The sequence below is a fragment of the Sphingomonas sp. NIBR02145 genome (assembly GCF_027359115.1).
Taxonomy (GTDB): Bacteria; Pseudomonadota; Alphaproteobacteria; order Sphingomonadales; family Sphingomonadaceae; genus Sphingomonas; species Sphingomonas kyeonggiensis_A.
Genome location: NZ_CP114791.1, coordinates 1,793,173 through 2,023,858, shown reverse-complemented (window position 1 = coordinate 2,023,858; position 230,686 = coordinate 1,793,173). Strand labels below are relative to the sequence as shown.

Sequence of the window (230,686 nt, the reverse complement as noted above, 5' to 3'; positions counted from 1 at the left end):
CCTCGTCGGGCTACAGCCGCGGCGACACCGATGGTGGCGCGGCGGCGGACTTCCCGGTCGGCGGCGTTGCGAACGGCTATGGCCAGTCGATGGGCCGCCTCGCGGACCTCGACCAGTGGACCCAGGAAGTGCGCCTCGCCAGCAACGGCGACGGTCCGTTCAAGTGGCAGATCGGCGGCATGTACTTCGATAGCCGCGACATCACCGAGTTCTACCAGCGCGCCTGGTTCCTCAACACCGCGGCCCGCAACCCCAACAACTGGGTGCGCCTGCACGACGTCAACACCAGCTGGGCGCTGTTCGGCCAGGCCAGCTACCAGGTGACCCCGAAGTTCCGCCTCACCGCCGGCGTGCGCGTGACCGAGGACACCAAGACCACCGACCTGCTCAAGACCGCCGACACCGCGGCCGGGGCCGTGACCTATCCGGGTCGCCGCCACGTCCGCATGTCGGACACCCAGCCCAGCTGGGACGTGAGCGCGCTCTATGAGGTCAGCGACGATCTGAGCCTCTATGCCCGTGTCGCCCGCGGCTTCCGCGGCCCGACCATCCAGGGTCGCTCGGCGGTTTTCAACTCGGACTTCACCACCGCGAACTCCGAAACGATCGTGTCGTATGAGGGCGGCTTCAAGTCGAGCCTGTTCGACAACCGGGTGCGGTTCAACCTGACCGGCTTCTACTACACCGTCGACGACATCCAGCTGAACGGCAATGACTCGAACGGCAACGGCGTCCTGTTCAACGCCGACAAGGCCGAAGCCTATGGCGTCGAAGCCGATCTGACGCTGCGCCCGGTGCGCAACTTCACGCTGACCGCCGGCGCAAGCTGGCTGCACAGCGAGATCAAGGACAAGCGCGTCTATGCCCAGGCCTGCGCCCTCAACGGCGTGCTGGTCTGCACGGTCAAGGATCCGTACGTGACCCGCACCGTGTTCGGCGCCAACGCCTATTTCGCGCAGATCGACGGCAACCCGCTGCCGAACGCGCCGGAGTATAACCTGAACCTCACCGCCCGCTACGACGTGCCGGTGAGCGACAGCGGCAAGTTCTTCATCTCGACCGACTGGAACCTGCAGGGCTACACCAACTACGTCCTCTACAAGACCGACGAGTTCTACTCGGACGGCAACTTCGAGGGCGGCCTGAAGCTCGGCTACCAGGGCGGCAACGGCACCTGGGAAATCGCTGCCTTCGCCCGCAACATCACGAACGAGAAGAACCTCAAGGGCGTGATCGAGAACTACATGGCCGCCGTGCTCAACGAGCCGCGCGTCATCGGCATCTCGCTGACCGGCCGGACCCGCTAAGCCCCCTTTGCTTTCGGCCAGTCAGTCGGGCCCGGTGGCGTCCTTCGCCACCGGGCCCTTCTATTTTGTATTTCGCGCGGGACTTCCGGCACTGGCCCGCGCCTGCTAACGCGCGCAACATCATGGCAACCGAACTTTCCAAGATCCGCAACTTTTCGATCATCGCGCATATCGACCACGGCAAGTCGACCCTGGCCGATCGTCTGATCCAGCGCACCGGCGGGCTCTCCGAGCGCGAGATGTCCGCGCAGGTCCTCGACAACATGGACATCGAGAAGGAGCGGGGCATCACGATCAAGGCGCAGACCGTGCGCCTGGAGTGGAAGGGCCATGTCCTCAACCTGATGGACACGCCGGGTCACGTCGACTTCGCCTATGAAGTGAGCCGCAGCCTGGCCGCCTGCGAAGGCGCGCTGCTGGTGGTGGACGCGGCGCAGGGCGTGGAAGCGCAGACGCTCGCGAACGTCTACCAGTCGATCGAGCATGATCACGAGATCATCCCGGTCATCAACAAGATCGATCTCCCCTCGGCCGAGCCCGAGAAGGTGAAGAACGAGATCGAGGAGATCATCGGCCTCGACGCGTCGAACGCGGTGCTCGCCAGCGCCAAGGCCGGCATCGGCATCGACGAGATCCTCGACGCCGTTGTCGAGCGCATCCCGGCGCCGAAGGGCGATCCGAATGCGCCGCTCAAGGCGATGCTGGTCGATAGCTGGTACGATCCGTATCTCGGCGTCGTCATCCTCGTCCGCGTGATCGACGGCACGCTGAAGAAGGGCCAGCAGGTCAAGTTCATGCAGACCGGCACGATGCACCTTATCGACCGCGTCGGCTGCTTCCGCCCGAAGATCGAGAACCTGCCGGATCTCGGCCCGGGCGAGATCGGCTTCATCACCGCGCAGATCAAGGAAGTCGCCCAGGCGCGCGTCGGCGACACGCTGACCGACGCCAAGAAGCCCGCCGCCGAAGCGCTGCCGGGCTTCAAGGAAGTCCAGCCGGTGGTGTTCTGCGGCCTGTTCCCGGTCGATGCCAACGACTTCGAGAAACTGCGCGAGAGCATCTCCAAGCTGCGCCTGAACGACGCTTCGTTCAGCTTCGAGATGGAGACCTCGGCGGCGCTCGGCTTCGGTTTCCGCTGCGGCTTCCTCGGCCTGCTCCACCTGGAGATCATCCAGGAGCGCCTGAGCCGCGAGTACGACCTCGACCTGATCACCACCGCCCCGTCGGTGGTCTACAAGCTCAAGCTGACCAAGGCGGCGGGCGAGGCGGAAGCGCGCGAGATCGAGCTGCACAACCCGGCCGACATGCCCGATCCCAACCGGATCGCTGAGATCGAGGAGCCGTGGATCAACGCGGTGATCTACGTGCCCGACGAGTATCTCGGCCCGATCCTCAAGCTCTGCCAGGATCGCCGCGGCATCCAGAAGAACCTCACCTATGTCGGCGGCCGCGCCCAGGTGACCTATGAACTGCCGCTCAACGAAGTGGTGTTCGATTTCTACGACCGCCTCAAGTCGATCAGCCGCGGCTATGCGAGCTTCGACTATGAGCAGATCGGCCACCGCGCCGGCGACCTCGTCAAGATGAGCATCCTCGTCAACAACGAGCCGGTCGATGCGCTGAGCATGATCGTCCACCGCTCGACCGCCGAGACGCGCGGCCGCGGCATGTGCGAGCGGCTCAAGGACCTGATCCCGCGCCATCTGTTCAAGATCCCGATCCAGGCGGCGATCGGCGGCAAGGTGGTCGCCCGCGAGACGATCGCGGCGCTGCGCAAGGACGTTACCGCCAAATGCTATGGTGGCGACATCACGCGTAAGCGCAAGCTTCTGGAAAAGCAGAAGGAAGGCAAGAAGCGGATGCGCGAGTACGGCTCGGTGCAGATCCCGCAGGAAGCCTTTATCGCCGCGCTGCGGATGGGCGAGGAATAACCCTCGCCCATTTACAGCGTGCGCAACAGCTTGCCGACCTTGTCGTCGGGCTCTGCCAGCACGGTCTGCATGAAGGCGATGCGCCCGTTGCATTGCTGCGCGTTGCTGCCCTGGTACCGCATCGCCTGGCCAAGCTGCTCGCGCGTCATCCCCGCGCGGGTGGATGCCTTCTCCATGATGAAGCCCGGGACGTTGAACGTCTTGGTCTGGCCGGCTGAGGGCTCCGGCGACGGCGTCGATTTGCCGTCGGGCCCGGCACGGGTGGCGAGGAGTATCCGCGCCATGATCGCACGGTTGCGTTCCGCCAGGTTCTTGGGAAGCTTGCTGCCGTCATAGTCCTTGCCGGCGAAATAATTGGCGCAGACGTCGGGGCTGACGGCGCGCAGCGCCAGGGCGCGGTCGAGCGCGAGGCGGTGATAGTCGCGCAGCAGCGGCAGGGGCGCGCCGGGAATGCCCGCCTGGACGCGCGCGTTCAGCAACGGGATCATGCCGTTGGTGAAGTTGACCCAGCTGTCCTTCCGCAGGAACGAATCCTTCCAGTACGTCATCAGCGCGACATAGAGTTCGGGGTTCTTGTCCTCGATCGTCGCAATGTCGAGATTGCGTTCGTACAGCGCCTCGAGTACGCGATCGATATCGACCCGCTCGTTGCCCAGCGTCTCGGGAATCACCGGCGCCTCGACGCCGGGGATCGGGGCGAAGCGGTTCTGTTCCTTGCACTGGCTGTTGGCGAAGTGGAGCAGCGAGATCAGGATCCAGACGACGATCATGCCGGTCCAGTTCCAGCCGCCGCTGCGGGATGTCGGCTCCCACATTTCGACGCGATAGGAGTCGAAATTGGCCTCCAGCTCTGGATAATGGGTGCGGACCGTGGCGAGCAGTTCGCGGACCCTCTTTCCGCGCACCCAGCCCCGACGGGACTTCTCGTGGGCTGGCCTGGTCAGTTCGCGCCATGCCGCGTGGAGTGGATGCGATGGCGCGCGGACCGCCTCGAAGAAGTCGAGCGACTGGCGGCGGCGCACGACATAGGCGATCGCGGGCGACTGGCTGATCTCGCCGGCGGCACTCATCCAGCCGAAATGGTCGGCCACCGATGCAACGAGCGGATCCGAGAAGGGGACGGCGCGGGCGATCAGGTCGGCGAACCAGTTCTCCGCGTCGGCATAGAAGGACATTTCCTGCATGCGCGGGTCGCGGGTGATGCGCTGCCAGTGGGCGAGCATCGCCTCGGTCTCTTCCGGGCTCGGCCATTGCTCCGCATGCTCGCCGAGCAACAGCCCGGCCAGAGCGCGGGCATGATCGTCATAGTCCTCCGGTGTAGGTGGCGCCCAGGGATTGGGCGCCGGTGGAGCGAAGGCGATCTCGGCGGCGAGTGGATCGCGTTCCCACGCGTCGAAGTTGATCTCGATGCCGGGCTCATCGTCCCATTCGTCGGGATCCTCTTCCGGCTCGGATAGCGCTTGGTCGGGACGACTGGCTTCGGCCTGGGCAGTTTCGGCCTCGGCCTCTTCGTCCTCCTCCTGCTCATATCGTAGCCACTGCGCTTCGCTCTGCGCCTGCTCGAACGCTTCGCGCAGCGCGATGAAGGCCTGAGGGTCACGATCGACATCGATCGCCTTGAGCTTCGCCGCATAGGCGCGGCGGATCGCGCGAGTGTCGTCCGTCGGCTCGATGCCGAGCGTGCGCCATGCCGGTCCGCCGCGGTTCACAGGAAGCGCTCGCCCTCGATCTCGTCCAGCGCCTCTACCAGCCGGGCGCGCGCTTCCTTGATGGTGCGCGGATCCTGGGTGGCCAGCGCATTCTCGAACACGCCGATCCAATGGCCAACGGCGTCGCGGCGGTCGCCGATAAAGCCCTCGTAGCAGCGGGCGGCGCGGGCAAGCACGGCCATGTTCTCGCTCTCGTCGCGCGGGTGCTGCTTGAGCGCTGCGAGCGCATCGCGGCGGGTGGCAAGCTGGGAGTCGGTCAGTGGATCGGCGTCGTCCATGATGACCAGGTTGCGGCTGGTGCTGGTGCCGGGGACGTTGACATCCACTTCCAGCAGACCGCTGGTATCATAGCTGAAGCGGCACTCGACGACGACCTCGCCCGCAGGTCTGGGCGGGATAGGCACGCGGACTTCGCCGAGCTTGACGTTGCCGGAGACCTCGCGGGCCTCTCCCTGATAGATGCCGAAGCGCAGCTCGCGCTGATTGTCCGAGACGGTGTTGTAGTAGTTCACCCGGCTCGCCGGGATCGCGGTGTTGCGATCGATGATCGGCGAGAACAGCCCGGTGCGCCAGCCGCCGCGCCCGTCCGGCTCGGCATGGTCGACGCCCAGGGTGAAGGGGCAGACGTCGGTGAGGCGCACTTCCTCCAGCGCTTCCGAGCGGGCGAGCAGCCCGGCCTGGACCGCGGCGCCTAGGGCCACGGCGTGATCCGGATGCACCGTCGCATTCGGGAAGCGGCCGAACATGCGGGTGATCGCGCGGCGGACCACCGGCATGCGAGTGGAGCCGCCGACCAGGACGATCTCGCTCAGCGCCTCGACCCGGATGCTGGAATCGCGCAGCGAGCGCAGCACCGGATCGCGCAGTCGCTTGAGCAGCGGCTCGGCGGCGGTTTCGAAATCGGCGGAGGTGACGTTGGTCGCGAACTGCTCGCCCTGCCAGACGATGGCGAACTCGGCCTCGTCGCCTTCGCTGAGCTTGCGGCGGGTGCGCTCGGCGGCGGCGCGGAGCAGTTCCTGCAACACCACCGGATCGGCGCCGGCGAGCTTGCCCGCCGGATCGAGCTTCGGGCGGACATGCTGGACGAGCAGCTCGTTGAAATCCTCGCCGCCCAGCCGGTTGTCGCCCGAAGATGCGCGGACCTCGACCACGCCCTCGAACACTTCGACGATCGATACGTCGAACGTGCCGCCGCCGAGGTCGAAGACCAGGAACGGCTCCTGCTCGCGCGTCTGGATGCCGAAGGCGAGCGCGGCCGCAGTCGGCTCGTTGACCAGCCGCTCGACCTTGAGTCCCGCCAGCTCGCCGGCGCGGCGGGTGGCCTTGCGCTGGCGATCGTTGAAATAGGCGGGGACGGTGACGACCGCGCCGGTCACCTTCTCGCCGGTAAAGGCTTCCGCATCGGCCTTGAGCTGGCGCAGGACGAGGGCCGACAGCTCCTCCGAATCGAACTTGCGCTTGCCCAGAGTCACCGTTTGCTGAGTGCCCATATAGCGCTTGAAGGCGGTGACGGTGTCGCGAGGATGGGTGGACTGGCGCTCGCGCGCGGCCATGCCGACCATCACCGCGCCGCTCTCGTCAACCGATACGGCGGAAGGAGTCAGCAGGTCACCGATCGCATTGGGAATGAGCACGGATTCCCCGTCGCGCCAAATCGCGACGGCACTGTTGGTGGTGCCAAGATCGATGCCGATGATCACGTGATTCGTTCCCCCTGACGTCGCAGCCTATCGAGGGGGCCGGGCGGGCGCCAGTCGCAACACCCTGGTCACGAAGTGTAACCCAAGCGTCTCAATCGCTTCATAAAGGCCCGAGCGGACTTGAAGGGGGATACCATGTTGCTTGCCACGCTGATGCTGCTTCAGACTGCGCCTGCCGCGCAGAACGTGCCGACCGCGCAGGTTCATGCGGTTGGCGAGACGGTGGCGGTGGCGAGCCTTGAGGATGCCGCGGACGATCCTGCGATCTGGCGCAATGCCCGCGATCCGCGGCAAAGCCTGATCGTCGCGACCGACAAGAAGGCGGGGCTCAACGTCTATGACCTGTCCGGCAAGCTCCGTTCGACCCTGCCGGCTGGCCGGGTCAACAATGTCGACCTGCGCAGCTGGCGCGGGCAGGTGATCGTCGCGGCCAGCGACCGCAACGACAAGGCGAACGCGAAGCTGGCGCTCTATACGCTCGATACCAAGGCGGCGAAGCTCACCGAGATCGGCCGTTTCGATGCCGGTGCCGGCGAAGCCTATGGCCTGTGCATGTACGCGCCGCGCGGCGGCAAGCTGTACGCCTTTGTCGTCCACAAGGCCGGCACGATCGTGCAGATGGAGATCCTGCCCGAGGGCGGGGCGATCAAGGCGGACCGGGTGCGCACGATGAAGCTTGCAACCCAGTCCGAAGGCTGTGTCGCGGACGATCGTACCGGCCTGCTCTACGTCGGCGAGGAGGATGTCGGCGTCTGGCGCTTCGGCGCGAACTCCCGTGATGCCCTTGGCGGCGAGAAGGTGATCGCAGCCGACGGCAAGACGCTGGTTGCCGATGTCGAAGGCGTGGCGATTGCCGTCCAGGGCACGCGGGGCGGCTATCTGGTCGTCTCGAGCCAAGGTGACAGCGCGTATGGCCTATGGCGGCTGCCTGACCTGGCCTATGCCGGGCGTTTCCGGATCACCGCCGGCAAATTCGGTGCGACCAGCGAGACCGATGGCATCGAAGTCTCCACCGCCGGCTTCGGTTCGGGTCTCCAGGGCGGGCTGATGCTTGCGCAGGACGGCGACAACGCCCCCGCCGCGCAGAATTTCAAGCTGGTACGCTGGGCCGATGTCCGCAAGGCGCTGCGTCTCAAGTGAGGGCCTTGCCTCCCCGCCCGGCGACTGTCAGGCAGGGGGCATGACGACCAACCCAGGGATCGACCGGCGGGCGCTGCTCGCCGGTATCGGAGCGGTGACGCTGGCCGGGCCGCCTACCGCACGGGCTGCGCAGGCGCCGTTGGTGCTGGCCGCCGCCAGCCTGCAGGAATCGATGACCGCCGCGGCCGATGCTTGGGCGCGCAAGGGCCATGTCCGGCCGGTCTGCTCCTTCGCGGCAAGCTCGGCGCTGGCCCGGCAGATCGCGGCCGGCGCCGCCGCCGATCTGTTCGCATCGGCCGACGAACCCTGGATGGACGATATCGAGAAGAGCGGGCTGATCGTGCCGGGCACCCGCACGCCGTTCCTCGGCAACCGGCTGGTGATCGTCGCCCCGGCCGGCGCGCCGCTCGCCCGGCCCCAGGACGAGCTGCGCGCGCTGGGCAAGACCCGCGTGGCGATTGCCGATCCCGATGCCGTGCCGGCAGGGCGCTATGCCAAGGCGGCGCTCGAGAGCGGCGGGCGCTGGGCGGCGGTCGAGCCCAATATCGTGCGTGCCGAGAGCGTGCGCGCCGCACTCGCGCTGGTCGAGAGGGGTGTCGTGCCGCGCGGGATCGTCTACGCGACCGACGCCCAGGCATCTGGCAAGGTCCGGATCGCCGCGATCTTCACCGAGCGTAGCCATCCGCCGATCCGCTACCCGCTGGCGCGGCTCAAGGCCTCGACCAGCCCGGACGCCGAGCCGTTCCGCCGCTTCCTGCTGAGCGGCGAGGGCAAGGCGATCTTCCGTCGCTTCGGGTTCCGGCCGCTTTAGAGGAAGGTCGCTCGGTTGACCCGGGGCCCTGGCTTCGCCTTTAGTGGCCCATTCGCGGCATGGAGCCGATCGCGGGGGCATTTGATGAGCAGAAACGGTTCGATCGGGTTCGCCGCGGGCGTGTTTGGCGGCATCATCCTGGGCGCGCTCATCGACAATATGGCGATCGGGCTGCTGATAGGGTTCGCCGTCGGCTTCGGCATCCTGAAGTTCCCGGTGAAGCGCGGGGATGCCTGATTCCCCGGCCCCAGGCGAGTTTACCCGATGACCCCCGAGCTCTGGGGCATTGTCTGGCTATCGCTGAAGGTGGGCGGGGTGGCGGTGCTCGCATGCCTGCCGGTGGCGTTCGCGCTGGCCTGGCTGCTGGCGCGTGGGCGGTTTCCGGGCAAGCTGCTGCTCGACGGGCTGGTACACCTGCCTCTGGTGGTGCCGCCTGTCGTCACAGGCTGGCTGCTGCTGCTCGCCTTCGCCCCCGCCGGGCCGATCGGGAGCTGGCTGGAGAGCTGGTTTGGTGTCTCGGTGCTGTTCCGATGGACCGGGGCGGCAATTGCGAGCGCGGTGATGGCGCTGCCGCTGATGGTGCGGGCGATGCGGCTGTCGATCGAGGCGGTCGACCGGCGGTTGGAGCAGGCCGCGGCGACGCTGGGTGCCGGGCGCTGGCGGGTGTTCACCAGCGTGACCCTGCCGCTCAGCCTGCCGGGCGTGCTGGCCGGCACGGTATTGGGCTTTGCGCGGGCGCTGGGCGAGTTCGGCGCGACGATCACCTTCGTGTCGAACGTGCCGGGGGAGACACAGACCCTTCCGCTCGCCATCTATGCCGCGCTCCAGGTGCCGGGCGGAGAGGCGATGGTGCTGCGGCTGGCGGGCATCTCGGTACTGCTCTCGCTGGCGGCCTTGCTTGCCTCGGAGCTGATCGCGCGGCGCGCGGGCAGGGGGCTGCATGTCCTTTGACATCGCGCTGACCAAGCGGATCGGCGAGGCCGAGATCGCCTGCCGGATCGAGGCGGGCGACGGGCTCACCGTGCTGTTCGGCCCCTCCGGCGCGGGCAAGACCAGCGTGCTCAACATGGTTGCCGGGCTGATCGAGCCTGATGCCGGGCATGTGCGGGTGGCGGGCGAAACGCTGTTCGATGCGACGGCTGCAATCGACGTACCGGTAGCCGAGCGCCGCGCCGGCTATGTCTTCCAGGAACCGCGGCTGTTCCCGCACCTGCGGGTACGGGCGAACCTGCTCTATGGCCGGCGCGACGAGGCCGGGCTGGACGTGGAAGAGACGATTGCGCTGCTCGGCATCGCCCACCTGCTCGACCGCTGGCCGCGTACGCTTTCGGGCGGCGAGGCGCGGCGTGTGGCGATCGGGCGGGCGCTGCTCTCCGATCCGCGCTTCCTGCTGCTCGACGAGCCCCTGTCCTCGCTCGATAGGGCGCGGCGCGAGGAGATCATGACGCTGATCGAGCGCCTGCGCGACGAAGTGCGGCTGCCGATCCTGATGGTGACGCACGACCGGGACGAGGCGGTGCGGCTGGGGACGCGGATCGTGGAGCTCTGAGAAGCCGGGCGCCGGCAGCAGGGTTCAGTTGCTCGAGGCGGTTCGGTTGATCTCGTCTATCCACCCGATCAGTTCGGACAGCTTCGAAAGCTGCCTGAAGCGGCCTTGCTCGCTCGGTCGATCCGCAACTTCATGGGCCCACGCACCCTCCTGGGGAATATAGGCGGCCCAGGCGCCAGCGTTCAGCGGTGCCAGAACATCGGATCGCATAGAGTCGCCCGCCATGATGCATTCGCCGGGCGCGACATCATATTTCGCGAAGAGCCTCTGGAAGGTCTGCTCGGTTTTGTCGCTGACGATCTCAACCCCGGTGAAAAGGTCGCCGAGGCCGGACGCGGCCAGTTTCGTTTCCTGGTGCAGCAGGTCGCCCTTGGTCACCAGGATCAGATCCCCGCGTTCCTTCAGCGCGCGCAATGTATGGTCGATGCCGTCGAACAACTCGACGGGATGGGTCAGCAGCATCCGCCCGGCGTCAAGGATATGGGCTACGAGGTCCCGGGAGAAAGCATCGCCCGCAACTTCCATCGCCGTCTCGATCATCGCCAGCGTGAAGCCTTTCGCGCCATAGCCATAGGCGTGGCGATTCCGGTTCTCCGCTTCATCCAGGGCGGCCTGCGTCACGGACGCTTCGGCGAATGGCAGGAGTAATGCCTGAAACGCCTGCAGCGCGGCGTTGAAGTGACGCATATTGTGCCACAGCGTGTCATCGGCATCGACGCAGATGATTCTGATCATGGGCGCAGCTCCATCGTTGCTGGCTGGCCCCTATCGCGCTTCGGCCAGCAAGTTCAACGGGCTGGGCAAGACTGCCCGGGCTGGAGCTATGGCTACGCCTCGAGCTCCGGCCCGTAGACCCGCCAGGGCACGCCTTCGCTGCGCTTGGCGGCGTAGAGGGCAAGGTCGGCGCGGCGGGTCAGTTCCGCCGGGCCGAGCTTCTCGGCGCGCGACAGGGCGATGCCGATGCCGGTGCCGACATGCAGCGTGCGCCCTTCGACGAAGACCGGGCGGGCAATGCTCTCCGCGAGCCGGCCCGCGATGACCCTGGCGATCTCGGGATTGGCGAGGCCGGGGGTGATGACCGCGAACTCGTCGCCGCCCAGCCGCGCGGCGGTGTCGCCCTCGCGTACCGCGCCGGCGATGCGATCGGCGACGACGCGCAGCAGGGCGTCACCGGCGCCGTGGCCATGGGTGTCGTTGATCGCCTTGAACCCGTTGAGGTCGAGCATCAGCACGGCATGGAGCCCGCTCGGCGTGAGCTTGCCGAGCGCTTCGTCGAAGGCGCGGCGATTGGGCATGCCGGTGAGCGCGTCGTGATAGCCTAGGTCGCGCGCGCTGCGCTCCGCCGCGATGCGGCGGTCTCGCTCGCGCCCACGCGCGCGGTGCTGGTTCAGTCCATAGCTGAAGAGCAACAGGATGAGTGCCGATGCGAAGAGCAGGAACTCGTCCAGCTCGATCCGCAGCTTGCGGTCGGTGACCGACGAGGTCTCGTCGCGGAAGATGTCGAACGCAAAGATGCCATACAGCCCGGCCATCGCCAGCAGGACGACGAACCAGACGCTCCGGTTAAGCAACAAGGCGCGAACTCCGGCTTCCATGGCCGGGTTCTGCCCCCGAAACGGTTAAGGACGGGTGGAAGCGGCGATCAGTATTGATGCGAGCGCCCGGTTCATCGGCGCGTCGATGCCGTGCTTCGCGCCGAGGCGGACGATGACCTGGTTGCGGGCATCGACTTCGGTCTGGCGGCCGGCTTCGAAATCGGCGTGGAGCGAGTTGACCGATTGCGGGTGGGCGAGCGTGGTCCACTTCACCACCTGGTCGGCGAGCTTGTCGGGCAGGTCGGCACCCTCGGCCCGGCCGACCGCGATGCACTCACGGACCAGCGCCCGCATCACTTCCGCCGCGCCTTCGTCATTGGCGACTTCGGCGGGGCGGTGGGTGATGGCACTGACGATGCCCGAGCAGTTGATCGCGAGCTTGCGCCAGGCGGCGGTGAGGAAGTCCGGCGTGGTCTGGGCGTCGATCGGCGTGTCGGTGAACAGCGCGACCAGCGCCTCGCCGGCTTCGCCCTCGGGCACATGGATGGTGCCCTCACGGCGCTGGATGATGCGGCCCGGCGCAGTGCGCTCGGCGGGCAGGTCGATGATGACCGGCACGGTGCGCTGGGCGGGGACCTGGGGGAAGCGCTCGCGCTGCTCGACGCCGTTCTGGATCACCGCCAGGCGGGTGGTGGGGCCCATCAGCCCGGGCAGCCAGGCGGCCGCGGCGGGGCAGTCATAGGTCTTTGTGGTGCAGAGCACCCAGTCGACTTGGGTCGCCTCCGCGGGATCGGTGAGGATGCGCGGGGTAGCCTGTATCACGCCTTCGAGCGTCTCGACCTCCAGGTCGGCGAGCGGCGAGCGGGCGCAGACCGTCACGTCATGGCTCTGGGCGAGCCAGGCGGCGAGGGTGCCGCCGATGGCGCCCGCGCCGATCACCGCGATCCGGACCATCAGATGCCGCCCAGGAAGTCCATCTTGCCGAGCGGCGCCCCCTTGTGGCGCAGGATCGCGTAGGCGGTGGTGATGTGGAAGTAGAAGTTCGGCAGCGCGAAGGTGGTGACGTAGGGCAGGCCCTTGAAGTGGAAGCTGCGGTTCGGCGTCTTCACTTCGATATCAGCGTCCTCGCGCCCGTCGACCGCTTCGCGCGGGACCGACTTGAGGAAGGCCACGGTCGCGGCGATGCGGGCCTGCAGCTCATCGAAGCTGGTCTCGGTATCCGCCATCGCCGGTGCCTCGAGCTGGCCGAGCCGGGCGAGGGCGAACTTGGCGCCGTCGCTGACGCGCTGGATCTGCGAGCTCAGCGGCGCCATGTCGTCGGCAAGGCGCGCTTCGAGCAGCTCGGCATGCGGGATGCTGTTCTCGTCCGCCCAGATGCGTGCCTTTTCGAGGAACGCCGACATGGCCTTGAAGCCACGCAGGAAGACGGGGACGGTGAGGTCGTAGAGTTCGGTCGACATGCGCGCGGAGATAAGGGGAGCGGGGCGGCTGTGCAACGGGCGTGACGCCGGCGAAATGTTTCCGGATCGCCTGATACTGTTGCGCCGCAACATTTCGCACAGGGGCGGGTGACGAAAAGAGTCTATGGAAATCAGATAGCTGGCCCTCATGTCATTGAAGTGTCGCCGAGACGCAATGTACCGTTCATGATCGGTTGCAACGCGGCCCCCGCATTCCTGATGGGGGTTGAATTCCGATGTCTCGCAAACCGTCCTTCCGCACGCGCCTGATGTTTGGCGCGGTGCTCTTCGCCGTGCCGGTATCCGCTTATGCCAATGACGTGACCGGCAACGTCTCGGAAGCGAGCGGAACCCGCAACCTCCAGGGTGCGCGCGTCACCATCGTCGAGCTGGGCCGGACCACCGAGGCTGACGCTTCGGGCAGCTTTCGCTTCTCCGATGTGCCGGCCGGCACCTATACGCTGCGCGCCGAGTTCGCCGGCGTGCCGGCCCGCGACGAGAAGATCGTCGTGCCCGAGAACGGCGTGGCCCAGCAGAATCTGGTGCTCGGCACCGACGGCAGCCAGATCCTCGTCATGGGCCAGCGCGCCAACCTGCTCGGTTCGCTATCGCGCCAGCGCGCCGCGGACGGCGTGGAGAGCGTGATCACCCGGGACTCGGTCGGCCAGTTCCCGGACCAGAATGTCGCGGAATCGCTGCGCCGCCTGCCCGGCGTCAACATCCTCAACGATCAGGGCGAGGGGCGCTTCGTCTCCGTTCGCGGCCTCGATCCGGAGCTTAACGCCACCTCCGTGAACGGTACCCGTCTGCCCTCGCCCGAATCCGACATCCGTTCGGTCGCGCTCGACGTGATCTCGAGCGACACGATCGAGTCGATCGAGGTCAAGAAGTCGCTGACGCCGGACATGGACGCCGATAGGATCGGTGCGTCGATCGAGATCAACACGGTGAGCGCCTTCGCTCGCAAGAAGGACCTGCTGACCGTCTCGGTCGAGGGCAGCTACAACAATCTGCGCGAGGCGGTGACGCCCAAGGTCGGTCTCGATTTCTCGACGCGGATCACCGACAATTTCGGTATCGCCGGCGGTGTCTCCTATTATCAGCGCAAGTTCGCGACGAACAACGAGGAAATGGATGGCTGGGACGAGGATGGTGGCAAGGCCTATGCCGACACCATGGAGTATCGCGACTATGACGTGGAGCGGCAGCGCTTCAGCTCGTCGCTGTCGCTCGACTTCAAGCCCAGCGACACCACGACGCTCTATGCCCGAGGCCTCTACTCGCGCTTCGACGATCAGGAATATCGCCGCCGCCTGACCTTCGAGATGGACGAGTCGCCGACCAGCGCGACCGCCACCGGCGCGACCTTCGACTCGCAGGATGGCGAAATCACCGTCACCCGCGACCTGAAGGACCGGTTCGAGCGCCAGGAGATCAAGTCGATCACGCTGGGCGGCGAGACCAAGGCCAATGGCTGGAAGCTCAACTATTCGGGCAGCTGGGCGCGTTCGAGCGAGCGCGAGAACGGCTCGATCGATCCGGCCGCGTTCGAGCGCAAGTTCGACGACGGTGACAATTTCATCGTGGCATTCGACTATGCCAACCCGATGAAGACCCGCTACAACATCCTGGCGGGCGCCAACGCCTTCTACAACGCCAGCGAATATGAGTTCGACAAGCTCGAGCGCACCACGCTGAGCGACTCGGTCGATACCGAATGGTCGGCCAAGGCGGACGTCGCCAGGACCTTCGCAACCGGCGGAGGCGAGTTCACCGTGCAGGGCGGCGCCAAGTTCCGCTGGCGCACCAAGCGCTACAACGCGAACATCGACGTCTATGAATATGACGGCCCGGGCGACCTGACGATGAAGGATCTGCTCGGTCCGCAGGACTATGACCTGGCGAACATCGAGCCGGCGTTGTCGAAGACCGCGTTCCGCAATTATTTCAAGAACAATAGCGGCCTGTTCGAGCTGGATGACGGCGACACGTTCGAAAGCTCGAACGACAGTGACTACAAGGTGAAGGAAGACGTCTCGGCCGGCTATCTGCTCGCACGCTGGGACAGTTCGAAGATCCGTCTGATCGCCGGCGTGCGTATGGAGCACACCTATAACGACATCCAGGGCCAGGAACTGAACCTGGATGACGAGACGGTCACGCCGATCCGCGTCACCCGCAGCTATACCGACTGGCTGCCCAGCCTGACCGCGCGTTTCGAGCCGACCAATGGCCTCGTCCTGCGCGCTGCCGGCTATCGCAGCCTGGTGCGCCCGAAATTCTCGAAGCTCGCCCCGCGCGTGGTGATCGAGGACAATGAGGGCGAGTTCGGAAACCCGAACCTCAAGCCTTATGAAGCCTGGAACTTCGATGCCGCGGCCGAATATTATTTCGGCAAGGGCGGCGGCATCTCGCTTGGCTATTTCCACAAGGATATCAAGAACTACATCGTCGATCGCGTGTATGAGGACTATGCCTATAACGGCGGCGTGCTCGACGAGGCGCAGGTGCCATACAACGGGCCGAGCGCACGTATCGACGGCATCGAGTTCAGCTACAGCCAGGTCTACAGCTTCCTGCCGGGCGTACTCAGCGGGCTGCTGACCCAGATCAACTACACCTTCACCGATGCCAAGGGCACGGTGCTGGAGGATGGCGATATCGGCGATCCGCGCCGAATCTCGCTGCCTTCGTCTTCGCGCAATACGTTCAACGTGGTGCTCGGCTATGAGAAGGGGGCGGTCTCGTTCCGCGTCGCCGGCACCTATCGCGACAAGTATCTGGACGAGCTGGGCGACGATGCGAGCGAGGACCGCTATGTCGACAACCACTTCCAGCTCGACATCAGCGCCAAATACTGGGTGACCAAGAACGTCCAGGTGTTCGGCGACCTGATCAACCTGACCAACGAGCCCTATTTCGCCTATCGCAACTTCCAGGGTGGCCAGCGGCTGCTGCAGTATGAAGACTACAGCTTCACCGGAAAGTTCGGCGTGAAGGTGAAGTTCTGATCGCCCGCTGAGCGCTGAAACGAAGAGAGCCGGCGTGGTGGATACCGCGCCGGCTCTTCTCATTTTCCGGTATGGCCTGAACCTAGTGCACGGTGGTGCCGTTCACGACCTGGCGCTGCGGCGCGGCGCGGTGGCCGTGCGGGGCGTCGATCGTGAAGTTCGCGGCACTGTCCGCCAGCGAGTCCACTTCCTGGGTGAGGTTGCGCGCGGCTGCCGAGGTTTCCTCGACCATCGCGGCGTTCTGCTGGGTGCCGCGATCCATGTCGCCGATCGCTTCGCTGACCTGGCTGATCGCATGGCTCTGGGCGTTGTTGTCCTCCGCCATCGTGCCGATCAGGGCATGGACCTGGCCGACATCGCCCGAGATATCGGCAAGCGCGCCATCGACCTTCATCACGGCGTCGACCGCGGTGACGACTTCGGCCTGGGTATGGGTGAGTTGGTCGCGGGCGCGGCCGGCTTCTTCCTCGGCGCGCATGGCGAGCGCGGAGACGAGATCGGCGACCACTGCGAAGCCGCGGCCTGCCTCACCGGCGCGGCCGGCTTCGACGGCGGCGTTCATCGCGAGAACGCGGGTCTGGAAGGCGATCTTGTCCAGCCCCTCGATAACCGAGTCGATGCCCTTGGCGCTTTCGCTGACCCGGGTCATCGCCTGCACCGCTTCGTCGGCGATCGCGCGGCCGGTACCGACCACGGCGATGGCGCCATCGGCGCGCGACAGCGTCTCGTTGGCCGAGAGCGCGATCGACTTGAGGCGGTGATCGATCGCATTGACCGCGGCATTGGTCTCTTCGAGCGTTGCGGCATTGCGTTCGGTACGGCGGGCGAGATCCTCGGAAGCGGAGGCGATCTCATTGGCGCCGGTGCGGATATTCTCGGTGCCGGTGACAACCGTGCCGATCAGCGATCGGAGGCCGTGCGCGGCATCGTTGAAGCTGCGCTTGAGCGCGGCGAACGGACCGGTGAGCTCGGCATCGATCTCGACGCTGAGGTCGCCCCGTGCCATCGCGTCGAGGCTGGTGCCGATCGTTTCGACGATCAGCTTGGTCTGTGCTTCCTTGGCTTCCTCGGCGGCCTTGAGCTTGTCGCGGAAGGCATCGATCGCCTGGGCCATGCCGCCCAGTTCGTCTTCGCGTGCGGCGTGCGGCACCTTGACCGACAGGTCTCCGCTGTCGAGCGCGCGCATGGTGTCGGCAAGGTCGAGCAGCGGGCGGACGAGCAAGCGGCGTGCGGCCTGGGCCAGCAGGAATGCGGCGGCCATGCCCGCCAGCAGCGTGAGGAACAGGACGATCATCGCCACCGTGCCGAGCGTGGCCGAGCTGGAGGCGACTTCCTTTGCATGGCCCTCGATCGCTTCCGAAGCGCTTTCCATCGATTTCTCGAGCGCGCGGAACTGGTCCATGAAGCCGGGCATCTGCGCGCGGGCGGCGAGGGGATCGCTGGCGGCGGTATCGACGATCTTCTGCGCGGCGGCGGCATAGGCGTCCATCGGCGCCTTGAGCTTGCTCGTCGCAGCTACGATGCTGTCGATGCCCTGGAAGGCGGCATCCTCGTTGATCGTCCGGGAAAGCGTGCCGAGATGATCCTTGAGATCATCGAGCGTCTGCTTGCGCGCGGCGTCGTCGCCGCCGACCAGCGCGGCGAGCACGTCCGCGCGGACCGCGTCGTGCATCATGTCCGCTTCCATATGGTTCTGGAGCAGGCCCGCGGCGGCCGCCTGCTGGGCGATCGCGTTGTTTTCCTTTGCAACGATGAACAGCCCGGTGCCGCCCGAAAGCGCGGTGATGCCGATAAGAACGGCGGCAGCCTGGGTCGTTGCCTTGTTGAGCGACGTGATCTTCACGAAAGTCTCCCGCGCGGTGCCTGTCGCGGCATCCGGTTTCAGCACGAATTATAGGTGGAAAGTCCGCTGCGGGTTCGAGCCCTCTACAAATGTTTCCGAGGGATGTCGGTAACTGGGGCTTGCTAAATGCGTGCGAATTTCGGTGCGGCGGTGTCCGTACTTTCTCTGCTGGTCATTCCTTCGGCATTTGCGCAGGACGCGCAGGAGCCGGCACTCGATATCGGTGCCACCTATCGCGCCGATCTCTCGGGCGTGGCGGCGGACCGGCGCAAGCTGCGCAGTTTCGGGCTGGACGACCTGAACATCGAAGCGAATGGCGATCTGGAGCGCCTGGTCGGCTGGAACGGCGCGAGCTTCCATGTCGACGTGCTCAACAATCTGGGCGGCCGCCCCAATGACGCGGCGGGTACGCTGCAGGGCGTCGATAATATCGAAGTCGCCAGTGCGAAGCTGCGCCTGTTCGAGATCTGGGTGGAGCAGAAGCTCGGCGCCGCAACCTCGCTGCGCGCCGGCCTGTATGACCTCAACAGCGAATTCTACGCCAATGATGCCGCCGGCCTGCTGATCGCCCCGGCCTTCGGCGTGGGCTCGGAAATCGCCTCGACCGGGCCCAACGGCCCTTCGATCTTCCCGACGACGGCGCTGGCCGTGCGGCTTGAGCAGCGTTTCGGCGGCGCGGGCTTCGCACGGGTCGCGCTGCTCAATGCCACCGCCGGCGCGCTCGGCGACGATCGCGGCCACGCATTCGACTTCCACCACGGTGTGCTGCTGATCGGCGAGGCGGGCGTGGAGAAGGATGGCAACAAGTTCGCGCTGGGTGCCTGGGGCTATAGCGAGCGCCAGGACGACATCGCCGAGACCGACAGCGCTGGGGATCCGATCCGCCGCCATGCGCGCGGCGCCTATGTGATCGCGCAGAAGGCGATTGGTGACCAGGACGGCCCCTTCGCCACCAGCCTGTTCGTCCGCGCCGGCATCTCGGACGGCAAGACCAGCCCGTTCAAGGGCGGCTGGCAGGCGGGCGTGCTCGCCACCCATGTCCTGCCCGGTCGCGACGATAGCCAGGTCTCCTTCGGCGTGAACCAGGCCTATCTTTCGAGGGGGTATCGCGACCTGTTGCGCGGCGACGGCGTGCATACCGCGCAGGCCGAGAATGCGGTGGAATTCACCTTCTCCGACAAGCTTACCGATTTCCTGACGCTGCAGCCCGACGTGCAGTTCATCTGGAATCGCGGCGGCGATGTCGATGCGGCACGGGTGACCGTGCTCACGCTCCGGGCGACATTGGAATTCTGACCGGGCGTTGCGCGTCGATTTTGGTAAATCGATGTGCAAAGTCCTGATAGTCAACGGTAATTCTCGTTTCAATTGTTTCAGGGAGTTACTGCAGTTTTACGGTATAGCACCGGGCTATAGCGCTCGTTTATCTTGATAACACTTGGCGTGATTTGAAAATTGACGCTGGTGTGTTGCAAGAATAAATCACTGGTCGCACCCCCTGAAGGACTGACGAGATGCCCGTGACCTTTGCGCCGGCTGCGAAGCCGGCGGCGTATCCGCGTAAGCTGCGTGAGCTGCACAACCACCATTTCGATTCGACCGTGTGGAACGACCTGTCGTTTCGCGCCGATGACGTGGTCGTCTCGACCTATGCCAAGGCCGGCACCACCTGGACGCAGCAGATCGTCGCCCAACTGATCTTCGGTGGCGATCCCGAGGTTTCGGTGGCCGAGATCTCGCCCTGGGTAGACCTGCGCGTGCCGCCGGTGCTGGTGAAGCTCGCCGCGCTCGAGGAGCAGGAGCATCGCCGGATCCTGAAGACACATCTGCCGGTGGACGCGCTGCGCTTCAGCCCCAGAGCCAAATATCTCTATGTCGCGCGTGACGGCCGCGACGTGGCGTGGAGCCTGCACAACCATCACTTCCACGCGACCGACGCCTGGTACGAGATCCTCAACAACACGCCCGGCCGGGTTGGCCCGCCGATCCCGCGCGCCAATCCCGATGTCGCCGAATATTTCCGCGAATGGCTCGACGGCGATGGCGCCCCGTTCTGGTCCTTCTGGGAGAATGTGCGCAGCTGGTGGGCGGTGCGCGACCTGCCCAACGTCCATCTCGTCCATTTCGAGGCGCTGAAGCGCGACCTGGCGGGCGAGATCCGCAAGATCGCGGCCTTCCTCGACATCGAGATCGAGGCGGAGAGCTTCCCGCGTATCCTGCGCCATTGCAGCTTCGACTGGATGAAGGCCAATGCCGCCAGGTCGGCGCCGCTGGGCGGCGTGTTCTGGGACGGCGGGGCGGAGACCTTCATCAACAAGGGCACCAATGGCCGCTGGCGCGAGGTGCTCACCGCTCAGGATGTCGCCAATTACGAGGCGATGGCGCTGGCCGAGCTCGGCCCGGAATGCGCCGCATGGCTTGCGAGCGGCGAAGCGGCGTAATTGCCCCGCTTGCAGATCGGGGTCCGTGCGCCGAAGTAGGGCACATGGACCTCGACGCACTGCTACTCCACTATTTCGACACCGACGAACCCGAGGCGCTCAGCGAAGCCGAGCGCGCGCGGGGCGAGGAACGGCTGCGCATCGATTTCGGTGTCGAGCAGGAGCCCTCGCGCAAGTTCGCCTTGTGGGTGGTGATGGAAGGGCTTGGCATCGCGCCTCTGCCGGCCGAAGCCTTTGACGAGGAGCCGGCGCTCAGGGTGGCGGCGGAGAAATATCTCGACGCCGCCTGGAAGCTCGAGCGCGACTAGCGCGCGGCGGTGGCGCTGCCGCCGGTGAACAGCGCCTGGGCAGCGCGCTTCTCGGGTGTGTCGTCGGCGCCGTAGAGCAGCGGCCAGACGACCTGGCGGGCGAGATCGGCATGGTTCTGCCGCACCAGCTCCTGCGCCATGTAAAGCCGCGGGGCAGGGGCTGCCGGCACCGCGCGGATCGCGATGGCCAGGCCACGCATCGCCGTATCGGACACGCGCTCGCCGAGGCGGGCATAGCTCTGGAAATAGGCGATCAGCGGCAGCGGCGCTTCGCCGTCGAGCTGGATCGTGCGCTCCAGCGTCTTGCGGGCGGCGGCGAGCAGGGCGGCGCGTTCCGCGGCCGGCGCCGCAACCGCCTGCGTCGTCAGCGCGACGCCCTTCCAGCTCAGCGCACGGATATCGTCCGGCGATTTCTCCAGCACGCGCTCGGCCATGGTGAGGCAGGTATCGGCGTGGCCGGCGCGGCATTCGGCCTCGGCCTCGACCAGCATCGCCTCGGGTTCATAGGGCAGGGTGGCGAGCCTGCCGCGCAACTGGCTGAGCCAGGGCTCCGCGGCGGCGGTATCGGTGGGGAAGGGGGCAAGGCGCGCGCCCAGCTGGAGACGGGCCTCGACCATCGCGCCACCGGTTAGCGACAGGCGGGTGACCAGCGGCTCCTCCTCGCGCGCCAGCGGCTTGGCGGTCCGGGCATAGGCGAGCACACTGCCGCGATAGGTGGTCAGATCGGCGCGCAGCTTGCCCAGATCGCCGAACACCTGCGCCGCCTCGGCCATCGGCCTGCCCCGGCCGATCGCGGCCAGATAGGCGCGGAACTGCTTGGATCGTTCGGCCTTCAGGTTCGAGAACAGGAAATAATGGGCGATCGCCCAGGCCTGATAGGGATTCCACTGGTTCTTCGGCGCATCGAGATAGCGGCCGGTCACCACATCTCCCACGTCGATCGGCTGATAGGCGCGGTAGAAGGCGCGATAGCCGTCAGGCGCGCGGGCATAGTCGATCACGCCGTTCTCGCGCACCAGCAATGTCGAGAAGATCGCGCCGACGCCGTCGATGTACCAGCGGGGGAACACGTCCGGCGTATGGGTGCGCAGGAAGTGCTGGGCGAAGGCCGAGTAGAGCACAGCATCCCAGCGCCGGACCAGCGGCGGGAAATAGGGAGGCGGGAAGGGGCAGTCCCACGCGCCTTCGGCCAGCGCGTCGGCGCAGTCGAGGTCCTCGGCCCGCTTGGTGTTCATGTCGAGCAGCTGGTCCTTGCGCGCGATGGCGATCACGTCGCCTTCCTCGCGCATGTCGTAATAGCGCTGCTCGGCGAAGCTGCCGGCATAGGGGCCTTCGATCCCGCGGACGTTGCGCAGACCCAGCTTGTCCTGGAAATTGCCGTCGCCGAATAGCGTGACCTGCAGCTTGGCGGTCTCGTCCGTCTTCGCCCCGCCACGATAGATGCGCGAAAGCAGACCGTGCAGCCGCTCAAGATTGGTGATGACGCGCTTGAGCTCGCTTTCGCTGCCGTCGCTGTAGACGATCAGGTGCGCGGTCTCGGCGCGGCGCCAGTCGCTCTTCTTCTCCTCGCCATTGCCCTGCACGACGATGTCGGACGAACCCGTCTGCGCCTGAGCCAGGGCCGGGGTGAGCAGGCAGAGCAGAAGCGCGCAGCAGCGACCGATCGACATGGCATCGTTCCCGGATTTCAACACGTTCGAAGACGAAGTGCGTCCATCATCCCCCGGAAGGCCCTAGGGATCAATCCCGCCTCGATCCCATGGCAGCGTAACGGCCCTGTGAAGCGAAATGGGATTGATCCATTCCGGTGCTTGTCGATCGTGGCGGTCAGCGGTTCTCGGTCTGCTCGCGCAGCCGGGCCTCGCGCTCGGCGATCTCGGGCGTGAGCTCCGCGCCGAAATCAGCCATCTCGTAAAAGGGCCGGATCTCGAGTTCGCTCGGGCCGGGCATCGGATTGGGGCAGCGCTTCGCCCAGGCGATCGCTTCGTCCATGTCCTTGACTTCCCACAGCCAATAGCCGGCGACCAGCTCGCGGGTTGCGGCAAAGGGGCCATCGATCACGGTGCGCCCCGCTCCGTCGAATGCGATCCGCACGCCTGCGGAGGAAGGCTTGAGCCCGTCGCCGCCGGTCATGATCCCGGCCTGCACCAGCTCCTCATTATACTTCATCATCGCGTCGAGCAGCTCGGTCGAGGGCATCAGGCCCGCTTCGCTGTCCTCGGTTGCCTTCACCAGCACCATTACCCGCATCGTTCCTCTCCTTCTGGTCCGCCGGAAGCGCCCTGTATTTCCCAAGTCTGACGACGAACGGGGTTCGGGGAAATCGCCTGCGCCGGATTATTTTCCGCCTGCGTCAGTCCTTGCAGACCTGCACCAGCGCCAATCGCATTGGCTCGCCGCCAAAGCCGGGGAATACCTGGTTCTCCACCGTGATGTTGCGGCACGGCTTGCCCTGTTTGTTGAGGATCACTTTTTTGCCGGCCGTGCGCGCGGGGGCGGGGCCCCTTGCGGCCTGGCGTGGCGCGGTGGCGCGGGTGGCCGGGCAGGAGCCTTGCGCCACGAGCTGCTGGTAGGTGGATTCCTCCTGCGACTTCGCCCAGGCATCGGCGCCGGCGCGGCCCTGGGTCTTGAGTCGCAGCTTGTAGCCCTCGATCAGCCGCCGCTTCTCCGGCTCTGGCAGGGAGTTCATCGAGCATTGCCCGGCGCGCTGGGCGGCGGGTGCGGGGTCGGCCCCGGCCATCGGGACCGGGCCGAGGATCAGCAGGAAGGCAGGCACGTGTCGAAGCATGTGTTTCTCCAACGTCCCGCCCGCGCGCATTCTCGCCGGAGCATGGTGACACAGGCAATCGCGCCACACCCGGACGGCCGCGCAAACTGCTCGGCTCGCCCCAAAAGAAAACCGCCGTCCGGTTGCCCGGACGGCGGTGTTTCTTGCGTCAGTTCCTAACGTCGCGAGGAGATCACTCCTCGGTCAGATAGTCCCCGGCGTCGGCATCGGTGCCATGGCCCGAGGGCACGACCGAGGCGAGCGGATCGCTGCCGGTGCCCTCGGCGTCGCGTGCCGAGCGCGCATGCTCGGCTTCACGCTCTTCCGCGGCCGAATTCGGCGCCACCAGCGCGGTCTGCAGCGCACGCTGCTGGACGCGGAGGGCGGCGTCGCGGCTCGTAGCGGCGACACGCAGACGGTTCATGCCCGCGCCGGTGCCGGCGGGGATGAGACGGCCGACGATCACGTTCTCCTTGAGGCCGATCAGCGTGTCCTGCTTGCCCTGGACCGCAGCCTCGGTGAGGACGCGGGTGGTCTCCTGGAACGACGCCGCCGAGATGAAGCTGCGGGTCTGCAGCGACGCCTTGGTGATGCCGAGCAGGATCGGCTTGCCCTGTGCGGGAGCCTGACCCGGAGCCAGCTTCTCGTTGGTCTCGTCCATCTCGGTACGATCCACCTGCTCGCCGGGGAGCAGGGTGGTGTCGCCGGCTTCGGTGATCTCAACCTTCTGCAGCATCTGGCGAACGATCACCTCGATGTGCTTGTCGTTGATCTTCACGCCCTGCAGTCGATAGACTTCCTGGATTTCCGACACGAGATATTCCGCCAGGGGCTCGATGCCGAGCACCTCGAGAATGTCGTGCGGATCGGGCGAGCCGCCGATCAGGTTGTCGCCACGCTTGACGTAGTCGCCTTCCTGAACGTCGATCACCTTCGACTTCGGAACCAGATACTCCACGACCTCGCCGCCGTCCTCGGGCTGGATGCCGATCTTGCGCTTGGCCTTGTAGTCCTTGCCGAACACGACACGGCCCGAGACCTTCGCGATGATCGCATTTTCCTTCGGCTTGCGGGCCTCGAAGAGCTCGGCGACGCGCGGCAGACCGCCGGTGATGTCGCGGGTCTTCGCGGATTCGCGAGCGACACGGGCGAGAACGTCACCGGCCTGCACGGTCGCACCATCCTCGACCGAGAGCACCGCGCCCGGCGCCAGCATGTAGCGGGCGGCTTCGGCGGCACCTTCGCCGGTCAGGGTCAGGCGAGGACGGAGGTCCTCCTTCGACTTGCTGGCCGCGCGATACTCGGTGACGACGCGCTGGGCGATGCCCGTCGCTTCGTCGACCTGCTCGGTCAGCGTCTTGTTGTCGAGCAGGTCCTGGTACTTCACGACACCGCCGGTTTCCGTGATCACCGGCATGGTGAACGGATCCCACTCGGCCATGCGATCACCCTTCGAGATGATATGGCCGTCGTCGAACATGACATACGCACCGTAGGGGATGCGATCGACCGCGAGCTCGCGGCCTTCCATGTCGAGGATGGCGATCTCACCCGAACGGCTCAGCACCACGCGGCGGCCGCGCTGATCCTCGATCAGGCGCAGGTCGCGGAACTCGACAGTGCCGTCGACAGCCGCCTCGAGGTTCGAGGTTTCGTTCAGCTGCGCCGCACCGCCGATGTGGAAGGTACGCATGGTCAGCTGCGTGCCCGGTTCACCGATCGACTGCGCCGCGATGACGCCGACGGCCTCGCCGATGTTCACCGGGGTACCGCGGGCGAGGTCACGCCCGTAGCACTTGCCGCAGACACCGATCTTGGCTTCGCAGACCAGCGGCGAGCGGATCTTCATGCCCGGAATGTTCAGGGCCTCGATCTTCGCCACGGCCGGCTCGTCGAGCAGGGTGCCGGTCGGGATGACCACGTTGCCGTCCTTGTCGACCACGTCTTCCGCGGTCGTGCGACCGAGGATGCGCTCGCCAAGCGAAGCGATGGTCGAGCCGCCCTGCACGATCGCGCGCATTTCCAGCGCACGCTCGGTGCCGCAGTCCAGCTCCATGATCACGCAGTCCTGCGACACGTCGACCAGACGGCGGGTCAGGTAACCCGAGTTCGCCGTCTTGAGCGCGGTGTCCGCCAGGCCCTTACGGGCGCCGTGGGTGGAGTTGAAGTACTCAAGGACGGTCAGGCCTTCCTTGAAGTTCGAGATGATCGGCGTCTCGATGATCTCGCCCGACGGCTTGGCCATCAGGCCGCGCATGCCGGCAAGCTGCTTGATCTGCGCCTGCGAACCACGCGCACCCGAGTGGGCCATCATGTAGATCGCGTTGATCGGCTTCTCACGACCCTTGTTGGGGCCGTCCTCGAAGCGCTTCACCGCCTTGATCTCGTCCATCATGGCGCCCGCCACCTGGTCGCCGCAACGGCTCCAGGCGTCGATCACCTTGTTGTACTTCTCCTGCTGCGTGATCAGGCCGTCCTGATACTGCTGCTCATAGTCCTTCACGAGGGCGCGGGTCTCGTCGACCATCGCTTCCTTGCTCGCCGGGATGATCATGTCGTCCTTGCCGAACGAGATGCCCGCGCGGAACGCGTGACGGAAGCCGAGCGCCATGATCGCGTCCGCGAACAGCACGGTCTCCTTCTGGCCGGTGTGGCGATACACCTCGTCGATCACGTCGCCCACGTCCTTCTTGGTGAGGAGGCGGTTGACGGTGTCGAACGGCACCTTGTGGCTCTTCGGGAGGCACTCGCCGAGCAGCATGCGGCCCGGGGTGGTCTCGAAGCGCTTGAGGTAGGTGTTGCCTTCCTCGTCGGTCTGCGGAACGCGGCTGATCACCTTGGTGTGCAGGGTGACGGCGCCGGCCTCGAGGGCCTGGTGCACTTCGGCCATGTCGCCGAGCAGCATGCCCTCGCCGGGCTCGCCTTCCTTGAGCATCGACAGGTAATAGAGACCCAGCACCATGTCCTGCGACGGCACGATGATCGGCTTGCCGTTCGCCGGCGACAGGATGTTGTTGGTCGACATCATCAGGACGCGCGCTTCCAGCTGGGCCTCGAGGCTCAGCGGAACGTGCACGGCCATCTGGTCGCCGTCGAAGTCGGCGTTGAAGGCCGAGCAGACCAGCGGGTGGAGCTGGATCGCCTTGCCCTCGATCAGCACCGGCTCGAACGCCTGGATGCCCAGACGGTGGAGCGTCGGAGCGCGGTTCAGCAGAACCGGGTGCTCGCGGATCACTTCGTCCAGGATGTCCCAGACTTCCTTGCGCTCCTTCTCGACCCACTTCTTCGCCTGCTTCAGGGTCATCGAGAGACCCTTGGCGTCCAGGCGGGCGTAGATGAAGGGCTTGAACAGCTCGAGCGCCATCTTCTTCGGCAGGCCGCACTGGTGCAGCTTGAGTTCCGGACCGGTCACGATGACCGAACGGCCCGAATAGTCGACGCGCTTGCCGAGCAGGTTCTGACGGAAGCGGCCCTGCTTGCCCTTGAGCATGTCGGACAGCGACTTGAGCGGACGCTTGTTGGCACCGGTGATCGTGCGGCCGCGGCGGCCGTTGTCGAACAGCGCGTCAACGGCTTCCTGCAGCATGCGCTTTTCGTTGCGGACGATGATGTCCGGCGCGCGCAGCTCCATCAGGCGCTTCAGGCGGTTGTTGCGGTTGATCACGCGGCGATACAGATCGTTGAGATCCGAGGTCGCGAAGCGGCCGCCGTCCAGCGGCACCAGCGGGCGCAGCTCGGGCGGGATGACCGGCACGACGTCGAGGATCATCCACTCGGGGCGGTTGCCCGAGTCGATGAAGCTCTCGACGACCTTCAGGCGCTTGATGATCTTCTTCGGCTTCAGTTCCGACTTGGTGACCGCCAGCTCCTCGAGGAGCTCCTTGCGCTCGCCTTCCAGGTCGAGATCCATGAGCATGATCTTGACCGCCTCGGCGCCGATGCCGGCCGAGAACGCGTCCTCGCCATATTCATCCTGCGCGTCGAGCAGTTCGTCCTCGGTGAGGAGCTGGAACTTCTCGAGCGGGGTGAGGCCCGGCTCGGTGACGATGTAGCTCTCGAAATAGAGCACGCGCTCGAGCTGCTTGAGCTGCATGTCGAGCAGCAGGCCGATGCGCGACGGCAGCGACTTGAGGAACCAGATGTGCGCGACCGGGGCGGCGAGCTCGATATGGCCCATGCGCTCGCGGCGGACCTTCGAAACGGTCACTTCCACGCCGCACTTTTCGCAGACGATGCCCTTGTACTTCATGCGCTTGTACTTGCCGCACAGGCACTCGTAATCCTTGATCGGACCGAAGATGCGCGCGCAGAACAGGCCGTCACGCTCGGGCTTGAACGTGCGATAGTTGATGGTTTCCGGCTTCTTGATCTCGCCGAACGACCACGAACGGATCCGATCCGGCGATGCGATGCCGATCTGGATCTGGTCGAAGGTTTCCGGCTTGGCGAGCGGGTTCGCGAAGTTGGTAAGTTCGTTCATTTTTCAGTCCCTCTGGAGGGTCAAATCTTCTGGGCGGGGAGGGGAAGGGCGACCCGCGGTTTCCTGAACCGCGGGCCGCCTTTCCTATTACTCCGCCGCCTCGGCCAGGCCGGCGTCGTCCTCGGTGCCGTCTTCCAGCGCCTTGAGTTCGACGTTGAGGCCCAGCGAGCGCATTTCCTTGACGAGCACGTTGAAGCTCTCGGGGATGCCGGCCTCGAAGGTGTCGTCGCCCTTGACGATCGCTTCGTAGACCTTGGTGCGGCCGACCACGTCGTCCGACTTCACCGTCAGCATTTCCTGCAGCGTGTAGGCAGCGCCGTACGCCTGCAGGGCCCAGACCTCCATTTCGCCGAAGCGCTGGCCACCGAACTGTGCCTTGCCGCCCAGCGGCTGCTGGGTGACGAGCGAGTACGGGCCGATCGAACGCGCGTGGATCTTGTCGTCCACAAGGTGGTGGAGCTTCAGCATGTAGATGATGCCCACGGTCACCTGGCGGTCGAACTTGTCGCCCGTGCGTCCGTCGAACAGGTCCGACTGGCCCGAGGTGTTGAGACCCGCGAGCTCCAGCATGTCCGAAACATCGGCCTCACGCGCACCGTCGAACACCGGAGTGCCCATCGGGATGCCCGTGCGGATGTTGTGGATCAGCTCGTTGACCTGCTCGGGGCTGCGCGCCTCGATCTCTTCGGCATAGTGGCCGCCATAGACGGTCTTGAGCCGGTCCTTGACGGCGTCGGGCATCTCGCCTGCAACCGCGTCCGGATTCTGCTCGCGCCACTCTTCGAGCTGCTTGGCGACCTGCATGCCCAGGTTGCGGGCAGCCCAGCCAAGATGCGTTTCGAAGATCTGACCGACGTTCATGCGCGAAGGCACGCCGAGCGGGTTCAGCACCAGGTCGACCGGGGTACCGTCCTCGAGGAACGGCATGTCTTCCTGCGGCAGGATCCGCGAGATGACGCCCTTGTTGCCGTGACGGCCGGCCATCTTGTCGCCCGGCTGCAGCTTGCGCTTCACCGCGACGAAGACCTTGACCATCTTGAGCACGCCCGGCGGCAGCTCGTCACCGCGCTCGAGCTTCTCGCGGCGGTCCTCGAACTTGTCCTTGATGCGCTTCACGGCCTCGTCATACTGGCCCTTCACCGCCTCGAGGTCGCCCTGGACCTTGTCGTCAGCGACGGCGAACTTCCACCATTCGTGACGATCCACGCTGTCGAGCAGATCGGCGTCGATCTCGGCGCCCTTCTTCAGGCCCTTCGGCGTCGCGGTCGCGACCTGGCCGAGCAGCATCTCGCGCAGACGCGACCAGGTCGCGCGGTTGAGGATGTTGCGCTCGTCGTCGCTGTCCTTCTTCAGGCGCTCGATTTCCTCGCGCTCGATCGCCAGGGCACGCTCGTCCTTGTCGATGCCGTGACGGTTGAACACGCGGACGTCGACGATGGTGCCGGCCACGCCCGGGGGCAGGCGGAGCGAGGTGTCGCGCACGTCGCTGGCCTTCTCGCCGAAGATGGCGCGGAGGAGCTTCTCTTCCGGCGTCATCGGCGATTCACCCTTCGGGGTGATCTTGCCGACCAGGATGTCGCCCGGCTCCACTTCGGCGCCGACATAGACGATGCCGGCCTCGTCGAGGTTGCGCAGCGCTTCCTCGCCGACGTTCGGGATGTCGCGGGTGATGTCCTCCGGCCCGAGCTTGGTGTCGCGGGCCATCACTTCGAACTCGTCGATATGGATCGACGTGAACACGTCGTCCTTCACGATCCGCTCGGAGATCAGGATCGAGTCCTCGTAGTTGTAGCCGTTCCAGGGCATGAACGCGACGAGCGCGTTGCGGCCCAGGGCCAGCTCGCCGAACTCGGTCGACGGGCCGTCGGCGATGATGTCGCCGGCGTTGACCGTCTCGCCCACCTTCACCAGCGGACGCTGGTTGATGCAGGTCGACTGGTTCGAGCGCTCGAACTTCATCAGCGTGTAGATGTCGACGCCGCTCTCTTCCGCCGAGACCTCGCCGGTCGCGCGGATGACGATACGGGTCGCGTCGACCTGATCGACGACGCCGCCGCGGCGAGCCGCGATCGCGGCGCCCGAGTCACGGGCGACGGTCTCTTCCATGCCGGTGCCGACGAAGGGCGCTTCCGCCTTCACCAGCGGCACGGCCTGACGCTGCATGTTCGAGCCCATCAGTGCGCGGTTCGCGTCGTCGTTTTCCAGGAACGGAATGAGCGACGCTGCGACCGAGACGAGCTGCTTCGGCGACACGTCCATCAGCGTCACCGTCTCCGGCAGCGCCATCAGGAATTCGCCGGCCTGGCGGGCCGAGATCAGCTCTTCGGTGAAGCGGTGATCGGCATCGACCTCGGCCGAGGCCTGCGCGATCGTGTGCTTCGCCTCTTCCATTGCCGACAGATAGACGACCTCGTTGGTCACCACGCCGTCGATCACCTTGCGGTACGGGGTCTCGATGAAGCCATACTTGTTGACGCGCGAGAAGCTCGCCAGCGAGTTGATCAGACCGATGTTCGGGCCTTCCGGCGTTTCGATCGGGCAGATACGGCCATAGTGGGTCGGGTGAACGTCGCGGACTTCGAAGCCTGCGCGCTCACGGGTGAGACCGCCCGGCCCGAGCGCCGAGACGCGACGCTTGTGCGTCACTTCGGAGAGCGGGTTGGTCTGGTCCATGAACTGCGAGAGCTGCGACGAGCCGAAGAACTCGCGAACCGCGGCAACCGCCGGCTTCGCGTTGATCAGGTCGTTCGGCATCACGGTCGACACGTCGACCGAGCTCATGCGCTCCTTCACGGCGCGCTCCATGCGGAGCAGGCCGACGCGGTACTGGTTCTCGAGCAGCTCGCCCACCGAACGCACGCGACGGTTGCCGAGGTTGTCGATGTCGTCGACTTCGCCCTTGCCGTCCTTCAGGTCGACGAGCGTCTTGACGACAGCGAGGATGTCCTCGGTGCGCAGCGTGGTGACGGTGTCCTCGGCGTCGAGGTCGAGGCGCATGTTGAGCTTCACGCGGCCGACGGCCGAGAGGTCATAGCGCTCCGGATCGAAGAACAGGCCGGCGAACAGCGACTCTGCCGTCTCGAGCGTCGGCGGTTCGCCGGGGCGCATGACGCGGTAGATGTCGGCAAGCGCCTGCTGACGCTCCTCGGCCTTGTCGGCGGCGAGGGTGTTGCGGATCCACGGACCGGTCGAGATGTGATCGATGTCGAGCAGCTCGACGCGATCGATGCCGGCCTTGTCCAGCTTCTCCAGGTTCTCGGCCGAGACTTCGTCGCCGGCTTCGATATAGATCTCGCCGGTCGCCTCGTTGATGAGGTCATAGGCCGAATAGCGGCCGAAGATCTCGTCGGTCGGGATCAGCAGGGTCTCGAGACCGTCCTTCTGCGCCTTGTTGGCGGCGCGCGGGCTGATCTTTTGGCCGGCCGGGAAGATCACTTCGCCCGACTTGGCGTCGACGATGTCGAACGACGGCTTGGCGCCGCGCCAGTTGGTCGGGTCGAACGGAATCTGCCAGCCGTTCGGGCCGCGGACGAAGGTCACGCGGTTGTAGAAATAGTTGAGGATGTCCTCGCCGCTCAGGCCCAGGGCATAGAGCAGCGACGTCACCGGCAGCTTGCGCTTGCGGTCGATGCGGACGTTGACGATGTCCTTGGCGTCGAACTCGAAGTCCAGCCACGAGCCGCGATACGGGATCACGCGCGCCGCGAAGAGATACTTGCCCGAGGCATGGGTCTTGCCGCGGTCATGGTCGAACAGAACGCCCGGCGAACGGTGCATCTGCGACACGATCACGCGCTCGGTGCCGTTGATGAAGAAGGTGCCGTTCTCGGTCATGAGCGGCATGTCGCCCATGTAGACGTCCTGCTCCTTGATATCGAGGACCGAACGGGCTTCCGTATCGGGATCGACCTCGAACACGATCAGGCGCAGCGTGACGCGCATCGGAGCGGCATAGGTGATGCCGCGCTGGCGGCACTCTTCCACGTCGAACTTCGGATTCTCGAGCTCGTAGTTCACGAAGTCGAGTTCGGCGGTGCCGGCGAAGTCGCGGATCGGGAAGACCGAGCGCAGGGTCTTCTCGAGGCCGGAGACGTAGCCGATCGAGGGATTGGACCGCAGGAACTGCTCGTAGGATTCGCGCTGAACCTCGATCAGGTTCGGCATCTGCACCACTTCGTGGATGTCGCCGAACACCTTGCGGATGCGGCGCTTGAACGTGCCGCCCTCGATTGCCTTGGTTGCCATGGGTGTTTTTGCCTCGTCAGCCGTAATTTCGGTGCCCCTGTCCGGGGCCGGGACGTGCGGAAAGACGCAGAAAAAGCCGCGCGACTCCCATTTCGGGTTTCGGCAGCTTTCAGCGTCTTATGAGACCGCGACCCCAATTCGCCCGATGCGTTGCGCGACGACGCATCATTTCCCGGAGCCGTGGTAGGAAGCGCGATATAGGTAGCGTGTTGGATTCTGTCAAACCGGTGCAAGCCGGGTTTGGCGGAAACGCTGCATCCGGCTAGCCTCATGGCGAAAGGAAGCGTGATGACGGAGCGCAGCTACAAGACGCCCGGCGTCTACGTCGATGAGATTCCTTCGCCGGTGCCGGAAGTGCAGGGCGTGATTACCGCGATGCCCGTCTTTATCGGCTTTACGGAGTTCGCGGCGTTCGGCGCCTATGGCGAGCCGGTGCGGATATCGTCGGCGCGGGAATTTGCGTTCCGGTTCGGCGGCATGCCGCCCGCGGGCGCCGCGTTCCAGCTCGCCGTCCAGATCGGGCTGTTCTTCGCCAATGGCGGTGCGAGCTGCCTGGTGATCTCCGCCGGAAGCTATTGGGAGGGGCGGGCGCCCGAGGCGGCGCCTGAAGCGACTGGGGACTGGCGGCTCGCCGCGCCTGCGGCGGACGCGCTGCTGGCCGCGCTCGCAGTGGCCGGGGAGGTTGCGGAGATCACGATGCTGGTCGTGCCCGAGGCCTGTCTGCTCTCCACGCCCGATCATGCGCGCCTGATCCAGGCGATGCTCCGCCAGGCCGGCACCTTGCGGAACCGGATGGCGATCCTCGATCTGCCCGGCTGCATTCAGGCAACCGACCTGCCGGCGCTCCGCCAGGGGCGAGCCGATCTCGCTGCCGCGCTGGCGGCGGTTGCGGAATTTGCAAGCTATGGCGCGGCCTATGCCCCGGCGCTGAAGCTGCAATATCCGGGCGGGCCGGGTGCCGACCTGGTCACCCCGCCCAGCGGCGCGGTTGCCGGGGTCTGGGCGCGGAGCGATCTTGCGAAAGGCGTCTGGGTCCCGCCCGCCGGCGTTCAGTTCGAGGTCGTCGCGGATCCGCAGTCCGGCGGCGTCGCGGATCTGGCTTTTCGAATGGGCAGCGACGAACAGGGGGATTTCAACGCGCCGCTGGACGGCGTGGCCGTCGACATCCTCCGTTTCATCCCCGGCTACAATCTCGTGGTCTGGGGTGCGCGCACGCTCGACGGGAACAGCGACGATTGGCGCTATCTCGCGGTCCGCCGTGCCTGCATCTATGTCGAGCAGTCGATTGGCCGGGCGATGCAGGCCTTCGCCTTCGAGCCCAACAACAGTTCGACCTGGGGCAGGGTGAAGGCCATGGTCGAGAACTTCCTTGTCACCTTGTGGCAAGCGGGCGCCTTGCAGGGTGCCAAGCCCTCCGACGCCTATTTCGTATCGGTCGGGCTGGGCACGACGATGACGGCGCAGGACGTGGTGGCGGGCAGGCTGCGTCTCGAGATCGGGGTGGCGATAGCGCATCCCGCCGAGTTCGTCCTTTTGGGGATCGAGCAGGAAATGCAGCCGGCCTGATCCTGCGTGAACGTTGAATTAACAGCGTTATTCATCGCTTCCCTCCCACTGTTCATCGCAGTTTCGAGCCTCCTTCGCGACGGAATCCGGGTTCCATTCATTGAACCTGCGACATGAAGGAGAGACCTGTAATGCGTACCACCCGTGCCGCGCTGTTTCTCGGCGCCGCTTTCCTCGCCGTTCCTGCGTTCGCGCAGGACGCTCCCCAGCAGGTGACGCCGCCGCCGATCATGACGACGCCGGCCCCGACGCCCGCCCCCGCGCCGGCGGCCCAGCCGCAGGTGGTCATCCAGCCCTCTGCCCCGGTCGTCCAGCAGGTGCCCTCGGTCGAGGAGCAGCAGCGCGGCGCCGCTGCCGCCGATGCGCCGGCCCCGGCCGAGCGCCGTGCGACCGCTACCCGCACCACTACGACGCGGACCACCACCACCACGCGCACCGCTCCGGCCCCCGCGCGCCAGGCCGCCCCGGCCCCGACCGCCGAGACCCCGGTCGCCCCGCCGTCGCCGCCGGTGCAGACCGCGCCCGAGCCGCTGCCGCCCCAGGTCGAGCCCGCGCCCGCGCCTGAAGCCGCTGCGCCGGTGACGGCGGACACCGCCACCACCACCGAGCAGACCAGCAGCACCAGCATCGCCTGGCCGTGGCTGCTCGGCGGCGTCGCGCTGCTGGTTGCCGGCCTCGCCGTGTTCCTGCTCGCCCGTCGCCGTCGCAACGACGAGACGACCACCACCGATCCGGTCTATGTCGAGCCGACCCCCGTCGCCGCCGCGCCGGTCGTGACCCGTGAGCCGATCGTCGAGCCGGTCGCAGCGCCCGACGCCGCCGTGATCGTCCCGCCGGCCGACGAGCGCATCGATCCGCGCATCGATCCGCGCGTCGTCCCGCCCGCGATCGAGCCGGTCGTCGCCGAGCAGGAGGCGGAACTCGCCGATGCCAGTAAGGACGACCTCGCCGGTGTCGCCGACGCCACCGCCCCGGTCGCGCACCGTCCCTGGATCGAGCTCGGCCTGCGCCCGGTGAGCGCCGGCACCACCGAGGAAGAGGCGATGGTCGATTTCGAGCTGACCGTCGGCAATTCGGGCGACACCGAGGCCCGCAACGTCCGCATCTCGAGCTTCATGCTCGCCGATGAGGCCGAGGGCAGCGAGATGGAGCGGATGCTCACCGAGCGCCGCGCCGACACGATCGTCCCGCCGGTCTCGATCGAGCCGGGCGACGGCACCCGCGTCGACGCGCACCTCGCGGTGCCGAAGGGCGACCTGGGCCGCGTCTTCAACCCGGTCGTCGTCGCCGAGGCCCGCTACACGCTCCCGGACGGCAGCGAAGCGCGCACCGCCGCCGCGTTCCGGATCGGCCGCCCGGCCTATGAAGGCGGCATCGGAGCGATCGGCGCGTCGCGCCCGCACGTGACCGACGACCTTGCCGCCGAGCTGTACGGCCAGCCCGAGCACGCCTGATCCCTGACATATCGGGGACACAAGAGCCCGCTTCTTCCGAAAGGGAGGAGCGGGCTCTTTCCTTGCGGATGGATTTGGGCCTACGAGAAGCCATTCCTCAGGGAGATAACATCACATGAACAAGAAGTCGTTGCTCGCACTGGCCGCGGGGACCGCGATCCTCACCGCCACGGCCGTCCAGGCCCAGGAAAGCCCCGCGCCGGCCCAGGCGCCCGCCGCGTTCAACGATATCCCGCCCAACTTCCAGCCGCCCGCGCTCCCGGCCGATTACATCAAGCGCGAAGTGATGATCCCGATGCGCGACGGGGTGAAGCTCTACACGGTGATGATCATCCCGAAGGGCGCGAAGAACGCCCCGATCCTGTTCACCCGCACGCCCTACAACGCCGCTGGCCGCGTCGTCCGCACCGAGAGCGGCAAGATGATCAACACGCTGCCCGAGGGCGACGAGGTGTTCGTCAAGGCGGGCTATATCCGCGTGTTCCAGGACATTCGCGGCAAGTACAAGTCGGAGGGCGATTACGTCATCACCCGCCCGCCGGTCGGTCCGCTCAACCCGACCAAGGTCGATCACATCACCGACGCCTATGATTCGATCGACTGGATGGTGAAGAACGTCCCGGAGACCAACGGCAAGGTCGGCATGCTCGGCTCGTCCTATGAGGGCTTCACCGTGGTGATGGCGCTGATGGGCCCGCACCCTGCGCTCAAGGTCGCCGCCCCCGAGAGCCCGATGATCGACGGCTGGATGGGCGATGACTGGTTCCACCACGGCGCCTTCCGCCTGGCGAACATCGGCTGGATCGGCGCGCAGACCGGCTACAAGGGCGCCGGCAAGGCCCCGCCGCGCCCCGATTGGGACGATTACGAGACCTTCCGCAAGGTCGGCTCCGCCGGCGACTGGGCCAAGCAGTTCGGCTATGACCAGCTGCCCGCCTGGAACAAGATGAGCCAGCACGTCTCCTACGACAAGTTCTGGCAGGGTCAGGCGCTCGACAAGCTGCTCGCCGCCAACCCCTCGAACATCCCGACGCTCTGGGAGCAGGGCATCTGGGATCACGAGGACATGTACGGCGCGATCCACGCCTGGGAGGAACTGCAGAAGACCCCGCAGGCCGACAAGAACTTCCTGCTGATGGGCCCGTGGCGCCATTCGGGCTTCAACTATAACGGCTCGACGCTCGGCCAGCTCAACTTCGAGGGCGACACCGCGCTCCAGGCGCGCCGCGACATCCTGCTGCCCTTCTTCAACGCCTATCTGAAGGATGGCGCGCCGCCCTTCACCCCGGCCAAGGCGAGCTTCTACAACACCGGCGAGAACCGCTGGGACTATCTCAACAAGTGGCCGCTCGCCTGCGAGGCCAATTGCGACGCCAAGCTGACTCCGATCTACCTCAAGCCGACCGAGGGGCTGGGCTTCGACAAGCCGGCCGCCGGATCGGACAGCTACGTCTCCGATCCCGCCAAGCCGGTGCCGCACCTGCCGCGCCCGGTGAACTTCCAGGACGGTCGCTGGTCGACCTATCTCGTCACCGACCAGCGCTTCGTCGATGGCCGGCCCGACGTGATGACCTATGTCACCGATCCGCTGACCGCCCCGGTCCGCGTCTCGGGCGCGCCGCTCGCGGACATCTTCGCCAAGACCACCGGCACCGACGGTGACTTCGTGGTCAAGGTGATCGACGTCTATCCGGACGACTATGTCACCAAGAAGGAGATGGGCGGGTTCCAGCTGCCGATCTCGATGGACATCTTCCGCGGCCGCTATCGCAACTCGTTCGAGCACCCGACCGCCATTCCGGCGAACAAGGTCCAGGAATACAAGTTCCGCCTGCCGACGGTGAACCACGTCTTCCAGCCGGGCCACCGGATCATGGTCCAGGTCCAGTCGAGCCTGTTCCCGGTCTATGACCGCAACCCGCAGAAGTTCGTGCCGAACATCTTCTTCGCCAAGCCCGAGGACTATCAGAAGGCGACGGTGACGCTGATGTATGGCGGCGCGAACTCCAGCAGCGTGCTGCTGCCGGTGGTGCCGCTCGACCAGTCGGCGAACGCGCAGAAGTAAGGCGAAACGGGGGAGGGGCCGTCACTGCATCCTCCCCCGCATCCCGCGTCATCTCATCGGCGCACTCTCTGGCCATCCCCATTCGTCATCCCGGCGAAAGCCGGGATCTCATGCGGCGGGGTTTCGGGTATCAACCATTCAGCTCTCTGTTCCCCGGCTTTCGCCGGGGAACCGCTGCACCAGCCGCTGAGCGTGAACGTGGAGACGCTCCGTGGAGCGACCCCCCTAAACCCCTTCCCATCGCGGTGTGCCGATGGAATAACTCACCTTCGACTCATCCTTCGGGGAGGAATTGATGCCTAAATGGAGCCTCGCGCTTGCCTTGGCCGCGACTGCGCTTCCCGCGCTCGCGCATGCCCAGGCGGCGCAGCCCGCCGCGGCGAGCAAGCTGCATGTCGACACGCAATATTTCACGCTGCCCAACGGCCTGCGCGTCGTCCTGACCAGGGATACGATCGCGCCGACGGTGACGGTCGGCGTCTATTACGGCATCGGCTTCCGCGTGGAGCCGCGGGACCGCACCGGCTTCGCCCATCTGTTCGAGCATCTGATGTTCCAGGGATCGAAGCACGCGCCCAAGGGCGTGTTCGACACCACGATCACCAATTCGGGCGGGGTCAACAACGGCTCCACCCGGTTCGATTTCACCAACTATTACGAGATCGTCCCCTCGGGTGCGCTCGAGCGGATGCTGTGGCTCGAGGCGGACCGGATGGAGAATCCGGTGATTGACGATGTCGTGCTCAAGAACCAGCAGGGCGTGGTCGGCAACGAGGTCAAGGTCAACGTCCTCAACCAGCCCTACAGCACCTGGCCGTGGATCGACCTGCCGATGCTGGCCAACACCAACTGGTACAACAGCCACAATTTCTACGGTGACCTGAAGGAGATCGAGGCGGCGACGGTTCCCGACGCCCAGGCCTTCTCCAAGGAGTTCTACCGGCCGAGCAATGCCGTGCTCGTGATCGCCGGCGACCTCGATTATGCCGCGACCCGCGCGATGGTGGAGAAATATTTCACCCCGATCCCCTCGGCCGCCCCGGTCAAGCAGCCCGACATTTCCGAGCCGCGCCAGACCGCCGAGAAGTTCAAGAGCCGTGTCGATGCGCTGGCGCCCAAGCCGGGCTATGCTGCGGGCTATCACGTGCCCGATCGCGGCACGCCCGAATGGTATGCGATGGGGCTGATCGACCAGATCCTGCTCCAGGGCGATGACAGCCGGCTGTTCCGCAAGCTGGTGACCGATACAGGTATCGCCGGCGAGCTTTCGGGCGGGATCAATGGCGATCTCGGCAACATGTTCAACTATCGCGGGCCGATGCTGTGGAGCTTCAGCTTCACCCACGACACGACCCACAGCACCGCGCAGATCACCAAGGCAGTGGACGAGGTGATCGAGGAGCTTCGTGCGAAGCCGGTCAGCGCGGCGGAGCTGCAGCGCGCCCGCACCAAGATGCGCTCGGACCTGTACGGCACGATCGATGGGGGCGGCCGGGTCGGCCTGGTCGATCTGCTCGCGGTCTATGCGCTGTTCGACAATGATCCCACCGCGGTGAACCGGATCGAGCAGGGCTTCGCGCAGGTGACGCCCGAGCTGATCCGGAAGACCGCCCAGGAATATCTCCGAAAGACCAACCGCTCGGTCTACGTCGTCGAGCCGGGCGCCCAGCCCAAGGGAGGCAAGTGATGAAGCGCATGCTCCTCGCATCGGTGGCGTTGCTCGCCGCCACGCCGGCCCTGGCCCAGGACAAGTTCCCGCCCGCGCCGCCGATCGCCGATCCCAAGCCGTTCAAGCTGCCGGCGACCGAGACCTACACGCTGCCCAACGGGCTTCAGGTCACGCTGATCCCCTATGGCATCGCGCCCAAGACCGTCGTGTCGCTGCGCGTGCGCGCCGGTGCGGTCAATGAAGGCGATGCGGTGTGGCTCTCCGAAGTCACCGGCGCGCTGATGAAGGAAGGCGCGGCGGGCAAGACCGCCTCCGATCTCGCCGCCGCTGCGGCGGGGATGGGCGGCCAGCTCAACGTCAGCGCCGGCATGCAGTCGACCACGGTGAGCACCAATGTGCTCTCCGAATATGCGCCGGATGCGATCCAGCTGCTCAGCGACGTGGCGGTCCGCCCGACGCTGCCGGCGAGCGAGCTCGCCCGGGTGAAGGCCAATCTCGGCCGCCAGCTCTCGGTCGCGCTGTCGCAGCCGGGCACGCTGGCGGACGTGGCGCTGGGCCGCACCGTCTACGGCACCAGCCATCCCTATGGCCGGATCATCCCGAGCGCGGCGCAGCTCCAGGGCTATACGATCGACCAGGTGAAGGCCTTCCATGCCGGCCAGTTCGGCGCGAAGCGCGCGCGGCTCTATGTTGCCGGCCGGTTCGACACGGCGACGGTGAAGGCGGCGATCGAGAAGGCGTTCGCCGGCTGGCAGGCCGGTCCCGATCCGGTGGTGCTGCAGAGCCCGCACCAGCCGGGCCCGAAGATCGTGCTGGTCGATCGCCCCGGTGCGCCGCAGGCGACCTTGCGCCTCGCCTTCGACGCCAGCCGTGCGGGGACCGATGCCGACATTCCCCAGCGCGTCACCAATGCGCTGCTCGGCGGCGCGTTCAGCTCGCGGATCACGACCAACATCCGCGAGGACAAGGGTTATACCTATTCGCCCTATTCGGACGTCGAGTTCACCCCCGAGCAGGCGCTCTGGGGCTTCCAGGCGGACGTGACCACCGAGCATACCGGCGATTCGCTGCACGAGGTGTTCAAGGAGATCCGCCGGATGCAGACCGAGCCGGTCCCGGCCGAGGAAGCCAGGGGCATCCGCACCTATATGGCCGGGCTGTTCGCGATCTCGAACTCGACCTCGGGCTCGGTGGTCGGCACCTTGGCGACGCGCGACATCCTCGGCCTGCCGGGCGACTGGACCGAGCGCTATGTGCCCGCGGTGCTGGCGGTGACCCCGGAGCAGATGCAGGCCTCGGCCAACGCTTCCTATCCGCTCGGCAAGCTCATCCTGGTCGTGGTCGGCGACCTCAAGACCGTGGTGCCCCAGCTCAAGGCCCAGCCCGAGCTGGCGAACGTCCCGATGACCACGGTGACGGTGCCGTAATACATCTTCCCCTCCCTGGAAGGGAGGGGATCGAGGGGTGGGTGTAGGCCTGGCGATACGGAACCATATCGTCAGGCCTCTCCGTACCGTCGAGACGGGACCCACCCCCAGCCCCTCCCTTCCAGGGAGGGGCGCGTCTTTACCGAACCCCCAGCACCGTCCGCTTGAGATCCGCATAGATCAGGTCGTTGCCCAGGCCGCTCGGATGGTCGCCGTCGAAGAACAGCGGCCGTCCGCCGGGCAGCGCCTCGCAGGTCTGGCCGGGGCAGAGCAGGGGCAGGGGGTCCCACAGGATCGTCGGCTTCTCGCTGGCGACCAGCGCGCTCATCGCGCGCATCACGTGGCGGCGGCGCTCGAGCATCCGCTCGCGTTCGATCGTCAGCCCGTGGCACGACGGGTTGGCGCGGTTGAACCAGTCGGCGCAGCGGAAGACGGGGCTGGGGAAGACCGGCTTGGGCGCTTCGAGCACCAGCCGGGCGCCGCCGGCGGCGAGCCTCTGGGTGATGCCCCGGGCCTCGACAAGCGCGGCGTCAGACACCACATCCTCGCGGGCGCCGATCAGGTCGCGGTCATTCTCGAACTGGTTGGCGAGGCGGGTGACGCGCAGCCCGGGGAGGAACACCACGTCGCCGGGTTTCGAGCGGGCGGCGATCTCCTTCTCCACCGCATCGTACCAGGCCGTGCAGCGCGGGCGCGAGGCATGGGTCTGGATGAGCTTGAGATAGGGGCAGCCGGGCTTGAAATAGAGCCGAACGCTCGCGCCCGTCTCTGCGGCGAGCCGTCGCAAAGCGGGCGAATAAGCCAGCCCATGCGAGTCGGCTGGGACGAACAGTGTGAATCCCTCCCCCCGCGCGCACCGGGCAGTCCAGGTCGCGATTCTACCCCCGCCAAGCCACTCCCCACCATCGACCGGCACGCACCCGGTAAGATCCAGCGGCAACGCCCGTCCGGGCTCGGCATACCAGGCGAAGCGATCCCGGGTGACGCTCAGCGTGATCCGGTTATGCGCGGCGATGAGCAGCTGCCCGCCCAGCGCTGCCACCAGCACCCCCGCCACCGCCACCGCGACTACTCGGCCACGCGGCCAGCGGACGAGCAGGGGGCTCATCCGAAGCGGCTTCTCGACAAGGAGATAGGAGAAGATCGCCAGTGCAATCGCGATCACCAGCGCGGCGAGCTGGTGCTTGAGCGTGTGCAGCCCCACGGTCCAGCGGAACAGCACGAACACCGGCCAGTGCCAGAGATAGAGCGAGTAGGAGAGCAGTCCCACCGCCACCATCGGTCGCCCGCCCAGCGCACGCGGCGCGGTGCCGCCCAGGATCGCCATGATCGCCAGCGACGTGCCCGCCACCGGCAAGAGCGCGCCGGGGAAGGGGAAGAGCGGTCCTTCGGGGATCGCGAAGCCCGCCGCGATCAGCAGAATTCCCAATGGCGCGAGCCAGCGCCGGCCTGCCGCCCAGGGCTGCCACCGCTCGCGGGTCAGGCAGAGCAGCATGCCGGCGCCCAGTTCCCAGAAGCGCGGAAAGATCAGGTAGAAGGCGAATTTCTGGGCGAAGATGCCCAGCACCGCGCAGAGCAGCAGCGACAGGGCGGAGAGGATCGCCACCAGCCGCACGGCTTTGGCGCCCGAATGCAGGCGGTGGTGCCACCACAGGATGAAGGGGAAGAACAGGTAGAACTGCTCCTCCACGCCCAGCGACCAGGTGTGGGTAAAGGGATTATACGCCGCCTGGGGACCGAAATAGCTGTCCGTATCGGTGGCCAGCACCACATTGCTGAGCCCGAAAAAGGCGAAACGGGCGACCTGGGACAGGCTGTTGCTCAGCCAGGCGTCGGGGATGAACAATTGCGACGCCAGCAGCGAGACCAGCAGCATCACCACCAGCGCCGGCATGATCCGCATCAGGCGGCGGGCATAGAAATATGCCGCAAGCTGCCTGAAACTGGTGAACTCGCGGCCGACCAGCGAACCCGTCACCACGAAGCCCGAGATGACGAAGAAGATGTCCACGCCGGTGAAGCCGCCGGGCAGCGACCAGGGCCAGAGGTGGAAGAGGATCACCGAAGTGACGGCAATGGCGCGCAGCCCGTCGATCGCCGGTATATAGCCGGGGCCGGGCCCCGATCGCTCGCCAGTCACCAATGTCTCCCCAGTGTTTCATCGCTGTAAGGGACGGAGACGGCAGGGACAATCCGCCCTCGACATGCGGCGAATGACGCGCGATGTGCAGCCGTGGTTCATCTTCGGAAGGCCAGGAAATGATGGTGAACGCTGGGAGGCTCAGAACTGTTTGGCTGTGTGGCCTGGCCGCGGCATCGATCGCCGCGCCGCTGGCGCATGCCCAGGATGCACCGGCGCCGGGCTCCGGCTCCGCGCCGATCATCACCCCGCCGCCAAGCGTCCGTCCGCAGCCGCAACAATTGCCGGGCGTGATCCCCGAGCGGTTCAGCATCGCGCCGGCACCCAGCCCGACACCCGCGCCGGTGCCGACACCCACGCCAACGCCGGCAGCCCGTACCGCCACGCCGCAACCGCAGCCCCAACGCGCAGCGCCTGTCGCCCGCGCGACCCCCGCGCCGCGCGAGGCTGCGCCGGTTGCCGCTTCGCCGACGCCGTCCGCGACTCCGGCGCCGACGGCGATGCCGAGCCCGGTCGCTCAGCCCATTCCTGCCCCCCAGCCGGTGCAGACCGCCGTGCCAGTGCCCGAGCCGGCATCCGCGTCTTCGCCATGGCTCTGGGCCGCCGCTGGTGCCGGGGGCACGGCGCTGCTTGGGCTGGGCGGCTGGTTGCTGCTCGGCCGCCGCCGCCGGGAAGAAGACGAAGCGGAGGCTTACGAGGCCGAGCCGATGGCCGTTGCCGCCCCGCCGCTCCAGCCGCCGCCGGGCCTTGGCCGCGCGACGCCTGCGCCCGTACCCGCACCCGCCCAGCCTGCCATTCCAGCACCTGCGCTGGTTGGCACCGAGCCGTTCGAGCTTGGTATCAACCCGCATCGGATCGTGTTTGGCGAGAATGAAGTGCTGGTCGAATTCGAGCTGCTGATCGCCAACGGCACGGGCGCTGCGGCCGACAGCATCCGCGTCGCCTATGCAGCGATGAGCGCGCATGCCCGGCAGGACGAAGTGATCGCCGGCTTCCATGGCGGCCCGCCGGGCGAGCCGGGTGGACCGCCCTTCGACCTGCCCGCCGGCGGCGGCGGGCGCATGCCGGTACGCCTCGCGATCCCGCGTTCGGGCGTGAACGTGGTCGATGTCGGCGGGCGGCCGATGTTCGTGCCGATCGTGCTGATCGACCTGCGCTGGCGCGGCGGGCTCAGCATCCGGCGCTTCGGCGCGGACTTCATCCTGGGCACGGCGGGGCAGGGCGACAAGCTCGGCCCGATCTGGCTCGATCGCCCGGCGCCGACCGGGCAGCTGGCGGCGAACCGCTATCTTGCGAAGCAGATGGCGGCGGCCTGATCCATCCAACAGCGGATCGGTGCCGACTCGCGAAAGTACACAAAGTACAGGCCAAGAGCGGGTTTTCGCGGCGCCTATTTCCCCAGTTTCCCCGGGAACACGTCGCATCTCGCAACATCGTTGCGCGCGCGTGATCCTATTTCTCCAACGGCGACAAAGAGCGGCCGGGTCGAGGCCGGCCGGGCGAGCCCAGCAGGCGAAATCCTACATTGCAAGGAGGCGGAGGGCTGTTGGCCAATTAACCGTAATCCCGGCCTTGTGCCGGGATCCACCGTGCCTCGGGGGGGCGGCATCGAGCCGTGGGGCCAGCGCTTGCCTCCCGGTGGACGCCGGCACAAGGCCGGGGTGACGAAGAAGGAGGACGCTTTCGCGGCGGTCCCTCCACCCCGAGGCGAGCCGGGGAGGAGGTGATGCGCAGGCAAAAGAAAAGGGCGGCCCGTTGCCGGACCGCCCTGATCTGGTTCGCTGAAAAGCGAGAAGCTAGGAAGCTTACTTGACCTCGACGGTCGCGCCGGCTTCTTCGAGCTGCTTCTTGATCTTCTCGGCTTCGTCCTTGTTGACGCCTTCCTTGACAGCCTTCGGAGCCGACTCAACGAGAGTCTTGGCTTCGGTCAGGCCCAGGCCGGTGATGGCGCGGACTTCCTTGATGACGTTGATCTTCTTGCCACCGTCGCCGGTGAGGATCACGTCGAACTCGGTCTTCTCTTCAGCAGCCGGAGCAGCGGTGCCAGCGCCACCCGGGGCGGCAACGGCGACGGCAGCGGCGGCCGAAACGCCCCACTTCTCTTCGAGAAGCTTCGAGAGCTCAGCGGCCTCGAGGACGGTCAGTTCCGAAAGCTGGTCAACAAGTGCGTTAAGGTCAGCCATGATAAACTCCAATCAATTCAGGTGTTTAGGGATAAATAAGCTAGCAAGATCCGCTTATGCGGCGTCCTTGGCCGCATAGGCGCCGAAAACGCGCGCGAGCTGCGCGGCCGGTGCCTGCGTGACGGTCGCGAGCTTCGTTGCCGGAGCAACGATGAGGCCCACGAGCTTGCCGCGAAGCTCGTCCAGCGACGGCAGCGAGGCGAGTGCCTTGATGCCTTCCTGGTCGAGAACCTGCGTGCCCATTGCGCCGCCGACGATTTCGAGCTTGTCGTTCGTCTTGGCGAACTCGACCGCCACCTTGGCCGCAGCCACGGGGTCGATCGAGGTGGCGAGCGCCGTCGGACCCGTAAGCAGGTCGGCGATCGCCGCGTAATCGGTGCCGTCGGCAGCGATCTTGGCAAGCTTGTTCTTCGAGACCTTGTAGCTCGCGCCGGCCTCACGCATCTTGTTACGGAGGTCCGTCGACTGCTTGACGGTCATCCCGAGGTTGCGGGTGACAACCACCACGCCAACCTCGCCAAAGGTGCGGTTCAGCTCGGCAACGGCATCAGCCTTCTGGGAACGATCCATGCCGGTCTCCTCGTTATGAGCAACTCCCTTGCGGGAAATGCCCGGTTACAAAATGTCCGAGGGGAAGGATCGTCGTGCCCAGATCCCTGGGCATGACCCGCGCGCTCCGCTCAGGGAGCCGCCGGTGAAAATCTGTCCCCGTCTAGGCGAGAGATTAAGCAGGGCAAATTCCCTGCACTCGCTGTCTCGGACGGTCACCTCCCGAAGGAGGAAGGCGCGCCAATAGCGATATTTGTGGATAAGTCAATTGCGGCGGCGGCGGGCGCTCCGACGTGTCTCGGATCGGTCTTATTCGTTTCGCCAATGTGTCTCACAACCGGAACGAGACTGCCACATCCCCCGCCTAGGGGCCGATGCTGCGGCGCAACGAAGCCGCGATTCCCAGGGGGATATATGACGGCTCGCCACGTTCTTCGTGCCACTGTTTGCGCAGCGGCTCTTTCCTTCACCGCCATCGCCGCGCCGGCCTATGCCCAGCAGGACCAGGCAGCGCCGTCCGACGAGGCGAGCGCACCGGAGAATGCCGGCGACCAGGCGATCCTCGTGACGGCGAAGCAGACCCGCTCGGCGACCGCGATCCCGGCCAGCGAGATCCAGAAGATCCTGCCGGGCGTCTCGCCGCTCAAGGCGATCCAGACGCTGCCCGGCGTGCTCTATGTCACCGCCGATCCCTGGGGCAACAACGAGCAGAACGCCCAGATCTTCATCCATGGCTTTGCCGGCAACCAGCTCGGCTACACGATGGACGGCATCCCGCTCGGCGACCAGAGCTACGGCAACTATAATGGCCTGTCGCCGCAGCGCGCGGTGATCTCCGAGAACGTCGCCCGCGTCGTCGTGTCGGCCGGCGCCGGCGATCTCGCCACCCCATCGAACAGCAACCTGGGCGGCACGATCGAGACCTTCTCGTCCGATCCGACCCCGAGCTTCGGCGTGACCGCCAACCAGACGGTGGGCAGCTACAACACCTCGCGCACCTTCCTGCGTCTCGATACCGGCCTGGGCAAGGCGGGCACCGACTCCGCTTATTTCGCGATCACGCGCCACAAGGCCAAGGCATGGGACTTCAACGGCTGGCAGGGCGGCTGGCAGGGCAATGCCAAGTATGTGCACGACGATTCGGTCGGCAAGTTCACGCTGTACTTCGACTATAACGACATGAAGCAGCCGAACGAGGACGCCACCGTCTTCTTCAAGCCCTCGGCCGGCGGCACCGCCACCCCGGTGCAGCTCTACACGCCCTATACCAAGCCCTTCTCCTATCCGGACCTGGGCGGCTATCGCAGCTATATCAACGCGCTGGGCAACTCGCCCGCCGCGGTGGGCAGCAACTACCGCAACTATTATTCGGACGCGCAGCGCACCGACCACCTGACCTATGCGCGGTACGAGGCGAAGATCGCCGACAATATCCGGCTGACCAACACCATCTATTATCACCACAATGACGGTGTCGGCGTCGTCGCCGGCCCGCTCGGCCAGTCGATCACCACGGCGCAGCCCTATCTCGATGCCGGCTATGCCGCGCTGCCGACCAACTGTCGCTTCACCGCCAACGGCAACGGCGTGCGCCCCGCCGCCTGCACCGCGCGCACCGACGCGCAGCTGGCAGCGGTGGGTGCGGCGATGGTCGCGGCGACCGGCGGCTCGGGCCTGATCACCCGCACCACCGAATATCGCATCGATCGCGGCGGCGCGATCAGCTCGCTCAACGTCGAGCTGGGCAATCACAAGATCGAGCTGGGTGGCTGGTTCGAGCATAACAGCACCACCCAGTGGCGCCGCTGGTATGCCGTGCCCGTCGGCAGCCCGGAACTCAGCACCCCGTACATCCGCCCGATCCGGGTGATGCAGCCGCTGTTCACCCAGTATCAGGGCGAGGCGCGGATCAACGAACTGCAGCTCCACGTCCAGGACACCTGGCAGGTGTTCGAGCCGCTGCTCGTCCAGTTCGGCTTCAAGACCAGCGCGCAATGGGCCAATGGCTGGTATCCGGTGCAGCCCAAGCTCGGCTCGCTCTCCGGCCTGACCGGCGGCCTGCCCGAGGGCAAGATCAACACGCTCAAGTGGTTCCTTCCGGCCGTGGGCGCGACCTATGACGTCAACGGGCACGAGCAAGTCTATTTCAACGTCCAGAAGAACCTGCGCCAGTATCAGGCATATCTGGCCGGTGGCGGCGGCCCGTGGTTCACCGGCAGCCAGGCGGCGTTCAACGCCTTCGCCAATGACGGCAAGCCCGAGAGCAGCTGGACCTATGAAGCCGGCCTGCGCACCCACCGCAACTTCGGCGGCGGCATCGGCCTCGAGGCGCAGATCAACTATTATCATGTCGACTTCAGCGACCGCCTGCTGGCGATCTCGACCAATCCGGGCGGTATCGCGGGCGGCCAGATCGCCGGCGGCACCTCGATCCTGGTGAACGTGGGCGACGTGAAGACCAACGGCGTCGATGCGGCGTTCACGCTGCGCTTCGGCCGCATCTTCTCGTTCTACAACGCCACGTCGTACAACCTGTCCAAGTACCAGAGCGACTATAGCTCGACCGCGACCGGCATCGGTGGCGCGACCAGCAGCTGCATCGGCGGCTATCTGGTGGTGGGCGGCGTCGTACCGACTTGCGGCAAGCAGCTGCCGGGCACGCCGAAGTGGATGAACAAGAGCGTCGCGACGCTCAATGTCGGCCCGATCGAGGCGCAGCTGGTGGGCGACTATGTCGGCCGCCGCTACGCCACCTATTCGAACGACGCGAGCATCGGCTCCTATTTCCTCACCTCGCTCAGCGTCGGTGTCGACCTGCCGGCCGACATGGTCGGGATGAAGAAGGCGAAGCTCAGCCTGAACGTCACCAACCTGGGCGACATCAAGGGCTGGTCAACGATCTCGGCGGGTTCGGCGACCAACAGCTACTCGGCGTATCCGATTGCGCCGCGCCAGTGGTTCCTGACCTATTCGTCGCAGTTCTGATCCTCGGATCGGCTGAAAAGGAAGGGCCGGGGGCGCATCGCCTCCGGCCCTTTTCTATTTCAGCGTGGCGAGCAGCGCGCGGGCGGGAAGCGCCTCGGGCGAGCCATAGGGGCCGTTGGCCACCGGCAGCAGCGCGCCGCGCGCCGCAACGGTGCTGCCCCGCGCGGCGAGTGCCTCGCCGAGCAGCAATCGCGGGGCAGGGGCGGCGGGAACGGTGTCCGCGGCCTTCATCAGCCCCTCGATCGCGACATCGGGCACGGCTTCGCCCGCATCGGCGAAGCTGCGATAATAAGCGAGCAGCGGCAGCGGGTTCTCGCTGTCGGCGCGATTGGCGCGGGCGATGGTGACACGGGCGCTCTTCAGCATCGCCTGCCTGTCCGCCGCCGGCGCCGCCAGCGCGATCCGCGTCTGGGCTACGCCCCGCCAGGCAAGCGCGTCGCCGTTGCCGGGGGCGATCGCCAGCGCCTTGCCGGCGGCGGTGGCGCATTCGGTGCCGTTGCCGCTGCGGCATTCGGCTTCGGCAAGCAGCAGCTGCGCGTCGAGGTTCGCCGGATAGCGGGCGGCGTCGCGGCGCAGGCTGCGCAACCAGTCGTCGCGGTGCGCGATCGCGTCCCGCCGCGCCTTGTCCAGCTTCGGGTCCGTGGAAGCGGGCGGCCGCTCGACCCGCGAGCCGAGCTCGAGCCGTCCTTTCACAAAGGCCGCCTCGCCTTCGGTCAGCCGCCGCACGATCGGCTCGCCGGCGCGATCGGCGGGATAGGACATCTGCTCGAACGGCAGCTTGCCATTGTCATAGGCGGCAAGTTCGGCCTGCAGCTTGCCGAGGTCGCCGAATGCCGCCGCCGCGCGCGCCATCGACTCGCCCGCGGCGATCGATGCGAGATAGGCGTGGAGCTGGTCCCGGCGGGTGTTCGAGAAGAACAGCATGTGCGTGAGCGCCCAGGCGTGGAGCGGGGTCCATCGCTCGGCAGCCTTGCGGTCGCTCAGATAGCGGCCGGTCAGGACATCCGCGATCGGCGTGCGGGCATAGCGATCGAGCACCTTGCGCAGCCCGTCCGGCGCGCGGCCATATTCGATCTTCGCATCACCCTCGGCTGCCATCGTCGCGAACAGCTCGCCAAAGCCGTCAACATACCAGCGGGGATAGGCATGCGGGAAATAGGTGACCAGGAAATGGCGCGCATAGCCGGCATAGATGCGGCCCTCCGCCGAGATCGGCACCGCCAGCTCGTTCACCGAAAGGGCGAGCGGGTCCTCCCGTCCGAATCGCGCGATCGATCCGGCCTGGCCGGCGGCGAGCGCGGCCGCCGTGCCGGGGTTCTCGCCCGATGCCCCGGCGGCGGGATCGGCCGCCGGTGTCGTCGCGCGGACCAGGTCGGGAAGGATATTGGCGAGCGACTGGCCGGGCTCGAGCACTGCCTTCTGGTCGAAGCGACTCGCGGCGAACACCGCACCGTCCTCGCGCGGATCATAATAGGCCGGCTCGGGGAAGACGCGGGCATAGGGGCCGGGCGAATAGCGCAGGTTCGCCAGGTCCATCGCATCGAACTCGGCGCCGTTGCCGACCAGGGTGATGCGCAGCTTGCGGGTGTTGTCCGGCCGGTCGACTCGGTTGAGCAGAACCGAAAGCAGGAAATGGAGTCGCTCCAGATTATGGGCGATCCGGGTCAGCTCCTTCTCGCTGCCGTCGCTGATCACCACGACGTGATCGGTCTCGGCCTGGCGCCAGTTGCTCGGCCGGTCGCGCTGGCCCTGCACCACGATCGCGGCATCCTGGCCGGGCGGATTCGCCTCCTGTGCCACGGCATTTCCAGCCGTGCCGATCAGGCCCAGTGCCAAAATCGCGCGCATGCCCCGCATATCGCCTCTCCCGCTATATCGTTAGTGCGTTACTATGCGCGTTACGTCGGGGGGAAGGAAGCGCACGATGGCGGTTCGGCCAGGCCCGGATACGCAGGTGTTTCTAGCGGGAGGAGGAAGGCCGTTTCGGCTGGATTCCCATTTGCATGCGATCCGTTTTTCCCAACGCGATTTTGCGCGGAAACTCACACTCTTTCACACCAACTCGGTTGGATTTCCACGCGCGATGGCTAAAAGCTGGCAGCGATGGTGACCGGGACGATCGAGCAACTCACTGCACGTGAACGTGACTGCCTGCGGCTTGTCGCGCGCGGCATGTCGTCCAAGGAAATCGCCCTCGCGCTTGGCCTGTCGCCGCTCACGGTCGATGGGTACCTGAAGGAAGCAGCCCGCACGCTCGGCGTATCCAGCCGGCGCGAGGCCGCGCGCATCCTCACCGCGCACGAGGATGCCTCTCTGCAGCCCCCGGAAACACCCCCCCAAAATTTGGGGGCCGAGCCGGTGGACCTTGCCGAAACGGTGCATTCGGGAGTTCCATTGCCACCGAAACGGTCCGAAGCCGAACCGCGCTTTCGGGTTCCGTTTCTGAGGCAAGGGAGGCAAACCAATGATCTGGACCCGCTCAACCGCCTGATGTGGATATTCGGTCTCTCGATCCTGATGCTGATCGCGGTGGCCAACTTCCTCAATGGGCTGGGCGCGCTCTGGCGCATTACCAGCTGAACTAGGTCTCTTCCAAAGCCGGACCATCAACCACGTCGCAGCATTGTGGCTGCGCGAAGGAGGACTCATGCCTTCTGCAAAGAAGATCGCTTCTGTGCGCATCGCCCGTTCGCTCCAGCCCGCGGAACTCGCGGTGAACCAGGCTGCGCTCAAGGTTCTCGCCATGGGCACTGCCGTGCTCACTGCGCGGGCCGACGGTACTTTCCACCCGCTCGAGGCGCAGGATGCCGTCGACTATGTCGGTGCCGCCACCGCCAAGGTCTTCGGTGCGCTTTCCGACATCAAGAAAGCGCATGGCGAGCTGCGCAGCGTCGGCATTCGCCACCAGGTAATCGGCGAGGGCGACATCTATGAAACGCCCGGGCACGAAGCAATCGAGCCGGCGATCATCAAAATCGCGGCTGCAGCGTGATGGAGGCGTTGACTTGGGCCAGCTTCACTGGTGCGATCATGTCGCATGAGCAAGTTCCTCTATCTCGCCCTGCTGGTAAGCTGCTGCCTCTACGCGCTCGCGCGGGGCGGCACGCCGGAACGTGCGGCCGTCGGGATCCTGGTCTCCGCCGTCGCGGCCTCGGCCTTCACGCCCTCCACCGGCGCGCATCGCTTCTTCCAACTCGAGATGGGCATGCTCACGGTCGATACGTGCCTGTTCCTGGCGATGACCGTGCTGGCGCTGAAGGCGCAGCGTTACTGGCCGATGTGGCTCGCCGCGGTGAAGCTCAACACGGTGATCACGCATCTGCTGATCCTTTCGCCTTCGCTGATGCCATGGTCCTATGCCGTGGCGAACGCGGCGTGGAGCTATCCCAGCCCGTTGCTGATCGCGATCGGCGCGGTGCGGCATCGCCAGCGGCTGAAGCTCTATGGAGCGGATCCCGCCTGGTCCTGACCGGGGAGGCCTATCATGGCTGAGGCGGACAATGCCCTGTATCGCCTGCATGAGCGCCCTGCGGTGCCCAGCAAGGCGGCGGCGGGCGGTGTCGGGTTCACCGGCAAGGCAGCGGACCTGGTGGAGGGCATCTACCGTGCCCGCCGGCTGCGCGACGACGCCTTTGGGCCGATCGCCGGGCAGTTCCGCGAGCCGACCTGGGACATATTGCTCGATCTCTACCTGGCGGCCGCCAAGGGGCGCCCTGTATCGGTGAGCAGTGCCTGTATCGGCAGCGGTGCGCCCCAGACCACGGCGATCCGCCACCTTGCCCTGCTCGAGAGCGCCGGGCTGGTCGTTCGCTCGCCCAATCCGATGGACAATCGGGCGGGCATCGTGACGCTCACCGAGGAAGCGATCCGCCGGGTCGATGACTGGGCACGGCGCGTGCGCGGTACCTGGAAGGCGGAAACGGCGTTGCCGGGCGAAGCGGTGGCCTGAACCATCCGGTGCTTTGTGGGGCGAAGAGGGCCGGGGCGATGTCCCGGCCCTTTTTCTGTCTGGGCGCGCGGCCTGGCGGGTGCTCCCGCGTATCTCTCTCGGTTCCCCGGCGAAGGCCGAGCCACAGTTGCCGAACTCGCGGACGCCCGGATATCGAGATGCCGTGCCAGGGCGGGCGGACGCAAAAAGGGCCGGGAAGATCGCTCTTCCCAGCCCCTTTTTGTTTCAGCGGTGCGCTGAGATCAGACGGCCGCGACTTCGGCGACGTCGACCTTCACGCCCGGGCCCATCGACGAGCTCAGGGCGACCTTGCGCAGGTACTTGCCCTTGGCGCCCGACGGCTTGGCCTTGACCACTGCGTCGACCAGCGCGTCGAAGTTCGCGCGCAGGTCTTCCGCCGGGAACGACGCCTTGCCGATGCCCGAGTGGATGATGCCGGCCTTCTCGACGCGGTACTCGACCTGACCGCCCTTGGCAGCCTTGACGGCCTCGGCGACGTTCATGGTCACGGTGCCGAGCTTCGGGTTCGGCATCAGGCCCTTCGGGCCCAGAACCTTGCCGAGACGACCGACCAGGCCCATCATGTCCGGGGTCGCGATGCAGCGATCGAACTCGATCTTGCCGCCCTGGACGATCTCGAGCAGGTCCTCGGCGCCAACGACGTCCGCACCAGCTTCGCGAGCCTCGTCAGCCTTCGCGCCCTTGGCGAACACGCCGACGCGCACGGTCTTGCCGGTGCCCTTGGGCAGGGTCACCACGCCGCGGACCATCTGGTCGGCGTGACGCGGATCGACGCCCAGGTTCAGCGCGACTTCGATCGACTCGTCGAACTTGGCGGTGGCATTGGCCTTCACGATCGCAATCGCTTCGTCCACGCCGTGCAGCTTCTCGCTGTCGACGGTCCACGCCTTCTGCTTCTTGGTCAGCTTTGCCATGTCCTTAGCCCTCCACAACCTGGAGGCCCATCGCGCGGGCCGAGCCCTCGATGATGCGGGTGGCCGCCTCGATATCGTTAGCGTTGAGATCCTTCATCTTGATCTCGGCGATCTTGGTCAGCTCGGCGCGAGCGATCTTTCCTGCCGAAACCTTGCCCGGCTCCTTCGAGCCCGACTTCAGGTTCGCGGCCTTCTTGATCAGATAGGTCGCCGGCGGGGTCTTGGTCTCGAACGAGAACGAGCGGTCCGCATAGACGGTGATGACGGTGGGGAGGGGCGTGCCCTTCTCCATGTCGCCGGTCTGGGCGTTGAACGCCTTGCAGAATTCCATGATGTTCACGCCGCGCTGACCCAGGGCAGGGCCGATCGGCGGCGAGGGGTTGGCGGCGCCCGCAGGCACCTGCAGCTTGATATAGCCGGTAATCTTCTTTGCCATGTCACTCTCTTTCGCGGGCCCTTCGCGCGAAGCTCGGGGCCCTGATCAAGTCGAGCGGTTAAGCGGCCGTGCGAACACGGCCTCCCGCGGATTTCCGTAGCTGTTGCTTTGGAAGGGCGCGCGCCTAGCGCATCCCGGGGGGAAAGGCAAGGCGCATGGCGCCGCCGCGCCGGTGCAATCGGGCCTTGCCAACTGGCCTGACAATTCGCAGGGTGCCGTCACCGGCGACACGGGCACCAGCTCGCACAGAAGCGCCGGGCAATCCAGGAGGCGCCTGGAGAAGATGCAATGTTCAAGCATAATCGCACCGCCCTGCTGGCGGCCACCGGCCTGATCCTCGCCACCGCCGGCGTCGCCTGGGCCTATACCACCGACACCGATTCGGGCGGCAGCATCACCAACATCAGCGGCGGCAAGCGCTTCACCATCCAGCAGCGCACCGACAGCACGCCGGGCAGGGCGGAGCTGCGCGGCACGTCCAGCACCACCGGCGTCTCGGCGAGCGGGCGGTTCAAGCTGGTGAGCGGCGGCAAATATGTGAGCGTGATGCAGGTGCTCAACGTCGTCGCGGCCGGCGCTACCTCGGGCCCGTCCGAGCCGATCACCCAGCTCGCCGTAAGGCCCAAGTCGGGCGGCAATTTCGAGTTCTACGTGGTGCAGGGCGGCCAGCTGTGCAGCGGCGCGCCGACCGTGGTGATCGGCAGCTCCTACGATGTCAGCGTGTCGGTGAGCACCGGCCAGAGCCCGGAATACCGGATCAACGGCGTGGTCTGCAAAAAATCGAATCCGGACGGCGACAAGGCCGGCACCGTCTATGACGGCAGCCTCAAGAGCGGGCGCTATTTCTACCCGAAGATGGGCGCCTACAACACGAGCAGCAACCAGACGAACAATGGCGGCGGCTCGACGATCGAGTGGACGGAGATCTCGATCTGAGGAGGGGAATAGGGGGATCGGCCCTGCCTAGTTGGCCGATCCCCCGCAGGGCGCCGGTCTCCCTAGTGACCGGCGCCCATATCCGGCATCGGCATCATGTTCAGGTTCAGGTGGTACATCACCCAGATCGAACCGCCGATGGTGAGGATCACGATCACCGCCGTGAACAGGAAGGCGAGCAGGGTCCATCCGCCCTCGGACCGCGTGTCGAGGTGCAGGAAGAAGGCGACGTGCACGATGATCTGGACGATCGCGAAGGCGAAGATCACCGCCGCGGTCCAGGCCGGGGAAAGGGGGGATCCGCTCATCACCAGCCAGAACGGGATCACCGTCAGGACGATGGCGAGCAGCGAGCCGATGCGGTGGCCATTGCCGTGCCCGTGGGTGCCGGGCGTTTCGTGCGGGGTGCTCAACGGATCACTCCATACAGATAGACGAAGGTGAAGACGCCGATCCAGATGATGTCCAGGAAGTGCCAGAACATCGACAGGCAGATCAGGCGCCGCCTGGTCGCGGGGTTGAGGCCGTGCTGGCCGAGCTGGATCAGCATGGTGACGATCCACACCAGGCCGATCGTCACGTGCGCGCCGTGGGTGCCGACCAGGGTGAAGAAGGCCGAGAGGAAGGCACTGCGATCCGGTCCGGCATTCTCGGCGATCAGGTGCGCGAACTCATAGAGCTCGATGGCGACGAAGCCCGCGCCGAGCAGGCCGGTAAGCGCCAGCCAGAAGCGGACGGGGCCGACCCGGCCGCCTTCCATGTGCGGCATAGCTTCCCCAAAGGTGATCGACGAGGCGAGCAGCAGGCCGGTGTTGATCGCGACCAGCTTGAGGTCGAAGATCTCACGCGGCACCGGGCCGCCGGCATAGGCGCTCGCCACCACTCCGAACATCGCGAAGAGCGAGGCGAAGATGAGCGCGTCGCTCATCAGGTAGATCCAGAAGCCCAGGACCGTCGGGCTGCCGCCCGAATGGTCGTGATGCTCCTCTTCCTCGGTGAGGTGCCAGACCGGAGCGGCCTGGGGGTCGATTGCGTGGTCGGTCATGTCAGGCCCCCTGCGCAAGCTGCATGGTGCGCTTGTCCTCGATTGCGGCGACTTCCTCGGCGGGGATGTAATAGTCGCGCTTGAAGTTGAACGTGTGGCCCACGGCGACCGCGAACAGGCCGGCGAAGCTGAGCGCGGCGAGCCACCAGATGTACCAGACCATCGCGAAGCCCATCACCAGCGCCAGGGCGGAGAGGATGAAGCCCGCGCCGGTGTTCCTGGGCATGTGGATCGCCCGGAAGCCAGTGGTCGGGCGTTCGTACCCGCGGCTCTTCATGTCGTACCAGGCGTCCAGGTCGTGGATGACCGGGGTGAACGCGAAGTTGTAGGCCGGGGGCGGCGAGGAGGTCGACCATTCCAGCGTGCGGCCGTCCCAGGGATCGCCGGTCGCGTCCTTGAGCTGGTCGCGCTTCAGCCAGCCGACCAGGATGCTCATCACGAAGCCGAGGATGCCGATCAGGATGATCACGGCGCCGATCGCGGCGATGATGAAATAGGGCTGGAAGCTGGGGTCGTCGAAATGGTTCACGCGGCGCGTGGTGCCCATCAGGCCGACGATGTAGATCGGCGTCCAGGCGATCCAGTAGCCGGCGACCCAGCCCCAGAAGGCGACCTTGCCCCAGAACTCGTCCAGCTTGAAGCCGAAGGCCTTGGGGAACCAGTAGACCATCGCCGCGAACAGGCCGAACACCACGCCGCCGATGATCGTGTTGTGGAAATGGGCGACCAGGAACAGCGAGTTGTGCAGCACGAAGTCGGCCGGCGGGATGGCGAGGAGGACGCCGGTCATGCCGCCCACCGTGAAGGTGAGCATGAAGGCGACCACCCACATCATCGGCAGCTCGAAGCGGATGTTGCCGCGGTACATCGTGAACAGCCAGTTGAAGATCTTCGCGCCCGTCGGGATCGAGATCACCATGGTGGCGATGCCGAAGAAGCTGTTGACCGTCGGGCCGGCACCCATGGTGAAGAAGTGGTGCAGCCAGACGAGGTAGCTGAGGATGGTGATGACCACCGTGGCGTAGACCATCGACGAATAGCCGAAGAGCTTCTTGCCGGTGAAGGTGGAGGTGATCTCGGAATAGATGCCGAAGGCCGGGAGCACGAGCACATAGACCTCGGGGTGGCCCCAGATCCACACCATGTTCCAGTACATCATCGGCGCGCCGCCGAGCTCGTTGGTGAAGAAATGCGTGCCCGCATAGCGATCGAGCATCAGCAGGAAGAAGGCGGCGGTCAGCGCGGGGAAGATGGCGATGGCGAGGATGTTCGAGCAGAAGGCGGTCCAGGTGAACACCGGCATCTTCATCATCGTCATGCCGGGGGCACGCATCTTGATGACGGTGGCGACCATGTTGATCGCCGACAGGGTGGTGCCGACGCCGGCTATCTGCAGGGACCAGAGATAATAGTCCACGCCGGTATCCGGGCTGTACTGCAGCCCGGCGAGCGGGGCGTAGGACAGCCAGCCGGTCCGCGCGAACTCGCCGACGAACAGCGAGACCATGGTCAGTAGCGCGCCCGCGACCGTCAGCCAGAAGCTGAGGTTGTTGAGGAACGGGAAGGCCACGTCGCGCGCGCCGATCTGCAGTGGCATCACGAAGTTGACGATGCCCACCACCAGCGGGATCGCCACGAAGAAGATCATGATCGTCCCGTGCGCGGTGAAGATCTGGTCATAATGTTCGGGCGGCAGGTAGCCGGGATTGCTCCCGAAGGCGATCGCCTGCTGGGCGCGCATCATCAGCGCATCGGAGAAGCCGCGCAGCAGCATCACGATGGCCAGGATGATGTACATGATGCCGATCTTCTTGTGATCGACGCTGGTGAACCACTCCTTCCAGAGATAGCCCCAGAGCTTGTACTTCGTCACCACGCCGAGCAGGCCGAGGCCCAGCAGCGCGACGACGATGAAGGTGCCGAGCAGGATCGGCTCGTGCAGGAAGGGCAAGGACTCCAGGGACAGGCGTCCGAACACCGTCTTTAGCAAATGGTCTGTCATGGCGGTTCCGTTGGCTCAGGCCTGGGCGACGCGCGCGGCGCCGGGCATGCGGAAGGGGGCGAGGGCGGACATGCCCGGATGCTTCGGCGCATCCTGGTGCGTGCCCGCCGGCGGCGTATGGGCGGCGGGTGCCTTGGCCGGGCCATGGTCCGGATCGTGCGGCTTGCCGGCGGCGCGCATCATGTCGCTGCGCATCACATCGACCATGCAGGGCGTGCCGGGGGCGACGCACTGGTTGACGATCTTGTCGAACAGGCCCGGCATCGGCGCCGAGAAGCGCATCACCGGCACCTTGGCGCTCGGCCTGGCGAGCGTGAGGTAAGTGGCGGTGTCCAGCGCCTTGCCGCTGGCCTTGGCCTCGGCGACCCATTTCTCGAACCCGGCCTTGTCGATGCCGCGCAGCTTGAAGCGCATGTCCGAATAGCCGGCGCCGGTATAGTTGCCCGAATAGCCCCAGCTGTCGCCGGTCTTGTTGAGCACCGCGTGCAGCTCCGACTTCATCGTCGGCATCGCGTAGATCATGCCCGCCAGGGTGGGCGCGAAGAAGGTGTTGAACTGGTCGGTCGAGGTGATCGAGAAATGCACCGGCTGGTCCACCGGCAGCGCCAGCTCGTTGACCGTGGCGATCCCCAGGTCGGGATAGATGAACAGCCACTTCCAATCCATGCCGATCGCCTGGACCTCCAGCGGCCTGGTGCCGGCCGGCACCGGCTTGCCCGGCGCGATCCGTTCCAGCGGGCGGAAGGGATCGAGCAGATGGGTGCTCGTCCAGGTCACCGCGCTCAGCGCGATGATGATGAGCAGCGGGCAGGTCCAGATCACCAGCTCGAGCGTGGTCGAGTGGTCGAAGTTCGGATCATAGGTCTTGTTCGGGTTGCTGCGGCGATACTTCCAGGCGAACCAGATCGTCAGCGCCAGCACCGGCACGATGATCAGCAGCATGACGCCTGTCGAGAACAGGATCAGGTTGCGCTGCTGCACCGCGATGTCGCCGGTCGGGTTCATGACGACCATGTCGCCGCAACTGCCGAGGAGCAGGGGCAAGGTGAGTAGGGGCAGGCTGGCGAGAGCCCGGCGAGCTGGTCTGGATCCTGGTATCCGCATGCATCCCGGCTAACCGGACGTTGCGGGTCTGCCTTTGATCCGAGTCAAAGGGCTGCGAATGCCGCTCGGCTAGGGTGCGCCCGCACTCAGGAAGGACGAAATGGGGATGATGGCCACGCCGAGCACGACGAATTCGGGCACGCTCGAACGCGATGCCCGCCTTATCGATGCGCGCGACCATGCGGTGCGCCCCGCCGATATCGCGGTGGGCGTGATCATCGGCCGCGCCTCCGAATTCTTCGATTTCTTCGTCTATGCGATCGCTTCGGTGCTCGTCTTCCCGGCGGTGATCTTCTCGTTCGCCGATGCTCTGACCGGCACGCTCTATTCCTTCGCGGTGTTCGCGCTCGCCTTCGTCGCGCGGCCGTTCGGGGCGCTGCTCTTCATCTGGCTCGATCGCACGCACGGGCGCGGGGTGAAGCTGACCATCGCGATGTTCCTGCTCGGCGGATCGACCGCGGCGATGGCCTTCCTGCCCGGCTATGCCCAGGCGGGAGGCGTGGCGGTGGCGCTGCTCGCGCTGTTCCGCCTCGGTCAGGGCTTTGCCCAGGGCGGCACCTGGGACGGGCTGCCCGCCTTGCTCTCGCTCAACGCGCCGAAGGAGAAGCGCGGTTTCTACGCGATGATCCCGCAGCTCGGGGCGCCGATCGGCCTGTTCGTGGCCGCCGCCGTCTTCGCCTTCCTGCTCACGGCGCTCAGCCCGGCCGACTTCCTCGACTGGGGCTGGCGCTATCCCTTCTTCGTCGCCTTCGTGATCAACGTCGTCGCGCTGTTCGCCCGGCTGCGCCTGATCTCCACGTCGGAGTTCGAGCGGCTCTACGAGAGCCAGGAGCTGCAGCCGACCCCGGTGGGCGAGTTGTTCCGCGAGGAGGGGCGCACCGTGATCCTCGGTGCCTTCGCGCCGCTCGCCAGCTTCGCGCTGTTCCACCTCGTCACCGTCTTCCCGCTTTCCTGGGTGGTGCTGAAGGGCGAGCCGCCGGTGCACTTCCTGGTGATCGAGCTGGTCGGTGCCGTATTCGGCATGCTCGCCATGGTGCTCTCGGGCTATATCGCCGATCGGATCGGCCGCCGGACGCTGCTCGGCGTCTCGGCCGCCTTCATCGCCGCCTATAGCGGCTTCGCTCCGCAGCTGCTCGGCACCGGGTCGGCCGGCGAATGGACCTACATGATCCTGGGCTTCGTCCTGCTCGGCCTGTCGTTCGGCCAGTCCTCGGGCGCGGTGAACAGCAGCTTCTCCGCCAGGCGCCGCTATACCGGCGCGGGCACCACCGCCACCGCCTCCTGGTTCATCGGCGCCGGCTTCGCCCCGCTGGCGGCGCTGCTGCTCGCCAGCAATTTCGGGCTGCTCTCGGTCGGTGCCTACCTCCTCTCGGGTGCCGCCTGCACGCTGGCGGCGCTGGGGCTCAACCGCGAATGGGGCGGCAGGGAAGCCTGATCGCCCGCTTGTCCCAGGAACCCAAAGGCCGGGGCGGCATCGCTCCGGCCTTTTTCGTGCGGGGCGGGAATCGCCCGGTGCTTCGCTTCGTGTCTGCCACGATATGGAACGGGCAGGGATGCCTCGCCGCGGGGCGCCGCAGTGAATCCGCCGCGAACCTTCCGCCACGGAATTTCAAGAAAAACCGTCGGGAAGTCATTGTTACAGGCTTGTTTCATGACTGATTGACAATATTGCTGTTTCACGTAGCTTTTGTTTCAGGACGGGGTGCCTCGAAAGGCGATTCAACATCGCAATCGAGGGGGCATCCAATGGGCGTTACCTGTTCATCAGTTCGTCGGCGTATCCTGTTTGCGTCTTCCGCCATTGTAACATCGCTGCTGTTGACTGATGTCGCGGCGGCTCAGGAAGCGACAACTACGTCCGAGCCGGCCGGCGAGATCGTCGTCATCGGCACGCGACGTACCGATCGCACGCTCACAACCTCCGCGTCTCCGGTAGACGTGATCAGTGCCGCCGAGCTTACCGCACAGCCCGCCGCGAACATGATCGATGCGGTGAAGAACGTCGTGCCGTCCTTCTATGCCGGCCAGAACTCGATTTCGGACGCGTCCACCTTCGTGCGCTCGCCGTCACTGCGCGGCCTGCCGGGCGACCAGGTGCTCGTGATGCTCAACGGCAAGCGCTACAATCGCTCGGCGCTGGTCCAGGTCTATGCCGGCAGCGACACCGGCCTCGGGCGCGGCTCGCAGGGGCCGGACATCTCCGCCATCCCGTCGCTGGCGATCAGCAACCTCCAGGTGCTGCGCGAGGGTGCGACGGCGCAATATGGTTCAGACGCGATTGCTGGCGTGCTCAACTATGGCCTGAAGGAGGGAAGCGGCTTCGAGGTCGTGGCGCGGGCCGGCCAATATTATGCAGGCGATGGAGAGAGTTACCAGATCGCCGGCAATATCGGCCTTGCCGGGGCAATCGGTTTCATCAACCTGACCGGCGAATATGACGACGATGCGCAGACCAGCCGCGGCGTCACCCGGCCATCCGCCGCGAACTTTGCGATCAACTTCCCTTCACTGGCGTCGCAATTGCCCAACTATCCGCTGCCCGCGCAGATCTGGGGCACCTCGCCATCCCATGGTTACAAGCTCTTGCTCAATTCGGCGCTGAACGTGACCGATGAGAGCAAGCTCTACTTCTTCGCCAACTTTGCAAAGATCCACGCAAACCAGAGTTTCAACTACCGCCCCTCGGTTACCAGCACCGCCGTCGATTCCGCCGGCGTGGTCCGCACCCAGGGCGCCAACGCGCTGTTCAACAACACTTTCTACCTTACGCCATGCCCCACCGGCAACGCGACCTGCCCGGCGGGCAGCTTCGTGGTCGACAGCAATGTCTTCCGGTTCAGCCAGCTCTATCCGGCCGGTTTCACCCCGCGCTTCGTCGGCGAGACCGAGGAGATCTACGGCACGCTCGGCTACAAGGGCGAGACCGAGAGCGGCTTCCGCTATGACCTGTCCGGCTCCTGGGCCCGCAACACGCTGACCCTGTCGATGTACAGCTCGCTCAACGCCTCCTACGGCCCCAGGACCCAGACCAGCTTCGCCTTCGGCAAGCTGATCCAGGAGGAGGCCAATCTCAACGCGGACTTCAGCTATCCGGTGGATATCGGCCTGGCGAGCCCGCTGACCTTCTCCGCCGGCGGCGAATTCCGCAAGGAGACCTATGAGCAGACCGCCGGCGACGTGCAGTCCTATGGCGCTGGTCCCTATGCGGTGGCGCAGCGGCTCTACACCCAGACCGCGCCCGGCGTGTATACCTTCACCGGCACCAGCAACGCCCAGGGCGTCGGCGCGAGCGGCTATGCCGGCACCAGCCCGGCGGCGGCCGGACGGTTCAGCCAGAAAAGCTATGGCGCCTATATCGATCTCGAGACCGACATCACCGACGCGCTGAGCGTCGGCGCCGCCGGCCGCTACGAGCATTACGACACGTTCGGCGATGCCTGGGTGTGGAAGATCAACGGCATCTACAAGTTCGCCGATGCCTTCTCGGTGCGCGGCAGCATCGGCACCGGCTTCCACGCGCCGTCGCCAGGCCAGTCGAACGATGCGATCATCACCACCTCGTTCGTCGCGGGCACCGCGGTGCAGGTCGGCACCTATCCGGTGAACACCGCGATCGCCCAATATTATGGCGCGACGACGCTCGATCCGGAGAAGTCGACCAACTACGGCGTGGGTTTCATCCTGACGCCGGACAAGGACTTGTCGTTCACCGTCGATGCCTATCAGATCGACGTGAAGAACCGGATCGGCATCACCCAGAACTACACCGTCACCGCGGCCGACGTGGCGGCGCAGCCATCGCTGATCGCGGTGGGCGTGGGCGGCCAGGTCAACTTCTTCACCAACGGCTTCGACACCCGCACCCGCGGCATCGACGTGGTCGGCACCTGGAAGACCGTGCTCAGCGAGGCGGAGCTCAATTTCTCGCTCGCCTACAACTACAACAAGAGCGAGATCACCAAGTACAATCCCAAGGTGATCGGCCCGAACCAGATCATCGACGCCGAGCATCTCGCACCCAACCACCGCGTGGTGTTCGTCGCCAGCTGGTCGCTCGACGGGCTGAGCTTCAACGTGCGCGAGAATTATTACGGCAGCTGGAAGAGCGCCCAGGACTATGGCCCGGGCCAGACCTTCGGCGACAAGTTCGTCACCGATCTCGACGTCAGCTACACCTTCGCCGAGCACTACACGATCACCATCGGCGCGCAGAACTTCACCGATGAGCGCCCGGACCGGCTGACCGCGGCATCGGTGCCGATCTACCCGATCACCGGCGGAACGTCCGACGGCCAGGTCTATCCGCGCAACGGCGGCCCCTTCGGCTTCAATGGCGGCTTCTACTACGCCCGGCTGCGCATCAAATACTGACGCATGGTGCCCTCTGACTTCCCCGGGGGCATCCGCCTCCGGGGTCCCTTTCGTAGTGCTTGAACCCTGTACGCGCCGGCCGCTATCGCCGTCCCATGGCTGAACTGACGCATCGCATCGCCCGCATCGAGGACCTGCCCGCATTGCATGCGCTGATGGGCCGCGCGATCGAGGCGCTGCAGCAGGGTTTCCTCACCCCCGAACAGGTCCGTGCCAGCCACAAGGTGATGGGCCTCGACAGCCAGCTCGTTCGCGACGGCACCTATTTCCTGGTCGAGCGCGACGGCGAAATCGCGGGTTGCGGCGGCTGGAGCTGGCGGGCGACCCTGTTCGGTGGCGATGACAGCGTGATCGAGCGCGAGCCGGCCCCGCTCGACCCGGCGACGGACGCCGCGCGGATCCGCGCCATGTACACCGATCCCGGCTTCGTGCGGCAGGGGGTAGGGCGGATGATCCTCGCGCTGTGCGAGCGGGCCGCCGCCGATCACGGCTTCCGCCGCGCGGAGATGATGGCGACGCTCTCCGGCGTGCCGCTCTACCGCGCCTGCGGCTATGCGCCGATCGAGCAGGTCTCGGCCGGCCCGATCGAAGGCGTGATGGTGCCGCTGGTACGGATGGGCAAGGTGCTGGGCGCCTAGCCCCGAACGGAAAAGGCCGGAGCGTTTCCGCCCCGGCCCTTCGGATTCGCTTGTCGCGCGTCTCTTACTTGATGCGCTCGACGTCCTCGAAGCCCAGCTCCAGCGGCGTCGCGCGGCCGAAGATCGAGATCGAGACCTTCACGCGGCTCTTGTCGTAGTCGAGCTCCTCGACCACGCCCGAGAAGGTCGCGAAGTTGCCGCTGATGACCTTGACGGTGTCGCCGATGTCGTAGTCGACCTTGACCTTCGCCTTGGGCGCTGCGGTGGCCGCCTCGTCCTTGGTGTTGAGGATGCGCGCGGCCTCGGCCTCGCTGATCGGCTGGGGCTTGCCCGACGAGCCGAGGAAGCCCGTCACCTTCGGCGTGTTCTTCACGAGGTGATAGACGTCGTCGTTCATCTCGAGCTTGGCGAGGACATAGCCCGGGAAGAACTTCCGCTCGGACTGGATCTTCTTGCCGCGGCGGACCTCGGTGACGGTCTCGGTCGGAACCTCGACGGCCTCGACCAGCTGCTCGAGGCCCATGCGGGTCGCGTCGGCCAGGATCTGGTCGCGAACCTTGCCCTCGAAGCCCGAATAGGCGTGGATGATGTACCAGCGCGCCATGCGTTCGTTTTCCCTTTGGTGTTCTGCGGTGCGGCTTACTGCGCGAGGCGCAGCAGCGAATTGACGATGAAATCGAAGATCGAGTCGATGCCCAGGAAGAACACGCCGAGCAGCGTGGTCATGATCATCACCATCACGCCGGTCATGATCGTTTCGCGGCTCGACGGCCACACGATCTTGCGCGCCTCGGTCTGCACCTGCTTCACGAATTCGGTCGGACTGGTCTTCGCCACTGGGGCATCCTCGCTTCAAAGTTCGCCGGCTGCGGGGCACGGGTCCGCTGCCCGGTCCTCTCTGGAGGAACCGGTGCTACCCACCACGCTGTCGGATTGGGGGCTGTATCTAGCGAGTCGCGAGCGCAGGTGCAAGCTGGCGCAAGCGCGAAAAGAAACCGGCCCCGATCAGAGCACCGCGACGGCGACGAAACCCAGCACGATCAGGCCGAGAAAGGCCCAGGCGAAGAGGTCCAGCCGCTTCTCGATGAACTGCTGCACCGGGGCGCCGTAGCGCTTGAGCAGCAGGGCGACGAGGAAGAAGCGGGCGCCGCGGGTGATGCAGCAGAGCAGCACGAACAGCGGGAAGTTGAAGCTGGCCGCGCCGCTCGCGATCGTCACCAGCTTGAACGGGATCGGGGTCAGACCCTTGAGCAGGATGATCCAGGTGCCATATTCGCTCTGATAGGCATGGATCGCCTCTGCGAGCTTGGCCTCCAGATGATAGGTGTGGACGATCCATTCGCCCACCGTCTGCATCAGGCCATAGCCGATATAATAGCCGAGCATGCCGCCCAGCACCGAGGCGATGGTGCAGACCAGCGCGATGCGGAATGCCTGCTCGCGGCGGGCGATCACCATCGGGATCAGCATCGCGTCGGGCGGGATCGGGAAGAAGCTGCTCTCCGCGAAGGAAACCAGGCCGAGGAGCCAGATCGCATGGCGGTGGTGCGCCATGCGCAGCACCCAGTCATACAGGGGTCGGAACATCGGTGCCGGGCAACTTTCCAAGCGGAGAAGGGAGGGCCTGTCCTTTATGGGCGGCGCCCGCGCTTGTCCATGGCGACGAGGGGCCGTTCGGGCGATCTGCCCGGACGACCGGCTTGTTCTGCGGGCAACATGTCGCGGGCCATGGCAGGCTGCGCCAAGCAAAGAACCCGCGCAGTTTCCCGCGCGGGCTCTCGGCCTCCCCCAAAAAGAGGCCGCAGCAATGTCCGGTAAGAAGCGGGTCGGCCCCTCAAACCGTGGCTTCGCTGGTTCTCGGTATTGCGCCAGGGCAATTGTCGGCCTTCCCCTAGGGCAGGTCCGGCGATTCCGTGTTGAACCATGGTGTCACGCGCTTGAACGGATGTTGCGCGAGGGGCGCGGTCAGGGCCGGGCGAGCTGGTCGCGCTCGGCGTCGGTGAACACACGGCCTCGGGTGAGGAAGCGGCGCTCGCGGCCATTGTCGAGGCTGAACATGCCGCCGCGCCCGGGCACGACGTCGAGGATCAGCTGGGTGTGTGCCCATGCCTCGCCCTGGGCGCGGCCGATATAGACCGGGGTACCGTCGACTTCGCCGAGCAATATGTCCCCGTCGCCGATGCGGAACTCGCCGATGGGGTAGCACATCGGCGAGGATCCGTCGCAGCAGCCGCCGGACTGGTGGAACAGCAAGGGGCCGTGTTCGGCCCGGATCTCGGCGATGAGTTCGAGCGCCGCCGGGGTGGCGACGACCCGTTCGATCCTGGCCACCCCGTCGGTCATCTCGTGTCTCCTACGAGGCCATGTCGAGGACGATGCGGCCCTCGATCTGACCCTTGTGCATGCGATCGAACACCTTGTTGATGTCCTCGATCCTGGCGGTCTCGATCGTTGCCTTGACCTTGCCCTGCGCGGCGAAATCGATCGACTCCTGAAGGTCGAGCCGGGTTCCGACGATCGATCCGCGCACGGTGATGCCGTTGAGCACGAGTCCGAAGATGTTGAGCGGAAAATCACCCGGCGGCAGCCCGTTTAACACCACGGTACCCCCGCGAGCGGTAACCCCTATCGCCTGTTCGAATGCCTTCTCGCTCACAGCAGTGACCAGTACGCCGTTCACGCCGCCGCTGGTCTCGCGCTTGATGACGGTGGCCGGATCTTCGTTGCGGGCGTTGACCGTCACCGTCGCGCCGAGGCGGCGGGCGAGATCGAGCTTGGCATCGTCGATGTCGATCGCCGCGACGTTGAGCCCCATTGCGACGGCATATTGCACGGCCATGTGCCCCAGCCCGCCGATGCCGCTGATCGCGACGAAATCGCCCGGCTTGGTGTCGGTCATCTTCAGCCCCTTATAGACCGTGACGCCGGCGCAGAGCACGGGCGCGATCTCGTTGAAGCCGATGTTGGCGGGCAGGTGGCCGACATAGTTCGGGTCCGCCACGACATAGTCGGCAAAGCCGCCATTGACCGAATAGCCGGTGTTGAGCTGGCTCTCGCACAGGGTCTCCCAGCCGCCCAGGCAATGCACGCAGTGGCCGCAGGCGGTGTAGAGCCATGGCACGCCGACGCGGTCGCCTTCCTTGACGTTCTTCACGCCTGCGCCGACCTGGCTGACATAGCCGACGCCTTCATGCCCCGGGATGAAGGGCGGGTTGGGCTTGACCGGCCAGTCACCCTCGGCGGCGTGGAGATCGGTGTGGCAGACGCCCGACGCCTGGATCGCCACCTGGATCATGCCAGGGCCGGCTTCGGGGACGGGGACTTCGTCGATCGTCAGGGGCTTGCCGAATTCGCGCACGACGGCGGCCTTCATGGTCTTGGCCATGGAATTCTCCTTTCCTGGGGAGGGTGCGCCCGGCCGGGGGTGTCCTTGGGCAAGGGCGGCCGGGCGCGGGGGAACAATCAGAAGAAGCCGAGCTTCTTCGGACTGTAACTGACCAGCATGTTCTTGGTCTGCTGATAGTGATCGAGCATCATCCGGTGCGTCTCGCGCCCGATGCCGGACTGCTTGTAGCCGCCGAAAGCCGCATGGGCAGGATAGGCGTGGTAGCAGTTGGTCCACACGCGTCCGGCCTGAATCGCGCGGCCGAAGCGGTAGCAGGTGTTCGCCTCGCGGCTCCACACGCCGGCACCGAGGCCGTAGAGCGTGTCGTTGGCGATCGCGAGCGCCTCTTCCTCGTCCCTGAAGGTGGTTACCGATACGACGGGGCCGAAGATCTCCTCCTGGAAGATCCGCATCCTGTTGTGACCCTTGAACACAGTCGGCTGAACGTAATAGCCGTCCGCCAGCTCGCCGCCGAGATCGGCGGTGTTTCCGCCGATCAGCAGTTCTGCGCCTTCCTGCTTGCCGATATCGACATAGGACAGGATCTTGTCCCGCTGCTCGGACGAGGCCTGGGCGCCGATCATCGTGCCCATGTCGAGCGGATCGCCCTGGACGATCGCGGCGACGCGCTTGAGCGCGCGTTCCATGAAGCGGTCGTAGATCTTCTCATGGATCAGCGCGCGGCTGGGGCAGGTGCAGACCTCGCCCTGGTTGAGCGCGAACATGGTGAAGCCCTCGATCGCCTTGTCGAGGAAATCGTCATCCTCGCGCGCGACATCCTCGAAGAAGATGTTGGGCGACTTCCCACCCAGCTCAAGCGTGACCGGGATCAGGTTCTCGCTGGCATATTGCATGATCAGGCGGCCGGTCGTCGTCTCGCCGGTGAAGGCGATCTTCGAGATGCGCGGCGAAGTGGCGAGCGGCTTGCCGGCCTCCAGCCCGAAGCCGTTGACGATGTTGAGCACGCCCGGGGGCAGCAGGTCGCCGACCAGGTCGATCCACACCATGATCGATGCCGGGGTCTGCTCGGCGGGCTTGAGCACGATGCAGTTACCGGCGGCGAGGGCGGGGGCCATCTTCCACGCGGCCATCAGCAGCGGGAAGTTCCACGGGATGATCTGGCCGACCACGCCGAGTGGCTCGTGGAAATGATAGGCGACCATGTCATGGTCGATCTCGCCGATCGTGCCTTCCTGCGCGCGGATCACCCCGGCGAAATAGCGGAAATGATCGATGGCGAGGGGGATGTCGGCGGCAGTCGTCTCGCGCAGCGGCTTGCCATTGTCCCAGGTCTCGGCCGTGGCGAGCAGCTCGAGATTCTCCTCCATCCGATCGGCGATGCGATTGAGGATGCGGGCACGCTCGGCAACCGAGGTGCGACCCCAGGCGTCCTTCGCCTTGTGCGCGGCGTCGAGTGCGGCATCGACATCCTCGGCCTGTGAACGTGCGATCTGGCCGACCACCTGGCCGTTGATCGGGGAGATGTTGTCGAAATAGCGCCCGGCCTTGGGGGCGAGCCAGGTGCCGCCGATGAAATTGTCGTAGCGGGGAGCGAAAGGCGCCTTGAGACGGGTTCCCGGGCGATCCTGAACGATGGCATCCATGTGCCTGATCCTCTTCCTTGCGGTTACGGGCGCCACTTGGTCTGGCGTCTGTCCGTGATCCTAAATCGGGGATCGCCGGGGCAGGAAGGGGCCGGGAAACGCGGCCCGGGCCATGTGTCTCGCTATCGAGACAGGTGGCGGCGGAAAAGGATCAGAGCTTCAATCCGGCGCGTCCCATGCGCCGGTAGAGCGTCGCACGGCCGATGCCGAGCAGGCGTGCGGCCTGGCTGGCATTGCCGCCGGCCCGGGCCAGCGCCTGGCGCAGCACGGCGCGATCGGCATCCTCGAAAGAAGGCGAGGATTGCTCGCCGAGCAGCTGGTCGAGTGCCTGGGGCGCGGCGAGGGCGGTGTCGTCCATGCCGAAGCGCAGGCGGGCGGCGCGGCTGGCGCCGATCACCAGGTCATCGCGGTCCACCGCCAGCAGCGCCGTGCCGGTCACTGCGTCGTCGGAGAGGAAGACGATCCGGCTGCCTTCGAAATAGCGGCAGAAATAGTCGCGCTCGATCTTGCGGGCGGCGTCGCGGACCAGCGCCGCGACCATCTCGGCCATGGCGGGGCCATGATCGTCCCGGCAGCTCGACACGTCGAGCGCCGCGACGAGGCGCCCCTGCGGATCATGGACCGGCGCGTCCATGCAGCTGATGTCGACATTGCGGCTGGCGAAATGCTGGTCGCGGTGGATGATCACCGGCTTTCCCTCGAACAGGCAGGTGCCGATGCCGTTGGTGCCTTCCTCCGCCTCGCCCCAGCGCGCGCCCTCGACCAGACCGACCGAGGTGAAGCCCTCCGCATCACCGTCGCCGGCGCGGCGATCGAGGATCACACCGCGTGCGTCGCTGAGGATCACTGCGCAGCCCGAGCGGCCGACCGAGCGGAACATATGATCGAGGACGGGGCCGGCGACGGCGAGCATCACCTCGTGCTCGGCACGCAAGGCACGCAGCGAAGTACCGTCGAATCGCTCGCGGGCGCCCCCTGCATCCGGATCGAGGCCGTGGTTGAGCACCGAGCGGCACCAGGACGCGGCGATCGCGGAAACCCCGGCGCGGCTGGGCGACCGGACTGCCTCGAAAACGGCTTCGCCATGACGGGCGCCTGCCTGCTTCATACGCGACTCTCCTGCCAGCGAGGGTCGCAGCAAAGCCCGGGGCGAGTCAACGCAAGCAAGTCCCCGAACCTGCGGAATTAGGCATTTCTCACTCGCATGGGGGCGGTGGCTCACTCCCCCGGGTGTGGGCAGCTTTTCGATTTAGTGGAACAGTTGGAACGATCTTATCCGGCTGCATCGCAGTTCTTCGGCCGCCTAGACCCTGTGCATCCGGAACGCTCCGGGCCGCCGACACTACCAAAAGAGGGAAATCACCATGACCATCACCGCCACCCCGACCCCCGGCAAGACCCTGCTGAACCCGACCGATCACGCGCTCGTGCTGATCGATTTCCAGTCGCAGATGGCCTTCGCCACCAAGTCGATCGCCCCGGAGCTGCTGCGCAACAATGCCGCGCTGGTCGCCAATGCCGCCGCCGGCTTCAACGTCCCCACCATCCTCACCACCGTCGCCGAGAAGAGCTTCTCGGGTCCGATGTTCAGCGAAGTCACCGATCCGTTCCCGGGCCAGAAGCTGCTCGACCGCACGTCGATGAACACCTGGGAAGACGCCGCCGTGATCGACGAGGTCAACCGCATCGGCAAGCAGCGGCTGGTGTTCGCAGGGCTCTGGACCTCGGTCTGCATCGTTGGCCCCGTTCTTTCGGCGATCGACCAGGGCTTCGAGACCTATGTCATCACCGACGCCAGCGGCGACATCTCGGAGGAAGCGCATGAGCGTGCGGTCGCCCGGATGATCCAGGCCGGTGCCCGCCCGATCACCTCGCTCCAGTACCTTCTCGAGCTGCAGCGCGACTGGGCGCGGACCGAGACCTACGACATGACCACCGGCATCGCCCGCAAGCTGGGCGGCGCCTACGGCATCGGCATCACCTACGCCAAGACCATGTTCGGCGCTTCCGAAGGCGGTCACTGATCCCCGCGCGGCCGGGCCGTGCCCCCCTGGCCCGGCCGCACCCCAGCCTTTCCCAATCCCACGAAATCCCAAGGAAATTCCCATGAGCACCATCACCACCCAGGACGGCACCGAGATCTTCTTCAAGGACTGGGGGGCCAAGGACGCCCAGCCGATCATGTTCCACCACGGTTGGCCGCTGTCTTCGGACGACTGGGACGCGCAGATGCTGTTCTTCCTGTCCAAGGGGTTCCGCGTGATCGCGCATGACCGCCGCGGGCATGGCCGTTCCGCTCAGGTGGGCAGCGGCCATGACATGGCCCACTACGCCGCCGATGCCGCCGCGGTCGCCGAGCATCTCGACCTGCGCAACGCCGTCCATATCGGCCACTCGACCGGCGGTGCCGAAGTCGCGGCCTATGTCGCCCGCCATGGCCAGCCCGCGGGCCGCGTCGCTAAGGCCATCCTCGTCAGCGCCGTGCCGCCGATCATGCTCAAGACCGAGCGCTATCCGAACGGCCTACCGATCGAGGTGTTCGACGGCTTCCGCGCAGGCGTCGCCGCCAACCGCGCCCAGTTCTTCCGCGATGTCGCATCCGGCCCATTCTACGGCTTCAACCGCCCCGGCGCGGACGTGAAGCCCGGTGTGATCGACAACTGGTGGCGCCAGGGCATGATGGGCAGCGCGCAGGCCCATTATGAAGGCATCAAGGCCTTCTCCGAGACCGACCAGACCGACGACCTCAAGGCGATCACCGTGCCGACGCTGGTGCTGCACGGCGAGGACGACCAGGTCGTACCGTACAAGAATGCCGGCGTGCTCCAGGCCGAGATCCTGCCGAACGCGACGCTGAAGACTTATCCGGGCTTCTCGCACGGCATGCTGACGGTCAATGCCGACGTGCTGAACGCCGACATCCTCGCCTTCATCCAGGCCTGATCCCCAAAAGTCGGAAGGACGAACCCCATGAAAGCCTATCTTCTCTCGCTGGGTGCCGGTCTGCTGGTCGGCGTCGTGTACAGCCTGCTTGGGGTTCGTTCTCCCGCCCCGCCGGTGATCGCCCTGCTCGGGCTGGCGGGGATCCTGCTTGGCGAGCAGCTGGTGCCGATCGCCAAGCGCATCCTGGATCGCAAGGAAGTGGTCGCCTTCGTCACCAGCGACTGCGCCGATCATGTCCTTGGCCGGCTGCCGGCCAACCGAAAGGACGAGGCGTGATCTCCCGCCGCCAGGCGCTTGTCGGCGCCGCCGCCTCCACCGCCCTGCTGCCCATTTCCGAGAGTTTCGCCATGACCCCGCCCCAAGACCTGATCCTCGTCAACGCCAAGGTGACCACGCTCGATCGCGAGAACCCGGTCGCCGATGCCGTCGCCATCCGAGACGGCAAGTTCCTCGCGGTCGGCACCGAGGGGGAGGTTCGCGCCGCCGCCGCGCCGAATGCCCAGGTGATCGACGCCAGGGGACGGCGCCTGATCCCGGGCCTGATCGACAGCCATATCCACGTGATCCGCGGCGGGCTGAACTATAATATGGAGCTGCGCTGGGAAGGCGTGCCGACGCTGGCCGACGCGATGGCGATGCTGAAGAAGCAGGCCGAGAACACGCCGCCGCCGCAATGGGTGCGCGTGGTCGGGGGCTTTACCGAGCACCAGTTCGCCGAGAAGCGCCTGCCGACGCTCGACGAGATCAACGCCGCGGCGCCCGAGACGCCGGTCTTCATCCTCCACCTCTATGATCGTGCGCTGCTCAACGCCGCGGCGCTGAGGGCGGTGGGCTATGACAAGAACACCCCGAACCCGCCGGGCGGCGAGATCCTGCGCGATGCGCAGGGCAACCCGACCGGCCTGCTGCTCGCCCAGCCCAACGCCACGATCCTTTATGCGACTTTGGCCAAGGGGCCGAAGCTGCCGCCCGAATATCAGCTCAACAGCACCAAGCATTTCATGCGCGAGCTCAATTCGCTCGGCGTGACCAGCGTGATCGACGCGGGCGGCGGCTCGCAGAATTATCCGGACGATTATGAGATCGTCGAGAAGCTCCACAAGGATGGCGAGCTGACGCTGCGTATCGCCTATAACCTGTTCACCCAGAAGCCGAAGGAAGAGCTGAAGGACTTTGCCAGCTGGTCGACCCAGATCAAGCCGGGCGACGGCGACGACAGCTATCGCCACAATGGCGCGGGCGAGATGCTGGTCTATTCGGCGGCGGACTTCGAGGATTTCCGTGTCGCCCGGCCGGACATGCCGCCCGAGATGGAAGGCGATCTCGAGCCGGTGATCCGCCTGCTCGCCGAGCGCCGCTGGCCGTGGCGGATGCACGCCACCTATGACCAGACGATCAGCCGCGCCCTCGACGTGTTCGAGAAGGTCAATCGCGACATTCCGCTCAAGGGCCTCAACTGGTTCTTCGACCATGCCGAGACGATCAGCGAGCGCAACATTGATCGCATCGCGGCACTCGGCGGCGGCATCGCCGTGCAGCACCGCATGGCCTTCCAGGGCGAGTATTTCGTCGAGCGCTACGGTGCCAAGGCGGCCGAAGCGACGCCGCCGATCCGCCGGATGCTCGATGCCGGCGTGCCGGTGGGGGCGGGGACCGACGCCACCCGCGTCGCCAGCTACAATCCCTGGGTGTCGCTGAGCTGGCTGGTCACCTCGAAGACTGTCGGCGGCATGGCGCTCTACCCGGTGCGCAACCGGCTCGACCGCGAGACCGCACTGCGGCTGTGGACCGAGCGGAATACCTGGTTCTCGAACGAGGTCGGCAAGAAGGGGCAGATCAAGGCGGGCCAGCTCGCCGATCTCGCCTTGCTCTCGGACGACTATTTCCATGTCGCCGAGGATGACATCGCGCATCTCCGCTCGGTGCTGACCGTGCTGGGTGGCAAGGTGGTCTATGGCGAGGGCGATTTCGCGCCGCTCGGCCCCAAGGCGCCCAAGGCGATGCCCGACTGGTCGCCGGTCGCGACCTTCGGTGGCCATTATCGCCGTGACGACGCGAAGAAGCTCGCCGCTGCGTGCGCCTGCCACTCGGCCTGCGGGGTGCATGGCCATGATCATGCTGCCGCGCTCGGCGCCAAGGTGCCGGCCGCCGATGTCCAGAGCTTCTGGGGCGCGCTCGGCTGCGGGTGCTGGGCGGTCTGATCCTTCCAAAAAGTCGAACGGTCCCGATGATTTTATTCGGATCGTTCGACTTTCAGGCGGCGCCTAAACCCGTCCGCAGAGGCAGTGCATATCCCATCGGAGTAGCTGAAATGACCCGCCACACCTTCCTGCTTGCGACCGCGCTAGTCGTGCTTTCCCCCGCCGTTTCCTTCGCCCAGCAGGCGCCCAAGGCCCGCGCCGATCACGCGATCGGGCCGGAATATGATTCGACCCATGTCTATGTCGCGCCGGAGGATTTCGATCGCTTCGTTACCAGCGTGACTGCGACCTTCGGTGGCACCACCACCAAGAAGGGCGTGTTCCAGGTCACGCCGACAGCGAGCCAGACCAACTCGCAGCTGGTGCTGACGCCCGTCGGCATCCTCTCGGTGTTCGGCTTCGTCACTCCGGTGCCCTATCCGTTCGGGGACGAGCGGACTGGCTATCTGGTCGATAATATCGATGCGGCGGTGACCTCCGCTCTTAGCCATGGCGCGAGCCGGCTGGTCACCAGCTTCCCCGATCCGATTGGCCGCGATGTGGTCGTGCAATGGCCGGGCGGGGTGAACATGCAGCTCTACTGGCACACCACCAAGCCCCATTATGCGCCGCTGGCAACGGTGCCCGAGAACCGCGTCTACCTTACCGCGGACTCGGCGAACGCTTTCCTTAAGAGCTGGACCGGCTATGCCCATGCCAAGATCGTCTCTGACGACAAGGCGGCGCCGGGCGTCGAGATCGGCCAGCCGGGCAAGACCTATCGCCGCGTCCGCCTGACTTCGGGCTATGGCAAGATGACGGCGCTGGTGTCGGACGGGCAGCTGCCCTGGCCTTATGGCCGCGAGCTGACCGGCTATGAGGTATCGAGCCTCACCGTGACGCTCGACAAGGCCAAGGCGGCGGGTGTCGAGACTTTGGTGCCGGCGCACCGCGAGGGCGACCGCGATGCCGCGATCGTCCGCTTCCCCGGCGGCTATATCGCCGAGATCCACGCTCCCGTGGCGAAGAACTGAGCGATGGACACGCCCCGCTTCGTGGATGCCGTGCTCGACTGGCGTCCGACCTGGTTCCTTGCCCGGCTGGCGCTCAGCGGCGCCTATCTGCTCGGCGGGGTGGTCAAGCTGACCGACTGGCACGGCGCCGTCGCCGAGCAGGCGCATTTCGGCATGCAGCCCGCGGCGCTCTGGGCGGCGCTGACCATCGCGGTCGAGCTGATCGGCCCGGTGCTGATCCTGAGCGGGCGGCTGGTCTGGCTGGGCGCGGGGATGCTGGGCGTGTTCACTTTCTTCGCCGCGATCACCGCCAACGCCTTCTGGACGATGGCGCCGGGGAGCGCCGAGCGGTTCGGCGCGACCAATGCGTTCTTCGAGCATCTCGGGCTGATCGGCGGCTTCGTGCTGGTGGCGCTGGTCGCCGAGTGGGAGCGGCGGCGTGGGTAGGCTTGGGGTTGCTTTTTTCAGTTCCCCGGCGAAAGCCGGGGCCCAGGGTTTCTCTTCCGGCTCGCTCGCTACCCTGGGCCCCGGCCTTCGCCGGGCAGCAGCTACGCTCCTGTTGCCGGCCCTCTTCCTCACCACCATCCCCGCCGCCGCTCAGGATCACGAACCCTGGCAAGCCCCAACCCTCAGCATCACGCGCTATGACGAGGACTGGTCCGACCTGAGCGACGCGGAGAAGCGCGCACATCACTGGACCGGGCCGCTCAAGTACATCCCGCTCGGCGAAGACGCCTGGCTCTCCACCGGCATCGAACTGCGTGCCCGCAACGAGAACTACCACGACAATCTCTGGGGCGGGGCCGATGCGCCGGACGACGGCTATCTGTGGCTGCGCGCCATGCCCTATGCCGATCTCCATGTCGGCCGGGTGCGCGCCTTCGTCCAGCCGATTGCCGCCTATGCGGCAGGCGTGGCACCGGCAGCGGGGCCGGTCGACCAGACCCGGGTGGACCTGCTCCAGGGGTTCGGCGAAGTCGATCTCGGCCCGGTGACCTTGCGCGCCGGGCGCCAGATGCTGTCGCTCGGCACCGAGCGGCTCATCGGCACCCGCTATGGCCCCAATGTCCCGCTCGCCTTTGACGGGGCGCGGGCGGATGTGGCGATCGGCAAGGCGAAGGTCAGCCTGTTTGCGGTGCGCCCGGTCCAGCCGCGACCGGGGACGTTCGACGACCGGACTTCGGATACCAGGACGCTATGGGGCGCGTACGGCGTGCTGCCGGGGATCGACCTCTATTATCTCGGCTATCGCAACGACGTCGCGCGCTTCGGCGGAGTGGCCGGACGCGAGACGCGGCACAGCTTCGGGCTGCGCTCGCACGGGACGCGCGGTGACTGGCACTGGAATGTCGAGGGTGTCGCCCAGTTCGGCAGCTTCGGGCGCGAGCGTATCGCGGCCTGGACGCTGGGCACCGAAGTCGGCCGCAGCTTTCCCGTCGCGCCGCTGGCGCCCGATGCGACACTGCGCTTCAATATTGTCAGCGGCGACGGCAAGCCCGGTAACGGCACGCTCGGCACCTTCAATGCGCTGTTTCCCAAGGGGAAATATTTCGGCGAGCTGTCGCCGGTCGGGCCGACCAACATCGTCAGCCTCAATCCCCGGGTCAGCGCCACACTGGCCAGGGACATCTCCGCCAGCCTCGCCGCCATGGCCTATTGGCGATACAGCCGCACCGACGGGGTCTATGACATCCCCGGCAATCTGATCCGCGCGGCGGGGAACAGCCGTGCCCGCTTCATCGGCAAGGAAGCCGAGGCGACGATCGCCTGGCAGGCGACGGCCGAGCTCGAGCTGTCCGCTTCGCTCTCCGCCTTCGTACCCGGCGCCTTCATCCGCGAGACGGGACCGGCGAAGACGATCGCCATGCTGGGGCTGGAGGCCAATTTCCGGTTCTGACCTTTCGAAAATATCGAATGATAGGGCTGATTTTATTCGGATGTTTGCGAGATCGGGGGCGCCCTAGGACCCAATCGTTCCCCGGCGAAAGCCAGATCAAACAGCCAGATTAGAAAAAGGGAGTTCCCGTCATGTCCGCCGCCAAATCCTCGACCCCGCTCCCCTGGCTGTTGCTGCTGCTCTCGGTCACTACCGGCCTGGTGGACGCGATCAGCGTGCTCGGGCTGGGCAAGGTGTTCACCGCCAACATGACCGGCAACATCGTCTTTCTCGGTTTCGCCGCCGCCGGTACGCCGGGCTTCCGGGTGGCGCCGTTCGTCGCCGCGATCGCGGCCTTCCTGCTCGGAGCGCTGATTGCGGGGCGGATCGGCAAGCATCATGCGGGACGACCGCTGCACCATTGGCTGATCGTCGCGGCGCTGGTCGAGGCGGCGCTGCTGTGGATCGCTGCCGGCGTTTCGATCGGCTTCGACATTCCCAGCCAGTCGCCGACCGCCAGCGTGTTCGCGATCATCGCGCTCACGGGCGTAGCGATGGGCTTCCGCAACGCGACGATCCGCCAGCTCAAGGTGCCCGACCTGACGACGACGGTGCTGACGCTGACGCTCACCGGCCTGGCGGCGGACTCGCACTTCGCCGGCGGCAGCAACCCCAACTGGGCGCGGCGGATTGGCGGCGTCCTGGCGATCTTCCTCGGCGCGATGCTGGGCGCGGTGCTGGTCAACCGCTACGGGCTCACCCCGCCGCTGATCCTTGCCGGCGCGATGGTGCTGGTCGGCACCGCCGCCTGCGCGCTGCACCCGGCAGCGCGGGAGCCGCTGGCAAAGTAACGCCTTCCCGCTCCCCGGCGAAAGCCGGGGCCCGGGGTAACAGAGCGATACGGTAGAGAAACCCTGGGCCCCGGCTTCCGCCGGGTAGCAGCTAAATTCTAGACATCCGTCATCCCCGCCAGCTCCGCATCATGCGCGCCGAGCTGGACGAACTGGTCGAGCAGCCACGCCGCCGCCGGCCCCGGCGGGGTGTCGCGGCGCCAGATGCCCGAGAAGCGATAGGTGCCGCCGACATGGTCGGGCATCCCCAGCCGGATCAGCGTGCCCGCCACCAGGTCGGCCTCGATCATCGGCAGCGGCATGTTGCCCCAGCCGATGCCCTCGCGCAGCAGCGCGTGCTTCGCTCCCAGATCGGCCAGCCGCCAGGTCTTGGGGCTGGTGACCGAAAAGTCCTGCCCCTCGGTGAAGCGCGAACGGTCGGTCAGCACGAGCTGGGTATAGTCGCGCCCGGCGCCCGGCGGGATCACTTCCATCCGTCCGAGCGGGTGATCGGGCGCAGCCACCGGCACCATCGGCACCGATCCCGCGGTCATGCTCTCGATCCCCTCGACGCCGGACGAGAGCGGCCCCGAAATGCCGATCACCGCTTCGTGATCGAGCACCATCGCCGTGATCGCGCCGAGCGCCTCGACATGCAGGCGCAGCTGCACCGTGGGATATTCGCGGGCAAAGGCGCGCAGCACTTTGCCGAGCCGCTCGGCCGGCAGCATCACATCCACCGCCAGGCTCACTTCCGCCTCCAGCCCGTCGAGCAGCCCCTTCACCTTGGCGCGCAGCCCGTCCATGCCGTGCGCGATGCTGCGCGCCTCGGCGAGCAGGGCGCGGCCGGCGACGGTGAGCTGCGGCTTGCGCGTGCCTTCGCGCTCGAACAGCAGGATGCCGAGCTGTGCCTCGAGATTGGCGATGCCGTAGCTGATGACCGAAACCGCCCGGTTGAGCTTGCGCCCGGCGCCCGCGAAGCTGCCGGTATCGACGATCGTCAGGAAGATGCGCAGCTGGTCATAGGTCGGCGTGCCCGGCGTATTCACTATTCAACTTCCTCGAACGTTTCGAAGGATTTTATCCCTCTGATCAATAAAGCGGGCAAGTCCTAAATCCAGTCTCACAAGGGGCGGCCAGCGCTACCCCACAGGAGATGCAAGATGATCGAACTTCGCCCTTACGACAGCCTCGGCGGCGCCAATCACGGCTGGCTCGACGCCAAGCACCATTTCTCGTTCGCCGGCTATCATGATCCCGCCCGCATGCACTGGGGCAACCTGCGCGTGTGGAACGACGACACGATCGCGCCGCAGACCGGCTTCCCGCCGCATCCGCACCGCGACATGGAGATCATCACCTATGTCCGCGAGGGCGCGATCACCCACCAGGACAATCTGGGCAACAAGGGCCGCACCGAGGCGGGCGACGTCCAGGTGATGAGCGCCGGCACCGGGATCCGCCACTCGGAATACAACCTCGAAGACGTGACCACCCGGATCTTCCAGATCTGGATCGTGCCGACCCGTGACGGCGAAGCGCCGAGCTGGGGCGCCAAGCCCTTCCCCAAGGGCGATCGCTCGGGCCATTTCGTCACGCTCGCATCGGGCTATGAGAACGACAATGACGCCCTGCCGATCCGCACCGATGCGCGAGTGATCGGCGCCACGCTCAAGGCCGGCGAGACCGCCGAATATGCGCTGGGCGCGGACCGAAAGGCCTATCTCGTCCCCGCTACCGGCGCGATCGAGATCGACGGCGTCCGGGTCAACGCCCGGGACGGCGCCGCGATCAGCGACCTTGCCGTGCTCAAGGTCACCGCGATCGAGGACAGCGAGATCGTGATGGTCGACGCTGCCTGAACGACCAGCTGAACGAAGGGCGCGCGGTGTTCCGGCACCGCGCGCCTTTTCGCGTGCCTCACCCGCGGTGGCGGGCCTCGGCGAGGTCGAGTTCGCGGGTGAGCTTGCGGGCGATCTCGCTGCCGATCGCACGCCCCCTGGCAAGCTCCAGCAGCTGAGCGCGCTCGGCCTGGATGCCGACCAGGCGCAATTCGCTGGCCAGCCGTTCCTGCAGGCGCAGCTCGTCGGCGCCGCCGTCGCTCAGCCCGTCGATCCGCTCCTGGTAGAAGTCCATCACCCGGGCGCCGGCCGCCGCATAAAGGCCGGGATCGTCATGCGCCTCGCCCTGTTCATGCTGGTGCCGCTCGACCGCGCGGATCGCCGCTTCCGCCGTGGCGACGCGCGCGGAATCCTCTTCCGCCTGGCGGGAGGGCTCGGGTGGCAGCTTCAGGTCCTTGAGCAGGATCGGCAGCCCGACGCTGGCGAGGACCAGCGACACGATGATCACGCCGGCGGCAAGGAAGATCGCCAGGTCGCGCGCAGGGAAGGGCGTGCCGTCGCGCAGCGCGAGCGGCAGGGTGAGCACACCGGCCAGGGTGATCGCGCCACGCACGCCGGCGAAGGAAGTCGCCGCGACCAGTCGCCAGTTCGGGCTCTGCATCTCGGCGGTGCCCTCGCGCTTGCGCAGGATGGTCAGGCGCAGCGACGTCCACACCCAGGCGAAGCGCAGCGCGGCGAGGCCGGCGACGATCGCCACGACATAGATGCCTAGCCACCAGGGCGAATGGTGCCCGGTCAGCAGCACGGTTTCCTTGGCGCCGGCGACGATGCCGGGCAGCTGCTCGCCGAGCAGCACGAAGATCACGCCGTTCAGGGTGAACTGCAGCGTGTCCCACACCGAGTTGCGGCGCATGCGGGTGACGGCCATCGCCTGACGGGAGATCTCGGCGAAGGTCATCGTCACGCCCGCCGCCACCGCGGCAAGGATGCCCGATGCGTGGAAATGCTCGGCCAGCAGGTACGAGCCGAAGGGGATCAACAGGCTGACCAGGATCTGCGAGCCGGTATCCTCGCCCCAGCGCCGGGTCACCCAGGTCTTGGCAGCCGAGACCGCCAGGGTGACGAGCACGCCGATCGCCAGACCGCCGCCGGCGACCCAGAGGAAGGTGAGCGCCGCTTCGCCTGCCGAGAAGCTGCCGGTCAGCGCGGCGGCCACGGCGAAGCGCAGGCAGACCAGGCCCGATGCGTCGTTGAGCAGCGATTCGCCTTCGAGGATGTGCATCATGCGCTTCGGGATCGGCACGCGCGCGGCGATCGCCGAAACCGCGATCGGATCGGTCGGCGAGACCACGGCGGCAAGCGCGAAGGCAACGGCGAGCGGCATCGCCGGGATCATCCAGTTGATCAGCAGCCCCATGCCGATCACGGTGAGCAGCACCAGCCCGAGCGCGAGCTCGACCACGGTCGACAGATCCTTGAACAGCTCGTCCTTGGGGATGCGCCAGCCGTCGAGGAACAGGAGCGGCGGCAGGAACAGGAAGAGGAACAGTTCGGGATCCAGCACGACCCGGTGCGAGGTGGACAGCCCGATCACCGCGCCGAGCAGGATCTGCACCAGCGGCACCGGGACGCCGAAGGGCAGCATCCGGGCGAACGCGCCGCTGACCACCACGGCAAGCAGCAGGAACAGGATGATCGATACGGTTTCCAAGGCTTTGTCCCGTTTCTGGCGCCGCCGGATCGCGGCTGCCCTGTTGAATGTCCGGACCCCGCTGCGAGGTTCCGTTATGGATCAGTTGGCGCTGGCGAGGCGGTAGCCGACGCCCGGCTCGGTCACCAGCAAGCGGGGATCGCTCGGGTCTTCCTCGATCTTCTGGCGAAGCAGGCCGATATAGACGCGCAGATACTGGCTGTCGGCGCCGTCGCTGCCCCAGCCGACGGCGAGCAGCCTTTTGTGGGTAACCACCTGGCCTGCACTCAGCGCCAGCGTGCGCAGCAGGTCATATTCCTTGGGGGAAAGCTTCACCGCATCACCGGCCAGCGACACCCGCCGCGTCTGGAAATCGATTTCCAGTGGGCCGCTGCGATAGGTGCTGGGGGCGTTCTCCAGGCTGGAGCTGCGCCGGATCGCCGCGCGGATGCGGGCCATCAGCTCACCGATCTCGAAGGGCTTGTTCACATAGTCGTCGGCGCCATTGTCGAGGGCGGCGATCTTCTCGCCTTCCTGGTGGCGGGCGGAGATGACGATGATCGGCACGGCACTGGTCGCGCGAAGCGCGCGGATCACGTCCTTGCCGTCGATATCGGGCAGGCCGAGGTCGAGCAGCACGACTTCGGGCTTGATGTCCTCGGCCATGCGCAGCGCCGCCGCGCCGCCCGATGCGGTGGCGACGCTATAGCCCTCGGCGCCGAGTACCGGTTTCAGCACCGCGATCAGCGCGGGTTCGTCATCGACGAGGAGGATGTTGGTCATGCTTGGGCTGCCTCGGCGAGCGGGAGACGAATGGTGATGCGGGTGCCCCGGCCGTCCAGGCCGGGAAGCGTGGCTTCGATCGTGCCGCCCAGCGCTTCGACAAAGCCCTTGGCGATGGCGAGCCCGAGGCCGTTGCCGCGCCCGGCCGCCTCGCTGCGGCCCGCACGATAGAAACGCTCGAACACGCGGCGCAGTGCCGCCTCGGGAATGCCCTGGCCGCTGTCGGCGATGTCGATCCGGCAGGCGCCCTGCTCGGCGGTGATGGCGATCTCCACCCGGGCATCGTCGTCGCTGTAGAGGATCGCATTGTCGAGGATGTTGATAAGCACCAGCTCGAACAGGGCGGCATTGGCGGCGACGAGCAGATCGGGGGCGGGGGCCTGGAGCGACATCTGCCGCCCGCCGGCGCGCGGGCGGACCCGGTGGAGCGCGGCGGCGGCCATCTCGGCAGCGCCCAGGATCTGCAGCGGCTGCGCGACACCCCCCGCTTCCAGCCGGCTCATCTCGAGCAGGTTGGCGGTGTAGCGATTTAGCCGCTCGCATTCCTCGACAATCCCCCGCAACAGCCCCGCCGAGGTCTCGGGATCGAATCTCTCGCCATAGGCGATCAGGCTCGATGCCGAGGCGCTGATCGCGGTGAGCGGGGTGCGGAAATCATGGCTCACCGAAGCGAGCAACGCGGTCTTGAGCTGTTCGGCGCGCGCGACCGCCTGGCGCTCGGTGATCTGCTCGGACAGGGCGGCGCGTTCGAGCGCGAGCGTGACCAGATTGGCGACCGCATCGATGAAGGCCGGCGTGATCTTTCCCGGACGCAGCGGCTCGATCACCAGCACGGCATCGGAAGCGTTGGCGGGCTTGAGCAGCCTGCCCAACAACGTGCCTTCACCCTGGGGCTCGGCGCGGGCCGCGATTCGTTCGGCGAATGCATGCCAGTCGGCCTCGGCCGGCGCCGCGGCAAGGCTGCGCAGTTCTCCGTCCTCGAAGCGGAACAGGGCGGCACGCGCGCCAAGGATGTCATGGACGGCGCGCTCCACCGTGGCGACGACGTCGGGCAGGCGGATCGCGGACTGGAGCTGGCGGCTCAGCGCCAGCAGGCTGTGGAGCTGCAGGTTGCTCGATCGCGCCGCCTGGGCATGATCCTTGAGCTGGCCGGCCAGCACGCCGGAGACTAAAGCGCACAGGTTGAAGACGATCAGCGGTGCAAGATCGCCCCCGGTCGCGATCCGAAAGGTGAGGGCGGGCTCGGTGAGGTAGAAATTGTAGATCAGGAATGCGGCGAGCGCGGCGATGAGCGCCGATGCCAGACCGCTCAGCGCACCCGCAACGGTGATGCCGAGCACGAATACCAGCGCCGAAGCGACTTCACCCAGTGGATAGACGGTAAAGGCGATGACGGCCGAAAGCGCGAGCACGATCGCGGTGCGCAGCATGTCGTCGCGGTCCAGGTGCAGACGCGCGAGAAGCAGGCGGGCGATCGCGTTCGGGCGTCGGGACGTCATCAAGCTCGTTGCGTTGCCTCTGGCTGGTCCGGGCGGCGGGCTTGGCCGGGGACGACCTTGCTGCCCGCCGCCGCGGTGGGAACACGCGCCTCTTTTGGGGGGAGGCCTGCGAGAGGGGAATGCAGAAAAGCGCGCTCTCGACGAAAAGGGCTATGGCGCCTGTGCATGCGGGTCCATGCATAAAAAACCTATAGTAACGCCTACCGCCAAAGCCTCTCTAGGGATGTTTCCGAAACATTTCCTGGGAGAGGGTATGCGTAAGGAACTGATGCTGGCGGTGATGATCGGTGCGGTGGCGCTTGGCGGCTGCACCAAGCGGCAGGCGCCGGGCAATGCCTCCGACGTCACCGGCGGTGGCACCGGTGGCGAGGGCTATGCCGAGAATGGCGAGGATCCGGCTCTGGCTCGTCTCCAGGCCGATCTGGCAGCAACCGCGGGGGACCGCGTGTTCTTCACCTTCGACGCCTATACGTTGTCGCCGGAAGCGCGCGCCACGCTCACCCGCCAAGCGCAGTGGCTGCGCCAGCATCCGCGCGTCGCCTTCCTGGTCGAGGGGCATGCCGACGAGCGCGGCACGCGCGAATATAACCTCGCGCTGGGGGATCGCCGGGCGCGGGCCGCAGCCGAGTTCCTGACCATGCAGGGCATCGCACCGGCGCGGATCACGACCATCTCCTATGGCAAGGAGCGGCCCGAGGCGCTGGGTTCCGACGAGGCCTCGCACGCGCAGAACCGCCGCGCCGTGTCAGTCGTCATTCAGCTTCCGTAACGAATAGTGCGTGCGAGGCAGCATCGCCTCGCGCATGATCTGCATTGCCATGAAGATTTCGCCCGCCGAATTTCCCCGTGCCGACGTCTCCGCCCGCAGGCCGGGCCCGCCGCCACAGGTCCGCCCGATCGGAGCGCCCGATCTGGCAGCGCCCGCGCGTACCGACCGCCCCGCCGATGACGGTGCACCGGCGAAGCGGATGCGGGTCGCGCTGTTCTCGGGCAACTATAACTGCGTACGGGACGGAGCCAATCGGGCGCTCAATCGCCTTGTCGACCACCTGCTCGATCGTGGCGCCGAGGTGCGGGTCTATTCCCCGACCATAGCGGAGCCCGCCTTCGCGCCGGCGGGGGACCTGGTGTCGGTGCCGTCGGTGCCGATACCCGGGCGCAGCGAGTTCCGCATCGCGCTGGGTGTGCCGCGATCGGTGCGCGCCGATATCGAGCGTTTCGCGCCCAACATCATCCATGTCTCCGCGCCGGACCTGCTCGGCAGGGGCGCCCAGAAGCTGGCGCGTCGGCTTGATGTGCCGGTGGTGGCCAGCCTGCACACCCGGTTCGAAACCTATTTCGACTATTACGGGCTGGGCGCGCTGCGAGGGCTGGGCGAATGGCACCTGCGGCGCTTCTACCAGGCGAGCGACCGGGTGCTGGCACCTAATGCCGCCTCGGCCGACAGCCTGGTGGCAATGGGTGTGGCGCGCGAGGATATCGCGATCTGGGGGCGGGGCATCGACCCCGCCGCATTCTCGCCCATGCTGCGCGACCTGGGTTGGCGCCGCGCGCTGGGCTACCGCGACGACGAGATCGTCCCGCTGTTCTTCGGCCGGCTGGTGATCGAGAAGGGCATCGCCGTATTCGCGGACACGATCCGGCTGCTGCGCGAGCGCGGCTATCCGCTGCGCCCGCTGATCGTCGGCACCGGCCCAGCCGAGGCGCGGTTCCGCACCTTGCTGCCCGACGCAGTCTTCACGGGTCATCTCGACGGCAAGGCGCTGGGCCGCGCGGTGGCGAGCGCGGACGTCCTGATCAACCCAAGCACGACCGAGGCCTTTGGCAACGTCAATCTCGAGGCGATGGCCTCCGGCCTTGCGGTGGTCAGCGCCGATGTCGGGAGCGCCCAGGCACTGATCGCGCCGGGACGATCCGGCATGCTCACACCGGCCTCGGCACCGGAACTGGCCGAAGCGGCAGAGCAGCTGATCGAGCGGCCTGACCTGCGCTTCTCGCTCGCCCGCGAGGCGCATGTCGCGGCGAGTGGGTATCGCTGGCCGGGCATATTGGACCAGGTCCTCCAGTCCTATTCCGGGCTGATCGCGCGCTGACAAAGGCAGCCAAGCCCTGGGTTTGCTTGCGAAATTTAATTACCGATAGCTCCCCTAAGTGGACATAAAGGGTAACTATCTCGCCAATTCCCACCATTTCGGTAGGTTTTTAGCCGTAAGCAAAACAAAGGTGGGTTGCGCGTTTCTGCAATGATTCCCGGAAGGGATGATAATTCCATGCGATGAAGCTTTTTAACTGGCTTCACGAACGGGAAGTTGTGCTGAAATAATGTGGGTCAACCCGCCTGATGTCCATCAGGGGGATAGCATAGTCATGCGTTATAAGAACTATGGTGCTCCAGCGGCGAGCGCTGGTATCGGCAGGATTGACCTTCGATTGTTCGGTGGCGTTGCCGCCGCTGCGATAGCGGCGCCTCTCGCGCTGATCGCCCCCGCCCAGGCGCAATCCGGCGCGACCGGAGACGAGCAGGACGCCATCGTTGTGGTCGGCTCGCGCAGCGGCAACAAGGCGCTGGAAAGCTCCGCTCCGGTCCAGCTCGTCAGCGGCGAGGATCTGCAGGCAACTGGCGCCCGCACCCTGTCCGAAGCGCTGCAGCGCCTCGTGCCCTCCTTCAATTTCCCCACATCGGTACCGTCTTCGAATGCGGCCAGCTTCGTGAAGGGCGTGTCGCTGCGTGGCCTGGCGGCGGACGAGACGCTGGTGCTGATCAACGGCAAGCGCCGCCACGCGACCGCCCAGCTCAACGCCGGCAGCGGTGTTGCCAAGGGCGCGCAGACGGTCGACCTCAACAGCATCCCGCTGAGCGCGATCGAGCGCGTCGAGGTGCTGCTCGACGGCGCCTCGGCCCAATATGGTTCGGATGCGATCGCGGGCGTGGTCAACATCGTGCTCAAGAAGCAGGCCGGGCACGGCAATCTCGCGGTCCAGTACGGCGTCAACGACAAGGGCGACGGCGAGACCAAGAGCATCGAGGGTTCGATAGGCGCGAAGCTGCCGGGCGACGGCTCGGTCACCCTGGCGTTCGACGTCTGGGACATCGGCCGTACGCGGCTTTCGGGCCGGGACAACCGGACGATGTACTTCGCCGGAGATCCGCGCGAAGCGAGCTTCCCCAACCGCAACTGGTTCTATGGCAGCGGCGCCACCAAGCGGGAGAACCTGCTGCTCAACGCCGAGAGCACCGTCGGCGGCGTGACGCTTTACCTCACCGGAAGCTATGGCTGGCGCAAGGATGAGGGCTTTGGCAATCTCCGCCAGCCCAATGCGGACCAGACGGTTCGCGCGCTTTTCCCGGATGGTTTCCAGCCCTTCCTGCGCGTCCATTCGCGCGACGCCTCGATCGGCGGCGGTGCGCGCTGGTCGGGCAAGGCCGGCGACTTCGACCTGGGGGCGAACTATGGCCGCAACCGGGTGGAGAGCCTGGTCTACAACACCAACAATGCCAGCCTCGGCACGGCCAGTCCGACATCGTTCAACACCGGCGACCTGCTCAACGAGCAGGCCAATGTCACCTTCGACTGGAAGCGTCCGTTCGAGACCGGCTTGCTGCGCGGGCCGCTTAATGTCGCGGCGGGCCTCGCCTATCGCCATGAGGCCTATCAGGTGTTCCAGGGCGATTATGGTTCCTGGGCCAATGGCGGCGTGCCGATCCTCGACGGCCCCAATGCCGGCAAGGTGGCGACGCCGGCTTCGCAGGGCTTTGGCGGCTTCTCGCCCGACGATGCCGGACGCACCACCCGCGACGTGGTCGGCGGCTATCTCGAGCTCGAGACCGAACTTGCCAAGGGCCTGCGCGTCACCGCGTCCGGCCGCGTCGAGCATTATTCGGACTTCGGCACGACCGCGAACGCACGCCTGGCGCTGCGCTATGAAGTGACGCCGAAGCTTGCCTGGCGGGGCAGCGCCGGCACCGGCTACCGCGCGCCGTCGCTCGGCCAGTCGGCCTATTCGCGCACGATCCCGAACATCACCAATGGCGTGCTGGCGACCAACAAGCTGGCGCGGGTGGACAGCGCGGTTGCCCGGGCGCTCGGCGCGACGCCGCTCAAGCCGGAAAAGGCAACCAACCTTTCGACCGGCCTGGTCTGGACGCCGAGCGGCGACCTGTCGGTGACGGTGGATTTCTACCAGACGACGATCGACGATCGCATCGCCTTGTCCGAGACGCTAACCGGCACGCTGGTCCGCCAGGTGCTGACCGGTGCCGGCTTCCCGACCTATTCGGGCGCGCAATATTTCACCAATGCCGTCGACACCCGGACCCGCGGCATCGATGCGACCGCGCGCTATCGCTGGCGGCTGGGCCAGGACCAGCGGCTCGACCTGAGCGCGGGCTTCAACCTGAGCGACACCAGGATCACCCATATCAAGGCAACTCCGGCGGTGCTGGCCGGCAGCGGCCTGTCGCTTATCGGGCATGAGGCGCGCGGGCTGATCGAGGAATGGAACCCCGATACGTTCGTCCGCCTGGCCGCCGACTACACCAATGGCGGCTTCGACGCGCACCTCTCGGGCACACGCTACGGCATCTATTGGGCGCGCAACGCCGTGGTCGCCTATGACCAGCGCTTCGGGCCGCAGGAAGTGGTGAACTTCTCGGCCGGCTATCGCCTGTTCGCCAATGCGCGTGTCTCGGCCGGCATCAACAACCTGCTCGACAGCCGTCCTGATCAGGTGCTCCCGGCCGCCCGCAATCCCGTGGTCGCGCTCTATTCCGGCCTGTCGCCCGAGGGTGGCGCCGGCCGCACCTATTTCGCTCGCCTCGACCTGTCCTTCTAAGGAGCCAGTCCCCATGAAATCCCGATATCTTAGCGCGCTGCTGATCGCCGCGGCCGGCCTTTCCGGTGCCGTCAGCCTGTCGTCCATGCCCGTCTTCGCGCAGGAGCATGCGGCGGTCGAGGAGCGAGGCCCCGCCGCGACCCGCACTGCCGTGATCGCTGCGATCGATGCCTATCGCACGGCGGTGGTGAAGGCTGACCGCTCGGGACTGGACGCCGCCTTCCATCCCGACCTTTCCTATGGCCACACCGATGGTGCGGTACTCGGCAAGAATGAGCAGATCGACCGGACGCTGGCGCCCGGCAAGCGCTTCACCGCAGTCGACATCGCCGATGCCAGCGTCCGCAGCTACGGCAATGTCGCCTATGTCACCGCCAGCTGGACCTTCCACCTGAGCAAGGACGACGGCACCACCAGCACCGCACGGCTTTCGGGCCTCGACGTGTGGACCAAGGGATCGCGCGGCTGGCAGCTCATCGCCCGCCAGCTGACCCGCCCCGCGCAATAATCCCCCTTTTCCAAGCGAGACATTCCATGGCCCGATTTGCCCTTCGTTCGAAACTGCTCCTGCTGCTAGCAGGCGCTGCGCTGCCCTTCGCCGGCGCGCATGCCCAGAGCTTCACGCCGGAACAGCTCCAGACGGCGACCGCGCTGCAGGAGCGCATCCCCAATCTCGACAACCATCTCGATATTCCGTTCGACTTCGGCACCGGCGCGCATGACCCCGGCCAGGACGGGCCCGACCAGTTCGACTTCGTCAAGGCGAAGCGCGGCCGGTTGAAGGGCGCAGTGCTGGCGATCTTCGTGCCGCAGAACGCGCGCACCCCCGCCGGCTATGCCGAAGCCGCGGCCAAGGGGCAGCAGAAGCTGGATGCGATCCAAGCCGTGGTCCGCCGTTATCCGCAGCAAACCGAGATCGCGCGTTCGCCCGAGGAGCTGCAGGCGATCGAAGGCTCGGGCCGTGTCGCGATCATCCTGTCGATCCTCAACGGCAATCTGATCGGCAAGGACCTGAGCCAGCTCGACGCATGGCACGCCAAGGGCGTGTCGATCTTCGGCTTCACCCATGCCGGCAACAACGACCTGGCGGATTCCGCCCGGCCCAATCTGCTGCGCGGCGACAAGCTGAACGAGCATGGTGGGCTGTCGCCACTGGGCCGTGAGGCGGTGGCGCGGCTCAACGATCTCGGCGTGGTGATCGATGTGTCGCAGATCACCGCCCAGGGCGTCCGCCAGGTGCTCGAGCTGAGTCGCGCGCCGGTGATCGCTTCGCATTCCAACGCGCGTGCGGTGATCGACCATCCGCGCAACCTCGACGACGCGACGCTGCAGGCGATCGCGAGCAAGGGCGGCGTGGTCGCGATCAACGCGTACAGCTCCTGGGTGAAGGCCTTCCCGCCGGAAGCGCTGGCCAAACTCAACGAGATCCGCCGCCGTTACGGCATTCCCCAGGACAAGACTCCGGCGGGCATCCAGCCGCTTTCGGACAAGGGCGTGAAGGTGCTCCCGCCCGAGGTCTTCGCGAAGTACAGCGAGGAATTCCACGAAATCACCGGCAGCCCGGACTATCGCGCGTCGCTCAAGGATTATGTCGACCAGATCGACTATGTCGTGAAGAAGATCGGCATCGACCATGTCGGCATCTCGTCCGACTTCAACCATGGCGGCGGGGTGATCGGCTGGAATGATGTCGGCGAGTCCGTCAACATCACCGCCGAGCTGCAACGTCGCGGCTATAGCGAGGGTGATATCGCCAAGCTGTGGGGCGGAAACTTCCTGCGCGTCTGGGGCCAGGTGCAGGCGCTCGCCAAGCCGAAGGCCGGTCAGTGAGGATCGACCGCCGCGCCACGTTGGGGCTGCTGGCAGCCGCCCCGCTGCTTCCCGGGGCGGTACGCGCTCGTCCGGTTGCACCCGGCAGCCGCACCGCGATCGTGATTGGTGCAGGGATCGTGGGTGCCGCGATCGCCTATGAACTGGCCAAGCACGGTGTGGCGGTCACCATCCTTGAGAAGTTCAAGCCCGCGGCGGGTGCGACGGGCGATTCCTTCGCCTATCTCAACGCCTCGACCAAGACCGGCTCGCGGCCCTATTTCCAGCTGAACTGGCTGGGCATGGCCGGCTGGCGGATCTGGCAGCAGGAGGCCGGCCCCGCGCTCCCCCTGCAATGGGGCGGCGCCACTTATTGGCGCGACAGCGAGGTCGAGGCGGCCAGGCTGGGGGCCAGCCTCAGGATCGCGCAGGCATGGGGCTATGCCGGGCGCAGTGTGGATGCGGGAGCGCTCAAGACCCTGCTGCCGGGGCTCGGCATCGGCCCGGTCTCGGCGGCGGCCTTCTTCCCGGAGGAAGGGGCGGTGGATCCCGCCGGCGCGGTGGCCGCATTGCTCGAGCGTGCGCGGAAACTCGGTGCGAAATTGCGGGCGCCGGTCGAAGTGCGCTCGCTGCTCGTCCGCGACGGCAAGGTTGCCGGCGTGCAGACGGCGGATGGCGTGATCGAAGCCGATACCGTGGTGCTCGCGGCGGGCCTGGGCAGCGAGGCGCTGGCCGGTCAGGCGGGCATAGGGCTGCCGCTCACCGCCTCGCCGGGCGTGCTGCTCCACACCCGTCCGCAAAGGCCGGTGCTCGATCGAGTGGTCTTCGCGCCGCGCAGTACCTTCAAGCAGATGCCGGACGGCCGCTTCGTCGCCAGCATCAGCGGGCATGAGGGCGGCGCACCGGAAGGGGCAGGGGTGGAAGCCTTCGGACAGGCAATCCAGCGCGCGGCGGCCACCTATCTGCCGGGCATCGCAAATGCCGGGATCGAGCGCGTCAGCGTCGGCCAGCGCGTGGTGCCGGCGGATTCCTTCCCCGTTATCGGGTTCGCGCCGAAGCTGGGCGGGCTCTACGTCGCCGTCACCCATAGCGGCGTCACGCTCGCGCCCGCATTGGGGCGGCTGGCGGCGCAGGAGATCGTGGATGGCGTAACCGCCGAACCGCTGGCCGCCTTCCGGCCGGATCGCTTCGCTTAGCCGGCGCTCCCCGCGGCGCTGCCCCAGCTGGTGAAGGCCGACCGGAGCATCTCCGCCGTCTCCGCGAGCAGCAGCTCCTCGGGCACGTCCTGCTCGCTGTGCAGCAGCTCGCCGGTGACATAGCCGAACTCGACCGCGATCCGCATCCGCCGCCAGATCGCCTCGCGCGGAATTGCCGGCAGCAGCGGCGCGAAGGCGTCGGCCAGCTTGTCCGCGACGAAACGGTGGGACTCGATGCGGATATGCTCGAGGCGCGGTGTCGCGTGGAGCGCGCGCTCGACCCAGACCCCGCCGGGCTCGTTCTGGGTCACCAGCGCGGTTTCGCGCAGCAGATCCCCGGCATGCGCGGCCGCTACCTCGATCCCGCGATGGGCATAGCGCTCGATCCAGTCCGCGAGCACGGCGTTCTGGCGTTCCATCAGCCGCATGCCCAGTGCTTCCACCACGGCGAACTTGTCGTCGAAATAGCGATAGAAGGTCGGCGGGGTCATGCCCGCGCGCTGGGCTATCATGTTGGTCGAGATGCGCTCGATGCCCACTTCGGCGAGCAGCTCGGCGGTCACTTCCAGCAGCGTCTCGCGCGTCTGCAGCGCCCGGGCCTGCTTCGGCTCAACGGTGGAGGAGGGCCGGGAGATATTCAGCTTCGCCATCGGGGGCGCTCTACGCGATCGGGCGGCGTCATCCAACCGCCCGTATCCGCAGCACCGTAGCCGCCGCGACCAGCGCCAGCAGCGCGCCCGCGCCATAGAGCGCGCCATAGCCGGCAAAGGCGATCAGCGCGGCCGCCAGTGCCGGGGCGGCGACCTGGGGCAGGGCATTGGCGATGTTGAAGATGCCGAGATCGCGCGCCGATTCCGTCGCCTCGGGGATAACTTCGGTGACGATGGCGACGTCCACCGCCGAATAGAGGCCGAAGCCGATCCCGGCGAAGGCAACCCCGGTGATGACCAGTCCCCAGGCCGGCTGCACCGCGAGCAGGGTCATGCCGATCGCCATCGAAGTCGATGCCGCGAGCACGAACGGCTTACGCCGCGCGATCCTGTCCGAGGCGAGGCCCGCCGGCACCAGCACGATCACCATGGCGGCGATGTGGAGCGCAGTGAGCAGCAGCACGTCGCCATCGGGCGCGGGGCGATGGATCGCGTCGCCGAGATAGTAGAGCAGATAGAGCAGGGCGAGGGCGGAGATCAGGTTGAAGCAGAAGCGGGTCAGCCAGGCCCAGACCATGTCGGCGGTGCCGGCGGGCGGGTGCGCCGTCGCTGTCGGTGGGGCGGGCAGGGGTGTCGGGCCGGGATCCTCGATCAGCAGGAAAGGCAGGGCGCAGACTAGCAGCAGGGCGGCGCAGCTGCGATAGCCGGCGCCAAGGTCGGGCGCGGTAGCATGGGCAAGCGCAACGCCGCCGACGATCCCCAGCGCCTGGGCGAAGGCGAACCAGGCGCCGGCCGCACCCCGCTCCGCCACCGGCACACGGTCGGCGATGGTCGCGACCAAAGCGGTCATCATCGCATTGAGCGATGCCTGGACCAGGCACCAGCCGAGCGTCAGCATCGCGACGCTTTGCGCGCCGGACAGGAGCAACAGGCTCCCCGCGCCGGCCAGCGCGCCCAGCGCCACCCAGGGACGGCGGCGGCCGAAGCGCGAACGGGTGCGGTCCGACAGCGCGCCGAATATCGGGTTGGTCAGCATCGCCGCCGCGCCCCCGGCGGCGCTGACCATGCCGAGCACGGCGACCTTGCCGTCCGGCGCCAGCAGGCTCGAATGCTGGGCGAGCAGCAGTTCGATCGGGCCGAACAGCGCGGCCCATAGCCCGGCATTGGCCAGCGACAGTGCGGCGAGCCCGGCAGCGGAAAGGGGATCGCTCCGCGGCGCCGGCGAGGCGGAGGCGATCCCGGTCATCTCAGCTCCGCTGGCCCCGGATGAAGTCGCGATACCAGGCGAAGCTCGCCTTGGGCGTGCGCTTCAGCGTCTCGTAATCGACATGCACCAGCCCGAAGCGCTGCGACAGGCCGACCGCCCATTCGAAATTGTCGAGGATCGACCAGATGAAATAGCCGCGCACGTCCGCGCCGTCCGCGATCGCCGCGGCGAGCACCTCCAGATGCGCGGCGTGATAGTCGATCCGCCTGCTGTCCCGCACCACGCCGTCCGGGCCGGGTTCGTCGCCAAAGGCCGCGCCATTCTCGGTGATATGGATCGGGGGCAGCGCCGCGCCATAGCGGGCGCGCAGCTCGGCAAGTATCTCGCCCAGCCCCTCAGGAGTGACCGGCCAGCCGAAATCGGTGGTTGCGCGGCCCTCGATCGGCACCAGGTCGAAGGGCAGGTCGGACGGCATTGCATGCCCATCGACCACCCGCACGGTCTCGCTCGGCGCGCCGACCTTCTCGGCATTGTAGTAGTTGAGCCCGTACCAGTCGATCGGCGCGGAGATCTCGGCGAGGTCGGCTTCGACCGGCCCGGGCATCACCGCGCCGATCGCCTCGGGATAGCGGCCGAGCAGCACCGGGTCGGAGTAGAGCCAGCAGGTGAGGATGCGGTAGAGATTGGCCGCCGCCACGTCGGCCGGATCGTCGCTGGCCGGCCATACCGGCATCTGGTTGTTGACGATCCCGATGCCCGACGCCCCGGCAGCGCGCAGCGCGGCGACCGCGCGACCGTGTCCAAGCAGCTGGTGATGCGCCACCGGCAGAGCGCCGAGCCCGAGCGTCCTGCCGGGTGCATGGCCGCCGACTGCATAGCCCATGTTGGTCAGCACCATCGGTTCGTTGAGCGTCGCCCATCGCGCCACGCGGTCGGCAAGCCGCGCGCCGACGATCCCTGCATAATCGGCGAACCAGCCGGCCATGTCGCGGTTGGTCCAGCCGCCCTGGTCCTCCAGCGCCTGGGGCGTGTCCCAATGGTAGAGCGTCACCATCGGCGCGATGCCGGCCTCGCCCAGCGCGTCGACCAGCCGCTCGTAGAAGTCGAGCCCGGGCTGGTTCACCGTGCCGCGACCCTCGGGCAGGATACGCGGCCAGGCAATCGACAGGCGATAGTCGGTCACCCCCAGGTCGCGCATCAGCGCGATGTCCTCGGCGAAGCGATGATAATGATCGGCGGCCACCGCGCCGCTGCTGCCGTCGGTGATCCGCCCGGGCTCGGCGCAGAACCGGTCCCAGGTGGAAGGGCCGCGGCCGCCCTCGGCGACCGCGCCCTCGATCTGATAGGCGGAGGCCGACACGCCCCAGCGGAAGCCGGGCGGGAAGGCCGGGCGGCCCGGCTCAGAACCGCCCATTCAACTCCACTCCCCAGAAACGCGGCCGGTCCATGCGGACATAGGGCGTGCCCAGCGTCTGCGCGCTGATCGGGTTGAGCGTGCGCGGCGTGCGCACGTCGAACAGGTTCTCGGCGAAGACCGACAGCGAGAAGGCATTCCCCGGCAGACGCCAGCCGATCCGCGCATTGACGATCTCGCGGCTGCCGCGCAGGCGCTTGAGCTTCGAGAAATCGACCATGTCGCCGTAGATCGGGCTGTTCTCCAGCGCTGCATCCGATGCGCGGATCGCATCGTTGAGCCGCCGCTTCGAGGTGTAGCTGTAGCTGGCATCGGCGAAGATGCCGCCGGCGCCGCCGCCAAGGTCTTGGTCCAGATGCGCGTTCAGCACGCCGCGGAAGCTGGGCTCGCCGGTCGGTTGGCCGTCAATGTCCACGCCCTGCTCGGTGCGGCTGACCCAGACCGAGTCGATATAGCCGGCCACCGCGCCGATCGAGATACCCGGCGCGATCGCGAAACGGGTGTCGAGGTCGATGCCCCATGCCCTGGAGTCGCCGCTCAGCGTCACATATTGCGGCACGCCCGAACCGCTGATCGATTCCAGGCTCAGCTGCTGCCGGTCGCGATAGACATAGTGATATGCGGAGAGGTTGAACTGCAGCCGGCGCTCGAACAGGTTCGACTTGAGGCCGCCTTCGAAGTTCCACACCGTCTCGGGCTTGAAGAACGAGTTGAGCTCGACGCTGTTGTATCCGCCCGCCTTGTAGCCGCGCGCGGCCGAGGCATAGGCCATCACGTCCGGGGTGAAGTGATAGTCGATCACGAAACGCGGGCTGACGTCGGAGAAGCTTTCCTTGCGGGTGAAGCGGGTGCCGTTCAGCGCGCCAGCCTCGAAGATGATGTTGGTGCCGACCACCGCGTTGTAGAAATCGGCGACGCTGATCGTTGCGGTGTCCGGGAAGACGCTGGCTCCCAGGATCGCGTTGTAGAGCGCGCCCGGCGCGCCGATCTGCGTCAGGCCCGGCGCGCTGTACGGATTGACCTGCCAGGAGAATTTCTTCTCGTCCCGCGTGTAGCGCAGGCCGACGGTGAGGTTCAGCTTCGGCGTGGCCGACCAGGTGAGGTCGCCGAACGCCGCGTAGGAATCATTGTCGGCGTGGTTGTCGATCGATTCCACCCAGGGGATGCCGAATACCGGCAGGCCGACACTGTCGAGTACGGTGAACAGCGGCAGGCCGGCGACATTGGCGAGCACCGTGTCGATCGAATCGGTCAGCGCGATCGTCCGGGTCTTCTGCGTGGCGCTCTCGTGGAAATAGCTGGCACCGAGCACCCAGGTGAACGCGCTGGTCGATTGGGCGAGGCGCAGTTCCTGGTAGTAGCTCCGGTTGCGCTCGTTATTCTCGGTGTCGAGGTGATGCGCGGCCAGGTTGGTGCCGTCCTCGTCCTCGCGGTTGAGCGTCTTGAACCAGCGATAGGAAGACAGGCTGGTCAGCTTGAGCTTGCCGCCCAGGTCCTGGTCGATGGTCAGCGTGAACGCATCGAGCAGCCGGGATTCGCGCGATCCGCCGAGCGTGTCGTTGGCGAAGGGCCCCTCGGGGTCCTGGCTGAGCGCGAGCGGGCCGATGCCGATCGCGGCGGGGCCGTCCTTGTGGGTGTTGTCATGGTCATAGGCGAGCAGGATGTCGGTGCCCGCACCGGGGCGGAAGCGCAGCGCGGCGCGGCCCGACCAATTGTCCTCGCGCTCATAGTCGCGCCCGGTCACGGCATCGGTCAGATAGCCGTTGCGCTTGTTGTAGACACCGTTCACCCGCAGCGCGAGCGTGTCGCCCAGCGGAACGTTGACCATGCCCTCGGCACGCTTCCGCCCGTAATTGCCGAAGCGCAGCTGGGCATTGCCCTCGAACGCGTCGACCGGCTTCTTGGTGATGATCGAGATCGCGCCCGCCGAGGTGTTGCGCCCGAACAGCGTGCCCTGCGGGCCTTTCAGCACCTCGACCCGGTCGACATCGTTGAAGAAGATCAGCGCCGAGCCGGAGCGCCCGGTATAGACGCCGTCGAGGAACACGCCGACCGCGGGCTCGGTGCCGATGCCGAAATCGTCCGAGGAGACGCCGCGGATCGCATAATGGGGCTGGGTGACCGAGGTGTCGTCGATCGTCAGGCCCGGCGTGAAGGTGTCGATGTCTCCGGCGCTCTGCGCGCCCAGCGCGTCGAGCGTCGCGGCGCTGAACACGTTGACGCTGATCGGCACGTCCTGGAGCGATTGCTCGCGCCGCTGCGCGGTGACGACGATTTCCTCGACCCCCGCTGCCTGGCCGTTCCCTCCACCGGCGCCGGTCTCGGCCGAAGTCGTCGTCGATTGCGCCCATGCCTGGCCGCTCCACAGCAATGCCGCTGCGCAGATTGCCGTCCCCCTTTGCACGTCCCTCATGTCGCCTCCCTCTGGCGTGTGCCGTTTTGCTTTTTGCTAGAAGTCCTTTCGGCCCGTTGCCGGGCAGCGCGGTTCCCGCGCGATGACGCGCCGGGTCGGATCGAAATGCATGTGGGGCGGGGCGCCGCGTGGCGCCCTTCGGGTATCGGACAATGCTTGGTTCGCTTGGTCGGCCACCCAGTCCCCCTCGCGTACGGCTCTTGACCGGATTAGCGATGACTATTAGTTAGCCATGACTAATTTATAGTGTCAATGGGGGTGCGCATGGCCTTGCCGCGGGGGGAATTGCGTGGGGCTTCTGGCTGGAGGGTAGGGGCGCGAAGCCTGGCCGTGGCGAGCCTGGTTGCGCTGTCCGCCTGTGGCGGTTCCAACGGAACGCCCGCTGCCCGCCCGTCGCCGATCACCGAGGCGCAGAGCGCGGCGATGCAGCCCGGCGATACGCACCTCGCCCAACTCTACGAGACCTCGTGCAAGGCCTGCCACACTGTGCGCGACACCGGCGCGCCGCTGACCGGCGACCGCAATGCCTGGGATCCGCGCTGGGCCAAGGGCGAGCAGGAACTCACCCGCAACGCCGTGGCCGGGCTGAACGGCATGCCGCCGGGCGGGCAATGCTTCGCCTGCAAGCCCGAGGATTATGCCGCGCTGATCCGCTTCATGGCGGGGCGCTGAGCGATGGCCCGGATTTCGCGCCGCGCGCTGCTGGTCGGTGGGGGTGTGGTCGGTGCGGGGGCGCTGACCGCAGGGGGGCTTGCCGGTCGCCGGCTCTGGCTCGACCGCGAGCCCCCCGAACCGCCGCTCGCCGACAAGGCGGGCAACCTGCTGTGGCGCAACTGGGCGGGCACCGCGCAATCCTATCCCGCCAGGCGCGCCGCGCCCGCCAGCGAGGACGAGCTGGTCGCGCTGCTCAAGTCCGGCCCGGCGCCGGTGCGCCCGGTCGGCTCGGGCCATTCCTTCTCGCAGCTGGTGCCGACCGAGGGCACCTTGCTCACGCTCGACGGGCTGACCGGCCTGGTCAGCCATGATGCTGCGAAGCATCAGGCGACGGTCTGGGCCGGCACCCGCCTGCGCGAGCTGGGCAGCGCGCTTGCCGCGATCGGGCAGGAAATGCCCAATCTGCCGGACATCAACAAACAGTCGCTCGCCGGCGCGCTGGCGACCGGCACGCACGGCACCGGAAAGGGGCTGAAGGCGCTGCACGGCGAAGTGATCGCGATGCGGCTGGCGACGCCCGCGGGCGAGATCCTCGACTGCGACGCCACCCGCAATGCCGACATCTTCAACGCCGCCCGGGTCAATCTCGGCGCTTTCGGGGTGGTGACCCAGGTCACGCTGCAGAACCGGCCGCTCACCCGCGTGCGCAAGCGCGTCGAGATCCGGCCTACCCGCGAAGTGCTCGAGGACTGGCCCGCCTTGCGCGCCCGGCACCGCAATGCCGAGTTCCTCGTGCTGCCTTTCACCAATCGCTGCGCGGTCATCACCCATGACGTGACCAGCGACCCGGTCCAGCCGCGCGGCCCCGATGCGGACGCCGAGACGCTGATGAGCCTCAAGACGCTGCGCGACGTGTTCGAGTTCGCCCCCGGCATGCGCCGCACCATCGCCGCGCGCGAGCTCGACCGCATCGCGCCGGAGATCGCGGTCGATGAAGGCTGGAAGCTGCTCTCCAACGAGCGCCCGGTGCGCTTCAAGGAGATCGAATATCATGTGCCGATCGAGGCGCATGTCGCCGCGCTGCGCGAGGTGATCGATGCGGTCGAGACGCATCGCCGTGACGTGTTCTTCCCGTTCGAGGCGCGGATCGTCGCCGCGGACGATGCCTGGCTCTCGCCCTTCTACCAGCGCGAGAGCGGATCGGTCGCGGTCCATGCCTATTACAAGGAGGACCACGACTTCTTCTTCGCCCTGATCGAGCCGATTCTGCGCCGCCATGGCGGGCGGCCGCACTGGGGCAAGATGAACTCGCTGGGCGCACAGGACTTCGCCGCGCTCTATCCGCGCTGGCGCGAGGCGATGGAGATCCGCCGCGCGCTCGATCCGCAGGGGCGGATGCTCAACCCCTATCTGAAGGCCATTCTGGGAAATGGCTGACGCACCCGCAAGACCGGGCCGCTTCGGCCGCCGGGCAATGATCGTCGGCGGCGCGGCGGTGGTCGCCGGCGGGATCGGCGTCGCGGCGCTGCGCAAGGGCGACCAGGGCGGCGCCCACGACGCCTATTTCCTCCGGCTGAGCAAGGCGCTGCACGACGCCGGCATCGCGCATCCCGTCCTAGTGGTCGATCGCCAGCGGCTGGATCACAATATCGCCGCCGCGAAGAAGGTGCTGGCGCCGTCGCGCCTGCCGCTGCGCGTGGTGGTCAAGTCGCTGCCCGCGCCGGGACTGATCGGCCATGTCATGGCCGGCATGGGCACCAACCGGCTGATGGTGTTCAACAGTGCGATGCTGGCCGACATGGCGCGGCTGCATCCCGATGCCGACCTGCTGCTCGGCAAGCCGCTGCCGGCGATCGAAGCCGCGGCGTTCCTGCGCACTCATAGCCCCGAGGCCGGCTCCAAAGTGCAATGGCTGGTCGATACCCCCGAGCGGCTGGCCCAATATGCCGAGATCGCGCGCGGTATCGCCCGCCCGGTCCGTGTCGCGCTCGAGATCGATGTCGGCCTCCACCGCGGAGGCTTCCCCGATCCCGAGAGCTTGGCAAAGGCCGTGGCGCAGGCGCGAGCCAACCCGCTGCTCAGCCTCTCCGGGCTGATGGGCTATGACCCGCATGTCATGAAGATGCTCGATCCCGACGCCGCCTATGCCGAGGCGCAGGAACGCTATCGCAAATCAATAGCAGCGATGAGGTCTGCCGGAATCGACCTCGCGGGGCTCACCCTCAACGGTGCCGGCAGCCCCACCTATGCGCTCCATGCCGGCAAGGGCACGGTGGCGAACGAAGTCTCGGTCGGCTCGGCCTTCGTGAAGCCGGTGGACTTCGACGTGTCCACGCTCGAGCCGCATCTGCCCGCCGCCTTCATCGCCACGCCGGTGATCAAGGCACAGCAGCGCTTCCGCCTGCCGGGCTATGAATGGCTGTCCGGGCCGATCAACTTCTTCGATCCGAACACCGAGAAGGGCTTCTTCGTCTATGGCGGCCACTGGCTCGCCACGCCGGTCTCGCCGCCGGGGCTCGAATATAATGGCTTGTTCGGCCGGTCGAGCAACCAGGAGCTGCTCACCGGCTCGGCAAGGGTCGCGCTGCACCCGGACGACTATGTCTTCCTGCGCCCGAACCAGAGCGAGGCGCTGTTCCTCCAGTTCGGCGACATCGCGCTGTTCGATGGGCAGCGCATCGTCGATCGCTGGCCGACGCTCCCGGTCTCGGCCTGACGTTACCCGTCCGGGTAACGTCTGGCGCCCGCACTGGCATTGAGACGGGCAGGCGGGCCGGACACTCTCCTCGCGAAAACCGGATCCCAGGCTCGAGGAAGTCCCAATGCTCAAATCCCTTCTCATGGCGACGGCACTTTGTGTCGCCGCGCCCGCCGTCGCGCAGGTCGCGCCGTTCCCGGCCGCCTTCAAGACGCAGGAAATCGCCACGAACGGCACCACCATCCATGTCCGCGTCGGCGGGCACGGCCCCGCCGTGCTGCTGCTCCATGGCTATGGCGAGACCGGCGACATGTGGTCGCCGCTCGCCGCCGCGCTCGACGACGATCACACCGTGATCGTGCCCGATCTTCGCGGCATGGGCTTGTCCGCCCATCCCGCCGGCGGGTTCGACAAGATGAACCAGGGACGCGACATGCAGGGTGTGCTCGCCGCGCTCGGCATCCAGAAGTTCGATCTCGTCACGCACGATATCGGCAACATGGTCGGTTTCGCCCTTGCCACCCAGCAGCCCGACCGGGTCGGCCGCTTCGTGCTGATCGACGCGCCGGTGCCGGGTGTCGGTCCCTGGGAAGAGATCCTCAAGAACCCGCTGCTCTGGCATTTCCGCTTCGGCGGACCGGACATGGAGCGCCTCGTCGCCGGGCGCGAGCGGATCTATCTCGATCGCTTCTGGAACGAGTTCTCCGCAAATCCGGCGCGGTTCGACGAGAAGTCGCGCCAGCACTATGCCGCGCTCTACGCACGACCCGGCGGCATGCATTCCGGCTTCGCCCAGTTCGCGGCCTTCGACCAGGACGCGGTCGACAACCGCGCCTGGCTCGCCACCGGTGCGAAGCTGAACATGCCGATCCTCGCACTCGGCGGCGAGAAGTCGTTCGGGCTGACCATGGCCGCCGTGATGCGTGCCGGCGCCACCAATGTGACCGAAGGGGTCGTCCCCGATTCCGGCCACTGGATCATGGAGGAAAACCCCGCCGCCACGGTCAAGCTGGTGAAGGCCTTCCTGGAGTCCGGCCGATGAGGATGCCCCTGCTCGCCGCCGGTATCGCGCCGTTCGCGCTGCTGACCAGCCTCTCCGCCCACGCCCAGCAGGTGCGGCTGACGCCGGTGGAGATCGAGGCGCTGGCAAAGGGCGGGGCAGGGCCGGGTACCTCCGGTGTCGCCGGCATCCGCACCACCGTGCTGCTCGGCGATCCCGCCAAGGCCGGCCCCTACACGATCGAGATCCGGGTGCCCGCGCATACCCGGATCCAGGCGCACACCCACCGCGACGAACGCAGCGCGGTGGTCGTCAGCGGTACCTGGTATTTCGGCTATGGCGCCACCGCCGACGAAGCGAAGGTGAAGGCCTTGCCGCCGGGCAGCTTCTATACCGAAGGCGCGAACGATGCGCATTTCGCCCTGACGCGGGACGAACCGGCGATCGTCTATATCAGCGGCTGGGGGCCGACCGACACGGTTTACACCGCCAAGCCCTGAGCCATCGAGGGTGCAGCCGTTACTCTACGGTTCCCCGGCGAACGCCGGGGCCCAGGGTTTCTCTGCCGGCTCGCCCGTGACCCTGGAACCCGGCGTTCGCCGGGGAACAGGAAGCGCTAAACCTCGATACGCCCTAGCGATCGATATAGCCCCGCCGCGTCGCCACCGTCACGGCGTGGGTGCGATCATGGACGCCCAGCTTCTCGAAAATGGTCTTGAGCTGCGCCTTGATGGTGTCGACCGACAGGGTCAGCCGCCAGGCGATCTGCTTGTTGGGATGGCCCTCGGCAACAAGGCGCAGGATCGCCGCTTCCCGTTCCGTCAGCGGCTCGTCCAGCGCATGTTCGGCCAGCGCATGGGCGATGTCGGAACAGACCACCCGGCGCCCGGCATGCACCGAACGGATCGCGTCGATCAGCTCGCTTCGGACGCAGTTCTTCAGCAGATAGCCGGATGCCCCTGCCCGGATCGCGCGGATCGCGTTCGCATCGCCGGGATAGGTGGTGAGCACCAGGATGCGCGCGTCGCCGGACAGCGCCCGGATCTTCTCGATCGCCTCGATGCCGCTCATGCCCTGCATCTGGACGTCCATCAGCGTGACGTCCGGCGCGAGGTCGCGGAACTTCGCGATCGCGTCCGGGCCGTCGCATGCCTCGCCGATGGCCTCCATATCGTCCTGCCGCGCCAGCAATCCGGTCACGCCTTCGCGCACCACGGGATGATCGTCCACCACCAGGACGCGGATCGGCGAGGCACTAAGCGAGGCAACGGTCATCCACGGCTCCACAGGCGTGCTAGCAGGCTGCGCTTCTCGGCCTTGTACGCGATTCCGCCAGGCACCGTGAGCAGCAGTTCGGTACCCTGATCCGCCGAGGGGCGGATGACAAGGCTTCCGCGCAGCCTCCGCGCCCGTTCGCGCATGCCCGCCAGCCCGTAATGCCCGGTGCGGCCTCGCGCCGCGAGCTCGGGGTCGATGCCCACGCCGTCGTCGGCGATGCGCAGCGCGAAGCTCGCGCCATAGTCGATCTCCACCTCGACGCGCCGGGCGCAGGCGTGCCGCCAGATGTTGAACAGCGCTTCGCCCGCGATGCGGCCGGTCTCCTCCAGCGCCAGCGTGTCCAGCGCGCGGGGCGTGCCGTTGATGGCGACGCATATCTCGACGTCGGGGCCGAAGCCCTGTCGGGCGATCAGCTCCCGGATGACCTGCTCGATATCCGCCGCCTGGCGGGAGCGCAGGTCGAGCACCCGGTCGCGTCCCTCGGCGATCACCCGGTCGGCGGTGTCGATCGCCTGCAGCAGCGCCGGGCGGCCGGGCTGCTTCGCCGGCAGATCGTCGACCGCGAGCTGGAATCGCAGGGTCAGCGACTGGATCGCCTGCAGCAGTGTGTCGTGCAGCTCGCGGGCGATGCGCTCACGCTCCTCGAAGCGCTCCGCCATGCGCAGCCGGATGCGGCTGGCGACCACGCGCATCCGCATCGAATAGGCGAGCCAGAGCAGCGCAAGCAAAGCGGCGGCGCACAGCAGCCGGAACGGCCAACTCTGCACGAAGGTGGGGCGGATCTCGAAGCCGATCTCGGCACCGCTACGGTTCCACACACCGTCATTGTTCGCGGCGATCACATGGAAGCGATAGCTGCCCGGGCCGAGATTGGCATAGGAGGCCACGCGCCGGGTGCCGGCGTCCACCCAGCCATCGTCCACGCCGTCCAGCCGATAGCGGAAGTGCACGCGCTGCGGCACCGCAAGGCTGAGACCGGCATAGGCGATATCGAGCGCGCGGGTGCCGGGCGGCAGGGTCAGGCTGCCCGGATCGCGCCAGCTTCGTCCGCCGCTGGTCAGCGAACGGATCGTGACGGGCGGGGGGAGAGCGTTCTGCTTGAGCGTCGCCGGATCGAAATAGCCCGCGCCCTGGCGGTTGAGGAACCAGACGCGGCCGTCGCCGGCGACCGTGCTCTGCAGGCCCGCAAAGCCCGCATGCTGGGCCGCGCTGACCAGCCCGTCCTGCGAGTTGAACAGCGTGCGCGGCAACGGTGCATCCGGGTCCTGGAAGGCGCGGTCCAGGTCGGCGGTGGCCACCCGGGAGATGCCGGTGCGGGCGACCAGCCAGGTCTCGCCGCGCGCGGTCTGCACCAGGCTTCGCAGCCAGATCAGCCAGGGAAAGCGGCTCTGGTCGAGCCGGGTCAGCTTGCCGTCGCGCAGGCGCACCAGGCCCCGATCGTCGCTCAGGAAGATGTCACGCGTGCCGGCAGCGAGCATCGTGGCGGTGCCGAAGCCCTTTCTCAGGGTGAGGCGATCGCCCTCGAGCGTGGTGAAGTCGGGACGGCCGGTAAAGGCGATGCCGCCCGCGGGCGTGGCGATCATATCCCACACACGCTGCTGCGCGAGCGCTCCGGTGGCATGGTGCCAGCCCCCCACGTCGCGCCAGACCAGCGGCTCACCGAAGATGGCGACCCACAGCCGGCCCTGGCCATCCTCGGCGCAATAGGTCGATGTGCCCTGACCGGGAAAGCCTGGTGCGGTCTCGATATGCTCGCCCACAATATGGAGTGTGCGGGCGTTCTGGACGATCCAGATGCCGCCGGCACGGGCGCGGCACATCGACAGGTTGCTGCCGTCCAGCTTCAGGATCGGCCGGGGCGCTCCCCCCGGCGCGATCCGGAACAGCGTGTCGTTCGATTCGATATAGACGCTGCCGTCGCTGGCGCCGGCAAGCGCCAGGCCGTGGACCGGGTCGGCCGGAATGGCCAGTTCCTGCGTCGCACTGGCGCGGCGGAACTGGTCGATGCCAGTCTCGGTGGCGATCCAGACGCTGCCCTCGCGATCGACGAATGATTCATAGCTGAAGTCCGAGGTCAGCCCGTTCGCCGCGTCGAACGGGTAGGCGGTTGCCCTCGCGCCGGCGGCCGACGGAATGTACGAGATGCCGATGGCCGCGGTCGTGCGCCACAGCCCGCCCTGCCGGTCGAAGCTCAGCGTGGCGGAGCGGACATTGGGGGCGGAGGGGAACTGGATGGCGCGCGCGGGCGCCCGGCCATGTCCGTCGCGCACCATGCGCGTGCCCGTCCCGTCGGAGACCCACAGCGCGCCGGACGGATCCAGCGCGATCCTCGGCCTGCCCGAGACGCGGTCGGGCAGCAGCTGGAAGCGGGTCGTGCCCGGTGCGAGATAGGCGAGGGCGCCGCTGTTCCCGCCCTGGTGGGTGAGCGCGATCCACACGCCGCTATCCGGCGCGATCACCAGCCCCATGACCGCGCCTTCGGGCCGCCCCAGCTTTTCCCCGATCGACTCCCATTTTCCACCGCGCAGGCGCCTGAGCTGCGTGTCGAACCGTCCGGAGGCGACCCAGATCGAGCCGTCCGGCGCCTGTGCCATCGGGCCGATCGAGGCGGGCGGGGCGGGCAGGTGCATGTCGACGAGCCGCCCGCCGCGGTACATCGCCACGCCGCCATTGCCGCCCAGCCCCACCCAGAGCGTGCCGTCGCGGCCGGCCAGCAGCCCGGTCGGCTCCACGCGTCTCCGCGCCGCGTCGGCGGGCCAGTCGATCCGCTCGAAGCTGATTCCGTCGAACCGGTAGAGCGCGTCGCCCGCCAGCCAGATATAGCCGTCGCGGGTCTGGGTGATCCTGAAGACACCGTTCGGCGCGCCTTCATCGGGACCCCAGCGGACATGCTTCAGCCCGCCGAACCCCGGCGGCGAGACCTGCGCCTGGAGCGGTATCGGCGCGAGCAGGCAGGCGGCGAGCAGCGCCCGGGCACTACCCGCCAAACGTCCCCGCCAGCCGACGATCCCCCGCCAAATCATCCAGCCCCGCGCCCAGTTCGTCCCCGTTCTGGTAGCGATAGCAAAGCCGCGGGCCCTTCTCCAGCCCGCGGCGGTGCGGGTCAGAGGCGCACGGCATAGAGCGCGTGATGCGCGAGGATGAACAGGGTGCGCCCGTCCGCCCCGCCGATCACCAGTTGCAGCGGCCGCTCGGGCACGTCGATGCGGCGGACCGGCTTGCCGGCGGCGTCATAGACGAACACCTGCCCGTTCGCGACATAGAGCGTGCCGTCCTTGTCGCGAGCCACGCTCTCGCCGCCGCGATCCGCGACGATGCGCAGGTCGGTCACCGTCCCGTTCGCGCCCACCAGCCCGCTATAGGTGCGGTTCTCCGAGCCGTTGGTCAGCGTCACCCGCTCGCCCGGCCGCGCCGCGACCAGTCCGTGCGCGTCCAGCGTGTCCGACCAGCGCCAGCCATTGTGATCGTCCGGCCCCTGGTTCCACACCCGGAATGCCGGCAGCACCAGCGACCCGTCGGGCGAGACATATTCGCGCATCTTGGGCGTGGCCATCGCCCGGGTGAAGAAGTCGGCGATCGGCGGGAACTGGTAGGTCTCCGGATCGATCCGGTCGGCGAACTCGCCGTTGGCCCACATGTTGACCGGCAGCAGCGTCGCCGCGCCGTCCCGCACCCTGGCGGCGGTCGGGTCGATCACCCGCACCGCGCCGGGCCTGGCCGGATCGATGCTGTAGACCGTGGCGTCATGCCCGGCCGAGGACAGCACCAGCAGATGGCCCGAAGCGTCCACCGCCAGGCTCACCGGATCGAGCGGCGCATCTGCGACGATGGTCAGGCCTTCCTTCTCCGACCAGCCATGGATCCGCTGGAACTGCCGGTCGATGAAGTAGAGCTTGCCCTTCGCATCCGTCGCAGCGCCCGCGATCGAATAGAAGCCGTCGGCCAGCTTGCGCACCTCCGGCGATACCGGCACCGGCGTCCTGCCTGGTGCGACCGCGCCGACATCGAGCCGGGCGAACTCGCGCTCGCGCACTTCCTGCCCGCCGGTCACGTCCTTTATCGCATTCTCGAACGGATATTTGCTCGCCCGCAAATAGGTGCCGCAGCCCTTGTCGTCGCAACTGGCAAAGCCGCTCTCGGCGTTCACATGGACGTTGCGGAAGCGGATGTCGCTCGAGTTGGTGAGCTTCACCGCCGCATCCATCGGCTTGATCGAGCGCGTGACCCGGTAGCCGTGATAATTGGCGAACAGGATGTTGCGCGAGTTGCGGAACTCCGTCGAGATCGCGTTCACCCCGTCGCGCACTTCCTGCTCGGTCTGCGGCGCATGGAACTCCCAGTTCTCGACATGGTCGAGCACGATCTCGGCCCGGTAGTGGTGCTCGGCCGACAGCTCATAGACATAGCCGGGCGTCGTGGTGTCCGAGACATAGAAGCCCGCCGAGGCCAGCGTGTTGGGCGACCAGACCGCCGCGAAGGTGCCGCCGCCGCCATCGGTCACCCAGATGCTCGGATGCTGGCCGTCGAAGCGCGCCTTGGGGTCGCCGAAGCCGATCGGGCTGCCCTTGGTGAGCACGGTGCCGCCGCCGCCCTGGATCTTGACGTCGTTGACCATCGAGGCCGCGCCCGCCTTCCACAGCAGTGCCGTGGCGCGCGGATTGACCCCGCCGGTCCACAACCCGATGCCCGAGACGATCGCGTCGCCGCCCTTGGCGCTCGCCAGCAATGCCTTGGCGCTGCCCACCCCGGCATAGGCCGGTGTCTCGTCGGGCAGGTAGAGATGGGTGAGGCTGGGGTGCAGCGAGATCAGCACGCTGTCCGGCCGCAGCCGCAGCGTGTCGGTCACCCGGTAGCGGCCCATCGGCAGATAGACCACGCGGTGGGTATCGATCGCCTTCTGCAACGCCGCGGTATCGTCAGTCTCGTCATCGCCCTTCACGCCCAGGTCGCGGGCATTGGCCCATTCGCTGACCGGGGGCAGGGCGCGGATCGCCGGCGCGGGGCGCTTGGGCATCTTCGCCAGCGGTGCCATCGACAGGTCGGTGGCGAAGGCGCCCATCGCGCCCAGCCCGGGCAGCTTGAGCCCATAGGAGAAGTCGCTCACCCGGTAGGCGCGGCCCTGGCCCGCCACCGTCCGGCCGCTGTCGCGGAAGCGGGCGAAGACCGGCGTGTCCTGCGCCACCGCGTTCATGAAGCCCACCTGGGTGAACACGCTGTCCTCGTTCGAGATCAGCACCCCGGCCTGGGCGACATTCTCGAAGCGCACGTCCTTGCCCCACAGCGAATCCGAATAGCCGCGGTCGATCTCGATCCCCACCGGGGTGTTGCGGATCGCGACATTGACCAGGGTCAGGTCTACCTCATGCTCGCGGATCGCCGCGTCGCGCTGCCCCTCGAACTCGGAATCGATCAGCGTGAACTGCCAGGCGGGCGAGGTCTTCTCGGTCAGGATGCCGTAGCGCCCGCCATAGAAGCGCAGATTCTCGCACTCGTTGCCGGCCTGGTAGATGCCGGCCAGCCCTGATCCGAGATGGAAGTCGACATGGCGCAGGAAGCCGTGCTGCGCGACGCGAAAACGCACCGCGACCGCGCCTCCATTGCCCTTGCCGATCTCGAAATCGACATTGGACAGCGCTGAATAGAAGGTGCTCGACGTCGCGTCATAGATGTCCGGATTGGCCGGCACGCTGGTGGGCGGCGGCACCGGCACCTTGCCGACGCGGTACTGGTCCTCGCCGGTGAAGCTGACCATGGCCGCCACGCCCTTGCCATAGCCCGGCGTATCGTCGCCCAGCACGATCACCGGCCTGGTGGCGCCGACGCCGAACACGCGCACGGCCGAGCGCACGAAGATGGTGCGGCTGATCCGGTAGCGGCCGGAGGGCAGGAAGACGACGCCGCCCTTGCCCCCCACGGCCGCCGCGTCGATCGCCTGCTGCAGCGCGGCGCTGTCGTCGGCGCGGCCGTCGCCCACGCCCTTCACGGTGATCGCGCGCGGATCGTTCGGCTGGGTCCGGTAGACCGAGGTCGATTGGGCAAGCGCGGGAAGCGGGCACAGCAACAGGGCCGCGCAAAGCAGGCGGAAGGCCTTCATGAACCTCTCCCGGAATGGGCTGATGGAAAGACAATGGGGCGCGGGCAGGGCCGCGCCCGGGAAATCAGGCCTGGCTGAGCGCCAGGCTCTGCGCCGCGATCGCCACCTGGGTGCGGTTGCGCACGTTGAGCTTGCGCATCAGCGCGGTCATGTGCGCCTTCACCGTCGCCTCGGCGATGCCGAGCTCATAGGCGATCTGCTTGTTGAGCTGCCCCGAATGCACGCCCCGCATCACCTTGAGCTGGGTCGGCGTGAGATGCACGGGCCGGCCCGCGCCATCAATCAGATGGGGCATCGCGGCCGAAACTGCCGCCTTCTGGCTCGCTTCCTGAACGGTCACCTTCATCGATCCTCTCCCCGAGGCGCATGGCGTCATGCTCGCGGATCGGCGGTTCTGCACGATCCCTGTCCATGTTCCGTTTTATGGAATCGGTTGGACAGGTTTTAATATGTTCCCCAATTGGTAACGGTAGCAAGCCTTTTTCGTTGCCGATTTGCAAAAACTTGTCATACAACTCCGTGCGTCCAACGAGCTTGTGATAAAAAGCCGAGGACTTCCGGGGAGGACAACGATGTCAGGATTCGCGTTCGATTGCGCCCAGGGGATCGCCGAATGAACGGCGAGGATATCCGGCTGGTAATCGCCGCGGTCGCCGGCATCGTCCTTGCGATCCTGCTGATCGTCCGCTGGCGCCTCCATCCCTTTATCGGCCTGCTCGTCGGCGCCTTCGCCGTCGGCCTGTTCGCTGGCCTGCCGCTCGGCGACACGGCCAAGGCGGTGCAGAAGGGCGTGGGCGATATCGTCGGCGGCACCGGCCTGGTCGTGGCGCTCGGCCTGTCGCTCGGCGCGATGCTCCACCTCTCCGGCGCGGCGGCCTCGCTCGCCACCGGCGCGCTGCGCCTGACCGGGCCAAAGGCCGCGCCCTGGGCGACGCTCGGCATCGCGATCGTCATCGGCCTGCCGCTGTTCTTCGAGACCGGCCTCGTGCTGCTCCTCCCGATCGTCGTCGCCGCCGCCAAGGCGATGCCCGACAATGGCGATCCCGACGGCACCAAGCTGCGGCTCATCATGCCCGCGCTGGCCGGCCTCGGCGTCGTCCACGCGCTGGTGCCGCCGCATCCCGGTCCTCTGCTCGCGGTCGAGGCGCTCAAGGCGAATCTGGGCCTCACCATGCTTTACGGCGTGATCATCGCCATCCCCATCGCGATCCTCGCCGGACCCGTCCTCGCGAAGTTCGTCACTCCCGGCGTCAAGCTCACCGAACCGGTGCTCAGCGACCCGGTGCACGACCTGCAGCCGCCGCACCGCGCGGTCTCGCTGTTCATCGTGCTGCTGCCGATCGTGCTGATCGCCACCGGCGAGCTCGCCAAGCTGGTGCCGGCGCTGGCCAATTCGCCCCTGCTCGCCGCCGCGGCCAATCCGGTGCTCGCGCTGCTCATCACCAACCTCCTCGCGCTGCCGCTGCTGTTCGGCCGGCGGCTGGGCGAGGAAAGCATCCAGGATGCTATCTGGTTCGAGACGATGGGCGCGGCGGGCGCGATCCTGCTGGCGATCGGCGCGGGCGGCGCGCTCAAGCAGGTGCTGGTCACCGCCGGCCTGTCGGACCTGCTGGCGCGGCTGGTGATGATGTACTCGATCTCGCCGCTGCTGCTCGGCTGGCTGGTCGCGGTCGGCATCCGCCTGGCGGCCGGATCGGCGACGGTGGCGACGATCACCGCGGTCGGCATCATGCCGGGCGTGGTCGCCGCCTCGGGCGCTTCGCCCGAGCTGGTCGTGCTCGCCATCGGCGCGGGCTCGGTGTTCTTCAGCCACGTCAACGATCCCGGCTTCTGGCTGGTCAAAGGCTATATGGGCACGACCACGGCGGACACCTTCCGCACCTGGTCGCTGCTCGAGACGGTGATCTCGGTCGCCGGTCTGGTCATGGTGGTGGGGCTCAGCTACCTTGTCTGAGACGCGCCCTGGAGAAAATCGAGGCGCGAAGAAGAGAGGCGCCGTGCAGGAGGGCAGGCTCGCCGATCGCGCCTATACGGCGATCGTCGGGATCATCAACGAAGACGATCTGGCGGTCGGCGACCGGCTGCCGTCCGAGGCGCGGCTGGCCGAGCTGTTCGGCATGTCGCGCACGATCGTGCGCGAGGCGCTGGTCCGCCTCGCCGCCGACGGGATCACCGAGGCGCGGCGCGGTGCCGGCTCCTATGTGAAGCGCCGGCCTTCCGCCCGGCTCGGCTCGCACGTGCCGATGGACGGGCTGGCGGCGACGCTCGGCACCTATGAGGTGCGCTTCGTGCTGGAAGCCGAGGCCGCGCGCCTCGCGGCGCAGCGCCGCTCGCAGGAGCAGATGGAAGAGATCGACGCGGCGCTCGAGGCGCTGCGCACCGCCTTGCTCTCCAGCGCGCCCGCGCATGACGAGGACTGGCGGCTCCACCGCGCCATCGCCGAGGCGACGGGCAACAGCGCCTTCATCTCCACCTTCGATCATCTCCAGCATGACGTGATGGGCATATTGCGCGCCGGCGTCGACATCTCGCGCTCGCGCCCGCCCGAAGTGATCGGCTCGATGATGGAGGAGCACGATGCCGTGGTCGATGCGATCCGCGCCCAGGACGGCGATGGCGCCGCGCTGGCGATGCGCTGGCACCTGTCCCAGGGCCGCAAGCGGCTGATGCCCTGACGCTCCAACCGTCGTCCAATACCCCCAAACCGTCATGCTGAACTCGTTTCAGCATCCAACCTGCAACAACGGATGTCTTCGCGGGTGGAGGGTTGGGCCCTGAAACGGGTTCAGGGTGACGATATCCAGCCTCTACGACCCAAGCTCCGTCCGCAGCCACGCGAACACTTCGCCGCAAAGCGCATCGACCGGCCGATAGCAGTGCAGCGCCAGCGCGCGCTCGTCGCCGTCCGGGCGCTCCAGCGTTGCGAACTGGCTGTCGAGCAGGCTCGGCGCCATGTAATGCCCGGCGCGCGCGGCCAGTCGCGGCGCGATCTCCGCTGGCTCGCCGTCGAGCAGGATGAAGGCGATCGGCACGCCCGCCGCACGTTCCAGCCGTTCCCGATAGCTGCGCTTGAGCGCAGAGCAGGCGGCGACCGCGATGCCGCGCTCGCGCACCGCGCCGCCGATCGCCGCGCCCAGCCGGTCGAGCCAGGGCCAGCGGTCGGCATCGTCGAGCGGCTGGCCGCCGCGCATCTTGGCGACGCTTTCGCTCGAATGGAAATCATCGCCCTCGAATGCCGGGGCGGCGAGATAGGTGGCGAGATGGCTGGCCAGCGTTGATTTGCCGCAGCCGCTCACGCCCATCACGACGACCGCGCAGGGGAGCAATCCGGTCATTTTTGGCTGCGCTTTCACGTCGTTCCCCGGCTTCGGACAGGACGCTAGATGTTCGCATGCGGGCGCTTTGACCATTGCGACCTTTGTCGCGGTCGTCCGGGTCTGGGCGCGCGCGTATCCGCGTGTCAGGATTGGCCATAACAAAAGAGGGGACCGGCATGATCGGCGGGATTCGATGGGGCGCCGCGGCGTCGGTGATCGCAGTGGCGGTGTCCGCGATGCCCGCCCAGGCGCAGCGGGCCCGGTCGGTCTCGGTCTATGCGACGGCGCCGAACGATCCCGCCGCGGTCCTGGTCAAGGCGAAGGGCGATGGCGTCGCCGACGACAGCGCCGCGATCCAGTCCGCGATCGATGTGGCGGCGGCGAAGCCCGGCGGCGGCATCGTCTTCCTGCCCTCGGGCCGGCACCGCATTACCCGCACCATCTATATCTGGCCGGGCGTCCGCCTGTTCGGGGTGGGCAGGACGCGGCCGGTCTTCGTGCTGGCACCGAATACGCCGGGCTTCCAGCAGGGCGTCGGCAGCATGGTCTTCTTCACCGGCAACCAGCCGAACGGCGCGGCGCCGGGGGCAGGCGGGGTGCCGCTGCGCGGCAAGGTCCCAGTGCCGCCGCCGACCAGCGTGCCGTTCAATCCCGACATTGCCGACGCCAATTCGGGCACCTTCTATTCCGCGCTGGCCAATGTCGATTTCGAGATCGGCGCGGGCAATCCGGCGGCGACGGCGGTGCGCCAGCATACCGCGCAGCACAGCTATCTCGCGCATATCGACTTCCATCTCGGCTCGGGCCTCGCCGGCATCTACCAGGTCGGCAATCTCGGCATGAACCTGCGCTTCCATGGCGGGCGCTACGGCATCCTTGCGGAGAAGACCTCGCCCGCCTGGCAGTACACGCTGCTCGATTCGAGCTTCGACGGGCAGCGTGATGCGGCGATCCGCGAGCATGAGGCGGGGCTGACCCTGGTCAACACCGTCATCCGCAACACGCCCGTCGGCATCGATATCGACCGCGGCTATGGCGACTGGCTGTGGGGCAAGGACGTCCGCTTCGAGAATGTCTCGAAGGCCGGCGTAATCATCAGCAACGAAGGCAATGCCTATACTCAGATCGGCTTCGACAATGCGCTGGCCAGCGGTACCCCGGTTTTCGCAAGCTTCCGCGACAGCGGCAAGACGGTGGCGGGCTCGGGGCCGAACTATCGGGTCAAGGAATTCACCTATGGCCTGACGCTTGCCGGCCTGAACCAGCCGGGCCGCTACGAAACCCGCATCGCCGCAGCAGCGCTGCCCAAGCTCCCAGCCCGCCGCGACCCCGCCATCCGCGCCTTCCCGGCAGTCACCAGCTGGACCAGTGTCCGCGACCTCGGCGTCAAGGGCGACAACGCCACCGACGACACCGCCGCCCTTCAGAAGGCGATCGATACGCACCGAGTCCTCTACTTTCCGGCAGGCTTCTACCGCGTCACCGACACGCTGAAGCTGCGTGCCGACAGCGTGCTGATCGGCCTCCACCCCAGCCTCACCCAGATCGTCCTCGCCGAGGACAGCCCTGCCTATCGCGGCGTGGGCCCGGCCAGGGCGCTGATCGAGAGCGCGAAGGGCGGCGACGCGCTCGTCTCCGGCCTCGGCTTGTTCACCGGTGGGCAGAACCCGCGCGCCACCGCCTTGCTCTGGCGCGCCGGCGCGAAGTCGCTGGTCGATGACGTCAAGTTCCAGGGCGGCCACGGCACCAACCTCGCCGACGGCAGCCGCTTCGATCCGTACAACGCCAACCACACGGCGGACGCCGACCCGAAGAAGCGCTGGGACGGCCAATATTCCAGCCTCTGGGTCACCGATGGCGGCGGCGGCACCTTCAACGGGCTGTGGACCCCCAACACCTATGCCCATGCCGGCCTCTACGTCTCCGACACCGACACCCCCGGCTTCGTCTACGAGATGTCCGCCGAGCATCATGTCCGTGCCGAGATCGTGCTCGACCGCGTCCGCAACTGGGAGTTCCTCGCCCCCCAGACCGAGGAGGAAGCCGGCGAGAGCCGCAACACCGTCGCGCTCGAGGTGCGCAACTCGGGCGACATCCTGTTCGCCAATTTCCACGGCTACCGCGTCACCCGCTCGCTCCAGCCGGCCCCGGCGGCGGTCAAGCTCACCAACTCGACCAACATCCGCTTCCGCAACGTCCATGTGAACGCCGAGAGCGGCTTCTCGACCTGCGACGCGAATGGCTGCGGCACCTATCTGCGCGCCAGCAAATATCCCTATTCGAACGCGATCGTCGACGTCACCCGCGGCGGCGAGGTGCGCGAGCGCGAATTCGCGGTGCTCGACGTGACCGACGCACCCACGCCCGCCGCCACGCCTTCGCTCGCCCCGGTAACCCGCCTCGCCACCGGCTTCGGCGCACTTGGCGGCGGCGCGGTGGACGGCACGGGCAAGCTCTACTTCGTCGACCGCCCGTTCCAGCGCATCCATGGCTGGTCCGAGAAGGAAGGGCTGACCATCGCCGCCGACGCCCCGCTCGACGCGATCAACCTCGCGGTCGATCGCTCGGGCCACCTGCTCGTCCTTTCCTCGATGGGCCCGGCCGCCACCGTCTACAGCGTCGATCCGGCCAGGCCCGCCGAGGTCCGCCTGATCGAGCCGACAGCCGTTAAGGAAGGGAAGGGCGCCCAGGTCGCGCTCCCCGGCAGCTTCTGGAACAATGGCGAGTTCCGCGACCAGTATGACGCGAGGACCGACCATTTCACCACCCTCGCCGAGATGTTTGCGCGCGACATGGCCGTGCCCAAGCCGCGCGAATATGTCTCGCCCGATGGCAGCCTGCGCCTGCCGGCCTTCCGCGTGTGGCAGCAGGGGCCGTCCGACCATCTCGGCTGGCGCTTCTCCGATACGCTCGACACCTATGGCTGGGTCACCGGCAAGCCCGGCGAGCGCGTCCACCTCGCCAACGGCTCGGAGAACCGCACCTATACCGGCCTGCTCGGCGCGGGCGGCGCGGTTACCGATCTCAAGCCCTTGGCCCCGCGCGGCGGCGAGAGCGTCGCCGTCGGGCCGGACGGGCGCGTCTACATCGCGAACGGCGATGTGTTCGTCTACGCGGCCGACGGCAGCGAGCTCGGCCGCATCACCGTGCCCGAGCGTCCGCTGCAGCTCCTCTTCGGCGGCACGGACGGCAGGACCCTGCTCATCCTCGCGCATCACGGCCTCTATTCGGCCCGTCCCTGAACCGGCCCGGCGGCGTCTGCGACCATGGTCGTAGATGCCGCGCCCACCCCGATCAGATAAGGTTCGGACACAATGGCACAGACCATGTGACGATAACGATCAGGGGATGGATGATGGGGAATAGCTTCACCCGCGGTGCGTTGCTCCGTGATAGCGCTACCAGTCTTGCCGCGCTCGCCGCGGCGCTGTGCTGCACGCCGGCCTTCGCGCAGACCGCGCCGGCACCGGCACCGGCACCGGCACCGGCACCGCAAAGCCAGGAGGCGCCCGCCGCCGCGCCGCAGGACGACAGCGCGGCCAGCGACAATGGCCAGATCATCGTCACCGGCACCCGCATCATCGCGAGCGGCTTCAACGCGCCCACGCCGACCACGGTGATCGGCGAGGAGCAGATCGCCAGCAACGCCCAGCCCAACATCTTCAACACGATCGCCCAGCTGCCCTCGCTCCAGGGCTCGACCGGCGCTTCCACCGGCACGTTCAGCACCTCGAGCGGCCAGCAGGGCCTCAGCTCCTTCTCGCTGCGCGGCCTGCAGGCGATCCGCACGCTGACCCTGCTCGACGGCCAGCGCGTCGTCGGCGCCAACGTCACCGGCGTGCCCGACATCAGCATGTTCCCGCAGCTGCTGGTCAAGCGCGTCGACGTGGTCAATGGCGGCGCCTCGGCCTCCTATGGCTCGGACGCGGTCGGCGGTGTCGTCAACTTCATCACCGACACCCACTTCACCGGGTTCAAGGCCAACATCCTCGGCAGCATCACCCGCTACAACGACGACAAGACCGGGCTGGCCCAGGCGGCCTTCGGCACCTCGCTGTTCGACGATCGCGTGCACCTCGTGGTCAGCGGCGAATATGACAATGAAGGCGGCGTCGGGCCGGGCAATTTCGGCACCGACCTTGCCGGCGACCGCGACTGGTTCCGCGCCTCGACCTTGCTCGACAGCCGGGTCACCACCGGCGGCGCGCCGCAATATACCTATAGCGACTACGCCCAGTCCTATCAGTATGCGAAATACGGCCTGATCACCAACGGGCCGCTCCAGGGCATCGCGTTCGACCAGAACGGCGTCCCCTACAACTTCAACTATGGCTCGAACGGCGTGCCCCAGGGCAACGGCACCGTGTCGAACTGCTATCCGGGCAACAGCTTCTGCGTCGGCGGCGATCTTTCGGGCGGCGTCGGCTCGGGCGCCTCGCTCAAGTCCTCGCTCGAGCGCATCAACGGCTATGGCCGGATCGGCTTCGATTTCGCCGAGGGCCAGGAATTCTACATCACCGCCAATGTCGCGCAGGTGCTGACCAGCAACCAGCCGAGCCCCGGCTATAACCGCGTCAACCTCACCATCTCCTGCGCCAACGCCTTCCTGCCGCAGTCGATCAAGGATCGCTGCGGCACCGCCAACATCACCTCCTTCGCCTTCGGATCGAGCAACGGTTCGTTCCCCAGCCCGAAGGTCAGCACCGACCGGCGGCAATATCGCTTCGTCGCCGGCGTGAAGGGCTCGCTCGGCAGCAAGTGGCACTATGACGCCTATTATGAGCGCGGCACCACCAAGTCGTACATCGATGTCGATCACATCGTGCTGCAGAACCGCTATGCCGCGGCGGTCGACGCGGTCATGCTCAACGGCGCGGTCGTCTGTGCCAACGCCCAGGCGCGCGCGCTCGGCTGCCAGCCGATCAACGTCTTCGGCGGCGCGGCGCCGTCCGCCGCGGCGCTCGCCTATGTCCAGCCGGAGAACGGGCCGTTCCAGCACACCACGCTGACCCAGGATGTCGCCAGCGTGAACTTCTCGGGCGAGGCGTTCGACCTTTGGGCGGGGCCGCTCACGGTCGCGTTCGGCGGCGAATATCGCCACGAATATTACCGGGTGAATGCCGATCCCTATGGCGCCGGCGTCTCGGCGATCAGCCCGAACTCAGCCGCCTATCCCGCCGATCCGCTGCTCAATTCGGCGCAGGGCAGCAACTATGCGGCGGGCAACTACAAGAACGGCAACGGCGCCTACAGCGTCTATGAAGGCTTTCTCGAGCTCAACCTGCCGCTGTTCGACGGGCCGATGGGCAAGGCGAACCTCAACCCCGCCGCCCGCATGACCCATTACAGCACCTCGGGAACCGTCTGGGCGTGGAAGATCGGCGGCACCTGGGATACGCCGCTCGACGGGCTCCGCTTCCGCGCGGTGACCTCGCGCGACGTCCGCGCGCCGAACCTTTCCGAACTCTACGCCGCGCCCACCGTCACCACGGTGCCGAGCTTCGCCAATCCCTATGGCCCGACGGTGCAGATCTTCCAGAACACGGTCGGCAACCCCGATCTGAAGCCGGAAATCGCCCGCAACACCGAACTGGGCGTGGTCTATTCGAACCCGTCCTGGCTGCCCGGGCTCAGCCTCTCGTTCGACTATTACAGCATCAAGCTGAAGGGCGTGATCTCGACGCTTTCGGCGGCGCAGATCGTCCAGTTCTGCCATGACGGCCTTACCCAGTTCTGCGGCGGCTTCGTGCTCAACAGCCCGACCCAGGGCGGCAACTTCGTCAACGTCCAGCCGTTCAACCTCGCCTCGTGGAAGACCAGCGGGTTCGATATCGAAGCGAGCTACCAGTGGAAGCGGCCGCTGGGCCTGCCCGGTTCCTTCACGGTCCGCGCGCTCGGCACGCATGTCCGCGAGTTCCTCGTCGATGCCGGCGTGAAGGGTGTGGACGTCGTCGATCAGGCGGGCGCCAACACCGGCAACACGCCGCACTGGAAGTGGCTCGCCGTCCAGTCCTATGACGGCCCCGGCTTCACGCTGATGGCGCAGCAGCGCTGGTTCTCCGACGGCGTGTACGGCAACCAATATGTCGTCTGCCAGTCGGGCTGCCCGGTCTCGACCACCAACCACCCGACGATCAATACCAACACGATGAAGGGCGCCTTCTACTTCGACGTCGGCGGCTCGGTGAACCTGACGGGCAACATCACCTCCTATTTCAAGGTCGACAATCTCTTCGATCACGATCCCGCACCGTCGCCGCAGACCAACACCGGCCTCGACGTGAACCCGGCGCTCTACGACACGCTCGGCCGCACCTATCGCGTGGGTGTCCGCCTGAAGTTCTGATCGCTTTCCGAACTCCCCTCTGGCTTGGCGCAGGGCCGGTCCCTCCGCCAAGCCTGCTCTGTTTGGGGAAGGGGAGGGCGCTGCGGGACAGCGGCAAATTCCCCTCCCTGGAAGGGAGGGGCTAGGGGTGGGTGGAGGCCTGGCGATATGTCAGGGCAAGCCCGGCGTCACCATATCGACATCCAGCCCTTCCAGTTCCCCGGCGAAGGCCGGGGCCCAGGGCTTCTCTGCCGGATCGCCTGTGACCCTGGACCCCGCCTTCGCCGGGGAACTGCCAGGTCGCGAACGCCTAAACGACCGCTTCTGGCACGAGGGTGGAACGTCCGAGATTGGGTGGCTAGCCGCCACGGCCAGATTTGCTGGACGTTTTATGGGTCATTCGTCCATGCGGGCGAGGCTTGGCTTCATCGGGAATTTGGGGCGGGCCAGCCATTTTTATTTCCGCGCCGCCGCTTCTAATGTGGCAATTTATAGTTGTTCGCCGCCGCCACTGCTACGGTATCGATATCCACGCCCGAGAATGACGAATAAATTACAATATCCGAAGGCGCAGAACTAGCTGCGTCGCACTTTAGGGCAGTCTTAATGCCCTCTTTTTGAATTTTTTCCTTTCTGATCCAAACTTTCGCGGCTGCCATAAATGCAACCTTGCACCCCGTCGTAATATTCCTCAGCGCACCTACAGAGATGCTCTCTGGATCACCTTCGTCTCGATATAGTTCAATTGATTTCGGCGAATGGGCGTCGCTTGGGGGCGTGCCTTTAGACAAAGTGTCTATAAATCTGCCAACGGTTGACTTGTATTGAGCAAACAGGTGTTCATCGAACTGCCGCCACGCAGGTCCGCTTGGGGGCGGCGGCTGCCAACCCATAGGACTGCCTTCGATAGCCTTCACGGAGACGATGTTGCCGTCGTTCTGCCTTGCCCGAACGATGACATACATCACCCTAACCTCGCCCGCGATGACGCACTCCAAAAATTGATGGCGGCTAAATTCAGGGACTTTATCCTCCCAGAGCAGAGCGGTTCCGCCTCCCCGACAATTCGATAGCATAGCGCGCAATTGAGTAATGGGGATCAATCGACTGTCGACCAACGTTTCCCATTCCGCCGCTGAAATAATCTTAGGCCCTGCCGGCCGTTCAGAAAATCGACGAATTGTCGCCTCGATCGGTCCATTGGATGTCGATGCGCCACCTGTCAGATACGCGATATAGTTATCGGAGAGCTTCTGCAGGCGCGGGCCATCCTGAGCATGGACTGGGGCCCCAAAGAGAACGAACCCTATCCACCCGAAGGAAAGGAATCGCCACATCGCTCTCACTGGTCACACTCCCCGAACACGATATCCAATGCCCAAGCTCCAAATCGAGGTTCATAATCTAAGCGCCGCAAAGTAGACTATAGCCTTCGCGGGCATGGCTGCAATTCGGGCGTTTGCAGCCCGGCAGCTTTTGGATCGGCCGTCTCCGCTGAGCGGCCGCTATTGGGCGGAAAGCGGTCGTTGTGCTTGCCTAGGAAATGGTCGATCGTTCTCACGAACGAGCGATAGCGGGAAGCGGGCTTCGACATGGCTCACAATAGAAAGTTGGTAATAGGCTGTGTCGCGCTTACGATGGCTAGAGTGCGGCCCACAAAGGCCGTGGCATCGGCCGGTAATCGGGTACGCGAGGAATTGGAACAGGAAATAATCCAGTCAGAGTATCTCGAAAATACGCCATTCAGGTGGGTCGGGCTCATCATTAGAGAGGGGTTGGTCGATGAGGAAAAGCCGCATTTTGGCAGGATAGACCCCAAAGATGGTGAACTGCCACTGGCGATAGAAATCGATGTTCATCGGCTATTGGGCGCAACCGAAGATGAGATGGCTCGGGTATATCGGAAGGCAACGCTTACTGCACTGGTCCACGCTGGCAAGAAATACAATTTTCCCATCGATAGGTTTAAAGAACTTCTTGATGCGACTTGAGGCCGGCAAATCCCACGTCCGCTATTGGGGCGTTAGCCGACAAGCTGCTCTTATGAGCCCACGGCCTAAACCGCTGCATCTGAATATCGATACGCACCCCTCCCTCTAAGGCAGGGGTGTAACCCGCACGCCGTTGCCTTTCACGGAACCTTTGCAGCATAGAAAAGCTCTAAGTGATTACGGCGCCGCAACCGGACGGCCGCTGGTGAGCTGGAGCGGGTGTGAGCGGCAGGGAGGAAGAGACGGACGCAGGGAGTGTGCAACCCGCTGCCCCCCGCGGGATGTCGCGCCGGCGCCGCATTGCCATTGTCCTGTCCATCGTTCTGGTGGTGGCGCTCGCCGCGGTCTGGCTGCAGCGGCGCACGATCGCGCGCGGCTTTGTCGATCGCGAGCTGGCCGCGCGCGGCGTTGCCGCCCGCTACGAGATCGAGCAGCTGTCGCCCTGGCGGCAGCGGCTGACCAATGTGTCGATCGGCGATCCGCGCGATCCCGATCTGGCCGCGGACTGGATCGAGCTGCGCACCGCGCTCTCTCCCTGGCGTGCCGAAGTGCTGGTGGTGAAGGCCGGCGCGATCCGGGCGAAGGGGCGCATCGTCAATGGGGCGCTCTCGCTGGGATCGCTCGACCGGCTGATGCCGCCGCCCTCGGGCAAGCCTTTCTCGCTCCCCCGCATGATCGTCGATCTCGCCGATGCCCGGCTCCGGCTCGACAGCGATGCCGGCCGCGTCCTGCTGCAGTTCAGCGGTAAGGGGATGCTGAGCGACGGGTTCGCCGGCAATGTGCGCGCCACCGCGCCGCGCCTGCGCCTTGCCGAGTGCACGCTCGACGGCACCACCGCCCGGATGCAGCTGCGCATCCGCAAGGGAGCGCCCAGCCTCGAAGGGCCGGCCCAGGCGGCGCGGCTGGCCTGTGCGGATGTCCGCGCCGCGCAGCCGCGCATCGATCTCCGCGCCGCGCTCGACGCGTCGCTGGCACGCTGGCAGGGCAGTGCCGGCCTCGCCGCGCCGGCCGTCGCGTCCTCGCTCGGCAGCCTGCGCCTGTTCAGCGGCACGATCGATTTCGCCGGTACCGCTGCCCGCACCGGGGGCAAGGTCGCGCTGCGCTCCGGCGCGCTCGCGTCTCCGGATATCAGCGCCGGCGCGGCCGCGATCTCGGGCAGCTACACGCTGGGTGATGCGGCGGCGTTCCAGGGCGAAGTCGCGGTCGAGCGCGCGGCGCTGCCGCCGGCGATGCTCGGGCGCCTGGCCGGCTATGGCGATCTCGGCCAGGGCAGCCCGGTCGCGCCGCTGGTCCGCAAGTTCGCCGGCGCGGTGCGCGACGCCGGCCGGAATTTCAGCGGTACCGCCGTGGTGGCGGTCACCCCGGCCGAGCTTCGCCTGCGCAACCTGGCGGTCGCGGCGGCATCGGGCGCGCGGCTGCATTTCGGCCAGGGGTCGGGCGCCGGGCTGGCCTTGCCGGGCGGCGCGATCGATCTGGCGGGCCAGCTGTCGCTCGGCGGCGGCGGGTTGCCCGATGCCGTGGTCCGCCTGTCGCGCCGGCCGGGAAGCGCTGAGCTGCGCGGCACCGGTTTCGTCCGGCCCTATGTGGCGGGCGATGCGCGGCTCGCCTTTTCGAACCTCGATTTCCGCCTGCGTGGCACCGCTGGCGAAGTGCGGACCTCGGCCACTTTGTCCGGTCCGGTGCGTGGCGGGCGGGTCGAGGGACTGGCGATGCCGCTGCTCGCCCGCTGGGACGCGCGCGCGTTCGAGCTGAACCCGGGCTGCGCCACGCTCGGCTTCGCGCGGATCTCGGCGGGCAGCGTGGTGCTGGACGGCGATCGGCTGCCGCTTTGCCCGGTCGGCCCGGCGATGGTCCGGTGGAGCCCCCGGGGCCTTGCGGGCGGGGTCCGTAGCACTAGATTGAACCTGCGCGGCAAGGTCGGCGACAGTCCGCTGGATCTTGCCGTGGACGCGGCGCAGCTCGATCTGGGGGCGAGCGGCTTCCGCCTCGCCGGCGCGGCGCTGCGCCTGGGTGCGGACCAGCCGACGCGGCTCGATATCGCCCACCTGGATGGCGGTTTTGGTTCGGGGCTGGCCGGCGATTTCCTGGGGTTGGGCGGCCGGATCGGCGCGGTGCCGCTGGTGGTGTCGGAAGGGAAGGGGCGCTGGAAATTCGAGGACGGGAACCTCGCGCTGCTGGGCGGTTTCACCCTGTCGGACGCCGAAGCCCCTGCGCGTTTCGAATCCCTCGCCGCTCCCGCCGCGACCCTGAATTTTCGCGACGGCAGGATCGAAGCCCATGCCGATCTGGTCGGCACCAAGCGCCAGGTCGCGGTCGGCAAGGTGGAAGTCGCGCATGATCTGGCGAAGGGCGAGGGCCAGGCTCTGCTCGACATCCCGGGTATCCGCTTCAAGGCCGACGGCCTCCAGCCGACGGATCTTACCGCGCTCACCTATGGCGTGATCGCGGATGTCGAGGGCCTGGTAGCCGGCACCGGCCGCTTCGCCTGGTCGGGCGACACGGTGACCAGCACGGGCCGCTTCACCGCGACCGACATCGCCCTGGCGGCGGCATTCGGTCCGGTCTCGGGGCTGACGACGCAGCTCGATTTCGTCGACCTGCTCAACATGCGCACCGCGCCGGGCCAGGCCGCCCGCGTCGCCGAGATCAACCCCGGCGTCCCGGTCCGCGACGGCGCCCTGCGCTACCAGCTGCTCGACAGCCGCCGCGTCCAGGTGGAGGGCGCCCGCTGGCCCTTCGCGGGCGGCGAGCTCGTCCTCGACCCGACCACCCTCGACTTCAACGAAAAGGGCGAGCGGCGGCTGACCTTCCACGTCAAGGGCGCGGATGCGGCGCTGTTCCTGAAGGAAATGGCGTTCGACAATCTCGACGCCACCGGCACGTTCGATGGCACGCTGCCGATGATCTTCGATGCGAATGGCGGGCGCATCGAGGGCGGCGAGCTCCGCGCCCGGGAGGGAGGACACATCGCCTATGTCGGCGAGGTCTCCCGGCAGGATGTCGGCCTGTGGGGGAACATGGCTTTCCAGGCGCTGAAGTCGCTGAACTACCGGAACCTCACGATCCGCATGAACGGCCCGCTGGCCGGCGAGATGATCACCGACATCAACTTCTCCGGCATCAGCCAGGGCAAGGGCACGAAATCGAACTTCCTGATCCGCCGGCTGGCGCGGCTGCCCTTCGTGTTCAACGTGCGGATCAGCGCACCCTTCCGCCAGCTGCTCGACTCAGTGCAGTCCTGGTACGATCCCCGCCGCCTGATCGAGCGGAACCTGCCCGCATTGATCGAGGAGCAGAATCGTGCACAGGAGGCGGCGAAACCAGCCGTTCAGCCTCGCGAAAGCGCCCCTGTTCCATGAAAGGCAAGAAGATGCAGTTTCGACGCATGACACAGGTGCAACCATGCTGGCGCAGATATCTTGCAGTAGCTCCGATCCTGCTCGCGGGCGGCTGCATCAACGTGACCGCGCCCGACAAGCCGATCGTCATCAACCTCAATATTTCGATCACCCAGGAAGTAGTCTATCGTCTCGACAACAAGGCGAAGGAACTCATTCAGGACAATCCGGGAATTTTCTGATGCGCAACATGCTCTCCACTCTCGGCCTGTCGGCGGCGCTCGCAGCCGGCCTGATCGCTCCCGCCTTCGCCCAGCGCGACCCGGCCTATCAGGCCGCGCGCGAGGACGGGCTCGTGGGCGAGCAGCCCGACGGCTATATCGGCATCGTCGGCGCGGCCACGCCCGCGCTTCAGGCGATCGTGAACAACATCAACATCCAGCGGAAGAGCCAATACACCAAGCAGGCTGCCGCGAGCTCGACCGTGGAGCAGATGGCTTTCGTCACCGGTTGCAACCTGATCCTGCGCACCGTGCCGGGCGAAAAGTACCGCGCCCCCGACGGCCGCTGGCTGACCCGTGGCAACGACGCTCCGGTGCGCGACCCGCGCTGCCTCTGACGCGATCGCGTCGGAATTGCAGGAACAGGGTGTGGCCGGGCGGTGAGGGAACCGCCCGGCCATCCTTCTTCAGAACTTGATCGTGGAACCGAAGAAGAAGCCCATTCCCATTGCGTCATAGGTGGTGGGATAGGTGTTCGCGCGCGGATTGTTGACGATCGGCGGCTTGTGATCGAGCAGGTTGTTGATCCCGCCGAACAGCCGGACATTGTCCATCTTGTAGGCGAAGGACAGGTCGAAATATTGCTGCGGGCGAATCCGCGGATTGACCAGGTTCGCCAGGTCCGGCGTGGTCGTGCTGCCCCGGCGCCTGGGCAGCAGATAGGTGTCGATCGTCACCGCATCGATGAAGCGACCGCGCACGCTCAGGTCGAGTGGGCCGTTGCGCCAGGTGACGCGGGTCACGCCCCGGAATTCGGGGATCGGCTCGCCGCAAGTGGTGCCGAACGCGCCGACGCATTCGTTCTTGATCGCAGGCAGCGCCGCGACGGGAACCGAAGTGAACTCGCGCGTCCAGGTCCAATTGGTGCCCAGCTCCAGCGCGCTGTGCCCGTCGCCCAGCCCCGGCAGCGCAAAGCCCAGGTCGAAGGCATAGCGTGCGCCGAAGTCGATGCCCGAGGTCTTGAGCGAACCGGTGTTCGCCTGGAGGATCTGCGCGGTGTATTGCCCGCTGATCTCGCCGGTCGCCGGGTTGCGGCTGATCGCGCGGCAGAACTCGCTCGTGGCGTCCTGCACCGTGTTGTAGCAGAGGCTCAGCGTGTTGTTCAGCCCGCCGCCCAGCGGCGCGATCGCGCCGTCGAGCGTGATGTTGAAATAGTCGACGCTCAGCACCAGTCGCGGGATCGCGCGCGGCGTGATCACCGCACCCAGCGTATAGGTGTTCGAGCGCTCCTCACCGACACTGGGGTTGCCGCCATAGGTGGCGGTGACGGTGTTGTTCGGCTGCACCGGCGCGGTGAACACCATCGATGCCGGCACGCCGGTGGCGATGCAGAGATCGCGCACCGCCGCAGTCTGCTGCGCGGTCGGCTGGCGGCTCGAACAGGGGTCGATCGCCGCTTCGCTGCTCTGGCGCAGGCCGCCGAACAGCTCGCTGATACTGGCCACGAAGCGCGATATTGTCGTCGACGCGCCATTCAATGCCACCGAGATAGGTCCAGACGCCGCCGACACCCTTCAGGTCATAGTCGGAGTAGCGGAACGCGCCATTGGCGGTGAGCTTCTGGATCAGTGGCAGGTCGTGGAGCAGCGGCAGCTTGACCTCGCCGAAGATCTCGCGCGCGGTGATGCTGCCCTTGGTCGGCTGGCTTGCCGGAAAGCCGACCGCGTCGCCCGAGGACAGGAAGGTATCGGGCGTGTAGCGCGCCGAGGACTTGCGCCACTCGGCACCCAGCGAGAAGCCCGCCGGGCCGGCCGGCAGCTTGAACAATGTGCCCGAAAGCGTGGCCTGCGCGACCTGCTGCTTTGCAACGCTGCGATTGGTCGCGTCGCCGATGATCGAGTCGACTGCCGCTTGGGACATGTTCTGGCCGAAGATGTTGATCAGCGGCGCCGCGCCGTTCTGCGAGAGCAGCCCGGTCTGGTAGCGGCTGCGCGAGATATTGCCGTCCTGGCTGTCGCGCTGCTTCGTCTCGGCATAGCTGTAATAGACGTCGTAGTTGAGGTCGCTCAGGAAGCTGCTCGACACGCTGCCGATCTCGCCGCGCAGGCCGAACACGCCGCGCACCACGTCGCGCTGGCTGTGGTTGACGCGCTGGCCGACCTCGACCAGCCGCCGTGCCGCGGTGAGTGCGACGATGCCGTCGCCGGGCCGGTTGGTCGCGCTTGAGGTGCGCTCGGCCAGGTCGAGCTGCTGCAGCACATTCTGCATCGCCGGGGTGAGATAGGGATTGTTGGTGTTGAACAGGAAGGTGCCGCTGATGCTCGCCGGCGCCAGCTGCTGGTCGACCTTGTTCTGGCTGTAGTGGAACTCGCCATAGGCGGTCGCCGCGTCGCTGAAGTCGTAATGGCCGAACGCGTTCACCATCCAGCGCTTCTGCGGCACGATCAGATAATTGTCGGGCTGGAGGTTGTAATTGTCCTGCGGATCGAGCGCCGGGCGCGCGGCCGTGCCGGCATCGTTGAAGGTGAAGCCGCGCGAGCCGAGCCCGCCCAGGCCGGCGGCGACCAGCGCCGCATCGAGCCCCGGGGTCGAGGTCGAGGAGCCGACCAGCGGCACGCCGGTGAAGCGGCCATTGGGGATGTCGCCGCTGCCGCTGGCGATCAGCCCGGGCACGCCGCCCGCCGCGCGGCAGGTCGAGCCCGAGGGCACCGCGATCGGCTTGCCCGCGCCGCGCTTGTCATAGCTTTCGGGCGTCACGCAGCCATCGACCAGCCATTGCGGCGCGAAGTCGCCGCGCTGGCGCCGGGTCACCGCGCCGCGATCGAGATAGTTGCCCGACACGGTGAGGTTGCCGCGCCCGCCGCCGAAGTTCTTACCCAGCGTCAGGTCGATGCTGTAGGTCGGCGTTGCGGTTGGGCTGTCTAGATTGAGCTGGCTGCCGAGCTCGATCCCCTCGAAATCGTCACGCAGGATGAAGTTGATCACGCCGGTGATCGCGTCCGAGCCATAGACCGCCGACGAGCCGCCGGTGACGATCTCGGTGCGCTTGATCAGCGCGGTTGGGATCGAGTTGAGATCGGTAACCTGCTCGGGGCCCGAGATGGTGAAGCGCCGGCCATTGACCAGCACCAGGTTCCGCGTCGCGCCGAAGCCGCGCAAATTCGCATCCGCCGTGCCGCCGGGCACGACATTGCCGTACGCGCCGCCATTGGTGGAGGGCACGAACTGCGGCATGTCGTTGAACAAATCCTCGACATTGATCGTGCCGGAGAGCTGGATGTCCTCCTGGGTCACCACCGCGACTGGGGTGGCGGTATCGCGGACGCGCTGGGCGATGCGCGAACCGGTGACGGTGATTTCCTGGCCCTCGTCCTCAGCGACGGCGGGTTCCGGCTGGGGGCGGGGATCCTCCGGCCCCTGGCCAAGGCTGATCGTCGCGCCGCTGCGCGCAACCACGCGCAGCCCGGTGCCGCGCAGCAGCTGGTCGAGCGCGGCGTCGATCGACATGCGGCCGCTCACCGCCTTGGTCGTCTTGCCCGCAAGGCGCCCGGCGGGCGCAACCACCTGGATGCCGGCCTGGCGGCTGAACTCCGGAATGCCCTTTACCGCGGCCTGCTCGCGCAGGTTGAACTGGCGCACCTGCGCCTGGGCCGGCTGCGAGACGCACGCCATCACCACGGCAATCGCCGTGCCACACACCATCCTGGACTGCATTGAGTATCCCCGTTGGGCCGGCAAACGCCGGCGTCACCCGGTAGATGGCCGGGGCGCGATCTTCCCCCACCGGTGCGCGAAAATTATTTCGCTGGCGGTTGCCGGCTCAGGCGGATCGTGTCGCCTTCGATCGCGACCCGCGCGCCAAGGCTGGCGGCGATCGCCCGGGCGAAGCCACGCGGATCATTGGCGGCGAAGCTGCCGGTGATCGGTTCGCGCGCCAGCACCGGATCGGCAATCACGATCCGCGCCGCGCCGTAGCGATCGAACTGCTTGGCGACGCTGGCCAGCATGTCGCCTTCGAACGCCAGCATCCCCTCGCGCCAGGCGAGCGAGCGCTGCAACGCATCGGGCTCGAGCCGGGTCACCCGCGCCGTGGCGCCGGGCGCGCTGGCGTCGAGCCGCATATTGGACTCCAGCACCCGTTCGACGCCGCCGGCGCCCACCCTGACCTTGCCGGTCGAGACGATCACCGCCAGCGGCACGCCTTCGATCGCGCGCACCCCAAAGGCGCTTTCGAGCGCACGCATCGTGAGCTGCCCGGCGAGGACGACGAAGGGCCTGCGCGCATCCTGCGCGACTTCGAAGAATGCTTCTCCGGAGACCAGCTCGATCAGTCGGCGCGCCGTGTCGAAGCTCTGCCGCAACCGGGTGCCCGGCCCGAGAGTAACCGCCGAGCCATCCTCCAGCGTCACCCGGCGCGTCTCGCCGATCCCGCTCGCAAGTTCGCCGCTGTCTCCCAGCAGGCGCGGCACGACCAGCACGCCGGCCAGCGTCGCGGCGAGCGCCGTGGCGCCTCCGGCCAGCAGCCGGCGACGGCCCAGCAGGCCCGCAGGTGGATCGGGAAGGGTGGGCGGCGCGGCCACTGCCTGGTCGGCGTGGACCCATAGCGCGCGTGCCCGTGCAAGTGCGCCGATCCGCCGCGTATCGACTGCCAGCCAGGCGTCGAGCGCCTGTTGCTCGGGTTCGCTCAGCCCACGATCGATCCGCGCCGCCCATTCGGACGCCGCATCATCGATAGTTTCGGCTGTCTCGCGATCGTGCATCCGGCGTGGCGTTCTTCTGGCTGGTTTCGTTCGGCTCCGGCGTGCCCGGCACCCTTTCCCCGGATGTAGATGCACGGGGCACCGCTTTTCCGCCACGTCCAAATTGCGCCATCAATATTCTGATGCCGCGGCCGATATGTTTTTCGACCGTACTCTCGGAAAGCCGGGTCGCGGCGGCGACTTCGCGCTGCGACAATCCCTCGACCCGGCGCAGCTGGAAGGCGCGCCGCGTCTGGGGCGGCATCGCCTCGATCGCGGCGGCGAGCCGGCGCAGGTCCTCGCGCCCGGCGGCCTGATCGAAGGGGGAGGGCGCGTCGTCCGCCGTGTCGAGCTCGGCCAGGTCGGCGACGGCCTGGATCGAGACGATCTTGGCGCGCCGCACCCCCTGGAGGAACAGCGAGCGCGCGACCTGGAAGGCATAGGCGCGCGGATCGGCGATCTCGGCGACCGAGGCGCGGGTGGCGAGCACCGCATAGGTTTCCTGCACCAGGTCATCGACATCCGCGTCGTCGAGCGCGCTCAGCCCGTGCAGCCAGCGCCGCAGCGCCGGCTCGTGCGGCAGGATGCGCGTGGCGAGCCATTGGCTGCGATCGTCGGACGGAACACTCATCTCGGCGCCCCCTGCCACGCCATTGTGACAAGTCGGATGCGGTGGCGCCCGATCACTTCAATCCAAGCGCGTCCCGGATGATGTAGTGCAGGTCGGTCTGGTCGAGCAGGCCGCTGACGTTGACCGCGCGCGGGCCATAGGCCGCGATGCGCAGCTGGGTGCCGGTATGCCCCTGCGAGCCCTCCTCGGCGGTGCCGTAGCTGACCGTCATCACCCCGCCCTCGAGCGTGTTGAGCGCCGCGGTCAGGCCCGGTGCCCGGGTGCCGTTGCCGACGATCTGGCTGGTATGGGCATGATCGGCCGTGGCGATCACCAGCGTGTGGCCGTCCTTGCGGGCGAATTCGAGCGCGACCTGCACCGCCTCGTCGAGATCGACCGTCTCGCCGATCTGCCCGCACGGATTGGCGGCATGATCCTGCTTGTCGATCGAGGCGCCTTCGACCTGGAGGAAGAAGCCCCTGGGGTTGCCCTGGAGCAGCGCGATCGCCTTGCGCGTCATCCCCGCCAGCGTCGGGATGCCGGCATCGCGCGCGGCATTGGGCTGGCAGGTGATCGCCGGCTGGTCGATATTGCCGTGATAGCTCGCCTTGGGCCCGATCCAGCGCACCGGCATGTTGCCCTCCGCGAACAGGCCGATCAGCGGCTGCCTGGCATCGGCGCGGGTGACGGCGTCGAGCTCGGCGGCGTTGCGGACGATCCGGTAGCCGCGCGCCCGGGCCTGCTGCTCCAGCGTCTTGCCCTTCCACTTGCCCGCGCTCGCCGCCTCGGCGAAGCTCTTGGCGCCGCCGCCCAGCACCAGATCGGCCCGGACGTCGAGCAGCTGCTCGGTGATCGATCCGGCGCCGCCATTCTCCAGTGCGTTCTGCGGGCAGGTCTTGAGCGTCACCGCCGGCGCATAGCAGCTGCGGAAGGCGACATGAGCGATCTGCGCGCCCGGGGTCGCGTCCTGGATTTCTGCGGTCGAGACGTCGCCGGTGGCGAGGCCGGCGGCCCTGGCATATTCGAGCAGCGTGCGCTGCGCCTTGCCGTTCACATCGACGCCGATCGCGCCGTTATAGCTCTTCACACCCGATGCCCATGCCGTCGCCGAGGCGGCGCTGTCGGTCACATAGTTCGGCTTGCCGGTCTCGCGATCGAGCGAATAATGCGTGTACTGGCCGGTGAAGGGCAGGGCGTCGATGCCCTTGAAGTAGCCGCCGGCGCCTTCGGCATAGTTGCGCGCCAGGGTGATCTCGGAATCGCCCATGCCGTCGCCGATCAGCAGGATGACGTTGCGGACCTCGCCCTCCTTGCTCAGCTTCTCGTAGAGCGCGCGCATGTCGCCCGGCAGGCGGCGCGCGCCGCCCGGTTCGCGCACGTCACCGCGCGCGGTGCGCGACAGGTCGGGCGTGGTTTCCTGCGCCAGCGCGGGCTGGCTGGAAAGCGCGAGAAGCGCGGCGAGGGCGATGCGCGAGATCATGGCAATATACTCCGAAGCGGATAGCGGGCCGGCATGCCCAGGACATGCCGGCCCGGTCAGAGGGGTCAGAACTGGGCGCGGATGCCCAGCGTGATGCGGCTTCCCGAGAATTCGTAGGTGGTCGGGAAGGACGGATCCATCGTGTAGCCCGTGGTCTTGGCGTTCCCCACGTTGATGCCCTGCAGCTCCACGCGGAAGTTGCGCATCAGCTGGTAGCTCGCCGCGAAGTCGAACTGGCCATAGGCGTCGCGATAGACCGGATACATGTTCCGCTCGATCCGCTCCACATAGGCGCCCTTGCGGTTGTACGACACGCGCAGCGAGATCGGGCCCTTATCGTAGAACACCGTCGCATTGTACGTGTTGTCCGACAGGCCGATCGGCGAGGTCGGCACGCCCAGGTCGGACTGGCCGGTCAGCGAGCTGTCGAGGAAGGTGGCGTTGGCGTTGATGCCGAAGCCGTCCATCCAGCGGGCGAACATGCCGAACGGGATCACCGCGTTCAGCTCGATGCCGCTGACATTGTACGAGCCCTCGGCATTGACCGGCTGGTAGACGTCGAAATCATAGACGCCGTTGACCGAGCCGTTGGCGTTGTACACGGTCACGCCCTTCACCACCCCGGTCAGGCGGCTCTGGACCACGCCCTTGATCTTCTTCCAGAAATACGACGCCGCCAGGATGCCGCCGTCCTTGCCGAGATACTTCTCGACGCCGACTTCCCACTGGTCGGCAAAGGTCGGCTTCAGGCCCGGATTGCCGTCGGTGTAGCGATAGCTGCTGAAGCTCGCGGTGCGCTTATAGGCCAGGTCGGTCAGCGCCGGGCGGATCAGCGTCTGCGAAGCGGCGGCGCGCAGGTAGAGGCTGTCGGTCAGCTCAGCATGCGCGTTGAACGAGGGCAGGAACTTCTCGTAGCGGCCCGTGCTCGAAACCGGCGCCGGGGTCAGCCCGGTGGTGCCGTTCGGGTTCTGGACCTGGTGGAAACCCTCGGAATTGATCGTCGTGCGCACATAGCGCCCGCCCAGGTTCGCCACGATCGGGAACGAGACGTCGAACTCCATGTCGAGCATCGCATAGCCCGCGATCGTCTCTTCCTGGACCTTGTAATAGTTGGCGTTCTGGAACGGCGTCACGAAGCCGGCCGGGCGGAAGAAGCTGCGGGCATAGTCGTTCGAGATCTGCGACCAGCTCAGGTTGCGCGCCTGATAGTCCTTGCCGCCGACGATGTCGGTCACATTGGTGAGCGGGCTGTCGCCGAGCTTGCGGACGTTGACATAGGCGGTGCTGCCGCGCGTCGGGCCCTGGATCTTCTCCTCGCCATATTGGCGCTCGTTGGTCTTGCTGGTGTAGCGGCCGCCCAGCGTGAAGCGCTTGAATACCGACGAACCGAAATCATAGCCCAGGTCGATCTGGCCGGCATATTTGTCGTCGTTGATCTGCTCGCGCGTCGTCTCATATGCCTCGAACAGGTACTTGCTCGGCGCATTGTACATGTCGATCGTGTTGGGGTTGGCGCTCGGGATCGTCTCGCCGCCATTCTCGGTATAGCGGGTGCGCGACGGCGCATAGGCGACGTGCTTGAGGTTGGCATAGTCCAGCACGCGCTTGGCGCCCGAATAGCCGCCCAGCGCGTTGATCGTCAGCCGGCCGGTCTTCCAGTTCATCTCGCCGCTGAACTGGCGATAATCGGTATCGGTGATGTACTGCTTGCTCAGGAATTCGTGCTGGGTGTTGGTGTACGAAACGTCACGCAGCACCACGATGCCCGCGCTCGACAGCGTGGTCGCGTCGAAGCCGTGGATCGTCTCCAGCGTCGAGTTGCTCGAAGCCGAATAGCCCGCCGCGTCATACTCGTCCTCGGTCGTGTCGTACGAGCCGAGGAACGCGTCGAAGGCGAGGCTGAAATTGTTGTGCGGCTTGTACTGGAGCGAGCCCGAGATGCCGAGCCGGTCCTGGTCGTTTTGGTAGACGCGGTCGCCCACCTTGTCGAGGAAGACGATCTTGTTCTTCATCGCGTCGGTGAAGGTGATGCCGGCGTCGCGCTGCAGCACCGCGATCGCCTGGTTGCGATAGGTGGTGCCGGCACGGTCGGTCCAGCGCGCGATCGGGCGGAAGTTGATGCCCGAATTGGAATCGGTGCGGTTGGTGCGCTGCTGCTTGGCGACCGAGATCAGCGCGCCGAAATCGCCGAAGGTGTTGCTGGCGAGGAACGAGAAGCTCGGGTCGATCTTCTCGGAGATCGAGTTGTAGGCGCCTTCGGCGCTGCCGACCAGGCGCAGGCCAGGATTGTCGAACGGGCGCGCGGTGCGGATCGCGACCGAGCCGGCGATGCCGCCTTCCTCGTCCGCCGCGGTCGGCGACTTCTGCACGGTGACCGACTGGATCAGTTCGGAGGCGAAGATGTCGAACTCGACGTCGCGGCCGCCCGAGCCCGAGGCGGTGGCGAGCTTGTTGATCGAGACGAAGGTGAACTCGCTCGGCAGGCCGCGCACATTGACGCGGGTGCCCAGGCCCTTTTCGCGCTCGATGGTCACGCCGGGCACGCGCTGCAGCGCTTCGGACAGGTTCTGCTCGGGGAAGTCGGCGATGTCGGTGGCGACGATCGAATCCGAGAAGCCGATCGTGTTGCGCTTCATGTCGATCGCGTCTTCGAGGCTGCGGCGATAGCCGGAGACGACGATCGCGCCGCTGTCTTCCTCGGCGACCGGCTCGGCGGCCGGCGCGGTCTGCGCGGCGGCGGGGGCGACGCAGAGCGCCGCGAACGCCGCGCCCAGCAGAAGCTGCGCGGCATGGGTACGATGACTCGACTTGATAAGCATATCTATCCCCCTCTGGATATGGATCCCGCCATGTTGCGCGGGCGAACGCCGGCGTTTCCCGGCCTGCGAGAGACCGGGATGGCGGCGTTGTTCGAACTTCTTCTGTCGGCGATTCAGGGGCCCGTCGGCCCCTTCACGCCTGCCTCTCCGCTCCTCCAGGTCTGACGACGGCCCTGACGCGTCTCGACCTGAAACTTTTCTTTCGCGGGGTCCGGTGGGGAACAGATATTACGTGGCTGTGACGCGGGGCGAATATATCCGCGCCGCGCGGGCATCCCCCGCGCGGCGATCCGCGTGCAATGCCCGCAGGCCGTAGGGGAAAACACGCCGCCGGCCGGATATCAGACAAAATGTTGCTGGGGTGTTGGCTGGCGGTTGCCGATACTGCCTAGCGCCGCGCGGCCCAGCGGATCGCCCCCGAGATCAGCGTCTGGTGCAGCGGCTCGGCATAGGTCTCGGCCTTGTGCCCCAGCGCCGAGAAGAAGACCCGCCCCTTGCCGACGCACCGGGTCCAGATCAGCGGATGCGTCTTGCCCATCCGGGTGCGCTCCGGGAACGGCTCGTAGCTGGTCTCGTCCAGTGTCGCGAGAATGCGGGTGCAGTTGCCGCTCGGCACCTTGTCGAACGAATACCATTCCTCGGTCCGAACCCATTTGGCGGGCAGGTCGCGGGTGGCGGGGTTGCTGCGGTCGATCACGTCGATGCTGCCCTGCTGGAACTGCTTGGGCCGTCCGGTATGGCCGATGAACTGCGCGCCGATCAGCGTCTCGGGATACCACTTCCAGTCATAGGTCGGATCGCCGCCGGCGCCGTGGAGCAGTACCACGCCGCCACCTTTCTCCACCCAGGCCTTGAACGCTGCGCGCTGGCTGTCGTCGAAGATGTTGCCCGAAGTGCTGTTGAGCACGATCGTCGAGAATTTGGCGAGGTCGCGCGGGTTGATGACCGCGGCATTCTCGGTCTCGAACACGTCGCGGCCCTGCTTGCGGATGATCCCGGCGAGCACGGCCTTGGCGGCGTCGATCTGCTCGGGATCGCGGAAGCCGTTGGTCTTCGACAGGACGAGCACCGCGCCGCGCCGCAGCGGCGGCAGCTTGGGGGCGGCCGTGTCCATCACTGGTGTCGGCCAGTTGCGCGGGTCGCGTGGCGGCGGCGTCGCCGATTGCTGCGTGGCGGGGGCGGTCTGGGCGAGCAGGGCGAGGGCAAGCAGGCTCAGCGACATCAACTCTCTCCGATCAATCCTGGTCGAGGCCGAATTCGGCGACGATCGCGTCATCATGTTCGCCCACCCGGGGGCGCCGGCCGGGCTGCCGGCCCGCGCGCCATCGATGCGGACGGGGCTGCGGGTAGTCGTCACGCCGCGCCCGACCTGCTGGAGCATGTCGAGCCGCTGGAAGGCGTCTTCGGCAAGCAGGCGGGGCCAGTCGTTCACCGGCGCGCACCAGATGTCGTGCGGGCGCAGCCGGTCGAGCCAGTGCCGGGTGGTTGCCCCGACAAGTCGCACGGCGATCAGCGCCTTGATCGCGTCGCGTTCGGCAAAGGGATCGCGGCCGGCAAGCGGCAGGTCGAGCAGCGGCGCCAGCGTCTCGAGCGGGGTCATCGCCAGCGCAAGCCAGCCGTCCTGCGTTCGATAGGTGCCATAGGGCGCGGCGAGATAGGCATGGGCATTGTCCACCGCCGCGCGGCGGGGCGGGCGGCCGCCGTCGTTCAGATGGGTGGTCAGCACTTCGAACTGCAGGTCGATCAGTGCCTCGAGCAGGCTGGTCTCGACATGCGCGCCTTCGCTCGAGATGCCGCGTCGGACCAGCGCGGCGAGGATGCCCTCGACCAGCACATGTCCGGCGAGCATGTCCGCCACCGACAGGCCGAAGGGTACCGGGCCGTCCTGCGCGTCGCCGCTCAGCCACATCGCGCCGGACAGTGCCTGGGCCAGCAGGTCCTGGCCGGGCAGGTCGGCCCAGGGGCCGTCCTCGCCATAGCCGGAGATGCTGCCGACGATCAGGCGCGGGTTCCGCGCGCGCAGTGCCGCCGGTCCGAAGCCGAGCCGCTCGGCGACGCCGGGCCGGAAGTTCTGGATCACCACATCGGCCTGCGCGATCAGCCGGTGGACGCGCGCCGCGTCGCGCGGGTCCTTCAGGTCGGCGGCGAGGCTCTGCTTGTTGCGGTTGATCGCGTGGAACAGTGTGGAGTCGCCGGCGATGTCGGTGTCGCTCAGGTAGAGCGAGCGGCAGATGTCGCCGCTCCCCGGCCGCTCGACCTTGATCACCCGCGCGCCGAGGTCGCCGAGCCGCAGCGCGGCGGAGGGCCCCGACAGGAACTGCGCCATGTCGATGATGAGCAGCCCCTCTAGCATTGCGAGTCCGCGTAGAGCCGGTTGAGCGCCGCGATGACGGAGGCGCCGTCCTCGCCCGCGCGCAGCCCCTGGTTGAGCCGTTCCGAGGCGGCATGCTGGAACGCCATGTACCCGGCATGCCGCGGGCGGACCCAGGCATTGTCCAGGGTGTTCCGGGTCGCGCGGTAGAAGTCGCCGCTGGCCGCATTGGCGGCATCGTCGTCCCACGCATCGGCATGCCCCGGCTGGCCGCCATTCGGAGCGATGATCCCGCGCTGCACCGCCCCGCTCGCCACCCAGGCCGCGAAAGCAACTGCAGCCGCCCGATCCTGCGCATAGGCGGAGACGGCGATGCCCGTACCCCCCAGCGCCGATCCGCGCGGGCCGTGGTCGAGCACCGGGATATCGGCGAAGCGGATGCGCGTGTCGCGGTAGCCGGGCAGGGCGTAGTTCACATAGCCATAGATCAGCGGCACCACCGCCAGCCGGCTGTCCGGCGCCGCCATCGCCTCGAACATCGCGATCGGGTCCATCGCGAACGCCGCCGGATCCGCCACCGCCGCGAGCAGCTCATAGGCCCGCACCGCCTCCGCCGGGAAGAACGCCTCGCCGCCCAGTTCAACGCCGGCGAGCCCGCACAGGGTGAACAGGCTCATCAGGCTGTGCGGCGGCCGCAGCGGCAGCGATGCGCGGCCCTCGGTTACCAGCGCGGCCAGTTCCTCCCACCGCGCCACCGGCCCCGCGATCCGCCCGGGCGCCCAGGCCTGGACCTGCGCCGCCGCGTCGATCGGCAAGGCCCATTGATGCCCGCCCCACGCATAGCTCTCATACGAGCCGCCGACCGAACCGCCCGCGATCTCCGCCAGGTCCACCAAGCCATCGAGCGCCACCAGGCATCCGCTCTCCGCGACCTGGCCGACATGCGGGTGATCGATCACGATCAGGTCATAGCGCCGCGCCAGCTCCTCGACCGGCCAGCTCTCGAAATCCTGCAGCGAGCGCCGGTCCCAGGCGATCGCCTGCCCGGTCCGCGCCTCCCATGCCGAAGCCGCCGCCACCAGCGGATCATAGCCACGCGAATGGTCCCAGGTCATGCCGCGCACGGCCTTCTCTCCCGTTTCTCCCGCTTCCCGGGAAATCATTTGACTCGGCATAGCCGCGACAATAGCGTCAGGGCAATAATCATATTAGAATATTAATTGGAGTGGATTGTGGGAGAGGGTGACCACAGCACAGGCATGGGCGCATCAGCGCCGCTGGCCGGCGTGACGGTGCTGGATTTCAGCCAGTTCCTCGCCGGCCCGTCCTGCGCGCTGCGTCTCGCCGACCTCGGTGCGCGCGTCATCAAGGTCGAGCGGCGCGAGGGCGGCGATTCGAGTCGCGGCCTGTTTCTCGCGGACATGGCGTTCGACCAGGACAGCGCGCTGTTCCACGCGATCAACCGCGGCAAGCAGAGCTACGCCGCCGACCTCAAGCACCCCGAAGACCTCGACGCCGTTCGCCGCCTCGTCGCCCGCGCCGATGTGCTGATCCACAATTTCCGCCCCGGCATCATGGAGCGGCTCGGCCTCGGCTGGGCCGACGTCTCGGCGCTCAACCCGCGCCTGATCTATGCCGGCGTCAGCGGCTATGGCCCCGACGGCCCGTGGCGCGACAAGCCGGGACAGGACCTGCTCGTCCAGTCGCTCTCCGGCATCGCCTGGCTCTCGGGCGACCAGAACGGCCCGCCAGTCCCCGCCGGCCTGTCGATCACCGACATGATGGCCGGCGCCCAGCTCGCCCAGGGCATCCTCGCGCTGCTCGTCCGCCGCGGCACCACAGGGCAGGGCGGCCGCGTCGATGTCAGCCTGATCGAGACCGCGATCGACCTCCAGTTCGAGCATCTCTCGGTCCATCTCAACCGCGACGAGACGATGCCCCCGCGCAGTGCTGTCGCGAACGGCAATGTCTATCTCGCCGCCCCCTATGGCATCTACCAGACCGCGGACGGCTGGCTCGCGCTCGCCATGGCCCCGGTCGACAGGCTCGGCACCATAATCGGCCTCGAAACCCTGGCCGGCTTCCCGCCCGCCAGCTGGTTCGCCGAGCGTGACGCGATCAAGGCGCTGCTCCGCGACCACCTGCTTACCCGAGCCACCGCCGACTGGCTCGCCCTGCTCGAGCCTGCCGGCATCTGGGCGGCGCCGGTGCTCGACTGGCCGGCGCTCCGGGCCGAACCCGCCTTCGCCGCGCTCCACGCCACCCAGACCGTGCGCTCCCCCGACGGCGCCGAACTCACGCTCACCCGCTGCCCGATCCGCATCGACGGCAGCATCCTCACCTCGCCGCGCGCCGCGCCCCGTCTCGGCGCCGACCGCACCGCAATCGACCGGGAGTTCGCCGCATGATCGTCGAGCAATATTTCGAGCAGTACGAAATCGGCAGCACCCGCACGAGCTTTGGCCGCACGATCACCGAGACCGATTTCGTCGTCCACGCCGGCCATACCGGCGATTTCTTCCCGCATCACATGGATGCCGAGTGGTGCAGCACGCAGGAGATCGGCCAGCGCATCGCGCACGGCACGATGATCTTCGCGATCGGCATCGGGCTCACCGCCACGGTGATCAATCCGCACGCCATGTCCTATGGCTATGATCGGCTGCGCTTCATCCGCCCGGTCCATATCGGCGACACGATCACGACGATCACCCGCATCGCCGACAAGCGCGACCACCCCAAGCGCACCAGCCACGGCGTCGTCACCGAGGCGGTCGATATCCGCAACCAGCGCGGCGAGACCGTGCTGGCCTGCGAGCATCTCTATCTCGTCGCCCGGCGCGATCTGGCCTGAACCCGATGCGGTTGCGCCCGATCCCCCTGGTCCTCGCGCTCTGCGTCGTCGCCATCTCGGCGGCATCGCTCGCCGGCGTGCGCAATGCCGCGCGCGCGGCCAATGGCGCGGTGGCCAGCCAGGCGGGCAACGGCCCGCGCTACGGCCTGTCCACCGTCGGGCTCAGCTATCCCTTCGCCGCCGCCATCGCCAAGGGCTTCAGCGACGCCGCCGCCAAGGCCGGTGCCCGCGCCGTGGTGCTCGATGCCAAGGGCGACGTCCAGAAACAGGCCAACGACATTGACGACCTGATCGCCCAGAAGGTCGCCGGCGTCGCGGTGATGCCGATCGACTCCGTCGTCGCCCAGGGCTGGGTCCGCCGCGCCAATAGCCAGAATGTTCCGATCGCGGCGGTGGCGGCGCTGGTCGGCGATCCGCGCACCCGCGCGATCGACAACGTCTATCCCGGCCTCGTCGCGCTCGCTTCGCAGGACGAAGTCGCCGCCGGCCGCGCGGCGGGCTCGCTCGCCGCGACCTGGCTGCCGCGCGACCGCACCGCCCGCATCGCGATCATCGAAGGTGCTGCCGGCTTCCCCGAAGTCGAGCAGCGCGCCCGCGGCTTCCGCCTCGCGCTCGATGCCGCCGGGCTGCGCTACCGGATCGTCGCTTCGCAGCCGGGCAACTGGACCAGCCAGGGCGGGGAGGCGGCCTGTCAGAACATCCTGGCCGCCCAGCCCGATATCGACCTGTTCTATAACGAGGCCGACGACATGGTGATCGGCTGCGCCCGCGCCGTGCGCGCGGCGGGCGCAAAGGCCCGGCTGATCGGCGTCGGCGGCTCGAAGCTCGCCATCGCCTCGATCAAGGCCGGCGCGGTCGACGGCACCGTCTGCTTCAAGCCCGAGGCGCTGGGCGCGCTCGCCTTCGAAGCGCTGCACGACAAGGCCCAGGGCGCCTCGCGCTTCCGCACCTATCCGATCCCGGCGGTGACCCGGGCGACCGTCAGCGAATGTGTCGGCCAATGGTAGGCGCGCCGCTCCTCAGCCTCGCCGGCGTCGAGAAGATCTGGCCGAACGGCACCGCCGCGCTGCGCGGGGTCGATCTCACTTTGCATGCCGGCCGCGTCCACGGGCTGCTCGGCGCCAACGGCGCGGGCAAGTCGACGCTGATCAAGGTGCTTGCCGGCGCGATCCCGGCGAGCGGCGGCACGATCCACTGGCGGGGCGAACCCGTGCACTGGACCAGCCCGCGCGCGGCACGGGCGGCAGGCGTGGCGACGATCTACCAGCATATCCCGCTGGTGCCGACGCTGTCGGTGGTCGAGAACATGCTGCTCGAGCGTGCCGGCGGCTGGCGCGCCGATCGGGCAGGGCGCGCCCGCGCCGCCGAAGTCGCTGGGCTGCTCGGCAATCCCTTCGATCTCGATGCGCTGGTCGGCGATCTGCCGATCGGCACGCGCCAGATGGTCGCGATCGCCCAGGGGCTGATGGCCGATCCGGCGCTGCTCATCATGGACGAACCGACCGCCTCGCTCGCCGAACATGAGCGCGAACGCGTCTATGCCGTGGTCCGCCTGCTCGCCGCACAGGGCCATGCGGTGCTGTTCGTCTCGCATTTCCTCGACGAGATCCTGTCGCTCACCGACGAAGTCACCGTGCTGCGCGATGGCCGCGCAGTGCTGCACGCCCAGACCGCGACGCTGGACGAAGCGGCGATTGCGGAAGCGATTGCGGGCCGTTCGGTTCAGGCGCTCGAACGTAGGTCGCGGGCCAGGCCGTTGGGCGCAATCGTGCCCACGGCACTTTCTGTTCCCCGGCGAACGCCGGGGCCCAGGGTAACAGAGCAAGACGGCAGAGAAACTCTGGGCCCCGGCGTTCGCCGGGGAACAGCTGGGGTGACGATCCCGCCTGAAGGTCGATACGACCTGACCCCGTCAGATCCACCCGCTCTCGAACTCCGCGACCTAGCTTCCCCCGGCAAGCTCGCCCCCACCAGCCTCACCGTCGCAGCCGGCGAGATCGTCGGCATCGCCGGCATGCTCGGTTCGGGCCGCAGCGAGCTGCTCCATGCGATCTTCGGCGCCGATCCCGCCGCGTGCGGTACGGTGCTGCTCCACGGCAAGCGGGTGGGTCCCACGCCCGAGGAAGCCGTGGCGGCCGGCATCGCGCTGGTGCCCGAAGATCGGGCGACCCAGGGGTTCGTCGCGGGCATGAGCGTCGCCGAGAATATCGCGCTACCGCGCACCGGCCTGTTCCAGTCGCCGGGGCAGGAGCGCGAAGCCGCATTGGCGGCGATCGAGCGGCTGGCGATCAAGGTGCAGGGCCCCGATGCCCCGGTCGGCGAGCTTTCGGGCGGCAATGCCCAGAAGGTGGTGATCGCCAAATGGCTCACCCCCGATACGCGGCTGTTGCTGCTCGACGAGCCGACCGCCGGCATCGACATTGGCGCGCGCACCGACATCCTCCGGCTGATCCGCGGGCTCGCCGATGCAGGCCTGCCGGTGCTGCTGGTCAGCTCCGAGTTCGAGGAACTGATCGGCATCTGCGATCGCATCCTGGTGATGCGCGACGGTCTGGTGATCGCCGAAGTCGATCCCGAAACCACCGACGAGGCGGCGCTGATCCAGCGCGCCAGTGGCAATTTTCCAAGCACAGGAATGGCTGCATGATGCAGACGACAGACTGGCGCGCCGGCCTCGGGCTGCGCAAGGCCGGCATTTACTACGCGCTGCTGATCCTGCTCGCGCTGCTTGCCGGCATCGCCCAATCGCGCGGGCTACCGGCCTATCTCTCGGCGCAGAATCTCGGCAACATCGCCTATCAGGCCTCGCTCGTCGGGATCATGGGCGTGGCGATGACGGTGATGCTGATCACCGGCGCCTTCGATCTCTCGGTCGCCTCGGTCGCGGCGCTGGCGGCGGCGGTGCTGGTCGGGCTGGCGCCGAGCATCGGCTTTCCGCTGGCGGCACTCGCCGCGATCGTCACCGCGGTGTCGGTCGGCCTGTTTAACGGCGTGATCGTCCAGTTCGTCGGCATCAACGCCTTCATCGTGACCCTGGGCACGCTCACGGCGGTGCGCGGGCTGGTGCTGGTGCTCACCGATGGCCGCTCGCTGATGGTCGAACAGCCCGAAGTGCTCCAGCAGATGCTGGCCTTCGAAAGCACGCGGGTGCCGCTGTTCTGGCCGCTGCTCGCGCTGGCCGTCGCGCTGTTCGCCTACGCCGCCTTCCGCCGCCGGATCGCGCTGGGGCTGGGTGGTGTCGTCGTCGCGGGCCTGGCCTTGCTGGCCGGGCGCGATTTCGCAGTGGCGGCGCCGGTGGTCTATCTCGCCTTGTTCACGGCTTTGGTCTGGGCGGTGCTGCGCTTCACCGTGGTCGGCCGCCGTATCTACGCCGTGGGCGGCAACGCCGAGGCAGCGCGGCTGTCGGGCGTCAACGTCCATGCCTACAAGCTCGGCGCCTTCATCCTGTCGAGCGCGGCAGCCGGCTTTGCCGGGGTGCTGTTCGGCTGCCGGCTCGGCGCGATCAACCCCACCGCGCTGCAGGGTGCCGAGCTCACCGTCATCGCCTCGGCGATCCTGGGCGGCACCTCGCTGTTCGGCGGGGCGGGGAGCGTGCTCAAGACAGTGGCCGGCGCGCTGCTGCTGTTCACGCTCACCAACGGCTTCAACGTGCTCGATCTGGGCGCCAGCTATCAGGGGCTGATCGAGGGCGTGGTCGTGATCGCCGCGGCTGCGATCTACACGGTTGGTGGCGATCGCCGCCGCAAGGAGGCGGCGCGATGAGCCGGCTGCGCATCGCCGTCCGCCGCTTCGGCCCGTTCGAGAGCGCGATCCGCAAGCAGTTCGACGATTTCCTGCGCGTGACCGGCCGTGACGCGACGCTGGAAGCCGTGGCGATGGACCTCAATCCGCTGCACGAAAGCGCGATTGCCGGGCGCGGGCTGGCCAGCGGCGAATGGGACATCGCCTTTCTCAACACCGATTGGCTGGCCGAGGCGGTGGCCGACGGGTTGCTCGAGGATCTGGCGCCGCATCAGGCGCGCGCGCCGATCCCCGACTGGCCCGATGCCTGGAGCCCGTCGCTCACCGGCCTCCAGCAGTTCGGCCGCGGGTTGTGGGCGATGCCCTATCATGACGGGCCCGAATGCCTCGTCTATCGCAAGGACCTGATCGCCGAGCCGCCCGCGACCTGGGCGGAATTCCATGCGCTGGCGCGGGCGCATCATGCGCCGGCGGAGGATCGCTACGGCACGGTGCTCGCGCTCTATCCGGACGGGCACAACAGCTTCTACGATTTCTGCATCCATGTCTGGTCGCGCGGCGGCGAGGTTTTCGACAGTCTCGGACGGCCCGATCTCGCTTCGCCTCAGGCGCATGAAGCGCTCGATTTCCTGCGCATGCTGGCGCGCGATACCAGTGCGATCGCCCCCGATTGCCGGTCGCTCGACAGTGTCGCCTCGGGCGGGCTGTTTGCCGAGGGCAAGGTCGCGCTGATGGCCAATTGGTTCGGCTTCGCGGCCTATGCCGATACCGCGCCGGAGAGCCGAGTGCGCGGGCTGGTCGATGTCGCGCCGCTGCCCGGAAACGTGTCGCTCAACGTCTTCTGGGTGCTGGCGATCGGGTCTGGCTCGGGCAACAAGCCGCTGGCCTGGGATTTCCTGCGCCACTGCGCGACCGCACCGATGGACCGGCTGACCACGAGCGAGGGCGCGATCGGCGTGCGGCGCTCGACCTGGCTGGATGCGGAGATCAACGCGCGTCTGCCCTATTATCACCGGCTCGAATGGCTGCACGCGCATGCCCGTTCGATGCCGATCACGCCCGATCTCGCGCGGATCAGCCATATCGTCGACGATCTGATGACCGCAGCGGTCACCGGCGATCGCCCGACGGCCGAGCTGCTCGCCGAAGCGCAGAGCCGCGCAATCCGATGAATGCTCCCATGAACCACAAGCTCCAGCAAAGCTGGCCGATGCCCTCGGCCCCGCGTCCGATCGTCATCCTCGGCACCGGGGGGATCGTTGCGGACGCGCATCTCCCTGCCTATCTCAAGGCCGGTTTCCCGGTGGCCGGGCTCTACGATGTGGATCGCGGGCGTGCCGAGGCGCTGGCGGCCGAGTGGGGCGTGCCCCGCGTGTTCGCCTCGCTGGAAGAGGCGGCAAAGGCGGATGCGGTCTTCGATATAGCCGCCCCGCCGGTGGCGCACGGAGAGATTCTCGAATCCCTCCCCTATGGCGCGACGGTACTTCTGCAAAAGCCGATGGGCCTCGATTTGCAGGCCGCAACGGCAATCCGGGACACCTGCCGCAAGCGCGGCCTGGTCGCCTCGGTAAATTTCCAGCTCCGCTATTCGGCGATGATGCTGGCGATACGGGATGCGGTACGACAGGGCCGGCTGGGCACGCTGACGGAAATCGAAGTCCGCATAAACCTCGCCACCCCCTGGCACCTGTTCCCGCATCTGCGGAGCAACAAGCGGGTCGAGATCGTCAGCCACTCGATCCACTATCTCGACGCGATCCGCGCGCTCGTCGGCGAGCCGGAAAGCGTGTTCGCGCGCAGCTTCGATCATCCCTCGGGCGAGCTTGCCGATACGCGGACCTCGATGATCCTCGATTACGGCCCGACATTGCGCTGCCTGTTGTCGATCAACCACCAGCATGATTTCGGCCGCCGCTTCCAGGATGCGAGCTTCCGGGTGGAGGGCCTGGAAGGCGCGGCGATCGCCACGCTGGGCGTGCTGCTCGACTATCCGGCCGGCGAACCTGACGCGCTCTGGTTGACCGATCGGCGGCGGGACTGGGAGCAGGTGCCGCTGACCGGCGCCTGGTTCCCCGACGCATTCATCGGCCCGATGGCCAATCTCCAGCGCTTCGCCGCGGGAGAGGACACGGTGCTTTCCACCCATGTCGAAGACGCGTGGCGCACCATGGCGCTCGTCGAGGCCGCTTATCGCTCGGGCGACCAGTCCGGCATGTCCATTCCCAGACCCTGAAGGACCCTATTGTGACCGACCTTACCGGAAAGACCGCACTCGTGACCGCCGCCGCCCAGGGCATCGGTCGCGCCTCGGTGCTCGCCCTTGCCGCTGCTGGCGCGCGGGTGATCGCGACCGATATCGACGAAGTGCGGCTGGAAGGACTTGCCAGCGACCGCGTCGAGACGCGGCGGCTCGACGTGCTCGATCCTGCCGCGGTGGCTGCGCTGGCTGATGAGACGATCGATATCCTGTTCAACTGCGCCGGCGTCGTCCACGGCGGCACGGTGCTCGAGACCAGCGACGCCGATCTCGACTTCGCCTGGCGGCTCAACGTGATGGCGATGGTGCACACCTGCAAGGCGGTCATCCCCGGCATGGCTGCGCGCGGGGGCGGGGCGATCATCAACATGTCGTCGGTAGCCTCGAGCGTGAAGGGCGTGCCGAACCGCTTTGCCTATTCGGTCACCAAGGCGGCGGTGGTCGGGCTCACCCGCTCGATTGCCGCCGATTTCGTCGGCCAGAACATCCGCGTCACCGCGATCTGCCCTGGTACGGTCGATACCCCGTCGCTGCAGGAGCGCCTGGGCGCGGGCGGCGACTATGAAGGCACACGCGCCGCCTTCGTCGCGCGCCAGCCGATCGGGCGGATCGGCACGCCGGAGGAGATCGCCGACCTCGTCGTCTATCTGGCGGGCGCGACCTACACGAGCGGGCAGGTGCAGATCATCGATGGCGGCTGGACGATCTGAGCGGAGGCAGGGTGATGACGATCGATCGACGGAGTGTGCTGGGCGCCGGGGCAGGTGCGGTGGGGACGATGCTGCTGCCGGGATCCGCGAGCGCGGCGCCCGATCGTCTGGCGCCCTATCGGACGTCCTACAAATATCCCAAGCTGATCCTCGGCGGGTCGGGCATTCCCGGCAGCTTCGACGAGAAGGCGGTCGATTGCCCGTTCGTCTTTTCCGCCAACGGCAAATTCTACCTGACCTATGTCGGCTTCGACGGCACCGGCTACCAGACCGGCATCTGTGAATCGACCAACCTGGTCGACTGGACCCGCAAGGGGGTGATCCTGGCCCGCGACCCGAGCGATCCGATCACCCGGTTCAACATCGCCTGCGCCTCGATCCTGCGGGAGAACGAGCTGCAATCGCCAGCGCGGCTGGTCAAGGTGGGTGGGCGTTATGTCGCTGCGTGGCATGCCTATCCCAATGCGGGCTATGAGGAAGGGGCGGCCGTGATCGGGCTCGCCTGGAGCGACGACCTGTTCCACTGGGAGCGCGGGCCCGTGATCCTGCGTGCCGAGGACGGTGCGGAATGGGAGCGCGGCGGGCTCTACAAGCCCTATCTGGTCAAGATCGGCGACACCTTTCACCTCTATTACAACGCCAAGACCACCGGTCGCCCCTGGAAGGAGCAGACGGGCCTTGCGATCTCGAAGGATCTCAAGAGCTGGGCACGGCATCCCGCCAGTCCCTTGATCCGCAACGGGGCTGAGGGCGCGCCCGACTTCCGCTTCGCGAGCGACCCCGTCGTCGTCTCGCACCGCGGGCAATGGGGCATGTTCTATTTCGGCCTCGCCAAGGACGGCTATGCGCGCGACCTGTTCGCGTTCGGCGACAGCCCGACCCGGTTCACCAAGGCGGACGAGGTGCTGATCGATGTCGGGCCCCCCGGCTCGATCGACGAGAAATTCGCGCACAAGCCGGCGGTGATCCACCACGACGGCGCGCTCTACCATTTCTACTGCGCGGTGAGCGGAAAATGGCCGAACGACGTGCGCGGGCTCGCAGTGGCGCGCTCGAAGCCCTGGTGAGCGATCAAAATATTTGACTCGGCAAAACTGCAGAAATAGCTTCGCTGAATAATCATATTAGAATATTATTGATGCGGTTGCGTAGGAGCCGGCGCCCAGTGAAGAGCGGGTGCCGAGGAGCGCTCTGACGCGGGGTTGCCGCGCAAACAGGGAGAGGGATGATGGCACACGCCCAACGGTGGTGGAGGCCGCTGCTTGTCTGCTTGAAACTCGTCGCCGTGCTGGTCGGCATTGGCGGCGGTGTTGCAGCTTCGGCGGCGACGATCGAGGGCAAGCTCCAGCAATGGCGCGATGTCCAGCTCAGCTTCAACGGACCGAAGACGAGCGAGACCGCCGATCCCAACCCCTTCAGCGACTATCGGCTGAACGTCACCTTCACCAACGGCAGCAAGACCTATGTCGTGCCCGGCTATTTCGCCGCGGACGGCAATGCCGCCGAAACCAGCGCGAGCGAAGGCAGCATCTGGCGCGTCCATTTCGTGCCCGACGAGGCCGGTACCTGGAGCTATCGGGTGTCGTTCCGCACCGGCAAGGACGTGGCGGCGAGCCTCGATCCGGGTGCCGGTTCCGCGATCTCCGTCGATGGCGAGAAGGGCACGCTCCAGATTGCGGCGGCGGACAAGTCTGGCCGCAACAAGCTCGATAACGGCATGCTGCACTATGTCAGCCAGCACTTCCTACGCTATTCGGGCAGCGGGAAATACTTCGTGATGGCGGGATCGCAGAGCCCCGAGAATTTCCTCGCTTACTACCAGTTCGACAACACCAAGGATTTCCGCGGGGCCAAGGGCTTCGCGACCGAGGACCAGCTCCACCATTACGACCCGCACGTCCGCGACTGGAAGGCCGGCGACCCGACCTGGCAGGGCGGCAAGGGCAAGGGCATCATCGGCGCGCTCAACTATCTCGCGTCGAAGGGGATGAACTCCTTCTACACGCTGACGATGAACAACTACGGCGACGCCATGGATATCAATCCATGGATCTCCTACGACGCGCATACCCGCTATGACGTGTCGAAGCTGGCCCAGTGGGAGATCGTGTTCTCGCACATGGACCGGCTGGGCATGCAGGTCATGCTCATCACCCAGGAAGAGGAAGGCGAGCAGACGCTCGGCAAGCTCGGGGTGGAGCGGCGGATCTATTATCGCGAGCTGATCGCGCGCTTCGCGCATCATCGCGGGGTGATCTGGGATCTCGATGAGGAGATGGACCGGTTCCGCTATTTCACGACGCGGGACATCGAGGAAATCTCCAACTACATCAAGGCGATCGATCCCTGGAAGCACCCGATCCAGTATGTCCAGTGGAAGGCGGAGATGATCGCCGACGACAAGACCTATGGTCGGCTGCTCGGCTTCAAGAACTTCGATGCGACCGCGCTCCAGCACGATCCCGAGAACACCCATGCCGAGACGATCAAGTGGCTCGACAAGTCGGCGGCTGCCGGACATCCGTGGCTGGTCCAGCTGATCGAGATGAACCCGGGCGTGCGCACCGACATCGAGGATCCGGGCCACGACAAGGTCCGCAAGCTGGCGATCTGGGGCCATTACATGGCCGGCGGCACCGGGACGATGTTCTTCTTCACCGATCCGATCGGTGATCTGAACATGGAGGACTTCCGCAGCCGCGATCAGCTGTTCGACCTGATCCGCCACGCGCATGATTTCGTCAGCAACTATCTGCCGGTGACCGAGATGAAGCATGCCGATGCGCTGACCCCGGCGACCGACGACTATGTCCTGGCCAAGCCGGGCGCGGTCTATGCGGTCTATCTGCCAGAGGGCGGCACGACCACGCTGGATCTGTCGGCGGCGACGGGGCCGTTCGAAGTCAAATGGTACAATCCGCGGACCGGCGGCGCGTTGCAGAACGGCAGCGTGCGGACCGTCCTAGGTGGGGCCGCCGTCACGCTCGGCACCGCACCGAAAGGTGCCGCCGGCGACTGGACCGTGCTCGTCCGCAAGACTGGCACGCGCTGAGCGCAGAGAGGATCAAGCCATGAACAAGCTTCTACTCACGCTCGTAGCCCTGCTGCTCTCGCCCGCTGCCCTCGCGCAGGAAGGCGGCGGCGCGGAGGTCGTGTCGCCGATGAACAGCAGCATGCTCGTCAAGATGAACACCTCCATCAGCAGCACCGCCAGCAAGCCCGGCGACCCGATCACCGGTATGCTGATCGATCCGCGCGAGCTGCGCGGGGCGGTGATCGAGGGCAAGGTGGTGCGCGCCGATCACGCCATCCTCGACTTCGCGTTCGACCGGATCATCGTCGGCGGGAAGGTGATCCCGATTCAGTCGCGGATCGTTTCGCTGACCAGCTCCAAGGGCAATGAAGGCCGCGACGACCTCGACAACCGGGTGCGTATCGAAGGCGTCGGCATCATCGCCTTCGGTACCGCCACAGCAGTCGACGAAGGCGCGGAAGTTCGCATCACCGCGTGGAAGCGGTGAGCACCAGGATCATGGAGAAGACCAGGATGATATCGGGCAAGCGCATTTTTGGCGCGTCGGTGGCGATGGCCGCGCTGGCGCTGGCCGTACCGGCGGCGGCACAGGTGCCGGGCTATGAAGCCAAGGTCGATGCCAAGCTGAAGCAGGTCAAGGCGGGGATCGCGAAGGGGCCGTTCAAGTCGGACTGGGACGCGCTGCGCGGCAAGTATCGCACGCCCGAATGGTTCCGCGATGCCAAGTTCGGCATCTTCATCCATTGGGGGCCGTACTCGGTCCCGGCGTTCGCCAATGAATGGTATTCGCGCAACATGTATGTGCCCGGCAACGCTGCGTACAAGCATCATGTCGAGACCTACGGCCCCCAGTCCAGGTTCGGCTACAAGGACTTCATTCCGCAGTTCAAGGCGGAGAAGTTCGACCCCACCGCCTGGATGAAGCTCTTCCAGGACGCCGGAGCCAGATATGTCGTGCCGGTCGCCGAGCATTGCGACGGCTTCGCGATGTATGCGTCGGACTTCACCGAATGGGATGCCTCCAAGATGGGGCCGAAGCGCGACACCACCGGCGAGATTGCCAAGGCCGCGCGTGCGGCGGGCCTGCATTTCGGCCTGTCCTCGCATCGCGCCGAGCATTGGTGGTGGTACTATATGGGCCGCACCTTCGATTCCGACGTGAACGATCCGAAGAATGACGGCCTGTACGGGCCGGCGGCGCCGATGGGCCTGCCGGCCGACAGGCCCGAGAGTTGGCCCGATGGTGGCCAGCTGCAGACCTGGATGCCGCCCAACAAGGCGTTCCTCAATGACTGGATGGCGCGCACCTCGGAGCTGGTCGACAAGTACAAGCCGGAGCTGATCTATTTTGACTGGTGGACCGCGGCGCCCAGCTTCGAACCGCTGATGCGCGATACCGCAGCCTATTATTACAACCGCTCGGCGGGCTGGGGTCAGCAGGGCATCATCGCGTACAAGGGCGGGCAGTTCGCCGAGGGCAGCGCGCTGTTCGACATGGAGCGCGGCAAGACCGACGCGCTCAAGCTGACGCCCTGGCAGTCCGATACCTCGGTGAGCGTCCATAGCTGGGGCTATGCCAGGAACGACAGTTACCGCACGGCGCAGTCGCTGATCTCCGACCTGATCGACATCGTCAGCAAGAACGGCAATCTGCTGCTCAATGTCGGCCCCAAGGCCGATGGGACGATCCCCGACGAGATCGCCCAGGTGCTACAGGGCATGGGCGGCTGGCTCAAGGTGAACGGCGAAGCGATCTACGGCACGCGCCCGTTCCAGTTCTTCGGTGAGGGGCCGACCAAGTCGGGTCAGGTGCGCGTGGGCGGCCAGGTCGAGGAATCGGCGGTGAAGGGCTACACGCCCGCCGACATCCGCTTCACCACCAAGGGCGACAATCTCTACGCGCTGGGGCTCGAGCGGCCGAAGGACGGCGCGGTGCTGATCAAGACGCTCTATGCCGGCACGCCCTATCTGACGGCGCCGATCAAGAGCATCGCGCTGCTCGACGGCGGCAAGGTCGAATGGGAGCAGACCCCCAAGGGGCTGCGCATCACGCTGCCGGCGGTTGGCGACGGGGCCTATCCCTACGCCCTCCGCATCCGCACGCGCTGAATCAACGAAAAGGCACGGCCGGGCCAGGTGCACCGGCCGGCCGACACTCAGGGGAAGATATCATGAAGCGGTTCGCTTGCCTGTTCACCGCCGCCGCGCTTGCGGGGACGGCGCTCTCTGCACCTGCCTCGGCGCAGGACATTCCGATGCAGCCCTTCCCGGTGGACCATGAGGCCCGGGTCGATTCCGGTGCCGATGCCCGTTTCCTGCTCGATGGGCCGGCGGGCAAATACGGCTTCATCCAGGCGCGCGACGGCCACCTCTATCGCGGCGACGGCAAGCGCTTCCGCTGCTGGGGCGTTAACCTGACCGGCTGGACGATCGGCGGCGAGGAGATCCCGTCGCACAAGGATGCCGAAACCTATGCCAATGCGCTGGCGCGGCTGGGGGTGAACTGCGTCCGCATGCACTTCCTCGACCGGCCCGACACGCCGGACCAGATGCGCAACGAGGGTACGAACGGGCCGGTCACGCACGGCCCGCGCGGCCTGATCCGCGGCGATGTGAACAACAGCCGCGAGATCAATCCCGAGCGGATGGAGCGGCTCGATTACTGGTTCGCGCAGCTCAAGAAGAACGGCATCTACGTCAACTTCAACCTGAATGTCGGCCGCGTCTTCAAGCCCGGTGACGGGGTGCCCGATGTCGATCTGATCAACAACGCCAAGGCCTTCACCTATTTCGGGCCCGAGCTGGTCGCGCTGCAGAAGGAATATGCGAAGCAGCTGCTCGGCCACACCAACCAATATACCGGGCTGCGCTATGCCGATGATCCGGCGGTGATGACCGTCGAAGTGGTCAACGAGAATTCGGTGCTCGAATTCTGGATGCGCAACTGGCTGCGCGGCGAGCGGGTGAAGGGCGGGGCCAACTACCAGCTCGACATGACGCCGCATTACCAGGCGCTGCTGGTCGACAAGTACAATGCGTGGCTGGCGAAGAACCGCACGCCGGCGCAGGTCGCCGAGCTGCACCGCATGGCGGGCGTGATGGCGGACAAGCCGGTGCCGTTCATGCGGCGCGGTGACCATCCGGATGCGCCGCGCCTGCGCCTCGACGCCGAGCTGGCCTTCCTGACCCAGGTCGAGATCGACTTCCACGCCGACATGAAGCACTTCCTGAAGGACGAGCTGGGCGTGAAGTCGCCGGTCGTGCCGATGGCGGACCATACCTATTTCATTGCCAACCAGCCGCTGATGCGCACCGCGCTCAAGGGCGATATCGTCGATGCGCATGTCTATTGGCAGCATCCGGCGATCTATGGCCGGCGCAACGAGCCGATGGTGAACAGTCCGGAATTGTCGATCATCCAGAAGCTGGCGCGCAGCACCGCTGTCGGCAAGCCGTTCACGGTCAGCGAGGTCAATCACCCGTTCCCGAGCGAATATGGATCGGAGATGATCCCGATCCTCGCCTCCTATGCGGCGCTGCAGGACTGGGATGGCATCTTCTTCTACACCTTCGAGACCAAGATCAGCGGCGAGTGGAAGCCGGCGATCGCCGACCATTTCGACATGACGCTGGACCCGGTGAAGATGGCGCAGATGCCGGCGGGGGCGATGATCTTCCTGCGCGGCGACGTCTCGGCGGCGAAGACGGTGCTGACGCGCTCCTATTCGACCGACCAGATCAGCGAGGCCTCGCGCCTGCCGCGGGCCGAGATGCCATATTACACGCCGGGCTTCGACAAGATGATCCCGCTGGTGCACGGCTCGCGCGTCTCGTGCCTTGATTGCAAGCCGAGCCTGCCCGCGCCGCTGCCGCCTGCGAACCCGATCGTCTCGGATACGAAGGAGCTCTGCTGGAAGACCTCGGACGGCAAGGACGGCATCGTCAGTGTCGATACGGCGCGCAGCCAGGCGCTGGTCGGCTTCGTGCGCGAGAACCCGAAGGTGCAGACGCGCAACCTCTCGGCCGAGATCGCCAACCGCTTCGCGACGATCACCCTGTCGTCGCTCGACGGCAAGCCGATCAACCTGTCGAACCGGCTGCTGCTCACCACGACGAGCACGACCCAGAACACCGGCGCCACCTGGGATGAGCGCCGGGCGATGCTGACCAACTGGGGTACCGCGCCTACGCTGATCGAGCCGGTGACCGGCTGGATCCAGCTCAAGGATCTGGAAGGCGCGATTGGTGTCTTTGCCCAGCCGCTGGACGGGGCGGCGCGTCCGATCGGCAAGGAGATCTCCGGCAAGATGATCGAGCCGGGTTGGGAGATCCGCGTGGGCGCGCCGGCAACGACCAGTTATCTGATCCGCGTCGAGCGCTAGGCATCGGTATTATGTAGTTTCGGCACCCTTTAGCTCCCCGGCGAAAGCCGGGGAACCTAAGTGTTGAATATCGATACACCCCAGTTACCGGCAGCCCTGCTTCAGGATCTGGGGCAGGGCGGTCTTCGCCATGCGGGTATAACCCGCATCGTTGGGGTGGAGATGATCGCCGATCTGCTCGGCGAGGCGCATCGTGCCCGGCTGGCCGGGCTGGTCTATCGCCTTGTCGAAGTCGATCAGGCCGTCGAAACGCCCTGCATTGGCGCGGATCCAGGCATTGGCCGCTTGGCGGCGCTGCTCGCCCGCCGCATCGGCATAGGCGGCGCCCTGATAGGGCAGCAGGGTGCCGAAGATCACCTTGAGGCCCCGTGCCTTGGCTCGCGTCAGCAACTGCTCATAGGCGGCGATCAGGCTGGCGGCGGGGGGCTGCCAGTCCTTGCCCGGGTTCCTGACCGTGCCGATGTCGTTGATCCCCTCGAGGATCACGACATGGGTGGCGCCCGGCACCGACAGCACATCGCGATCGAAGCGGGCGAGCGCGCCGGGGCCGCGACCCTGGCTCAGCAGGCGATTGCCGCTGATCCCGGCATTGGCGACCGCCCAGCAGCGGCCCTGCGGATTGGCGGGCAGCATCCGGCCGAGCTGGTCGGGCCAGCTCATCGCCTTGGAGGCGCCGGCGCCTTCGGTGATCGAATCGCCGAAGGTTACCAGCACCTTGGTTGCCGCAGTGCCGGACAGCTCCAGCGCGCTGACCACGCCCGAGGCGCGGGCGCGGCGGGGGCTGGGAAGCGTGAGTTCGGCGCTGGCGTCGCCGCTGGCGATGTCGACCATCTGGGCATGGGTGGGCGGCGCCACTTCGTCGGGGAAGTAGAGCGAGACCGCCAGCCGCTCGCCGGCGGCCACCGGATAGGCGAGCGGATCGGAGAGCATCGGGGCACGGGCGGGGATGCGAACATCCCGCGCGGTGCCAAAAGTCAGCGTGCGCAGGCTGTCGGGCACCGGTTTGCCCTCGGCGTCGAGACGGAGGATCGAGGCGCCACCGATGCGGAGCGCCTCGTCGGCAAGCTCGTTGCTGAGGCGGACACGCAGCGTCTTGCCGGCAATGCCTGCGCGCAGCTCCTGACGGACCGTCTCGGCCTTGAACGCGCGGCCGAGCGCCTTGCCGTCGCGCGTGTCGGGCTCATAGCCGATCGGCGGGCCGGACCAGGCGGGTACCCAGCGATCGGGGCCGCTTGCCGCGCCGGCGAGGAGCAGGGCGGCGAGCGAGAGCGTCAGCGGCTTGATCATTTGGCCTCTCCCAGCGTGAACCAGGCGATGCCGTGCGCGGCAACCTGGCCGTTCGTCCAGTCGCCGCCCACGGGCTTCGCACCGGCGGGTAGGGTGAGCGGACGGGCCTGCTTGCCGTGGTTGATCGCGATCAGCACGCGCTTGCCGCCACCGGCGCGGACGGCGATCTCGAGATCGGGGTCGGCGCCGGGGATTACCGGCGCTACGTTCGCATCGGCGAGCAGGCTGGTGGCGAGCTGCTGCATCGTCGCCGGATCAAGCCAGGCGCCGACATAGGTGATGCTGCCCTTGCCGACCTTGCGGGTGACGATTGCGGGCTTGCCGTCGAGCCAGCCGCCCTTGTCGGCATAGGTGGCACGGACCTGCACGTCCCTGGCGAGCGGCTTGATATCCTCGGCCCAGATCGTCGCCTTGCCCGCGACAGCACCGGTCACGCCGACGCTTTCGTCCAGCGCATAATATTGGGCGATTTCAGCGCCAAGCAGCCCGGCGAGCGGCCCCGGCTGCTTTTGCGGCCACAGCGCATTGGCATCGTCGCGCATGCCCGAGCGCGGGCCGAGTACGAGATGGCCGCCACCGCGGACATAGCGCTCCAGCGCCTTGGCCTGGGCCTCGGTGAGGACCATCAAATTGGGCGCGACCACCAGCTTGTAGCGGGCGAGATTCGCTTCGGGCGTTACGACATGGACGCCCTGCGCCTGGGTGCGTAGCGGGCGGTAGAAGTCGGTGAACGCCTTTATCGCGTCGAAGTCCTTGTGATGGCGCTGGATGTCGATCGCCCAGCGGCTGTCATAGGAGAAGAGCATCGCGACATCGGCGCTGGGTGCCGTGTCGGCGAGCAGGGGCGCGGCGGCGACGAGATCGGTGGCGGTGTGGGCGATCTCGGGCTGGATCGGGTTGGGCTTGCCGTCCTGGCCGAGCACCGCGCCGTGATAGGTCTCCTGGCCGTTGGCGGCCGGTCGCCACTGCCAGTAGAGGACGGCATCGGCGCCGTGCGCTACCGCCTGCCATGCCATTTCGCGGACCTGGCCGGGGTCGAGGGCGCGGTTGACCGGCGCCCAGTCGACGCGGCCGGGCTGGGTTTCCATCAGCCAGAAATTGCGCTGCTTGTAGCCGCGGACGAGATCGTGATTGGCGCCGTTCGCCACCCAATCGGGGCGGCCCTCCTGGATGTAATTGTCCCAGGAGGCGATATCGAGATCGCGGTGCATCGCGAAGTGATCGAAGCCCGCATTCCAGAACATCGTGTTGGTGGTGACGAAGGCGCGGGGATCGATCAGCGGGCGGATCGCACGGACCTGGTTCTGGACATAGTCGGTCCAGGTCGCGGTGGTGAAGTGCTTGAAATCGAGCAGCAAACCCGGGTTCTGCTGGCCGGTGGCGCGCAGCGGGACCTGGCCGAAGTCATTGTAATGCTGGCTCCAATATTCGGTAGTCCAGCGGCGGTTGAGCTCGTCGATGCTGCCGTAGCGCTGCTGCAGGAAGGCATGCCAGGCGGCGACCGATTCGGGGTCGAACGAGGGCGGGCCGACTTCATTGTCGATCTGCCAGCCGACCACCGCCGGATCCTTGCCGTAGCGACGTGCCATCTCGACCGCGATACGGCGGGAGAAGTCGCGGTAGCGGGCGCTGGCGAAGGAGAAGTGGCGGCGGCCGCCATGGCCGGCGCGGGTGCCGTTCTCATCGACCCGCAGCACCTCGGGATATTTCTGGGTGAGCCAGGCGGGCGGGGCGGCGGTGGGGGTGCCGATCACCACCATCATGCCGTGCTTCTTCGCCGCCGCGATCGCGCGGTCGAGCCAGGCGAAATCGAACTTGCCTTCCTCGGGCTCCATCCGGCTCCAGGCGAACTCGCCGACGCGTACCGTGTTGAATCCAGTGGCTTTCATCAGCGCGAGATCGACATCCCAGCGCGCTTCCGGCCATTGCTCGGGATACCAGGCGACGCCGACCGCGATGGCCGGCTTGTCGGCAAAGGCAGTGGCGCGGTCGAGGCTGCCTGCCTGCGCCAAAGCCGCCGGGGCGGTGGTGCTCAGGGCCAATGCCAGCACTGCCCATCCTGCCCAACGGGCCATCCTCTCTCTCCCTTGTCGTTTCATACGCTTTTGGTTGCAAAGGTGATGCCGCGAGATGACCCGGAGGCCAAGCCTTATTTATCGTTTTATATGATGTTTTGACCTGCTAGGTTGCGGCAAAAGAATAGCCGAAGAGGGAGAGATATGGCGGGCATCGGACGGTGGCTGGCGGGGTGCGCGCTGGTGATTCCGGCGGCGGGGGCGATGGCGCAGGAGGTGCCGCAACCGGCGGCCGACCGGCCCAGCCCCGAGGCGTTCCGCGATCCGCCGGCCGAGGTGCGGCCCGGGACTTTCTATCACTGGATGAATGGGAACGTCTCAGCAGACGGTCTGGACGCCGATCTTGGCGCGATGCGGGAAATCGGCATCGGCAGCGTGATGGCGTTCGACGGGAGCAGCGATGTGCCCAAGGGGCCGGTCGACTATCTCAGTCCACAGTGGCTGGGACTGATGACGCACATGATGGCGAAAGCCGAGCAGCTTGGCATGAAGGTGGGGCTGCACAACGCGCCGGGCTGGTCGTCCTCGGGCGGGCCCTGGATCACCCCCGAGCGATCGATGCAGCAGCTCGTCTGGACCGAGACGACCGTGGCGGGCGGCAAACCGATCACGGCGAAGCTTGCCCAACCCTATACGAAGCTTGGCTATTATCGCGACGCCGCGCTGATCGCCTTTCCGGCGAGCGCGGGCGACGACAGCGTGTACCGCGATGCAGTCGCCGAGATGCGGACGGCGAGCCCGGTCCCCTCGGCCGTGCTGACCGACCGGGACTTGAACACGGGCACGGATGCAACCCCCGATGCGCCGCTGACCATAAGGATGAAGTCGCCCTTCACCGCGCAGGCGGTGACTCTGTACAGCGACGCGCATGCCGGGCCGTTCAGTGCAAGCATCGAAGTCTCAAGTGACGGGAAGAGCTGGACGCGCATCGGCCAGGTCAGCGCGCCGGCGCAGCATGAGCGCGGGATCGAGGCGCCCGGCACGATCAACTTCGCACCGGTCACTGCCAGCTGGTTCCGCGTCACGCCGAAGGGGCGGCTGAAGCTCACCGAGGCGCTGTTCCATGCGACGCCGCGCATCGATGGCTGGGATTTGAAGGGCGAGCATCTGTTCCGTGCCTCGCCCGCCGTGGAGCCGCACCCGAGCGATCTGCGCAAGGCCGATGCGATCGATCCGGCCAGGGTGATCGACCTGACCGGCAAGCTGGATGCCAGCGGCACGCTGCGCTGGACGCCGCCGGCGGGGCGCTGGACGGTGCTGCGGCTGGGGCACACCAGCACCGCGCACCTGAACGTCGCGGCATCGGATGCCGGGCGGGGCCTCGAGGTCGACAAGCTCGATCCCGATGCGGTGGATTTCCAGTTCCAGAGCAGCGTCGGCAAGCTGGCCGAGGCTTCGGGCGGGTATCTCGGCAAGACCTTCGACATGCTGATGATCGACAGCTACGAAGCCGGGCTGCAGAACTGGACGGCGAAGCTGCCGCAGTTCTTCGCCAGGCAGAAGGGCTATGCGATCACGCCCTGGCTGCCGGCGCTGACCGGGCGGATCGTCGGCGATGCCGACCAGTCCGACCGCTTCCTGTTCGATTTCCGCGACACGCTCTCGGACCTGATGGCGGACAATTATTACGGCCGGATGCAGAGCCATGCCAACGCGATCGGCCTGCATTTCTATGCCGAGCCCTATGGTCCCGGCGCGTTCGACACGCTGCAGGTGTCGGGGCGGACGGAGGTGCCGAGCAGCGAGTTCTGGACGCGCACGCCCTGGACCGACAACCGATCGATGAAGATGGTGACCTCCGCCGCGCATGTGTACGGCAAGCCGGTGATCGCGGCGGAGAGCTTCACCGGCGAGGCGCAGACCAGCCGCTGGCAGGATTATCCCTATGCGATGAAGGCGCTTGGCGACCAGATGTTCGCGCTGGGGCTCAACCAGATCATCTTCCATCGCTATGCGCATCAGCCCAATCCCAAGGCGGCGCCGGGGATGGTGATGGGGCCGTGGGGGATCAACCTCGACCGGTCGAACACCTGGTTCGCCCAGGCCAAGCCGTGGATGCAGTATCTGGCGCGCAGCCAGTATCTGCTGCGCCAGGGCAATTACGTTGCCGATGTGCTGTTCTTAACCGGGGAGGAAACGCCCTATCAGGCCGAATATGCGCGGCCCGATGTGTCGCCGGACAGCAACCCGAAGATCGGGCAGTATTTCGAGCCGCATATCCCGCCGGGCTATCAATATGACCTGGTCAATGCCGAGGTGCTGCTGACCCGGGCGCGCGTGAAGAACGGGCGGATCGTGCTGGCGAACGGCGCGGAGTATCGGCTGCTGGTGCTGCCCGCGACGCTTTCGAGCATGACGCCGCAGCTGGCGAGCAAGCTGCATGCGCTGGTCGAGCAGGGTGCGGTGATCCTCGGGCCGCGGCCGGTCCATTCGATGACGATGACGGGCGACGCGGATTTCCGCGCGGCGACCGAGGCGCTGTGGGGCGGCGGGGATGCGCCGCATAAGGTCGGCGCGGGAATGGTGTTCCCCAAGGGCAGCGTGCTCGAGGCGATGGACGCGCTCAAGGTCGGGCCTGACGCCCGGTGCGAGACGCGGACGCCCGACGGGCAGGTGGTGTGGCTGCACCGCAAGCTGGCGGGCAGCGAGATGTATTTCGTCGCCAATCGCCAGCGCCGCGCCGAGACGGTGACGTGCAGCTTCCGGGTCGGCAGTGCCGTGCCGTCGCTTTGGGATGCCGAGACGGGGACGGTCTCGCGGCCGGTGCTGTTCGCGAGCGATGCGGCGGAGACGAAGGTGACGTTCGACCTGTCGCCGGCCGGATCGACCTTTGTGATGCTCGACCCCGACAAGGGCGAGGCGCGGGCCGGCTGGATCGCGCGGGACGGCAAGCGGGTGGCGGAACTCGATCCGCCGGTCGCGGTGCGGGCGGTGGCGCCGGAGGGCAGCTTCACGCTGTCGCTCTGGGCCAAGCCGGACATCGACCTGCGCGTGCTGCCCGACGAGAAGACCGAGGGGCGGATCAACGAGACCGGCAAGAACTACCTCATCAACGCGCGATCGGGGCGTGACCTGCACGGCGAGGGCAGTGCGATTGCCGGGCTGGCGATCGGCCGCAACGGCGCGATGGTGATCGAGCGGGCGAGCCCGGACAGCGTGCCGGCGGTGCTGGTAAGCCGGGTGCCGGTTTCGGGCTGGACGCATGTCGCTTTGGTCTATGACCGGGGCACACCGAGCCTCTATCTGAACGGCAAGCTGGTGCGCACCGGGCTGCGCAGCGGGCGGCGGGTGTTCGCGGGCGGCAGCGACGCGCCGCAGCCGCTGGGCGTGAGCTATTTCTTCGAGGGCAATTCGACGCCGCTCAAGACGGTGGCGCGGGCGCTGAGCGCGGACGAGATCGCTGCCGAAGCGGCGGGCGATCCGCCGGTGGCGCCGATCGCGGCGACGCCGGTGACGGTGGAGCGCGACGACACGGGCGGGCTGCGTGGCCTCGCCTGGGCGAGCGGGCGCTATACGCTGGAGGGTGGCAGCGGCTTCACCGCCAAGGTGCCCGAGCCGGTGACGGTGGCGGGGCCGTGGACGGTGCGCTTCCAGCCCGGGCGCGGGGCGCCCGAGAGCGTGGTTTTGCCGAAGCTGGAATCGCTTAGCCATCATGCCGATGACGGGGTGCGCCACTTTTCGGGCACCGCGACCTATCAGCGCAATATCGACGTACCGGCGAGCGCGCTGGGCAAGGGGCGGCGGGTCTATCTCGATCTGGGCCGGGTCGAGGTGCTGTCGGGCGTGACCGTGAACGGCAAGGATCTGGGCGTGGTGTGGAAGGAGCCGTACCGCGTCGACATCACCGATGTGGTGAAGCCGGGGGCGAACAGCGTCTCGTTCGCCGTGACCAATCTCTGGGCCAACCGGATGATCGCCGATGCGGCGCTGCCCGAGGAAGGCAAGTTCGTCGATGGCGAATGGCAGATCGGCGAGAAGGTGGCGGCGGACGGCAAGAAGGTGCCGGTGATGGCGCGCAAGATCACTGCGCTTCCCGACTGGTACAAGGCCGGCGAAGCCAAGCCGGCGGGTGGACGGGTGAGTTTCACGCCCTGGACCTTCTATTCGGCGGACGAGCCGCTGCTCGATTCCGGGCTGCTCGGGCCGGTGCGGCTGGTGTTCGCCCAGGAAGTTTCGGTGAAGCGGGAGCGCTAGGTGGCATCAACCTTGGGTGTGGCAGCTGGGCCCCGGCGTTCGCCGGGGAAGCGAAGGAGCGGGATGACGATGGATGCCTGAGGCCATGCAATACGCCCTGCTCGGCAATAGCGGGCTGGTCGTCTCGCGGCTTGCGTTCGGCGCGCTGACGCTGACCCGGGACGATCCGATGCAGGGCCTTGCCAAGGTGCGCGGGGCGGATGCCGATGCGCTGGTCGGCCAGGCGCTCGATGCCGGGATCAACTTCTTCGACACCGCCGACATCTATGCGGGCGGCCAGTCCGAGGAAGTGCTGGGCAAGGCGCTGGCGCCGCATCGCGACGGCGTGGTGATCGCGACCAAGGTGATGGGGCGGATGGGCGCGCCGCTGGTGCAGGCGGGGCTGACCCGGCGGCACATCGGCTGGGCGATCGACCAGAGCCTGAGGCGGCTCGGGACGGACTGGGTGGACGTCTATATCGCGCACAACGAGGATGTGCGCACACCGCTGGAGGAGACGCTGGAGGCGCTCGACGCGGTCGTCCGCGCGGGCAAGGCGCGCTATCTCGGCTTCTCCAACTGGTCGGCCTGGAAGGTCGCCGCCGCGCTCGAGCTGCAGCGGGCCAATGGCTGGGCGCCGTTCACGCACGGGCAGATGTATTATTCGCTGCTCGGCCGCGACATCGAGCGCGACCTGATGATGATGCGGGGGCGCTACGGGATCGGGGTTACCGCGTGGAGCCCGCTGGCGGGCGGCTTCCTGTCGGGGAAATATGATCGCGACCGGCCGGGCGGGGCGGAGGATCGGCTGGCGGCGACCGGATACATGCCGTTCGACCGGGAGCTGGGCTTCGCGCTGGTCGACGAACTGCGCGCGATCGCGGGGGAGCTGGGGGCGAGCGTGGCGCAGGTGTCGCTGGCCTGGTTGCTCGCCAAGTCGGTGGACAGCGTGATCCTGGGGGCGTCGCGGCCCGAGCAGCTGGCCGACAATCTGGGAGCGGCGCAACTGGTGCTGCCCGATGACGTTGTGGCGCGGCTCGATGCGCTGACCGCGCCGGCCGAGCTCTACCCGCACTGGCATTGGCGCAACGCCGCCGACGGACCGCTGGAGGCGGCGCTTTCCGGGCGGGGGAGATAGCACCGGAACCGCGACGAGGGGCTGGCCACAAATACTATTATAACTGTAAGGAAGTGGACTGGCCGGCTATTCCGGTCCCCTGGAGAACCTTGAAAATGCTGGCCCGCCCGAACTTCAGCCGTTTTGCAGAGACAGCGCTGTCGAGCCACGATCAGGTGGCGCGGGCGCTGGGGGGCGAGATCCTGGCCGGCGTCTATCCGCCCGGCGCGAAGCTGCCCTCCGAGGCCGAGATGCTGGCGCGCTTCGGCGTGTCGCGCACCGTGCTGCGCGAGGCGTTCAAGACGCTGACCGCCAAGGGGCTGATCGTGTCGCGGACGCGGGTTGGCACCACCGTGCTCGACAGCGCGCACTGGAATTTCTTCGACGCCGATGTGCTGACCTGGAAGGTGTCGCAGGGCTTCGACATGGCGTTCGTGCGCGATCTCGCCGCGATCCGGCTGGCGATCGAGCCGGCGGCGGCGCAGGCGGCGGCCGAGCAGGCGACCGAGGCGGACATCGCACTGATGCGCGACTGTGTGGCGCGGATGGGCGATGCGCCGGGCGATGCGGGCGAGTTCGCCACCGCCGATCTCGAGTTCCACAAGGCAGTGGGCCATGCTTCGGGCAATGTGCTGATGCGCTCGCTCTCCGCGGTGATCGAGACCGCGCTGCTCGCTTCGTTCCGGATGAGCTCGCCGGTGCGCGAGGCGGAAGTGCATGAGGAGAGCGTGAAGGGGCACAGCCGGATCGTCGATGCGATCGAGGCACGCGACGGCGAGGGCGCGGCGCAGGCGATGCGGGATATCATCGGGCACGGCTTCGCGCGGCTTGAGCGGGCGGGCAGCGGTGGGGCGCGGAAGAAGCGCGGCAAGGATTGATTCCGCAATCCTTCCCCCTGGCGGAGGATTTGCGTTACAAAGTTTGTCCGGCCTTGCGCCTCTGATTAGTATTATTATAAGCCTAGCGATAACGATCGGCGCGCCGCGTAAGGGTAGCCGATTCCATGTGAGAGGATCGCTATGAAGGGCTTCGAAAAGGCCGGAATTTCGCGTCGCGAGTTCGTCCATTGCGCTGCGTGCGCGACTGCCGCTGCCGGCACGACGATCGCGAGCCCCGCAGCGCTGGCGGCCGCCGCCGCGGTGGCGGGCGGCAAGGAAGCCGTGCACGAGTTCGCCTATGGCAAGGTCCGGCTGACCGGCGGGCGGATCAAGCAGCAATACGACCATATCCAGTCGCATTACCTGGCGCTCGACAATGACCGGGTGCTCAAGGTGTTCCGCGAGAATGCCGGGCTGCCCGCGCCGGGCCCGAACATGGGCGGCTGGTACGACAAGGACGGCTTCGTCCCCGGGCTGACGATCGGCCAGTATATCTCGGGCCTCGCCCGGCTTGGCGCCACCACCGGCGACAAGGACATCCACGCCAAGGTCGCAGCCCTCGTTCAGGGGTTCGGCGAGGCGTTCGTCAAGGGCAGCAACCCCTATGCCGGTCCCAAGGCGCAGGACCAGTGGGCCGCCTATGTGATGGACAAGTACGTCGTCGGCATGATCGACGCGTACCGGCTGTCGGGCGTCGAGCAGGCGAAGAAGCTGCTGCCGATCATCATCGAGAAGTGCCGGCCCTATATCTCGCCGGTCTCGCGCGATCGCATCGGCAAGGTGAACCCGCCGTATGACGAAACCTATATCATGTCGGAGAACCTGTTCCATGTCGCCGACATCACCGGCGACCAGAAGTATCGCGACATGGCGGTGCACTATCTGCTCGACAAGGAATGGTTCGATCCGCTCGCGGCCGGGCAGGACGTGCTGCCGGAGAAGCATGCCTATAGCCACACGATCGCGCTGAGCTCGGGCGCGCAGGCCTATCTGCACCTCGGCGACGACAAGTATCGCAAGGCGCTGGAAAATGCCTGGAAGTTCATGGAGCCGCAGCGCTTCGCCTCGGGCGGCTGGGGGCCGGAGGAGCAGTTCGTGCACCTCCACCAGGGCAAGCTCGCCGCGAGCCTGAAGAGCTCCAAGGCGCATTTCGAGACGCCGTGCGGCGCCTTTGCCGACCTCAAGCTGGCGCGCTACCTGATGCGCTTCACCGGCGATGCGCGCTATGGCGACGGGCTGGAGCGGACGCTGTACAACACGATGCTGGCCGTCCGCCTGCCCGACAGCGACGGCGGCTATCCCTATTATTCGGATTACGGCGCGGCGGGCGAGAAGCGCTATTACCATCAGAAATGGCCGTGCTGCTCGGGCACGCTGGTGCAGGGCGTGGCGGACTATGTCCTCAACCTCTATTTCCATGACGACGACAGCCTGCTGGTCAACATGTACGCGCCGTCCGAAGTCAGCTGGGATCGTGCCGGCGGCACGGTCGAGGTGGTGCAGGAGACCGACTATCCGGCGCGCGACACGGTGAAGCTCAAGGTGCGCAAGGCCGGCAATGGCCGTTTCGCGATGAAGCTGCGCATTCCGGCCTGGACCAAGGGCGCGACGCTCAAGGTCAATGGCGTGGCCCAGGCCGCGACGCCGGGCTCGCTCGCGGTGGTCAAGCGGACCTGGAAGGTCGGCGATGTGGTCGAGCTGACCATCCCGCAGCCGCTGCGCACGCTGCCGATCGACGACCAGAACCCCAACCTCGCCGCCGTGATGCGCGGCGCGGTGATGTATGCGGGCATCAATCCGTGGGACGGCATCGACCAGCAGGCAATCGCGCTGCCCGGCGCGCTGGAGGCGATGCCCGACCAGGACCAGGCCTACCGCGTGAAGGTGGACGGCCGGAACCTCGTCTTCATCCCCTATTTCAACGTCGATACCGAGCGTTCGACCACTTACTTCAAGACGGCCTGATCGGATGGAACCGCGGATCTACGCTACCTACTGGATCGAAACCGCTTTCCCGCTCGCGCAGGCGGCGGCGACGATGGCCGGCGAGCAATCGACCGGCACCTTCGTCCGCGTGCCGGGCGAGACCGATGAGCTGCGCGAGGCCCATGCGGCCCGTGTCGAGGAACTGACCGAGCTGGGCGAAGTCGCGGTGCCGTCGCTGCCGGGATCGGGGCTGCCCAAATCGGGCGACGCCACAAGGCGGGCGGCACGCGTGGTGCTGTCCTGGCCGGTGTCGAACATGGGGCTGTCGCTTCCCAATTTGCTGGCGACGGTCAACGGCAACCTCAGCGAGCTCAAGGCCTTTTCCGGCTTGCGGCTGCTCGACCTGAAGCTGCCGCCCGAATTCCTTACCCGCTACCAGGGGCCGCAGTTCGGCGTGGAGGGCACGCGCAAGCTTGCCGGGGTGCATGGCCGGCCGATTATCGGCACGATCATCAAACCGAGCGTCGGGCTCGGGCCCGAGGCGACCGCCGAGCAGGTGCGCGGGCTGGTCGAGGCCGGGATCGACTTCATCAAGGACGACGAACTCCAGGCCGATGGGCCGCATTGCCCGTTCAACGAGCGGGTGAGCGCGGTCATGCGCGTCATCAACGATCATGCGCAGCGCACCGGCAAGAAGGTGATGTACGCCGCGAACCTGACCGGCGAGATCGACGAGATGCTGGCGCGGCACGACCATGTTCTGGCCGAGGGCGGCACCTGCATCATGGCGAGCATGAACTCGATCGGCCTGCCGGCGATGAAGGTGCTGCGCGCCCATTCGCAGCTGCCGATCCACGGCCACCGCAACGGCTGGGGCATGCTCGGCCGCTCGCCGGCGATCGGGATGAGCTATATCGCCTTCCAGAAGCTGTGGCGGCTTGCGGGCATCGACCACACGCATGTCAACGGCATCGACAACAAGTTCTGCGAGACCAATGAGAGCGTGATCGCATCGGCCCGCGAATGCCTGACGCCGATGTTCGACGCGCCGAACAAGGGCTGCGAGATCATGCCAGTCTTCTCCTCCGGCCAGTCGGCCAAGCAGGCGGCGCCGACCTATGCCGCGCTGGGATCGGTGGACTGCATGTTCGCCGCCGGCGGCGGGATCATGGCGCATCCGGGCGGCCCGGCGGCAGGCGTGCGCGCGCTGCGCCAGGCCTGGGATGCGGCGGTTGCCGGGGTGCCGGCCGAGCAGGCGGCGAAGGACGCGCCCGAGCTGGCGGCGGCGCTGGGGGCGTTTGGGGGATGATCCGCCACCGTCGTCATCCCGGCGAAAGCCGGGATCTCGTGCGGCTCCTGTCCCGTGCCTTCGCCTGAGATCCCGGCTTTCGCCGGGATGAGGATGAGAGTGAAATGACCGACCTTCTCTACGGCTTTTACGGCGACGATTTCACCGGCTCCACCGATGTGCTCGAGCAGCTTGCCGAGGGTGGGGTGCCGGCGGTGCTGTTCCTGCGTGCGCCCGATGCGGCGCTGCGGGCGCGTTTCGCAGAGGTACGGGCGATCGGCATTGCCGGGGACAGCCGCAGCCAGTCGCCCGACTGGATGGACGCGCATCTTCCCCCCGCCTTCGCGGCGCTGGGGGAGGGAGCGACGGTCCATTACAAGACCTGCTCAACCTTCGATTCCAGCCCGACCACCGGATCGATCGGCCGCGCGATCGAGCTGGGCCGGGCGGCGTTTCCGGGCAAGGCGGCGATCCTGGTCGGCGCGCCGCACCTGCGCCGCTATGTCGCGTTCGGCAATCTGTTCGCGGCGGCGGGCGCCGAGGTGTTCCGCATCGATCGCCACCCGACCATGGCGCGCCACCCGGTCACGCCGATGCACGAGGCCGACCTGATCCGTCACCTTGCCGGGCAGAGCGATGCCCGGGTGGCTTTGGTGTCGCTGGAAGCGATCCGGGCCGGGCAGGCGAGCGCGGGGTTCGACGCGGCCGATGCCGATACAGTGCTGTTCGACGGCGTCGCGATGGAGGATCTGGCGGCGGCGGGCGAGGTGCTGCTGTCGCGCGGCGTGCGCTTCGCGGCGGGCAGCTCAGGCGTGACCCGGGCGCTGGTGCTGGCTTGGCAGGCGGCCGGGCTGATCGACGGGCGACCGGCGGAGGTGCGCGCCGGGGCGGTCGACCGGTTGCTGGTAGTGAGCGGGAGCTGCTCGCCGGCGACGGCGCGGCAGATCGGGCGGAGTGCGGCGGATGGCTTCGCCGCGACGCTGGCAGATGTCGGCGCGCTGCTGGAGGGGTCTTCGGCGGAAGAGGCGCGGCTGGCCGATGCGGCGCTGGCGGCGCTGGCCGGGCAGGGCAAGGCGCTGATCCATTCGGCCGAGGGGCCACTGGACGCGACGGCACCGGCGGCGGGCGAGAAGCTGGGTCAGGCATTGGGCCGGGTTGCCGCGCAGGTGGTGCGCCGGGCCGGATTGCAGCGGCTGCTGTTCGCGGGCGGCGACACGTCGAGCCACGGCGTCGCGCAGCTCGGCATCGACGCGCTGACCTGGGCCGCACCGATCGAACGCGGCGCGCCGCTGGTGCGGGCGCATGCTGCCGATCCTGCCGTGGATGGGCTCGAGCTGGTGCTCAAGGGCGGGCAGATGGGCGGGGACGGGTTCTTCGAGACGGTTCGGCTGGGGGGATAGGTGGATATCGAGCCTTTCCAGGATATCGCGTCACCTTGGCCTTGTGCTGGAATCGCCAGTCGCGCGCACTGAAGCACTGCTATCGAGCGGTCTCCGGTAGAATGTGGACGCCAGCAGCGTTAGGCTCGGGCAATGAGAGTGACCAAGGACGGCGATTTTTTCCGGGGCAGCCATATTCCCGGTCCGACGCATAATTTGTTGAGGATGCGCGTTCAGTCCGCACCCAATGCGAGTTTCAATGTCAGGGTGCTGCCGGCGGTTGGTGGGTGCTCGCATGGCGCTCCTATCGAGGCTGAGGAAAGCCGGGATTGGATCAGCGTGGGCGTTGAGCGCGCTAACGCAGAGCTTGGAACCGGCTACGGCATCGTCGAAGCGGAAGTCGTCGCAAACGACAGCCGGAGGCCTGAGGTTTATGCCGAGTTGGCTCGCCGAATTGTGTTGGCGGCGCATCAGGATGACGGGAGCAATTGATGGCATTGGTCGGGACAGAGTATCTCGCCTATGTCCCAACGGAGGCGTTTCGAGAGGCGACGAGGCATGTCTCCGATGTCGATGCGTACGGCGCGCTCTATGCAGTGACCGTCAATAGTCATGCGCGTGACAAAACCAGCCCATCCCGCAGCGATCTGGACGCGGCGCATTGGGCCATGTTCCTGGCCGTTGCCGACCCGGAACTGAAATCTCTTTGCGAAGGGCGAGGCTTTGATGATTGCTGGAGGGTCCTGCGGCTTGACCTGGAATCCGGGCAGGACGCGGTTGAGGATGCGCGCTCGCTGAAGCGCTGATGTCTGCATCCGGGGCGCTTGCCACGTCGTCGGACTGCTGCCCGACATTCAGGATGCGGCGTTTCGCCATTTCCGTTCCCCCGGCGAAGGTCGGGGTCCAGTTGCGACGTTGTTCGCGAGGTTCCTGCGCCATCGATACTGCGCCGAAACTGGGCCCCGACCTTCGCCGGGGAAGGGGTGGGCGTGTGCTGCGCAGGCCTCAAACAACCCCGTCATCCCCGCGCAGGCGGGGATCCATTGTCGCTGAATGCGGTGGGACTCATTTCGGCCAGCCGTAATGGATCCCCGCCTGCGCGGGGATGACGGTCATGGGGCAGTTGGAGCAGTTCAGCGCTGCAGCACCGCCACGCCTTCGCGGCCCAGCGTCACCTTGCTGACCTTCCCGCCCGCCAGCAGGTCGGTCATCGCCGCCGGCAGGACCAACTCGCGCGGCTCCCGGCTATGGTTGACCAGGATGACGATGCGCTTGCCCTGGCCCTCGCGGGTCATCAGCTCGACATCCTCGGGCACGGCGAAATCGCGCGATACCCTGGCGTCGGCGAGGGCGGTGTCGATAAGGGTCTTCATCACGCCGTCATCGACCAGCGCGCCGACATAGGTGATGCTGCCCTTGCCGACCTTGCGCGAGATCGCGGCGGGCTTGCCGTCGAGCCAGCCGTTTGCCTTGCCGTAGCGCAGGACGACCTGGGTATCCGGTGCACTGGTCGAGAGCATTTCGGCCCAGATCGTTGCCTTGCCGGTGCCAACCTCGATCGGCTCGTCGAGCGCGTAGAATTGCTCGACCTGGCCGCCGAGCAGTTCGGCGAGCGGGCCGGGCTGGCGGACGGTGTCTAGGCGGTTGTACTCGTCCTTCATGCCCGAGCGGGGCCCAAGGATCAGGTGCCCGCCGCCGCGGACATAGTCGGTCAGGCGCTTGGCAGTCGCGTCCGTGATGACGTTGAGGCTGGGGGCGACGACCAGTTTGTAGCCGGCCAGCGGGGCTTCCGCTGCCTCGACGACATCGACGGCGCCCAGCGCGTTCTTGAGCGGCTGGTAATAGTCGAGCAGCGTCTCGATCTGGTCGTAATCCTTGTGGTGGAGCTGGAAGTCGATCGCCCAGCGGCTCGGATAGTCCTGGAGGATCGCGACCGGGGAGACCGGGGTGGTGCCGGCCAGCGCCGGCGAGGCGGCCTTCATCTCGCGGCCGATCTGCTGGATCTCGGGATAGACGGGCAGCGGCTTGCCGTCGGGGCCGACGATCGAGCCGTGCATCGTCTCCTGGCCGTTCAGCGCGTTGCGCCATTGCCAGTAGAGCACCGCGTCGGCGCCGTGGCCGACTGCCTGCCAGGCGACTGCGCGGGTCTCGCCGGGATAGAGCATGTTGCTTACGGGTGCCCAGTTCACGAAGCCGGGCTGGGTTTCCATCACCCAGAAATTCTTGCGCTTCCAGCCGCGGACGAGGTCATGGGTGGCGCCCATGCGATAGGGCTTCACATGGCCCATGCCGACATATTCGTCCCAGGAGGCGAAATCGAGGTCGCGGTTCATCTCGTAGCGATCGAAGCGATTGGCCCAGCCGAGGCCGCCGAAGTTGATCGTGATGAACTGCTTGTCGCCGACCACGGCGCGGACCGCGTCGATCTGGTTGCGGTGGAAGGCGCGCCACTGCGAGGTGATGAAGCGCTTGAGCTCGAGCATCCAGCCGGGATTGGCCTTGTCGCTGTTGAACGGCACCTGCTCCCAGGCGGTGTAGGTCTGCGACCAGTACTCGGTGGTCCAGGCGGCGTTGAGCTTGTCGAGCGTGCCGTAGCGCTGCTTGAGCCACGCCACCCAGGCGGCGCGGGCTTCGGGGTCATAGCTCTCGTCGGTCGGCTCGTTGCCGATCTGCCAACCGATGACATTGGGCTCGTCCTTGAGCGCCTGGGCCATGCGGGTGACGATGTCGCGGGCGAACGTCCGATAGCGGCTTGAGGAGATCGAGAATTGCCGGCGGCCGCCATGGCCGATCTGCTTGCCGGTGCCGTCGATCTGCAGCGTGTCCGGGTATTTCTGGGTCATCCAGGCCGGGGGCGTGTCGGTCGGCGTGCCGATGACGACCTTCATGCCGTATTTGTTGGCCATGCGGACGGCGCGGACCAGCCAGTCCATGTCGTACTTGCCTTCCTCCGGCTCCATCTTGCTCCAGGCATATTCGCCGATGCGGACGACATTGGCGCCGTGGCCCTGCATCAGGCGGAGATCCTCGGCCCAGGCGCTTTCGGGCCATTGCTCGGGATACCATGCCGAACCGATATAGAGGCGTTCGTGCGCGACCTTGGCGGCGGCGGGGGAGGCCTTTTGCGCTTCCTGCTGCGCAAGCGCGGGCAGCGGGGCGGCGGCGCCGGCGAGCAGGAGGGCGGTGGCGAGGGCGAAGGTCTTCACTGGTTATTCCCCTTGGCGTCGTCGAGCACGAGCGCCCAGTCATTGCCCGGTGCGGTCTTGCCGGGCGGCGTGAACAGGCGGACGCCCGTGTTGGCGAAAGTGCCGATCGGCGTGCTTGCCCCGGTGCGCGGATCGAACCAGGCGGCGCGGACGCGGGTGCCGCTGATCTTGCCCATCCGGACATGGAAGGGGCGGCCGGTATAGGTATAGGCGATGGCGTAGTTCTTGCCGCGGGTGGCGGCGACGCGCTCGTAGCGCGGGCCGCTGTCGGGGATCAGCGACTGATCGGGCACGCGCTCGAAGAAGGGGCGCGAGAGGATCAGGTCCTTGAGGTGGTGCATCTGGCTGCCGCCGGGGGCGTCTAGCCCTTCCTGCCAGGAGAGCTTGGGCCAATAGGCATTGGCCTTCTTGCCCGGCGTGAAGAACTGCATGACGCTGTTCTCGCCATAGGTGTGGCCGAACGCGCCGGCGAGGACCGACCACCAGGCATAGCGGCGGGCATCGGCGGCGCCCCAGCGCGGCTCGGGTGCACGGTCGAGGCCGTGGGGGATGTTCTCGTAGCTCGGCTCGGCGTCGATCGTCGGCTTGGCCGGGCTGCGCGAGAGATCGTCGGTGGTGTAGACCCAGTTATCCTCGCCGCGCGCGTTGAGCTGGTGGTCCTGCGCGTAGCTCTGGTGGCCCGACTGGTACATGTTGAAATCGAGCCAGGGCGCGTCGTGGAACATCCAGGACGAGCTGGCGCGGCCGGCCGGATGATAGGTCATCAGATGGTTGGGATCGATCGCGCGGATCGTCTTGCCGAGGATGTCCCAGGCGAGCGGGGAAAGCTCGGGATAGCGATCGCCGCCATTCACCCAGATCAGGTTGGGCTTGTTCCTGTAGCGCTCGGCGGCGAAGCGGCCGATCACCGGGGCGGTATCGGCGTTGAGCAGGCGGAAATCGGCGAAGTCGCCCCACACCGGCACCAGCGCGATATAGAGACCGTGCGCGGCGGCACGATCGAACACCCAGTCGAGATGATCCCAATAGTCATATTCGCCGGGCTTGGCGGGATCGTTGCCGGGGGTGACGCGCGGGCGGGTGAGGTCGCCGTCCACCAGGGCCGGGCCGGCGACGGGGTTCTCCATCTTCGGCCCGTGCAGCATCATCACCTGGATGACGTTGTAGCCCTGCGCCTCGCGCTTGGCGAAATAGGCTTCGGTCTCCTCGCGGTTGAGCTTGCCGAGCAGCAGCCAGCCGGTGTCGCCGAGCCAGAAGAAGGGCTTGCCGTTCGATTCCAGATAGCGGCCGTTCGCCGATACCTTGAGCGGCGGTGTGCGGTCCTGCGCGGACGCGGCGGATGCGGCGAGCGCGCATCCGGCGGCGGCGGCGATCAGCCAGCGCATGTCTTCCCTCCTCAGATCGACTTCTTGTGGTCGAAGCCCTTGGTGCAATCGATGGTCGCGAAGATCACGGCCGCCAGGACCACCATCAGCGCGATGCCCTGCAGCGGCAGGTTGTAGTTGCCGGTGGCGGCGACGACGTAGCCGAACGCCACCGAGCATACGAAGCCGCCGAGATTGCCGGCGGTGTTCATCACGCCCGAGGCGGTGCCGCCGAAGCGACCGCCGATCGCCATGCACATCGCCCAGGCGGCGGGGAGCATCAGGTCCATCACCATGAAGGCCGCGCCGGCCAGCGCGACGATCGCGAACTTGCTGGTCGCCAGGCTCATCGCGACGAGCAAAGCGGCGGTGCCGACCAGGCAGGTCGAGGCGATCAGGCGATAGGCGTTGCGGCTGCCGATCCGCGCAGCCAGCCGGTCGCACAACGCGCCGCCGACGAGGTTGCCGACCACGCCGAGCAGGAACGGGATCGAGCCGTACAGGCCCATCTCGTCGACGGTGAAGCCCGCGCCCTTGACCATCCAGGTCGGGAACCAGCCGAAGAAGAACCAGCTGCCGAACGCGTAGAACAGATAGGCGATGGAGATCAGCCAGAGCTGAGGCAGGGCGAACAGCTGCTTCCACGGCGTGCCGCTATGGCCGGCATGCTCGTCGCTGCCGATCTCGGCGACTTCGGCGGCTGTGATTCCGGGCTGCTCGGCGGGCTTGTCGTGGAACCATTTCCACCAGGCGAGCGCCCAGACCGCGCCGATCACACCGAGGATGACGAAGACTGCCTGCCAGCCGAGATGCTTGTTGGCGGGGACCAGCAGCAGCGGGGCGAGGGCGCCGCCGAAGCGGCTGGCGGCCCAGATCACGCCCTGGCCGCGCGCACGCTCGCGGGCCGGCAGCCAGCGATAGAGCACGCCGGTCATGTTGGGATAGGCACCGGCAGCGCCGAGGCCGAACAGGAAGCGCGCGGCGGCGAGCTGCCAGAAGTTGCGGCACACTGCGGTGATCGCGGTGAAGAAGGACCACCAGACCGTGATCCGGGTCAGCTCCTTGCGATAGCCATGCTTGTCGCCCATCGCGCCCGAGGGGATCTCGAACACCGCATAGGCGATGACATAGGCGCTCAGCACCCAGCCCCATTCGGCGGGGGTGATGCCGAGATCCTTCTGGATCGACGGGCCGGTGACCGCGATCGCCAGCCGGTCGATAAAGGTGATGATCGATAGGGTGGCGAGGAAGCCGAGGACCAGCCGCCGCTTCTTCACTTCCCCGAGCCTTGGCCGAGGCCCGCCAGCACGGCGCGGGCATGCTCCATGCCGAGTTCGGGGCTGGCATAGACCGGCGCCGACACTGCTCCCTCCGGCAGGCTGGCGACGACGCGCGCCATCGATGCCTGGGCGAGGACGATGGCGTCAACGCCCTTCATGCCCTCGGTCAGGCCCTCGCTCACGATGCGGTCATGCGTGGCGCCGTCGCCGGCCATCACGGCCTGGAACGCGCCTTCGCAGAGATGCTCGACGATCTCGATCTGCTTGCCCTGCTCGGCGGCGACGCGGCGGACGAGGTCGGCGGTCGGCTGGAGGGTGGTGGAGAGGGTGGCGACCACGCCGATGCGGGTGCCGCTGGCGACGGCCTTCTCGGCCATGGCGCGATCGACGCGGAGTACGGGCTGGTCGTAAAGCTCGGCCGCCATCTCGACTGCCTTGCCGATCGACGAGCAGGTGACCATCGCGACGTCGCAGCCGGCATCGAAGGCCGAGCCGACCAGCCGGACGACCTGACGCATCGTCGACTTCTGGAGATGGCCGGCGGCGATCGTGTTCTTGATCGTGCTCTCGTCTACGAAGTGGAGCAGCTTGACGTCGGCCGGCATCACCCGCGCCGCGATCTCGGTGAAGATCGGCACGAGGGTTGCCGAATTATGGATCAGGCCGAGGGTAGGCATCGTCACTCTCCGGATTTCATGAATGCATGGGTGCCGGCGCCGACTTCCGTACGGCTGTCGACCGGCGTGTCGCCGAGGCGCCAGCCGCTTCCGGGCAGGTCGATTTCGGCGATGGTGTTGGCGGGGATGGTGAGCGTGAAGCGGGTGAGGCCGCTTGCATCGCCATCGGTTTCGGCGGCGATAAGGCCGACCACGGACTCGTAGCGCGCCGAGACCCGGCCGATCGCCGGATACCAGAGCGGCCGCGCGGCGATCCGGCGGAAGCCGGGCGCGGCGGGCGCGATGCCCGCCAGTCGCCGGTAGAAGAAGCCGACGATCGCGCCGAAGGCATAGTGGTTGTAGCTGTTCATCGACAGGTCGCCGGTGTCGCCGTTCCAGCGTTCCCACATCGTCGTAGCGCCTTGGGCAGGCATATAGCCCCAGCTCGGATAGCCGGTCTGGAGCAGCAGCCCCGCGACTTCGTCATGCCGGCCGGCATCGGCGAGCACGTCAAGGATATAGGGCGTGCCGAGGAAGCCGGTGGAGAGCCTCATGCCGCGTGCGCGGATGTCCTTGGCCAGCACTTCGGCAGCGGCGGCGCGGCTATCCTCGGGCACCAGACCCATGAACAGCGCGAGCACCTGGCTCGCCTGGCTGCCATTGCCGGCGGTGCCGTCAGCGGCGACGAACTCGGCGGCGAAGGCGGCGGCGATTTTTGCGTGCAGGGTGCGCCATTCGCCGGCGTCGCGGCCGGTGGCCTCGGCCATCTCGGCCATCAGCTCGGCGCACCAGGCCCAATAGGCAGTGGCGCACAGCACGCGCGGAGTGGTCTCGTCATCGGGCTTGATCGCATCGACCGAGAGCCAGTCGCCGAGATCGAGCCCGCGATCGTTGCGCCAGATGCCGTCGGGATTGGTGCGTGCGACAAAGGCCATCCAGCCTGCCATCGCGTCCCAATTCTCGTCGATCACGGCGGTGTCGCCGTAACGCCGCCAGAGCTGCCAGGGCAGGATGATCCCGGCCTCGCTCCAGCCCGCCGTCACCACATCGGGGAAGGAGAGCGGCTGCGGCACCACGATCGGATAGGCGCCGTCGGGCCGCTGCGCCGCGCGCGCTTCGAGCAGGAAGCGGCGGATGAAGGGATCGACCTCCATGTTGAACGCGGCGGCGTCCGCGAACACCTGGATGTCGCCCATCCAGCCCATGCGCTCGTCGCGCTGCGGGCAATCGGTGGGCACCGCGAAGAAGTTCGAGCGCTGGCTCCACAATGCGTTGTCGAAGATGGTCTGGAGCAGCGGCGCGTCGTGGAAGGTCACGCCGCCGGTTTCGCGGCAGGCGCTGTGGACGACCACGCCCTCGATGTCGTCGAGGGTCGGCACGCCGGGATAGCCGGCGATCTCGACATAGCGGAAGCCGTGATAGGTGAAGCTCGGCTCGAAGGTCTCCTCGCCGGTGCCGGCGAGCGTGAAGCTGTCGGTCGCCCTGGCGAGACGGAGGTTGGACAGGTCAGCGGTGCCGTTCGGGTTGAGCAGCTCGGCGAACTTCGCCGTGATCGTGGTGCCTGCCGGACCTGTGGCGCGGATGCGGACCCAGCCGGGGAAGTTCTGGCCGAAGTCGAACACGTAGCGGCCGGGCAGCGGCTCGCTGACACTGCGTGCCCTCAGGCTGCCGGTGCGTTCGAGCAGGGGCGAGGTCTGGGCGATCAGGCGGGTGTCGGGCTCCGCGCCGCGCTTGGCTTGCGTCCATGCCGAGGCGTCGAAGCCGGGCAGGTCCCAGCCAGGCTGCTCGTCGCGGGCATCGCGGGTCTCGCCGTCATAGATTTCGGACTTGCTGATCGCCGAGGGGGCGAGGCGCCAGTCGGGGCGGGTCTCGATCCATTGGCTGGTGCCGTCGGCGTAATCGAGGCGCAGCTGGGCGCGGAAGCGGCGTGGGGCGGGGCCGAAGCCATAGCGCTCGATCCGCCAACCGAACGGGCTGGCATAGAAGCCGTCGCCGACCGTGGCGCCGAACGCGTTGGCGCCAGGGCGGATCAGGTCGGTGACGTCGTACGCCTGGTAGAGGACATGGTCGGCCGCGACGCTGATCTCAGGGGCGAGGATCGCGCCGGAGACGGCCTGGCCGTTGATCCGCGCGTCATAGGCGCCGAGCGCGGTGGCATAGAGCCGTGCCGCGACGACCGGCTGGTCGGCGGTGAACTCCGTGCGCAGCAGCATCGCCGGTTCGCTGGGACGCGGATCGTTATGGACATTGGCGCCGCTGGGGACGGGCGCGGCCCAGTCGCTCGCGTCGAAGCCGGACTCCGTCCAACCCTCGGGCGGGGACGGAATCAGGCGGAATGCGCTGCTGACGATCCGATCGACGCTGCCATCGGCGCGGTACAGCCGGATCAGCGCGGCGAAGGCGCCGCCATCCACGGGGAAGAAGCCGGTGGTGTCGGCTTCGACCAGCGCGCAGACGCTGTTGCGGCCTGGCTTCACTTCGCCGGCATAGGGGGCGAGCGTGCCCCAGAAGGGGAGATAGGTGTCCCAGTCGAAATGCCAGTCGAGCGGCGACTTCTCGCCATTGACCCAGACGCCGCGGAGGTGGTCCTTGCCGGCGACCAGCACCTCGGCGCGGACGAGATCGGCGGGGGCGTCGAAATCGAGGCGGAAGGCGTGGGGTCGGTCGTCGAGCGCGGTTTCGCTCCACACCCAGGTGACCCCGGCGGCGCGTTCGGCTGCGGCGAATGCGTCTTCGGCTTCGATCCAGTCGGCGCGCCAGTCAGCGGGCGCGAGCAGGCCGGTCTCGAACCAGGACGGGTCAGAATGGGCGACGCGCCCGGCATCGTCATGGGCCTCGACCGACCACCAGATGCGCTGCATCGAAGCGAGAGGCGGGCCTGCATAGGCGATGTCGAAGCTGGCATCGCTGGCCACCGCGCCGCTGTCCCAGAGCAGACCGGCGCCGGCGAGTGCGTCTGCGGTGGCGGCGGCGCGGATGCGGTACTGTGCCTGCACCGTGCCCGGCGTGTCGCTTTCGATCCGCCAGGAAAGGCGAGGCCGCTCGGCCTCGGTGCCGAGAAGCTCGACAGTGTTCTCGGTACGCAGATCGACGACGCGCAGGGTCATAGGGTCAGGCCCAGACGATAGAGACGGTTGGCATTGCCGGCGAATAGGGCAAGGCGCTCGTCCGCCGAGAAATCGAAGGTGATCGCGTCATAGGCACCGAGATGCCGGTCGAAGCTGCCGAACAGCCTGTCCGTGGGGAAGTTGCTGGCGAACATCGCGCGGTCCGCGCCGAACAGGTCGATCGTCTCGAGCACGTAGGGCCGGGCCTGATCGACGGTCCAGGGGCGCCAGGTGAAGCCCATGCCCGAGATCTTGACCGCGACATTGGGCAGCGCGGCGAGCGCCGCCATGCCGTTCCGCCAGACCGCCCAGCCCTCTTCATCGCCGGGGATCGCCATTCCGGCATGATCGATTATGACCTGAATGTCCGGGTGCCTCGCGATCAGTCCGGCGAGATGCGCGAACTGGCCGGGATAGGCCTGGAGATCGAAGCTCAGGCCGTACTTCGCGAGCAGCCCGAAACCCCGCATCCACGCGTCCGAGGTGGTGATGTCCGCCGGGGAATAGCTGCGCTGCGGGTCGGCATGCCAGTTCACGATATGGCGGATGCCGCGCACATTGGGGTGCGCGACATGGGCGCCGAGCAGGCCCTCCAGCGTCGGGCTTTCGAGTGCAGCAAAGGCGACGATGCCGTTCGGCAGGCCGCGCGCGTCGGCCATGGCCTGCAGCCACTCGGTTTCGCGGAGCGCATCGTCGGGATGCGCGCCCGCATCGATATGGACGATCCCACGCACGTCCCAATCGCCCGCATCGACCAGATAGTCGTCGAGCCCGTAATCGCTGGCGATGGGCTCGACACTGCCATTGGGCCCCTCATCGCTGAACGGCGGCATCAGCCACGGATAGCGGATGTGCGACAGGTTCCAGAGATGGACGTGCGGATCGATGAAGGGCGGGCGCGTGGGCATCAGAAGGTGGTTCGGCCGCCCGAGGTGTCGAAGGTGGATGCAGTGGTGAAGCTGCACTCCTCCGAGGCCATGAAGCACACCATCGCCGCCGATTCTTCGACTTCGCCGAGGCGACCCATCGGGATCTTCGAGCGCATGTAATCGACCTGGCTCTGCGGCAGCTGGGCGAGGATCGGGCTCTCGAAGGTGGCGGGGGTGAGCGCGTTGGCGATCACGCCCTTGCCGGCGAGTTCCTTGCCGAGCGACTTGGTGAAGCCGATCACGCCGGCCTTGGACGCCGAATAGGCGCTGGCGTTCGGATTGCCTTCCTTGCCGGCGACCGAGGCGATGTTGACGATGCGGCCATAGCCGTTCTCGAGCATCAGCGGCACGATCGCGCGGTTGCAGTAGAACAGGCCGTTCAGGTTGATGTCCATCACCCGCAGCCAGCTGTCGAGCGGGAATTCATGGACCGGCACGGTCGCGCCGGTGATCCCGGCCGAGCAGACCAGCACGTCGATCTTGCCGAGGATTTCGGCACTGGCTTTCGCAGCGGCTTCGACCGCGGCGGCATCGGACACGTCGAGCGCCTGCACGCCGGCAGCGCCGACTTCCGCCTGGGCGGCGGCGAGGGCGTCTGCGTTGAGATCCCAGAGGACGACCTTGCCGCCCTCCGCGACGATCCGCGTCGCCACGGCCTTGCCGAGGCCCGAGGCGCCGCCGGTGACGACGGCGCAGCGGCCGGCATAGCGTCCCGCGAACACGCTCACTTGGCGGCCCGCCAGGCGACGAATTCCTGGCGCTGCTCGCCGAGCTTCTCGATGCCCAGCTCGACCACGTCGCCGGCCTTCAGATACCAGGGCTCGGGCTTCTGGCCGAGGCCGACGCCCGGCGGGGTGCCGGTGGTGATGACGTCGCCGGGGAGCAGCGTCATGAACTGCGAGCAATAGGCGACGATCTGCGCGACGGTGAAGATCATCGTCTTGCTGTTGCCGTTCTGCATCTTCTTGCCGTTGACCGACAGCCACATGCCGAGATCCTGCGGATCGCCGACTTCGTCCTTGGTCACCATCCACGGGCCGATCGGGCCGAAGGTCGGGAAGCCCTTGCCCTTGTCCCAGGTCAGGCCGCGCTCGACCTGCCAGTGGCGCTCGGACACGTCGTTGATGACGCAATAGCCGGCGACATAGTCGAGGGCTTCCTCCTCGGTGACGTAGGAAGCGGCGGTGCCGATGACGACGCCGAGCTCGACTTCCCAATCGGTCTTCTTCGAGTCCTTCGGGATGGTGACGGGATCGTTCGGGCCCTGGATGCAGCTCACCCACTTCTGGAAGACCACGGGCTCCTCGGGCACCGGCAGGTTCGATTCCGCGGCGTGATCGGCGAAGTTGGTGCCGATCGCGATGAACTGGCGGGTGCCGCCGACGCACGCGCCGTAGCGGACATCGCCCTCGACCAAGGGCAGGCTGGCGGGATCGATCGCGGCGAGGCGGGCGAGGGCATCCTTGCCGAGCGCGTCGGGGCCGATGTCGGCGACATGCGCGGAGAGGTCACGGATGCGGCCATCGCTGTCGATCAGGCCGGGCTTCTCGGCGCCCGGGGCGCCATAACGGCAAAGCTTCATGAGGTACTATCCTTAGCGGGAATAGGGGCGGTGAAGGGCGATATCGCGGTTGAGCTCGACGCCGAAGCCCGGCCTGTCGAGTTCGCTCGCGCGGATCCTGCCGTTTACGGGCACCGGCTCGCCGAGCAGCTGCGGCGCGAACATCGGCACCACCTCGGTCGGCCCCGGATGCATCATCAGGAACTCGGCGAAGGGCGAATTGTGGCGGGTGATGACGAAGTGGTAGCTGTAGACCGACGAGCCGTGCGGGACCATCATCACGCCCTTTGAATCGGCATAGTTGGCGATCTTGATCAGCTCGGTCACGCCGCCGCACCAGCCCACATCGGGCTGGATGATGTCGCAGCATTCCATGTCCATCAGCATGCGGAAGCCCCAGCGGGTCGCCTCATGCTCGCCAGTGGTGACGAGCAGGCCCTTGGGGGCATTCTTCTTGAGCTGAGCATAGGCCCAATAGTCGTCGGGGCTCAGCGCCTCCTCGATCCACTTGAGCCCGCATTCGTTCCAGGCACGGTGGGCAAGGCGGGTGGCATAGTCGAGGTCGAGCGACATCCAGCAATCATACATCAGCCAGAAATCGTCGCCGCACTTGGCGCGCATGTCGGCGAGCAGGGCGATGTTCTTCTCCAGCCCCTCAAAGCCTTCGGCCGGGCCGTGGTGGAGCGGAAGCTTGCCGCCGATGAAGCCGAGTTCCTTGGCGATGTCCGGCCGCGCGCCGGTCGCGTAGAATTGCAGCTCGTCGCGCACCGCACCGCCGAGCATGTGATAGACCGGCTCGCCGCGCAGCTTGCCGAGCAGGTCCCAAAGCGCGAGATCGACGCCCGAGATCGCGTTGATCACCAGGCCCTTGCGGCCATAATATTGGGTCGAGAAATACATCTGGTCCCAGATCTTCTCGAACTCGTACGGGCTGCGCCCTTCGAGGAAGCGGGCGAGATGCTTCTCGACGATATAGGCGGCGGGCTCGCCGCCGGTGGTGACCGCGAAGCCGACCGTGCCGTCCTCGGCCTCCAGCTCGACCACCAAAGTGCCGAGCACGTTGATGCCGAAGCTCTGCCGCGAGGCGCGATATTCGGGATAGCGCGCCATCGGCGTGGCGATGTGATCGTCGATCCAATGGCCTTCGCCCTGGTCGTGATAATCGGCGCCGCCACCGCCGCGCACGACGAAGGCGCGGACATGTTTGATCTTCGGCAGGCTCATGCGCATTCCCTTATTGACCGGCGCGCGGCGTGCGCGCGTCGTCGAGCACCAGCACCCAGTCATTGCCCGGCGCGGTTTCCCCCGGCGGATCGAAGCGGTGCTGGCCTGTGTTGTTGAAAGTCCCGATTTCCACCGACTGGCCGTCGCGCGGCGAATACCAGTGCGCGCTGACCTGCTTGCCCGTGGTCGTGCCGAGCCGCAGCGTGAACGGGCGACCGGTATATGTATAGACAAATACATAGCCCTTGCCGCGGCTCGCCAGCACACGGTCATAGCGGGTGCCATTGTCGGTGATCAGCGACGGATCGGGCACGCGCTCGAGCATCGGTCGCGATTCGATCAGGCGACGCAGATACTGCATCTGGTTGGCGCCGGGCGCCTCGATCGCCTGCTGCCACGGCGTGACCGGCTCGAAATTGGCCGTGTCCGCACCGGGCGTGAAGAACTGCATGACGTGGTTTTCGCCATAGGTGTGGCCGAACGCGCCGGCCATCACCGCCCACCAGGCATAGCGGCGCGCGTCGGGCGCCAGCCAGCGCGGCTGGTTCGCCTCGTGCAGGCCGTGGGGGATGCCCTCATAGGAAGGCTCGCCGTCGATCACCGGCTTGGTGGGCAGGCGGATCCAGTCGGTGGCGACATAGCGCCAATTGTCCTCACCAATCGCGCTCGCGCCTTCCTGGGCATAGGAGCGGTGGCCTGACTGGAACATGTTGAAATCGAGCCAGGGCGCGTCGTGATATTGCCAGGAGGAGTCGGTGCGGCCGATCGGGTGGAAGGTCATCAGATGGCCGGGATCGTAGAGCTTGATTGTCGATCCCAGCGCGTCCCACACTGCGGTGCGCATCTCGGAACGGGTGTCGCCGCCGTTGAGCCAGATGATGTTGGGCTGGTTCCTGTAGCGCTCGGCGAGGAAGCGGCCATAGGCGGGTGCGTTTTGCAGGTTCAGCTTGCCGCCGTCTGCGATCGAGCCCCAGCAGGGCACCAGCGCGAGATAGATGCCGAGTTCCTCGGCGCGCTTCGCGACCCAGTCGAGATGGTCCCAATAGTCATATTCGCCGGCCCTGGCCGGATCATTGCCCGGCGTCGTGCGCGGGCGGCCGGGGTCGCCATCGACCAGCGCGGGGCCGGTAGCCGGGTTGGTCATCTTCTCGGTGTGGAGCACCATGATCTGGACGACGTTGAAGCCCTGGCGCTTGCGGGTGAGGAGGTACTGTTCTGCCTCGGCGCGGCTGGTGCGGCTGAGCAGCAGCCAGCCGGTGTCGCCCATCCAGAAGAAGGGCTTGCCGCCGGCAAGCAGATAATGGCCGTTCGGCGCGACCGAGAGGGGGGGAGTCTGCGCGGCGGCCGGCGTGGCGACTGCCGCAGCGGCCGCAAGCGCGGCCAGCAGAAACGAGCCGGCGTGCATCAGACTTCCCTCTCCCGAAGCGCGGGAATCGTGGCCCCCGCTGTCTGACGTTCATTGTATAATAGTATTATTTAAGTCAACCGCCGTCGCGCACTTCTGCCGTTAATTGCGGTGGATACGCGCCGGCGCCGGCACGCGGCGTGCGCAGTCGAGCGCATCACGCGGAGCATGATGCGCTGTCCGGCGATCCCTCCGGCCCCAAACGGGGCGGCGGGCTTATTGGAGGTTCACGAACATGCCGCCGTCGACCAGCAGCGCGGCGCCGGTGACATAGGCTGCCATGTCCGAAGCAAGGAAGACGATCGGCCCGACGAGATCCTCGGGCATGCCGAGGCGGCCGAGCGGGGTGCGCTCTTCCATGTAATGGCGCTTCGCTTCGTCGGCGAGATCGTCCTTGTTGATCTCGGTGAGGATGGTGCCAGGCAGAACGCTGTTGCAGCGGATGCCGTGCTTGCCGAGCGCAATCGCAGCCGACTGCATCAGCGAATGCACGCCGGCCTTGGTGGGCGTGTAGTGCGTCTGGAACTCGCCGCCGACCAGCGCCGAGATCGAGGAGACCGCGACGATCGCGCCGCCATGCCCTTGCTTGACCATCTGGTTGGCCGCACCCTGCACCATGTAATAGGCGCCGTGGAGATTGACCCGGAAGGTGCGGTCGACCGTCTCGACCGGCATGTCGAGGAAGGCGTGGAACGGGCAGATGCCCGCGTTGGAGACCATCACGTCGACCTTGCCGAATGCCTCGACCGCCTTGGCCACGAAATCGGTCGCGGTCTCGGGCAGTGCGACGTCGCCCTTCACCGCAATGCCCCGGCGGCCCAGCGCCTCGATCTCGGCGAGACAGGACTGGGCCTTCTCGTCGCTCGCCACATAGTTGATCGCGACATCGGCGCCGTGCTGCGCGGCGCCGATCGCGGCTGCGCGGCCGATGCCGGTGGATCCGCCGGTGACCAGCACGGTCTTTCCTTCAAGAAGCTTCATCTTACATCCTCTGCCAGGATCGAGCGATCGATCGCTTCGATCCGATTGACCCCGGTCAGCGTCATCGCGACCGTCATTTCCTTGGCGATCAGCTCGAGCAGCTTCGTCACGCCTGCTTCGCCCTGCGCGGCGAGGGCATAGACCCAAGCCCGGCCGAGCAGCACCGAGTGCGCGCCGAGCGCGAGCATCCGCACCACATCGAGCCCGTTGCGCACGCCGCCATCCGCCAGGATAGTCAGTCTATCGCGGACGGCATCGGCGATCGCGGGCAGCGCCCGGGCGCTCGACAGCACGCCGTCGAGCTGACGGCCGCCATGGTTCGAGACGACGATGCCGTCGGCGCCGATCGCGGCGGCCTCGCGCGCGTCCTCGGGATCGAGGATGCCCTTGATGATCAGCGGGCCATCCCAGGCGGCGCGGATCCATTCGAGATCGCGCCACTGGATCGACGGATCGAAATTGGCGCCGAGCCAGCCCATATAGTCGTTGAGGCCGCTGTCCTTGCCGAGCACCGGAAGAAGGTTGCCCAGCGTGTGCGGGCGGCCGCGCAGGCCGACATCCCAGGACCAGTGCGGCTTGCCCATTGCCTGGAGCACGCGGCGCAGCGGCGCATTGGGGCCGGACATGCCCGAATGCGCGTCACGGTAGCGCGCGCCGGGCACCGGCATATCGACGGTGAATACCAGCGCCTTCGCTCCGGCCGCCTTCGCGCGGGCGATGAGGTCCTTCATGAAGGCGCGGTCGCGGATCACATAGAGCTGGAACCAGAAGGGATCGGCCTTTTGCGCGACGTCCTCGATCGGGCAGATCGACACGGTGGACAGGCACATCGGCACGCCGGCTGCGCGGGCGGCGCTTGCCGCCTGGAGCTCGCCGCGCCGGGCGTACATGCCACTGATCCCGACCGGACCGAGCCCCACCGGCAGCGCGATCTCGCGGCCGAACAGGGTGGTGGAAAGGTCGATCGTGGCGACATCCTTCAGCACGCGCTGGCGCAGGGCGATGCCCGACAGGTCGCTCACGTTGCGGCGGAGCGTCTCCTCTGCATAGGCTCCGCCATCGGCATAGTCGAACAGGAAGCGCGGCAGGCGGCGGCGGGCGGCCTCGCGGAAATCAGTGGCTGAAGCGATGATCATGGAAATGCCTTATGGCGTTCGGCGCGGCCGCGGGAAACGGATTGTGCAATCATCGTCGCCACATTTTTCCTGGCGATGAGGGCTGCTCCGAAGGGAGCGCGCCGGCGTTTTCCCGACCGGCGCGAGTCGCGTGCTTTCATCATCCCGATCCTAAAATTCGCCCCTCTGGCAGCGTCTTGGGGGTGCTGCGCCGGTCTAACGGCCCGGTTTTGATATTGTCAATTTCTTCGCTAAATGACGGAAAACAAAAAAGTCGTAAGCCGGATACCCGGGATATTGAAGATATTATAGTACTAATCGTTGCAATTGCCCCTTTCCCCGGCTAACGAGCGGAAAGGAGAGATAGATGCATAAGCTGGAAAGGCCGGAGGTGGCGGGCGACCGCTCCACGCGCTTGGAAATTCGTGCAAACCACGTGCGTGAGCGCGCCAATTGGATGCGCAGGCGTCTCTTGAAGATGATCTTCGTTGCCGGCCAGGGGCACCCGGGCGGCGACCTCTCAGCCGCTGACATCGTGGCATCGCTCTATTTCGATATCCTTCGGATCGATCCGAAATCGCCCGATGCGCCGGAGCGCGATCGCTTCATCCTCAGCAAGGGCCATTGCACCGGCGCGCTTTATAGCGCGCTGGCGGGGGCGGGTTTCTTTCCCGAGGCCGAGCTCGACACCTATCTGCAGCCGGGCTCGCGGCTGAACGGCCACCCGAATCGCAACTATCTGCCTGGCGTCGAGACCAACACCGGACCACTCGGGCACGGTTTCCCGGTGGGCGTGGGCGTCGCGGTGGCCGGGCAGATTGACGGCGCGGACTACCGCGTGTTCGTGCTCACCGGCGACGGCGAGCTGCAGGAAGGCAGCATGTGGGAAGCGGCGATGTTCGCCGGCCATCGCGGCCTCGGCAACCTCACCGTGATCGTGGACCGCAACCGGCTGCAGCAGGGCGCCCGCACCGAGGACACCAATTCGCTCGAACCGCTGGCCAACAAGTGGCGCGCGTTCGGCTGGGACGTGGTCGAAGTCGATGGCCATGACCATGAAGCGCTGCTCGCGGCGTTCGATGAAGCTGCCGAGCCGCGCGACAAGCCGCGCGTGCTGATCGCGAACACCTTCAAGGGGCAGGGCGTCAGCTACATGCGCGACCAGGCAGGCTGGCACCACGGCGTGCCGGACGCCGAGCAATATGCCCAGGCGATCGCCGAGCTGGAAGCGGAGCTGCGCGCGTGAAGGACGTGGTCGCACCCGACATGTTCGATTGCCGCGACGCCTATGTCGGCGCGCTCGAGGAACTGGCCGCGGCGGATGCGCGCATCGTCGCCGTGGTCAATGATTCGGTGGGCTCGTCCAAGCTCGGCAAGTTTCGCGATCGCTTTCCGGCGCGGCTGATCAATGTCGGCATCGCCGAGCAGAACATGGTCGGCGTCGGCGCCGGTCTCGCCAATGGTGGCAAGATCCCCTTCGTCAGCGGGGCGGCCTGCTTCCTGACCGCCCGCGCGATGGAGCAGATCAAGGTCGATTGCGCCTATAGCCAGGCCAATGTGAAGCTGTGCGGCATCTCGAGCGGCGTCGCCTATGGCGAGCTCGGCGCGACGCATCACAGCATCGAGGACGTCGCCTGGCTGCGCGCGATCGACAAGCTGACCGTGATCGTCCCGTCGGATCCCTGGGAAACCGCAGAAGCGATCAAGGCGGCAGCGGCGCACGCCGGGCCAGTGTTCGTCCGGATCAGCCGGATGCCGGTGCCGGCGCTCGCGCGCGGCGAGGATGCGGTCTTCACGATCGGCAAGGCAGAGCTGCTGCGCGACGGCGGCGACGTTGCGATCCTCGCCAATGGCACGCTGGTGCACCGCGCGCTGGCCGCTGCCGCGCTGCTGGCCGGCGAGGGAATCGAGGCGCGCGTGGTCAACATGGCGACGGTGTCGCCGCTCGACGGCGATGCGGTGCTTGCTGCGGCTGGAACCGGTGCGATTGTGACGGCCGAGGAAGGGCTGGTGACCGGCGGGCTTGGCGGCGCGGTTGCCGAGCATTGCGCGCGCCACCGCCCGGTACCGATGCGGATGCTGGGCTTCCCCGGCTTCCTGCCGACCGGGTCGGCGAGCTGGCTGATGGAGCATTTCGGACTCACCGCGGAAGGCATCGCCGATGCCGCCCGCGAACTGGTGGCGGGGAAAGGCTGATGGCAGCGCCGTCGGCATCGACCGGTCGCAACATGGCGGAGCGCTCCGCGCTGCCGCCGGGGGGAACGTGACGGGGCGGCGGTGGGGCCGCAACGAATGACGTGAGGTGCTTCGGCACGAGAACATAAGAATTGGGAAGGGAGTGGAAATGAATAAGTCGTTCAAGACAGTGCGTCCCGCGCCGCTGCTGCGCGGAATGCTGCTGACCGGGGTCAGCGCCATGACGCTCGTCGTCGCGCCTGCCGCATTCGCGCAGCAGACCGCGCCGGCGCCGGACACCGTGGCCGAGACGCCGCAGGAGCCAGTGACGCAGAATGATGCGATCGTCGTCACCGGCAGCCGCATCAAAAGCCCGACGCTGACTTCGCCGTCGCCGCTGCAGGCCGTTACTGCCGAGACGATCCAGAATATCGGCGCGACCAACGTCCAGGAAGCACTGGCCCAGATCCCGGCGGTCGGCGTGCCCGGCCAGACCCGCGTCAGCAACGCCGGCGATACCAATCCGGGTCTCGCCACCGTCAACCTGCGCAACCTTGGCGACAACCGCACCCTGGTGCTGATCGACGGCCGCCGCTCGGTCGCCGGCATTCCGGGCACCTCGACCGTCGACCTGTCGATGATCCCGACCTCGTTCGTCGAGCGTGTCGACGTGCTGACCGGTGGCGCCTCGGCCGTCTATGGCTCGGACGCGATCGCGGGCGTGGTCAACTTCGTCTACAAGAAGAATTTCCAGGGCTTCCAGGCCAATGCACAGGCCGGCATCTCGGAACTCGGCGACGACAAGCGCTATTCGATCAACGGTACCTTCGGCCAGAATTTCGCCGACGGCCGTGGCAACGTGATGATCTATGCCGGGTACAACCACGAAGGTGACGTGCCCAACTACAAGCGCGAGCGGACCGCTGCCGGTTATAGCAGCCTGGGCAACACGCAGCGCGTTGGCGGCAACAGCGACGCGAACCTGACCGCCGCGCAGAACCTGTTCACGCGCTTCTACCAGCCGTCGAACGTCGGTCCGGGCGGCGTGTTCAACTTCGGTGGCGTCGGCAGCCGGCTGATCCTGGCGGACGGCACGCTCGACACCTATCCGGCGGTGAACGGCACGAACTACAACGACCCCACGGTCGTCGCGAAGATCAACAAGTACGGCTATAACGCGGCCGCGCTGGGCCAGCAGGCCTCGCCGTCGAACCAGATCACGGTCGCCACGCGCGCGAACTTCGACGTGAGCGACAAGCTGAACCTGTTCGTTGAATCGACCTTCTCGAACTACAAGACCAAGGGCCGTCGCGAAGCCTCGCCGATGCGCACGGACAGCGCGCTGGGCGCGTTCAACGGCACGAACGGGTATTTCCCGATCCAGTTCCAGGTCGTGAACCCGAGCAACCCGGCTGATGTCCGCATCGTCAACAACCCGTTTGTGCCGACCGCGGTGTTCAACGCGGCGGACAATCGCGCCGTCAACGACGCGATCGCTTCGAAGGACGTCAGCTTTCTGCTCCGCACGACGATGTTCGGCGACGGCACGCGCAGTACCCCGACCGAGCGTGACAATTTCCGCGCGGTGATCGGCGGCACCTACAAGATCGGCGGCGACTGGACCGCCGACTTCTACTATCAGTACGGCTTCACCAAGCAGCGCCAGAGCATGACCGGCCTCGCCGACCTCAACCGCCTTGCCCAGGCGGTGCAGGTGATGCCCGACGTGTTCGACTACAACAAGAACGGCAACACCACCGAAGCCGTGTGCGTCGACGCGACCGCGCGTGCGAATGGCTGCGTGCCGATCAACGTCTTCGGCCTGAACGCGGACGGTACTTCGAAGGTCTCGAAGGAAGCCGCTGCGTGGCTGATGACCGAGATGAGCCGCTATTCGAAGCAGGAGCTGCAGACGGCGGCGGTGAACGTCGGCGGTACGCTGTTCAACCTGCCGGCCGGCCCGGTGCAGGTCTCGGTCGGCGCCGAGTGGCGTTCCGAGTACAGCATGGACGACTTCGATCCGCTGACCAACACCGCGCGTAACGGCTATGTCCAACTGCTCGACACCAAGGGCAAGTTCAACGTCAAGGAAGCGTATGGCGAACTCGTCGTGCCGATCCTGCGCGACACGCCCTTCTTCCAGAACCTGACGCTGCGCGGCGCTGCGCGCCTGTCCGACTACTCCACCGTCGGCAGCTTCTGGGCCTGGAACGTCGGCGGCGAATGGGCGCCGGTCGAGGATATCCGCTTCCGTGCGGTCTATGCCCATGCCGTCCGCGCGCCGAACATCGGCGAGCTCTATGCGGCGGCCGCGGCCGGCATCATCACCATCACCGATCCGTGCCAGGGCGTGACGCTGGCGCAGACCTCGGCGGTGGCAGTGAACTGCCGCAAGGATCCGGGCGTGCTCGCGAACATCAACGCGAACGGATCGATGACGCTGACTTCGTCGGACACGGCGGGCGTCGGCAGCATCACGGCTAGCAACCCCGGCATCCAGCAGGAAACCGGCAAGACCAAGACGTTCGGCGTGGTGATCAACCCGCGCTCGATCCACGCGCTGCGCGGCCTGACGATCACCGCCGACTACTACGACATCAAGCTCGAGAACGCGATCAACCGCCTCGCTGCGGCGACCGTGCTCAACAAATGCTATGTCAGTGGCCTGGCGGATTTCTGCCAGTTCGTGACCCGCCGCCAGCAGCCTTCGGGCGCGTTCAGCGTCGGCTCGGTCGAGCAGGTGGTGCGCGGTCTCGTCAACAGCGGTGGCCAGTTCACCCGCGGCATCGACATGACGCTGAGCTACAGCCACAAGATCCTGGGCGGCACGGCGACCTGGTCGGGCAGCTGGACCCACCTGCTCAAGCAGGGCATCGTTCCGCTGACCGGCGACGCCTATGACAACACCATGGGCGAGATCGGCACGCCGCGCGACTCGTTCAACTACGGCCTGAACTGGGACAATGACTCGTTCGGGTTCACCATCACGGGTGAAGTCACCGGCTCCCAGATGTTCGACTATGAGAACTACCAGACGACGTTCCGTCTGGCCAACGGTTCGCTTCCGGACAAGAAGTACTTCACGATCGGCGCGAAGAACTACAACAACGCCCAAATCCGCTATAAGGGCATCGAGAATTTCGAGCTCTATGCGGGTGTGAACAATCTGTTCAACGTCCAGGCGCCGCCGCTCTGGACCGGCACGCCCAACGGCAGCCCGAACGCGATCTGGGATATCATCGGTCGCCGTTACTATGCGGGTATCCGTCTCAAGTTCTGAAGGCCCCCCAAGTTGCCTCCTGTCGGGGCGGTGCATTGCACCGCCCCTTTTTTTGTGCGCGACAGGGGCGCCCAAATCGACTGGATTGCCAGCGGGGAGCGCGAGGATATGCTGGCCCGATGTGGCAACCGGCTATCCTTGCTCTGATGTCTGCTTCGCCCGCGGGGCAGGGCGTGACTTTCGAAGGCGTGGCCTTCGGCCCACAGCGCACCCTTAGCTGCACCTGGTTCACCAATTTCGAAAATAGCCGATTCGAGCAATGCCGGGACGCGACAGGACCGCTGCTGGGGGAAGGCGACGGGGCATCGATCAAATGCCGTGGAGACACGTGCAGGCAACTGGATGCCGCAGCCCGGGAGGCATCGGGCTGGCGAAAAGCCGAGCCGCCCTGGGGCAACTTCACGGTCCAGCTGGTGGGGCGGGTGAGCCTTGCGCAGCACAAGAAGCGCTATCTGGGCGATGCCAGCAGGGACGTTCTCATCGAACGTCTCGTCAGCGTTCGCGTCTTGAAATAGGCCGGTATGGGCGAATGAAGAAGGGCGGCCTCCTTGCGGAGACCGCCCGTGCGAGGTGCCGGCGGGTCGAAGAACCGGCGGCCCGCAGTTCGTTCAGGCCTTCAGCTTGGCCTCCAGCTCCTCGAGCGACTTGCCCTCGTTGCGCGGGGCGCCGAGCATGCCGATGATGCCGCTCGCCGCGAGGAAGCCGGTGAGGATCCAGGCGAGGGTAGTGAAGCCCGTGGCGGTCAGCACCGGCACGAAGAAGCTCCAGATGCCCAGGCCGATGCGCACCACCGCGAACATCAGGCCCTGCGCGGTCGAGCGCAGAAGCGTCGGGAACATCTCCGAGCTCCACAGCTGGAAGAACGACTGGGCACCGAAGCCCTGGCCGAACGCCATCAGGAAGACGTGGAGAATCGCCAGCGGCAGGGTGAGCGGGAACAGCGCGAGCAGCGACATGCCGACCACCTGGATCACTGCCGAGACGAGGAACATCGTCCGCTGGTTCAGCCGGTCGGAGAACTGCATGAATACCCCCCAGATCGACAGCATGCCGATCAGGAAGCTGAGCGTCTGGATCGCCACCGCGGTCGCCTGGCTGGCATCGCCGACGGTGCGCAAGATATAGGGGAAGAAGAAGCCGTTGGTGCCAGCCCACAGGTTCCACATGCCGTACATGCCGATCAGGAACGCCATCGAGCCGAGATAGCGCGGCTTGAACAGCGCGCTGATCCTGGCCGGCTCGATCTGCTTGTGCTCGTCTGCGGCCTGGGCTTCGAGCCAGCGCGGCGATTCCTGCATGCGCGAGCGCAGGAAGGTGAGGCCGATTGCCAGCAGCGCGAGATGCGCGAAGACGATGCGCGCGCCAAGCAACCCGAGCGGGGTGAGCACCAGGAACAGCAGCAGCACGACGACCGGACCCAGATACCAAAGCACCTGCGCCACGCCGCTATGCTTGCCGCGTTTACCCTTGGGCGCCATCTCGGCGATGATCGACCAGGAAGCGGGAATGTCCGCGCCGACCGCGAGGCCGACCAGGAAGAAGCCGAGCACGACCATCCAGGCGTTCATCGCGAACACCAGCCACAGCATGCCGAACGCGTAGAACAGCATGTCGTACTGGTAGATCTTCTTGCGCCCGAACAGGTCGCACAGCCTCCCGCCGATCAACGCGCCGATACCGGCGGAGATCGCGTTCGGCCCGAAAGCGCCGATCAGCCCGACCGTATTGTTGTTGAGATGATAGGCTTCCTGCCACAGCGCGAGCGCTGCCGATCCGGCGACGATCGACCCGGCGTCGATATAGTTCGCAAGGCCGGCGAGGATCGTGTTCCGCCAATCGTCCTTGTCCTGCGCATTCGTGCTGGCCATCGCCTGGCACCCCTCCTTTACAACATATGATAGTATTATTTGTGGCGCAGCCTAGCGGTGCCCGAGGGCCGGGGCAAGCGCTTGCAGCGCCTCGCCGACCCCTTAATCATGGTTGTGCGGGCAGTGATTTCTAGTACGATAATATTATTATAAAGCGCGACGCCCTTCCGGGGCGGATGCGGCAGATCGGGAGAGGGTTGGAATGAAGATCACGCGACGGAACATGCTCGCCCAGACCATGGCGATCGGTGCCGCGACTTCCACTCCCGCCATGGCCGCCGCAGCCCCTCGAACGGTCGAGCGCTGGGGTGTGTTCGAGATCGAACTGGCCGGCCCGAGAGGGGGCAATCCGTTCGTCAACGTGACGCTTGCCGCGGTTTTCGAAGGGGCGGGAAAGCGGGTCCGCGTGCCCGGCTTCTATGACGGCAATGGCACCTACCGCATCCGCTTCAGCCCGCCCGAGCTGGGCGCGTGGCGTTGGCGCAGCGAGAGCAATGCCGGTGCGCTTGCTGGCAAGTCGGGCGAGTTCACCGTAGTCGCGCCGGGCAAGGGCAGTCGCGGACCGGTCCGTGTGTCGAAGGACGGCTATCACTTCGCTTATGCCGATGGCACGCCGTTCCGCCAGATCGGCACGACCTGCTACAGCTGGGCGCTCCAGTCCGACGCGAAATGCGCCGAGACGCTGAAGACGCTCGCCGGCGCGCCGTTCAACAAGATGCGGATGCTGGTGTTCCCCAATGTCCCGTCGGTGGCGACCAACCCGTTCGCGCGCACCGGCGACGGGCCAAGGGATTGGGATCCGGCGCGGTTCGATCCCGCCTATTTCCGCCGCTACGAGGATCGCATCCAGAAGCTCGGCGCGCTGGGGATCGAAGCGGACGTGATCCTCTACCACCCCTATGACGAGAAGCGCGGCTATTCGGACATGCAGCGTGCCGATGACGAGCGCTATCTGCGCTACGTCGCCGCGCGCTTTGGCGCGTACCGCAACGTCTGGTGGTCGATGGCCAACGAATACGACAATATCGAAACCAAGACGATCGCGGACTGGGACCATCTCTTCGAGGTGCTGGTCGCCGCCGATCCGCATGATCGGCTGCGCTCGATCCACCAGATCAACACCTATTACGACCATCGCAAGCCGTGGATCACCCATGCCAGCGTGCAGAATGGCGCGGCCGTGCTCGACGATCTGCGCGCCGAGCTGCACCGCGCGATGACGCTCAAGCCGGTGGTCTTCGACGAGGTCGTCTATGAGGGGAACATCGCCAAGCGCTGGGGCAATCTGAGCGCCGAGGATATGGTCCAGCGTTTCTGGTACGGGCTGATCGGCGGCTGCTATGTCGGGCATAGCGAGACCTTCGCGGCGGATCGCAATGCCGACAGTTCCTGGCTGGGTCAGGGTGGCAGCCTGGCCGGGCACAGCGCGCCGCGGCTCGCCTTCCTGCGCAAGATTATGGAGGAAGGGCCGGTGCCGGGCGTCGAGCCGATCCAGGCCTGGTGGAACTATCATCTCGGTGGCCAGCAGAACGCGTATTACCTCCGCTATTTCGGCGCCGAGCAGCCGACCGAATGGCCGGTGGTATTGCCCGGCAAGGGGCCGGAGTCGCTGCAGAGCTATCGGATCGACGTCATCGACACCTGGAACATGACAGTCACTCCGGTCGAGGGGCTGTTCCGGATGGCGAAGAAGAATGACTATGACGTCCAGGATCCCGCGCGGCCGACCGTGGAGCTGCCGGGCAAGCCCTGGATCGCGCTGCGGATGGTCAAGGTGCAGGCATAGGGATGCGGTACGCGGGCTTCTTCGCAGCGGCGATGCTGTTCGCCTTGCCTGCCGCCGCGCAGGGTAGTCGAGAGGTGTGGATCGACGCCTATCAGTCGAGCCCGGCCGACTACGACTTCGTCATTCCCAAGGAGATGAAGCTCCCGCCCGAGACCCGCCAGCGTCTGCGTGATCGTCCGCCGGTGACCGGCACGCTGCGGATGCGCTTCGCGGTTGCGGCGGGCGGGCGGCAGGTCCGTATCCGCCTGTCCAATGAGGATGGCACAACGCCGCTCACCGTGGTTGCAGCCAGCGCCGGCATCGCCGCGACCGGCTTCGATGCGAAGCCCGGCACGCTGCGCCGGCTCAGCTTCGGTGGCGCGGCGCAGGTGACGATCGCACCGGGTGCGCCTGTGCTGAGCGATCCTGTCGCCCTGTCCGTTCCGGCAATGGGCGAGCTGGTGGTGAGCGTGCATATTCCCGCGGGGCTTAAGCTCAAGGGATTCGGGAATGCGGTGATGGCGATGGGGGAGGGCGACCAAATCCTCGCTGAAAAGATCGCAAATGCCGATACGATCATCGGCCGGCCGCCGGTGAGCGGTGTCATGGTGCGCAGCGCCAGCCCCCCGCGCGTTATCGTCGCGCTTGGCGATTCGATCACCGACGGCAACCGGCCCGCGCTCGACCAGCTGCATGGCTGGCCGGAACGGCTGAACCAGCGCATCGCCGCCGCGCCCGTCCGCCCGGCGCTGGCGGTGATCAATGCCGGTATCGGCGGCAACCGGGTGCTCTCGACCAGCTGGGGCAAGGCGGCGCTGGCCCGGTTCGATCGCGATGTCGCCCGCGTGCAGGGCGTGTCCCACGTCATCCTGTTCGAAGGCATCAACGATATCGGCAATGGCGGATCGAGCACCATGTTCGGCAACAACCCGCCGCTCGACGTGGACGAGCTGATCGCCGGCTACCGCCAGATCATCGCCCGGGCGCATGCCGCCAATATCAAGGTGGTGATGGGGACGCTGACGCCGTTCCGGGGCGCGACTTCGTACAATGAGGCGCGGGAAGCGCAGCGCCAGGCGGTCAATCGCTGGATCCGCACCTCGGGCGAGCCCGACGGCGTGATCGATTTCGACAAGGCCGTCCGCGATCCCGCCGCGCCGCTGCAGCTTCTGCCCGCCTATGATTCCGGCGACCATATCCATCCGGGTGAGGCGGGATACCGAGCGATGGGTGATAGTGTCGATATCGCTTTGTTTCGAAGGGCGGGGTGACGCTCGCACCCTGAAAGCTCCCCGGCGAAAGCCGGGGCCCAGGGTTTCTCTGCCATCCCGCTTGTGACCCTGGGCCCCGGCTTTCGCCGGGGAACAGAATAGTTTGAAAGAATTACCCCGCGAACAGCGCCTCGCGCGCCAGGCGCAGCGTCTCGACCGCATCCTGCTTCGCCTGCGCTGCCTTCATCGCGTCGAAGTCGAGCCGGTCGAGCGCCTTCTCGATATGCTTGAGGAAGCCGATCGCGCTCTTGGCGGCGCCGACGCAATCCTCGCGGAACGGGAACTGGTCGAGCTGCCACACGCCTTCCCACTTGTTCTTGCGCAGCGTGTAGAAGAACTCGAACAGCTCGATCGGGTGGACCGAGCCGGCGATCATGTCGTCGTCCCAGCCGCGCAGATTGTCGTTCACGTCCATGCCGAACAGCCGGCCATGATCGATCGCGAGCTGGGCCGAATCCGCCGGGCTCTCGCCGCCGTACAGCGCGTGGCCGAAATCGAGCAGGATGCCGATATTGGGCAGCCCGATCTTCTCGATGCCGAGCAGCGTGCGCGCGACGCTGTCGAAGCTCATGTGATTGCGCGGCTCGCGCGGCTTGTATTCGATCACGAACTGGAGATCGGGATTCTCGGAGGCGAGCTGGCCGACGCCGTCCATGCTCATCCGCCACAGATCGCCATGATCGACCTGGAAGGGATAGTCCCATCCATCCTGGCCCGGCCACAGCTTCACATATTTGGCGCCGAAGCGGCGGACGACGCCGGCGGCCTCGGTGATCATCGCATGCGCTTCGCGGCGGATGCCTGGATCGGGATTGGTGAAGGCGCCCTTGGCGAACTTGCGGGTGTAGATCTCCGGCGTGATGCCGATGACCGACAGGTTGTTGCGGGCGAGCGCCGCCTCGACCGCGGCGAAATCGGTCTCGCCGCCCGGGAAGGGGTAATTGATGTCGACGACCGACAGGTCACCGACCTCGCCGGCCAGGTCGATCATCTCGATCAGCGAGCGCGCCGGGCCATAGCCATCGGTCGCATAGCGATCCACATAGGTGGCGAAGTGCCAGATCCCCGCGCCGTACTTCTGCTCGCTCGCCATCATCAGTCCTCTCGAAGTGCCGCCCGGCTTCGTGCCGGACGTGAAATCATGGGGCCGTCGCGTTTTCGCGCCTGGCCGTGCGCCTGCCGGTCAGGCGATGAGTAGCTTCACCCCGGCGGCCTCGAAGCCCGCACGGTCCTCGTCCCGGATGCCGTCGTCGGTCACCAGCGTGTGGATCAGCTCGATGCCGCCGAGCGACGAGAAGGAGCGCTGCCCGATCTTGCTGCTGTCGGCGACCAGGATCACCTCGGCCGCGGATTCGATCATCGCGCGCTTCACCGTGATGTCCGAAAGCGACGGGAAGGTGAGGCCGGCATCGAGCGACACCGCTGCCGTCGCCAGGAACAGCTTCTGCGCGAACAGCCCGCGGAAATAGTCGCCTGAGCGCTCGCCGCTGAGTGACAGGGTCGGTGCCTTGAAATGGCCGCCCGGCATATGGACGTCGAACCCTGGCAGGCCGCCGAGCGCCAGCGCGATGTTGAGCGCGTTGGTGATCACCGTCAGCCCGCTGCGGGTGGCGAGGTGGGACGAGATCTCGGTGGTGGTCGATCCGGAATCGAGGATGATCGTCTCGCCATCCTGCACCAGCGTCGCCGCCGCGCGGCCGATCCGGCGCTTGGCTTCCATGTGCACCATGTGGTGCAGCGCCATCGCGCGCACCTGCTGGGTGACCGACTTGAGGAATGCCCCGCCATGCTCGCGCACGACATGGCCTTCCGCCTCGAGCTTCTCCAGGTCCTGGCGCACCGTTACTTCGGACACGCCGAAAGCATCCGCAAGCGTGCGGACGCGGGCGGCGCCTTCTTCCTGCATCCATTCCAGGATCTTCATCCGGCGGGCTTCGCCAAGCAGCCCGGGCGTTCCGGTTCGAGTGTTCATGCCTGTCTCCAATCCCCGCCTGCGATGCGGAGCTGCAGTGGCTCTAGCATGCGGGCGCGTGCGGCATAGATGCGGCGGACTTCCGAGGCTGCGGCAAGGGCAGGAGGCGCGCCCGCCTGCTCACCATTTTCCATGCCGAAACGCCGCACAGCCCATCCTCTTCCGTATCGCAGCTCTGATCGCCGGATTTTGCGCAACGCTAAGCGGTAACGCAGCGAAGTGTCAACGAACGAACCGAGATTCGTTGCGAAATGGAGGTAAACGAAAATAATCGTAAGAAGCCGGTTGCCGTTCATATCCGTCCTCGGTTAAGGCCCGGCCATGGGTAAGGCAGTAGCAACCGAGGAATTCGTTGATGCGCGGGTGGCGGACATTCGCCGTCGTGCGGACTGGATACGGCGCCAGGCGTTGACGATGGCGCACCGCGCGAAGCAGGGGCATCCGGGCGGCGACATGTCGTGCGCCGATATCCTGGCGACGCTCTATTCCGCCGTGCTCCGCTTCGATCCCGCCAATCCGCAGGACCCGGCGCGCGATCGTTTCGTGATGAGCAAGGGCCACTGCACCGGCGCCTTCTATTCGGCGCTTGCAGGCGCGGGCTATTTTCCGGTCGCCGATCTGGAGACCTATCTCCAGCCCGGCTCGCGGCTGAACGGCCACCCGAACCGCAATTACCTGCCGGGCGTCGAGACCAATACCGGCCCGCTCGGGCACGGCCTGCCCGTCGCGGTAGGCATGGCGGTGGCGGGTCAGATCGACGCGGCGGACTTCCGGGTCTTTGCGCTCACCGGGGACGGCGAGCTGCAGGAGGGCAGCATGTGGGAAGCGGCGATGTTCGCCGGGCATCGCAGGCTCGGCAACCTCACCGTGATCATCGATCGCAACCGCCTGCAGCAGGGCGCGCCGACCGAGGACACCAATTCGCTCGAGCCGCTGGCCGACAAATGGGCGGCCTTTGGCTGGGATGTGGCTGGTGTCGATGGCCATGATCCGGCTGCGCTGCTCGCGCTGCTCTCCGCACCACGCGCCGCCGACGGCAAACCGCTCTGCATTATTGCCCACACGATCAAGGGACGTGGCGTGAGCTATATGGAAAATCAGGCGGGCTGGCATCATGGCACGCCCAATGACGCGCAGCTGGCCCAGGCTTTCGCCGAACTCGACGCGGAGCTTGCGGCATGAGTGCGGCGCCGCAGGGCAAGGGCTTCGATTGCCGCAATGCCTATGTCGAGACTTTGGAGGCTCTGGCGGCCGAGGATCCCCGGATCGTCGCGGTGGTCAATGACTCGGTCGGTTCGTCGAAGCTCAACAAGTTTCGCGACCAGTTTCCCGAGCGGCTGGTCAATGTCGGCATCGCCGAGCAGAACATGGTCGGCGTCGGTGCGGGCCTGGCCAATGGCGGCAAGGTGCCGTTCGTCAGCGGCGCCTCGTGCTTCCTCACCGGCCGCGCGCTCGAGCAGATCAAGGCGGACATCGCGTACAGCAACGTCAATGTGAAGCTGTGCGGCATCTCGAGCGGCGTCGCCTATGGTGAGCTTGGCGCGACGCACCACAGCATCGAGGACCTGGCCTGGCTGCGCGCGATGAAGGGGCTGACGGTGATCGTGCCGTCCGATCCCTGGGAAACCGCCGAGGCGATCCGCTGGGCCGCCGGCTATGACGGTCCGGTCTTCATCCGGGTGAGCCGCATGGCAGTGCCCGCACTGGCCCGTCCGGAAGGCGCGCGCTTCGAGGCCGGCAAGGCCGAAGTGCTGCGCGAAGGCGATGACGTCGCAATCATCGCCTGCGGCACGCTGGTGCACCGTGCGCTCGACGCCGCCGACGCGCTGGCGGCGGAAGGCATCTCGGCCTGCGTGCTCAACATGGCGACGATCTCGCCGATCGACCGCGAGGCGATCGTTGCCGCGGCCGGCACGGGTGCTATCGTCACCGCTGAAGAACATGTCGTGCGCGGTGGCCTGGGCGGCGCCGTGGCCGAAGTCGTGGTGGAGGAGAGGCCGGTTCCGATGCGCGTCCTGGGTTTCCCCGGCTTCCTGGAGACTGGCTCTGCCGAATGGCTGTTCGAGCGGCACGGGCTGACACCGGCAGGCATCGCTGCCGCGGCGCGCGAGCTGGTCGAGAAGCTCGGCTGATGGCGCGCCCGGCGATCCTGGCGGTCGACCAGGGCACGACCAACACCAAGGCGCTGCTGTTCGCGGCGGACACCGGCGAAGTACTGGGCCGTGCCTCGCACCCGCTGGGCGTGGTCCATCCGCGTCCCGGCTGGGCCGAGCAATCGGCCGAAGCGATCTGGGGCAGCGTCGCCGGCGCGATCGGCGAAGTCATCGCCACGACGCCGGGCGCCGAAGTCGCCTCGCTCGCCATCGCCAACCAGCGCGAGACGATCGTGCTGTGGGACGCCGAGAGCGGCGAGGCGGTGGCACCCGCGATCAGCTGGCAATGCCGGCGCACCGCCGATCGCTGTGCCGCGCTGGCGCCGCGTGCGCAGGAAATCATTGCGGCGACCGGGCTCGGCATCGATCCGCTGGCGCCCAGCACCAAGCTTGCCTGGCTGCTCGACGAGACGCCGGGCGCGCGCGCCAGGGCCGAGGCCGGGCTGCTCCGCGCCGGCACGATCGACAGCTGGCTGTTATGGAAGCTCACCAACGGCGCGCAGCACGCGACCGATGTGAGCAACGCCTCGCGTACCCAGCTGATGTCGCTCGACGCGCTCGACTGGGACCGCTCGATGCTCGCGCTGTTCGGGGTGCCCCGGCTGGTGCTGCCGACGATCCGCCCGTCCGACGCCCAGTTTGGCTTCACCGCCGCGAGCGGCGTGCCCTCGGGCCTGCCGATCGAAGTGCTGCTCGGCGATTCACACGCGGCCCTGCTCGGCCACGGCTTTGCGGCGCCCGGACAGGCCAAGGTCACCTGCGGCACCGGTTCCTCGCTGATGGCGGTGACGCCGGCGCGCGTCACCTCCGCGCACGGCCTGTGGAGCACGATCGCCTGGGCACGCGGGCATGACGTCTTTCATGCGCTCGAAGGCAATGTCGCGGTGTCGGGCCATGCCGCGGCCTTTGCGGTGCGCCTGCTCAACCTGCGCGACGAGGGCGAGCTGACCCGGCTCGCCGCCGAAGTGCCCGACAGCCAGGGCGTGACCTTCGTACCCGCGCTGGCCGGGCTCGGCGCGCCGCACTGGCGCTCGGAAGCGCGGGGGCTGCTCAGCGGCATGTCGCTCGGCACCAGCCCGGCGCACGTCGCCCGCGCCGTGCTGGAGGGCATCGCGCTGCAGATCGCCGATATCGTCTTCGCGATGGACGCCGATCTCGGCGCGCCGCTTGATGTGTTGTCCGTCGATGGGGGTGCTGCGGCGAATGACCTGCTCGTCCAGATCCTCGCCGACGTGATCGATCGCCCGGTCCTGCGCCCGCGCCAGCTCGAGCTGGGCGCGCGCGGGGTGGCGCAGCTGGCTGCCGGGAAGCTGGGTGGCAAGGCCTGGGCAATAGTGGATCAGGACCGCTTCGAGCCGGGCATCGCCGGTGCCGATCGCGCGCACCTGATGGCGCGCTGGCGCCAGGCGGTTGCCGCGTCCGCCGCGGCGCATCCCTAGCCGGTGCATGCCCGGCGGAGTCACCCGTAGAACATCGAAATCCGAGGTCGTCAGCAGGAAATCGCTCGGCTAAACACTCGTGAAACTACGAGTGAGAAATCGATTCCATGAGCCTGTCCGATACCCCTTCGCGGCGCGTGCGTTCTGTCGTCATCCTGGGTGGTGGAACGGCCGGCTGGATGACCGCGACGGCGCTGGCGCGCCAATTCGGCCGGACGCTGGATATCACCCTGCTCGAGTCCGAGGAGATCGGCACGGTCGGCGTCGGTGAAGCGACGATCCCGACGATCCACTGGTTCAACCAGCTGATCGGGCTCGACGAGGCGGCGTTCCTCCGCGAGACCAAGGCGAGCTTCAAGCTGGGCATCGAGTTCGTCGACTGGGTGCGGCCGGGGCATCGCTATTTCCACCCGTTCGGCGACTATGGCGTGCGCTTCCCGGGCGTGGCCTTCCACCATCGCTGGATGAAGGCGCGGGCCGAGGGGCTCGACCTGCCGCTCTCCGCCTTTTCGCTGGCGACCGAGCTGGCCGGGCAGGGGCGCTTCGCCATGCCGACGGGTGACGCGCGCTCGATCCTGTCGACGCTCGGCTACGCCTATCATTTCGACGCCAGCCTCTATGCCCGCCACCTGCGCGGCATTGCCGAGGCGGCGGGCGTCACCCGCATCGAGGGCAAGCTGCAGGACGTCGCGTGCGACGGCGAGAGCGGGCTGGTCACCGCGCTCACCACCCAGCGCGGCGAGCGGATCGAGGGCGACCTGTTCATCGACTGTTCGGGCTTCCGCGCGCTGCTGATCGACGGAACGATGGGCGGTGGGTTCGAGGACTGGTCGCACTGGCTGCCCTGCGACCGTGCCGTGGCGGTGCCCTGCGCGCGGACCGAGCATACCACGCCTTTCACCCGCTCCACCGCGCGCCCCGCGGGCTGGCAGTGGCGCATTCCGCTCCAGCACCGGATCGGCAATGGGCATGTCTTCTCCAGCCGCTTCATGAGCGAGGACGAGGCGACGGGGATGCTGCTGGCGAACCTCGACGGCGAGGCGCTGGCCGAGCCGCGCACGCTGCGCTTCACCGCGGGCACGCGGCGCAAGGCCTGGATCGGCAATGTTATCGCGATCGGCTTGTCCTCGGGCTTCCTCGAACCGCTGGAATCGACGTCGATCCACCTGATCCAGAGCGGCATCGCCAAGCTGCTGACGCTATTCCCGGACCGCGACATGGATCCGGCGCTGGCCGAGCGGTACAATGCGCTCCTCAATGCCGATATGGACAATATCAAGGACTTCCTGATCCTCCACTACCACGCCAATCCCGGCAGGACCGATCCGTTCTGGGTCGAGCGTCGCAAGATGGCGTTGCCCGAGACGCTGGTGGCGCGCGAGGAGCAATATCGCCGCTCCGGGCGGCTGATGCTCGGCCCCGAGGAGCTGTTCCGCGACGCGAGCTGGCTGGCGGTGCTCAACGGGCAGGAGATCGTGGCGGAGGACTATAACCCGCTCGCCGACGTGCTCGACAGCGCGGCCAACAGCGCGCAGGTCCGTCAGGTCGCCGAAGTCATCCAGCGCGCCGCGCCGACGCTACCGCTGCACGACGCGGCGCTTGCGGCGGCGATGGGGCAGGGGTGATCCGTCCGGACATCGTCGCGCGGCGGATCGGCAGCGAAAGCCAGCCGATCGCGATCGTCGACGGCTTCCATCCCGACCCGGATGCGCTGCGCGCGGCGGCGCTGGCGGCGACGTTCGAGCCGGGACGGCATCACTATCCAGGCATCCGCGCGCCGCTGCCGGCCGAGTATTTCGCCCAGGTGCGCCCGGCGCTGGTGCCGGTGCTGCGCGAGGTGCTGGGGGCTGCGAGCGTGGAGCTGCTCGATGCCAGCTTCTCGATGGTGACCACCCCGCCCGCCGAACTCGGCGTGGAGCAGCGGCTGCCGCATATCGATGCGGTGCAACCCGGGCGGATCGCGCTGGTCCATTATCTGTCGGAAGGCGACGGCACGGCGTTCTTCCGACACCGGGCGACGCGGTTCGAGACGATCGATGCGGCGCGCTCGGCCGGCTATCTCGCCACGCTCAACGCCGAGCTGCGCGCTGATCCGCCGGAAGCGGCCTATCCCTTTGGCGATACGAAGCTTTTCGAGCGGATCGCGCATGTCGAGGCACGCTATAATCGCGCGGTGATCTACCGCAGCGCGCTGCTCCATAGCGGCGCGATCTCGCCGGATGCGGTGCTGGACGGCGATCCGGCGACCGGGCGGCTGACGGTGACGGCGTTCCTCTCCGCCACATAAAAATCACCCGCCATCCCTGGGGAGGGATGACGGGCCGAGGTGGGGTGTAGGGTTAGCGCAGCTCAGCGCTTCTTCTTCGCCGGTGCGACCTTGGGCGGCTGGACCGCGAGATAGACCGTGCTCCACAGCTGCGCGGCGTTGGACTCATCGACGTCCGCCTTGCCGGCGCCGAAGGCGACGACCTTGTAGCGGCCATTCTCGAACGCCCAGGACCAGAGCTCCGAGCTCTGCGTCGCCCGGGTTGCCTGGATCGCGCGCCACAGCCTGGCCTGCGCATCCTTCAGCACCGCGCGAGTGGCGGGGGGCAGGTCGGTACGGGCGAGCTGGCGCTCGAGGCCGGCGGCGAACAGGGCCTGCTGCCACGACCACACCACCGCACCGTGATAGGCGGCCGGGGTGAAGCGGTCCTGCACCTCGGTGCCGGCCAGCGCCGGATTGGCGACGAGCAGGCCGATATCGGTCATCAGCCCGGCCGGGAACGGCCGTGCCAGCGCGCCGACATAGGCCTGGAGATCGGCCGGGTCGGGATGGCCGAACAGCAGGCTAAAGCCTTCATCCGAATTGATAATCGGCACCGGCTTGCCATGATCGTCGAGCGCGATCGCGTGGTAGCGCAGGGGCTGGCCCTTGAGCGAGGCGAGGGCCGGGGCGGCGGGGACGCCGACGCGGGCGGCATAGGCGCGGACCTGGGCTGCGGCCTCGGGGCCGGGGGTCTCGACGGCGAACAGGCCGGGGGCCTTGCTCCGCCAGGTCGCCGCCATGGCGTGGGCGCGCTCCAGCGCGGCGCGGTCGTCCGGGGTGAGGAAGCGATCGAGCAGGCCGGCGCGGAGCAGCTTGTCGGCGGCCTCGAGCGCGGCGGGGACAAAAACCGCATTCACATCATAGGGATAGCGGCCACGGCCCAAACCTTCCTCACTATCGCGCCACTGGCCGGTCAGGCGGCCCTTGTGGATCGCGACGAGGTTGTTCCAGCGCGGATCCTCGGCGAATGGACGCACTTGATCGATAACGTAGCGAAGGTTGCGCACCAGGAGGGTTCCTGCCGACGCCGCACTGCCCGGATTCGCTTCGCTCTGTACCGTTCTGGCCAGGAAAGTTTGCGCGGCGGCCCGGGTTGCCGAGCCGAGCAGATAATCGGCGGAGACGGGACCGAGCATGTAATCGTCGTCGATCATACCATAATCGAGAGTCGCAGCGGCACCGCCCGGCTGCTTGTGCTGGGCATGGTCGATCAGCGCGAATTCGGAGAGTCCCTCCTCATGCGCGACTTCGCCGTCCCGATCGAGCCGGGCGAGCACCGCGCCCAGGCCCGCTTCCACCGCAGCGCCCTTGAGCGCAGGCATCAGCAGGCGAACCGACATCAGCGTGTCGCGGCCGAAATAGGTGTCGAAGCGCCACGAGCCGGCCAGAAACTTCTCGCGGTAGCTGAGGAAAGCGAGCGCGTTGCGCGCTGCCGGATCGGAGGCTGCTTTGCTATTGAGCAGCTCTGCCTTGCTGAGGCCGGTCAGCGGCGTATCGCCGGTCGCTGCAACGATCCGCAACTGAATGCGTCCATTCGCGCCGGCGACGATCTCGCCCTTCTCGATCCGGCCGCTCAGCACCTGAATCTCCAGGCTGTAGCCCGGCGCACCGTCAACACGGTCACGGGCGTAGAGGATGCGATTACCCTCGATGCGGACCGGTGCCGCCACTTCGGCGGGAAAGCGGCTGACCGACTGGTAATCGCGCAGGAAGCGGACATTGGAGAGCACGGCCTGCTTGGGGGCGAGGCGCGGGGTGTCGATCGTGGCGATGCTCTCGATGCCGTGGAGCGGGCGGCCCCTGGCGTCGGCGAAGGTCACCGGGCGCGGCGCCTGGTCGAGCCGCCAGGTGGCGGGGCGGGCAAGTGGCTGGAACCACAGGCCGACGCCGCTGTTGCCGGCCGGGAAGGCGACCAGGATGCGCGGATCGCTGCCGTTGCGCAGCAGCAGGTGCGCCGCGACCTTGCCCTCGCGCACGAACGCGTTGAGGTTCTGGCCCTCGGTCAGGCTGTAGGCCAGCTCCGGCGCCCTGGCCGCCTTCTGCGCCATCGCCACCGTGCTGGTGCCCGCGAGCAGCAGCCCGCCCGCCAGCAGCAACCGCATCGAACCTCGCATCCGTCTCTCTCCTCTTAATCCAGAAATGGAAAGGCGCGGCGAACCTTTCAGTTGCCGCGCCCTCCCTTTTGCGACCCTTGCGGGGTTTATCAGAACTTGAACGTGATCGTGCCGCCATAGGTGGCGCCGACGATGCCGCGGGCATAGAAATAGCCGTCGGTGATCGCCTGCGTCTGGCCCTGGCGGGGATTACCCTCGGTCAGGCCGATGACGTTGAAGATGTTGTCCGCGTTCACGCTCAGCTGCAGCTGCTTGCTGAGGTTGAACGAGGCACCCACGCTGGTCACGCCGTAGCTCGGCAGCGCCACGCCGTTGCCGGCATCGGCGTAGATCTTGCCGATATACTTGTAGCGGCCATAGATCTCACCGAGACCGTTCGGCAGCTTGTAGCTCGGCGTGATCGTGAACAGGCGTGCCGGCGTGCGCTCGGGGCGATTGCCCTCGAAGCCCTGCTGGTTGGCGCCGTTGATCGCCAGGTTGACGAGCTTCGGATCCTGGAACACGCCCTGGAAGTCGATGCTGAAGGCATCGACCGGACGGACGTTGAGGTTGAGCTCGACGCCGTTGGTACGCAGATCGGCGTTGATGTTGCTCTGCTGCGACGGGTTCACGGGATCGGCGAAGTTGTAGTTCTGGTTGCGGAAGTTGGTGCGGAACACCGTCGCCGAAGCCGAGACCAGGCGGCCCATCTGGTAGCGGACGCCGGCTTCGTACAGCTCGATCCCGGTGATGGGATCGACATTGTTCATCTGGAAGCCGTTGGCGTAGCGGGCATAGATCGAGAAGTTCGGCGTGATCAGGTAGTTCGCGCCGACGGTGTAGGCCACCGCCTTCTTGTTCGCCTTGCGCACCGCATAGGTGCCGTCCCAGGTCGAGCCGACCGTGGTCAGCACGCCGGCCGTGCCCGGCTGCACCGCCTGGTTCACCGCCGCGGTGTTGCCGTCCCATGCCGTCGCGCTGTCATGCTCCCAGCGCACGCCGGCGTCGATGTGCAGGTCGCCGATCGAGAACTCGTCGTTCACATAGAGCGACAGGCTCGAATCCTGGCGGCTGCGGATGCCCGCGCCCCAGTCGCCGTACGAGACCAGGCCGTTGTCGGACAGGGTGCCGATCACCTGGTTGTTCGCGTTGAGCGCGACGATGTCATAGACATCGCTGTTGGTGCGCACATCGCTGACCACGCTCGCCGTCGCCGACTGGTCCTGGTTGCGCTTGGTCTTGTAGTACATCACGCCCGCGGTGAGCGAGTTCTTGAAGCTGCCGCTCTCGAAGTTCCAGCGGCCGCCGACGTTGAAGCCCAGGTCATAGGCGTCGATCGCGTCGTGGTTGAGCGTGGTACGCTGCAGGAAGCCGTTGCCGTTCAGCGCGTTGAGCAGCGCCGTCTGGTTCGAGCCGATCACCTGGCCGGTGCGCAGGTTCTTGATGCCATAGCGCACGGTGGTCGGGAAGGCGGCCTGGCCGAGCGTCAGCAGGTCGTTGATCGGCGAGCTGCTGCCCGGGGTCAGATAGTTCACCGCGCTGGTCAGGCCGGCATTGCCGGTGCCCGAGCCGGGGAACAGGCCGTTGAAGTCGTAGCTGTAGTCGAGATAGCGGCCATGGCCGAACAGCGTGAACGAGTCCGAGATCGGCTTCTCGAAGTCGAGGCGGACCTGCCAGGTCTTCGAGACGATGCCGTCGTCATAGTTGAATTCGCGATAGCCGCTCGAATGCGCGTTGGTCGAAACCGGCACCGCGATGTTCGAGAAGGCGCGGCCGCCGACATTGCCGAACTGGGTGTCGAGGCTCGGCACGCCGCCCGGCTCGCCATCCGTGAACTTGTACGGCTGGTCGGCGTAATAGGCGTTCTTCATGTCGCCGCCCTTGGCCGACAGGCGGACATAGCCACCGTCGTCGAACTTGTATTCGAGCGCGCCCTTGATGCGCCAGCCGGTATAGTCGTTGGTGTTCTTGCGAACGCCCGGGCTCGACTGGAAATAGCCGCCGACGCTGAAGGCCAGCTTGTCGGTGATCGGCTGCGAGTAATAGCCGTCGGCGCGCTTCAGGCCGTAATTATAGCCGGTGAAGCGGACCGCGCCCTCGGGGCGCTCATGGTTCACGGCCTTGGAGATGAAGTTGATCGTCGCGCCCGCGCCGTTGACGGTGAGCACGCCCGACGAACCGCCCTTGACCGCTTCGAGGCGATCGATGGTCAGGTCCTGATCGAAGAAGAAGTCGGCGCCGCCGCCGCCGTACAGGATCGGCATGCCGTCTTCCTGCAGCTGGACGAAGCGTTGGCCGCCGCCCTGGAGGCCGCGGACCGAATAGTTGTTCGAAACCGCGCCGGCGGTCGCCTCGACGAAGATGCCCGGGACCATTTCGAGCAGGTCGGCGGTCGAGCGCGGGGCCTTCTGGTCGATCAGCTCGCGATTGGCGAGCGTGATGTCGGCCGACGAGGTGATCAGCGGGCGGTTCGGCGTGGTCTGGCCGGTGACGACGATCTGGCCTTCATCGGCGGCGTCATCCTGCGCGGCGGGAGCAGCCGCATCAGTGGTGGCCGTCTGGGCCTGGGCGGCGAGCGGCGCGAGCGCGGCACTGGCCAACAGCGCGGCGCGAACGCCAGCGCGAACGGAAAGCAACATATATCCTCCCCAACCGAGTTTATGCCGGACAGTCCGGCGGGTTGATCCCGCTCGATTAATCACGACGCCCGCATAATGAAATCGTTTTCTGCAACTGTCACGCGGAATTTGCCAAGCACTGGTGCGCTGGTGCAACAGGTGCCGAAACCAACGGATTTCGGCGGGCTTCGTTGCAATGCTACGCCACGCGGGAGAGAGATTTTGACACAGAAAAGCGCGGGTGGCGCAGGGGGCCTGCGAATCAACCGGCGCGCCTTGATGGCGGGATCGGCGCAGGCGGCGCTGCTCGGTTTGCTGCCGGTCCGGGCGCGCGCGGCATCGGCGCGGATCGAGGGGCTGATCGCGCGGATGACGATCGCGGAGAAGGCGGGACAGCTCAGCTGCTTCAACGACGAGATCCGTCCGGTCGGCGCGGTGTTCAATCCGGTGGTCGATCCGCGCGGCGCCGATGCGATGCTCGCCGATATCACCGCCGGTCGGGTGGGGATGTTGTTCAACGGCTATGGCGTGGCTGGCGCGCGCAAGGCGCAGGCCGCGGCGCTACGGAGCCGGCTCGGCATCCCGCTGATCTTCGCGGCCGACGTGATCCATGGCTGTCGCACCGTCTTCCCGATCCCGTTGGCCGAGGCGGCGGCGTTCGATCCCGCGCTGTCCGAGCGCGCGGCACGGGCGGTGGCGGAGGAGGCCAGCGCCGGCGGACTGCACTGGACCTTCGCGCCGGTGGTCGATGTCGCGCGCGACCAGCGCTGGGGGCGGGTGGCCGAGGGGGCGGGCGAGGACGTGCTGCTCAACCGCCAGCTTGCCGCCGCGCGAGTGCGCGGTTTCCAGGGGAAGGATCTGCGCCGGGCGGACAGCCTGCTCGCGACGCCCAAGCATTTCGCCGGCTATTCGGCGGTGCGCGGCGGCATGGAATATGCTGCGGTCGACATGAGCCTGGCCGAGCTGCGTGAGACCTATCTCCCGCCCTTTGCCGCCGGGTTCGGCGCGGGTGCGCTGGCGACGATCGCGTCGTTCACCGACTTCAATGGCGTGCCGGCAACCGCCAATCGCTGGCTGCTCACGGATGTGCTGCGTGGCGAGCTGGGTTTCGCGGGCGTCTGCGTCTCCGACTATGACGCCGATCGCGAACTGATCGCGCACGGCGTTGCCGCGGACGAGGCGGATGCGGCGCGGCTGGCGATCCTGGCGGGCGTCGATGTCTCGATGCAGAGCGGGCTCTACAACAAATATCTCCCGGCGCTGGTCGAGAACGGCAAGGTGCCGATGGCGCGGGTGGACGAGGCGGTGCGGCGGGTGCTGGCGCTCAAGGAAGCGCTGGGCCTGTTCGACGATCCCTTCCGCTCGCTCGATGCCGTCGCCGAGAAGAAGCGGACTGCGACGCCTGCGATCAAGGCGATTGCGCGGGAAGTGGCGACGCGCTCGATCGTGCTGTTGCGGAACGCGGGAGATCTGCTGCCGCTGCCGGTGAAGGGGAAGAAGATCGCGCTGATCGGCCCGTTCGGGGCGGACAAGGCGAACCTCAATGGACCCTGGTCCTTTGCTGGCGATGCTGGGGACGGGATCGACCTGGCGACCGGCATCCGCGCGATGCTCGCCGATCCCGCAGCGCTGGCGGTGGAGGCGGGGAGCGGGATCCACGAACCGCTCGCCGGAGGTGTCGCGCGGGCGGTGGCGGCGGCCAAGGCGGCGGATGTGGTGTTGCTCGCGATCGGCGAGGCGGGCGACATGTCGGGTGAGGGCAATAGCCGGGTTGAGATCACTGTGCCGGCGGCGCAGCAGGCGTTGGCCGAAGCGGTTTCGAACACGGGCAAGCCGGTGGTGGTGCTGCTGCGCCACGGGCGTGCGCTGGCGCTGGAAGGGGCGGTGCGCGATGCGCCGGCGATCCTCTGCACCTGGTTCCTCGGCGAGCAGGCCGGGCCGGCAGTGGCGGATGTCCTGTTCGGGGTGCGTGAGCCGACCGGGCGGCTGCCGGTCAGCTTCCCGCTCGCCACCGGGCAGCAGCCCTGGTCCTATGATCGGCGCAGCACCGGGCGGCCGGCGGGAGACGCTGATCCGATGGAGCCGGCCCGCAGCCATTGGCGCGATGCGCCGGACCGGGCGCTGTTCCCGTTCGGCAGCGGGCAGGGTTATACGCGCTTCGCTTTGGCCGAGCTGCAGGCCCCGGCACGGGTGGCGAAGGGCGAGGCGGTGCAGGTCCGCGTTGCCGTCACCAATGCCGGGCTCCGGCGCGGCGCGGCGTTCGTGCGGGCTGATGTGCATGATCGTGTCGCCAGCCGGACCCGGCCGGTGCGGCAGATGAAGGCCTATGCCCGCATCACCCTCGATCCCGGCGAACGCCGCATCGTGACGCTGACCATCCCCTATGCCGAGCTCGCGCTGGTCGTCGCCGACAATCAGTGGCGAGTCGAGCCGGGGCGTTTCGACCTGTGGGTCGGCGCCGGCGGCGAGGAACTCCACAGCCAATTCGAGGCCCTGTGAAGCAGGCGTTGAAATGCATTGCATGATCTGCTTGGCTGCGCCGGACAAAGAGACGAGAGAGGATCATCCATGAAGCGCGCAGCCTGGGCGGTACCCGCCCTGATCACCAGCTACGCCCTGCTCGGGCTGCTGATGAACAGCGTCGGCACCGTGATCCTCCAGTCGATCGCGCATTACGGCGTCACCAAGACCCATGCCGCGACGCTCGAGGCGTGCAAGGACCTGTCGGTGGTGGTCGCCTCCTTCCTGTTCGCGACCACGCTCCCGCGCTTCGGTTTCCGCCGCGCACAGATCGGGGTGATGCTGGCGGTGGCGGCCGGGGCGGTGGCGATCAGCTTCGCCAACAGCTTCTGGGCGATGCAGCTGTTCTTCGTGCTGGTCGGCCTGTGCTTCGGCATCGGCAAGGTGGCGACCTACAGCTCGATCGGGCTGGTTCGTCCGGATCCCGCCCGCCACGCCAGCCTGACCTCGCTGATCGAAGGCGTGTTCATGGTCGGCATCCTCGCCGGCATCTGGCTGTTCGGCTGGTTCATCGGCCAGGACACGACCGGGCAGGGCTGGCTGGGCGTCTACCGGGTGGTCGCGGTGCTGGCGGTGCTGGCAGCGATCCTGTGGTGGTTCGCCGATCTCGACGAGAGCGGCGCCCGCGCCGTCGAAGGCCAGGCGGCCGGCGGCTACCGCGATGTGCTGGCGCTGCTGGTGTTGCCCTCGACGATCGCCTTCCTCACCGCGATCTTCCTCTATGTGCTGATCGAGCAGGGCGTCGGCACCTGGCTGCCGACCTTCAACAACCAGGTGCTCCACCTGCCCGGCGCGATGAGCGTGCAGGCGTCGAGCATCTTCATCGCCGCGCTTGCAGTGGGGCGGCTGAGCGCGAGCGGGCTGGTCGCCCGGCTCGGCTGGCTCAGGCTGCTGCTCGGCTGCCTGGGCCTGATCGCGGCCTTGGTGCTGCTAACCCTGCCGACCACCCAGGGGCTGCAGCCGCGCGCGGAGATGGGCTGGTTCGACGCGCCGATCGCCGCGTACATCTTCCCGTTGATCGGCGTGTTCATGGCGCCGATCTACCCGATCGTCTCCTCGGTGGTGCTGAGCGCGCTGCCGCGTGAAAGGCACGCCGCGATGGTCGGGCTGATGGTGATCTTCTCGGCGCTGGGCGGCACGATCGGATCGTTCATCACCGGCTTCACCTTCGACCGCTTCTCGGGCCAGACCGCCTTCTACCTGGTGCTGGTGCCGCTGGTGCTGATTGCGCTCGCACTGGTGCGGCTCGAGCGCCTGACGCGGAAGATTTAGGCGCTACCTGCTCCCCGGCGGAAGCCGGGAACAGGGTTGGAATGCTTCTGGAAAAGATGGTTCCCCGGAGAAGGCCGGGCCTGGCAAGCGGCGCGCTACTGGGCCCTCGCCGGGGAACTAGGTCCGCCATCCCCGGGGTGTGGGGGAAGGGATGGCGGGAGGGAGCCGTCAGGCCGAGTAGGCGGCCAGATCGAAGTCGGCGATCGCCGGGATGATCCAGTCGGCTTTGGGGAGCGCGGCCGGGGTGCCGACCCCGACGGCCTTCATGCCGGCGGCATGGATCGCCTCGACCCCCGCGGGAGCATCCTCGACGCCGAGCATCTCGGCGGGAGCGGCGCCCAGCGCCCGGGCGGCGGCAAGGAAGATGTCTGGCGCGGGCTTGCCGGCGGCGAGACTGGCGGGGTCGATGATCGTGTCGAACAGGTCGGCCACCTGCATCCGTGCGACCAGCAACGGCGCGTTGCGGCTGGCCGAGGCGAGGGCGATGCGCAGTCCGGCGGCGCGGCACTGCTCCAGCGCCTCGCGGGCGCCGGGGAACAGGTCCGCAGGCCCGAAATGGGCGATCTCCTGGAGATACCAGTCGTTCTTCTGCGCAGCGAGGCGGAGGCGCTTGGTCTCGCCATAGCCGGGACGGTCGCCGAGGATCAGCGCCAGGCTGCCCATCCGGTCTACCCCCTTTAGCGCTTCGTTCGCTTCCTCGTCGAAGCGGATGCCAAGACTGTCGGCAAGCTTCTTCCAGGCGCGGTAATGCGCACGGGCGGTGTCGGTCAGCACCCCGTCCAGGTCGAAGGCGACACCCTTGAGGTTCATGCCAGCGGGCCCGTCCAGCTCTCGCCGGGAGCGAGGGCGATCTCGGCATCGTGGTGGCCGATCACGATCGCGGGCCCCGAGACGGCGCCATAGGTGATCTGCTCGCCCGCCACTTCGACGCGCACCAGCGTGCCGCGCCAGTTGAGGCCGAAGCTGTAGCCGGGCCAGGCGGCCGGACGGGTCGGGCGGAAGCGGAGCTGCGGGCCATAGGGGCGGAAACCCGCGAACCCCCAGACCAGTGCCAGCCACGAGCCGGCAAGCGCGGCCATATGGACGCCGTGCCCGGTATTGCCGTGACGATCGTCGATATCGACCAGGCTGGTCTCGGCGAAGAAATCGAGCGCCTGGGCCTCGTGCCCGACCTCACTGGCGAGGATCGCGAAGGTGGAAGCGGAGAGGGTGGAATCGTGCGTGGTGATCGGCTCGTAATGGTCGAACACCCGGCGCTTGCGCTCCGCCGAGACCTCCTCGCCGCCCAGCACCATGGCGAGGACGATATCCGCCTGCTTCGAGACCTGATGCCGGTAGAGCGTCATCGGGTGGTAGTTGAGCAGCAGCGGGAAGTCCGATGCGGGCGTGCCGGCAACGTCCCAGCGCGGCTTGTCGAGGAAGCTCGCATCCTGCGCATCGAGGTTGCGTTCGGCATCGAACGGCAAATGCATCGCATCGGCGACGCGCGTGAACTCCGCCAGTTCCTCGGCGCCGAGCTGCATCTCGGCGGCGAGCCAACCCCAGGCTTCCGGATCGAGCGCGGAGACCCGCTCGGCGGCCGAGATGGCGAGGCGCAGATGCTTCTGGGCCATCCGGTTGGTGTACCAGTTATCGTCAATCAGCGCGGTATATTCGTCCGGGCCGGTGACGCCGCGCAGGTGGAACTTGCCATCCGCCCAGTCGCCCAGCGCCAGCCAGATCCGTGCGGTCTCGACGAGCATGCGCACGCCGTGCTCGACCAGGAAAGCATCGTCGCCGGTCGCATCGACATAGGCGCCGATCGCGAAGGCGATGGCCGAATTGATGTGGTATTGCGCGGAGCCGCTCGGATAATGGGCCGAGCATTCGCGGCCCTCGATCGTCCGCCAGGCGTATAGCGCGCCCTGCTTGTGGTCGAGCGCGCGGGCATTGGCGAAGGCCGCATCGAGCGTGCCGGCGCGGTAGACCAGCATCGCCCGGGCGATCTCCGGCGCCAGTACCGAGAGCACCGGCAGCATGAACGCTTCGGTGTCCCAGAAATAATGGCCCTCATAGCCTTCGCCGGTCAGGCCCTTGGCGGCGGCGCTCGAGCGGCCGTCGCGGCCTGCGGAGGCGAAGAGGTGGAACAGGTTGGCGCGCAGCGTCGCGGCAAGGCGCGGCTCTCCGGCGATGGAAAGGTCGGCGGCGGCCCAGAAGCGGTCGAGCAAGGCGGCCTGGGTAGCGGCGGCGGCGACGAAGCCGTCGGCCAGCGCGGTGCCGGCCAGCGCGCCGGCATCGGCGACCAGCGTCTCGGAAGCGTCGCGGCCTGCCGCGAAGCCGGTGGCGACCAGCAGCCAGCCATCTTCCTCGCCAATCCGCTGAACCGCGGCGACACCGATGCCGCTGCCGGGCAGCCGCTCGACGATCTGTTCATCGGTTGCCTGTTCGGTCTCGAACCCGCGCGAGGCAAGGTTCACGCCGATGCGCGGGTCGTCCGACTGCGCGGCGCCGCTGGGAGCGGGCGCGAGGCGGGGGTGGAGAGTGACGCCGGCCTCGCCGTCGATCTCGGCCTGGAAACGGCGGAGCAGCAGGGTGCTGCCATCGAGCGGCACGATCCGCTCGCTGCGGATGCGCAGCAGCCGTCCATCGGGAAAGGACCAGCGCGTCTCGCGGCGGAGCATGCCGGCGCGCAGGTCGAGCGTGCGGCGGGTGGCCGAGCGGAGGGCGCTGAAATCGATTGCTTCGCCGTCCAGCCGGACCTCGAGGCCGAGCGCCTCGGCAACGGGGACGCGCGAATCGGAGGTGGCGGCAAAGCCCTTCAGCTTTTCGTGATAATGGATCGGCGCCTGTTCATAGGCATGGGCAAGGAAGGTCGTCGCTTCGGCGCGCTCCTCGATGGCGCCGCGCACACCCAGCGCGCCGTTCGAGAGCGCGAGAATCGTCGCGGCCCAGCCTTCGCGGGCGGGGTCGTCGCCGATCACATCGAGCGACCAGCCGTCCTCCGCGAAGAGCACACCATCGTCCGCGCCGTTCAATACTCGAGCCAACACCCGCTCCCCAACTCTTATCGAGTGGTGCGATACAGGGTCTTTGATATCGTTTTCAAGGATAAAGGACCGGTTGGTGTTTCCAGTTTCGGATGACGAGGGAGAGTTGGGCCGCCGTCGGTCAGGTATCCCGAACCACGATCTCCGTCGGCAGCGTGGTCGAGCGCGCGCGGCCGCCATCGACTTGCTGCATCAGCTTCTCGACGAGCAGTGCGCCTGCCACGTCGGTCTTCTGGTTGATCGTGGTGATCGCAGGGCTGAAATGCGCTGCAGGCGGGATGTTGTTGTAGCCGACCAGCGAATAATCGCTGGGGGCGGCGAGGCCGCGTTCCTTGAACGCACCGATCACCGCCATCGCGGCGGTGTCCGAAAAGGCGAACACCGCATCGGGCAGGCGGCCCGCGGCGAGATAGGCAGTCACCGTATCGGCGGTGGCGTGGAAGGCCATCGAGGCGATCGGCAGGAAATCGACGGTGACGTCGTCCTGCTCCTTCGCCGCCGCGCACAGGCCCTCATAGCGGAGGCGCAGCTCCTCATGCCGGATGTCGCCGACGAACAGCCAGTGCTTGCGCTTCTTCGCCAGGAAATGCTGCCCGGCCAGCTCGCCGCCCAGGAAATTGTCGCTGCCGATCGCGCAATAGCCGGCATCGGGGGCGACCGCGCCCCAGACGACCAGCGGCACATCGGCGCGGCCCAGCTCGCGCAGCATCGCGTCCCGCGTGCCCTGGCCGAGCACGATGAACCCGTCGGCGCCGCGTGCCTGGTAGAAATCGCGAAAGGCGCGGACGTCCTCGAGCCCGGGCGGGGAAAGGAGGAGATCCTGGTTGCGGATCGACAGCGCCTCGGACACCCCGGCGAGCAGCTCGAAGATGAAGGGATCGCCGATCGCGCCATGCCGGTGCGAGCCGAAATCAAGCATCACCGCCACGGTATTGGTGCGGGTGTGGCGCAGCTTGGCGGCGTTGCGGTTGACCGCATAGCCATGCGCCTGCGCCACTGCCATCACGCGCTCGCGCGTCTCCTCGGTCACCAGCGGGCTGCCGTTCAGCACGCGCGAGACGGTGGGCGTGGAGACCTGCGCCAGCCGCGCGATGTCCTGCATCGTCAGGCGGGCACCGGGCTTGGGGCGCTGTTCGTTCTTGCTTGCCGATTTCTTCGTCATTGCCGCCACTATGGCGTGGAATCGACAGGCATCAACTGCTCAAGCGCAACATGCGGACCGGATTGCGGAAGAACCTGGCGCGTGCCTCGTTTTGACGAAGGGGCGGAGCATTCACAAGATAACGGCGTGCACCGCAGGCAGGTGAATGCGCCCGTCCGGCCCGCGATGCTTGGAGAAATTGGGCGTCAGGAAATATACCTAAGCTATCTCGTGGAAGTGACGAGGGTGGATTGCGAAGTATTTCCCTGTATGGTCCAGGTTAAGATCGGTTCTAGGGAAGATATGTCTGTATCTGCTCTTTCGTGGTCTGGTGCTTTGTGACCGGACCGGACGTGCCTCAAGTGGCAGTGGATGCCGACTTTCTTGTCTGAGCGGGCATGGCGTCACCGCCGCGGGAGGCGGTCAGGCGGGGATCGATGCCATGCAGCACGCATCGCGGAAGGGCGAGGGTTTCGATGTCATCATCACCGACCTGGGCATGCCGCATGTCGACGGCAACCAGGTCGCGCGTACGGCCAAGGCGATATTCCCCGACACCCCGGTGATCCTGCTGACGGGATGGGGGCGCCGGATGGTGACGGACGACCAGGCGCCCGCCCATGTCGATTTCGTCCTGTCCAAGCCGGTCGACCTGGACCAGCTCCGGGGGATATTCGCCGGGCTCGATTGAGCAGTTCTCCAAACTCAGACTGTCACATTCGCCGCCTAACGGAATGCCGACTCGCCGCCCGGCGGGATCGAGTTGCACCCAGCAGGGATGGCCGATGCACGCGATTGACCGCGAACGGACGCGATGGTTCCTGCGCAACATCCTGCCGCATGAACCGGCGCTGCGCAGCTGGCTTGCCCGGCGCCAGCCGATCGGCCTCGATGTCGACGACATCATCCAGGAATCCTATGCGATCCTGGCCGATCTCGACGGGATCGACGGCATCCGCAATCCGCGCGCCTATCTGTTCCAGGTCGCCCGTTCAGTAATCACCCGCCATGTCCGCCGCGCCCGGGTCGTGTCGATCCACACCGTGGAGGATCTCGGCGAGCTGGATATGGTGGATGATCGCCCATCCCCCGAACAGGTTTCGATCGATCGCGACGAACTGGGGCGGCTGGCCCAGGCGATCGGGGCGATGCCGGCGAAGACGCAGCAGGCCTTCATGCTGCGCCGGGTGGACGGACTGTCCCAGCGCGAGATCGCCGCGCGCATGGCGATTTCGGAGAATACGGTCGAGAAGCATATCTCGCGGGGGCTTCGTTTCCTGATCGATTGGTTTGGCCATGGCGGAAAAGCTCTGGCAAAAGCCTCTAGGGAAAGGGAAATGGAGAGTAGCGCTTTTGACGATCGAGCGAGAAACCAGTCGATCCATTGACGAGCAAGCCGCCGACTGGATCGCCAGGCTCGATCGGGGGCTATCGGAAGCGGAATCACAGGCACTGAACGACTGGCTGGCCGGCGATCCCCGCCGGCGCGGCGCGATGCTGCGCGCCAATGCCCTGGGGATGCTGAGCGAGTCCGCCCGAGCATTGGGCCCGCAGTTCGACCCGAAGCAGTTTGCCGTGCCCGAACCCGCACCGCAGCCGCGCACTCGGCGCGTCACCCGACGATCGATGCTCGCGATGATCGGTACGGGAGGCGCGATCGCGGCGTCGGTCGTGGCACTGGGGATCAGCCTGCCAGCCGCCGCGATCACCACCGGACTGGGGGAGGTCCGCCTCGTCACGCTCGAGGATGGATCGACGATGATGCTCAACACGCAGACCAGCGTGAAGGTGCACTACGGGCCCCGCGAGCGCAGCGTCGAGCTGCTCTACGGCGAAGCCTTCTTCACCGTTCTCGCCGACCCGGGCCGCCCCTTTTTCGTCGAGCTGCCCGGCAAAAGGGTTCGCGCTACGCGCGGCACCTTCCGCGTGCGCAAGCTCGAGGGCAAGCCGGTCGATATCCTGGCCGATCAGGGCGGGCTCGCGTTGGTGGCGGCAAGCGCCTCTGCGCCGTTGCAGCTTCCCCAGGGCAGCCGGCTGGTATTCCCGTTGGAAAGTCCGATCGGGCAGCTGCCCATCCCGCAAGCGATCGCGCCGGACCTCGTCTCGCGCGAGCTTGTCTGGCGTGAAGGCAAGATCGCCTTTGAGGGGGAGGCGCTGATCGACGCCGCCGCCGAGTTCGCGCGCTACAGCAAGGTCCGCATCGAGATCCGCGATCCTTCGCTGGCGCGCGAACCCGTTGCCGGACTGTTCGCAGCCAGCGATCCGATCGGCTTCAGCCGCGCGGTTGCCAGCCTGTTCGGAGCGCGGATCGAGCAGAGCGGCAACACGGTGGTGCTCAGCCGAACCCAGGGACGTCCCTAAATTTAGCGCCGGAATGGCGGAACTTTCTCCGCCAGGTCTCTCAGCCACCAAAGGGTGCGGCGCCCGCCGCACGGATTGGGGGTCCCAGAACCATGTTTTCCCGGAATGCCATTCTCTCGACCACGGCGATCCTTGCCGCATGCACGGCAACGGCGCCGGCTTTCGCGCAGGTCCGCAGCTTCGACATTCCCGCACAGACCGCGGTCAAGGCCATTCCGGAATTCGCCCGCCAGGCGCAGATCCAGGTCATCGCGTCGGCCCGTGACCTGGCCGGTGTGCGCACGCCGGCGATCAAGGGGGCCATGGATGTGCGGCAGGCCCTGCATCGCCTGATTGCCGGCACCGCGCTGGAGATCGCCAGCGACGATGGCCAGGTCATCACGCTGCGCTCGCGCCGGGCGCCCGGCCACAATGCCGCCCAGGTGAGCGGGCGGGGTACGGTTGCCGGCCAGGTCGCCAACACGACGAGCGGCGACTATCTGCGCGCCGCGATCGTCGAGCTGGTCGCTGCCAACGGGGAACGCCGTTCGGCCACCTCGGGCGAAGGCGGCGCCTATCGCTTCAACGACGTGCCGGCCGGGCCGGCCAGGGTGTCGGTCCATTTCACCGGCTATGCGACCGAGGAAGCGGACGTGCAGGTCCAGCCGCGCAAGACCGCGAAGCTCGACTTCAGCCTGAGCGAGAGCGGGGCGGACGGCGAGCAGGCGAGCAACCGCATCGTCGTGAACGGCGCGCGCGAGGACTATGCGCAGGAGATCATGCAGCAGCGCAAGTCGATGAACATCGTCGATGTGCTGTCGACCGATGCCTATGGCGACATCGCCGGCGGCAATCCGGCCGAGTTCCTGAAATTCATGCCGGGCATCGATGTGGACGGCACCAATGGCAGCTCGCTCTACGCCTTCCTGCGCGGCCTGCCGGCGGAATATACCCGCACCCAGCTGAACGGCATGGACGTGGTGTCGGCCAATGCCAATGCGCCGTCGGGCTATGCCAATTCGGCGGCCGCTGCGCGGATCTTCAGCTATGAATCGATCTCGATGTCGGCGATCGATTCCGTGACGGTCTACAAGACTGTCAGCGCCGACAACAATGCCGATGCCCCGGCCGGCATCATCGATCTGCGTACCAAGCATGCCTATGACCGGAAGAAGCAGGCGCTGGTAATCTCGGTCGGCGGCTTCAGCCACGAGAACATGCTCGACGGCACCATCCACACCGGCCCCGATCCGCGCGGCTATGGGAAGGATCGCTTCCTGCCCGAGGCATCGTTCTTCTACGCCAACAGCTTCTTCAACCGGCGGCTCGGCGTGATGCTCTCGCTGGGCTACAACAACAGCTATATCGAGCGCGAGCAGCTCACCATGAGCCGCAACTATGTGCCGACCGCCAAGAGCCCTGATCCGCTCGCCTTCACGTCGATGGAGTTCGAGACCTCGGCGCGCCAGACGACGCGGCGCACCGCCTCGACGGTGATCGACTTCAAGGTGGACGACCGGCTGACCGTGTCGCTGCTCGGCATCGCCTATCGCGGCAATGTCTATCAGAACCAGTCCGACGCGACCTTCACCACCGGCGCCCGCACCAATGGCGTGAGCGGCGATATCCTCAGCGACTATACGACGCTGAACCCGGCCACGACCAAGACCTTCCAGGCGGCGAACTCCACCCAGTACAAGGTCAACAAGGGCAATATCATCGCGCCGAGCTTCGAGTGGAACCGCGGCAACCTGCATCTCGACGGCTATTTCGCCTATTCGGATTCCAGGTCCTATTATGACTCGCCGCACATGGGGCAGGTCACCTCGTTCATCCCGACGGTGACCTCGACCGGCAATTTCTCGGCGGTGAAGGGCAGCTCGAGCCTGGCCTATACCGATTGGGACATCACCCAGGTGAGCGGGCCGGACTGGAGCAAGACGGGCTCCTATACTCTCTCCGCCGCGCCGCAGATCCGCACCACCAGCGGCGCCAATGCCTTTATCTACGAGAAGTCGGGCGGGCTGAACGCCAGCTATGACGCGCAGTTCGGCAATGTGCCGATCACCTTCAAGGCGGGCTTCAAGGTCACCGACACGGTCTATCGCTTCGGCGATACCTCGGGCGACAATCTCTACACCTATACCGGCGGCCTCTCGAACGCGGCGTTCCTCGCGGCGGTGACCGGCCCCTACACCCGCACCTCGTGGGACAAGAGCAACGCCAGCTTCACCTCGATCTCGGGCTCGTCCTATGTGCCGATGATCGACATGAGCAAGCTCTACGAGATGTACGCCACCGATCCGGACGAGTGGACGCACACGCTCACCGCCGCGAACTACGCCGCGGCCAATTATTCGAACAACACGCGGTTCCAGGAGAACATCAAGGCCGCCTATGGCATGGCGACCGCGCAGATCGGCAAGCTCAAGCTGCGCGCCGGCCTGCGTGCCGAATGGACGGCCAACACCAGCTGGGGCTGGTCGCCGCTCTCGGCCACCGACGTTAAGGCAGCGACGGTGAACGGCGTGAAGTGCGCGGTCACCGCCTCGACCGGGATCGCCACGACCATTCCCTGTGTCGACTATCAGTTCCGGACCAATGGCTATCAGGCGATCAAGGGCGACTATTTCAAGCTCTATCCGAGCGCCTCGGCCAAGTTCACCTTCGCCCGCAGCACCGATGCCGAAGTGGGGTATAGCCGCACCATCCTGCGCCCGGGCCTCAACGCGATCGCCGGCAGCGCCAGCGTGGACGATGCCGACAAGGTGATCTCGGTGCCCAATCCCGGCCTGACCCCGGCGATGTCGGACAATATCTCGGTCCGGCTCTCGCACTATTTCAAGTCGGTCGGCCTGTTCACCGCGGGCTTCTACTACAACCGCATCGACGGCCTGGCCGACCTGCAGGAGGGGCTGAGCGCCGCGGAGGTGGGCAGCGCGGCCGGCGGCTACGCCGACGACCCGTCCTATGCCGACTATACCTACACCACCTATCGCCAGCTCGGCGTGGTGAGCATCAAGGGGATCGAGGTCTCGTTCCAGCATTCGCTGAGCTGGCTGCCCGCGCCGTTCGACGGGCTGTCGGTACGCGGCGGCTTCATGCACAACGAGCCGAGCGAGCCGATCACCCGTGTCGGCAAGAACATCGGATCGGCGGCGCTGATGTACGAGAAGGGGCCGGTAAAGCTCTTCGTCAACATGCTGTGGAACGACGACAAATACCGCTCCACCACGCCGAGCTGGTTCCAGGCGCGCACCGATCTGAGCGTGTCGGGCCGGATCAAGCTGGTGAAGCATTGGGAGGCCTATTTCTCGGTGAACAACCTGCTCAGCCAGCCCTACAACGTGATCGTGCCGGGCACGCTTGCCACCAGCGCGAGCAGCTTCCCGAACCACAGCGCCATCTTCGTCCAGAACGGCCGCACCGGCACGTTCGGCATCCGCGCACGCTTCTAGGGCGCGCGGTCTCCTTTCATCGCAACCAGCGGAACCTTCCCATGGCAGATACCCCGATCTTAACCCGCCGCCGCCTGATCGCCGATGCAGCGCAGCTCGCCTCGCTCGCCGCCGCCACCACGCTGATGCCGCCAAACGTGCAGAAGGCGCTGGCGCAGGCGCCGAACCGCGCCGGATCGATCAAGGACATCAAGCATGTGGTGATGCTGATGCAGGAGAACCGCTCCTTCGATCACTATTTCGGCACGCTCTCCGGCGTGCGCGGCTTCGGCGATCCCGATGCGCTGAAGCTGCCGGACGGCAGGAGCGTGTTCCACCAGCCGGACGCCGAGAACCCGGCCGGCTACCTGCTGCCCTTCCACCTCGATACCGCGACCACCAACGCGCAGAAGCTGCCCTCGACCAGCCATGCCTGGAAGGTGCAGCACCAGGCATGGAACGGAGGCAGGATGGACCAGTGGCTGCCGGCGCACCGCGCGGCGGACGGCACCGACGGGCCCTACACCATGGGCTATTTCAAGCGCGAGGACATCCCGTTCCACTATGCGCTGGCCGAGGCGTTCACGATCTGCGACGCCTATCACTGCTCGGTGATGGGGCCGACCTGGCCGAACCGGCTCTACTGGATGACCGGCATGATCGACACCGAGGCGACCGGTGGCGGCCCGGTGATCAGCAACAAGGCCCCGCCCGAGGGCTTTCGCTGGATCACCTATGCCGAGCGGCTCGAGGCGGTGGGCGTGCCGTGGCGGGTCTATCAATATGGCGAGCAGGGCAAGCGCGCGCACAATCTGTTCAAGTATTTCGCCCAGTTCCGGGAAGCGCCGGCGGGCTCGCCGCTGGCGGTGAAGGGCATGCCCGACACCGACGAGGGCGCCTTCGCGCAGGACGTGCTGCACGACCGCTTGCCCGCCGTCTCCTGGATCATGCCAAGCGCCGAGGCGAACGAGCACCCCGAACACATGCCGGCGGCCGGCGCCAAGTTCATCGCCGACCGGCTGAACGAGCTCGCCGCCAATCCAGAAGTCTGGGCCAAGACCGTCTTCATCCTCAACTATGACGAGAATGACGGGCTGTTCGATCACGTGGCGCCGCCGGTGCCCGCGCCGGGCACGCCGCAGGAGTTCGTCAACGGCCTGCCGATCGGCGGCGGCTTCCGCGTGCCTTGCATCCTGATCTCGCCCTGGACGGCGGGTGGCTGGGTGTGCAGCCAGCCCTTCGACCATACCTCGGTGCTCCAGTTCTGCGAGCAGGTGACCGGCGTGCGCGAGCCCAATATCAGCGCATGGCGCCGCCAGGCATTCGGCGACCTGACCGCGGCATTCCGCTTCCAGCAGTCCGCGACCAGATTTCCGCCGCTGCCCGGCACCCAGGCGATGCTTGACCGCGCGACCTATGCGGCGGCCAACCTGCCCAATCCGCCGGTGCCGGGCGCGGAACAGCAGCTACCGGTGCAGGAGAAGGGCACGCGCAAGCGAATCAAGTGAGGCGCCTGCATTTGCACCTGCTGCTTCCGGGCGTGGTGGCGTTGCTGTCAGCGGCGGCGCTGCCCCGGCCTGCCGTCGGAGAGCGCGGGCGCGCGGTCTATCTCGCCCGCTGCGCCGATTGCCACGGCCGCAGCTTCGAAGGCGTCGAGGAAGCCCCGGCGCTGACCGGGGCGCGGTTCGAAGCGAAGTGGCGCGGCCAGACGGTGAGGCTCTACGAGAAGATCCGGCGCTCGATGCCACAGGACGACCCCGGATCGCTTTCACAGGCCGACGCTGCGGACCTCGTCGCGCTAGTCTCCGCGGCCAACCATGGCCGGCTCGCGACGACCGGGGCGGGCAACTAGCTGCAGAACGAACTCACTTTGACTCGGATATTGCTGTTGTAAAATCTTGTAATGTAAAACGAATTTTACATTGCGGGGCTGTTCTTCGGTAAAGCTTTTGGCGGATACGGTGGGTGCGCTGATCCCGGATGGCTCAGCGATCTGTATCGGGTTTGCGAAGAGCTTGGGTGGGGCGTGATCAATTATTGCCGGTATCGGCCGGAACTGAACGGGGAAGGGCGCGCGATCCCGTGCGCGCGGCGCAGGGCCTGATGGGCGCGCATCCCCTGGAGATCGTGCCGGACGTGCCGGCGATGGGCGCGGACAGCCTCCGCATCCTGATCGAAGGTTCGCCGGACGGTTTCCTGGTGCATGACATGACCGGGCGCATCCTCGACGTGAACGACCGCTTCTGCCGCGACCTGGGCTATAGCCGGGCGGAGCTGACCGGGCTGACGGTCGACGAGATATCCTGCGGCAGGGCGCCGGCTGCGAACGCAAGGCTGTGGGCCGCCGCGGTTCCGGGGGCCGCCGCCACCTTGTCGCAGATCGTCGTCCGCAAGGATCGCACCACCTATCCGGCCGAGGTTCGCCTTGCCTGCCAGATGGTCGCCGGCCGCAAGTTGTTCATGGCGTTCGTGCGCAATCTGGGCCTTCCCGCACCGCCCCGTATCGCATCGCCCGGGATCTCCACCCGCGACAGGGCGCGAGAGGCCCAGTCGGTCCATGGAAAGCTGCGCGCGGTTATGGACAGCGCCGACGACGTCATCGCTTTCCAGGATCGGCTGGGCCGTTGCCTGATGCTCAATCGCAGCGCGGAGGCGCTGGCGGGGTTGCCGCGCGGGGAAATCCTCGGCCGGAACGCGATCGAGATCTTCGGCGACGCGATCGGCATGCGCCTTCGCGCGGGGGAGGAGCAGGTCCTGTCGACTGGCATCTGCTCCGTCACCGAGGAAGTCTTCCGGGTGGATGGCGGGGAACGGATCTTCCTCATCACCCGGAGTCCGCATCGCAACGAACGGGGCGAGATCGACGGCCTGGTGAGTATCGCCCGCGACGTCACCGATCTTCGCGAGCGCGCCCGCCTGGTCGAGGCACGGTTGACGCAGGCGAATCTCTCGCTGGAAGAGGAGAAGCTGGCGCTTTCCCTGCGCACCGCCGAGCTGGGGCGGCAGGCCGGCGAGGATGCGCTGACCGGTATCGCCAACCGCCGCCGCTTCGACGAAGCGTTGAAACGGGCCTGCCTGCATGCCGCGCGCACGGGCCAGCCGCTTGCCCTGGCGATGGTCGATGTCGATTTCTTCAAGCTCTACAATGATTGCTACGGCCATGTGCGGGGCGATGCCGCGCTGAAGCGGATCGCCGATATCCTCGCCGACGCGGCCCGGCGGCCTTATGACCTTGCCGCGCGCTATGGCGGTGAGGAGTTCATGCTGTTGCTGCCCGGCACGGACCAGCCCCGACAGCTGCTCGAGGATATCGCGACCGAACTGGCGCGGGCGCGGCTCCCGCATGCCGCGTCGCCCATTTCGCCCTTCGTGACGATGAGCTGCGGCTGTGTTGTGGTGACCGATCCCGGCGCGATCGCGCCTGCAGACATCATCGGGGAGAGCGACAAGGCATTGTACCGGGCGAAGAAGGAAGGGCGAGACAGGGTCGTCGTTACCCGCTTCTGATCGGGCTTTGTAAAACCTTGTAAAGCGGGCGAAATGGCGCGCGACTTCCTATGATCTAACCGGTTACACGCATGGTTGCGAACCTCCCATCGGTCGCAGTCGCCGCCGAGTTGAGGCTCGGCGGCGGCATCTCTATGGTTCTCCCCGGTGGACCATGAGGGGGAACGAATTGCGTTGTGCTTTCTGGATCACGGCTGCCTTCTGCGCCCTTCTGGCCGGTTGCGTCGCGCCGATCGAGCGGAGCGACCTGATCGTCGGCGAGCCTTCGGTGCCGCCAGCGACGCGCTTCACCATCGCCGGTACGGACACCAGTACGCCGATCGGCATCGAGGCGCGCGAGGAAGTGCGCCGCGCCTTGGTCGCAGCCGGCCTACAGGAGGATCCTGCCGCGTCGGTCCGCGTCGATGTGGGGTTCGCGGTCGCGCGCAAGGCGCTCCAGGTGGCGCTTCCGGGCGTCAGGCCGGTTCCCGACGATCCCGAAGGCATCGCCACCTGCCGTCGTAGCCAATATGTCCTGTCGGTCGCGATGATCGCGCGGGACGGCGGTCGGGTGCTCTTCCGGAGCGCGGCGACCGCGCATCGCTGCCCGCGCTCGGTCCGGAAGGTGCTGCCGCTGCTGGCCCGCGCCGCCCTGTCAGGCAGCCCCTGGACTGGCGGGAAGGACTAGGGTGAAGCAGGCGCCGCCGCCTGGTGCGGCGCGATAGACCAGGACGCCGTTGTGGCGCTCCGCCACGGTGCGGGCATAGGCGAGGCCCAGGCCGGCGCTTAGGCCCTTCTTCTCCTTCGATGTCGGGCCGAAGCGCTCGAACAGCCAGGGCAGCTGTTCGGCGGGCACGCCGGATCCGGCGTCCCGCACCTCGACGCGCTGCCAGCGTGCGCCTTCCTCCGTCACCGCTTCCAGGGTGCAATGAACCTCTCCCCCTTCTGGGCTGAATTTCACGGCATTGTCGAGCAGGTTGAGCAGCGTGCGCGTCAATGCCTGGTGCTCGCCCTGGATGCAGTGCGGTTCCAAGCCGGCATCGACGACGACGCGCACGCCCTTGGCGTTGGCGAGCGGCCAGACCGCGTCGCTCGCTTCGGCCAGGCAATCCGCCACGTCGATTTCCTCGGGCTGGAAGGCAGCGGTCTCCAGCCGGGCAAACTGTACGAAATCCTCGGCCAGGCGCAGCGTTCGGCGGGCATGGCCGGTGAGCCGGCGCGCGAGACTATCGGGAATATCCTTGCCCGGTTCGCCCTCGACCAGCGCCACGATCGCGGCCTGGGGGGAGCGCATGTCGTGGCTGAGGAACTCGATCGCGACCTCGCGGTCGCGCTCCGCGGCGCGGATCGCGCTGATGTCGGCGAGCAGCAGAATCCAGCCGCGCTGCTCGGCAGTCGCACCGGTGAGGGCGGTCTTGCGCGGCGAGAAGCTGCGTCCGTCGGAAAGGCGCAAGTCCTCCGCCGGCGGTTCCTGGATCAGCCGCGCCACTTCCGACAGGTCGAGCGGGCCGTCGAGCAGCAGCTGTGCGGGCTGGTTGGCCAGGAGCACCTCGCCTGACAGGGTCGTCACGATCAATGGATCGGCAACCCCCTCGATCGTGTCCGCGACGAACTGCTTGAGATCGCGCAGGCGCGCAATCGAGCTGCTCAGCGCCAGCGCATTGCTGCCCGTCGGATCGAGCCCCACGGGCGCGGAAGGGGCGATGGCGCTGTCCGCCCCGAAGCGGGTCAGCTCATCGGACATCGCGCGGTGGATGGCGCTCAACCGGCGCCATCCCCAGAGCGGATAGACCAGCGCGAGCGCCAGCAGTGCCGATACCGGCGGGATCCAGATGCCGGCGAGCAGGAGCAGGATGATGGGCAGCGTCGCCGTCACCGCGAAGATCGCCAGCGCTGCGAGCAGGGACTGGGTCGGCCGCAACCGCAGGAAGAGCAGCAGCAGGATGATGCTGGGCAATCCGGCGAAGAGCAGGCGCCACGGCGTCGATGCGAGCTGGACGAAGCGGTCGGCGAGCAGCGCGTTCAGCAGATTGGCCTGCACCTCCACGCCGGGCAGGGTGCCCGCGCCCGCGACGAAATGCCGGTCGCCAAGGCCCGCCGCGGTGGCGCCGACCAGGATCAGCTTGTTCTCGAGGAAGCCATGGGGAACGTCGCCCGCGAGCACGTCCTTGAACGGCACGGTGCGGAAGCTGCCCGCTGCGGCATAGGGCACGAACACCCGGTAGTCGCCCTGCGCGGCGGCGTGGGCAAAGGCCGGCGAGGGCGCGCGGTTGGCCAGCCGATAGGCCGTCTCGGCGAGATGCGGGAAGGGGTGGCCGTCGATGTCGAGGGCGAGCAGCGCGGCGCGGGCGCTGCCGTCCGGATCGTGCGGCAGCGCGACGTGGCCGAGCGCCGCCGCCGCCTCGCGCTCGGGCGAGATCGGAAGGGTCGCGTCGAATTCCCTGCCGGCGGTGCCGGGTGCCTCTAGCAGGATGGGCAGGGCGATCGGCGCGCGGCGCATCGACCCGGCCAGTGCCCGATCCTCGGCGGGGCGCGCGGCGGGCTCGGTAAAGAGCACGTCATAGGCGATCGCGGCGGGCCGGGCCGCCGTCATGCGCGCGAGCGCCTGGGCATGGATGTCGCGGCGCCAAGGCCAATGGCCGAGCGCGGCAACGCTGGCATCGTCGATCGCGACGATCAGTATCCGGTCGGAGGGCGGCGCGGCACGGAAGCGGACCAGGCCGTCATAGAGCGCACTGTCCAGCCGGGAGACGCCGCCACCCAGCACCAGGCCGCTGGAAACGGCCAGTGCCAGCAGGGCGATCGCCGTCCACTCCAGCAGCAGCCGGGTGCGGGCCAAGGTCAGCGATCCGCCTTGCGCCTGGCGGACGGGCCGGCGATCGTCAGCTTCTCCGGATTGGTCCAGGTCTCGACGGTATCGTCCGCCTCGATCTGCAACAGGCCGACGCGCCAGTGATAGACGCCGGGCGTGAGCCGGTGGAGCGTGAGCGAGTCCTGCTCGAGCCCGACTCGATCGACGATCGGAGGGGCCTCGGGCGTGTCGCTCAGCAGCTGGAAGCGATAGCGGCGAGTGCCATTGCCCGAGCCCCACCAGCGGAAGCGATAACCATCGTCCGCCGTGTCGACCGAGGCATGGAGCGAGGCGAGGCGGCGCTTGAAGCCATAGCTCTGGGCAAAGCCTTCGACACCGCTCGGCGCGATCGCCGAGATGCGCGCGAACTGGTTGCCATTGGGAATGTCGGTGAAGGTGAAACGGCCATCCTCGGAGATCTGCTCGACATTATTGTCGATGAAGCCCGCATCGCTGGCGATGACCAGCCGATAGCGCGCGGCGCCCGGCGTCGGCGCGGCGCGGAACGCGACATTGTCGTCGAGCTGCACGGCGCCCGGATCCTCGAGCGCGGGGGCAGGGAGCAGCGGCTCGGTACGCACCGCGCCGTCGCCGTCGCGGGCCGCGCCGATGCCGGGATCGAGCGCCAGCGCGCGCGTCTGCCCGTCGCTGTCGGTGACGAGCACATGGCCGCTCAGCACTTCGGTGATCGCCGTTCCCGCCGCGAACGACACGCGGAACTCGGTGCCGCGCACGGCTGTCATGCTCACCGGCGTCTCGATCCGGTACCTGCCGGACGGTCCCTCCAGCGGCTGGACCTTGGTCTCCAGCCGGCCGCTGGTGATTTCCAGGCGATAGTCGATCGCGTTCGTGAGCAGGATGCGGCGCAATTCACGGACCCGCACACGGCTTTGCGAGGGCAAAACGATCCGCGACTGGTCGGCAAGGATCAGCGTGGCGAAGCTGTTGGCGGCAGTGGCGATGAACATGCCCTCGTCGATGCTCGCGCCGATCACCGCGGAGGCTTCGCGCCCGTTGGCGGTAATCGCCACCTTGCCGCGATAGCTGGCCAGCCGGGCGGGCTCGATCCGGTAGCGCAGCCAGCTTCGCGGGATCAGGAGCTGCCGACCCGTCGGCAAGCGGCGCGGGTTCTGCACCCGGGCGAGCTTGAGCAGCGCGCGCCAGTCGCGTCCCTCGACCAGATATTTGCGGCTCAGCTGGTCGGACGTATCGCCGCGCCGGATGACATAGGCGATGGCATTGGCATGCGGCGCGGGCCGCGTGACGGGTGGGGGCGTGTCGAGGATCATTGCAACTCCTCCGCGCCGAACTGCTCCATGCGATAGCCGAAGCCGGAGATCGCCACGATGCGGTAGCCATTGGCGGGGGTCAGGTTGAGTTTGGCGCGGATGCGCGAGACGTGCATGTCGAGCGTGCGGGTAGGGAGGTCGCCCGCGCTCTGCCAGATCTTCTCGAGCAGATAGCTGCGCGACAGCGGCCGGTGCATGTTCTCGAAGAGCAGCAGCGCGAGCCCGAACTCCTTGGCGCTGAGCGGGATATCGGCGCCCTCGAAGCGCACATGGCCGGTCAGCCGGTCGAAGCCGTATTTGCCGAAGATCGAGACGCGCTGCTGCGCGGCATCGGGCAACGAGCGGCGGAGCACCGCGCCAACGCGCGCGGCGATCACGATCGAGCTTTCGGGCTTGACCACATAGTCATCGGCTCCGGTCTGCAGGGCGACGGCGATGTCGTCCTTGTCCGAGCGGCTGGTCAGCATGATGATCGCGGTCGAATGCGCTCCTGTGCCGCGGATCGAGCGGAGCAGGTCGATGCCCAGGCTGTCGGGCAGGTTCCAGTCGAGCAGGATGAGGTCGAAGGTCTGGCGGCGCAGCGCGGCGAGCAGGGCGGCGCCGGTCCGGAACGGGGTGCAGACATATCCGGCTGCGGTCAGCGCGGCACTGACGAAGTCGATGATCTCCTCGTCATCGTCGACCACGGCGATGTGCATCGCACCGTTCTGGTCCGGGAACCCCGGCTTAACAGCGACCATCGCGGCTGAAACCGTTACGCAAGTACGTCTCGTCCTTTGTCATTGAGAGCGAGCACTTATTCCCGAACTCCAGATGTCGGTGTCGCGTGCGTTTCCTCCAGATCGATCGCGCCGAATGGACGCGGGGCTTTCCTGGGCTGCTACCAACTCGCCTCATGGTGAGGTGCTAGCAAAGCGCTGCCCACGGGGACAGTCATTGCCGGTGTAAACTGTTGTAACGGGAAGGTGCGGTTCGAGCCCTCCTGTCCGCGCGCTGGCGCAATCGTCGCGGAGTGCGATTGTAAACTGTTGTAACCGAAGCTCATTTGATCGGGCTTTGCCCAGGCGGATGGGATATTGGCGGGCCGTCTCGGGACGCGTGGCTCAGGGGTGCGCGCGTTCGTGCAGACGATATTCGCCCCCCTCCGGACAGCACGCCCCACGTGCTCCCGGAGTCCCGGCCGGTCCGACTCTCCCTCGATTGTCGGGCCGTGCTGCCCCGCCGGGTCCCCCGGCCCGGCGGGGCTAGGCGCATGGCCGACAGGGGAGCGCCCCATCCCGATGTAAAATCTTGTCAGGCAGGCGGGCTTCCGATTGTCCGGGCCAAGGCCCTGATTTACCTGGGGAAGACCGGCGGAGTGCCGGGATCCGAACGGCGGCGAGGCGCGGGGACCGCGTCGCATGTCAGTAACGGAAACCATATGACGCTTGATTTGCCCACCGCGATCCTGGGCGCGCTCCTCGAAAATGGCGAGAAGACCCTGGCAGGTATCGCCCATGACCCCATGCCCGTCGTCAAGCTGCACTGCCCCGATACCGGGGGCATCTGGCTCCTGACGGAACTCGACCCGAGGGATCCCGACCGGGCCTTTGGGCTGTGCGATCCGCTTCCCGGCGCCCCACGCGTGTGCACGGTTTCGCTTGCCGAACTCGGCAAGTTTCGCGGGCCGCTGGGCCTGGCGATCGAACGGGACCTGCTCTTCCAGGCGGACCGGTCGCTGCGCGCCTATGGCGAGGGGGCGCTGGCCGCGGGACGGATCATCGCCTGAGCGGGACCTGATCCGCAGCGACCGATCTTCGCTGGTTGTTGCGAGTCATTCGCAAAATTACTAGAGCCGCGACATGCGGACGAACGCACTCGTCATATCCCGGCTCGTAGTTTCGGAGAGGCCGTCCCTGTTGCGGCTGATCGGGCGGATTGTCGGCAATCCGGCGGCGGCCGAGGATGTGACGCAGAGCCTGTGGCTGCGGGCGCAGCGCATCGCGGACGATCCGCCGATCACCAATCAACGCGCCTATCTCTATCGCCTCGCCACCAATCTCGCGATCGATCACCTCAAGGGCGAGGCGCGCCGATCCGACATCGAGGTCGAGGCGCAGGCGCTGCTCTGGGGATGCGACGAAGCGCTTGCGGCCGAGCGGGTGGCGATCGCCAACGACACGCTCGCCCGGGTGGAGGCGGCGGCGCGGGCGCTGCCCGAGCAGACGCGGCGGGTGTTCGAGCTGCATCGCTATGAAGGGCTGTCGCAGCGTGCGGTCGCCGAGCGGCTGGGGGTTTCGACCACCACGGTCGAGAAGCATATGCGGCGCGCGATGCAACTGCTGGCCAGGGCGCGCGACGGCGAATGAGGAAATCGCGGTATCGGGGGTTGGGTGTTTGGCGCGACCGACAGTCCTATGCGCGGAGGGGCTCTTGCGCGAACGGATGACGGGATCGATGGACAGGTCCGGCGAGATTGCCGAGCGCGCGCGCGAATGGGTGCGGCTGCTCGCCTCGGGTGAGATGCGCGGCGGGGCGCTGGCGGAACTCCGGCAGTGGCTGGCGGCGGACCCTGCGCATGCCCGTGCCTTCGAGCGCGAGCGGGCCTTCTGGCAGGAACTGGAGGTGCATCGCGGCCTGTTCGCCCAGCCCGAGCTGTCGCCGGTGACCGCGCGGCGGGATCGCCGGAGTGGAGGCGGATGGCGCGCGCTGCCGCGGCCGGTGCGGCGCGGGCTGGTGGGG

Annotated in this window: 174 protein-coding genes and 1 pseudogene (2 of these 175 running past the window's edge); 99 read left to right on the top strand and 76 right to left on the bottom strand. The window is 66.9% G+C overall.

Annotation, left to right across the window (positions count from 1 at the left end; genetic code table 11):
- Both O3305_RS08910 and lepA read left to right on the top strand, forming a co-directional pair.
- A protein-coding gene (locus O3305_RS08910; protein WP_269576073.1) for a TonB-dependent receptor crosses the window boundary here: on the top strand, positions 1-1,307 show its 3' portion. Its footprint begins 1,015 nt before the window's first position; the window shows 1,307 of its 2,322 coding nt (coding positions 1,016-2,322); its start codon lies beyond the left edge, outside the window; the stop codon is at positions 1,305-1,307.
- Between the two features lie 122 nt (positions 1,308-1,429).
- Positions 1,430-3,238, top strand: coding sequence for a translation elongation factor 4 (lepA, locus tag O3305_RS08905; RefSeq protein WP_269576072.1), 1,809 nt, complete (start codon positions 1,430-1,432; stop codon positions 3,236-3,238).
- A gap of 11 nt (positions 3,239-3,249) precedes the next feature.
- Here the strand turns inward: lepA and O3305_RS08900 are convergent, their stop codons facing one another.
- Together O3305_RS08900 and O3305_RS08895 are read right to left on the bottom strand one after the other, a co-directional pair.
- Positions 3,250-4,947 (bottom strand): hypothetical protein, encoded by a 1,698-nt coding sequence (locus tag O3305_RS08900; protein ID WP_269576071.1) that lies wholly within the window; start codon positions 4,945-4,947, stop codon positions 3,250-3,252.
- Positions 4,944-6,647 (bottom strand): Hsp70 family protein, encoded by a 1,704-nt coding sequence (locus tag O3305_RS08895; protein ID WP_269576070.1) that lies wholly within the window; start codon positions 6,645-6,647, stop codon positions 4,944-4,946. The genes O3305_RS08900 and O3305_RS08895 overlap by 4 nt, the downstream gene beginning before the upstream one ends.
- 135 nt (positions 6,648-6,782) lie before the next feature.
- Between O3305_RS08895 and O3305_RS08890 the strand changes: the two genes are divergently transcribed.
- The 5 genes from O3305_RS08890 (at position 6,783) to O3305_RS08870 (ending at position 10,147) form a co-directional block, all read left to right on the top strand.
- A complete protein-coding gene (locus O3305_RS08890; RefSeq protein ID WP_269576069.1) occupies positions 6,783-7,787 on the top strand; it encodes a phytase in 1,005 nt (334 codons plus the stop codon).
- 40 nt (positions 7,788-7,827) lie between these two features.
- On the top strand, positions 7,828-8,598 hold the full coding sequence (gene modA / locus O3305_RS08885) for a molybdate ABC transporter substrate-binding protein (protein ID WP_269576068.1): 771 nt from the start codon (positions 7,828-7,830) through the stop codon (positions 8,596-8,598).
- An 84-nt stretch (positions 8,599-8,682) separates the two neighbouring features.
- Positions 8,683-8,835 carry a hypothetical protein gene (locus O3305_RS08880; protein WP_184168556.1) on the top strand — a complete coding sequence of 51 codons (153 nt, stop codon included), beginning with the start codon at positions 8,683-8,685 and terminating at the stop codon, positions 8,833-8,835.
- A gap of 27 nt (positions 8,836-8,862) precedes the next feature.
- Complete coding sequence (gene modB, locus O3305_RS08875; protein ID WP_184168555.1) at positions 8,863-9,549, top strand: molybdate ABC transporter permease subunit; 687 nt, start codon at positions 8,863-8,865, stop codon at positions 9,547-9,549.
- On the top strand, positions 9,539-10,147 hold the full coding sequence (locus tag O3305_RS08870) for an ATP-binding cassette domain-containing protein (RefSeq protein WP_269576067.1): 609 nt from the start codon (positions 9,539-9,541) through the stop codon (positions 10,145-10,147). Before modB ends, O3305_RS08870 begins: the two co-directional genes overlap by 11 nt.
- A 24-nt stretch (positions 10,148-10,171) precedes the next feature.
- Here O3305_RS08870 and O3305_RS08865 read toward each other — a convergent pair whose 3' ends face one another.
- The 4 genes from O3305_RS08865 to O3305_RS08850 all read right to left on the bottom strand — a co-directional run bounded on the left by O3305_RS08865 (position 10,172) and on the right by O3305_RS08850 (position 13,142).
- Positions 10,172-10,882 (bottom strand): HAD family hydrolase, encoded by a 711-nt coding sequence (locus O3305_RS08865; protein ID WP_269576066.1) that lies wholly within the window; start codon positions 10,880-10,882, stop codon positions 10,172-10,174.
- Positions 10,883-10,974: 92 nt separating this feature from the next.
- Positions 10,975-11,721 carry a GGDEF domain-containing protein gene (locus tag O3305_RS08860; RefSeq protein WP_269576065.1) on the bottom strand — a complete coding sequence of 249 codons (747 nt, stop codon included), beginning with the start codon at positions 11,719-11,721 and terminating at the stop codon, positions 10,975-10,977.
- A 45-nt stretch (positions 11,722-11,766) separates the two neighbouring features.
- Complete coding sequence (locus O3305_RS08855; protein ID WP_269576064.1) at positions 11,767-12,636, bottom strand: 2-dehydropantoate 2-reductase; 870 nt, start codon at positions 12,634-12,636, stop codon at positions 11,767-11,769.
- Entirely contained in the window at positions 12,636-13,142 is a 507-nt protein-coding gene (locus O3305_RS08850; RefSeq protein WP_269576063.1) for a DUF1993 domain-containing protein, read from the bottom strand. Before O3305_RS08850 ends, O3305_RS08855 begins: the two co-directional genes overlap by 1 nt.
- Before the next feature lie 236 nt (positions 13,143-13,378).
- On the opposite strand from O3305_RS08850, the gene O3305_RS08845 reads away from it, so the two are divergent.
- Positions 13,379-16,153, top strand: coding sequence for a TonB-dependent receptor (locus tag O3305_RS08845; RefSeq protein WP_269576062.1), 2,775 nt, complete (start codon positions 13,379-13,381; stop codon positions 16,151-16,153).
- 82 nt (positions 16,154-16,235) lie between these two features.
- Here O3305_RS08845 and O3305_RS08840 read toward each other — a convergent pair whose 3' ends face one another.
- On the bottom strand, positions 16,236-17,996 hold the full coding sequence (locus O3305_RS08840; protein ID WP_269576061.1) for a methyl-accepting chemotaxis protein: 1,761 nt from the start codon (positions 17,994-17,996) through the stop codon (positions 16,236-16,238).
- 150 nt (positions 17,997-18,146) lie between these two features.
- Between O3305_RS08840 and O3305_RS08835 the strand changes: the two genes are divergently transcribed.
- The 3 genes from O3305_RS08835 to O3305_RS08825 all read left to right on the top strand — a co-directional run bounded on the left by O3305_RS08835 (position 18,147) and on the right by O3305_RS08825 (position 20,745).
- Positions 18,147-19,292, top strand: coding sequence for a carbohydrate porin (locus O3305_RS08835; RefSeq protein ID WP_269576060.1), 1,146 nt, complete (start codon positions 18,147-18,149; stop codon positions 19,290-19,292).
- Positions 19,293-19,510: 218 nt separating this feature from the next.
- The gene (locus tag O3305_RS08830; protein WP_269576059.1) at positions 19,511-20,437 is read left to right on the top strand and encodes a sulfotransferase domain-containing protein; all 927 of its coding nucleotides are present in this window, start codon (positions 19,511-19,513) and stop codon (positions 20,435-20,437) included.
- A 44-nt stretch (positions 20,438-20,481) separates the two neighbouring features.
- Positions 20,482-20,745, top strand: a complete 264-nt coding sequence (locus O3305_RS08825; RefSeq protein WP_184168546.1) for a hypothetical protein — start codon at positions 20,482-20,484, stop codon at positions 20,743-20,745.
- Here the strand turns inward: O3305_RS08825 and O3305_RS08820 are convergent.
- The 5 genes and pseudogenes from O3305_RS08820 to rpoB form a co-directional block, all read right to left on the bottom strand.
- The gene (locus O3305_RS08820) at positions 20,742-22,415 is read right to left on the bottom strand and encodes a hypothetical protein (protein WP_269576058.1); all 1,674 of its coding nucleotides are present in this window, start codon (positions 22,413-22,415) and stop codon (positions 20,742-20,744) included. The two genes, O3305_RS08825 and O3305_RS08820, sit on opposite strands and share 4 nt — an antisense overlap.
- A 232-nt stretch (positions 22,416-22,647) precedes the next feature.
- A pseudogene (locus O3305_RS08815) lies at positions 22,648-22,995 on the bottom strand (YciI family protein); the annotation flags it as partial.
- 103 nt (positions 22,996-23,098) lie between these two features.
- The gene (locus O3305_RS08810) at positions 23,099-23,533 is read right to left on the bottom strand and encodes a hypothetical protein (RefSeq protein ID WP_269576057.1); all 435 of its coding nucleotides are present in this window, start codon (positions 23,531-23,533) and stop codon (positions 23,099-23,101) included.
- A gap of 172 nt (positions 23,534-23,705) precedes the next feature.
- Positions 23,706-27,992 (bottom strand): DNA-directed RNA polymerase subunit beta', encoded by a 4,287-nt coding sequence (rpoC, locus tag O3305_RS08805; protein WP_269576056.1) that lies wholly within the window; start codon positions 27,990-27,992, stop codon positions 23,706-23,708.
- 87 nt (positions 27,993-28,079) lie between these two features.
- Positions 28,080-32,237, bottom strand: a complete 4,158-nt coding sequence (gene rpoB / locus O3305_RS08800; RefSeq protein WP_269576055.1) for a DNA-directed RNA polymerase subunit beta — start codon at positions 32,235-32,237, stop codon at positions 28,080-28,082.
- 288 nt (positions 32,238-32,525) lie between these two features.
- On the opposite strand from rpoB, the gene O3305_RS08795 reads away from it, so the two are divergent.
- From O3305_RS08795 to O3305_RS08775, 5 genes are all read left to right on the top strand, one after another.
- Positions 32,526-33,803, top strand: a complete 1,278-nt coding sequence (locus O3305_RS08795) for a phage tail sheath family protein (protein ID WP_269576054.1) — start codon at positions 32,526-32,528, stop codon at positions 33,801-33,803.
- A 131-nt stretch (positions 33,804-33,934) separates the two neighbouring features.
- Positions 33,935-35,257, top strand: coding sequence for a hypothetical protein (locus O3305_RS08790; RefSeq protein WP_269576053.1), 1,323 nt, complete (start codon positions 33,935-33,937; stop codon positions 35,255-35,257).
- Between the two features lie 115 nt (positions 35,258-35,372).
- Positions 35,373-37,322 carry a CocE/NonD family hydrolase gene (locus tag O3305_RS08785; RefSeq protein WP_269576052.1) on the top strand — a complete coding sequence of 650 codons (1,950 nt, stop codon included), beginning with the start codon at positions 35,373-35,375 and terminating at the stop codon, positions 37,320-37,322.
- Positions 37,323-37,617: 295 nt separating this feature from the next.
- Positions 37,618-39,009, top strand: coding sequence for a M16 family metallopeptidase (locus tag O3305_RS08780; protein WP_269576051.1), 1,392 nt, complete (start codon positions 37,618-37,620; stop codon positions 39,007-39,009).
- Positions 39,009-40,418, top strand: coding sequence for a M16 family metallopeptidase (locus O3305_RS08775; protein ID WP_269576050.1), 1,410 nt, complete (start codon positions 39,009-39,011; stop codon positions 40,416-40,418). Before O3305_RS08780 ends, O3305_RS08775 begins: the two co-directional genes overlap by 1 nt.
- A gap of 139 nt (positions 40,419-40,557) precedes the next feature.
- Here the strand turns inward: O3305_RS08775 and O3305_RS08770 are convergent, their stop codons facing one another.
- A complete protein-coding gene (locus tag O3305_RS08770; RefSeq protein ID WP_269576049.1) occupies positions 40,558-42,558 on the bottom strand; it encodes an acyltransferase family protein in 2,001 nt (666 codons plus the stop codon).
- Between the two features lie 125 nt (positions 42,559-42,683).
- Between O3305_RS08770 and O3305_RS08765 the strand changes: the two genes are divergently transcribed.
- Positions 42,684-43,874, top strand: a complete 1,191-nt coding sequence (locus O3305_RS08765; protein WP_269576048.1) for a hypothetical protein — start codon at positions 42,684-42,686, stop codon at positions 43,872-43,874.
- A gap of 489 nt (positions 43,875-44,363) precedes the next feature.
- Here the strand turns inward: O3305_RS08765 and rplL are convergent, their stop codons facing one another.
- Positions 44,364-44,741, bottom strand: a complete 378-nt coding sequence (rplL, locus tag O3305_RS08760; RefSeq protein ID WP_269576047.1) for a 50S ribosomal protein L7/L12 — start codon at positions 44,739-44,741, stop codon at positions 44,364-44,366.
- Positions 44,742-44,795: 54 nt separating this feature from the next.
- Positions 44,796-45,311, bottom strand: coding sequence for a 50S ribosomal protein L10 (gene rplJ / locus O3305_RS08755; protein ID WP_184168532.1), 516 nt, complete (start codon positions 45,309-45,311; stop codon positions 44,796-44,798).
- Positions 45,312-45,704: 393 nt separating this feature from the next.
- Here rplJ and O3305_RS08750 point away from each other — a divergent pair, with 393 nt between their 5' ends.
- On the top strand, positions 45,705-48,275 hold the full coding sequence (locus O3305_RS08750; RefSeq protein WP_269576046.1) for a TonB-dependent receptor: 2,571 nt from the start codon (positions 45,705-45,707) through the stop codon (positions 48,273-48,275).
- 54 nt (positions 48,276-48,329) lie between these two features.
- Here the strand turns inward: O3305_RS08750 and O3305_RS08745 are convergent, their stop codons facing one another.
- Entirely contained in the window at positions 48,330-50,123 is a 1,794-nt protein-coding gene (locus O3305_RS08745) for a tetratricopeptide repeat protein (protein WP_269576045.1), read from the bottom strand.
- A gap of 255 nt (positions 50,124-50,378) precedes the next feature.
- On the opposite strand from O3305_RS08745, the gene O3305_RS08740 reads away from it, so the two are divergent.
- From O3305_RS08740 to O3305_RS08725, 4 genes are all read left to right on the top strand, one after another.
- Positions 50,379-50,855: a helix-turn-helix domain-containing protein gene (locus tag O3305_RS08740; protein ID WP_269576044.1), complete on the top strand. Its 477-nt coding sequence runs from the start codon at positions 50,379-50,381 to the stop codon at positions 50,853-50,855.
- A gap of 67 nt (positions 50,856-50,922) precedes the next feature.
- The gene (locus tag O3305_RS08735; RefSeq protein WP_269576043.1) at positions 50,923-51,267 is read left to right on the top strand and encodes a hypothetical protein; all 345 of its coding nucleotides are present in this window, start codon (positions 50,923-50,925) and stop codon (positions 51,265-51,267) included.
- Positions 51,268-51,312: 45 nt separating this feature from the next.
- Positions 51,313-51,744: a hypothetical protein gene (locus O3305_RS08730; RefSeq protein ID WP_269576042.1), complete on the top strand. Its 432-nt coding sequence runs from the start codon at positions 51,313-51,315 to the stop codon at positions 51,742-51,744.
- Positions 51,745-51,759: 15 nt separating this feature from the next.
- The gene (locus tag O3305_RS08725) at positions 51,760-52,224 is read left to right on the top strand and encodes a helix-turn-helix domain-containing protein (protein ID WP_184168526.1); all 465 of its coding nucleotides are present in this window, start codon (positions 51,760-51,762) and stop codon (positions 52,222-52,224) included.
- Positions 52,225-52,466: 242 nt separating this feature from the next.
- On the opposite strand, the gene rplA is transcribed toward O3305_RS08725, so the two are convergent.
- Together rplA and rplK are read right to left on the bottom strand one after the other, a co-directional pair.
- Complete coding sequence (gene rplA / locus O3305_RS08720; RefSeq protein WP_184168525.1) at positions 52,467-53,159, bottom strand: 50S ribosomal protein L1; 693 nt, start codon at positions 53,157-53,159, stop codon at positions 52,467-52,469.
- A 4-nt stretch (positions 53,160-53,163) separates the two neighbouring features.
- A complete protein-coding gene (gene rplK, locus O3305_RS08715; RefSeq protein WP_184168524.1) occupies positions 53,164-53,595 on the bottom strand; it encodes a 50S ribosomal protein L11 in 432 nt (143 codons plus the stop codon).
- Positions 53,596-53,883: 288 nt separating this feature from the next.
- Between rplK and O3305_RS08710 the strand changes: the two genes are divergently transcribed.
- Complete coding sequence (locus O3305_RS08710; RefSeq protein ID WP_184168523.1) at positions 53,884-54,531, top strand: hypothetical protein; 648 nt, start codon at positions 53,884-53,886, stop codon at positions 54,529-54,531.
- A gap of 62 nt (positions 54,532-54,593) precedes the next feature.
- Here the strand turns inward: O3305_RS08710 and cyoD are convergent, their stop codons facing one another.
- The 4 genes from cyoD to cyoA are packed head-to-tail and all read right to left on the bottom strand — an operon-like array spanning position 54,594 to position 58,622.
- Positions 54,594-54,944 (bottom strand): cytochrome o ubiquinol oxidase subunit IV, encoded by a 351-nt coding sequence (cyoD, locus tag O3305_RS08705; protein WP_184168522.1) that lies wholly within the window; start codon positions 54,942-54,944, stop codon positions 54,594-54,596.
- The gene (gene cyoC, locus O3305_RS08700) at positions 54,941-55,576 is read right to left on the bottom strand and encodes a cytochrome o ubiquinol oxidase subunit III (RefSeq protein WP_269576041.1); all 636 of its coding nucleotides are present in this window, start codon (positions 55,574-55,576) and stop codon (positions 54,941-54,943) included. Before cyoC ends, cyoD begins: the two co-directional genes overlap by 4 nt.
- A gap of 1 nt (position 55,577) precedes the next feature.
- Positions 55,578-57,578 carry a cytochrome o ubiquinol oxidase subunit I gene (gene cyoB, locus O3305_RS08695; protein ID WP_269576040.1) on the bottom strand — a complete coding sequence of 667 codons (2,001 nt, stop codon included), beginning with the start codon at positions 57,576-57,578 and terminating at the stop codon, positions 55,578-55,580.
- 15 nt (positions 57,579-57,593) lie between these two features.
- A complete protein-coding gene (cyoA, locus tag O3305_RS08690; RefSeq protein WP_269576039.1) occupies positions 57,594-58,622 on the bottom strand; it encodes a ubiquinol oxidase subunit II in 1,029 nt (342 codons plus the stop codon).
- 169 nt (positions 58,623-58,791) lie between these two features.
- Here cyoA and O3305_RS08685 point away from each other — a divergent pair, with 169 nt between their 5' ends.
- The 3 genes from O3305_RS08685 to O3305_RS08675 all read left to right on the top strand — a co-directional run bounded on the left by O3305_RS08685 (position 58,792) and on the right by O3305_RS08675 (position 63,691).
- Positions 58,792-60,117, top strand: a complete 1,326-nt coding sequence (locus tag O3305_RS08685) for an MFS transporter (protein WP_502958200.1) — start codon at positions 58,792-58,794, stop codon at positions 60,115-60,117.
- 383 nt (positions 60,118-60,500) lie between these two features.
- Positions 60,501-63,053 carry a TonB-dependent receptor plug domain-containing protein gene (locus tag O3305_RS08680; protein WP_269576038.1) on the top strand — a complete coding sequence of 851 codons (2,553 nt, stop codon included), beginning with the start codon at positions 60,501-60,503 and terminating at the stop codon, positions 63,051-63,053.
- A gap of 95 nt (positions 63,054-63,148) precedes the next feature.
- Entirely contained in the window at positions 63,149-63,691 is a 543-nt protein-coding gene (locus O3305_RS08675; protein ID WP_269576037.1) for a GNAT family N-acetyltransferase, read from the top strand.
- Positions 63,692-63,755: 64 nt separating this feature from the next.
- Here O3305_RS08675 and nusG read toward each other — a convergent pair whose 3' ends face one another.
- The 7 genes from nusG to O3305_RS08640 all read right to left on the bottom strand — a co-directional run bounded on the left by nusG (position 63,756) and on the right by O3305_RS08640 (position 69,788).
- The gene (gene nusG, locus O3305_RS08670; RefSeq protein ID WP_184168516.1) at positions 63,756-64,295 is read right to left on the bottom strand and encodes a transcription termination/antitermination protein NusG; all 540 of its coding nucleotides are present in this window, start codon (positions 64,293-64,295) and stop codon (positions 63,756-63,758) included.
- Positions 64,296-64,330: 35 nt separating this feature from the next.
- Positions 64,331-64,528, bottom strand: a complete 198-nt coding sequence (secE, locus tag O3305_RS08665; RefSeq protein WP_269576036.1) for a preprotein translocase subunit SecE — start codon at positions 64,526-64,528, stop codon at positions 64,331-64,333.
- Positions 64,529-64,696: 168 nt separating this feature from the next.
- Positions 64,697-65,278: a YqaA family protein gene (locus O3305_RS08660; RefSeq protein WP_184168514.1), complete on the bottom strand. Its 582-nt coding sequence runs from the start codon at positions 65,276-65,278 to the stop codon at positions 64,697-64,699.
- 378 nt (positions 65,279-65,656) lie between these two features.
- Positions 65,657-66,034: a DUF779 domain-containing protein gene (locus O3305_RS08655; protein ID WP_269576035.1), complete on the bottom strand. Its 378-nt coding sequence runs from the start codon at positions 66,032-66,034 to the stop codon at positions 65,657-65,659.
- A 10-nt stretch (positions 66,035-66,044) separates the two neighbouring features.
- Positions 66,045-67,076 (bottom strand): alcohol dehydrogenase AdhP, encoded by a 1,032-nt coding sequence (gene adhP / locus O3305_RS08650; protein ID WP_269576034.1) that lies wholly within the window; start codon positions 67,074-67,076, stop codon positions 66,045-66,047.
- A gap of 77 nt (positions 67,077-67,153) precedes the next feature.
- Positions 67,154-68,680: an aldehyde dehydrogenase gene (gene adh, locus O3305_RS08645; protein WP_269576033.1), complete on the bottom strand. Its 1,527-nt coding sequence runs from the start codon at positions 68,678-68,680 to the stop codon at positions 67,154-67,156.
- A gap of 151 nt (positions 68,681-68,831) precedes the next feature.
- Positions 68,832-69,788, bottom strand: a complete 957-nt coding sequence (locus O3305_RS08640) for a GAF domain-containing protein (protein ID WP_269576032.1) — start codon at positions 69,786-69,788, stop codon at positions 68,832-68,834.
- A gap of 256 nt (positions 69,789-70,044) precedes the next feature.
- On the opposite strand from O3305_RS08640, the gene O3305_RS08635 reads away from it, so the two are divergent.
- The 8 genes from O3305_RS08635 (at position 70,045) to O3305_RS08600 (ending at position 77,543) form a co-directional block, all read left to right on the top strand.
- Positions 70,045-70,704 carry a hydrolase gene (locus tag O3305_RS08635; protein ID WP_269576031.1) on the top strand — a complete coding sequence of 220 codons (660 nt, stop codon included), beginning with the start codon at positions 70,045-70,047 and terminating at the stop codon, positions 70,702-70,704.
- An 82-nt stretch (positions 70,705-70,786) separates the two neighbouring features.
- Positions 70,787-71,623 (top strand): alpha/beta fold hydrolase, encoded by an 837-nt coding sequence (locus O3305_RS08630; RefSeq protein ID WP_269576030.1) that lies wholly within the window; start codon positions 70,787-70,789, stop codon positions 71,621-71,623.
- A gap of 27 nt (positions 71,624-71,650) precedes the next feature.
- The gene (locus O3305_RS08625) at positions 71,651-71,899 is read left to right on the top strand and encodes a DUF1427 family protein (RefSeq protein ID WP_269576029.1); all 249 of its coding nucleotides are present in this window, start codon (positions 71,651-71,653) and stop codon (positions 71,897-71,899) included.
- Positions 71,896-73,824, top strand: a complete 1,929-nt coding sequence (locus O3305_RS08620; RefSeq protein WP_269576028.1) for an amidohydrolase — start codon at positions 71,896-71,898, stop codon at positions 73,822-73,824. Before O3305_RS08625 ends, O3305_RS08620 begins: the two co-directional genes overlap by 4 nt.
- A gap of 110 nt (positions 73,825-73,934) precedes the next feature.
- A complete protein-coding gene (locus O3305_RS08615) occupies positions 73,935-74,837 on the top strand; it encodes a glyoxalase (RefSeq protein ID WP_269576027.1) in 903 nt (300 codons plus the stop codon).
- Between the two features lie 3 nt (positions 74,838-74,840).
- Positions 74,841-75,263, top strand: coding sequence for a DoxX family protein (locus O3305_RS08610; RefSeq protein WP_269576026.1), 423 nt, complete (start codon positions 74,841-74,843; stop codon positions 75,261-75,263).
- Positions 75,264-75,375: 112 nt separating this feature from the next.
- Positions 75,376-76,713, top strand: a complete 1,338-nt coding sequence (locus tag O3305_RS08605; RefSeq protein WP_269576025.1) for an alginate export family protein — start codon at positions 75,376-75,378, stop codon at positions 76,711-76,713.
- A gap of 131 nt (positions 76,714-76,844) precedes the next feature.
- Complete coding sequence (locus tag O3305_RS08600) at positions 76,845-77,543, top strand: YoaK family protein (protein WP_269576024.1); 699 nt, start codon at positions 76,845-76,847, stop codon at positions 77,541-77,543.
- A 98-nt stretch (positions 77,544-77,641) separates the two neighbouring features.
- Here O3305_RS08600 and O3305_RS08595 read toward each other — a convergent pair whose 3' ends face one another.
- On the bottom strand, positions 77,642-78,571 hold the full coding sequence (locus O3305_RS08595; RefSeq protein ID WP_269576023.1) for a LysR family transcriptional regulator: 930 nt from the start codon (positions 78,569-78,571) through the stop codon (positions 77,642-77,644).
- 114 nt (positions 78,572-78,685) lie between these two features.
- Here O3305_RS08595 and O3305_RS08590 point away from each other — a divergent pair, with 114 nt between their 5' ends.
- Entirely contained in the window at positions 78,686-79,384 is a 699-nt protein-coding gene (locus O3305_RS08590; RefSeq protein WP_184168505.1) for a pirin family protein, read from the top strand.
- A gap of 58 nt (positions 79,385-79,442) precedes the next feature.
- Here the strand turns inward: O3305_RS08590 and O3305_RS08585 are convergent, their stop codons facing one another.
- The 3 genes from O3305_RS08585 to O3305_RS08575 form a co-directional block, all read right to left on the bottom strand.
- Positions 79,443-81,074 (bottom strand): Na+/H+ antiporter, encoded by a 1,632-nt coding sequence (locus O3305_RS08585; protein WP_269576022.1) that lies wholly within the window; start codon positions 81,072-81,074, stop codon positions 79,443-79,445.
- Positions 81,075-81,155: 81 nt separating this feature from the next.
- A complete protein-coding gene (locus O3305_RS08580; RefSeq protein ID WP_269576021.1) occupies positions 81,156-81,836 on the bottom strand; it encodes a response regulator transcription factor in 681 nt (226 codons plus the stop codon).
- The gene (locus O3305_RS08575) at positions 81,833-83,335 is read right to left on the bottom strand and encodes a sensor histidine kinase (protein WP_269576020.1); all 1,503 of its coding nucleotides are present in this window, start codon (positions 83,333-83,335) and stop codon (positions 81,833-81,835) included. The genes O3305_RS08580 and O3305_RS08575 overlap by 4 nt, the downstream gene beginning before the upstream one ends.
- 253 nt (positions 83,336-83,588) lie before the next feature.
- Here O3305_RS08575 and pal point away from each other — a divergent pair, with 253 nt between their 5' ends.
- The 6 genes from pal (at position 83,589) to O3305_RS08545 (ending at position 91,173) form a co-directional block, all read left to right on the top strand.
- Positions 83,589-84,104: a peptidoglycan-associated lipoprotein Pal gene (pal, locus tag O3305_RS08570; protein ID WP_269576019.1), complete on the top strand. Its 516-nt coding sequence runs from the start codon at positions 83,589-83,591 to the stop codon at positions 84,102-84,104.
- A gap of 49 nt (positions 84,105-84,153) precedes the next feature.
- Entirely contained in the window at positions 84,154-85,428 is a 1,275-nt protein-coding gene (locus O3305_RS08565; RefSeq protein ID WP_269576018.1) for a glycosyltransferase family 4 protein, read from the top strand.
- Between the two features lie 274 nt (positions 85,429-85,702).
- Positions 85,703-88,168, top strand: a complete 2,466-nt coding sequence (locus O3305_RS08560) for a TonB-dependent receptor plug domain-containing protein (RefSeq protein WP_269576017.1) — start codon at positions 85,703-85,705, stop codon at positions 88,166-88,168.
- 13 nt (positions 88,169-88,181) lie between these two features.
- A complete protein-coding gene (locus tag O3305_RS08555; RefSeq protein WP_269576016.1) occupies positions 88,182-88,676 on the top strand; it encodes a nuclear transport factor 2 family protein in 495 nt (164 codons plus the stop codon).
- Positions 88,677-88,702: 26 nt separating this feature from the next.
- Entirely contained in the window at positions 88,703-89,998 is a 1,296-nt protein-coding gene (locus O3305_RS08550) for a dipeptidase (RefSeq protein ID WP_269576015.1), read from the top strand.
- The gene (locus O3305_RS08545; RefSeq protein WP_269576014.1) at positions 89,995-91,173 is read left to right on the top strand and encodes an NAD(P)/FAD-dependent oxidoreductase; all 1,179 of its coding nucleotides are present in this window, start codon (positions 89,995-89,997) and stop codon (positions 91,171-91,173) included. Before O3305_RS08550 ends, O3305_RS08545 begins: the two co-directional genes overlap by 4 nt.
- On the opposite strand, the gene O3305_RS08540 is transcribed toward O3305_RS08545, so the two are convergent.
- The 4 genes from O3305_RS08540 to O3305_RS08525 are packed head-to-tail and all read right to left on the bottom strand — an operon-like array spanning position 91,170 to position 96,857.
- Positions 91,170-91,823, bottom strand: coding sequence for a TetR/AcrR family transcriptional regulator (locus tag O3305_RS08540; RefSeq protein ID WP_184168497.1), 654 nt, complete (start codon positions 91,821-91,823; stop codon positions 91,170-91,172). The two genes, O3305_RS08545 and O3305_RS08540, sit on opposite strands and share 4 nt — an antisense overlap.
- A gap of 28 nt (positions 91,824-91,851) precedes the next feature.
- Complete coding sequence (locus O3305_RS08535; RefSeq protein ID WP_269576013.1) at positions 91,852-93,069, bottom strand: MFS transporter; 1,218 nt, start codon at positions 93,067-93,069, stop codon at positions 91,852-91,854.
- Between the two features lies 1 nt (position 93,070).
- Positions 93,071-94,444: a GH1 family beta-glucosidase gene (locus O3305_RS08530; protein ID WP_269576012.1), complete on the bottom strand. Its 1,374-nt coding sequence runs from the start codon at positions 94,442-94,444 to the stop codon at positions 93,071-93,073.
- Positions 94,431-96,857, bottom strand: coding sequence for a TonB-dependent receptor (locus O3305_RS08525; protein WP_269576011.1), 2,427 nt, complete (start codon positions 96,855-96,857; stop codon positions 94,431-94,433). The genes O3305_RS08530 and O3305_RS08525 overlap by 14 nt, the downstream gene beginning before the upstream one ends.
- 330 nt (positions 96,858-97,187) lie before the next feature.
- On the opposite strand from O3305_RS08525, the gene O3305_RS08520 reads away from it, so the two are divergent.
- The 5 genes from O3305_RS08520 (at position 97,188) to O3305_RS08500 (ending at position 101,709) form a co-directional block, all read left to right on the top strand.
- Positions 97,188-97,529, top strand: coding sequence for a c-type cytochrome (locus tag O3305_RS08520; RefSeq protein ID WP_269576010.1), 342 nt, complete (start codon positions 97,188-97,190; stop codon positions 97,527-97,529).
- Between the two features lie 3 nt (positions 97,530-97,532).
- Complete coding sequence (locus tag O3305_RS08515; protein ID WP_269576009.1) at positions 97,533-98,948, top strand: D-arabinono-1,4-lactone oxidase; 1,416 nt, start codon at positions 97,533-97,535, stop codon at positions 98,946-98,948.
- Positions 98,941-100,227, top strand: a complete 1,287-nt coding sequence (locus O3305_RS08510; protein WP_269576008.1) for an alanine racemase — start codon at positions 98,941-98,943, stop codon at positions 100,225-100,227. Before O3305_RS08515 ends, O3305_RS08510 begins: the two co-directional genes overlap by 8 nt.
- 106 nt (positions 100,228-100,333) lie before the next feature.
- Complete coding sequence (locus tag O3305_RS08505) at positions 100,334-101,251, top strand: alpha/beta fold hydrolase (RefSeq protein WP_269576007.1); 918 nt, start codon at positions 100,334-100,336, stop codon at positions 101,249-101,251.
- Positions 101,248-101,709: a cupin domain-containing protein gene (locus tag O3305_RS08500; RefSeq protein WP_269576006.1), complete on the top strand. Its 462-nt coding sequence runs from the start codon at positions 101,248-101,250 to the stop codon at positions 101,707-101,709. Before O3305_RS08505 ends, O3305_RS08500 begins: the two co-directional genes overlap by 4 nt.
- Before the next feature lie 133 nt (positions 101,710-101,842).
- Here O3305_RS08500 and O3305_RS08495 read toward each other — a convergent pair whose 3' ends face one another.
- From O3305_RS08495 to O3305_RS08480, 4 genes are all read right to left on the bottom strand, one after another.
- Complete coding sequence (locus tag O3305_RS08495; RefSeq protein ID WP_269576005.1) at positions 101,843-102,484, bottom strand: response regulator; 642 nt, start codon at positions 102,482-102,484, stop codon at positions 101,843-101,845.
- Positions 102,481-105,474 carry a sensor histidine kinase gene (locus O3305_RS08490; protein ID WP_269576004.1) on the bottom strand — a complete coding sequence of 998 codons (2,994 nt, stop codon included), beginning with the start codon at positions 105,472-105,474 and terminating at the stop codon, positions 102,481-102,483. Before O3305_RS08490 ends, O3305_RS08495 begins: the two co-directional genes overlap by 4 nt.
- 116 nt (positions 105,475-105,590) lie before the next feature.
- Positions 105,591-108,581, bottom strand: coding sequence for a glycosyl hydrolase family 28-related protein (locus O3305_RS08485; RefSeq protein WP_269576003.1), 2,991 nt, complete (start codon positions 108,579-108,581; stop codon positions 105,591-105,593).
- Between the two features lie 64 nt (positions 108,582-108,645).
- Positions 108,646-108,876, bottom strand: coding sequence for a helix-turn-helix domain-containing protein (locus O3305_RS08480; RefSeq protein WP_269576481.1), 231 nt, complete (start codon positions 108,874-108,876; stop codon positions 108,646-108,648).
- A gap of 318 nt (positions 108,877-109,194) precedes the next feature.
- On the opposite strand from O3305_RS08480, the gene O3305_RS08475 reads away from it, so the two are divergent.
- Both O3305_RS08475 and O3305_RS08470 read left to right on the top strand, forming a co-directional pair.
- Positions 109,195-110,535, top strand: a complete 1,341-nt coding sequence (locus O3305_RS08475) for a GntP family permease (RefSeq protein ID WP_269576002.1) — start codon at positions 109,195-109,197, stop codon at positions 110,533-110,535.
- Between the two features lie 43 nt (positions 110,536-110,578).
- Entirely contained in the window at positions 110,579-111,256 is a 678-nt protein-coding gene (locus O3305_RS08470) for a FadR/GntR family transcriptional regulator (RefSeq protein ID WP_184168485.1), read from the top strand.
- Positions 111,257-111,388: 132 nt separating this feature from the next.
- Here O3305_RS08470 and O3305_RS08465 read toward each other — a convergent pair whose 3' ends face one another.
- Positions 111,389-111,916: a gluconokinase gene (locus tag O3305_RS08465; protein WP_260396174.1), complete on the bottom strand. Its 528-nt coding sequence runs from the start codon at positions 111,914-111,916 to the stop codon at positions 111,389-111,391.
- A 158-nt stretch (positions 111,917-112,074) separates the two neighbouring features.
- Here O3305_RS08465 and O3305_RS08460 point away from each other — a divergent pair, with 158 nt between their 5' ends.
- Both O3305_RS08460 and O3305_RS08455 read left to right on the top strand, forming a co-directional pair.
- On the top strand, positions 112,075-115,140 hold the full coding sequence (locus O3305_RS08460) for a glycosyl hydrolase family 28-related protein (RefSeq protein WP_269576001.1): 3,066 nt from the start codon (positions 112,075-112,077) through the stop codon (positions 115,138-115,140).
- A gap of 113 nt (positions 115,141-115,253) precedes the next feature.
- On the top strand, positions 115,254-118,244 hold the full coding sequence (locus O3305_RS08455; RefSeq protein ID WP_269576000.1) for a TonB-dependent receptor plug domain-containing protein: 2,991 nt from the start codon (positions 115,254-115,256) through the stop codon (positions 118,242-118,244).
- Positions 118,245-118,699: 455 nt separating this feature from the next.
- Here O3305_RS08455 and O3305_RS08450 read toward each other — a convergent pair whose 3' ends face one another.
- The gene (locus tag O3305_RS08450) at positions 118,700-119,569 is read right to left on the bottom strand and encodes a hypothetical protein (protein ID WP_269575999.1); all 870 of its coding nucleotides are present in this window, start codon (positions 119,567-119,569) and stop codon (positions 118,700-118,702) included.
- A gap of 246 nt (positions 119,570-119,815) precedes the next feature.
- On the opposite strand from O3305_RS08450, the gene O3305_RS08445 reads away from it, so the two are divergent.
- The 4 genes from O3305_RS08445 (at position 119,816) to O3305_RS08430 (ending at position 124,171) form a co-directional block, all read left to right on the top strand.
- Positions 119,816-120,214: an Imm39 family immunity protein gene (locus tag O3305_RS08445; protein ID WP_353739230.1), complete on the top strand. Its 399-nt coding sequence runs from the start codon at positions 119,816-119,818 to the stop codon at positions 120,212-120,214.
- 281 nt (positions 120,215-120,495) lie between these two features.
- A complete protein-coding gene (locus O3305_RS08440) occupies positions 120,496-123,573 on the top strand; it encodes an intermembrane phospholipid transport YdbH family protein (protein ID WP_269575998.1) in 3,078 nt (1,025 codons plus the stop codon).
- Positions 123,570-123,794 (top strand): YnbE family lipoprotein, encoded by a 225-nt coding sequence (locus O3305_RS08435; protein WP_260396173.1) that lies wholly within the window; start codon positions 123,570-123,572, stop codon positions 123,792-123,794. The genes O3305_RS08440 and O3305_RS08435 overlap by 4 nt, the downstream gene beginning before the upstream one ends.
- Positions 123,794-124,171 (top strand): YdbL family probable chaperone protein, encoded by a 378-nt coding sequence (locus O3305_RS08430; RefSeq protein ID WP_269575997.1) that lies wholly within the window; start codon positions 123,794-123,796, stop codon positions 124,169-124,171. The genes O3305_RS08435 and O3305_RS08430 overlap by 1 nt, the downstream gene beginning before the upstream one ends.
- Positions 124,172-124,240: 69 nt before the next feature.
- Here the strand turns inward: O3305_RS08430 and O3305_RS08425 are convergent, their stop codons facing one another.
- The 8 genes from O3305_RS08425 to O3305_RS08390 all read right to left on the bottom strand — a co-directional run bounded on the left by O3305_RS08425 (position 124,241) and on the right by O3305_RS08390 (position 136,847).
- Positions 124,241-125,176 (bottom strand): TonB-dependent receptor domain-containing protein, encoded by a 936-nt coding sequence (locus tag O3305_RS08425; RefSeq protein ID WP_269575996.1) that lies wholly within the window; start codon positions 125,174-125,176, stop codon positions 124,241-124,243.
- Entirely contained in the window at positions 125,064-127,487 is a 2,424-nt protein-coding gene (locus tag O3305_RS08420; protein ID WP_269575995.1) for a TonB-dependent receptor domain-containing protein, read from the bottom strand. The genes O3305_RS08425 and O3305_RS08420 overlap by 113 nt, the downstream gene beginning before the upstream one ends.
- Before the next feature lie 83 nt (positions 127,488-127,570).
- A complete protein-coding gene (locus O3305_RS08415) occupies positions 127,571-128,533 on the bottom strand; it encodes a FecR family protein (RefSeq protein WP_269575994.1) in 963 nt (320 codons plus the stop codon).
- On the bottom strand, positions 128,499-129,143 hold the full coding sequence (locus O3305_RS08410) for an RNA polymerase sigma factor (RefSeq protein WP_269575993.1): 645 nt from the start codon (positions 129,141-129,143) through the stop codon (positions 128,499-128,501). Before O3305_RS08410 ends, O3305_RS08415 begins: the two co-directional genes overlap by 35 nt.
- A 52-nt stretch (positions 129,144-129,195) precedes the next feature.
- Positions 129,196-130,602, bottom strand: coding sequence for an alkaline phosphatase (gene phoA / locus O3305_RS08405; RefSeq protein WP_269575992.1), 1,407 nt, complete (start codon positions 130,600-130,602; stop codon positions 129,196-129,198).
- 65 nt (positions 130,603-130,667) lie between these two features.
- Positions 130,668-133,421 carry a TonB-dependent receptor gene (locus O3305_RS08400; RefSeq protein WP_269575991.1) on the bottom strand — a complete coding sequence of 918 codons (2,754 nt, stop codon included), beginning with the start codon at positions 133,419-133,421 and terminating at the stop codon, positions 130,668-130,670.
- 388 nt (positions 133,422-133,809) lie between these two features.
- Positions 133,810-135,774: a CoA transferase gene (locus tag O3305_RS08395; protein WP_269575990.1), complete on the bottom strand. Its 1,965-nt coding sequence runs from the start codon at positions 135,772-135,774 to the stop codon at positions 133,810-133,812.
- On the bottom strand, positions 135,768-136,847 hold the full coding sequence (locus O3305_RS08390) for an extracellular solute-binding protein (protein WP_269576479.1): 1,080 nt from the start codon (positions 136,845-136,847) through the stop codon (positions 135,768-135,770). The genes O3305_RS08395 and O3305_RS08390 overlap by 7 nt, the downstream gene beginning before the upstream one ends.
- Positions 136,848-136,991: 144 nt before the next feature.
- Between O3305_RS08390 and O3305_RS08385 the strand changes: the two genes are divergently transcribed.
- The 13 genes from O3305_RS08385 to O3305_RS08325 all read left to right on the top strand — a co-directional run bounded on the left by O3305_RS08385 (position 136,992) and on the right by O3305_RS08325 (position 152,710).
- On the top strand, positions 136,992-138,140 hold the full coding sequence (locus tag O3305_RS08385) for a CaiB/BaiF CoA transferase family protein (RefSeq protein ID WP_269575989.1): 1,149 nt from the start codon (positions 136,992-136,994) through the stop codon (positions 138,138-138,140).
- Positions 138,137-138,586 carry a MaoC family dehydratase gene (locus O3305_RS08380; RefSeq protein WP_269575988.1) on the top strand — a complete coding sequence of 150 codons (450 nt, stop codon included), beginning with the start codon at positions 138,137-138,139 and terminating at the stop codon, positions 138,584-138,586. The genes O3305_RS08385 and O3305_RS08380 overlap by 4 nt, the downstream gene beginning before the upstream one ends.
- 5 nt (positions 138,587-138,591) lie before the next feature.
- The gene (locus tag O3305_RS08375) at positions 138,592-139,593 is read left to right on the top strand and encodes a sugar ABC transporter substrate-binding protein (RefSeq protein WP_184168469.1); all 1,002 of its coding nucleotides are present in this window, start codon (positions 138,592-138,594) and stop codon (positions 139,591-139,593) included.
- Positions 139,587-141,233 carry a sugar ABC transporter ATP-binding protein gene (locus O3305_RS08370; protein WP_269575987.1) on the top strand — a complete coding sequence of 549 codons (1,647 nt, stop codon included), beginning with the start codon at positions 139,587-139,589 and terminating at the stop codon, positions 141,231-141,233. Before O3305_RS08375 ends, O3305_RS08370 begins: the two co-directional genes overlap by 7 nt.
- Positions 141,230-142,348 carry an ABC transporter permease gene (locus tag O3305_RS08365; protein ID WP_269575986.1) on the top strand — a complete coding sequence of 373 codons (1,119 nt, stop codon included), beginning with the start codon at positions 141,230-141,232 and terminating at the stop codon, positions 142,346-142,348. The genes O3305_RS08370 and O3305_RS08365 overlap by 4 nt, the downstream gene beginning before the upstream one ends.
- Positions 142,345-143,499, top strand: coding sequence for an extracellular solute-binding protein (locus tag O3305_RS08360; protein WP_269575985.1), 1,155 nt, complete (start codon positions 142,345-142,347; stop codon positions 143,497-143,499). The genes O3305_RS08365 and O3305_RS08360 overlap by 4 nt, the downstream gene beginning before the upstream one ends.
- A gap of 8 nt (positions 143,500-143,507) precedes the next feature.
- Complete coding sequence (locus tag O3305_RS08355) at positions 143,508-144,560, top strand: Gfo/Idh/MocA family protein (RefSeq protein ID WP_269575984.1); 1,053 nt, start codon at positions 143,508-143,510, stop codon at positions 144,558-144,560.
- Between the two features lie 11 nt (positions 144,561-144,571).
- Positions 144,572-145,294: an SDR family oxidoreductase gene (locus O3305_RS08350; RefSeq protein ID WP_269575983.1), complete on the top strand. Its 723-nt coding sequence runs from the start codon at positions 144,572-144,574 to the stop codon at positions 145,292-145,294.
- A 14-nt stretch (positions 145,295-145,308) separates the two neighbouring features.
- The gene (locus tag O3305_RS08345) at positions 145,309-146,361 is read left to right on the top strand and encodes a glycoside hydrolase family protein (RefSeq protein ID WP_269575982.1); all 1,053 of its coding nucleotides are present in this window, start codon (positions 145,309-145,311) and stop codon (positions 146,359-146,361) included.
- 203 nt (positions 146,362-146,564) lie between these two features.
- Positions 146,565-148,346 carry a DUF5060 domain-containing protein gene (locus O3305_RS08340; protein ID WP_269575981.1) on the top strand — a complete coding sequence of 594 codons (1,782 nt, stop codon included), beginning with the start codon at positions 146,565-146,567 and terminating at the stop codon, positions 148,344-148,346.
- Positions 148,347-148,365: 19 nt separating this feature from the next.
- The gene (locus O3305_RS08335; protein WP_269575980.1) at positions 148,366-148,815 is read left to right on the top strand and encodes a hypothetical protein; all 450 of its coding nucleotides are present in this window, start codon (positions 148,366-148,368) and stop codon (positions 148,813-148,815) included.
- Positions 148,812-150,437, top strand: a complete 1,626-nt coding sequence (locus tag O3305_RS08330) for an alpha-L-fucosidase (protein WP_269575979.1) — start codon at positions 148,812-148,814, stop codon at positions 150,435-150,437. The genes O3305_RS08335 and O3305_RS08330 overlap by 4 nt, the downstream gene beginning before the upstream one ends.
- 62 nt (positions 150,438-150,499) lie before the next feature.
- On the top strand, positions 150,500-152,710 hold the full coding sequence (locus O3305_RS08325) for a hypothetical protein (RefSeq protein WP_269575978.1): 2,211 nt from the start codon (positions 150,500-150,502) through the stop codon (positions 152,708-152,710).
- A gap of 84 nt (positions 152,711-152,794) precedes the next feature.
- Here O3305_RS08325 and O3305_RS08320 read toward each other — a convergent pair whose 3' ends face one another.
- A complete protein-coding gene (locus tag O3305_RS08320) occupies positions 152,795-153,997 on the bottom strand; it encodes an SGNH/GDSL hydrolase family protein (protein ID WP_269575977.1) in 1,203 nt (400 codons plus the stop codon).
- Entirely contained in the window at positions 153,994-156,072 is a 2,079-nt protein-coding gene (locus O3305_RS08315; protein ID WP_269575976.1) for a beta-galactosidase, read from the bottom strand. Before O3305_RS08315 ends, O3305_RS08320 begins: the two co-directional genes overlap by 4 nt.
- Positions 156,073-156,216: 144 nt before the next feature.
- Here O3305_RS08315 and O3305_RS08310 point away from each other — a divergent pair, with 144 nt between their 5' ends.
- From O3305_RS08310 to O3305_RS08275, 8 genes are all read left to right on the top strand, one after another.
- A complete protein-coding gene (locus O3305_RS08310) occupies positions 156,217-160,266 on the top strand; it encodes a glycosyl hydrolase (protein WP_269575975.1) in 4,050 nt (1,349 codons plus the stop codon).
- 73 nt (positions 160,267-160,339) lie between these two features.
- Positions 160,340-161,383, top strand: a complete 1,044-nt coding sequence (locus O3305_RS08305) for an aldo/keto reductase (RefSeq protein ID WP_269575974.1) — start codon at positions 160,340-160,342, stop codon at positions 161,381-161,383.
- A 95-nt stretch (positions 161,384-161,478) separates the two neighbouring features.
- On the top strand, positions 161,479-162,240 hold the full coding sequence (locus tag O3305_RS08300) for a FadR/GntR family transcriptional regulator (protein WP_269575973.1): 762 nt from the start codon (positions 161,479-161,481) through the stop codon (positions 162,238-162,240).
- Positions 162,241-162,381: 141 nt separating this feature from the next.
- Positions 162,382-164,205 (top strand): beta-L-arabinofuranosidase domain-containing protein, encoded by a 1,824-nt coding sequence (locus tag O3305_RS08295; protein WP_269575972.1) that lies wholly within the window; start codon positions 162,382-162,384, stop codon positions 164,203-164,205.
- A 4-nt stretch (positions 164,206-164,209) separates the two neighbouring features.
- A complete protein-coding gene (locus tag O3305_RS08290; RefSeq protein WP_269575971.1) occupies positions 164,210-165,475 on the top strand; it encodes a ribulose-bisphosphate carboxylase large subunit family protein in 1,266 nt (421 codons plus the stop codon).
- Between the two features lie 104 nt (positions 165,476-165,579).
- Positions 165,580-166,854: a four-carbon acid sugar kinase family protein gene (locus tag O3305_RS08285; RefSeq protein ID WP_269575970.1), complete on the top strand. Its 1,275-nt coding sequence runs from the start codon at positions 165,580-165,582 to the stop codon at positions 166,852-166,854.
- A 138-nt stretch (positions 166,855-166,992) separates the two neighbouring features.
- Positions 166,993-167,325 (top strand): hypothetical protein, encoded by a 333-nt coding sequence (locus O3305_RS08280; protein WP_269575969.1) that lies wholly within the window; start codon positions 166,993-166,995, stop codon positions 167,323-167,325.
- A complete protein-coding gene (locus O3305_RS08275) occupies positions 167,325-167,639 on the top strand; it encodes a hypothetical protein (protein WP_269575968.1) in 315 nt (104 codons plus the stop codon). Before O3305_RS08280 ends, O3305_RS08275 begins: the two co-directional genes overlap by 1 nt.
- A 327-nt stretch (positions 167,640-167,966) precedes the next feature.
- Here O3305_RS08275 and O3305_RS08270 read toward each other — a convergent pair whose 3' ends face one another.
- The 12 genes from O3305_RS08270 to lldD all read right to left on the bottom strand — a co-directional run bounded on the left by O3305_RS08270 (position 167,967) and on the right by lldD (position 183,682).
- Positions 167,967-170,039, bottom strand: a complete 2,073-nt coding sequence (locus O3305_RS08270) for a beta-galactosidase (RefSeq protein ID WP_269575967.1) — start codon at positions 170,037-170,039, stop codon at positions 167,967-167,969.
- Positions 170,036-171,424 carry a glycoside hydrolase family 140 protein gene (locus tag O3305_RS08265; RefSeq protein ID WP_269575966.1) on the bottom strand — a complete coding sequence of 463 codons (1,389 nt, stop codon included), beginning with the start codon at positions 171,422-171,424 and terminating at the stop codon, positions 170,036-170,038. The genes O3305_RS08270 and O3305_RS08265 overlap by 4 nt, the downstream gene beginning before the upstream one ends.
- Before the next feature lie 11 nt (positions 171,425-171,435).
- Positions 171,436-172,680 (bottom strand): MFS transporter, encoded by a 1,245-nt coding sequence (locus O3305_RS08260; protein ID WP_269575965.1) that lies wholly within the window; start codon positions 172,678-172,680, stop codon positions 171,436-171,438.
- On the bottom strand, positions 172,677-173,360 hold the full coding sequence (locus O3305_RS08255) for an aspartate/glutamate racemase family protein (protein ID WP_269576478.1): 684 nt from the start codon (positions 173,358-173,360) through the stop codon (positions 172,677-172,679). Before O3305_RS08255 ends, O3305_RS08260 begins: the two co-directional genes overlap by 4 nt.
- 2 nt (positions 173,361-173,362) lie before the next feature.
- Positions 173,363-176,446, bottom strand: a complete 3,084-nt coding sequence (locus O3305_RS08250; protein WP_269575964.1) for a family 78 glycoside hydrolase catalytic domain — start codon at positions 176,444-176,446, stop codon at positions 173,363-173,365.
- Positions 176,443-177,354, bottom strand: a complete 912-nt coding sequence (locus O3305_RS08245) for an amidohydrolase family protein (RefSeq protein WP_269575963.1) — start codon at positions 177,352-177,354, stop codon at positions 176,443-176,445. The genes O3305_RS08250 and O3305_RS08245 overlap by 4 nt, the downstream gene beginning before the upstream one ends.
- On the bottom strand, positions 177,354-178,103 hold the full coding sequence (locus O3305_RS08240; RefSeq protein WP_269575962.1) for an SDR family NAD(P)-dependent oxidoreductase: 750 nt from the start codon (positions 178,101-178,103) through the stop codon (positions 177,354-177,356). Before O3305_RS08240 ends, O3305_RS08245 begins: the two co-directional genes overlap by 1 nt.
- Positions 178,100-178,957 carry a fumarylacetoacetate hydrolase family protein gene (locus O3305_RS08235; protein ID WP_269575961.1) on the bottom strand — a complete coding sequence of 286 codons (858 nt, stop codon included), beginning with the start codon at positions 178,955-178,957 and terminating at the stop codon, positions 178,100-178,102. Before O3305_RS08235 ends, O3305_RS08240 begins: the two co-directional genes overlap by 4 nt.
- A 12-nt stretch (positions 178,958-178,969) precedes the next feature.
- Positions 178,970-180,160 carry an L-rhamnonate dehydratase gene (gene rhmD, locus O3305_RS08230; RefSeq protein ID WP_269575960.1) on the bottom strand — a complete coding sequence of 397 codons (1,191 nt, stop codon included), beginning with the start codon at positions 180,158-180,160 and terminating at the stop codon, positions 178,970-178,972.
- Between the two features lie 10 nt (positions 180,161-180,170).
- The gene (locus O3305_RS08225) at positions 180,171-181,565 is read right to left on the bottom strand and encodes a glycoside hydrolase family 140 protein (RefSeq protein ID WP_269575959.1); all 1,395 of its coding nucleotides are present in this window, start codon (positions 181,563-181,565) and stop codon (positions 180,171-180,173) included.
- 216 nt (positions 181,566-181,781) lie between these two features.
- Positions 181,782-182,546, bottom strand: coding sequence for an L-rhamnose 1-dehydrogenase Lra1 (lra1, locus tag O3305_RS08220; RefSeq protein ID WP_269575958.1), 765 nt, complete (start codon positions 182,544-182,546; stop codon positions 181,782-181,784).
- Positions 182,543-183,682, bottom strand: coding sequence for an FMN-dependent L-lactate dehydrogenase LldD (gene lldD, locus O3305_RS08215; RefSeq protein WP_269575957.1), 1,140 nt, complete (start codon positions 183,680-183,682; stop codon positions 182,543-182,545). The genes lra1 and lldD overlap by 4 nt, the downstream gene beginning before the upstream one ends.
- 457 nt (positions 183,683-184,139) lie before the next feature.
- Between lldD and O3305_RS08210 the strand changes: the two genes are divergently transcribed.
- The 4 genes from O3305_RS08210 to O3305_RS08195 all read left to right on the top strand — a co-directional run bounded on the left by O3305_RS08210 (position 184,140) and on the right by O3305_RS08195 (position 189,631).
- A complete protein-coding gene (locus O3305_RS08210; RefSeq protein ID WP_269575956.1) occupies positions 184,140-184,907 on the top strand; it encodes a transketolase in 768 nt (255 codons plus the stop codon).
- Positions 184,904-185,857, top strand: a complete 954-nt coding sequence (locus tag O3305_RS08205; protein WP_269575955.1) for a transketolase family protein — start codon at positions 184,904-184,906, stop codon at positions 185,855-185,857. Before O3305_RS08210 ends, O3305_RS08205 begins: the two co-directional genes overlap by 4 nt.
- 148 nt (positions 185,858-186,005) lie before the next feature.
- Positions 186,006-189,116, top strand: coding sequence for a TonB-dependent receptor domain-containing protein (locus O3305_RS08200; protein ID WP_269575954.1), 3,111 nt, complete (start codon positions 186,006-186,008; stop codon positions 189,114-189,116).
- Between the two features lie 146 nt (positions 189,117-189,262).
- Entirely contained in the window at positions 189,263-189,631 is a 369-nt protein-coding gene (locus O3305_RS08195; protein ID WP_269575953.1) for a hypothetical protein, read from the top strand.
- Positions 189,632-189,724: 93 nt separating this feature from the next.
- Here O3305_RS08195 and O3305_RS08190 read toward each other — a convergent pair whose 3' ends face one another.
- Entirely contained in the window at positions 189,725-190,984 is a 1,260-nt protein-coding gene (locus tag O3305_RS08190) for an MFS transporter (RefSeq protein ID WP_269575952.1), read from the bottom strand.
- Positions 190,985-191,186: 202 nt separating this feature from the next.
- On the opposite strand from O3305_RS08190, the gene O3305_RS08185 reads away from it, so the two are divergent.
- Together O3305_RS08185 and O3305_RS08180 are read left to right on the top strand one after the other, a co-directional pair.
- On the top strand, positions 191,187-192,770 hold the full coding sequence (locus tag O3305_RS08185; RefSeq protein ID WP_269575951.1) for a DUF5060 domain-containing protein: 1,584 nt from the start codon (positions 191,187-191,189) through the stop codon (positions 192,768-192,770).
- A 2-nt stretch (positions 192,771-192,772) separates the two neighbouring features.
- Positions 192,773-194,020: an SGNH/GDSL hydrolase family protein gene (locus O3305_RS08180; protein WP_269575950.1), complete on the top strand. Its 1,248-nt coding sequence runs from the start codon at positions 192,773-192,775 to the stop codon at positions 194,018-194,020.
- A gap of 112 nt (positions 194,021-194,132) precedes the next feature.
- Here O3305_RS08180 and O3305_RS08175 read toward each other — a convergent pair whose 3' ends face one another.
- A complete protein-coding gene (locus O3305_RS08175; RefSeq protein ID WP_269575949.1) occupies positions 194,133-195,116 on the bottom strand; it encodes a sugar phosphate isomerase/epimerase family protein in 984 nt (327 codons plus the stop codon).
- 87 nt (positions 195,117-195,203) lie between these two features.
- Complete coding sequence (locus tag O3305_RS08170) at positions 195,204-195,992, bottom strand: DeoR/GlpR family DNA-binding transcription regulator (RefSeq protein WP_269575948.1); 789 nt, start codon at positions 195,990-195,992, stop codon at positions 195,204-195,206.
- A 321-nt stretch (positions 195,993-196,313) separates the two neighbouring features.
- Here O3305_RS08170 and O3305_RS08165 point away from each other — a divergent pair, with 321 nt between their 5' ends.
- The 5 genes from O3305_RS08165 to O3305_RS08145 all read left to right on the top strand — a co-directional run bounded on the left by O3305_RS08165 (position 196,314) and on the right by O3305_RS08145 (position 201,871).
- On the top strand, positions 196,314-197,174 hold the full coding sequence (locus tag O3305_RS08165; RefSeq protein WP_269575947.1) for a transketolase: 861 nt from the start codon (positions 196,314-196,316) through the stop codon (positions 197,172-197,174).
- The gene (locus O3305_RS08160) at positions 197,171-198,124 is read left to right on the top strand and encodes a transketolase family protein (RefSeq protein ID WP_269575946.1); all 954 of its coding nucleotides are present in this window, start codon (positions 197,171-197,173) and stop codon (positions 198,122-198,124) included. Before O3305_RS08165 ends, O3305_RS08160 begins: the two co-directional genes overlap by 4 nt.
- Positions 198,124-199,584, top strand: a complete 1,461-nt coding sequence (locus O3305_RS08155) for an FGGY family carbohydrate kinase (RefSeq protein WP_269575945.1) — start codon at positions 198,124-198,126, stop codon at positions 199,582-199,584. The genes O3305_RS08160 and O3305_RS08155 overlap by 1 nt, the downstream gene beginning before the upstream one ends.
- A 107-nt stretch (positions 199,585-199,691) precedes the next feature.
- The gene (locus O3305_RS08150; RefSeq protein WP_269575944.1) at positions 199,692-201,209 is read left to right on the top strand and encodes a tryptophan halogenase family protein; all 1,518 of its coding nucleotides are present in this window, start codon (positions 199,692-199,694) and stop codon (positions 201,207-201,209) included.
- Entirely contained in the window at positions 201,206-201,871 is a 666-nt protein-coding gene (locus O3305_RS08145) for a DUF6445 family protein (protein ID WP_269575943.1), read from the top strand. The genes O3305_RS08150 and O3305_RS08145 overlap by 4 nt, the downstream gene beginning before the upstream one ends.
- A 62-nt stretch (positions 201,872-201,933) precedes the next feature.
- Here the strand turns inward: O3305_RS08145 and O3305_RS08140 are convergent, their stop codons facing one another.
- Complete coding sequence (locus tag O3305_RS08140) at positions 201,934-204,006, bottom strand: hypothetical protein (protein ID WP_269575942.1); 2,073 nt, start codon at positions 204,004-204,006, stop codon at positions 201,934-201,936.
- An 89-nt stretch (positions 204,007-204,095) separates the two neighbouring features.
- A complete protein-coding gene (locus O3305_RS08135) occupies positions 204,096-206,624 on the bottom strand; it encodes a TonB-dependent siderophore receptor (protein ID WP_269575941.1) in 2,529 nt (842 codons plus the stop codon).
- 258 nt (positions 206,625-206,882) lie between these two features.
- On the opposite strand from O3305_RS08135, the gene O3305_RS08130 reads away from it, so the two are divergent.
- Both O3305_RS08130 and O3305_RS08125 read left to right on the top strand, forming a co-directional pair.
- A complete protein-coding gene (locus tag O3305_RS08130; RefSeq protein WP_269575940.1) occupies positions 206,883-209,102 on the top strand; it encodes a glycoside hydrolase family 3 N-terminal domain-containing protein in 2,220 nt (739 codons plus the stop codon).
- Positions 209,103-209,171: 69 nt separating this feature from the next.
- Complete coding sequence (locus O3305_RS08125) at positions 209,172-210,395, top strand: MFS transporter (RefSeq protein ID WP_269575939.1); 1,224 nt, start codon at positions 209,172-209,174, stop codon at positions 210,393-210,395.
- A gap of 168 nt (positions 210,396-210,563) precedes the next feature.
- Here the strand turns inward: O3305_RS08125 and pgmB are convergent, their stop codons facing one another.
- The 3 genes from pgmB to O3305_RS08110 all read right to left on the bottom strand — a co-directional run bounded on the left by pgmB (position 210,564) and on the right by O3305_RS08110 (position 214,583).
- Positions 210,564-211,205 (bottom strand): beta-phosphoglucomutase, encoded by a 642-nt coding sequence (pgmB, locus tag O3305_RS08120; protein ID WP_269575938.1) that lies wholly within the window; start codon positions 211,203-211,205, stop codon positions 210,564-210,566.
- Positions 211,202-213,421: a glycoside hydrolase family 65 protein gene (locus tag O3305_RS08115; RefSeq protein WP_269575937.1), complete on the bottom strand. Its 2,220-nt coding sequence runs from the start codon at positions 213,419-213,421 to the stop codon at positions 211,202-211,204. Before O3305_RS08115 ends, pgmB begins: the two co-directional genes overlap by 4 nt.
- A 121-nt stretch (positions 213,422-213,542) precedes the next feature.
- A complete protein-coding gene (locus tag O3305_RS08110; RefSeq protein ID WP_269575936.1) occupies positions 213,543-214,583 on the bottom strand; it encodes a LacI family DNA-binding transcriptional regulator in 1,041 nt (346 codons plus the stop codon).
- Positions 214,584-215,004: 421 nt separating this feature from the next.
- Here O3305_RS08110 and O3305_RS08105 point away from each other — a divergent pair, with 421 nt between their 5' ends.
- The 8 genes from O3305_RS08105 to O3305_RS08070 all read left to right on the top strand — a co-directional run bounded on the left by O3305_RS08105 (position 215,005) and on the right by O3305_RS08070 (position 224,513).
- Entirely contained in the window at positions 215,005-215,253 is a 249-nt protein-coding gene (locus O3305_RS08105) for a response regulator (protein WP_269575935.1), read from the top strand.
- Positions 215,254-215,347: 94 nt separating this feature from the next.
- Positions 215,348-215,950 carry an RNA polymerase sigma factor gene (locus tag O3305_RS08100; protein ID WP_269575934.1) on the top strand — a complete coding sequence of 201 codons (603 nt, stop codon included), beginning with the start codon at positions 215,348-215,350 and terminating at the stop codon, positions 215,948-215,950.
- Positions 215,859-216,923: a FecR family protein gene (locus tag O3305_RS08095; protein ID WP_269575933.1), complete on the top strand. Its 1,065-nt coding sequence runs from the start codon at positions 215,859-215,861 to the stop codon at positions 216,921-216,923. Before O3305_RS08100 ends, O3305_RS08095 begins: the two co-directional genes overlap by 92 nt.
- A 92-nt stretch (positions 216,924-217,015) precedes the next feature.
- The gene (locus tag O3305_RS08090) at positions 217,016-220,360 is read left to right on the top strand and encodes an outer membrane beta-barrel protein (protein WP_269575932.1); all 3,345 of its coding nucleotides are present in this window, start codon (positions 217,016-217,018) and stop codon (positions 220,358-220,360) included.
- Positions 220,361-220,401: 41 nt separating this feature from the next.
- Positions 220,402-221,847 (top strand): alkaline phosphatase family protein, encoded by a 1,446-nt coding sequence (locus O3305_RS08085; RefSeq protein WP_269575931.1) that lies wholly within the window; start codon positions 220,402-220,404, stop codon positions 221,845-221,847.
- Between the two features lie 11 nt (positions 221,848-221,858).
- Positions 221,859-222,191: a c-type cytochrome gene (locus tag O3305_RS08080; protein WP_269575930.1), complete on the top strand. Its 333-nt coding sequence runs from the start codon at positions 221,859-221,861 to the stop codon at positions 222,189-222,191.
- Between the two features lie 230 nt (positions 222,192-222,421).
- Entirely contained in the window at positions 222,422-223,846 is a 1,425-nt protein-coding gene (locus O3305_RS08075) for a diguanylate cyclase domain-containing protein (protein WP_269575929.1), read from the top strand.
- Positions 223,847-224,015: 169 nt separating this feature from the next.
- Entirely contained in the window at positions 224,016-224,513 is a 498-nt protein-coding gene (locus O3305_RS08070) for a hypothetical protein (RefSeq protein WP_269575928.1), read from the top strand.
- Here the strand turns inward: O3305_RS08070 and O3305_RS08065 are convergent.
- Genes O3305_RS08065 through O3305_RS08055 form a run of 3 tightly spaced genes read right to left on the bottom strand, consistent with a single transcriptional unit; the run spans position 224,481 to position 228,705 of the window.
- Complete coding sequence (locus O3305_RS08065) at positions 224,481-226,664, bottom strand: CHASE2 domain-containing protein (protein WP_269575927.1); 2,184 nt, start codon at positions 226,662-226,664, stop codon at positions 224,481-224,483. The two genes, O3305_RS08070 and O3305_RS08065, sit on opposite strands and share 33 nt — an antisense overlap.
- Before the next feature lie 2 nt (positions 226,665-226,666).
- A complete protein-coding gene (locus tag O3305_RS08060; protein ID WP_269575926.1) occupies positions 226,667-227,965 on the bottom strand; it encodes a FecR family protein in 1,299 nt (432 codons plus the stop codon).
- Positions 227,962-228,705 (bottom strand): response regulator transcription factor, encoded by a 744-nt coding sequence (locus O3305_RS08055; RefSeq protein WP_269575925.1) that lies wholly within the window; start codon positions 228,703-228,705, stop codon positions 227,962-227,964. The genes O3305_RS08060 and O3305_RS08055 overlap by 4 nt, the downstream gene beginning before the upstream one ends.
- A 680-nt stretch (positions 228,706-229,385) precedes the next feature.
- Here O3305_RS08055 and O3305_RS08050 point away from each other — a divergent pair.
- The 3 genes from O3305_RS08050 to O3305_RS08040 all read left to right on the top strand — a co-directional run.
- The gene (locus O3305_RS08050; RefSeq protein ID WP_269575924.1) at positions 229,386-229,733 is read left to right on the top strand and encodes a DUF2958 domain-containing protein; all 348 of its coding nucleotides are present in this window, start codon (positions 229,386-229,388) and stop codon (positions 229,731-229,733) included.
- A 73-nt stretch (positions 229,734-229,806) separates the two neighbouring features.
- Positions 229,807-230,313: an RNA polymerase sigma factor gene (locus tag O3305_RS08045; RefSeq protein WP_269575923.1), complete on the top strand. Its 507-nt coding sequence runs from the start codon at positions 229,807-229,809 to the stop codon at positions 230,311-230,313.
- A gap of 76 nt (positions 230,314-230,389) precedes the next feature.
- On the top strand, positions 230,390-230,686 hold the 5' end (the start) of the coding sequence (locus tag O3305_RS08040) for a FecR family protein (RefSeq protein ID WP_269575922.1). Its footprint extends 684 nt past the window's final position; 297 of the gene's 981 nt are visible here — the first part of the coding sequence; it begins with the start codon at positions 230,390-230,392; the stop codon falls past the right edge of the window.

Excerpts from the sequence above, each read along its gene's own strand:
- O3305_RS08510 (WP_269576008.1), top strand. The coding sequence starts at position 98,941 with ATGGCTGACGCACCCGCAAGACCGGGCCGCTTCGGCCGCCGGGCAATG.
- O3305_RS08130 (WP_269575940.1), top strand. The coding sequence starts at position 206,883 with ATGGCGGGATCGGCGCAGGCGGCGCTGCTCGGTTTGCTGCCGGTCCGG.
- nusG (WP_184168516.1), bottom strand. The coding sequence starts at position 64,295 with ATGGCGCGCTGGTACATCATCCACGCCTATTCGGGCTTCGAGGGCAAG.
- O3305_RS08795 (WP_269576054.1), top strand. The coding sequence starts at position 32,526 with ATGACGGAGCGCAGCTACAAGACGCCCGGCGTCTACGTCGATGAGATT.
- O3305_RS08440 (WP_269575998.1), top strand. The coding sequence starts at position 120,496 with ATGTCGCGCCGGCGCCGCATTGCCATTGTCCTGTCCATCGTTCTGGTG.
- O3305_RS08380 (WP_269575988.1), top strand. The coding sequence starts at position 138,137 with ATGATCGTCGAGCAATATTTCGAGCAGTACGAAATCGGCAGCACCCGC.
- O3305_RS08475 (WP_269576002.1), top strand. The coding sequence starts at position 109,195 with ATGAACGGCGAGGATATCCGGCTGGTAATCGCCGCGGTCGCCGGCATC.
- O3305_RS08455 (WP_269576000.1), top strand. The coding sequence starts at position 115,254 with ATGGGGAATAGCTTCACCCGCGGTGCGTTGCTCCGTGATAGCGCTACC.
- O3305_RS08275 (WP_269575968.1), top strand. The coding sequence starts at position 167,325 with ATGGCATTGGTCGGGACAGAGTATCTCGCCTATGTCCCAACGGAGGCG.
- O3305_RS08430 (WP_269575997.1), top strand. The coding sequence starts at position 123,794 with ATGCGCAACATGCTCTCCACTCTCGGCCTGTCGGCGGCGCTCGCAGCC.
- O3305_RS08355 (WP_269575984.1), top strand. The coding sequence starts at position 143,508 with ATGAACCACAAGCTCCAGCAAAGCTGGCCGATGCCCTCGGCCCCGCGT.
- O3305_RS08630 (WP_269576030.1), top strand. The coding sequence starts at position 70,787 with ATGAGCACCATCACCACCCAGGACGGCACCGAGATCTTCTTCAAGGAC.
- O3305_RS08410 (WP_269575993.1), bottom strand. The coding sequence starts at position 129,143 with ATGAGTGTTCCGTCCGACGATCGCAGCCAATGGCTCGCCACGCGCATC.
- O3305_RS08635 (WP_269576031.1), top strand. The coding sequence starts at position 70,045 with ATGACCATCACCGCCACCCCGACCCCCGGCAAGACCCTGCTGAACCCG.
- O3305_RS08170 (WP_269575948.1), bottom strand. The coding sequence starts at position 195,992 with ATGAACACTCGAACCGGAACGCCCGGGCTGCTTGGCGAAGCCCGCCGG.
- O3305_RS08290 (WP_269575971.1), top strand. The coding sequence starts at position 164,210 with ATGGAACCGCGGATCTACGCTACCTACTGGATCGAAACCGCTTTCCCG.
- O3305_RS08865 (WP_269576066.1), bottom strand. The coding sequence starts at position 10,882 with ATGATCAGAATCATCTGCGTCGATGCCGATGACACGCTGTGGCACAAT.
- modB (WP_184168555.1), top strand. The coding sequence starts at position 8,863 with ATGACCCCCGAGCTCTGGGGCATTGTCTGGCTATCGCTGAAGGTGGGC.
- O3305_RS08195 (WP_269575953.1), top strand. The coding sequence starts at position 189,263 with ATGTCTGCTTCGCCCGCGGGGCAGGGCGTGACTTTCGAAGGCGTGGCC.
- O3305_RS08730 (WP_269576042.1), top strand. The coding sequence starts at position 51,313 with ATGAGCAAGTTCCTCTATCTCGCCCTGCTGGTAAGCTGCTGCCTCTAC.
- O3305_RS08310 (WP_269575975.1), top strand. The coding sequence starts at position 156,217 with ATGGCGGGCATCGGACGGTGGCTGGCGGGGTGCGCGCTGGTGATTCCG.
- rhmD (WP_269575960.1), bottom strand. The coding sequence starts at position 180,160 with ATGAGCCTGCCGAAGATCAAACATGTCCGCGCCTTCGTCGTGCGCGGC.
- lra1 (WP_269575958.1), bottom strand. The coding sequence starts at position 182,546 with ATGAAGCTTCTTGAAGGAAAGACCGTGCTGGTCACCGGCGGATCCACC.
- O3305_RS08625 (WP_269576029.1), top strand. The coding sequence starts at position 71,651 with ATGAAAGCCTATCTTCTCTCGCTGGGTGCCGGTCTGCTGGTCGGCGTC.
- O3305_RS08655 (WP_269576035.1), bottom strand. The coding sequence starts at position 66,034 with ATGACCGACGGGGTGGCCAGGATCGAACGGGTCGTCGCCACCCCGGCG.
- O3305_RS08375 (WP_184168469.1), top strand. The coding sequence starts at position 138,592 with ATGCGGTTGCGCCCGATCCCCCTGGTCCTCGCGCTCTGCGTCGTCGCC.
- O3305_RS08615 (WP_269576027.1), top strand. The coding sequence starts at position 73,935 with ATGACCCGCCACACCTTCCTGCTTGCGACCGCGCTAGTCGTGCTTTCC.
- O3305_RS08385 (WP_269575989.1), top strand. The coding sequence starts at position 136,992 with ATGGGCGCATCAGCGCCGCTGGCCGGCGTGACGGTGCTGGATTTCAGC.
- O3305_RS08850 (WP_269576063.1), bottom strand. The coding sequence starts at position 13,142 with ATGTCGACCGAACTCTACGACCTCACCGTCCCCGTCTTCCTGCGTGGC.
- O3305_RS08135 (WP_269575941.1), bottom strand. The coding sequence starts at position 206,624 with ATGTTGCTTTCCGTTCGCGCTGGCGTTCGCGCCGCGCTGTTGGCCAGT.
- O3305_RS08165 (WP_269575947.1), top strand. The coding sequence starts at position 196,314 with ATGGGTAAGGCAGTAGCAACCGAGGAATTCGTTGATGCGCGGGTGGCG.
- rplJ (WP_184168532.1), bottom strand. The coding sequence starts at position 45,311 with ATGGATCGTTCCCAGAAGGCTGATGCCGTTGCCGAGCTGAACCGCACC.
- O3305_RS08175 (WP_269575949.1), bottom strand. The coding sequence starts at position 195,116 with ATGATGGCGAGCGAGCAGAAGTACGGCGCGGGGATCTGGCACTTCGCC.
- O3305_RS08870 (WP_269576067.1), top strand. The coding sequence starts at position 9,539 with ATGTCCTTTGACATCGCGCTGACCAAGCGGATCGGCGAGGCCGAGATC.
- O3305_RS08305 (WP_269575974.1), top strand. The coding sequence starts at position 160,340 with ATGCCTGAGGCCATGCAATACGCCCTGCTCGGCAATAGCGGGCTGGTC.
- O3305_RS08855 (WP_269576064.1), bottom strand. The coding sequence starts at position 12,636 with ATGGTCCGGATCGCGGTGATCGGCGCGGGCGCCATCGGCGGCACCCTC.
- O3305_RS08345 (WP_269575982.1), top strand. The coding sequence starts at position 145,309 with ATGACGATCGATCGACGGAGTGTGCTGGGCGCCGGGGCAGGTGCGGTG.
- O3305_RS08810 (WP_269576057.1), bottom strand. The coding sequence starts at position 23,533 with ATGCTTCGACACGTGCCTGCCTTCCTGCTGATCCTCGGCCCGGTCCCG.
- O3305_RS08180 (WP_269575950.1), top strand. The coding sequence starts at position 192,773 with ATGCGGTACGCGGGCTTCTTCGCAGCGGCGATGCTGTTCGCCTTGCCT.
- O3305_RS08420 (WP_269575995.1), bottom strand. The coding sequence starts at position 127,487 with ATGCAGTCCAGGATGGTGTGTGGCACGGCGATTGCCGTGGTGATGGCG.
- O3305_RS08390 (WP_269576479.1), bottom strand. The coding sequence starts at position 136,847 with ATGACCTGGGACCATTCGCGTGGCTATGATCCGCTGGTGGCGGCGGCT.
- O3305_RS08105 (WP_269575935.1), top strand. The coding sequence starts at position 215,005 with ATGCAGCACGCATCGCGGAAGGGCGAGGGTTTCGATGTCATCATCACC.
- O3305_RS08045 (WP_269575923.1), top strand. The coding sequence starts at position 229,807 with ATGCGGACGAACGCACTCGTCATATCCCGGCTCGTAGTTTCGGAGAGG.
- O3305_RS08155 (WP_269575945.1), top strand. The coding sequence starts at position 198,124 with ATGGCGCGCCCGGCGATCCTGGCGGTCGACCAGGGCACGACCAACACC.
- O3305_RS08495 (WP_269576005.1), bottom strand. The coding sequence starts at position 102,484 with ATGACCGTTGCCTCGCTTAGTGCCTCGCCGATCCGCGTCCTGGTGGTG.
- O3305_RS08580 (WP_269576021.1), bottom strand. The coding sequence starts at position 81,836 with ATGACCAACATCCTCCTCGTCGATGACGAACCCGCGCTGATCGCGGTG.
- O3305_RS08110 (WP_269575936.1), bottom strand. The coding sequence starts at position 214,583 with ATGACGAAGAAATCGGCAAGCAAGAACGAACAGCGCCCCAAGCCCGGT.
- O3305_RS08790 (WP_269576053.1), top strand. The coding sequence starts at position 33,935 with ATGCGTACCACCCGTGCCGCGCTGTTTCTCGGCGCCGCTTTCCTCGCC.
- O3305_RS08555 (WP_269576016.1), top strand. The coding sequence starts at position 88,182 with ATGAAATCCCGATATCTTAGCGCGCTGCTGATCGCCGCGGCCGGCCTT.
- O3305_RS08250 (WP_269575964.1), bottom strand. The coding sequence starts at position 176,446 with ATGACCCTGCGCGTCGTCGATCTGCGTACCGAGAACACTGTCGAGCTT.
- O3305_RS08465 (WP_260396174.1), bottom strand. The coding sequence starts at position 111,916 with ATGACCGGATTGCTCCCCTGCGCGGTCGTCGTGATGGGCGTGAGCGGC.
- O3305_RS08050 (WP_269575924.1), top strand. The coding sequence starts at position 229,386 with ATGACGCTTGATTTGCCCACCGCGATCCTGGGCGCGCTCCTCGAAAAT.
- O3305_RS08360 (WP_269575985.1), top strand. The coding sequence starts at position 142,345 with ATGAGCCGGCTGCGCATCGCCGTCCGCCGCTTCGGCCCGTTCGAGAGC.
- O3305_RS08365 (WP_269575986.1), top strand. The coding sequence starts at position 141,230 with ATGATGCAGACGACAGACTGGCGCGCCGGCCTCGGGCTGCGCAAGGCC.
- rplL (WP_269576047.1), bottom strand. The coding sequence starts at position 44,741 with ATGGCTGACCTTAACGCACTTGTTGACCAGCTTTCGGAACTGACCGTC.
- lldD (WP_269575957.1), bottom strand. The coding sequence starts at position 183,682 with ATGATCATCGCTTCAGCCACTGATTTCCGCGAGGCCGCCCGCCGCCGC.
- O3305_RS08640 (WP_269576032.1), bottom strand. The coding sequence starts at position 69,788 with ATGAAGCAGGCAGGCGCCCGTCATGGCGAAGCCGTTTTCGAGGCAGTC.
- phoA (WP_269575992.1), bottom strand. The coding sequence starts at position 130,602 with ATGATCTCGCGCATCGCCCTCGCCGCGCTTCTCGCGCTTTCCAGCCAG.
- O3305_RS08745 (WP_269576045.1), bottom strand. The coding sequence starts at position 50,123 with ATGCGCGCGATTTTGGCACTGGGCCTGATCGGCACGGCTGGAAATGCC.
- O3305_RS08190 (WP_269575952.1), bottom strand. The coding sequence starts at position 190,984 with ATGGCCAGCACGAATGCGCAGGACAAGGACGATTGGCGGAACACGATC.
- O3305_RS08160 (WP_269575946.1), top strand. The coding sequence starts at position 197,171 with ATGAGTGCGGCGCCGCAGGGCAAGGGCTTCGATTGCCGCAATGCCTAT.
- O3305_RS08255 (WP_269576478.1), bottom strand. The coding sequence starts at position 173,360 with ATGCCTACCCTCGGCCTGATCCATAATTCGGCAACCCTCGTGCCGATC.
- O3305_RS08300 (WP_269575973.1), top strand. The coding sequence starts at position 161,479 with ATGCTGGCCCGCCCGAACTTCAGCCGTTTTGCAGAGACAGCGCTGTCG.
- O3305_RS08880 (WP_184168556.1), top strand. The coding sequence starts at position 8,683 with ATGAGCAGAAACGGTTCGATCGGGTTCGCCGCGGGCGTGTTTGGCGGC.
- O3305_RS08415 (WP_269575994.1), bottom strand. The coding sequence starts at position 128,533 with ATGCACGATCGCGAGACAGCCGAAACTATCGATGATGCGGCGTCCGAA.
- O3305_RS08125 (WP_269575939.1), top strand. The coding sequence starts at position 209,172 with ATGAAGCGCGCAGCCTGGGCGGTACCCGCCCTGATCACCAGCTACGCC.
- O3305_RS08750 (WP_269576046.1), top strand. The coding sequence starts at position 45,705 with ATGACGGCTCGCCACGTTCTTCGTGCCACTGTTTGCGCAGCGGCTCTT.
- O3305_RS08460 (WP_269576001.1), top strand. The coding sequence starts at position 112,075 with ATGATCGGCGGGATTCGATGGGGCGCCGCGGCGTCGGTGATCGCAGTG.
- O3305_RS08600 (WP_269576024.1), top strand. The coding sequence starts at position 76,845 with ATGTCCGCCGCCAAATCCTCGACCCCGCTCCCCTGGCTGTTGCTGCTG.
- O3305_RS08225 (WP_269575959.1), bottom strand. The coding sequence starts at position 181,565 with ATGCACGCCGGCTCGTTTCTGCTGGCCGCGCTTGCGGCCGCTGCGGCA.
- O3305_RS08200 (WP_269575954.1), top strand. The coding sequence starts at position 186,006 with ATGAATAAGTCGTTCAAGACAGTGCGTCCCGCGCCGCTGCTGCGCGGA.
- O3305_RS08575 (WP_269576020.1), bottom strand. The coding sequence starts at position 83,335 with ATGACGTCCCGACGCCCGAACGCGATCGCCCGCCTGCTTCTCGCGCGT.
- O3305_RS08505 (WP_269576007.1), top strand. The coding sequence starts at position 100,334 with ATGCTCAAATCCCTTCTCATGGCGACGGCACTTTGTGTCGCCGCGCCC.
- O3305_RS08590 (WP_184168505.1), top strand. The coding sequence starts at position 78,686 with ATGATCGAACTTCGCCCTTACGACAGCCTCGGCGGCGCCAATCACGGC.
- pgmB (WP_269575938.1), bottom strand. The coding sequence starts at position 211,205 with ATGAACCTCAAGGGTGTCGCCTTCGACCTGGACGGGGTGCTGACCGAC.
- O3305_RS08480 (WP_269576481.1), bottom strand. The coding sequence starts at position 108,876 with ATGCCCCATCTGATTGATGGCGCGGGCCGGCCCGTGCATCTCACGCCG.
- O3305_RS08185 (WP_269575951.1), top strand. The coding sequence starts at position 191,187 with ATGAAGATCACGCGACGGAACATGCTCGCCCAGACCATGGCGATCGGT.
- O3305_RS08325 (WP_269575978.1), top strand. The coding sequence starts at position 150,500 with ATGAAGCGGTTCGCTTGCCTGTTCACCGCCGCCGCGCTTGCGGGGACG.
- O3305_RS08335 (WP_269575980.1), top strand. The coding sequence starts at position 148,366 with ATGAACAAGCTTCTACTCACGCTCGTAGCCCTGCTGCTCTCGCCCGCT.
- O3305_RS08740 (WP_269576044.1), top strand. The coding sequence starts at position 50,379 with ATGGTGACCGGGACGATCGAGCAACTCACTGCACGTGAACGTGACTGC.
- O3305_RS08140 (WP_269575942.1), bottom strand. The coding sequence starts at position 204,006 with ATGCGAGGTTCGATGCGGTTGCTGCTGGCGGGCGGGCTGCTGCTCGCG.
- O3305_RS08775 (WP_269576050.1), top strand. The coding sequence starts at position 39,009 with ATGAAGCGCATGCTCCTCGCATCGGTGGCGTTGCTCGCCGCCACGCCG.
- O3305_RS08725 (WP_184168526.1), top strand. The coding sequence starts at position 51,760 with ATGGCTGAGGCGGACAATGCCCTGTATCGCCTGCATGAGCGCCCTGCG.
- O3305_RS08560 (WP_269576017.1), top strand. The coding sequence starts at position 85,703 with ATGCGTTATAAGAACTATGGTGCTCCAGCGGCGAGCGCTGGTATCGGC.
- O3305_RS08395 (WP_269575990.1), bottom strand. The coding sequence starts at position 135,774 with ATGCTAGAGGGGCTGCTCATCATCGACATGGCGCAGTTCCTGTCGGGG.
- O3305_RS08400 (WP_269575991.1), bottom strand. The coding sequence starts at position 133,421 with ATGCTTATCAAGTCGAGTCATCGTACCCATGCCGCGCAGCTTCTGCTG.
- O3305_RS08370 (WP_269575987.1), top strand. The coding sequence starts at position 139,587 with ATGGTAGGCGCGCCGCTCCTCAGCCTCGCCGGCGTCGAGAAGATCTGG.
- rplK (WP_184168524.1), bottom strand. The coding sequence starts at position 53,595 with ATGGCAAAGAAGATTACCGGCTATATCAAGCTGCAGGTGCCTGCGGGC.
- lepA (WP_269576072.1), top strand. The coding sequence starts at position 1,430 with ATGGCAACCGAACTTTCCAAGATCCGCAACTTTTCGATCATCGCGCAT.
- O3305_RS08660 (WP_184168514.1), bottom strand. The coding sequence starts at position 65,278 with ATGTTCCGACCCCTGTATGACTGGGTGCTGCGCATGGCGCACCACCGC.
- O3305_RS08445 (WP_353739230.1), top strand. The coding sequence starts at position 119,816 with ATGGCTCACAATAGAAAGTTGGTAATAGGCTGTGTCGCGCTTACGATG.
- O3305_RS08735 (WP_269576043.1), top strand. The coding sequence starts at position 50,923 with ATGCCTTCTGCAAAGAAGATCGCTTCTGTGCGCATCGCCCGTTCGCTC.
- pal (WP_269576019.1), top strand. The coding sequence starts at position 83,589 with ATGCGTAAGGAACTGATGCTGGCGGTGATGATCGGTGCGGTGGCGCTT.
- modA (WP_269576068.1), top strand. The coding sequence starts at position 7,828 with ATGACGACCAACCCAGGGATCGACCGGCGGGCGCTGCTCGCCGGTATC.
- O3305_RS08210 (WP_269575956.1), top strand. The coding sequence starts at position 184,140 with ATGATCTTCGTTGCCGGCCAGGGGCACCCGGGCGGCGACCTCTCAGCC.
- O3305_RS08710 (WP_184168523.1), top strand. The coding sequence starts at position 53,884 with ATGTTCAAGCATAATCGCACCGCCCTGCTGGCGGCCACCGGCCTGATC.
- adh (WP_269576033.1), bottom strand. The coding sequence starts at position 68,680 with ATGGATGCCATCGTTCAGGATCGCCCGGGAACCCGTCTCAAGGCGCCT.
- O3305_RS08675 (WP_269576037.1), top strand. The coding sequence starts at position 63,149 with ATGGCTGAACTGACGCATCGCATCGCCCGCATCGAGGACCTGCCCGCA.
- O3305_RS08085 (WP_269575931.1), top strand. The coding sequence starts at position 220,402 with ATGGCAGATACCCCGATCTTAACCCGCCGCCGCCTGATCGCCGATGCA.
- O3305_RS08685 (WP_502958200.1), top strand. The coding sequence starts at position 58,792 with ATGGCCACGCCGAGCACGACGAATTCGGGCACGCTCGAACGCGATGCC.
- O3305_RS08320 (WP_269575977.1), bottom strand. The coding sequence starts at position 153,997 with ATGATCAAGCCGCTGACGCTCTCGCTCGCCGCCCTGCTCCTCGCCGGC.
- O3305_RS08095 (WP_269575933.1), top strand. The coding sequence starts at position 215,859 with ATGGCGGAAAAGCTCTGGCAAAAGCCTCTAGGGAAAGGGAAATGGAGA.
- O3305_RS08550 (WP_269576015.1), top strand. The coding sequence starts at position 88,703 with ATGGCCCGATTTGCCCTTCGTTCGAAACTGCTCCTGCTGCTAGCAGGC.
- O3305_RS08610 (WP_269576026.1), top strand. The coding sequence starts at position 74,841 with ATGGACACGCCCCGCTTCGTGGATGCCGTGCTCGACTGGCGTCCGACC.
- O3305_RS08265 (WP_269575966.1), bottom strand. The coding sequence starts at position 171,424 with ATGCGCTGGCTGATCGCCGCCGCCGCCGGATGCGCGCTCGCCGCATCC.
- O3305_RS08055 (WP_269575925.1), bottom strand. The coding sequence starts at position 228,705 with ATGGTCGCTGTTAAGCCGGGGTTCCCGGACCAGAACGGTGCGATGCAC.
- O3305_RS08435 (WP_260396173.1), top strand. The coding sequence starts at position 123,570 with ATGAAAGGCAAGAAGATGCAGTTTCGACGCATGACACAGGTGCAACCA.
- O3305_RS08825 (WP_184168546.1), top strand. The coding sequence starts at position 20,482 with ATGGACCTCGACGCACTGCTACTCCACTATTTCGACACCGACGAACCC.
- adhP (WP_269576034.1), bottom strand. The coding sequence starts at position 67,076 with ATGGCCAAGACCATGAAGGCCGCCGTCGTGCGCGAATTCGGCAAGCCC.
- rpoC (WP_269576056.1), bottom strand. The coding sequence starts at position 27,992 with ATGAACGAACTTACCAACTTCGCGAACCCGCTCGCCAAGCCGGAAACC.
- O3305_RS08295 (WP_269575972.1), top strand. The coding sequence starts at position 162,382 with ATGAAGGGCTTCGAAAAGGCCGGAATTTCGCGTCGCGAGTTCGTCCAT.
- O3305_RS08100 (WP_269575934.1), top strand. The coding sequence starts at position 215,348 with ATGCACGCGATTGACCGCGAACGGACGCGATGGTTCCTGCGCAACATC.
- O3305_RS08535 (WP_269576013.1), bottom strand. The coding sequence starts at position 93,069 with ATGACCGGGATCGCCTCCGCCTCGCCGGCGCCGCGGAGCGATCCCCTT.
- O3305_RS08515 (WP_269576009.1), top strand. The coding sequence starts at position 97,533 with ATGGCCCGGATTTCGCGCCGCGCGCTGCTGGTCGGTGGGGGTGTGGTC.
- O3305_RS08285 (WP_269575970.1), top strand. The coding sequence starts at position 165,580 with ATGACCGACCTTCTCTACGGCTTTTACGGCGACGATTTCACCGGCTCC.
- O3305_RS08830 (WP_269576059.1), top strand. The coding sequence starts at position 19,511 with ATGCCCGTGACCTTTGCGCCGGCTGCGAAGCCGGCGGCGTATCCGCGT.
- O3305_RS08890 (WP_269576069.1), top strand. The coding sequence starts at position 6,783 with ATGTTGCTTGCCACGCTGATGCTGCTTCAGACTGCGCCTGCCGCGCAG.
- cyoB (WP_269576040.1), bottom strand. The coding sequence starts at position 57,578 with ATGACAGACCATTTGCTAAAGACGGTGTTCGGACGCCTGTCCCTGGAG.
- O3305_RS08235 (WP_269575961.1), bottom strand. The coding sequence starts at position 178,957 with ATGAAGCTTTGCCGTTATGGCGCCCCGGGCGCCGAGAAGCCCGGCCTG.
- cyoC (WP_269576041.1), bottom strand. The coding sequence starts at position 55,576 with ATGACCGACCACGCAATCGACCCCCAGGCCGCTCCGGTCTGGCACCTC.
- O3305_RS08090 (WP_269575932.1), top strand. The coding sequence starts at position 217,016 with ATGTTTTCCCGGAATGCCATTCTCTCGACCACGGCGATCCTTGCCGCA.
- O3305_RS08540 (WP_184168497.1), bottom strand. The coding sequence starts at position 91,823 with ATGGCGAAGCTGAATATCTCCCGGCCCTCCTCCACCGTTGAGCCGAAG.
- O3305_RS08315 (WP_269575976.1), bottom strand. The coding sequence starts at position 156,072 with ATGGCCCGTTGGGCAGGATGGGCAGTGCTGGCATTGGCCCTGAGCACC.
- O3305_RS08485 (WP_269576003.1), bottom strand. The coding sequence starts at position 108,581 with ATGAAGGCCTTCCGCCTGCTTTGCGCGGCCCTGTTGCTGTGCCCGCTT.
- O3305_RS08530 (WP_269576012.1), bottom strand. The coding sequence starts at position 94,444 with ATGGGCGGTTCTGAGCCGGGCCGCCCGGCCTTCCCGCCCGGCTTCCGC.
- O3305_RS08780 (WP_269576051.1), top strand. The coding sequence starts at position 37,618 with ATGCCTAAATGGAGCCTCGCGCTTGCCTTGGCCGCGACTGCGCTTCCC.
- O3305_RS08060 (WP_269575926.1), bottom strand. The coding sequence starts at position 227,965 with ATGATCCTCGACACGCCCCCACCCGTCACGCGGCCCGCGCCGCATGCC.
- rpoB (WP_269576055.1), bottom strand. The coding sequence starts at position 32,237 with ATGGCAACCAAGGCAATCGAGGGCGGCACGTTCAAGCGCCGCATCCGC.
- O3305_RS08245 (WP_269575963.1), bottom strand. The coding sequence starts at position 177,354 with ATGCCCACGCGCCCGCCCTTCATCGATCCGCACGTCCATCTCTGGAAC.
- O3305_RS08525 (WP_269576011.1), bottom strand. The coding sequence starts at position 96,857 with ATGAGGGACGTGCAAAGGGGGACGGCAATCTGCGCAGCGGCATTGCTG.
- O3305_RS08785 (WP_269576052.1), top strand. The coding sequence starts at position 35,373 with ATGAACAAGAAGTCGTTGCTCGCACTGGCCGCGGGGACCGCGATCCTC.
- O3305_RS08565 (WP_269576018.1), top strand. The coding sequence starts at position 84,154 with ATGAAGATTTCGCCCGCCGAATTTCCCCGTGCCGACGTCTCCGCCCGC.
- O3305_RS08150 (WP_269575944.1), top strand. The coding sequence starts at position 199,692 with ATGAGCCTGTCCGATACCCCTTCGCGGCGCGTGCGTTCTGTCGTCATC.
- rplA (WP_184168525.1), bottom strand. The coding sequence starts at position 53,159 with ATGGCAAAGCTGACCAAGAAGCAGAAGGCGTGGACCGTCGACAGCGAG.
- O3305_RS08820 (WP_269576058.1), bottom strand. The coding sequence starts at position 22,415 with ATGTCGATCGGTCGCTGCTGCGCGCTTCTGCTCTGCCTGCTCACCCCG.
- O3305_RS08845 (WP_269576062.1), top strand. The coding sequence starts at position 13,379 with ATGTCTCGCAAACCGTCCTTCCGCACGCGCCTGATGTTTGGCGCGGTG.
- O3305_RS08500 (WP_269576006.1), top strand. The coding sequence starts at position 101,248 with ATGAGGATGCCCCTGCTCGCCGCCGGTATCGCGCCGTTCGCGCTGCTG.